The 230,686-nt window shown below is 59.8% G+C and carries 182 protein-coding genes (2 of these 182 only partly in view); 117 read left to right on the top strand and 65 right to left on the bottom strand.

Annotation, left to right across the window (positions count from 1 at the left end; genetic code table 11):
• From J4E42_RS01120 to pgm, 3 genes are all read left to right on the top strand, one after another.
• Positions 1-591: the final stretch of a hypothetical protein gene (locus J4E42_RS01120; protein ID WP_207284352.1), read on the top strand. 900 nt of this gene lie to the left of the window's left edge; the window shows 591 of its 1,491 coding nt (coding positions 901-1,491); the start codon falls outside the window, past its left edge; it ends in the stop codon at positions 589-591.
• Positions 588-1,988 carry a PLP-dependent aminotransferase family protein gene (locus tag J4E42_RS01115; protein WP_207284351.1) on the top strand — a complete coding sequence of 467 codons (1,401 nt, stop codon included), beginning with the start codon at positions 588-590 and terminating at the stop codon, positions 1,986-1,988. Before J4E42_RS01120 ends, J4E42_RS01115 begins: the two co-directional genes overlap by 4 nt.
• A 110-nt stretch (positions 1,989-2,098) precedes the next feature.
• Entirely contained in the window at positions 2,099-3,745 is a 1,647-nt protein-coding gene (pgm, locus tag J4E42_RS01110) for a phosphoglucomutase (alpha-D-glucose-1,6-bisphosphate-dependent) (protein ID WP_192416332.1), read from the top strand.
• Between the two features lie 162 nt (positions 3,746-3,907).
• Here the strand turns inward: pgm and J4E42_RS01105 are convergent, their stop codons facing one another.
• Positions 3,908-4,603, bottom strand: a complete 696-nt coding sequence (locus tag J4E42_RS01105) for a pirin family protein (protein WP_207284350.1) — start codon at positions 4,601-4,603, stop codon at positions 3,908-3,910.
• A gap of 238 nt (positions 4,604-4,841) precedes the next feature.
• Here J4E42_RS01105 and J4E42_RS01100 point away from each other — a divergent pair, with 238 nt between their 5' ends.
• The gene (locus J4E42_RS01100; RefSeq protein ID WP_207284349.1) at positions 4,842-7,313 is read left to right on the top strand and encodes a UvrD-helicase domain-containing protein; all 2,472 of its coding nucleotides are present in this window, start codon (positions 4,842-4,844) and stop codon (positions 7,311-7,313) included.
• A 63-nt stretch (positions 7,314-7,376) separates the two neighbouring features.
• On the opposite strand, the gene J4E42_RS01095 is transcribed toward J4E42_RS01100, so the two are convergent.
• Positions 7,377-7,649, bottom strand: coding sequence for a DUF1652 domain-containing protein (locus tag J4E42_RS01095; RefSeq protein ID WP_192227150.1), 273 nt, complete (start codon positions 7,647-7,649; stop codon positions 7,377-7,379).
• Positions 7,650-7,911: 262 nt separating this feature from the next.
• Between J4E42_RS01095 and J4E42_RS01090 the strand changes: the two genes are divergently transcribed.
• Genes J4E42_RS01090 through J4E42_RS01075 form a run of 4 tightly spaced genes read left to right on the top strand, consistent with a single transcriptional unit; the run spans position 7,912 to position 11,686 of the window.
• Positions 7,912-8,727, top strand: coding sequence for an AraC family transcriptional regulator (locus J4E42_RS01090; RefSeq protein ID WP_207284348.1), 816 nt, complete (start codon positions 7,912-7,914; stop codon positions 8,725-8,727).
• Positions 8,728-8,777: 50 nt separating this feature from the next.
• Positions 8,778-10,184, top strand: a complete 1,407-nt coding sequence (locus tag J4E42_RS01085) for an FAD-binding oxidoreductase (RefSeq protein WP_207284347.1) — start codon at positions 8,778-8,780, stop codon at positions 10,182-10,184.
• 30 nt (positions 10,185-10,214) lie between these two features.
• Positions 10,215-10,556 carry a cupin domain-containing protein gene (locus J4E42_RS01080; protein ID WP_008026311.1) on the top strand — a complete coding sequence of 114 codons (342 nt, stop codon included), beginning with the start codon at positions 10,215-10,217 and terminating at the stop codon, positions 10,554-10,556.
• A 44-nt stretch (positions 10,557-10,600) separates the two neighbouring features.
• On the top strand, positions 10,601-11,686 hold the full coding sequence (locus J4E42_RS01075) for a polyamine ABC transporter substrate-binding protein (RefSeq protein WP_207284346.1): 1,086 nt from the start codon (positions 10,601-10,603) through the stop codon (positions 11,684-11,686).
• Between the two features lie 43 nt (positions 11,687-11,729).
• On the opposite strand, the gene J4E42_RS01070 is transcribed toward J4E42_RS01075, so the two are convergent.
• Positions 11,730-12,386, bottom strand: a complete 657-nt coding sequence (locus J4E42_RS01070; protein ID WP_192416339.1) for a lysozyme inhibitor LprI family protein — start codon at positions 12,384-12,386, stop codon at positions 11,730-11,732.
• A gap of 410 nt (positions 12,387-12,796) precedes the next feature.
• Between J4E42_RS01070 and J4E42_RS01065 the strand changes: the two genes are divergently transcribed.
• The 6 genes from J4E42_RS01065 to J4E42_RS01040 all read left to right on the top strand — a co-directional run bounded on the left by J4E42_RS01065 (position 12,797) and on the right by J4E42_RS01040 (position 21,146).
• The gene (locus J4E42_RS01065) at positions 12,797-14,254 is read left to right on the top strand and encodes a serralysin family metalloprotease (RefSeq protein ID WP_207284345.1); all 1,458 of its coding nucleotides are present in this window, start codon (positions 12,797-12,799) and stop codon (positions 14,252-14,254) included.
• A 73-nt stretch (positions 14,255-14,327) separates the two neighbouring features.
• Positions 14,328-14,714: an AprI/Inh family metalloprotease inhibitor gene (locus J4E42_RS01060; protein WP_207284344.1), complete on the top strand. Its 387-nt coding sequence runs from the start codon at positions 14,328-14,330 to the stop codon at positions 14,712-14,714.
• Positions 14,715-14,794: 80 nt separating this feature from the next.
• A complete protein-coding gene (locus J4E42_RS01055) occupies positions 14,795-16,561 on the top strand; it encodes a type I secretion system permease/ATPase (protein ID WP_207284343.1) in 1,767 nt (588 codons plus the stop codon).
• Complete coding sequence (locus J4E42_RS01050) at positions 16,558-17,892, top strand: HlyD family type I secretion periplasmic adaptor subunit (protein ID WP_207284342.1); 1,335 nt, start codon at positions 16,558-16,560, stop codon at positions 17,890-17,892. The genes J4E42_RS01055 and J4E42_RS01050 overlap by 4 nt, the downstream gene beginning before the upstream one ends.
• A gap of 2 nt (positions 17,893-17,894) precedes the next feature.
• A complete protein-coding gene (locus tag J4E42_RS01045; RefSeq protein WP_008044317.1) occupies positions 17,895-19,271 on the top strand; it encodes a TolC family outer membrane protein in 1,377 nt (458 codons plus the stop codon).
• 27 nt (positions 19,272-19,298) lie between these two features.
• Entirely contained in the window at positions 19,299-21,146 is a 1,848-nt protein-coding gene (locus tag J4E42_RS01040) for a polyurethanase (protein ID WP_207284341.1), read from the top strand.
• A gap of 99 nt (positions 21,147-21,245) precedes the next feature.
• On the opposite strand, the gene J4E42_RS01035 is transcribed toward J4E42_RS01040, so the two are convergent.
• Complete coding sequence (locus J4E42_RS01035; RefSeq protein WP_008026328.1) at positions 21,246-21,470, bottom strand: YgdI/YgdR family lipoprotein; 225 nt, start codon at positions 21,468-21,470, stop codon at positions 21,246-21,248.
• Positions 21,471-21,692: 222 nt separating this feature from the next.
• On the opposite strand from J4E42_RS01035, the gene J4E42_RS01030 reads away from it, so the two are divergent.
• The 4 genes from J4E42_RS01030 to J4E42_RS01015 all read left to right on the top strand — a co-directional run bounded on the left by J4E42_RS01030 (position 21,693) and on the right by J4E42_RS01015 (position 28,665).
• The gene (locus J4E42_RS01030; protein WP_207284340.1) at positions 21,693-23,345 is read left to right on the top strand and encodes a VRR-NUC domain-containing protein; all 1,653 of its coding nucleotides are present in this window, start codon (positions 21,693-21,695) and stop codon (positions 23,343-23,345) included.
• Entirely contained in the window at positions 23,342-25,621 is a 2,280-nt protein-coding gene (locus J4E42_RS01025) for an ATP-dependent DNA helicase (protein WP_207284339.1), read from the top strand. Before J4E42_RS01030 ends, J4E42_RS01025 begins: the two co-directional genes overlap by 4 nt.
• Before the next feature lie 128 nt (positions 25,622-25,749).
• Positions 25,750-26,658, top strand: a complete 909-nt coding sequence (locus J4E42_RS01020) for a zeta toxin family protein (RefSeq protein ID WP_207284338.1) — start codon at positions 25,750-25,752, stop codon at positions 26,656-26,658.
• Between the two features lie 87 nt (positions 26,659-26,745).
• The gene (locus tag J4E42_RS01015) at positions 26,746-28,665 is read left to right on the top strand and encodes a PAS domain-containing sensor histidine kinase (protein WP_207284337.1); all 1,920 of its coding nucleotides are present in this window, start codon (positions 26,746-26,748) and stop codon (positions 28,663-28,665) included.
• A gap of 832 nt (positions 28,666-29,497) precedes the next feature.
• Here the strand turns inward: J4E42_RS01015 and J4E42_RS01010 are convergent.
• From J4E42_RS01010 to J4E42_RS00975, 8 genes are all read right to left on the bottom strand, one after another.
• Positions 29,498-30,646, bottom strand: a complete 1,149-nt coding sequence (locus J4E42_RS01010) for a MalY/PatB family protein (protein WP_008041480.1) — start codon at positions 30,644-30,646, stop codon at positions 29,498-29,500.
• Positions 30,647-30,750: 104 nt separating this feature from the next.
• Entirely contained in the window at positions 30,751-32,070 is a 1,320-nt protein-coding gene (locus J4E42_RS01005; protein WP_207284336.1) for an OprD family porin, read from the bottom strand.
• A 55-nt stretch (positions 32,071-32,125) separates the two neighbouring features.
• Positions 32,126-32,779 carry a hydrolase gene (locus J4E42_RS01000; RefSeq protein WP_008041483.1) on the bottom strand — a complete coding sequence of 218 codons (654 nt, stop codon included), beginning with the start codon at positions 32,777-32,779 and terminating at the stop codon, positions 32,126-32,128.
• A gap of 187 nt (positions 32,780-32,966) precedes the next feature.
• A complete protein-coding gene (locus J4E42_RS00995; protein WP_207284335.1) occupies positions 32,967-34,235 on the bottom strand; it encodes an OprD family porin in 1,269 nt (422 codons plus the stop codon).
• 127 nt (positions 34,236-34,362) lie between these two features.
• The gene (locus J4E42_RS00990; protein WP_207284334.1) at positions 34,363-36,135 is read right to left on the bottom strand and encodes an acyl-CoA dehydrogenase C-terminal domain-containing protein; all 1,773 of its coding nucleotides are present in this window, start codon (positions 36,133-36,135) and stop codon (positions 34,363-34,365) included.
• A 60-nt stretch (positions 36,136-36,195) separates the two neighbouring features.
• Positions 36,196-37,857, bottom strand: a complete 1,662-nt coding sequence (locus J4E42_RS00985) for a cation acetate symporter (protein ID WP_207284333.1) — start codon at positions 37,855-37,857, stop codon at positions 36,196-36,198.
• Positions 37,857-38,183, bottom strand: coding sequence for a DUF485 domain-containing protein (locus J4E42_RS00980; protein WP_207284332.1), 327 nt, complete (start codon positions 38,181-38,183; stop codon positions 37,857-37,859). The genes J4E42_RS00985 and J4E42_RS00980 overlap by 1 nt, the downstream gene beginning before the upstream one ends.
• A 122-nt stretch (positions 38,184-38,305) precedes the next feature.
• Positions 38,306-39,928 (bottom strand): acyl-CoA synthetase, encoded by a 1,623-nt coding sequence (locus tag J4E42_RS00975; RefSeq protein ID WP_207284331.1) that lies wholly within the window; start codon positions 39,926-39,928, stop codon positions 38,306-38,308.
• A gap of 230 nt (positions 39,929-40,158) precedes the next feature.
• On the opposite strand from J4E42_RS00975, the gene J4E42_RS00970 reads away from it, so the two are divergent.
• The 5 genes from J4E42_RS00970 to J4E42_RS00950 all read left to right on the top strand — a co-directional run bounded on the left by J4E42_RS00970 (position 40,159) and on the right by J4E42_RS00950 (position 45,458).
• The gene (locus J4E42_RS00970) at positions 40,159-42,435 is read left to right on the top strand and encodes a PAS domain S-box protein (protein ID WP_207284330.1); all 2,277 of its coding nucleotides are present in this window, start codon (positions 40,159-40,161) and stop codon (positions 42,433-42,435) included.
• Positions 42,436-42,439: 4 nt separating this feature from the next.
• Positions 42,440-43,075 carry a response regulator transcription factor gene (locus J4E42_RS00965; RefSeq protein WP_192416359.1) on the top strand — a complete coding sequence of 212 codons (636 nt, stop codon included), beginning with the start codon at positions 42,440-42,442 and terminating at the stop codon, positions 43,073-43,075.
• 74 nt (positions 43,076-43,149) lie between these two features.
• Entirely contained in the window at positions 43,150-44,244 is a 1,095-nt protein-coding gene (locus J4E42_RS00960) for an AI-2E family transporter (RefSeq protein ID WP_008041498.1), read from the top strand.
• Positions 44,241-44,972: a hypothetical protein gene (locus tag J4E42_RS00955; RefSeq protein WP_207284329.1), complete on the top strand. Its 732-nt coding sequence runs from the start codon at positions 44,241-44,243 to the stop codon at positions 44,970-44,972. The genes J4E42_RS00960 and J4E42_RS00955 overlap by 4 nt, the downstream gene beginning before the upstream one ends.
• A gap of 21 nt (positions 44,973-44,993) precedes the next feature.
• Entirely contained in the window at positions 44,994-45,458 is a 465-nt protein-coding gene (locus J4E42_RS00950) for a MaoC family dehydratase (RefSeq protein ID WP_008026361.1), read from the top strand.
• A gap of 103 nt (positions 45,459-45,561) precedes the next feature.
• Here the strand turns inward: J4E42_RS00950 and gfa are convergent, their stop codons facing one another.
• On the bottom strand, positions 45,562-46,140 hold the full coding sequence (gene gfa / locus J4E42_RS00945; protein ID WP_008026381.1) for an S-(hydroxymethyl)glutathione synthase: 579 nt from the start codon (positions 46,138-46,140) through the stop codon (positions 45,562-45,564).
• A 354-nt stretch (positions 46,141-46,494) separates the two neighbouring features.
• On the opposite strand from gfa, the gene J4E42_RS00940 reads away from it, so the two are divergent.
• Together J4E42_RS00940 and J4E42_RS00935 are read left to right on the top strand one after the other, a co-directional pair.
• A complete protein-coding gene (locus J4E42_RS00940; protein ID WP_207284328.1) occupies positions 46,495-47,235 on the top strand; it encodes a hypothetical protein in 741 nt (246 codons plus the stop codon).
• A 44-nt stretch (positions 47,236-47,279) separates the two neighbouring features.
• On the top strand, positions 47,280-47,978 hold the full coding sequence (locus tag J4E42_RS00935; protein ID WP_207284327.1) for a hypothetical protein: 699 nt from the start codon (positions 47,280-47,282) through the stop codon (positions 47,976-47,978).
• 78 nt (positions 47,979-48,056) lie between these two features.
• Here J4E42_RS00935 and J4E42_RS00930 read toward each other — a convergent pair whose 3' ends face one another.
• Positions 48,057-49,679, bottom strand: coding sequence for a methyl-accepting chemotaxis protein (locus J4E42_RS00930; protein WP_207284326.1), 1,623 nt, complete (start codon positions 49,677-49,679; stop codon positions 48,057-48,059).
• A 296-nt stretch (positions 49,680-49,975) separates the two neighbouring features.
• Here J4E42_RS00930 and J4E42_RS00925 point away from each other — a divergent pair, with 296 nt between their 5' ends.
• Complete coding sequence (locus tag J4E42_RS00925; RefSeq protein WP_207284325.1) at positions 49,976-51,763, top strand: SulP family inorganic anion transporter; 1,788 nt, start codon at positions 49,976-49,978, stop codon at positions 51,761-51,763.
• 54 nt (positions 51,764-51,817) lie between these two features.
• On the opposite strand, the gene J4E42_RS00920 is transcribed toward J4E42_RS00925, so the two are convergent.
• The 5 genes from J4E42_RS00920 to J4E42_RS00900 all read right to left on the bottom strand — a co-directional run bounded on the left by J4E42_RS00920 (position 51,818) and on the right by J4E42_RS00900 (position 58,080).
• Entirely contained in the window at positions 51,818-53,854 is a 2,037-nt protein-coding gene (locus J4E42_RS00920; protein WP_207284324.1) for an LTA synthase family protein, read from the bottom strand.
• A gap of 32 nt (positions 53,855-53,886) precedes the next feature.
• Positions 53,887-54,501 (bottom strand): hypothetical protein, encoded by a 615-nt coding sequence (locus J4E42_RS00915; protein ID WP_207284323.1) that lies wholly within the window; start codon positions 54,499-54,501, stop codon positions 53,887-53,889.
• A complete protein-coding gene (locus tag J4E42_RS00910) occupies positions 54,498-55,796 on the bottom strand; it encodes an exo-alpha-sialidase (protein ID WP_008041507.1) in 1,299 nt (432 codons plus the stop codon). The genes J4E42_RS00915 and J4E42_RS00910 overlap by 4 nt, the downstream gene beginning before the upstream one ends.
• Positions 55,797-56,103: 307 nt before the next feature.
• Complete coding sequence (locus tag J4E42_RS00905; protein ID WP_207284322.1) at positions 56,104-57,006, bottom strand: universal stress protein; 903 nt, start codon at positions 57,004-57,006, stop codon at positions 56,104-56,106.
• Positions 57,007-57,189: 183 nt separating this feature from the next.
• On the bottom strand, positions 57,190-58,080 hold the full coding sequence (locus J4E42_RS00900; RefSeq protein WP_032832639.1) for a LysR family transcriptional regulator: 891 nt from the start codon (positions 58,078-58,080) through the stop codon (positions 57,190-57,192).
• A 167-nt stretch (positions 58,081-58,247) separates the two neighbouring features.
• On the opposite strand from J4E42_RS00900, the gene J4E42_RS00895 reads away from it, so the two are divergent.
• The 5 genes from J4E42_RS00895 to J4E42_RS00875 all read left to right on the top strand — a co-directional run bounded on the left by J4E42_RS00895 (position 58,248) and on the right by J4E42_RS00875 (position 65,250).
• Positions 58,248-59,330 (top strand): 4-oxalomesaconate tautomerase, encoded by a 1,083-nt coding sequence (locus J4E42_RS00895; protein WP_207284321.1) that lies wholly within the window; start codon positions 58,248-58,250, stop codon positions 59,328-59,330.
• Positions 59,331-59,374: 44 nt separating this feature from the next.
• On the top strand, positions 59,375-60,706 hold the full coding sequence (locus J4E42_RS00890) for a dicarboxylate/amino acid:cation symporter (protein WP_192227181.1): 1,332 nt from the start codon (positions 59,375-59,377) through the stop codon (positions 60,704-60,706).
• A gap of 140 nt (positions 60,707-60,846) precedes the next feature.
• Positions 60,847-62,151, top strand: coding sequence for a CitMHS family transporter (locus tag J4E42_RS00885; RefSeq protein ID WP_008041516.1), 1,305 nt, complete (start codon positions 60,847-60,849; stop codon positions 62,149-62,151).
• Between the two features lie 91 nt (positions 62,152-62,242).
• On the top strand, positions 62,243-63,496 hold the full coding sequence (locus J4E42_RS00880) for an OprD family porin (RefSeq protein WP_207284320.1): 1,254 nt from the start codon (positions 62,243-62,245) through the stop codon (positions 63,494-63,496).
• A gap of 80 nt (positions 63,497-63,576) precedes the next feature.
• The gene (locus tag J4E42_RS00875; RefSeq protein ID WP_207284319.1) at positions 63,577-65,250 is read left to right on the top strand and encodes a methyl-accepting chemotaxis protein; all 1,674 of its coding nucleotides are present in this window, start codon (positions 63,577-63,579) and stop codon (positions 65,248-65,250) included.
• Between the two features lie 49 nt (positions 65,251-65,299).
• Here J4E42_RS00875 and J4E42_RS00870 read toward each other — a convergent pair whose 3' ends face one another.
• Positions 65,300-66,166, bottom strand: coding sequence for a patatin-like phospholipase family protein (locus J4E42_RS00870; RefSeq protein ID WP_192416370.1), 867 nt, complete (start codon positions 66,164-66,166; stop codon positions 65,300-65,302).
• Positions 66,167-66,594: 428 nt separating this feature from the next.
• Here J4E42_RS00870 and gabP point away from each other — a divergent pair, with 428 nt between their 5' ends.
• From gabP to J4E42_RS00855, 3 genes are all read left to right on the top strand, one after another.
• A complete protein-coding gene (gabP, locus tag J4E42_RS00865; RefSeq protein WP_207284318.1) occupies positions 66,595-68,001 on the top strand; it encodes a GABA permease in 1,407 nt (468 codons plus the stop codon).
• A gap of 109 nt (positions 68,002-68,110) precedes the next feature.
• Positions 68,111-69,196 (top strand): GlxA family transcriptional regulator, encoded by a 1,086-nt coding sequence (locus tag J4E42_RS00860; protein WP_207284317.1) that lies wholly within the window; start codon positions 68,111-68,113, stop codon positions 69,194-69,196.
• A gap of 94 nt (positions 69,197-69,290) precedes the next feature.
• Positions 69,291-69,578 (top strand): hypothetical protein, encoded by a 288-nt coding sequence (locus tag J4E42_RS00855; protein ID WP_207284316.1) that lies wholly within the window; start codon positions 69,291-69,293, stop codon positions 69,576-69,578.
• A 72-nt stretch (positions 69,579-69,650) separates the two neighbouring features.
• Here J4E42_RS00855 and J4E42_RS00850 read toward each other — a convergent pair whose 3' ends face one another.
• The 7 genes from J4E42_RS00850 to J4E42_RS00820 form a co-directional block, all read right to left on the bottom strand.
• Complete coding sequence (locus tag J4E42_RS00850) at positions 69,651-70,913, bottom strand: serine hydrolase (RefSeq protein WP_207284315.1); 1,263 nt, start codon at positions 70,911-70,913, stop codon at positions 69,651-69,653.
• A gap of 218 nt (positions 70,914-71,131) precedes the next feature.
• The gene (locus tag J4E42_RS00845; protein WP_192227189.1) at positions 71,132-71,587 is read right to left on the bottom strand and encodes a RidA family protein; all 456 of its coding nucleotides are present in this window, start codon (positions 71,585-71,587) and stop codon (positions 71,132-71,134) included.
• On the bottom strand, positions 71,584-72,468 hold the full coding sequence (locus J4E42_RS00840; protein WP_008041532.1) for a PhzF family phenazine biosynthesis protein: 885 nt from the start codon (positions 72,466-72,468) through the stop codon (positions 71,584-71,586). The genes J4E42_RS00845 and J4E42_RS00840 overlap by 4 nt, the downstream gene beginning before the upstream one ends.
• On the bottom strand, positions 72,465-73,511 hold the full coding sequence (locus tag J4E42_RS00835; protein WP_008041533.1) for an ABC transporter substrate-binding protein: 1,047 nt from the start codon (positions 73,509-73,511) through the stop codon (positions 72,465-72,467). The genes J4E42_RS00840 and J4E42_RS00835 overlap by 4 nt, the downstream gene beginning before the upstream one ends.
• A 34-nt stretch (positions 73,512-73,545) precedes the next feature.
• Complete coding sequence (locus tag J4E42_RS00830) at positions 73,546-74,310, bottom strand: ABC transporter permease (RefSeq protein WP_008041534.1); 765 nt, start codon at positions 74,308-74,310, stop codon at positions 73,546-73,548.
• Positions 74,307-75,125 carry an ABC transporter ATP-binding protein gene (locus J4E42_RS00825; protein ID WP_008041535.1) on the bottom strand — a complete coding sequence of 273 codons (819 nt, stop codon included), beginning with the start codon at positions 75,123-75,125 and terminating at the stop codon, positions 74,307-74,309. The genes J4E42_RS00830 and J4E42_RS00825 overlap by 4 nt, the downstream gene beginning before the upstream one ends.
• A 114-nt stretch (positions 75,126-75,239) precedes the next feature.
• Complete coding sequence (locus J4E42_RS00820; RefSeq protein ID WP_008041536.1) at positions 75,240-76,052, bottom strand: AraC family transcriptional regulator; 813 nt, start codon at positions 76,050-76,052, stop codon at positions 75,240-75,242.
• Between the two features lie 370 nt (positions 76,053-76,422).
• Between J4E42_RS00820 and J4E42_RS00815 the strand changes: the two genes are divergently transcribed.
• Together J4E42_RS00815 and J4E42_RS00810 are read left to right on the top strand one after the other, a co-directional pair.
• Positions 76,423-78,144, top strand: coding sequence for a type I secretion system permease/ATPase (locus J4E42_RS00815; RefSeq protein WP_008041537.1), 1,722 nt, complete (start codon positions 76,423-76,425; stop codon positions 78,142-78,144).
• Positions 78,137-79,507, top strand: coding sequence for an HlyD family type I secretion periplasmic adaptor subunit (locus tag J4E42_RS00810; RefSeq protein ID WP_008041538.1), 1,371 nt, complete (start codon positions 78,137-78,139; stop codon positions 79,505-79,507). Before J4E42_RS00815 ends, J4E42_RS00810 begins: the two co-directional genes overlap by 8 nt.
• Before the next feature lie 212 nt (positions 79,508-79,719).
• On the opposite strand, the gene J4E42_RS00805 is transcribed toward J4E42_RS00810, so the two are convergent.
• Positions 79,720-85,335: a putative Ig domain-containing protein gene (locus J4E42_RS00805; RefSeq protein WP_207284314.1), complete on the bottom strand. Its 5,616-nt coding sequence runs from the start codon at positions 85,333-85,335 to the stop codon at positions 79,720-79,722.
• Positions 85,336-85,731: 396 nt separating this feature from the next.
• Between J4E42_RS00805 and J4E42_RS00800 the strand changes: the two genes are divergently transcribed.
• On the top strand, positions 85,732-86,349 hold the full coding sequence (locus tag J4E42_RS00800; RefSeq protein WP_008041540.1) for a dTMP kinase: 618 nt from the start codon (positions 85,732-85,734) through the stop codon (positions 86,347-86,349).
• A 138-nt stretch (positions 86,350-86,487) separates the two neighbouring features.
• Here the strand turns inward: J4E42_RS00800 and J4E42_RS00795 are convergent, their stop codons facing one another.
• Entirely contained in the window at positions 86,488-86,988 is a 501-nt protein-coding gene (locus tag J4E42_RS00795; RefSeq protein ID WP_207284313.1) for a cupin domain-containing protein, read from the bottom strand.
• A gap of 68 nt (positions 86,989-87,056) precedes the next feature.
• Complete coding sequence (locus J4E42_RS00790; RefSeq protein ID WP_008041543.1) at positions 87,057-87,563, bottom strand: transporter suffix domain-containing protein; 507 nt, start codon at positions 87,561-87,563, stop codon at positions 87,057-87,059.
• Between the two features lie 104 nt (positions 87,564-87,667).
• Here J4E42_RS00790 and J4E42_RS00785 point away from each other — a divergent pair, with 104 nt between their 5' ends.
• The 3 genes from J4E42_RS00785 to J4E42_RS00775 are packed head-to-tail and all read left to right on the top strand — an operon-like array spanning position 87,668 to position 91,336.
• On the top strand, positions 87,668-89,185 hold the full coding sequence (locus J4E42_RS00785) for an efflux transporter outer membrane subunit (protein WP_192227201.1): 1,518 nt from the start codon (positions 87,668-87,670) through the stop codon (positions 89,183-89,185).
• Positions 89,182-90,321 carry an HlyD family secretion protein gene (locus tag J4E42_RS00780; RefSeq protein WP_207284312.1) on the top strand — a complete coding sequence of 380 codons (1,140 nt, stop codon included), beginning with the start codon at positions 89,182-89,184 and terminating at the stop codon, positions 90,319-90,321. Before J4E42_RS00785 ends, J4E42_RS00780 begins: the two co-directional genes overlap by 4 nt.
• On the top strand, positions 90,311-91,336 hold the full coding sequence (locus tag J4E42_RS00775) for a DUF2955 domain-containing protein (RefSeq protein ID WP_207284311.1): 1,026 nt from the start codon (positions 90,311-90,313) through the stop codon (positions 91,334-91,336). The genes J4E42_RS00780 and J4E42_RS00775 overlap by 11 nt, the downstream gene beginning before the upstream one ends.
• Here J4E42_RS00775 and J4E42_RS00770 read toward each other — a convergent pair.
• Positions 91,321-91,773 carry a YMGG-like glycine zipper-containing protein gene (locus J4E42_RS00770; RefSeq protein ID WP_008026410.1) on the bottom strand — a complete coding sequence of 151 codons (453 nt, stop codon included), beginning with the start codon at positions 91,771-91,773 and terminating at the stop codon, positions 91,321-91,323. The two genes, J4E42_RS00775 and J4E42_RS00770, sit on opposite strands and share 16 nt — an antisense overlap.
• Before the next feature lie 276 nt (positions 91,774-92,049).
• Between J4E42_RS00770 and J4E42_RS00765 the strand changes: the two genes are divergently transcribed.
• The 6 genes from J4E42_RS00765 (at position 92,050) to J4E42_RS00740 (ending at position 97,266) form a co-directional block, all read left to right on the top strand.
• Positions 92,050-92,826 (top strand): ABC transporter substrate-binding protein, encoded by a 777-nt coding sequence (locus J4E42_RS00765; RefSeq protein ID WP_008026411.1) that lies wholly within the window; start codon positions 92,050-92,052, stop codon positions 92,824-92,826.
• 92 nt (positions 92,827-92,918) lie between these two features.
• Positions 92,919-93,608, top strand: coding sequence for an ABC transporter permease (locus J4E42_RS00760; RefSeq protein WP_207284310.1), 690 nt, complete (start codon positions 92,919-92,921; stop codon positions 93,606-93,608).
• Between the two features lie 13 nt (positions 93,609-93,621).
• Positions 93,622-94,320, top strand: coding sequence for an ABC transporter permease (locus tag J4E42_RS00755; RefSeq protein ID WP_008026413.1), 699 nt, complete (start codon positions 93,622-93,624; stop codon positions 94,318-94,320).
• 9 nt (positions 94,321-94,329) lie between these two features.
• The gene (locus tag J4E42_RS00750) at positions 94,330-95,442 is read left to right on the top strand and encodes a succinylglutamate desuccinylase/aspartoacylase family protein (protein ID WP_192416381.1); all 1,113 of its coding nucleotides are present in this window, start codon (positions 94,330-94,332) and stop codon (positions 95,440-95,442) included.
• Positions 95,443-95,460: 18 nt separating this feature from the next.
• The gene (locus tag J4E42_RS00745; RefSeq protein ID WP_207284309.1) at positions 95,461-96,225 is read left to right on the top strand and encodes an ABC transporter ATP-binding protein; all 765 of its coding nucleotides are present in this window, start codon (positions 95,461-95,463) and stop codon (positions 96,223-96,225) included.
• A 120-nt stretch (positions 96,226-96,345) separates the two neighbouring features.
• Positions 96,346-97,266: a MurR/RpiR family transcriptional regulator gene (locus J4E42_RS00740; protein ID WP_008041565.1), complete on the top strand. Its 921-nt coding sequence runs from the start codon at positions 96,346-96,348 to the stop codon at positions 97,264-97,266.
• Between the two features lie 12 nt (positions 97,267-97,278).
• Here the strand turns inward: J4E42_RS00740 and J4E42_RS00735 are convergent, their stop codons facing one another.
• Positions 97,279-98,199 carry a helix-turn-helix domain-containing protein gene (locus J4E42_RS00735; protein WP_207284308.1) on the bottom strand — a complete coding sequence of 307 codons (921 nt, stop codon included), beginning with the start codon at positions 98,197-98,199 and terminating at the stop codon, positions 97,279-97,281.
• 161 nt (positions 98,200-98,360) lie between these two features.
• On the opposite strand from J4E42_RS00735, the gene J4E42_RS00730 reads away from it, so the two are divergent.
• The 17 genes from J4E42_RS00730 to J4E42_RS00650 all read left to right on the top strand — a co-directional run bounded on the left by J4E42_RS00730 (position 98,361) and on the right by J4E42_RS00650 (position 118,853).
• The gene (locus J4E42_RS00730; RefSeq protein WP_008026421.1) at positions 98,361-99,719 is read left to right on the top strand and encodes a glutamine synthetase family protein; all 1,359 of its coding nucleotides are present in this window, start codon (positions 98,361-98,363) and stop codon (positions 99,717-99,719) included.
• Positions 99,720-99,874: 155 nt separating this feature from the next.
• Entirely contained in the window at positions 99,875-100,963 is a 1,089-nt protein-coding gene (locus J4E42_RS00725) for a polyamine ABC transporter substrate-binding protein (protein ID WP_207284307.1), read from the top strand.
• Positions 100,960-102,261 (top strand): FAD-binding oxidoreductase, encoded by a 1,302-nt coding sequence (locus tag J4E42_RS00720; protein WP_207284306.1) that lies wholly within the window; start codon positions 100,960-100,962, stop codon positions 102,259-102,261. Before J4E42_RS00725 ends, J4E42_RS00720 begins: the two co-directional genes overlap by 4 nt.
• Before the next feature lie 772 nt (positions 102,262-103,033).
• On the top strand, positions 103,034-103,630 hold the full coding sequence (locus J4E42_RS00715; protein ID WP_192227209.1) for a paraquat-inducible protein A: 597 nt from the start codon (positions 103,034-103,036) through the stop codon (positions 103,628-103,630).
• On the top strand, positions 103,627-104,277 hold the full coding sequence (locus J4E42_RS00710; RefSeq protein WP_207284305.1) for a paraquat-inducible protein A: 651 nt from the start codon (positions 103,627-103,629) through the stop codon (positions 104,275-104,277). Before J4E42_RS00715 ends, J4E42_RS00710 begins: the two co-directional genes overlap by 4 nt.
• On the top strand, positions 104,258-105,913 hold the full coding sequence (locus tag J4E42_RS00705) for an intermembrane transport protein PqiB (RefSeq protein WP_207284304.1): 1,656 nt from the start codon (positions 104,258-104,260) through the stop codon (positions 105,911-105,913). The genes J4E42_RS00710 and J4E42_RS00705 overlap by 20 nt, the downstream gene beginning before the upstream one ends.
• Before the next feature lie 17 nt (positions 105,914-105,930).
• Positions 105,931-106,491 (top strand): membrane integrity-associated transporter subunit PqiC, encoded by a 561-nt coding sequence (locus tag J4E42_RS00700; RefSeq protein ID WP_008038426.1) that lies wholly within the window; start codon positions 105,931-105,933, stop codon positions 106,489-106,491.
• A gap of 79 nt (positions 106,492-106,570) precedes the next feature.
• Positions 106,571-107,815: an MFS transporter gene (locus J4E42_RS00695; protein WP_207284303.1), complete on the top strand. Its 1,245-nt coding sequence runs from the start codon at positions 106,571-106,573 to the stop codon at positions 107,813-107,815.
• A gap of 77 nt (positions 107,816-107,892) precedes the next feature.
• The gene (locus J4E42_RS00690) at positions 107,893-108,408 is read left to right on the top strand and encodes a sigma-70 family RNA polymerase sigma factor (RefSeq protein ID WP_192416392.1); all 516 of its coding nucleotides are present in this window, start codon (positions 107,893-107,895) and stop codon (positions 108,406-108,408) included.
• A complete protein-coding gene (locus J4E42_RS00685; protein ID WP_207284302.1) occupies positions 108,409-109,386 on the top strand; it encodes a FecR domain-containing protein in 978 nt (325 codons plus the stop codon). It abuts the gene before it with no gap.
• A gap of 102 nt (positions 109,387-109,488) precedes the next feature.
• Positions 109,489-111,918, top strand: coding sequence for a TonB-dependent receptor (locus tag J4E42_RS00680; protein WP_207284301.1), 2,430 nt, complete (start codon positions 109,489-109,491; stop codon positions 111,916-111,918).
• A 65-nt stretch (positions 111,919-111,983) separates the two neighbouring features.
• On the top strand, positions 111,984-113,171 hold the full coding sequence (locus J4E42_RS00675; RefSeq protein WP_207284300.1) for an ABC transporter substrate-binding protein: 1,188 nt from the start codon (positions 111,984-111,986) through the stop codon (positions 113,169-113,171).
• Entirely contained in the window at positions 113,168-114,229 is a 1,062-nt protein-coding gene (locus J4E42_RS00670; RefSeq protein ID WP_192227216.1) for an iron ABC transporter permease, read from the top strand. Before J4E42_RS00675 ends, J4E42_RS00670 begins: the two co-directional genes overlap by 4 nt.
• Positions 114,223-114,978: an ABC transporter ATP-binding protein gene (locus J4E42_RS00665; RefSeq protein WP_008038420.1), complete on the top strand. Its 756-nt coding sequence runs from the start codon at positions 114,223-114,225 to the stop codon at positions 114,976-114,978. The genes J4E42_RS00670 and J4E42_RS00665 overlap by 7 nt, the downstream gene beginning before the upstream one ends.
• 192 nt (positions 114,979-115,170) lie before the next feature.
• Entirely contained in the window at positions 115,171-116,184 is a 1,014-nt protein-coding gene (locus J4E42_RS00660; RefSeq protein ID WP_008026448.1) for an iron ABC transporter substrate-binding protein, read from the top strand.
• Between the two features lie 3 nt (positions 116,185-116,187).
• On the top strand, positions 116,188-117,786 hold the full coding sequence (locus J4E42_RS00655; RefSeq protein WP_207284626.1) for an iron ABC transporter permease: 1,599 nt from the start codon (positions 116,188-116,190) through the stop codon (positions 117,784-117,786).
• On the top strand, positions 117,783-118,853 hold the full coding sequence (locus tag J4E42_RS00650; RefSeq protein ID WP_207284299.1) for an ABC transporter ATP-binding protein: 1,071 nt from the start codon (positions 117,783-117,785) through the stop codon (positions 118,851-118,853). The genes J4E42_RS00655 and J4E42_RS00650 overlap by 4 nt, the downstream gene beginning before the upstream one ends.
• Here J4E42_RS00650 and xerC read toward each other — a convergent pair.
• A complete protein-coding gene (gene xerC / locus J4E42_RS00645; protein ID WP_008038408.1) occupies positions 118,850-119,740 on the bottom strand; it encodes a tyrosine recombinase XerC in 891 nt (296 codons plus the stop codon). The genes J4E42_RS00650 and xerC overlap by 4 nt on opposite strands.
• A gap of 433 nt (positions 119,741-120,173) precedes the next feature.
• Between xerC and arnB the strand changes: the two genes are divergently transcribed.
• From arnB to J4E42_RS00605, 8 genes are read left to right on the top strand one after another with little or no spacing between them, the layout of a single operon-like run.
• Positions 120,174-121,322, top strand: coding sequence for a UDP-4-amino-4-deoxy-L-arabinose aminotransferase (gene arnB / locus J4E42_RS00640; protein ID WP_207284298.1), 1,149 nt, complete (start codon positions 120,174-120,176; stop codon positions 121,320-121,322).
• Positions 121,319-122,338, top strand: coding sequence for an undecaprenyl-phosphate 4-deoxy-4-formamido-L-arabinose transferase (gene arnC, locus J4E42_RS00635; protein ID WP_008026458.1), 1,020 nt, complete (start codon positions 121,319-121,321; stop codon positions 122,336-122,338). Before arnB ends, arnC begins: the two co-directional genes overlap by 4 nt.
• Positions 122,335-124,326: a bifunctional UDP-4-amino-4-deoxy-L-arabinose formyltransferase/UDP-glucuronic acid oxidase ArnA gene (arnA, locus tag J4E42_RS00630; RefSeq protein ID WP_207284297.1), complete on the top strand. Its 1,992-nt coding sequence runs from the start codon at positions 122,335-122,337 to the stop codon at positions 124,324-124,326. The genes arnC and arnA overlap by 4 nt, the downstream gene beginning before the upstream one ends.
• Entirely contained in the window at positions 124,326-125,210 is an 885-nt protein-coding gene (arnD, locus tag J4E42_RS00625) for a 4-deoxy-4-formamido-L-arabinose-phosphoundecaprenol deformylase (protein WP_207284296.1), read from the top strand. Before arnA ends, arnD begins: the two co-directional genes overlap by 1 nt.
• Entirely contained in the window at positions 125,207-126,856 is a 1,650-nt protein-coding gene (gene arnT, locus J4E42_RS00620) for a lipid IV(A) 4-amino-4-deoxy-L-arabinosyltransferase (protein WP_207284295.1), read from the top strand. Before arnD ends, arnT begins: the two co-directional genes overlap by 4 nt.
• Positions 126,853-127,197: a 4-amino-4-deoxy-L-arabinose-phosphoundecaprenol flippase subunit ArnE gene (gene arnE, locus J4E42_RS00615; protein ID WP_008026468.1), complete on the top strand. Its 345-nt coding sequence runs from the start codon at positions 126,853-126,855 to the stop codon at positions 127,195-127,197. Before arnT ends, arnE begins: the two co-directional genes overlap by 4 nt.
• Positions 127,194-127,595, top strand: coding sequence for a 4-amino-4-deoxy-L-arabinose-phosphoundecaprenol flippase subunit ArnF (gene arnF / locus J4E42_RS00610; protein WP_207284294.1), 402 nt, complete (start codon positions 127,194-127,196; stop codon positions 127,593-127,595). Before arnE ends, arnF begins: the two co-directional genes overlap by 4 nt.
• Positions 127,592-128,971: a UDP-glucose/GDP-mannose dehydrogenase family protein gene (locus tag J4E42_RS00605; RefSeq protein ID WP_008038398.1), complete on the top strand. Its 1,380-nt coding sequence runs from the start codon at positions 127,592-127,594 to the stop codon at positions 128,969-128,971. The genes arnF and J4E42_RS00605 overlap by 4 nt, the downstream gene beginning before the upstream one ends.
• 133 nt (positions 128,972-129,104) lie before the next feature.
• Here the strand turns inward: J4E42_RS00605 and J4E42_RS00600 are convergent, their stop codons facing one another.
• Positions 129,105-130,073 carry a LysR family transcriptional regulator gene (locus J4E42_RS00600; RefSeq protein ID WP_008038396.1) on the bottom strand — a complete coding sequence of 323 codons (969 nt, stop codon included), beginning with the start codon at positions 130,071-130,073 and terminating at the stop codon, positions 129,105-129,107.
• 296 nt (positions 130,074-130,369) lie between these two features.
• Here J4E42_RS00600 and argH point away from each other — a divergent pair, with 296 nt between their 5' ends.
• The 9 genes from argH (at position 130,370) to J4E42_RS00555 (ending at position 139,870) form a co-directional block, all read left to right on the top strand.
• The gene (gene argH, locus J4E42_RS00595; RefSeq protein ID WP_192227226.1) at positions 130,370-131,797 is read left to right on the top strand and encodes an argininosuccinate lyase; all 1,428 of its coding nucleotides are present in this window, start codon (positions 130,370-130,372) and stop codon (positions 131,795-131,797) included.
• A gap of 150 nt (positions 131,798-131,947) precedes the next feature.
• Positions 131,948-132,826, top strand: a complete 879-nt coding sequence (locus tag J4E42_RS00590) for an amino acid ABC transporter permease (RefSeq protein ID WP_008026479.1) — start codon at positions 131,948-131,950, stop codon at positions 132,824-132,826.
• Positions 132,827-132,836: 10 nt separating this feature from the next.
• On the top strand, positions 132,837-133,601 hold the full coding sequence (locus tag J4E42_RS00585) for an amino acid ABC transporter ATP-binding protein (RefSeq protein ID WP_008026481.1): 765 nt from the start codon (positions 132,837-132,839) through the stop codon (positions 133,599-133,601).
• Between the two features lie 38 nt (positions 133,602-133,639).
• Positions 133,640-134,464, top strand: coding sequence for an ABC transporter substrate-binding protein (locus J4E42_RS00580; RefSeq protein WP_008026483.1), 825 nt, complete (start codon positions 133,640-133,642; stop codon positions 134,462-134,464).
• 140 nt (positions 134,465-134,604) lie between these two features.
• Complete coding sequence (locus tag J4E42_RS00575) at positions 134,605-135,447, top strand: polysaccharide deacetylase (RefSeq protein WP_008038392.1); 843 nt, start codon at positions 134,605-134,607, stop codon at positions 135,445-135,447.
• On the top strand, positions 135,440-136,327 hold the full coding sequence (locus J4E42_RS00570) for a polysaccharide deacetylase (RefSeq protein ID WP_207284293.1): 888 nt from the start codon (positions 135,440-135,442) through the stop codon (positions 136,325-136,327). Before J4E42_RS00575 ends, J4E42_RS00570 begins: the two co-directional genes overlap by 8 nt.
• Positions 136,324-137,673: an MmgE/PrpD family protein gene (locus J4E42_RS00565; protein WP_207284292.1), complete on the top strand. Its 1,350-nt coding sequence runs from the start codon at positions 136,324-136,326 to the stop codon at positions 137,671-137,673. Before J4E42_RS00570 ends, J4E42_RS00565 begins: the two co-directional genes overlap by 4 nt.
• A 151-nt stretch (positions 137,674-137,824) precedes the next feature.
• Positions 137,825-139,003, top strand: coding sequence for an MFS transporter (locus J4E42_RS00560; RefSeq protein WP_008026490.1), 1,179 nt, complete (start codon positions 137,825-137,827; stop codon positions 139,001-139,003).
• A gap of 159 nt (positions 139,004-139,162) precedes the next feature.
• Complete coding sequence (locus J4E42_RS00555) at positions 139,163-139,870, top strand: HPP family protein (protein ID WP_207284291.1); 708 nt, start codon at positions 139,163-139,165, stop codon at positions 139,868-139,870.
• A 51-nt stretch (positions 139,871-139,921) separates the two neighbouring features.
• Here J4E42_RS00555 and astA read toward each other — a convergent pair whose 3' ends face one another.
• The 7 genes from astA to J4E42_RS00520 form a co-directional block, all read right to left on the bottom strand.
• Positions 139,922-140,956, bottom strand: coding sequence for an arginine N-succinyltransferase (gene astA / locus J4E42_RS00550; RefSeq protein ID WP_008038379.1), 1,035 nt, complete (start codon positions 140,954-140,956; stop codon positions 139,922-139,924).
• A complete protein-coding gene (ctlX, locus tag J4E42_RS00545) occupies positions 140,953-141,891 on the bottom strand; it encodes a citrulline utilization hydrolase CtlX (RefSeq protein WP_008038378.1) in 939 nt (312 codons plus the stop codon). Before ctlX ends, astA begins: the two co-directional genes overlap by 4 nt.
• 255 nt (positions 141,892-142,146) lie before the next feature.
• Positions 142,147-142,626: an Lrp/AsnC family transcriptional regulator gene (locus J4E42_RS00540; protein ID WP_008026500.1), complete on the bottom strand. Its 480-nt coding sequence runs from the start codon at positions 142,624-142,626 to the stop codon at positions 142,147-142,149.
• Positions 142,627-142,638: 12 nt separating this feature from the next.
• A complete protein-coding gene (locus J4E42_RS00535; RefSeq protein ID WP_008038375.1) occupies positions 142,639-143,400 on the bottom strand; it encodes an ABC transporter ATP-binding protein in 762 nt (253 codons plus the stop codon).
• Positions 143,401-143,451: 51 nt separating this feature from the next.
• Positions 143,452-144,162, bottom strand: coding sequence for an ABC transporter permease (locus J4E42_RS00530; RefSeq protein WP_008026504.1), 711 nt, complete (start codon positions 144,160-144,162; stop codon positions 143,452-143,454).
• Complete coding sequence (locus tag J4E42_RS00525) at positions 144,159-144,884, bottom strand: ABC transporter permease (RefSeq protein ID WP_008038374.1); 726 nt, start codon at positions 144,882-144,884, stop codon at positions 144,159-144,161. Before J4E42_RS00525 ends, J4E42_RS00530 begins: the two co-directional genes overlap by 4 nt.
• Before the next feature lie 75 nt (positions 144,885-144,959).
• The gene (locus J4E42_RS00520) at positions 144,960-145,739 is read right to left on the bottom strand and encodes a transporter substrate-binding domain-containing protein (protein WP_008026508.1); all 780 of its coding nucleotides are present in this window, start codon (positions 145,737-145,739) and stop codon (positions 144,960-144,962) included.
• Between the two features lie 448 nt (positions 145,740-146,187).
• Here J4E42_RS00520 and J4E42_RS00515 point away from each other — a divergent pair, with 448 nt between their 5' ends.
• Together J4E42_RS00515 and J4E42_RS00510 are read left to right on the top strand one after the other, a co-directional pair.
• On the top strand, positions 146,188-147,294 hold the full coding sequence (locus J4E42_RS00515) for an enoyl-CoA hydratase/isomerase family protein (protein ID WP_207284290.1): 1,107 nt from the start codon (positions 146,188-146,190) through the stop codon (positions 147,292-147,294).
• A gap of 3 nt (positions 147,295-147,297) precedes the next feature.
• Positions 147,298-148,449 carry an acyl-CoA dehydrogenase family protein gene (locus J4E42_RS00510; protein WP_008026512.1) on the top strand — a complete coding sequence of 384 codons (1,152 nt, stop codon included), beginning with the start codon at positions 147,298-147,300 and terminating at the stop codon, positions 148,447-148,449.
• A gap of 116 nt (positions 148,450-148,565) precedes the next feature.
• Here J4E42_RS00510 and J4E42_RS00505 read toward each other — a convergent pair whose 3' ends face one another.
• The 6 genes from J4E42_RS00505 to J4E42_RS00480 form a co-directional block, all read right to left on the bottom strand.
• The gene (locus J4E42_RS00505) at positions 148,566-149,339 is read right to left on the bottom strand and encodes an enoyl-CoA hydratase (protein WP_084320700.1); all 774 of its coding nucleotides are present in this window, start codon (positions 149,337-149,339) and stop codon (positions 148,566-148,568) included.
• Positions 149,340-149,352: 13 nt separating this feature from the next.
• Complete coding sequence (locus J4E42_RS00500; protein WP_008026517.1) at positions 149,353-150,480, bottom strand: acyl-CoA dehydrogenase; 1,128 nt, start codon at positions 150,478-150,480, stop codon at positions 149,353-149,355.
• Between the two features lie 139 nt (positions 150,481-150,619).
• Positions 150,620-151,813, bottom strand: coding sequence for an acetyl-CoA C-acyltransferase (locus J4E42_RS00495; RefSeq protein ID WP_008038365.1), 1,194 nt, complete (start codon positions 151,811-151,813; stop codon positions 150,620-150,622).
• Between the two features lie 12 nt (positions 151,814-151,825).
• Complete coding sequence (locus J4E42_RS00490; RefSeq protein WP_008026522.1) at positions 151,826-152,587, bottom strand: SDR family NAD(P)-dependent oxidoreductase; 762 nt, start codon at positions 152,585-152,587, stop codon at positions 151,826-151,828.
• Positions 152,588-152,603: 16 nt separating this feature from the next.
• Positions 152,604-154,268, bottom strand: coding sequence for an AMP-binding protein (locus J4E42_RS00485; protein WP_008038364.1), 1,665 nt, complete (start codon positions 154,266-154,268; stop codon positions 152,604-152,606).
• A gap of 250 nt (positions 154,269-154,518) precedes the next feature.
• Positions 154,519-155,535, bottom strand: coding sequence for an AraC family transcriptional regulator (locus J4E42_RS00480; protein ID WP_207284289.1), 1,017 nt, complete (start codon positions 155,533-155,535; stop codon positions 154,519-154,521).
• A gap of 293 nt (positions 155,536-155,828) precedes the next feature.
• Between J4E42_RS00480 and efeU the strand changes: the two genes are divergently transcribed.
• The 5 genes from efeU to J4E42_RS00455 all read left to right on the top strand — a co-directional run bounded on the left by efeU (position 155,829) and on the right by J4E42_RS00455 (position 161,494).
• Entirely contained in the window at positions 155,829-156,671 is an 843-nt protein-coding gene (gene efeU, locus J4E42_RS00475) for an iron uptake transporter permease EfeU (RefSeq protein WP_207284288.1), read from the top strand.
• 110 nt (positions 156,672-156,781) lie between these two features.
• The gene (gene efeO, locus J4E42_RS00470) at positions 156,782-157,981 is read left to right on the top strand and encodes an iron uptake system protein EfeO (protein ID WP_207284287.1); all 1,200 of its coding nucleotides are present in this window, start codon (positions 156,782-156,784) and stop codon (positions 157,979-157,981) included.
• Positions 157,982-157,998: 17 nt separating this feature from the next.
• Positions 157,999-159,297, top strand: a complete 1,299-nt coding sequence (efeB, locus tag J4E42_RS00465) for an iron uptake transporter deferrochelatase/peroxidase subunit (protein ID WP_207284286.1) — start codon at positions 157,999-158,001, stop codon at positions 159,295-159,297.
• Positions 159,298-159,322: 25 nt separating this feature from the next.
• A complete protein-coding gene (efeO, locus tag J4E42_RS00460; RefSeq protein ID WP_008038359.1) occupies positions 159,323-160,147 on the top strand; it encodes an iron uptake system protein EfeO in 825 nt (274 codons plus the stop codon).
• Between the two features lie 168 nt (positions 160,148-160,315).
• On the top strand, positions 160,316-161,494 hold the full coding sequence (locus J4E42_RS00455) for an MFS transporter (protein ID WP_008026279.1): 1,179 nt from the start codon (positions 160,316-160,318) through the stop codon (positions 161,492-161,494).
• On the opposite strand, the gene pssA is transcribed toward J4E42_RS00455, so the two are convergent.
• Positions 161,489-162,832 carry a CDP-diacylglycerol--serine O-phosphatidyltransferase gene (pssA, locus tag J4E42_RS00450; RefSeq protein ID WP_008038356.1) on the bottom strand — a complete coding sequence of 448 codons (1,344 nt, stop codon included), beginning with the start codon at positions 162,830-162,832 and terminating at the stop codon, positions 161,489-161,491. The two genes, J4E42_RS00455 and pssA, sit on opposite strands and share 6 nt — an antisense overlap.
• 205 nt (positions 162,833-163,037) lie before the next feature.
• On the opposite strand from pssA, the gene J4E42_RS00445 reads away from it, so the two are divergent.
• Both J4E42_RS00445 and J4E42_RS00440 read left to right on the top strand, forming a co-directional pair.
• A complete protein-coding gene (locus tag J4E42_RS00445; protein ID WP_192227246.1) occupies positions 163,038-163,601 on the top strand; it encodes a TetR/AcrR family transcriptional regulator in 564 nt (187 codons plus the stop codon).
• A gap of 56 nt (positions 163,602-163,657) precedes the next feature.
• Positions 163,658-164,134, top strand: a complete 477-nt coding sequence (locus tag J4E42_RS00440) for a nuclear transport factor 2 family protein (protein ID WP_008038345.1) — start codon at positions 163,658-163,660, stop codon at positions 164,132-164,134.
• A 120-nt stretch (positions 164,135-164,254) separates the two neighbouring features.
• Here the strand turns inward: J4E42_RS00440 and sfnG are convergent, their stop codons facing one another.
• On the bottom strand, positions 164,255-165,346 hold the full coding sequence (gene sfnG, locus J4E42_RS00435) for a dimethylsulfone monooxygenase SfnG (RefSeq protein ID WP_207284285.1): 1,092 nt from the start codon (positions 165,344-165,346) through the stop codon (positions 164,255-164,257).
• Positions 165,347-165,684: 338 nt separating this feature from the next.
• Here sfnG and J4E42_RS00430 point away from each other — a divergent pair, with 338 nt between their 5' ends.
• Together J4E42_RS00430 and J4E42_RS00425 are read left to right on the top strand one after the other, a co-directional pair.
• Entirely contained in the window at positions 165,685-166,923 is a 1,239-nt protein-coding gene (locus J4E42_RS00430; RefSeq protein ID WP_207284284.1) for an acyl-CoA dehydrogenase family protein, read from the top strand.
• A gap of 182 nt (positions 166,924-167,105) precedes the next feature.
• The gene (locus J4E42_RS00425; protein ID WP_008038340.1) at positions 167,106-167,885 is read left to right on the top strand and encodes a TSUP family transporter; all 780 of its coding nucleotides are present in this window, start codon (positions 167,106-167,108) and stop codon (positions 167,883-167,885) included.
• On the opposite strand, the gene nudC is transcribed toward J4E42_RS00425, so the two are convergent.
• Positions 167,853-168,683, bottom strand: coding sequence for an NAD(+) diphosphatase (nudC, locus tag J4E42_RS00420; RefSeq protein WP_008026265.1), 831 nt, complete (start codon positions 168,681-168,683; stop codon positions 167,853-167,855). The genes J4E42_RS00425 and nudC overlap by 33 nt on opposite strands.
• A gap of 7 nt (positions 168,684-168,690) precedes the next feature.
• Positions 168,691-169,503, bottom strand: a complete 813-nt coding sequence (locus J4E42_RS00415) for a crotonase/enoyl-CoA hydratase family protein (protein ID WP_008026262.1) — start codon at positions 169,501-169,503, stop codon at positions 168,691-168,693.
• A 555-nt stretch (positions 169,504-170,058) separates the two neighbouring features.
• On the opposite strand from J4E42_RS00415, the gene glgA reads away from it, so the two are divergent.
• From glgA to J4E42_RS00370, 9 genes are all read left to right on the top strand, one after another.
• On the top strand, positions 170,059-171,645 hold the full coding sequence (glgA, locus tag J4E42_RS00410) for a glycogen synthase GlgA (RefSeq protein ID WP_207284283.1): 1,587 nt from the start codon (positions 170,059-170,061) through the stop codon (positions 171,643-171,645).
• A 13-nt stretch (positions 171,646-171,658) separates the two neighbouring features.
• On the top strand, positions 171,659-173,455 hold the full coding sequence (gene treZ, locus J4E42_RS00405) for a malto-oligosyltrehalose trehalohydrolase (protein WP_207284282.1): 1,797 nt from the start codon (positions 171,659-171,661) through the stop codon (positions 173,453-173,455).
• Complete coding sequence (gene malQ, locus J4E42_RS00400; RefSeq protein WP_207284281.1) at positions 173,452-175,530, top strand: 4-alpha-glucanotransferase; 2,079 nt, start codon at positions 173,452-173,454, stop codon at positions 175,528-175,530. Before treZ ends, malQ begins: the two co-directional genes overlap by 4 nt.
• Complete coding sequence (locus tag J4E42_RS00395; RefSeq protein ID WP_207284280.1) at positions 175,527-178,298, top strand: malto-oligosyltrehalose synthase; 2,772 nt, start codon at positions 175,527-175,529, stop codon at positions 178,296-178,298. Before malQ ends, J4E42_RS00395 begins: the two co-directional genes overlap by 4 nt.
• Positions 178,299-178,300: 2 nt before the next feature.
• Positions 178,301-178,627 carry a DUF2934 domain-containing protein gene (locus tag J4E42_RS00390; RefSeq protein ID WP_207284279.1) on the top strand — a complete coding sequence of 109 codons (327 nt, stop codon included), beginning with the start codon at positions 178,301-178,303 and terminating at the stop codon, positions 178,625-178,627.
• A gap of 199 nt (positions 178,628-178,826) precedes the next feature.
• The gene (glgX, locus tag J4E42_RS00385; RefSeq protein WP_207284278.1) at positions 178,827-180,986 is read left to right on the top strand and encodes a glycogen debranching protein GlgX; all 2,160 of its coding nucleotides are present in this window, start codon (positions 178,827-178,829) and stop codon (positions 180,984-180,986) included.
• A gap of 215 nt (positions 180,987-181,201) precedes the next feature.
• Entirely contained in the window at positions 181,202-181,960 is a 759-nt protein-coding gene (locus J4E42_RS00380) for a PIG-L deacetylase family protein (RefSeq protein WP_192227257.1), read from the top strand.
• Between the two features lie 660 nt (positions 181,961-182,620).
• On the top strand, positions 182,621-183,421 hold the full coding sequence (locus J4E42_RS00375; RefSeq protein WP_008041048.1) for an endonuclease/exonuclease/phosphatase family protein: 801 nt from the start codon (positions 182,621-182,623) through the stop codon (positions 183,419-183,421).
• A gap of 417 nt (positions 183,422-183,838) precedes the next feature.
• Positions 183,839-184,906, top strand: a complete 1,068-nt coding sequence (locus J4E42_RS00370; protein WP_207284277.1) for an autotransporter outer membrane beta-barrel domain-containing protein — start codon at positions 183,839-183,841, stop codon at positions 184,904-184,906.
• Between the two features lie 144 nt (positions 184,907-185,050).
• Here the strand turns inward: J4E42_RS00370 and glgB are convergent, their stop codons facing one another.
• From glgB to J4E42_RS00355, 3 genes are all read right to left on the bottom strand, one after another.
• Positions 185,051-187,282: a 1,4-alpha-glucan branching protein GlgB gene (gene glgB, locus J4E42_RS00365; RefSeq protein ID WP_207284276.1), complete on the bottom strand. Its 2,232-nt coding sequence runs from the start codon at positions 187,280-187,282 to the stop codon at positions 185,051-185,053.
• A gap of 2 nt (positions 187,283-187,284) precedes the next feature.
• Positions 187,285-190,626 carry a maltose alpha-D-glucosyltransferase gene (gene treS / locus J4E42_RS00360; protein ID WP_207284275.1) on the bottom strand — a complete coding sequence of 1,114 codons (3,342 nt, stop codon included), beginning with the start codon at positions 190,624-190,626 and terminating at the stop codon, positions 187,285-187,287.
• A 167-nt stretch (positions 190,627-190,793) separates the two neighbouring features.
• Positions 190,794-192,788: an alpha-1,4-glucan--maltose-1-phosphate maltosyltransferase gene (locus tag J4E42_RS00355; RefSeq protein ID WP_207284274.1), complete on the bottom strand. Its 1,995-nt coding sequence runs from the start codon at positions 192,786-192,788 to the stop codon at positions 190,794-190,796.
• 216 nt (positions 192,789-193,004) lie between these two features.
• Here J4E42_RS00355 and J4E42_RS00350 point away from each other — a divergent pair, with 216 nt between their 5' ends.
• Entirely contained in the window at positions 193,005-193,172 is a 168-nt protein-coding gene (locus tag J4E42_RS00350) for a hypothetical protein (RefSeq protein ID WP_192227263.1), read from the top strand.
• A gap of 128 nt (positions 193,173-193,300) precedes the next feature.
• Here J4E42_RS00350 and J4E42_RS00345 read toward each other — a convergent pair whose 3' ends face one another.
• Positions 193,301-193,795, bottom strand: coding sequence for an MgtC/SapB family protein (locus tag J4E42_RS00345; protein ID WP_207284273.1), 495 nt, complete (start codon positions 193,793-193,795; stop codon positions 193,301-193,303).
• 121 nt (positions 193,796-193,916) lie between these two features.
• On the opposite strand from J4E42_RS00345, the gene J4E42_RS00340 reads away from it, so the two are divergent.
• The 3 genes from J4E42_RS00340 (at position 193,917) to mapR (ending at position 197,302) form a co-directional block, all read left to right on the top strand.
• Positions 193,917-194,150 carry a DUF3203 family protein gene (locus J4E42_RS00340; protein WP_008035603.1) on the top strand — a complete coding sequence of 78 codons (234 nt, stop codon included), beginning with the start codon at positions 193,917-193,919 and terminating at the stop codon, positions 194,148-194,150.
• 195 nt (positions 194,151-194,345) lie between these two features.
• Complete coding sequence (ccoG, locus tag J4E42_RS00335; RefSeq protein ID WP_207284272.1) at positions 194,346-195,773, top strand: cytochrome c oxidase accessory protein CcoG; 1,428 nt, start codon at positions 194,346-194,348, stop codon at positions 195,771-195,773.
• A 119-nt stretch (positions 195,774-195,892) separates the two neighbouring features.
• Complete coding sequence (gene mapR / locus J4E42_RS00330) at positions 195,893-197,302, top strand: GntR family transcriptional regulator MpaR (protein ID WP_207284271.1); 1,410 nt, start codon at positions 195,893-195,895, stop codon at positions 197,300-197,302.
• A gap of 123 nt (positions 197,303-197,425) precedes the next feature.
• On the opposite strand, the gene J4E42_RS00325 is transcribed toward mapR, so the two are convergent.
• The 9 genes from J4E42_RS00325 to J4E42_RS29375 form a co-directional block, all read right to left on the bottom strand.
• The gene (locus J4E42_RS00325; RefSeq protein ID WP_008035597.1) at positions 197,426-198,172 is read right to left on the bottom strand and encodes an SDR family oxidoreductase; all 747 of its coding nucleotides are present in this window, start codon (positions 198,170-198,172) and stop codon (positions 197,426-197,428) included.
• A 240-nt stretch (positions 198,173-198,412) separates the two neighbouring features.
• On the bottom strand, positions 198,413-200,521 hold the full coding sequence (locus J4E42_RS00320; protein ID WP_192229993.1) for a bifunctional diguanylate cyclase/phosphodiesterase: 2,109 nt from the start codon (positions 200,519-200,521) through the stop codon (positions 198,413-198,415).
• Between the two features lie 319 nt (positions 200,522-200,840).
• The gene (locus tag J4E42_RS00315; RefSeq protein ID WP_008036281.1) at positions 200,841-202,316 is read right to left on the bottom strand and encodes an efflux transporter outer membrane subunit; all 1,476 of its coding nucleotides are present in this window, start codon (positions 202,314-202,316) and stop codon (positions 200,841-200,843) included.
• On the bottom strand, positions 202,313-205,420 hold the full coding sequence (locus J4E42_RS00310; RefSeq protein ID WP_207284270.1) for an efflux RND transporter permease subunit: 3,108 nt from the start codon (positions 205,418-205,420) through the stop codon (positions 202,313-202,315). The genes J4E42_RS00315 and J4E42_RS00310 overlap by 4 nt, the downstream gene beginning before the upstream one ends.
• A gap of 169 nt (positions 205,421-205,589) precedes the next feature.
• The gene (locus J4E42_RS00305; protein WP_207284269.1) at positions 205,590-208,685 is read right to left on the bottom strand and encodes an MdtB/MuxB family multidrug efflux RND transporter permease subunit; all 3,096 of its coding nucleotides are present in this window, start codon (positions 208,683-208,685) and stop codon (positions 205,590-205,592) included.
• The gene (locus J4E42_RS00300) at positions 208,682-209,998 is read right to left on the bottom strand and encodes an MdtA/MuxA family multidrug efflux RND transporter periplasmic adaptor subunit (protein WP_207284268.1); all 1,317 of its coding nucleotides are present in this window, start codon (positions 209,996-209,998) and stop codon (positions 208,682-208,684) included. The genes J4E42_RS00305 and J4E42_RS00300 overlap by 4 nt, the downstream gene beginning before the upstream one ends.
• Positions 209,999-210,176: 178 nt before the next feature.
• Positions 210,177-210,677, bottom strand: a complete 501-nt coding sequence (tpx, locus tag J4E42_RS00295) for a thiol peroxidase (protein WP_008030203.1) — start codon at positions 210,675-210,677, stop codon at positions 210,177-210,179.
• Positions 210,678-211,180: 503 nt separating this feature from the next.
• Positions 211,181-212,197 carry a hypothetical protein gene (locus J4E42_RS00290; RefSeq protein ID WP_207284267.1) on the bottom strand — a complete coding sequence of 339 codons (1,017 nt, stop codon included), beginning with the start codon at positions 212,195-212,197 and terminating at the stop codon, positions 211,181-211,183.
• Between the two features lie 55 nt (positions 212,198-212,252).
• Positions 212,253-215,549, bottom strand: coding sequence for a hypothetical protein (locus J4E42_RS29375; RefSeq protein ID WP_259331651.1), 3,297 nt, complete (start codon positions 215,547-215,549; stop codon positions 212,253-212,255).
• Between the two features lie 257 nt (positions 215,550-215,806).
• On the opposite strand from J4E42_RS29375, the gene J4E42_RS00280 reads away from it, so the two are divergent.
• The gene (locus J4E42_RS00280; protein ID WP_207284266.1) at positions 215,807-216,232 is read left to right on the top strand and encodes a YciI family protein; all 426 of its coding nucleotides are present in this window, start codon (positions 215,807-215,809) and stop codon (positions 216,230-216,232) included.
• A 99-nt stretch (positions 216,233-216,331) separates the two neighbouring features.
• Here J4E42_RS00280 and J4E42_RS00275 read toward each other — a convergent pair whose 3' ends face one another.
• Positions 216,332-217,300: a hypothetical protein gene (locus tag J4E42_RS00275; RefSeq protein WP_207284265.1), complete on the bottom strand. Its 969-nt coding sequence runs from the start codon at positions 217,298-217,300 to the stop codon at positions 216,332-216,334.
• Between the two features lie 343 nt (positions 217,301-217,643).
• Between J4E42_RS00275 and J4E42_RS00270 the strand changes: the two genes are divergently transcribed.
• From J4E42_RS00270 to J4E42_RS00215, 12 genes are all read left to right on the top strand, one after another.
• Entirely contained in the window at positions 217,644-218,435 is a 792-nt protein-coding gene (locus J4E42_RS00270; RefSeq protein ID WP_008036310.1) for a hypothetical protein, read from the top strand.
• 11 nt (positions 218,436-218,446) lie between these two features.
• Positions 218,447-219,886 (top strand): DUF1254 domain-containing protein, encoded by a 1,440-nt coding sequence (locus tag J4E42_RS00265; protein WP_207284264.1) that lies wholly within the window; start codon positions 218,447-218,449, stop codon positions 219,884-219,886.
• A gap of 12 nt (positions 219,887-219,898) precedes the next feature.
• Positions 219,899-220,846 (top strand): transporter, encoded by a 948-nt coding sequence (locus tag J4E42_RS00260; RefSeq protein WP_207284263.1) that lies wholly within the window; start codon positions 219,899-219,901, stop codon positions 220,844-220,846.
• A 72-nt stretch (positions 220,847-220,918) separates the two neighbouring features.
• Positions 220,919-221,899: a MoxR family ATPase gene (locus tag J4E42_RS00255; RefSeq protein WP_008036331.1), complete on the top strand. Its 981-nt coding sequence runs from the start codon at positions 220,919-220,921 to the stop codon at positions 221,897-221,899.
• Positions 221,899-222,846, top strand: a complete 948-nt coding sequence (locus tag J4E42_RS00250) for a DUF58 domain-containing protein (protein ID WP_008030187.1) — start codon at positions 221,899-221,901, stop codon at positions 222,844-222,846. Before J4E42_RS00255 ends, J4E42_RS00250 begins: the two co-directional genes overlap by 1 nt.
• Positions 222,843-223,418 (top strand): DUF4381 domain-containing protein, encoded by a 576-nt coding sequence (locus J4E42_RS00245; RefSeq protein ID WP_207284262.1) that lies wholly within the window; start codon positions 222,843-222,845, stop codon positions 223,416-223,418. Before J4E42_RS00250 ends, J4E42_RS00245 begins: the two co-directional genes overlap by 4 nt.
• Positions 223,405-224,397, top strand: a complete 993-nt coding sequence (locus J4E42_RS00240; RefSeq protein WP_207284261.1) for a VWA domain-containing protein — start codon at positions 223,405-223,407, stop codon at positions 224,395-224,397. The genes J4E42_RS00245 and J4E42_RS00240 overlap by 14 nt, the downstream gene beginning before the upstream one ends.
• 1 nt (position 224,398) lies before the next feature.
• Positions 224,399-225,979 carry a VWA domain-containing protein gene (locus J4E42_RS00235; protein ID WP_207284260.1) on the top strand — a complete coding sequence of 527 codons (1,581 nt, stop codon included), beginning with the start codon at positions 224,399-224,401 and terminating at the stop codon, positions 225,977-225,979.
• A complete protein-coding gene (locus tag J4E42_RS00230; RefSeq protein ID WP_207284259.1) occupies positions 225,976-227,406 on the top strand; it encodes a BatD family protein in 1,431 nt (476 codons plus the stop codon). The genes J4E42_RS00235 and J4E42_RS00230 overlap by 4 nt, the downstream gene beginning before the upstream one ends.
• Entirely contained in the window at positions 227,403-228,428 is a 1,026-nt protein-coding gene (locus J4E42_RS00225; RefSeq protein ID WP_008030176.1) for an HAD family phosphatase, read from the top strand. The genes J4E42_RS00230 and J4E42_RS00225 overlap by 4 nt, the downstream gene beginning before the upstream one ends.
• A gap of 70 nt (positions 228,429-228,498) precedes the next feature.
• Positions 228,499-230,073: an arylsulfatase gene (locus J4E42_RS00220; RefSeq protein WP_207284258.1), complete on the top strand. Its 1,575-nt coding sequence runs from the start codon at positions 228,499-228,501 to the stop codon at positions 230,071-230,073.
• Between the two features lie 197 nt (positions 230,074-230,270).
• A protein-coding gene (locus tag J4E42_RS00215) for a fused MFS/spermidine synthase (RefSeq protein ID WP_207284257.1) crosses the window boundary here: on the top strand, positions 230,271-230,686 show its 5' end (the start). Its footprint extends 2,098 nt past the window's final position; the window shows 416 of its 2,514 coding nt (coding positions 1-416); its start codon is at positions 230,271-230,273; the stop codon falls past the right edge of the window.

The raw sequence follows: 230,686 nt of genomic DNA, 5'->3' as shown, positions 1-230,686 counted from the left end.
ATCAGCGACAACGAATTCGTCAGCCTTTCGATATCCGCACACGTGCGAGGGCTGCAAGCGTGCTTTGTGCACGGTCGCAGCTATGAGGCGGGTGTCGCCGAATACTTGCAACGGGCGTTGGTGATGATGCGCCGCAAGCGCCTCCCGGAGCGTTTGTGCGAGCAGGCAGTGGCGGTCTTCGGTAATCCGGCGAGGCTGTCCGAACAACGTGGGCTGGCCGCGGCCGAGGCGCAAAAAAACCTCGGTTTGACCGAGGCTCAGCTGGTGTGCCTGCTCTTCGCACCCTTTGTCGAAAACGGTGCTGCCCTTGAGCGCTTTCTGCGTCAGTGTCATCCCGGAATGCTGGTGGCGATGCCTGATCTGCACCGGGCAATGCAGGGCAATCCGGTGTCGGAGCAGATTCTGCAATGGATGGTCGACGTCAGCGGGCTGCCCGTCGGCCTGCTCGGCACACTTTACCGGATGGGGCCTGTGCCGGGAGCCGAGGGCAGGGTGGTTGACCCGGATGCTGATGGTGTGGACCTGCCATCTGAAGCCGCTGACTTTGGCGATGATGCCGCGGTGGCGGGTGAAGGGTCAGCGGGACATTGAAAGGACCACGCGAGACCGACTTTGCTTATCAGGCGGTGTACCGATACCTGACGCACCTGATCAATGAACCGGTCAGCGACACGCGTGTGCGCCTGCCGTCGTTGCGTCAGTTGGCGGATCGTTTGAGCGTGTCGATTTCGACGATTCAGTACGCGTATTCGTTGCTGGAGAAAGAAGGGCGCGTGTATTCGGTCGCCAAATCCGGCTATTACGCGTTGCCGGTGTCCGCCATCAATGCGCCCGGCAATGGCAATGACTTGCTCGAAAGCGTTTATTTCAGTGCCAGGTGCCCAGGCATGCTGGTGTTGAGCGCTGATGAGCCGGCATTGTTGCAACCCCTCGACAGTCCGTTACTGCTGCTGGAACGGGAACTGCTGCGCCAGTATCCGCGCCAGCCGCAACCGCCTTCGCAGCCCTGCGGGGAACTGGAACTGCGTGCTGCCCTGGCAGCGCGCTACACCACAACGCCGGTACGCTGCTGGCATGCCGATGACGTTTACATTGGCGCCGACTTGCGCGGCGTCCTGGAAATACTGATCGCCGTGTTGAGCCTCAAAGACGCCGCGGTAGTCCTTGAGTCTCCGTGTGACTGGGCGATTCTGCGCTTGCTCCAGGCCGCCGATGTCCAGGTGATCGAATTGCCGCTGCAAACCGATGGCGGGCTAGACGTCGAACAGCTCAAGAAGCTGCTGGAGACCCACCCGGTGCGGTTGGTCGTGCTGTCATCCGCTTTGAACATGCCGCAAGGCAGCCTCGCAGATGACGACAACCGACGAGCCATTGCGCAGCTCCTCGAACGGCATGGCAGCTGGGCGCTGGAAAACGATTGCTACGGCGAACTCGAATTCGAACCGGGCGGCTTGCGGTTTCGCGATCTGCTCGACCCTGAGCGGCTGATCGTGTTTTCCACGTTCGAGAAAATCATCGGCCCGGAAGCGCCCTACGGCTTTCTGTTGTCACGGCATTTCAGCGCCGAATTGCAGCGGCACTTTTTACTGCGTGCCTTTCGCCTGTCGCCGATTCGCCAGAAAGCCATTGCCCGTTTGTACGGTAACGGACGGATCGACCAGCACCTTCATGTGCTGCGCAGGTTGCTCAAGGACCGCAAGGTGCAGATGACGCAGTTGTTGCAGGAGCGCCTGGGCGATGCCTTGCATTTTGTCGAGCCTCAGGGTGGGGCAACGATTTGGGTGCGCTCCCTGCGACAGGTTGATGTGCGGCGGGTGTTTCAGCGCCTGCTCAAGCATCAGGTGGTGATTGCGCCGGGCGAGCTGTTCAGTTTGCAGGGCCTGCACACGCAACACTTTCGCCTCAGTCATAGCTTTGGCGGTGATCATGATCTGGCCGCTGCACTGAGCCTGCTCGGCGATGCCCTGCGCCTGGAATCGGTAGACTGAGCATGTTCGCAAAACATCCTTTGCGTCCGTGGATCGATCCCATCGCGTTGCGGTCAAACTGCCAGTAAACTGCGTCCCTATTCCTGAACCACTCTATTCAGAGGTTTTGCATGACACTCAGTCCTTTTGCGGGCAAACCGGCACCGGCAGAGTTGTTGGTCGACATCCCGCGACTGGTAACGGCTTATTACACCGGCCAGCCCGATGCCGCGATCTCCACCCAGCGTGTCGCTTTCGGCACGTCCGGGCACCGAGGTAGCTCGTTCGACTTGAGTTTCAACGAATGGCACGTTCTGGCGATCAGCCAGGCGATCTGCCTGTACCGCGAAGCCCAGGGCATCGATGGTCCGCTGTTCGTCGGCATCGACACCCACGCGCTGTCCACCCCGGCGGGCGCCAGCGCCCTTGAAGTGCTGGCCGCCAACGGCGTGACGGTGATGATTGCCGAGGGTGACGAGTACACCCCGACACCAGCGATTTCCCACGCGATTCTCTGCTACAACCGTGGCCGCACCTCGGGCCTGGCGGACGGCATCGTCATCACGCCGTCCCATAACCCGCCGCAAAGCGGTGGCTACAAATACAACCCCACCAACGGTGGCCCGGCCGATACCCACATCACCAAGTGGATCGAAGCCAAGGCCAACGAGCTGCTGGGCAACAAGCTCGCCGGCGTCAAGCGCATCAGCTACGAGCAGGCGCTGAAGGCCAGCACCACGCATCGTCACGATTACCTCAACACCTATGTCGCCGACCTGATCAACGTGATCGACTTTGACGCCATCCGCGACGCCAAACTGCGTCTGGGCGTCGATCCGCTGGGCGGAGCAGGGGTGCGGTACTGGTCGGCGATTGCCGAGCATTACAAGCTGGATCTGGACGTGGTGAATACGCAGGTCGATCCGACCTTCCGCTTCATGACGGTCGACTGGGATGGCCAGATCCGCATGGACCCTTCGTCCAGCCACGCCATGCAAGGCCTGATCGGCCTGAAAGAGCGTTTTGACGTCGCGTTCGCCTGCGACCCGGATCACGATCGCCATGGTATCGTGACGCCGTCCGGTGGTTTGCTCGCGCCGAACAGCTACCTGGCAGTGTCCATCGACTACCTGTTCCAGAACCGCCCGCAATGGCGCGCCGATGCAGCCGTGGGTAAAACCGTGGTCAGCAGTGGCTTGATCGATCGCGTGGCCAAGCGTTTGGGCCGTCGTTTGTACGAAGTGCCGGTCGGTTTCAAATGGTTTGCGGACGGTCTGTTCGACGGCTCGCTGGGTTTTGGCGGCGAAGAAAGCGCCGGCGCCTCGTTCCTGCGCAAGGACGGTGGTGTGTGGAGCACTGACAAGGACGGCTTGATCCCGGCCCTGTTGGCTGCGGAAATGACCGCCCGCACCGGTCGCGACCCGAGCCAGGCGTATCGCGCGTTGACCGATGAACTGGGCGAACCGTTCTCGGTGCGGGTCGATGCCAAGGCCAATCCGCAACAGAAAGCCTTGCTGAGCAAGTTGTCACCGGAGCAGGTCACCTCGACCCAGCTTGCGGGCGAAGCAATCCAGAGCATCCTCAGCCACGCGCCGGGTAATGACCAGGCGATCGGCGGTTTGAAAGTCATGACCGAAAACGGCTGGTTCGCGGCGCGTCCGTCGGGTACCGAAGACATCTACAAGATCTACGCCGAGAGTTTCGTCAGTGACGAGCATCTGAAGCAGTTGGTTGCCGAAGCTCAAACATTGGTGGATGGCGCTATCTCTGCGAAATAGTTGAGGGCCCCATCGCTGGCAAGCCAGCTCCTACAAAGGATTGCGCTGGCCCTGTAGGAGCCGGCTTGCCGGCGATGGCGGCATCAGACACGCCGCAAATCCCGAAGCAAAAAAAAGGGCGACTATGACAGTCGCCCCTTTTTTTGCCCGGCATTTACCCAATCAAGCCAGGTCCACCAAAACAATCTCACTGTCTTCAATGGCCGTCACGCGCAACACCTGCTCATCAGCCACCGCAACACCATCTCGAGCTTGTGCTCGCAAGCCATTGACTTCAATCGCACCCGTCGCCGGAACCAGGTAAGCACGGCGGCCATTGTCCAGACGATACTCCGCAGACTCGCCAGCCTTCAGGTTCGCCGCAACCAGGCGCGCATCCGCACGGATCCGCAGGCTTTGATCGTCGCCGGCCTTGCCGCTGGCCAGGGTCACGAAGCCTTCGCGCTGGCCTTTAGGGAATGGTTTCGCACCCCAGGACGGTGCCAGGCCTGTTTCGTTCGGGATGATCCAGATCTGGAAGATCCTGGTTTCAGTCGCTTCCAGGTTGTACTCACTGTGAGCGATCCCGGTGCCGGCGCTCATGACCTGCACGTCACCTGCTTCGGTGCGGCCCTTGTTGCCGAGGTTGTCCTCGTGGGTAATCGCACCTTCACGGACATATGTGATGATTTCCATGTCCCGATGCGGGTGTTTCGGGAAACCGGTACCCGAGGCGATTACGTCGTCGTTCCACACCCGAAGGTTGCCCCAGTTCATGCGTTTAGGGTCGTAGTATTCGGCGAACGAAAAGTGGTGATGAGCATCCAGCCAGCCATGGTGGGCGCCGCCCAGGGAGTTGAAGGGTCTGAGTTCGAGCATGATCGTCTCCTGTAAGGGGTGGTGAATGGCGAGCATCATCTATCAGGCACTGATCGATAAAAAGCGTAAAAAATGCCTCAATACAATCGAATAAATTGATATCAAATCACCTCGAAACATTCTCACCCAGCCTTCACTTCATCGCATAAGCCAATGACCTGTAAGCATTTCACTAGAACTGAACGGCAAATGCAGACACCATAGCCCTCAACAGCCTCACACCCTGGAGTCAGCCCGCGTGCCGCAACACACCCCCGATCTTCCTCCTGAACTTCGTCCCTTGGCCGAGATGCCGCTGCTCAAGCGCCTGGCCGCCCGATTCTTTGGCCACGGGCTGACGCGTCTGCGTGCACAACATCGGGCGTCATGGCTGCATGGCCAGGCCGACGGTTTTCGCAGCGGTCACAGCGCCGGGGTGGATTACGGCTATAAGGAAGGCAAGCTCGAAGGTCTGGAGGAAGGTCGGCAGGTGTTGCTGATTCGTGACTCGCGCTCCACCGAACACCGGCCCCCCAACGTCGATGACAACCTGTTCGACGACTGGCGCCTGCCATTGAGCGCAGAGCTGAAGAAGCGCATGAAGGCCGATGTCGCTCGTTTGCTCGCGCCGCACGCTCAACCTAGCACCGCGCAGTGGAAAATGATCTTCAGCGATACGCCATCGACGTCGGTCATTGCCGGCGCGGGGGCGGGCAAGTCGACTACCCTGGTGCTGCGTATTTTGCTGCTGACCCACTATCTGGGCTTCGAGCTGAGCTCAATGACCGTCGTGACCTTTACACGGGAGTCACGCAAGGACTTCATCAACAAACTGATCGAGATGTTTGCGCTCTGGGGGCGGCCGCTCGGTTTCAAGGAGGCGCGGGACCTGGTGCGCACCTTCCATTCGCGGATCCTGCCCATGGTGCGCAGCCTGCCGGGCTTCGAGCGGCTACAAGCGTTCGAAAACCTCAGCAACCGTGTGCAAGGTGCTGATGATGAGGCCGATAGCAATCCTTTCGATTTGCGCATCAACGACGCCCAGCGTCAGCAGCTCAACGCCTGCTATCACAACCTGCACACGCGTGATGAGCGCTTTCGCGAACTGATCAAGCCGTTGTCGCGCCATGCCTTGCAGCTCAAGGAGCTGGAGCGCGATCACCCGGACGTGCAAAAACGCATGGCCGTGACCGAACTGGCCGCCAAGCGTGATGAAGAACTGTGCGACTTGATTGAAGATTTGTGGTTTCGCGCGGGTGCCTGGCCCATCAAAGGCATCGAGCCCAATCGCCAGTCGTTTGATATCAACGGCTCGACCTTTCATTGCCATGGCTACATTCCGAGCCTGGACGCGTGGGTCGTGCTGGGTTTCGATCCTCGGGAAAACCCGCAGGTCAGCCGCCCGAATGCCAAGCTCAGCGTCCGTGCGGAATGGGCGGTAAAGCGAACCCTGTTTCAAGCTTTCTGCCGTAAGCCTTTGATATGGTTAGATAGTTATGAAGCTTCAAAGCGTGTTTTGGCCTCCCTTGCGGGCGATGCCAGCGCCGGGCCGGGGTTCGATTACAAGGTCAAGGGCGAGCTCGGTTCCGCGCCGTTGCTGGACTGTTTTGTCGCGGCGGCCGGGTTTATCGAAAACCTTGGCCTGGATGTTCCGAATGCCGTGGGCCAGATGAGCTTCGCCAAGGACGACCCGGACCGGTTTTTCTTCGAGGCCTTGAGCCTGTTCTGGCGAGCCCTGGAAGATCATCTGCTGGATCAGAAGCCGCCGGTGATGACCTACAACCGCATGTTCGCCTTGTTCAGCGAGCATTCCCCGGAAAACCAGAAGCTGTTGAGCGATGAACTGCTGCGACCGTTGTCGCACCTGATGATCGACGAGTTTCAGGACGTATCGCCGCAGATTGTTTCCTGGATTCGCGCCAGCCTCGCCGAGATTCGCAGTCGCGGCCCGGCCATGCACGTGGGACGCGGCGCTCAGCGTTCGTCGCTGCTGTGCGTGGGTGATGACTGGCAGTCCATTTATGGATGGCGCGGCAGTTCGCCGACGTATTTCATGGAGTTCAACAAGGAGTTCCCGTCGCCGAGCACGACCAAGGTCATGCTCAGCGACAACTATCGCAGCCATCAACACATCATCGATGCCGCCGAACACATCGTACGCGCCGCACCGGCCATCGCCGGCAAGAAGGCCAAGGCCAGTGGCGAGTCGAAGGCATTGCTGCCAGTCAACGTGCTCGATCGGGATGATCAAGGCTTGGCCAGGCGGTTGATGGAACACTACAGGCAGGGCGATACAATCTTGATGCTTTATCGAAAAAGCAGCGATAAGTCATTGATAGAAGAGCATATTCAGCCTGTAGTTAATGTTGATTCTAGCTTGCCGTACGAGTCGCGACGACTGAAGCAGTTGACCTATCACAGTGCCAAGGGTCTTCAGGCCGACGCTGTGTTTTTGCTGGGAGATTGCCAGCACCTGACCAGTTCGCCCTACAAGAATCAGGTCTACCGCATGGCGGGTCTGGGCAAGGCTGGCGACAACGAAGCTTACGATAACGCGCAAAAAGACGAGATTCTGCGACTGGCCTATGTGGGCATCACCCGGGCGGTCAGCCATTGCTACTGGTATGTCGATGGCCAGGACACCCAAGCGGCGAACATGCCCAAGGCTTCCGACCGGATCGGCAAGGGCAAGGCGTTTTTTGCCGATCACCGGGGCAAGACATCGGCGTAAACCCGTACTCACAAAAAAGCCCACAAGATGTGGGCTTTTTTTATGGCAGCTGCGCTTCAACCTTCAGGCATAACTCTTGAGGGCCACCGGAGGAATGAAAGACTCAAGCTCATCCTCCACCGCTTCGATGATTCGTTCTACGTCCGCTGCGTTCATGACAGTGGCGCATGGAATGCCGGCAATGGCGATCATGGTCTCGCCCGTGGCACGGTCAAAAAGACGGGCAATCATGCTGCCCGGTGCGTCCATGCTCGCCTCAAAACCCATGGGATGAAAATGCCAGCGCATCAGCTGGCAGGCGTTTGGAAAGGTGACTTTACTGAACCCTTTATTCATATGTTGCCCGCCTGATTCATCGAGCGCTTCCGTTAGCTCATGTTAGGAGGGAAGAGCCTTCATTGGCTCAACCGTTGACTGTCTTTAAAAGTAGCACCCGCATGTGAAAATAATGTGGATTTTTCAGGCCGATTGGCAATTGGTTGCTTTTTTTTGATTCGGCTCCCAGCGCTGTGACCTTTCAGCAAAAGGCCGGTACTGCTTGCTCATTGAAGCCGGTGCGGAATTTCGGCAAGCTCGCCTTTTTCTCGTCGAGTCCTTTATGCATGCCGATGATGATGGTCCGCTGCAAACCCAGGCCACGAGCGAGACGGTCATGCGCTATCACCTGCGCTGGAAGCACCGCGACCTGGACGGTGTCATGGCGTTGTATCACCCGGACATCCAGTACAGCGACTTCTTCCAGAACCGCGTGATGGGGCTGGACGAGTTGCGCGAGTACGTGCGCAGCAGCATGCCGCGCGATCCGGATGAAGCGCTGGAGCACTCGGATCGCATCCGTCTGGACGGCAACACCGCGTTCATTCAGTACCGCATTACCCTGCGCGGTGGTGAAGGGTTGGTGTCATTTCGGGCCAGCGAGGCGATTACCGTCCGCGACGGTCTGATCTGGCGAGTCAACGAATACGCCTCGTTGGTGCATGAGCAGCCCGTCAGCAAAACCGCAAACAGTGCACGCCCGGCCGTCAGCCGGCTCGGGTTGTCGCCGCGTCAATTGAGTTTCATGGCGCAGGACCTGCAACAGTACTTCCAGCACCAGCAACCCTATCTGGCCCCGGAGCTCGATTTGCAACGGGTGGCGAAGGCGTGCGGGTACAGCCGCAATCAGATGTCCTATCTGCTCAACCAGGTGCTGGGCCAGAGTTTCTACCGCTACGTTAACCAGGCGCGCTTGCAACATGTGCTCGCCGCGCTGGAGAACGCCGCGCCGCCACTGCGTATCGACGATCTGGCATTTGCCGCCGGCTTCAATTCGCTCTCGGCGTTCTACAGCTGTTTTCGCCAGCACACCGGTCTGTCGCCCAAGGCCTACGTCAAACAAATTTCTTTGCGTGCACGCGCGCAAGACAGCCTCTGAGCCCACGCACTAGGATCAACGCCATCGAAGTTTGAGTGGCGGAGTCTTGCATGCCGGCGTGGCGCACTATCAGTTTGTGGATGGATCAACTCGACGAGCCGTTGTTGGCGCGTCCGGCGCTGGAACACGATCTTGACGTCGACGTCGCCATCATCGGCGCGGGGTACACCGGGCTCTGGACTGCGTACTACCTCAAGCGCCTGGCGCCGGGCCTGAACATTGCCATCGTTGAAGCGCAGACCGCCGGTTTTGGCGCCTCCGGGCGTAATGGCGGCTGGTTGATGGGCAACCTCCTGGGGGAAGACCGCTTGCTCGCCGATTTACCGGCCGGGCAGCGGCGGGCGTCGTATGACCTGCTGCATAGCATTCCCGATGAAGTTGAAGTTGTCCTCGAACGAGAAGGCATCGCGTGCGATTACCGTAAAGGCGGGGCGCTGTATTGCGCGGCGCGGTATCCGGAACAGGAAACCAGCCTGCGACAGTATCTGGACAAACTGTATGGCCAGGGCCTGACGGAAAGCCATTACCGCTGGCTCAGCCCCGAGCAGTTGGCGCAACAGATCAGAATCGCCAAGCCTTATGGCGGTATCTATGCACCGCACGTGGCGACCCTGCACCCGGCAAAGTTGGTGCGAGGTCTGGCCCGGACGGTCGAACGCATGGGCGTCAGGATTTACGAAAACAGTCCGGTCACCCACTGGCAATCGGGCAGCCTGCGCACGGCGAAGGCTATGGTGAGCAGCCGCTGGATCGTTCCGGCGGTAGAAGGGTACGCGACCACGCTGCCTCCGCTGGGGCGTTATCAGTTGCCGGTGCAAAGCCTGATCGTCGCCACCGAACCGCTGTCCGCCGCCACTTGGGACGAAATCGGCCTGAGCCACGGGCAGGCGTTCGGCGAAAGCAGTCGCCAGGTGACTTACGGTCAGCGTACGGCGGACAACCGCCTGGTGTTCGGCGCGCGGGGTGGCTATCAGTTTGCCGGCAAGCTGCGCCATGACTTCGACCTGACCGCCAGTGAAGTCGACTTGCGGCGTTACCTGTTCGGCGAACTTTTCCCGCAACTCAAGAACGTACGTATTACCCATGGCTGGGGCGGCAACCTCGGCATGTCCCGGCGGTTCAAGCCGCACATGCTGTGCGATCAAGCGAGCGGCATTGCGATTTCCGGCGGTTATGGCGGGGAGGGCGTTGGTGCCAGCAACCTGGGTGGACGGACCTTGGCTGACTTGATCCTGCAACGCGATACCGAGCTGGTTCGCCAGCCGTGGGTCATCCCTCAGGGCGGTCTCGATGCACTGAAACCCTGGGAACCGGAACCCTGCCGCTGGCTCGGCTACAACGCGATCATCCGCAGCTTCGTCCATGAAGACCAGACCCTGGCCAACCCGGCTACCGCGCCTTGGCGACGCAAACTGGCCAGCGGGGTCGCCGGGATCATGGAAGGTTTCATGCAGTAATCGGCGCTTTCTCCATAGACAGGTACTCCCATGGGCATCACGCAGTTCAAGAACACCGCAACCCTGAAACTGGACGAATCAAACCCGGTCGCCGTGCCGTTGGGAACTCCCGTGGCGGTGGCGTCCACCACCAGCGTCGAACGCGACGACGGTGTCGAGACCGGCGTCTGGGAATGCACCCCCGGCCGTTGGCGTCGGCAGATCGTGGCCCAGGAATTCTGTCATTTCATCCAGGGGCGCTGCACCTTCACTCCGGATGACGGTGAAACCCTCCACATAGAAGCCGGTGACGCACTGATGTTGCCAGCCAACAGCCTCGGTATCTGGGACATCCAGGAAACCGTGCGCAAGACCTACGTTTTGATTTTTTGATCCTCTGATTGCCTGCCAACAAAAACTCACACAGGAATCCACTCATGATCCGAAAGATACTGGCACTCGCTCCCTTGGCGCTCTTCGTGAGCCTCAGTCACGCCGCCGACACCGTGAAGATCTACAACTGGTCGGACTACATCGCCCCGGACACCACGAAAGACTTTCAGAAAGAAACCGGCATCGGCTTCAGCTATGACGTGTACGACAGCAACGAAACCCTCGACGGCAAGTTGATGACCGGCAAATCCGGTTACGACGTGGTGTTCCCGTCCAACCACTTCATGGCGCGGCAGATCGAGGGCGGGGCGCTGAAGAAGCTCGACAAGAGCCAGTTGCCGAACTGGAAAAACCTCAACCCGGTACTGCTCAAAGCCCTGCAAACCAACGACCCGGGCAACGAGCACGGCTTCCCGTACCTGTGGGGCAGCACTGGCATCGGCTACAACATTGCCAAGGTCAAAGCGGTGTTGGGCGAAAACGCGCCGGTGGATTCCTGGGACCTGATCTTCAAACCCGAAAACATGGCAAAACTGCAGAAGTGCGGCGTGGCCATCCTCGACAACGGGCCAGAACTGCTGCCGGCCGCGCTGAACTACCTGGGCTTGCCGCATCACAGCAAGAACCCGGAAGACTACAAGAAGGCTGAAGCGCTGCTGATGAAAGTCCGGCCTTACGTCAGCTATTTCCACTCGTCCAAGTACACCAGCGACCTCGCGAACGGCGACATCTGCGTGGCGGTCGGTTTCTCCGGCGACATCCTGCAGGCCGAAAACCGCGCCAGGGAAGCCAAGAACGGCGTGGACATCGGCTATGCGATTCCCAAGGAAGGCGCCGCCATCTGGTTCGACATGGTCGCCATGCCCGCCGACGCCCCGGACGAAAAAGCCGGCTACGCCTTCATGGACTACCTGTTGCGCCCGGCCGTCATGGCCAGCATCAGCAACTACGTGCACTACGCCAATGGCAACGAACAGGCTGACAGCCTGATCGACCCGGCAATCAAGAACGACACCAAGGTTTATCCGAGCCCGGAAATGATGGGGAAACTGTTCGCGCTGGAAGCGATGCCGCTGAATATCGACCGGATTCGGACGCGGGTGTGGAACAAGATTCGCACGGGCAGCTGACAGGTTGCACCAACGCATCGGGACAGGATGTCCCGTTGCGCAATCAGCCGACCGGCTCGACCGTGCAACTCATTTGCCCCGAGCCGGGTATCTGGAACAAGGCATCGCTGCCGTTCTGCAAGAAGCTGTAGCTCCCCCGGTAATCCTTGCCGTTGAATTGGGTAGCGGAATCATTTGGTACCTGGATAAGGGTGGCAGAGGTATTCGCCCATTTCAGGTACACGACACGCGGCTCGACATTGAAGTAAGTGACGGCGATCAGCGCGTTGAGCCCGGTGCAACGAAAGGCTACCGGGCCGTCGGTGAGCCTGCTCGGGTCCTTGGTTCGTGCAATCACCGAGCCTTGGCGAAGCTGATGCGCACGCTCGGCATAACTGCGGATCGTGCAGGCCTTGGGCTCCGCCTCGGCAGAGCAGCGATTGCGGGCGTCCACCCAGAACCGTTGTTCGATCTCGACTTTGTCAGGCCGCGGCACTGAATGATCGTCTGTGAGCGCGAGGCGATAAAGGCGCGTCAGTTCAATGTCCATCTGCTTCAGTTGTGGGGTGCGGCAGATCAGCTTCTCGATGGCAGCGCTGGCCCTGGCGCAGTCGAAGCTGGTTGCCAGGACCGTAGAAGTCCCGGCATTCGCGCACAGGCTCGTTGCCGCACACGCACTGGCGGTAATGAGTGCGACCCACAAGGGCGTGACCCTTTTCATCTCGACTTCACCCGGATCATTTCATGAGGTCCGCGAAGAAAGTTAACCCGGTATTCAGTGTGGTCTCATTCTTCGAAAAGTCTAATTTTTACCCATGGAAGTGCGCGAATCAAAACGCCAATAGTCGGACGATTTTGATCTCGGCAACTTACTTTTATTTAATATTTAAATTGTAGATTGTCCGACAATAACGCTGGCTCACTATTTTAAATACGCCGACTTCTAATCGCGCCTATTGTTTTCGGGCATATTCTGAAGTGCGCAAACTTGACGCCAAAAAAGTAGTGGACGATTGATTTCAAATTGTGTCAGTTTTCTTTCGCCTTCATTGGGCGAGTGATAGGACGATCTCGCCAGAGATTGTTGCTATCTAAAAAAACTGTTCCATAGCAAAACAAGGAAGTGTGTTTATGTCGAAAGTAAAAGACAGCGCTATTGATTCCGCTGAACAGGCATTCCAGCCATTTCAAGCCTTGGCGGCTCCCAGTTCTGCGTTCAACCAGATCAATAGTTTCAGCCATCAGTATGACCGTGGCGGCAATCTGACAGTCAATGGCAAACCCTCGTTTTCCGTCGATCAGGCAGCCACCCAATTGCTGCGCGACGGAGCTGCCTACCAGGACAAGGACGGCAGCGGCAAAATCGAACTGACCTACACGTTCCTGACCTCGGCCTCGTCGAGCACCATGAACAAGCACGGGATTACCGGGTTCAGTCAGTTCAGTGCCCAGCAGAAAGGCCAGACCGTGCTCGCCCTGCAATCCTGGGCCGACGTCGCCAATGTCACCTTCACGGAAAAGGCCACCGGCGGCGACGGTCACATGACCTTCGGCAACTACAGCGGCGGCCAGGACGGCGCAGCGGCATTCGCTTATTTGCCTGGCACGGGCGCAGGTTACGACGGGACTTCCTGGTACCTGATCAACAGCAGCTACACGCCCAACAAGACCCCGGACCTGAACAACTACGGCCGGCAAACCCTGACCCACGAAATCGGGCACACCCTTGGTCTGGCTCACCCCGGCGACTACAACGCCGGTGAAGGCGCACCGACCTACAATGACGCGTCCTACGGGCAAGACACCCGCGGCTACAGCGTCATGAGTTACTGGAGTGAAAGCAACACCAGCCAGAACTTCAGCAAGGGTGGCGTCGAAGCTTATGCGTCGGGCCCGTTGATCGACGATATCGCGGCCATCCAGAAACTCTACGGCGCCAACACTACCACCCGCACCGGTGACACCACTTACGGCTTCAACTCCAACACCGGTCGCGATTTCCTGAGCGCGTCTTCGTCGGCGGACAAGGTCGTGTTTTCGGTGTGGGATGCGGGCGGCAAGGACACCCTGGATTTCTCCGGGTTTACCCAAAACCAGAAGATCAACCTCAATGAGACCTCGTTCTCCGACGTTGGCGGCCTGGTGGGTAACGTGTCCATCGCCAAGGGCGTCACCGTCGAAAACGCCATTGGCGGTTCGGGCAATGATTTGCTGATCGGTAACGGTGTCTCCAACGAGCTGAAGGGCGGTGCCGGCAACGACATCCTTTACGGCGCGGGCGGTGCGGACAAGTTGTGGGGCGGCGCCGGTTCGGACACCTTCGTGTTCGCCGCCAGCAGCGACTCCAAACCGGGTGCAGTCGACCAGATCCTCGATTTTGTCAGCGGCCTCGACAAGATCGACCTGACCGGCATCACCAACGGTGCAGGCCTGCATTTCGTTAGCGCATTCACGGGGGCGGCGGGCGATGCCGTGCTGACGACCTCTGGTGGTAACAGCTTGTTGTCGGTGGACTTCTCCGGGCATGGCGTGGCGGACTTCCTGGTCAGCACCGTCGGCCAGGCGGCGTACTCGGACATCGTGGCCTGATTCAAGGCAGAAGGAGGGCGGCGCCGATGCGCCGCCCTTTGTCACTTGAGCCACGACCCTGAGTGAAACGCCTATGATTTGTAACGCTTTTACCTGCAAAACAAACGTGTGGCTGTTAGCCGCGCTCATGATGTTTTTTGGAGATGTAGCCATGGCAAGCAGCCTGAAGTTGGCAGACCCGTCGGAGCTGGCGGGAAAATGGCGGGTGACGCAGCAAGACAACCCGTCGATCGTTTGCCCCCTCGAATTCAAAGCCAACCAGACGTTGGGCGACGGCACAGAGTGCCTCGTCGAATGGCTGGAGGAGCAACCGGTCGGCTGGTTCCCTGAGCCCGACGGCATCGCGCTCACCGGCAAGGAAGGGTCGAAGATTGTGTTTTTCAGTCGTCAGCGCGACGGGCTGTATCGAGGCACTTCAAAGTCCGGGCTGATCATAATACTTGAGCACCCGCTTGATTAATCGAGAGGCGCCAAGTTGTTATTAAAGTGTAAGTAACGACCTCGCCAGGCAGGCGCGGGACAACACCTCAGGAAGAGCCCATGAAGATGGCGAATAACCCGGTTTCCACGCCGTTAATAAGGGCGCTGGGTGATTACAAGAGCATTCTGATCAGCGTCGGTTGTTTTACGGCGCTAATCAACATTCTGATGTTAGTGCCTTCTATTTATATGCTCCAGGTCTATGACCGGGTGCTGTCATCGCAAAATGAAACCACGCTGGCCATGTTGTCGCTGATGGTCGTGGGGTTCTTTGCGTTTATCGGCTTGCTGGAGATTATTCGCAGTTTTATCGTCATTCGTATCGGCAGCCAACTGGAGCGCCGCTTCAACCTGCGGGTTTACCAGGCCGCTTTCGAGCGCAATTTGTTCAGGGGCGAAGGCAACGCCGGGCAGTCGCTGGGGGATTTGACTCACATTCGCCAGTTCGTGACCGGCCCGGCGCTGTTCGCCTTCTTCGATGCCCCCTGGTTCCCGGTGTACCTGCTCGTGATCTATCTGTTCAATGTCTGGCTCGGCGTGTTTGCCACGGCGGGCGCGGTAGTGCTGATCGGGCTGGCGTGCCTCAATGAGGCCATGACCAAAAAGCCTTTGGGAGACGCGGCGGTTTTCTCCCAGAAGTCCAGCCAGATGGCCACCAGTCACCTGCATAACGCTGAAACCATTCAAGCCATGGGCATGCTCGGCGCCTTGCGTCATCGCTGGTTCCAGGTGCATTCGCGTTTCCTCGGCCAGCAGAACAAGGCCAGCGACACCGGCGCGGTCATCAGTTCCCTGAGCAAAACCTTGCGTCTGTGCCTGCAATCCCTCGTATTGGGTCTGGGCGCGCTGCTGGTGATCAAGGGCGACATGACTGCCGGGATGATGATTGCCGGTTCGATCCTGATGGGCCGCGTCCTGAGCCCCATCGATCAATTGATCGCGGTCTGGAAACAGTGGAGCGGCGCCAAGCTCGCTTACCGCCGTCTCGATGCTTTGCTGCAAGCCTTCCCGCCGGGCGACGACGTCATGGCGCTGCCGGCACCGAAGGGCCACATCCGTTTTGAACAGGTCAGCGCCGGTCCTCCGGGGCAGCGTGGTGCGACGTTGCACCTGGTCAATTTCAGCCTCGATGCCGGCGAAGTGCTCGGCGTGCTGGGCGCTTCCGGTTCCGGCAAATCGACCCTGGCCCGAGTGCTGGTCGGCGTCTGGCCGACCCTTGGTGGCACGGTGCGCCTCGACGGTGCCGATATTCATCGCTGGAATCGCGACGAGCTCGGTCCCTACATCGGTTATCTGCCGCAAGACATCGAACTGTTCAGCGGCAGCATCGCGCAAAACATCGCCCGGTTCCGTGAGGCCGATCCGCAAACCGTCGTCGCAGCTGCGCAACAGGCGGGTGTGCATGAACTGATCCTGCGCATGCCTCAGGGTTACGACACGCTGCTCGGCGAGGACGGCAGTGGTTTGTCCGGCGGTCAGAAGCAGCGCGTGGCACTGGCACGTGCCTTGTACGGCAAGCCGAGCCTGGTGGTGCTGGACGAACCGAACTCCAACCTCGACACCGTCGGCGAAGCAGCATTGGCCAGTGCCATTGCGCAGATGAAAGCCCAGGGCACCAGCGTGATCCTGGTGACTCACCGCTCTTCGGCGCTGGCCCAGGCCGACAAGTTGCTGGTGCTCAACGACGGTCGTTTGCAAGCGTTCGGCCCGAGCCAGGACGTGCTCAAGGCGCTTTCCGGCGCCCAGGAACAAAAGCCTGCGCAGGCACCGGGTGGGTTGAGCATGAGCCGGCAGTATCAGCCCTCGACAAGGAGTTCGGGTGTATGAGCAACCTCAACGAAGCCAGCATGGAACACGACTACATCGCCGAACGCCCCGAGCGCGATGCTCGGTTTTTTGCGCGCATGGGCTGGATTCTGGCCATCGTCGGCGCCGGCAGTTTCTTCACTTGGGCCAGCCTGGCGCCGCTCGACCAAGGTATTCCGGTGCAAGGCACCGTGGTGGTCTCGGGCAAGCGCAAAGCGGTGCAATCGATGAGCAGCGGGGTGGTCAGCCGGATTCTGGTGCGCGAAGGTCAAGCGGTGAAGCAGGGTCAGCCGCTGTTTCAACTCGACCAGACCCAAGTCGCCGCCGACGTGCAATCCCTGCAAGCGCAATACCGCATGGCCTGGGCCAGCCTGGCGCGTTGGCAAAGCGAACGGGACAACCTCAATCAGGTGAGTTTCCCCGCCGAACTGAGCAACGATCCCGACCCGCGTCTGGCATTGGTACTGGAAGGCCAGCGGCAGTTGTTCAGCAGCCGCCGTGAAGCGTTTTCCCGCGAGCAGGCTGCCTTGCGCGCCAGCATCGAAGGCGCTGGCGCGCAACTGGCCGGGATGCGCCGCGCACGCTCGGACTTGACCGCCCAGGCCAGTTCCCTGCAACAGCAACTGAGCAACCTTCAGCCGCTGGCGGACAACGGCTACATCCCGCGAAATCGGCTGATGGAGTACCAGCGCCAACTGTCGCAGGTGCAACAACAATTAGCAGAAAACACCGGCGAAAGCGGCCGGGTGGAGCAGGGCATCCTCGAATCGCGGCTGAAACTGCAACAACACATCGAGGAATACCAGAAAGAAGTTCGCACCCAGCTGGCCGACGCGCAGCTCAAAAGCGTGACGCTGGAGGAGCAACTGACCTCCGCCGGTTTCGACTTGCAGCACAGCGAAATCATCGCCACCGCCGACGGCATCGCGGTCAACCTCGGGGTGCATACCGAAGGTGCGGTGGTGCGCCAGGGCGAAACCCTGCTGGAAATCGTTCCGCAGGGCACTCGCCTGGAAGTGGAAGGGCATCTGCCGATCAACCTGATCGACAAGGTCGGTACGCACTTGCCGGTGGACATTTTGTTCACCGCGTTCAACCAGAGCCGCACGCCACGGGTTCCCGGCGAAGTCAGCCTGATTTCCGCCGACCAGATGGTCGATGAGAAAACCGGTGCTCCGTATTACGTACTGCGCAGCAGCGTCAGCGAACACGCCATGGAAAAACTCAATGGCCTGGTGATCAAGCCCGGCATGCCCGCGGAAATGTTTGTGCGCACCGGTGAACGTTCGCTCCTCAACTATCTGTTCAAGCCGCTGCTCGACCGGGCAGGTTCCGCGTTGACCGAGGAATAAGGATGTTGCGCTGTATGAATAAGCTGTCTGTGTTTGCGGCGAGCCTTGTGCTGCTGACCTGTAACCCGACCATGGCCATGGGACCGTTCGACCTTTACGAGCAAGCGTTGCGCAATGATCCGGTGTTCCTCGGCGCGATCAAGGAGCGCGACGCCGGCCTTGAAAACCGCGCGATCGGCCGCGCCGGGCTGCTGCCGAAACTGGGTTACAACTACAACAAGGGCCGCAACACCTCCAAGGTCACTTACCTCAACGAGCGCGGGCAAAACCAGAGCGATGACCGCAACTACAGCAGTTACGGTTCGTCGTTGACCCTGCAACAACCGCTGCTGGACTACGAGGCCTACGCGACGTACCGCAAAGGCGTGGCGCAGTCGCTGTTCGCCGATGAGAACTTTCGCGGCAAGAGCCAGCAATTGCTGGTGCGGGTGCTGGAGAACTACACCCAGGCGCTGTTCGCCCAGGACCAGATCGACATCGCCCAGGCCAGGAAGAAAGCCTTCGAGCAACAGTTCCGGCAGAACGAGCAATTGTTCCGTCAGGGCGAGGGCACGCGCACCGACATCCTCGAAGCCGAGTCACGCTACGAGCTGGCAATCGCCGAAGAAATCGAAGCCCGCAACGAACAGGACGCGTCCCTGCGAGAACTGGGCGCGCTGATCGGCGTGCCGGCCGTCGACATCAGCGATCTCGCGCCGCTGGATCAGCAGTTCCAGACTTTCACCCTGCAACCGGCCAATTACGACACCTGGCATGAGATGGCGGTCGCCAACAATCCGGGCCTGGCCTCGCAACGTCAGGCGCTGGAAGTGGCGCGCTACGAGGTGGAGCGCAATCGCGCCGGGCACCTGCCCAAAGTCAGCGCCTACGCAACGGTGCGCCAGAACGAATCGGAAAGCGGCAACACCTACAACCAGCGCTACGACACCAACACCATCGGCATCGAAGTCAACGTCCCGCTGTACGCCGGTGGCGGTGTCTCGGCGTCGACCCGTCAGGCCAGCCGCGCCATGGAGCAGGCCGAATACGAACTGGACGGCAAGACACGGGAAACCCTGATCGAGTTACGCCGCCAGTTCAGCGCGTGCCTGTCGGGGGTGAACAAGCTGCGGGCCTATCAGAAAGCGCTGACGTCCGCCGAAGCGCTGGTGGTGTCGACCCGGCAGAGCATTCTCGGCGGTGAGCGGGTCAACCTCGACGCGCTGAACGCCGAACAACAGCTCTACACCACACGCCGCGATCTGGCGCAGAGCCGCTACGACTATTTGATGGCATGGACCAAGTTGCATTACTACGCCGGCACCTTGAACGAGCAAGACCTGGCCAAGGTTGACGAAGCATTTGGGCAAGGCCCGAAGGAACGCCGGAAAGATCTCTGACAATTCCAACAAAAGAGAGGCTTTACCATGGGTGTATACGACTACAAAAACTTCGGCACAGCAGATTCAAAGGCGTTGTTCACCGACGCCATGGCAATCACGCTGTACTCCTATCACAACCTCGATAACGGCTTTGCCACCGGTTATCAGCACAATGGCTTCGGCCTGGGTTTGCCGGCGACGCTGGTGACCGCGTTGATTGGCGGTACTGACTCCCAGGGCGTGATTCCCGGCGTGCCGTGGAACCCGGATTCGGAAAAAGCCGCGCTGGCGGCGGTGCAGAAAGCCGGCTGGACGCCGATCACCGCTGCGCAGCTGGGTTACGACGGCAAGGTTGATGCACGCGGAACGTTCTTCGGCGAAAAGGCCGGGTACACCAGCGCCCAAGTGGAGATCCTCGGCAAGTACGATGCGCAGGGCCATCTCAGCGAAATCGGCGTGGCCTTTCGCGGCACCAGTGGACCTCGGGAAAGCCTGATCAGCGATTCGATCGCCGACGTGATCAACGACGTGCTGGCAGCGTTGGGCCCCAAGGATTACGCGAAAAACTACGTGGGCGAGGCCTTCGGCGACTTGCTTGCGGATGTTGCCGCGTTTGCCCGGGCCAATGGCTTGTCGGGCAAGGACGTGCTGGTCAGTGGTCACAGCCTTGGCGGGCTGGCGGTCAATAGCCTGGCGGACCTGAGCAACGACAAGTGGGCCGGGTTCTACAAGGATGCCAACTACATTGCCTACGCCTCACCGACGCAAAGCAGCACCGATAAAGTGCTGAACGTCGGTTATGAGAATGACCCGGTGTTCCGCGCGCTCGACGGCTCGTCCTTCAACCTGTCGTCGCTGGGCGTGCACGATGCGCATCAGGACTCGGCGACCAACAACATTGTCAGCTTCAACGATCATTACGCCTCGACGGCGTGGAATGTGCTGCCGTATTCCATCCTCAATATTCCGACCTGGATTTCCCACCTGCCCACGGGGTATGGCGATGGCATGACGCGGGTGCTGGAGTCGAAGTTCTACGACCTCACCAGCAAGGACTCGACCGTCATCGTTGCCAACCTCTCTGACCCGGCGCGCAGCAGCACCTGGGTTCAGGACCTCAATCGCAACGCCGAAACCCACAAGGGCAGCACCTTCATCATTGGCAGCGACGGCAACGACCTGATCCAGGGCGGCAAGGGTAATGATTACCTGGAAGGCCGCGACGGCAACGACACCTTCCGCGACGGCGGCGGCTACAACATCGTGCTGGGTGGCAAGGGCAGTAACGTGCTGGATCTGCAGCAGTCAGTGAAAAACTTCGATTTCGCCAATGACGGCGCGGGGAACCTGTACATCCGCGATGCGCAGGGCGGCATCAGCATCACCCGCGACATCGGCAGCATTGTCACGAAGGAGCCGGGGTTCCTCTGGGGGCTGTTCAAGGATGACGTGACCCACAAGGTCACCGCCAACGGCCTTGCGGTGGGCAACGACCTGACGCAGTACGCGTCCACGCTGAAGGGCGGAGCGGGGGCCGATACGTTGAAGGCGCATCCCGGTGGTGATTGGTTGTTTGGTCTGGATGGCAACGACCATCTGGTGGGCGGTCAAGGCAACGACGTGTTGGTGGGCGGGGCAGGAAATGACCTGATGGAGGCGGGTGGCGGGATCGATACGTTCCTGTTCAGTGGCGCGTTTGGCCAGGATCGGATCGTGGGTTATCAGGCGAACGACAAACTGGTGTTTCTCGGGGTTCAGGGGGTGGCGCCGAATGATGACGTACGCGCCCATGCCACGGTTGTGGGGCAAGACACGGTGCTGACGTTTGGCAGTGATTCGGTAACGTTGGTCGGGGTTGGGCTGGATAGCCTGGCCAATGTCGTCATCGCCTGAAGGTGATGTGGCGCCTGTAAGGGCCTCTTCGCGAGCAAGCCCGCTCCTACAAGATTCCTGTAGGAGCCGGCTTGCCGGCGATGAACGATAACGCGGTCTTCAGTCTTCCTTGCGAACCGTGGCCACGTCATTAACCTTGACCTTCACTTTCGCCCCGGAAATATCTTCGAACTCGTAAAAGCCTTCTTTGGTATTGGCTTTTGGCATGTCCTTGGTCAAATATTGAGTGCCGTTCTGCAGTGTCACCACCGTTGGCGTCGAGCAACCGGCCAGGGCCAGAAGGGCTGCCGCTACCAGTGGCAAACCCAGTGTCTTGATATTCATAACCACCTCTCATCCTCCAAAAATCAGCGCGACTGCTTCAAATCCTTCAATCGCCGCTGCACTTCTACCGCCGTTGGTGCGACGGATCCCCAGAAAGTTCGATGGGCCACCCAAAAAAAACCGGATCGCGCCGCCGCTTATCCTTTTCCGTTTGCACCGGACGGGTCGTAGCTGGTATCTGTACGCATAACCAGTACTCGTACGCCGCGGCCCTGTTTCCCTGTGACCACAAATCCCCTCGACGATCCGTTCTATTACTTGAACAACTTCATGCAAGTGCTTGATTGGCTTGAACATCGTTATGCCGATGTATTGAGTGTCGAGGAGCAATGCTTCATCCGTGAGTTCAATCGACTGCCCCGGGAACCCCGTGCGCTCCTGGTCCGGATGGTCATGCGCAAGGGCGTTCACTTCAGGGCGAGCAAACTGCATTACGTCGAGATCGGCGACATTGCCATGGCCGCTGAGCCGCTGCTGGCCCAGGGCTGGATCGATGAGCAGTCGCCGCTGCCGCTCGACGAGGTGTTCGAGGCGTTGCTCAAGGCCGAAATCCTTCAATGTTTCGGTGCCGCCATCGATCAGCCCAAAGGGAAAAAGTCCGACTGGCTGCCTGCATTGAGCGAACGGTTTCCCGAGGTTCAACCCTTCAATCAGTGGTGCGCGCCACTGGATGATCGGTTGTTCAGCCTGACTATCATGGGCTTGTGCGATCGCCTGCGCCTGATGTTTTTCGGCAACCTTTACCAGGACTGGTCGGAATTCGTGCTTGCCGACCTCGGTATCTTTACCTATGAAAAAGTCGAGTTCTGCGCCGAATCACGCGGCTTGCGCAGTCGCGAGGACGTGGACGCCTGCCTGTTTCTCCATGACTGTCAGCAGCAGTTCGAGGCCGGTGAAGCGGTGGCGACGGTTGTCGAGCAGATCAACGGGCTGGCGCTGAGCAATCCCTGGCTGCAAAAGCGGCGCAGCAAATTGCTGTTCCAGATCGGTCAGCACTGCGAACGCGTGGCGGATTTCGCCAATGCCTTGGGCATATACCGCGAGTGCGCCTGGCCTGGCGCACGGTCGCGGTTGATTCGTGTGCTGGAGCGCTGCGGCGAGTATCAGTTGGCCATGGACCTGGCCGTTGCAGCCGGGCAATCGCCGGAAAGCGCCGCCGAACAACAGCAATTACTGCGAGTGGTGCCCAGGCTGCGGCGCAAACTCGGCGGGCCGGCAGTGAAACGATCCTCTCCACGGGAAATGCAGCGTCTCGATCTGCAACTGCCCAGAACCGACCCGACGCTGTCGGTGGAGTTTTACGTTCAAGCGCATCTGGCGGAGGAATCGGCGCCGGTGCATTACGTCGAAAACAGCCTGATCAACTCGTTGTTCGGGTTGCTGTGCTGGCCGGCAATCTTTGCGCCGTTACCGGGGGCGTTTTTCCACCCGTTCCAGCGCGGGCCGGCGGACTTGCTCAATGAAGACTTCCAGGCGCGCCGGGCCGACCTGTTTCAGGCCTGCCTCGCCGAGCTGGATGACGGACGTTACCGCCAGACCATCCGTGAGCGCTACGCCGCCAAGTGGGGCGTGCAGTCGCCTTTCGTGTTCTGGGGCGCGTTGAGCGAACCACTGCTTGAACAGGCCCTCGATTGCCTGCCCGCCGAGCACCTCAAACACTGGTTCAACCGCCTGCTGCTGGACATCAAGGCCAATCGCGCCGGCATGCCGGACCTGATTCAGTTCTGGCCGCAGCACAAGACCTACCGCATGATCGAAGTCAAAGGCCCGGGTGATCGCCTGCAGGACAACCAGTTGCGCTGGCTCGAGTTCTGCCATGAACACCAGATGCCGATTGCTGTTTGCTACGTGCAGTGGGCGGAGCAGGGCGCTTGAGCTACAGCATCGCGGTGCGGGCGTTGTGTGAATTCACCGCCAAGGTCGGGGACCTCGACCTGCGCTTCACGCCCTCGCCGACGGCACTGGAGGGGATCGTCGGCCACCGTACGGTGGCGTCCCGGCGTAGCGAGGGTTACCAGAGTGAGGTCGCGCTTGAAGGTCTGTACCAGACGTTGAAGGTCAAGGGCAGGGCGGACGGCTACGACCCGGCGCAAAACTGCCTGGAAGAAGTCAAAACCTATCGCGGGGACTTGAGCAAACAGCCGGCTAACCATCGTCAACTGCATTGGGCGCAGGCCAAGGTCTATGGCTGGTTGATGTGCCAGAAACTGGGCCTGGCACAGATCAACCTGGCGCTGGTGTATTTCGACATCGTCAGCGAAAAGGAAACCTGTCTGGTCGAGGCCTTCAGCGCTGGAGAATTGCAGGAGTTCTTCGAGCAGCATTGCCGACTGTTCCTGCATTGGGCCGAACAGGAAATGGCCCATCGCGAGGCGCGCAACGGCGCGGCGCAGCAACTGGCGTTTCCCCACGCAGGCTTTCGTCCGGGCCAACGGCATTTGGCCGAGTCGGTGTTCAAGGCGGTCAGCATCGGCCGGTGCCTGATGGCGCAGGCGCCGACCGGCATCGGCAAGACGCTTGGGACGCTGTTTCCGATGCTCAAGGCGCTGGCGCCGCAGCAACTGGACAAGGTGTTCTTTCTTACGGCAAAAACGCCGGGGCGCAAACTGGCGCTCGATGCTGCGCAGGTGATCCTCGACAGCGCGGATGCGCCGCCGCTGCGGGTTCTGGAGATGATCGCCCGGGACAAGGCCTGCGAACATCCGGACAAAGCCTGCCACGGCGAATCCTGCCCATTGGCCCAAGGCTTCTATGATCGCTTGCCGGCCGCGCGCCAGGCCGCCAGCGAGCTGTCACTGTTGAACCAGAATGCCTTGCGCGAGGTGGCCGTGAAACATGCGGTGTGCCCGTATTACCTGAGCCAGGAAATGGCACGCTGGTCAGACGTGGTGGTCGCCGACTACAACTATTATTTCGATTTCAGTGCGCTGCTGTTCGGGCTGGCCCAGGCCAATAACTGGAAAGTTGCGGTGCTGGTGGACGAAGCCCACAACCTTGTGGAGCGCGGCCGGCAGATGTACAGCGCCAGTCTCGACCAGTCGGCCCTCAACGGCGTGCGTAAAACCGCGCCCGAGCCGTTGAAAAAATCCCTGCAACGGGTCAATCGTGAGTGGAACGCCCTGCATAACCTGCAACTTGGTGCGTATCAGGCCTACGATAAGCCTCCGGAAAAATTGCTTCAGGCGCTGTCCTCGTGCAGTGCGAGCATTGGCGATTACCTCAATGATCACCCGCAGGGCCTGGACAGTGCATTGCAGACGTTTTATTTCGACATGCTGCAATTCTGCCGCGTTGCCGAACTCTTCGATGAACAGTTTCTGTTCGACATCAGCAAGCGGGACCTCGAGCGCAAAAAGTCGCTCTCGCAACTGTGCCTGCGCAACGTGGTGCCTGCCGGTTTCATCCGCCCGCGCCTGACGGCCGCACGCAGTACCGTGCTGTTTTCCGCGACGTTGAGCCCGCGTCATTACTATGGGGATCTCCTCGGGACGCCGGCGAACACGGTGTGGATCGATGTCGAATCACCGTTTCACGCTGACCAGTTGAAGGTCCATATCGTCAATCAGATATCCACGCGGTTCGTTCATCGGCAATCGTCCCTGGCGCCGATCGTCGAGCTGATTGCCCGGCAGTTCAGTCAACGCCCCGGCAACTACCTGGCGTTTTTCAGCAGCTTCGATTACTTGCAGCAAGTGGCGCAGTTGCTGGCCGAAAAACACCCGCACATCACTGTGTGGGCGCAATCGCGGGGCATGGGAGAAGCCCGGCGACAGGATTTTCTCGATCAATTCACCGCAGACAGCCAGGGAGTCGGCTTCGCTGTGCTGGGCGGGGCATTTGGCGAAGGCATCGACTTGCCCGGCGCGCGGCTGATCGGTGCATTTATCGCCACCTTGGGCCTGGCGCAACTCAACCCGGTCAATGAACAGTTGAAACATCGCATGGCCGCGATTTTCGGTGCCGGTTACGACTACACCTACCTGTTTCCCGGCGTGCAGAAAGTGGTGCAGGCTGCGGGGCGAGTGATACGCACCCAACAGGATGAGGGGGTGGTGATGTTGATTGATGACCGGTTTGGCGACAGCAAGGTCAAGCAACTGCTGCCGCGCTGGTGGTCGGTTGCTCCGGCGATTTCGCTCTCGGCGGAGTAGGATTTTTTACCTTAAAAAACATCGACATACCTTGAAAAACACAGACATTTGAACAAGTGGCGAATGCCCGCTTTATTCATAGAGGCAATCATCACTTTCAAGCCAGTCTTTGATAAGGAAATCAAGGTATGTCAGCAGCACCGAACTATACGTACACCCAAGAGCAGGTCACGGCCGCATTCGATGAAATAAAAGCGACGCTGTTCAGCGGCATTACGGCCGAGGCAACCCCGAAAATGCTGATCGTTGCCGGCCTGCAGGGATCTGGCAAAACGTATCTGCTTGAAAAAAGTCTTCTGCCTTCGGGCCGCTACAAAAACTACGTGCGCCTGTACCTGCCCGAATACCGGAAAAAACACCCTCACTACACCGAGATGATCAAGCTTGGCGTTCTGCATGCGTATGAGCATACAGAGGCGTTTGTACGTGAGGTCAGCGCGATGATCTTTACGCAGGCATTTGTCGGCAAATACAACATCGTCATGGAGTGCGCATTCGACAGCCTCGATTTCGCGTCTTTTCCGCCGACGGCAACTGCCGCCGGTTATCAATTCGAGACTCATATCGTTGGCTGCACCCAAGAGTTCGCTCATGTGTCGAGCATCAAGAGAGCACTCAACAGCCTCGAAAACCAGGAAATGGAAAGATTTCTGACGGGATCAACACTGGCTGCCAGCATGGGGTATGCACAAGCGATCATCCTGGCCATCGAGACCGCTTCAAAAGCGATCAGCGGTTCACAAATCACCGTGTACGAACGCGGATTCGGCGTGTTGAAAGAGCGGGCGATACGGGCTCAGAGCACTTACACCCTGGATGCCGACGGCACGCTGACCAAAACGACAACCCTGAGGCATTTTGAGCACATCGTTTACTCGCGGATTATTGATAACCCTGTATTTGCGGTGAATGGTCACCACGAAATTATCAAGGAGTGCCATCTGGCGCTGCTCAAGATCGCGGGTCATACCCAGCATGTTCCGAGTTTCGTATACAACGATTTGTATGCCTGCATTGTCAGATACGTAAACCGATAAGACTTTGCGTCGATCGGTGCATTTCGGCTTTCCAAACCCCAAGCTTGTCGCATACTCCTCAAAAAACAATCACGACGTGAGGGCTCAATGAACGAAGATCGAGGCAAAGCCAGCACCATCGAGGACGGGCGCTTTCGCCTGTTGATCGATGCGGTGATTGACTATGCGATCTACATGATTGATCCCGACGGCATCATCACCAGTTGGAATGCCGGCGCTCGACGCTTCAAAGGGTATGAAGAAGCGGAAATCCTCGGTCAGCATTTTTCGCGTTTCTACACCGAGGAGGACCGTCTCAAGGGGATGCCCCAACGAGCCCTGGATACCGCCATTCGCGAAGGGCGATTCGAGGGGGAAGGCTGGCGGGTGCGCAAGGACGGTACGCATTTCTGGTGCCATGTGGTGATCGATCCGATCCTCGATTCGACGGGCAAGTTGCTGGGGTTTGCCAAGATCACCCGGGACCTGACCGACCGCAAAATGGCTGAAGAAGTGCTCAAGCAAAGCGAACAGCAGTTCCGGCTGCTGGTGCAAAGTGTCACGGACTACGCCATCTACATGCTCGACGCTGACGGACGGCTGACCAACTGGAACCCTGGTGCCCAGCGCATCAAGGGTTACTTGCCCGAAGAAGTGATCGGTCAGCATTTTTCGATGTTTTACACCCCGGAAGACCGCGCAGCCGGCGAACCGAAGCGCACGCTGGACATTGCCATCCGTGAGGGGCGATTCGAGAACAAAGGCTGGCGAGTGCGCAAGGACGGCACGCGGTTCCTGGCGCATGTCGTGGTCGATCCGATCTGGGGCGATACCGGGACGTTGCTCGGTTTCGCCAAGATCACCCGGGATATCACTGAAGCGACCCGCGCTCAGCAGGCGCTCGAACAAACCCGTGAGGCGCTTTTCCAAGCGCAGAAAATGCAAGCCATCGGGCAATTGAGCGGGGGGATTGCCCATGACTTCAACAATTTGTTGACGGTGATCCTTGGCAATCTGGAAATCGTGCGCAAGCGCATCGGGGACGATTCGAAGATCACCCGATTGCTGGACAACGCCACTCAAGGTGCCTTGCGCGGAGTGGCGCTGACCCAGCGCATGCTGGCCTTTGCCAGGCGACAGGAACTGAAGACCGAGTCCGTCGAGATACCGACGCTGGTGGAGGGCATCACCGGCCTGTTGCGCAGTTCCCTCGGGCCTTCCGTAGTCCTCGAAACCCGTTTTACGGAAACGATCGAGCCTGTTTGGGCCGACAAAAACCAGCTCGAACTGGCAGTCCTGAACCTGGCGACCAATGCCCGCGACGCCATGCCCCATGGTGGCAAGCTCCTGATCAGCGCCCGGTCTGAAGACGCCGGCGATCACCCCTCGCTCAGGCCAATGACAGGTCGTTATGTTTGCCTGAGCATCAATGACACCGGGGAGGGCATGGACGACGCCACACTCGCCGTGGCGATGGACCCGTTCTTCACCACCAAAGGGGTCGGCAAAGGTACGGGGCTGGGATTGTCGATGGTGCATGGCTTCATCGAACAATTGGGCGGGCGATTCATTCTAAAAAGCCAGAAGGGCAAGGGCACCACGGCCGAACTGTGGATTCCCGTCGCCACGCAAGGTTCGATCGCCAAGCCTGCCCAGGAGGAAGCCGCACCGCCGGTGCCTCGGCTGTGCGTGCTGGTGGTGGATGACGACAGCCTGGTGCTGACCAGTACCTGTCTGTTGCTCGAAGATTTGGGCCATCAGGTGATCAGTGCGGTATCCGGGGCTCAAGCGCTGACAGTGCTCGACAGCGAACAGGTCATCGACCTGGTCATTACCGACATGGCCATGCCGCAAATGAACGGTGCGCAACTGGCGCAGGCGATCCGAAGCATCAGGCCCGACCTGCCGATCATCCTCGCCACGGGTTACGCCGAGCGGCTGGAAGGCTTTGCGACCAAGCTCCCACGCCTGTCCAAACCATTCACGCAACTCAACCTGGTGGAAATCATCGCCTCGACATTACGGTAATAAACCGCCCGGCTCTTCAAGCGTACGCGCTTATTCTCCCGCGCCCGTAGGAGCCGGCTTGCATGGATGTGTGCCGGAATAAATTCCTGTAGGAGCCGGCTTGCCGGCGATTGGCCCTTGAGCCTTGCGCTGACCTTGCCGGCGATTGGTCCCTGAGTCCTGCGCTGACCTTGCGGACGTCATCGCTAGCAAGCCAGCTCCTACAAGGTACGAGGTGGCTGGCATGGATGTGTGTCGCGACAAATTCCTGTAGGAGCCGGCTTGCCGGCGATTGGCCCCTGAGCCCTGCGCTGACCTTTCGGACGTCATCGCCGGCAAGCCAGCTCCTACAAGGTGCGAGGTGGCTGGCAGGGATGTGTGCCGCGACAAATTCCTGTAGGAGCCGGCTTGCCGGCGATTGGCCCCTGAGCCCTGCGCTGACCTTGCGGACGTCATCGCCGGCAAGCCGGCTCCTACAAGGTGCGAGGTGGCTGGCAGGGATGTTTGCCGCAACAAATTCCTGTAGGAGCCGGCTTGCCGGCGATTGGCCCCTGAGTCCTGCGCTGACCTTGCGGACGTCATCGCTAGCAAGCCAGCTCCTACAAGGTACGAGGTGACTGGCAGTGATTTGTGTCGCGACAAATTCCTGTAGGAGCCGGCTTGCCGGCGATTGGCCCCTGAGTCCTGCGCTGACCTTGCGGACGTCATCGCTAGCAAGCCAGCTCCTACAAGGTACGAGGTGGCTGGCATGGATGTGTGCCGCAACAAATCCCTGTAGGAGCCGGCTTGCCGGCGATTGGCCCTTGAACCCTGCGGTGACCTTGCGGATGTCATCGCCGGCAAGGGGGGCTTGTTAGCGGTCGCGCAAACTGCGCTCCATCCGTGCGATGCCTTCCTCCAGCAACGCGCGCGGGCAGCCGAAGTTCAGGCGCACGAACTGTTGGCTGTCATCGCCGAAATCCAGGCCAGGGCTAAGCCCGACCTTCGCCTTTTCAAGGAAGAACTGCTGCGGGTTCTCCAACCCCAGCGCCGAGCAGTCGAGCCAGGCCAGGTAGGTACTCTGAGGCACATTCATGCTGATGCCGGGCAAGCGCGTGCGAACGGCATCCACCAGATAATCGCGGTTTCTTTGCAGGTAGTCCTTGAGCGCGGCCAGCCACGGCGCACCTTCGGTGTAAGCAACACGTGTCGCTTCCATGCCCAGCGGATTGACGCTGTCGACCATGCCGCAGCGCGCATGGTTGACGCGCTCGCGCAGGGCGCGGTCCTGAATGATCATGAACGAAGTCTTCAGGCCAGCGATGTTGTAGGCCTTGCTCGCCGACATCAGCGTGATGGTGCGCCGGGCGATTTCCGGGCTCAACGAGGCGGTTGGAATGTGTTGGCGGCCATCGAAGCACAGTTCGGCATGGATTTCGTCGGAAATGATCCAGGCGCCCTGCGCCACGCAGATATCGGCCACCGCTTGCAGCTCTTCCCTTGGGAACGCCTTGCCCAACGGGTTGTGCGGGTTGCTCAGCAGCAACGCACCGCCGCCTTCCAGCGACTGGCGCAAGGCCTGAAGCGGCGTGGCGTACGTGCCATCAGCCATCGCCTCGAAATTCAGTTCAACCTTGTTCAGCCCCCAATGCCCCGGTGCATGACGCAGCGGTGGGTAGTTGGGCGTTTGCACCACGACATTCTGTTGCGGCTGGACCAGCGCATTCAGGGCCATGTTAAAACCCGATTCCACGCCCGGCAGGAAAACCAGCTCCTGCGGCTCGACGCGCCAGGCGTACTTGTTCCAGAGGTCGGTCACGATGGCATTGCGCAAGTCATCCTGCGCCACGCTGTAGCCGAGCAACGGGTGTTCCAGACGTTTTTGCAGGGCCTGGATGATCACCGGTGGCGCGGCAAAATCCATGTCGGCAACCCACATCGGCAATACGTCGGCCGGGTAGCGGCTCCACTTGGTACTGCCGGTGTTGTGGCGGTCGAACACCTGATCAAAATCGAAGGTCATGCTCATTCTCATACAAGGCAGGGTTGTTTTCGGCGGTCATGATAAACGCCAACCCCTGTGGGAGCGAGCCTGCTTGAGAGTGCGAGCACGCCGGCTGACCATTATCAGAAACGGCCGAAACTCAGCGGGTACTCGATAACGACATAAACCCTGTCGATATCATCGCCCGCCTGGGCGCTGTTGGCCCGGTGCGAGACATGGGACAGTTGCAGCGACAAGCCCTTGGCCGATCCAGACTGCACGATGTAACGCAAGTCGATGTCTCGCTCCCAATGCCGTCCATCATTACCTTGCAGCGGCCTGTACGCACCGACCGACTCATCGAGCGGGTTGTAGGCGCCGCCCTTGGGGGCGTGCGTACCGTCGATCTGGCTGCCTGTGACATAACGGGTCATGAATTTCAGCCCGGGAATGCCATAGAGGCCCAGATCAAGGTCGTAGCGAGCTTGCCAGGACTGCTCGTGGGCACCGTTGAAGTCGGCGTATTTGATCGAGTTGGCGAGGTAAATCGAGTCGCCACCGACGAAATCGAACGGGGTATCGCCGTTGACCTTTTGATAGGCCAACGTGAAGGCGTGGGCATCGACGGTGTATTTGCCTGACAGGCTGAACGCTGTGTTGTCGATAGCTCCGGCCAACGCCTGGCCTGTGTCCTGCGTGCGATAGAGATTGGCGTCGAGGAACCAGCCGGACTGTTTCAGGTGCAGATTGCCGTAGTACTGATGCCAGGTGTCGGTCAGCTCTGAAGCATAGAGGGCCGCGCCGAACGGACTTTGCGTAAACAGGTCGGCACCCAGAATAGAAATGCCGCCCGCTTCAGTGTTGGCGCCGTAGCCGTAAAAGTTGTCCTTGCCCGAAGCACCGTCCTGATTCTTGAACGCCGTGAAGTGGCCGGCGACCAGATTCATTCCCTCAATCTCGTGGCTGTTCACCAGAAAACCGCTGGCGTACTCGGGTTGCAGGCGTTTATCCGCGGTGTCGAACACCGGGGTTTCGACCATCATTTCACCGAAGGCTAACGTGGTTTTCGAGGCCTTGATTTTCAACGCGCCGCCAGCACTGGAATAGTTGTCTTCGCTACGACCGTCGCTGTCCAGCGGCAATAACCCTGTCCCGGAATGGCCCTTGCCACCGTCCAGTTTCAATCCTAGAAACCCGTGGGCATCGAGTCCGAATCCGAGGGTGCCGGGGGTGAAACCGGATTCAAAAGAGCTGATAAAGCCCTGAGCCCACTCAGCTTTGTAGCTTTTGCCTGCCGGCGTCGGGGATCGATAGTCGTTGTTGAGATAGAAATTTCGGCTCAGCACTTCAAGCTTCGCGCCGGCCAGCAAGCCCTGCGATTCATCTGCCAGGACCATGCCTGATAACAGCGCCGGCAGACACAGGCACAACCCGCGACTGAGGTCTCGTGAGGAAAACGTCATCAATCAGTCCACCGCGAAGGGAAGCGGCTCCGGAACCCCGGAGCCGCGTTGTTACTTAATGACCTTCGGAGGCGCCGAACATGGTCTTGGCGTAGATCAGGCCCAGACCGTAAGAACCGCCGTTGGCGATCGAGGTTTTCACGGTTTCGTCGTAGGTCTCGGTACGTGCCCAGTCGCGCTGCAATTCAAGCAGGTATTGCAACGAAGTCATCGGCCGCGCGCCGATCTGGATCATGCGCTGCATCGCCATTTCATGGGCTTCGGTGGTGACGTCGCCACAGGCGTCGGCAATCACGTACACCTCAAAACCCTGGTCGATGGCCGACAGCGCCGGGCCGACGATGCACACGGAGGTCCACAGGCCGGCGAGGACGATTTTCTGTTTGCCGAACTTATTCACTTCAACGGCAATGCGCTCGTCTTCCCAGGTGTTCATGCTGGTGCGGTCAATGACGTTGTGTTCCGGGAACACCGATTTGATTTCGTCGAAGATCGGGCCGGAGAAGCTTTTTTCGGCAACGGTGGTGAGGATGGTCGAGACCTTGAAGCCGCGCGCCGCCTTGGCCACCAGCGCGGCATTGTTGCGCAGGGTCACGGCGTCGATCGATTTGGTCGCAAAGGACATTTGCGACTGGTGATCGATCATGATCAGCGTGTGGTCGGTTGGGGTCAGCAGGGTTTTGCCGGGTACTGCTTTTGCGATAGCCATGGCGATGTCCTTACGGGGTGAGTGAGGAGGCCATGGTGGCGTAGAGTCGGACGGGGATATTGAACCGATGTGCTGTGTTTTGACTTTCTTGCGGGGGAGGCTAGCCAGTTCCTACAGGATCGGGGTGTACGCCCCCCCCCTGTAGGAGCCGGCTTGCTGGCGAATCGATGGTGGCCGTTATGCCGCCTTACCAGATCGGCAACGTGTAACTGACGATCAAACGGTTTTCATCCAGATCACTGCCAAAATTTGTCGAGCGCACTGTCGCATTGCGCCATTTCACTCCGACGTTTTTCAGCGGCCCGCTCTGCACGACATACCCGATATCGGTATCGCGCTCCCATTCCTTGCCTTCAGGGCGGTTGTTACCCAGGTCTATATCGGTACCGTTGATGTAGCGGGTCATGAACGTCAGGCCGGGAATGCCGAGGGCGGCAAAGTTGTAGTCGTAACGGGCCTGCCAGGATTTTTCGTCCTTGCTGGCAAAGTCGCCGATCTGTACGAAGTTCACCAGGAACGCATCGGTGCCATTGATGTAGGCATACCCGGTGTCGCCGCTCATGCCTTGATAGCCCAGGCCGAACGCATGCCCACCGAAGTTGTAGGTGAACATGGCGCCAATTGCCTTGTTGTCGACATTACTGCCGCCATCATCGATGGAGCGTGCGAATCGCAGATCAGTCTTCAACGATTGACCGACGGTGACCGGCAACACGTAGGTCAGGTTGACCAGGTGCTGGCTGTAGAAATTGTCAAGGTGGCCGTAGCTGTAACCAGTGGCGAGGTTACTGGTCCATTTGTAGTTCAGACTGGCGAAATCGAAGCTGTCGCTGTCCAAATGGCGGCTGGTGATGCTCTTGGCGCCGGTTCGGGTGATGCCCATGTCCTCATAGTCCGAGGAGTCGCGCTGGTTGACCTGCGTCAGCCGTCCGGTATCCACGGTCAGGCCTTCGACTTCCAGCGAAGTCAGCTGGCCGCCCTTGAAGGTTTGCGGCAACAGCCGTGAATCGTTGGCCAATACCGTCGGCAGCTTGGGCAGCAATGTGCCCAGTTTCAATGTGCTTTTGGACGCACGCAGTTTGGCGGTCAGGCCCAGTTCACCGTATTCGTCCTGCGCGCCTTTGCGCGTGTCGCGATGGCGCTGGAGCACGCCGGAGCCGGCGCGATCCGGGCTGGAGTCGAGTTTGACGCCTACCAGGCCGATCGCGTCGAAACCGACCCCGATCAGCCCCTCGGTAAAGCCGGATTCGTAGCGCAACAGGAAGCCCTGCGCCCATTCCTCCTGTTTCGATTGCGCCGCGTTGGTCTGACGATAGTCACGGTTGAAGTAGAAGTTGCGTAGCTCAAGGCTGGCCTTGCTGTCCTTGATAAAGTCAGCAGCGGCGGGGGCCGAGAGGCTGATGACGCCGCCGGCCAGCAACAGTCGGGTAGCGAGAGTGCGGGTGTTGCGATCCATGTGAAGCCCCTTTGTTTTTATTATGAAATGACGGCTTGCGCGACCCTCGCCAACCGGGCGAGGGCTTACCAAGAAAAAACGCGAGCGCCGAAAAGAGAGGAGCGTGGCGCCGCGTGCGGTTCAATCGTTAGAACTGCTCGGCGCTCAGACCGAACAACGAGGCACTGCCGGCGCGAATCGATTGTTCGAGGCTCAAAATGCGCGGCAGCAGGCGATGGAAGTAGAAGTCGGCGGTGGCGATCTTCGCACCGTAAAAGCCTTCGTCGTCGCTTAGCTTTTGCCGGGCAACCTGCGCCATGCGCGCCCACAACCAGGCGTAGGCCACATACCCGAACAGGTGCAAATACTCCACGGAAGCGGCGCCGACTTCGTTGCGGTTGGTCGCTGCCCGGTCCTGCAACCAGTCGCTCAGGTCTTCCAGGCGCTGCACGGCATCGAACAATTGCGCGCTGTGGGGCGCGTCGGGCTGGTGGGCGAAATACCGAATCTGGCCGGTGAACTGACGCAACGCGAAACCGTTATCGGCCAGCACTTTGCGCCCGAGCAGGTCCAGCGCCTGAATACCGTTGGTGCCTTCGTAGATCTGCGCGATGCGCACGTCGCGGACCAATTGTTCCTGGCCCCATTCGCGGATGTAGCCATGGCCGCCGAACACTTGCTGGCCGTTGATGCAGCTCTCCAGACCGGTGTCGGTGAAGAAGGCCTTGGCAATCGGCGTCAGCAGCGCGACCAGGCTCTGGGCGCTCTCGCGTTCTTGCGCATCGTCGGAGAACTTCGCCAGATCGAGCTGCTGTCCGACATAACTGGCGAACGCGCGGCCACCTTCAGTCATGGCTTTCATGCTGAGCAGCATGCGGCGCACATCGGGGTGGACGATGATCGGATCGGCGACTTTGTCCGCGGCCACGGTGCCGGTCGGGGCGCGGCTCTGAATGCGTTCACGGGCGTAGGCCACCGCACTCTGATAGGACGCTTCGGCGCAGCCAATGCCCTGAATACCGATGGACAGGCGTTCGTAGTTCATCATGGTGAACATCGCTGCGAGGCCTTTGTTGGCTTCGCCCACCAGCCAGCCGCTGGCACCGTCGAAATTCATCACACAGGTGGCCGAGGCCTTGATGCCCATCTTGTGTTCGATCGAACCGCAACTTACGGCGTTGGCCTCGCCAAGGGAACCGTCGGCATTGACCAGCACTTTGGGCACAACAAACAGCGAGATGCCTCTTGGTCCGGCCGGCGCGTCGGGCAGTTTTGCCAACACCAGATGGACGATGTTTTCGGTCAGGTCCTGATCGCCGCCGGTGATGAATATCTTGCTGCCGGTGATGCTGAAACTGCCATCCGCCCGAGGTTCTGCGCGGGTGCGGATGATCCCCAGATCGGTGCCGGCATGGGCTTCGGTCAGGCACATGGAGCCGGCCCAGCGACCTTCATACATCGGCGGCAGGTACAGGTTTTTCAAGGTCTCGCTGGCGTGGGCATCCAGCGCCAGGCACGCACCGGAACTCAATGCCGAATACAGTGCGAAACTGGAATTGGCGCCGTAGAGCATTTCTTCAAACTGCACGGCGAGCATTTTCGGCATGCCCATGCCGCCGTACTCGGGATTACCGGACAGGCCGACCCAGCCACCCTCGATGTACGTGGCATAAGCCTGTTTGAAGCCGATGGGCGTGGTCACCTGACCTTCATGCCACTGTGCGCCTTCTTCGTCGCCGCTGCGGTTCAAGGGTGCGATCAGGTGCGCGGTGACTTTCCCCGCTTCCTCAAGGATCGCGTCGGCGATGGCGGCATCGATGTTGTCAGCCAGGGCGGGCAGGCGTGCCCACAGGGCCGGGGCGTCGAACACCTCATGCAGGACGAAGCGCAGATCGCGCAGGGGGGCTTTGAATTCGGGCATAACGTGAACCTCGACAGGACGGTTGTGCACGGCGCCGCAACCGGGCGCCGTGCCTTTCAATCAATGACTGGAAGCGCTGGCAGCACCGAGACCGGTCTGGGCGCGCACGAACTGGTCGGCGTAGGCGTCACGTTCCTTGTCGGCCCGCACACTGCGGTCGAGTCGGGACACGACGACAATCACCAGGAACGCCAGCGGCATGGAAAACAGTGCCGGGTGGTCGTACGGGAAGATGGCGTGAGCATGACCGAGCACGGTCACCCACACGGCCGGGGACAGGATCACTAGCACCAGCGCGCAGATCAGGCCGGCAAAACCGCCGATGATCGCGCCTTTGGTGGTCAGGCCTTTCCAGTACATGGCCATGATCAGTACCGGGAAGTTGGTCGAGGCGGCGATGCCGAAGGTCAGGCCGACCAGGAACGCGACGTTCATCTTCTCGAACAGGATGCCCAGCAGAATCGCGATGATGCCCAGGCCCACGGTGGCCATGCGGGTGACGCGCATTTCCTGTTTCTGGGTGGCTTGGCCTTTCTTGAATACGGTGGCGTAGAGGTCGTGGGAAATCGCCGACGCACCGGCCAGGGCCAGCCCGGAGACCACCGCAAGGATGGTGGCGAACGCCACGGCCGAGAGGAACCCGAGGAACAGGTTGCCGCCTACCGCTTTGGCCAAGTGCATCGCGACCATGTTGCCGCCGCCAATCAAGGCGCCGCCCACTTCACCGTTGACGTAGTACTGCGGATCGGTGCCGATGATCACCATCGCGGCGAAGCCCAGGGTGCAGACCACGAGGAAGAAGAAACCGATGAAACCGGTGGCGTAGAACACCGATTTACGCGCTTCCCTGGCGTTGGGTACGGTGAAGAAGCGCATCAGAATGTGCGGCAGACCGGCAATGCCGAATACCAGGCCGAGAGACATTGACGCGGTGTTGATCGGGTCGGCGAGCATTGAACCGGGGCCCATGATATTCCAGCCGCTGGCATGCGCTTCGACCGCTTTGGTGGCCAGGGTTTCGTAGCTGAAACCGAACTGCGACATGGCCATGCCCGCGAGAGTCGTGCCGCCGGCCAGCAGCAACACAGCCTTGATGATTTGCACCCAGGTCGTTGCGATCATGCCGCCGAAGATCACATAAACCAGCATCAACGCGCCGACGATCACCACCGCTACCGGGTAGTCGAGGCCGAACAGCAATTTGATCAACTGGCCGGCACCGACCATCTGCACGATCAGGTAGCAACACACCACCGTCAACGAACCGAACGCAGCGAAGATCCGCACTTTGTTCTGGTCCAGTCGGTAGGAGACGATGTCGGCAAAGGTGTAGCGCCCCAGATTGCGCAGCCGCTCGGCCATCAGGAAGGTGATGATCGGCCAACCGACAAAGAAGCCGATGGTGTAGATGAAACCGTCGTACCCCTTGGCGAACACCAGGCTGGACAGCCCCAGCAGCGTAGCGGCGGACATGTAGTCGCCGGCAATCGCCAAGCCGTTCTGAAACCCGGTGATGCCACCGCCGGCGGTGTAGAAGTCCGAGGTGGATTTGGTCTGGCGCGCGGCCCACCAGGTGATGGCCAATGTGCCGAGAACGAACACGAAGAACATGCCGATCGCATGCAGGTTCAGCGGTTGTTTTTCGATGGTTCCCAACGCGGGTGCAGCGAATACAACGGAGGCCGGCAACAGGCAGGCTGCGGCGAGGATGAGTTTACGCATCACTTGCTCTCCTCAAGAATGGCCGCACCCAGCGCATCGAAGCGCGTGTTGGCGCTGTAGACGTACCAACCGGTCAGCAACCAGGAAAAAACAATGATCGCCGCGCCGACCGGCATCCCCAGGGTCAACATCCGGTTCTCGCCGAGCGGCGCGTGCAGCCATTGCGGGGCAAACGCCACCACGAACATGAACAGGTAATAAGTGCCCAGCACCGCAGCACTCAACGACCAGGCCAGGCGCGAGCGACTGCTGACCAGTTGCAGGAATTTCGGGTTGGTCCGAATACGTTCACAGCGTTGGGTATCGGTTGCATGGATGTCGATCATGATGCGCTCCACATTGTTGTTGTTATCGGTGTGTGGGGGCAGGGCAGGCCGAATTCGGCCTGCACGAGCCCGAGGCGGCAGGTAAGACACCTGCCGCCTGATAGGTGAAACGTCGGTGAGGGTTAGAGGGCCTTGGCCCTGTCGCGCAGTACGTACTTCTGGATCTTGCCGGTGGATGTCTTCGGCAGGAGGGTGAAAATCACCGTGCGCGGGACTTTGAAACCGGCCAGATGCTCGCGGCAGAAGCTGATGATGTCGGCCTCGCGAACGTCCTGGTGATCAGCCTTCAAGGTGATGAAGGCGCAGGGCGTTTCGCCCCATTTTTCATCGGGGCGGGCGACCACGGCGGCTTCCATCACCCCCGGATGGCGATAGAGCACGCCTTCGAGTTCGATGGTGGAAATGTTCTCGCCACCGGAAATGATGATGTCTTTGAGGCGGTCTTTGATCTCGACATAACCGTCGGGGTGACACACCGCCAGGTCGCCAGTGTGAAACCAGCCACCCTCGAATGCTTCGGCGGTGGCCGTCGGGTTTTTCAGGTAGCCCTTCATCACGGTGTTGCCGCGCATGAACACTTCACCGATGGTCTGGCCATCGCGCGGGGTCGGTTCCAGCGTCTTCGAATCGCCGACCATCACACCTTCGAGCGTCGGGTAGCGCACGCCCTGACGGGATTTGATCTGCGCCCGTTCTTCCAGCGGCAGTTCGTCCCATTCGGCATGCCAGGCGCAGAGGGTCACCGGACCATAGGTTTCCGTCAGGCCGTAGACGTGGGTGACCTTGATGCCCATTTCCTCCACGGCGCCGATGACTTTGGCCGGCGGGGCAGCACCGGCGACCATGGCGTTGACCGGGTGATCGATGGCCGCCTTCGCCGATTCCGGCATGTTGACCAGCGCGTTGAGCACGATCGGCGCGCCGCACAGGTGCGTGACCTGATGTTCGCGAATCAGCGTGAGGATTTTCTGCGGATCGACCCGGCGCAGGAACACGTGAACGCCGGCGAGCGCGGTGATGGTCCACGGGTAGCACCAGCCGTTGCAATGGAACATCGGCAGGGTCCAGAGGTACACCGGATGGTTGCCCATGGCCCAGGTCATCTGGTTGCCCAAGGCATTCAAATAAGCGCCGCGATGGTGATAGACCACGCCTTTCGGGTTGCCGGTGGTGCCGGAGGTGTAGTTCAGCGAGATGGCTTGCCACTCGTCGGCTGGCCATTGCCAGGCGAACGCAGGGTCGCCTTCGGCCAGCAGCGCTTCATAGTCCAGATCGCTGACGGCCTGGCCTTCACCGTATTCCGGGTCATTGACGTCGATGACCAGAGGCGGGTGATCAAGCATGCCGATAGCGGCGTGAATCACGTCATGGAACTCGCGGTCGGTGATCAGCACCTTGGCCTCGCCATGCTGGAGCATGAATGCAATGGCTTCAGCATCCAGGCGCACGTTGAGCGGGTTGAGCACGGCGCCGATCATCGGCACGCCAAAATGCACCTCCAGCATTTCCGGGATATTGGGCAGCATCACCGCCACGGTGTCGTCTTTGCCGATGCCGCGACCAGCCAGCGCCGAGGCCAGGCGTCGGCAACGGGTGTAGGTCTGCGCCCAGGTACGGCGAATCGAGCCGTGGATGACGGCGGGGTAGTCGGGGTAAACATTGGCCGTGCGCTCAAGGAAGCTGAGCGGAGACAAGGCGATGTGATTGACAGCCGAAGGGACTAGCCCTTGTTCATAGATCGACATGTGCGGTACTCGGTGGCTGATTGTTAGCTCTATCGGTGGCCTTTCAGCGTCGCCGCTGAGGTCACCTTTATATGTCCGGTGTGCTTTATATAACAATCCTCCATCGATATGGAAGTACAACCTATGGCGTATGGTATATCTACTATATTTGATTCGTGCTGAACTAAATGACTACCGTTAAATCGCCAAGGCCGGTATATCCTTGGCTTCCCCAACGAAGCGGACCCGTGATGACCCTGACTCCCGTTCGATTGCACAGCTGGTTGCGCCTGCAGCGTGAGGCCGTGCCTCTGGCCGCCCGGGCCGATGCGTTGTGCCGGGCCTTGCAGGATTGCCCTGAGGTGCGTCGCGCGGTTTACCTGAGCTGGCAACCCCAGGCGCGAATCTACAGCCATGAAGGTGCCGCCCAGCATTTTCCCCCGGGCCAGGGCGATCCTTCGCTGGCCAGCGATCAGTTGCTGTTCGAGCGTTTGCTGGAAGCCGGGCGCCTCGACCTGGCGCAAGTGCGGCAACTGGATTGCTGGTTGGCCGGTCGACTGCGCCGCGCCGCCATCAGCCATGGCCAAGTGTTCGATCTGGCGTTGACGCCTGGGCAAGCCGGGTTGTTGCTGGTGGAAGTCTGCGAAGGCGTGAGTTTCGATTGGCTGGGGTGGGTGCAGGATTTGCTCACGACTTTGCTCAGCAGCGTCAACGGCATGCTGCGTGGCTCGCCACTGTTGGGCCACGATCCGCAACCGAGCCTGTTGCTCGATGCGCAGGGACGGCCGCAGGAATTCAACGCGGCGTTGCTGGCGTTGCTGGCGGAAAAGCCGCTGAGCGACGTATTCGGTTTTCTGCCGGTCAACCATCGGGTACTGGTGCGCGCTTGCCTGGACCAGCAGCGCGCCATTGAAGGGGTCGAAGCCCAGCTCGAAACGCAGATTCTGATCTGGACATTCATTCCCGATCCCCAGGACAACCGTGTGCTCGCCCGTTGCCGCGACGCCACCGCGCAAGTGCTGGCCGAGCGCGAAGCGGCCCAGGCGCGGCGGTTGTACCGGCTGATCATCGAGAACACCACCGACTTGATTTCCCGTCACACACCCGACGGCTGTTTTCTCGATGCCTCCCCCGCGTCATGGACGTTGCTCGGCTATTGGCCGGAAGAACTGCGCGGGCAAATGGCCCAGGGCCTGTTCCATGGCCAGGACCTGGCAAGCCTGGTGCAGCGTGCCCGCGATGCGCTGGAGCAGGACGGTTATCACACCATGACCTATCGCATTCGCCATCGGAACGGGCATTACCTGTGGTTCGAAACCGCCAGTCGGGCGATTCGTGAAACCTATACCGGCACGGTGGTCGAGGTGGTCAGCGTCTCCCGGGACATTACTGCCAGAGTGCAGGCCGAAGAGAACAAGCGGCGCCTGGCCGAAGTCGTCGAGGTCAACACCGATCCGGTGCTGTTTATCGACCCCGAGGGGCAAGTCACTTACCTCAACCCGGCGGCACGCCGCATCCTCGGCATAGGCGAGCAACAGCCGATGCCGGTCCTGGCACAACTGTTCGCCAGCGCAGACCTGACGCGTCTGCAACGTGACGGCTGGAGCGGCGCCGAGCGCGACGGCGTCTGGAGCACCGATGCGCGCTTGCATCCACCGGGCGGTGGCGCGTCGGTGCCGGTGTCGCTGGTGCTGTTGGCGCATCGTTCGGCCGGTGGCGAGCGCTACTATTCACTGGTGGCGCGGGACATGACCGAACGTGAACTGCGCGAAGTGCAGCAGCGCCGCCATCAGGATGAACTGGCGCACACCGCGCGCCTGGTCACCCTCGGTGAACTGGCCTCGGGCATCGCCCACGAAATCAATCAGCCGCTGGCCGCGGTGGTCAATTACGCCAACGCCAGCCAGCGCTATTTGCAGACCGTGGATTCCAACCCCCAGGCGGCCGCCCGGGTTGCGCAAGGGCTGGAACGCATCACCCATCACGCCACGCACGCCTCGGAAGTGATCCGCCGTTTGCGCGCGTTTCTGCGCAAAGGCCAGCGCCGCATGCAGGCGCTGAACGTCACCGATGTCGCCCGCGAAGCCGTGCGTTTGTGCGCCTGGGAAGCGAGTAATTGCCAAGTGACAATCGAGGATCGTCTGCCGGATAATCTGCCGCCCGTTTATGCCGATCGAGTGTTGCTGGAACAAGTCCTGCTCAATTTGTTGCGCAATGCCATCGATGCCAACCGCGAACAACATCCCGGCCAGCCCTCGCTGATTATGATGACCGCCGGGCAGGGCAATGCCGCCACCGTGGACATCACGGTGCAGGACCAGGGGCCCGGCGTGAGCGAGCCCGAACTGGAGCAGATTTTTACCCCGTTCTATACCAGCAAGGCCGATGGCCTGGGGCTCGGTTTGTCCATGAGCCGCAGCATCATCGAAGGTTTCGGCGGCGAATTGCAGGCCCGCCGCCAACCGGTCGGGCTGCTGATGTGCTGTCGCTTGCCGCTTGCCGGTCCAACAAAACAACAACAGGAATAATGCAATGGCGGGTGTGACGGAGCACGTGGTGTATGTGGTCGATGACGATCAAGGCATGCTCGATTCAACGGTCTGGTTACTGGAATCAGTCGGCCTCAAGGCGTTGCCGTTTACCAGCGGTGTTGAGTTCCTCAATGCCTGCGATGCCAGCCTGGCAGCCTGTGTGCTGCTGGATGTACGCATGCCCGGCATGGGCGGCTTGAACGTGCAGGAAGAAATGCGATTGCGCGAACTGAACCTGCCAATCATCTTCGTCAGCGGTCACGCCGATGTGCCGATCGTGGTGCGTGCGTTCAAGGCCGGCGCTCACGACTTCATTGAAAAGCCCTACAACGAACAACTGCTGCTGGACAGCGTGCAACAGGCCCTGAGCACTTGCGCGACCCACCGTTCGGGTAATCAGGGGCATGAAGCGTTGCAGGCGCGTTTGCTCACGCTGACCCCACGGGAACGCGACGTCTTGTTGCCGCTGGTGCAGGGTTACACCACCCGCGAAATCGCCGAGCAACTGGGGGTGAGCGCAAAAACTGTCGACCTCTACCGCTCACGCGTGATGAAACGCATGCAGGCCAATACCCTGCCGGACCTGGTCGGCATGGCCATTGCCGCCGGACTGGTTGATCCATTGAAGTTGCGTTGAATCCACGCGTTTTCCGCCGAACGACTATGCTGGGCTAACCGATCCCGTACCGTTGCAGTGATCAGGAGGCCTCCATGGAGCCCACTTCGTTCTCCGAAAAAACGCTGACGCGCACGCTGCTCGATGTCCTTATCCGGGCTGGGTTGATCGCGGTTCTGGTGCTGTTCTGCTTTGAAATCTTCAGCCCGTTCCGTGACCTGATGCTGTGGTCGCTGATCCTGGCGATTACCCTTTACCCGTTGCAGGCGCGTCTGAAAGGGCCCTTGGGGCAGAATGACGGGCGCATTGCGACGCTGATTATCCTGATCGCCATCGTCATCCTGGTGTTGCCGATTTACTTTCTGGGCACCTCGATAGCCGACTCGGTCGACCGTGTGATGGAAGTGGTCAAGGGCGGCGACTTTCACCTGCCACCCCCCGCCGAATCCATTGCCAGTTGGCCATTGGTGGGGCAGCCGCTGTTTGACTTGTGGCTCGAGGCTTCAACCAATCTCCCCGACCTGACCGCCAAATACCTCCCGCAGATCAAGCACTTCAGCCTGTCCCTTTTGAGCAAATTGGCCGGCGTCGGCATGGGCTTCCTGACCTTCATTTTCGCCTTGATCATCGCCGGTATTTTCATGGCCTATGGCGAGAGCGGCAGTCGCAGCGCGGTGCAGATTGCCTCGCGGGTCAGCGACCCGGCCAAAGGACCGAAAATTGCCGCGCTGTGCACCGCAACGATCCGTGCGGTCGCGCTGGGCGTGGTCGGGATCGCGTTCATCCAGATGCTGCTGGTGGGGCTCGGGTTTGTCTTCAAGGGCATTCCCGGCGCCGGTTTGCTGGCCCTTGGGGTGCTGTTGCTCGGCATCATGCAATTGCCGGCGACGCTGATCACGGTTCCGGTGATTGCCTTTGTGTTCGCCACCGAAGGCGCCAACACTGTGACGATCGTGTTTGCCATCTTCGTCTTCGTTGCCGGCCTGGTGGACAACGTGCTCAAACCGCTGCTGCTGGGGCGCGGTGTTGATGTGCCGATGCCGGTGGTGCTGATCGGCGCGCTTGGCGGGATGGTCACCAGCGGCATCATCGGGTTGTTCATCGGTCCGGTGGTGCTGGCGGTCGGGTATCAATTATTCTGGCAATGGGTTCGGGATCAGCCTTCGGAGGGAGGAGGGCCGCCACTATGAATGCACCGGGTGATGAACTGCTCAATAGCGTACTGATCGCCCATGGTGGTCTGGAGCGCTGGAGCAGTTTCAACCAGGTACGCGCCACTATCGTGACCGGGGGCTCGCTCTGGGCCATGAAAGGGCTGACCCAGGACAGCGCGCCACGGCAGATGACCGTCTGGCTGCATGAGCAGCGGGCCTCGGTGACGCCCTTTGGTGGGGCCGACCAATTCACCGCCTACACCCCGAATCGAATCGCCATCGAAAATACCGCCGGCAAGGTAATCGCCGAGCGATCGAAACCCAGAGAATCCTTTCGCGACCATGGGGAAAACAGTCCCTGGGATCCCCTGCACCGAGCGTACTTCAACGGTTACGCGCTTTGGTCGTACCTGACAATGCCTTTCCAGTTCACCTGGCCGGGTGTCGTGACCGAGGAAGTCGAGCCCTGGCACGAGGGCTCGGAGCGCTGGCGTCGTTTGCGGGTGACCTTCCCCGAGACAATCGCCACGCACTGCGCGGTGCAGGATTTCTACTTCGGTGCAGACTTTCTGTTACGTCGTCACGACTACAACGTGGATGTCAGCGGTGGCCTGACTGCCGCGCAGTACGTTCATGGCTATGTTGAAACCGACGGCTTGCGCATGCCTGGCAAGCGGCGCGCCTATCGACGCAAGGCCGACGGCCAGGCGGATGAGCACGCCTTGCTGGTGGCGATCGATCTCAGCGACATCGGCTATTCGTAATGCACTGCGGAGGAATGAATCATGACCCTGCATGCCTGGGAAAAACTCTACCTCGATGACCTGAGTCTGGGTCAGGAGTTTGAAAGCGACCCTGTTCGCGTCCATCAAGAAGCGATGTTGGCGTTTGCTCGCGAATACGACCCGCAACCTTTCCATTTGAGTGCCGAAGAGGCCGAGTTGAGTCTGTTCGGCGGTCTGGCGGCCAGCGGCTGGAACACTGCGGCCCTGACCATGAAGATGCTGGTGGCCAGCGTCCCCCTGGCGGACGGCATCATTGGCCTGGGCATCGAGCTGAGCTGGCCGACACCGACTTATCCGGATGACGTGTTACGCCTGTTCAGCAAGGTGCAGGCCATCGAACCGTCAGCCTCCAAACCGGATCGGGGCGTGGTGACGCTGTTCATGGAAACGCTGAATCAGAATGACAAGGTGGTGCAGCGTGCAACCGGGAAGCTGCTGGTGTTCAGAAAACCCCCAGAGGATTGAAGCGCTGCCGGCGTTCGCCATTTCTCGACGTCGCTGACGACAGATCCCCAAACAAGCTGCCCGGGGGCCGCGGTCCGGCGAAGAAACCGCGGCGACCGATCAATCAGGCGGCAGGCAGCAGGCCTTTCTGTTTGGCGACATGAGTCGCCATTGCGTCCATCAAATCCGGGGACAGGCAGTCATAGGGTTCCAGGCCGATAGAGCGCAGGCGCTCACGGATGGCTTTCATTTGCGCTGGCGGTGTGCCGGTTTCGATGATGGAGGACACGAACGCCGCGAAGCCTGGTGCAGCCCAGCCTCGTTGGGGAGATAGCTCGGTGTGGACGAAGTCCAGGCCATAAAACGGATGGTCCTTGTTCTCGATGCGCCCAAAGAGATGGGCGTGGCACTGCTTGCAGGCATGGCGCTGGATGGTGGCTTTTTCGTCGACAATGGCCAGTTTTTCGCCGTGGGCAGTGACGCTGACCTTGTCCCGAGGCACCACGGCAATGACGGCGAATATCGCGTTTTGCGGTTTCCAGCATTTGCTGCAGCCGCACGCGTGGTTATGCAGGGTTTGCGCGTCGATCCGGACCTCGACTTTGTCGGTCGCACACAGGCATTGCAGGGTGCCACCGGTGAAATTCGCGTCGGCGGGTTGGATACCATTGTCCAGGGCAGGATGAAGTTTCAAGGTACTCACGTTGGCGTCTCCCTTTGAGTGGGCCAGACAAAAGTGCCTGGGCCGTACCCAGGCCGGTCGTTCACATAAATCCTAGACTAACTTCGGCAACCGGGTGCAGCCCTTGAAACCTTCAAACGCCGGGACCTACGAGATGAGGTCGACGACTGTCTATAGGGAAAACTTTCTAGAGCAGCAAGGAAATGGCTTGTGCGGGCTTGCTTGCAAAATTCAGTATGATTGCTACCGATATAGTTTGAGGCAGGGAATAGCTATATTCGACAAACTCGAAATAAATAAGCGTGGGCCCTTGTATTTACAACGACCCCCCCAATGTCAATCGACTCAAAATGATGATTTGGAGCTTGTCACGTAATGGAAAACAACTTCTATTTTACAGATCACTTTTCCGACACCTTGCGAGCATGGGGCAGGGAAGAAATAAAAAATGCATTCCGCAAGTGTTGCGCGCAGTTTGAAGTTGACTCAGATACCCATAAAATGCCTAGGGTAGATATCTCGCCAGGCTACGGTGGAAGCGCACACTACGACTTTCTCAAGCTTTCTATTTCCCCGAATCTTGAGATCAATCCGGGGAATGAAAACGAAAGCAGATCGCTAAAAGTTGCTCAACAACTCATTCACCATGAAATGGTGCATATTTTCCAACAGCAGTTGCTCGGGCAGCAAAACCTGTACGCCTTGCAAACTTGGTTCTCCGAAGGAATGGCGGTTGCATTGTCCGGGCAGCCGGTCATCTGGGAGGGTAACGACTTTTTAAAAGAACTTGATGCTTTCGAAGCGCTGCCGGACGCAGAGTCATATTTGATAATGTCAAATCACCTGGCGTTCGATATGAGCAAGTCGCCTTTCGACTCGTTGTATGCGATCTGGGGTTTGATGTTTTTGTATTCAATATCCGATGGTGAAAGTTTGCATCCCGACTACAAAGCGGACGATGGCCCGCACCTTACGGCGACAGAGTTGAAGCGCGCGGTGGCTATAGTGCGAGATACTCCTGATTTAGGGTTTGAAACTGCACTGCAGTTGCATTCCAACAAAGCGTCTCTAACGGCCTCCAGCATCAAGAATGAAGTCTGCTCTTTCATTGGTTAGTATCCCTTTTGTCAAAACCGCCCGTTGATGCATGGAAGTTAGATATGACCAAGAGCGTTACAAAATCTGATAGTGCCATAGCTGATTTTTCAGCAAGCTTCATTGAGAAGGCCTGGGAGCTTCGGTGGGGGGTTCAGTTGACTTACGTGGTGCTTTTCCTGGATGCAGCGCTAGCGTTCTGTGCAGGGAAAAACCTCTTGAGCTTGTCACTGTCGACGGAGGAAATGTGGAAGCACGCGGGATTAATCCTTGTGGGTGTGGCTGCTTTTTGTCTGACTGTCTCACTGTTAATTCCATTCTGTGGGAACTTGTTCAGAGCTATTGGCGTGTTCGCTCCATGGGGGATATTTGATTCCAATGATGTTTCTTCAAGCCGACCATTCGGGTATGTCTTGATGTCTGAATTGAAGGAGCATGCCTTCAAAGAGAACGATGATTATGCTTGGGAGCTGTACAAATCCAAATGTGAAATCGTGAAAAAGGATGATGAACTTAAACACGAACTTGGCGTATTGATCTTTGGGTTGGGGGCTCTGTTTTGCTTGGATGCCTGGGTGGGGAATGCACATGGAGTAGCCACTCTTGGAGTGATGTTCGGAGAGACTGTTGGATATTCAGGCTGGGTGGCAGCTTTTATTTCCTTGATCGTAGTGCTCCGAATGACCTGGTGGGCACCCTGGAAAACACGCTGGGTACACTATCCGCCCTTGTATCATCAGGTAGCGCGGATGAAGCAAATATAGAACCTCGGAGCTAAGGTGTGAAAAATGCTCAGTACCGCCCCCGTCAGCCGTTGACTGGTTTGACGGGGGCCAGGCCTTTTAGAAGCTGAACCGCTGCAGCATGATGCCCAGCCCATCGGACATCGCCTTGAGTTCCTGGGTTGTGCGCACGATCCCGCTTTGGGCGGTGGCGTTCTCTTCCACACTTTGCGCTACTTTCTCGACGTTGCAGGCGACCTGTTCACTGGCGGCGCGTTGTTCCTGGAGCGACACCGAAATGAAACTGACGGCCGCAAGGGATTCGTCCAGCACACCCTTGATCCTGCCCATGGAATGGCCCGCGCTTTCGACCAGTTTCTGACCATGAGTCACGCGCTCGCAGCCGGCGGCCATGCTGTCTTTGGCTTTGATCATGCCGCTTTGTATGGCATTGACCAAGGCAACGATTTCCGTGGTGGATTGGGCTGTGCGGGCGGCCAGGCTGCGCACTTCATCGGCGACCACGGCGAAGCCGCGACCTTGCTCGCCCGCGCGTGCCGCTTCAATGGCGGCATTGAGGGCCAGGAGATTGGTCTGTTCGGCGATGCCCCGAATCACACCGACAATCAGGCTGATGTCGTTGGACTGAATCGCCAGTTGATCGATGTCCGATGAGCTTTGTGTCACCAGATCGGCAATCTGGCCCATTTCCTGGATGGAGGCCTGCATGACCTCCATGCCTTCGCTGGTGATTTCGCCTGCTTTCTGTGCGGTGCTCTGGGCCTGTCGAGCATTGTCGGCGATGTGAGTGATGCTGACGGAAAGCTCTTCTACCGTGGCCGCCATGGAGGAGGCTGTCTCGCTTTGCAGTGCGGCGCTGCTCAATCCTTGTTCGGAGGACGCAGACAATTGCAGCGTGGCACCTTCTATCTGCCCGGAGGCCTGGCTGATCTTGCCGATCATCTCGCTCAGGCTGTGGCGCATCGCCTGGACGGAGTGCAGCACCCCCGTCGACTGTTGCTGATCAAACTGTGTAGCGGCGAGTTTCCCTTGGGCGATGTTCGAACTGATGGCCGCCAGTTCTGCCGGTTCGGCACCGAGCTGGCGGCTCAACAGGCGGGAGAACAAGACCGTGTAGGCCACGCCCGCGATCAGGGCCAATGCCAGAATCAACAGGCTGAGCTGGAGACTGGAGGTATAGGCGCTCTGGTTTTGCTCGAACTGGTTCTTGGCCTCCACCAGTTGAACTTCGATCAACTCGGAAAACTTGGCTGACAAGGGATCGATCAGTGGATACAGCTGATCTGTCGCGAAACGCGCGAGACCGGCGGCGTCGCTTTGGCGCAGCAGGCCCTGCAAGTTTTGCAATGGACCGTGGGTCGCTTCCATCAGCGGGTCGATTTGCGCGATCAAACGGGTTTCTGCAGGGATCAGCTCTGTTGATTTGTATGCGCGCCACGTCTGATCGATTTCCCTCTGCGCTTGCTCTATCCGGGTCAATGATTCAGCGTTGGTGAAGTTGCCATTGCGTGCCTTGTGGGTGGCATCGACGATGTCCACGGCGTACAGGTCGGCGATTTTTTTCAAGTCCCGCAACGGCACGACCCGATCGAGGTACACGGTCTCCAGACTGCGTACCGCAGATTGCATTCCCAAGAGTCCAAGCCCGCCGACACACAACAAACCCAGGAGCAAAGTGCTGGTAAGCACTAGCAGATGAGTCCTGATTTTCCAGCTTCCCATAGTCCGTAATTCCTGAGTCAGCTAATAGATGGCGATCAAGAGGTCAGCGTAAGGTGCAATAAAGGCACATTGGCATCATTGGCTGAGACCCAGGAGAAAAAACATCGTGTGATCGGCGAGAATTTATGAATTTGCGACACTGGGAGGCACGCTATTGGAGTCGGTGCGGTCGACGATGAGTGTGCAGGTTGCCTGGTCCATCTTTGAATTTTTCACTCACTACTGAGCAAGATCGCAGACTTGACCCAGAATGAATCTACTGCACGCTGTTTGTTATCTCTGAGGGCTAAAGTCCCATGAGCGATTCGGATGCTCCGCCACCCGTTCCCGAACCGGGCCGGATTACGCACAGGCATACTGGCGATCAAACCGGCTTGAGCCGTTGGCTGCCGGGGCTGCGGACGTTGAGCCGCTACAAGATGACATGGTTGCGGCGCGACATTGTGGCCGGACTCGTGCTCACCACCATGCTGGTGCCCGTCGGCATCGCCTACGCGGTGGCGTCGGGGGTGCCCGGCATTTATGGCCTTTACGCGACCATCGTTCCATTGCTCGCTTATGCGTTGTTCGGCCCCAGCCGAATCCTGGTGCTGGGGCCGGATTCCTCATTGGCAGCCATCATTCTCGCCGTAGTCTTGCCGCTGTCCGGCGGTGACCCGCATCGGGCGATCGCCCTTGCCGGCATGATGGCGATCGTCTCGGGGGTGGTGTGCATCCTGGCGGGTGTCGCGCGGCTGGGTTTTGTCACCGAGCTGCTATCCAAACCGATCCGCTATGGCTACATGAACGGCATCGCGCTGACGGTATTGATCAGTCAGCTACCCAAGTTTTTCGGCTTTTCGATTGAATCCGACGGACCGCTGCGCAACCTGTGGGCCATTGCCACCTCGGTGATGGATGGAAAAACCAACTGGACCACCTTCATGATCGGTGCAGCCACCGTGGCGGTCATCTTGTTGCTCAAGGACAAAAAGCGCGTGCCGGGGATTCTGATCGCCGTGGCAGGCGCCACCGTCGCCGTTGGCGTGCTTGACCTTACAACCCACAATGTCGCGGTCCTCGGTTTGCTGCCCCAAGGCTTGCCGGCGTTTGCCATCCCTTGGATCAGCCGTGCCGATATCGTTCCTGTAGTGATCGGAGGTTGCGCCGTTGCGCTTGTCTCGTTCGCCGACACCAGTGTGCTCTCGCGCGTTTATGCGGCGCGGACCAAGACCTATGTCGACCCAAACCAGGAGATGGTAGGGCTCGGCGTCGCCAACCTTGCCGGCGGTTTGTTCCAGGGGTTTCCAATCAGCAGCAGCTCGTCACGCACACCTGTGGCCGAGGCGGCGGGGGCCCAAACCCAACTTGCCGGCGTGGTTGGAGCGCTGTCTGTTGCCTTATTGCTGGTGTATGCCCCGGATTTGCTGAAAAACCTGCCCACCAGCGCACTGGCGGCGGTGGTCATCGCTTCGGCTATCGGCCTGATCGAGGTCGCCGATCTGCGACGGATCTATCGTATCCAGCGCTGGGAATTCTGGTTATCGATCGTTTGTACGCTCGGTGTGGCCGTATTCGGCGCCATCGAGGGCATTGGCCTGGCCATCGTTGTCGCGGTGATCGAGTTTCTATGGGATGGCTGGCGGCCGTATTCTGCGGTGTTGGGTCGCGCCAAAGGCGTCCAGGGCTATCACGACATCACGCGTTATCCGGATGCGCGCCTTATTCCCGGCCTGGTGCTGTTTCGCTGGGATGCGCCGTTGTTTTTTGCCAACGCAGAACTGTTCCATGACCGAGTGCTGGACGCCGTGGCGACATCACCCACGCCGGTTCGTTGGCTGGTGGTAGCAGCCGAACCGGTCACCAGCGTGGATGTGACTTCCGCCGACATGCTGGCTGAACTGGACCAAACCTTGAACGAGGCTGGCATCACGTTGTGCGTGGCCGAGATGAAGGACCCTGTCAAAGACAAGTTGAAGCGCTTCGGACTATTCGAGCGGTTTGGCGAAGCTGCGTTTTTTCCGACTTTAGGCGTCGCCGTCAGCAGCTATCTCAAGGTCCATCCCGAGGAATGGAGGGAAGGGCAGGATGAGGATCGCGATTAGACAATAGTGTCGGCACACTATCGGGGTCGGCGCGGTAGCCGACCCCGATCCCGGTTACTTGCGCACGTTCTGGTACAACATCAACCTGGACGTTTCATGCATGCCGCGGGTCAGTTGCACCAGGCGCTTGAACTCTTCAGGGTTTTGCCCGGCCACGTTGTCCAGCGGCGTCGCGGAGGCCAGGTCGTGCAGCGTCGGCGAACTGCCGTCGTGCTCCATCTGCACCATGTAGTGTTGAGTGACGCCCGCAATCAACGGGAACGTGCCTTCACGCAATACCAACGGCACTACGCGTTCACCCTCGGGCGCAGGCTGCTGGATGTCACGCCCCAGGCCGCTGTTGCGAAACTCAAGGCCGGCCATGCCCGCCACGGTTGGCAGCAAGTCCACCAGGCCGACCGCTTCCTTGACGGTCCGCGTGCCGAGCAGGCCCGGTGCATGGATGATCATGGGCACCGCGTTACTTTCCAGACCCAGTTGCTCATAAGCCGGTGCCAGGAAAGGGATCTGGGCGATACGGGTGTTGTGGTCGCCAAACAGCACGAAAATGGTGTTGTCGTAGTAACCACCCGCTTTGGCAATTTCCATCAAGCGTCCGATGTTGAAGTCCAGCAGGCGCACGGCGTTGTACTGCTCGACACTGCGCGATCCCGCCGCCTGAACTTCGGCGAGGGTAGGGTGCTTGACCTCGAATCCGTCATTGCTCTTGGGAATCGTGAAGGGACGATGGTTACCGGCCGTCTGCACATAGGCAAAGAACGGTTTGTCCTTGGGCAGCGCTTGCAGGATCTTGTCGGTTTCCTTGAACAGATCCAGATCTGAAATCCCCCAGACATCCACCACCGGGGATTTCCAGTCCCGCTCTTCGAACAAACGAACCCCGTCGATACTTTGCCGGATCAAGGCATTCATGTTGGCCCAACCGGAGTTGCCGCCAATGGTGTAGATCTTCTCGTAACCGGTGAAGGCATTGATCAATGTGTGCTGTTTGGTGATCAGCGGATTACGCGTCGCGGTTTCCTGTCGAGTGACGTCTGGAACCCCGCTAATGCTGGCCCAAACGGTTTTTGCGGTCCCGGTGACCGGAACATAGAAGTGCTCGAAGAACCAGCTCTGTGTGGCCAGTCGATCGATGTTGGGTGTCGGATTGATCGGGTTGCCATAGGCGCCGACGGCACTGGTACCCAGCGACTCGAGCATGACAAACATCACGTTCGGCGCCCGTGTGCTCGACACTTTGTAGGGTTGTGGCGCCTGGTGACGGACGAAGTTCAGGGTTTGCGGATCGGGCTGGTCCACGCCCAGGTACTTGGCAATCACGGCATAGTGTTCGCGCACTTGCGCTTCGTCATAACGCGACTGGCCGACCTTGACCGTGTCGTAGAGGAAAATCACCGGGTTCAAGCCCAGCGCAGCGACCTGGTTATTGCCGGAGAAGAACGCATCGCTCCAGCGCAACGGGACAGGGTTTTCCAGGTTCATGTTCTCGACACGGCCCAAAATACCCAACAGCACCAACACGACCATCAACGCGCTACCCCATGTAACGGAGAGCGGGTGAATGGCTTTACGGGGGCGGTCCAGCGTCACGCGCTCCAGGCGCACCAGGGCCAGCGTCACCAGGGCGACCGTTGCCAGCCACCCCAGCGATATCCAGATAACCGGGTAGGTTTGCCAAACCATGTCACGGGATATTTGCGCGTCGTCTATGAAGCGCAGCACGGTGGCATTGATCCGTACGCCCAGATAGGCGTAATGGCCAAAATCGACGATATAGATCAGCAGCAGGGCGCCCAGGGCGACTGACAGATACACGCGTGCCAATCGGCGAAGCAGGCGGCTGCTGACAAGATTCCAACGAGGAATCCAGGCCAGCAACGCCAGTGGCAACATCACCAGGATGGCCAAACGCAGATCGAAACGAAAGCCGATGCCCAGGGTTTCCAGGACGGTATGATCGTCGCTCAATGCTCGGGCGTCGAAACCGGAGAAGCCGAAAAAGAACACCACCCGCAGCAATGCAAACAGCACAAACACAATCGCTGTCGCGCCTAGCCAATAATGCAAACGTCTCGATTGCAGCCAACCCATCCCTGTACCCCTGTTAAAAATGTCGTTGAATCTCAAATGGATCCGGAGTCTTTCACTGCGCCACGCCGTGTGTTCAGCCAGCCGTACGTCCAGCGCGCCGCGAGCATCAGCAATGCCGCGCAGCAATACAGCCCCAGCAGCGGATCAACCAGGTAATCCCAATAGTTATGCGAAGGTTTTACCCCGGCGATGAAGGCCAGGGTCGCACTGGCCAGCATCACGACGGCCAGGTAGCTGCGCAGGTAAAACAGACCTGCCGTGAGCAGAGCGAAGAAGATCAGCATCGGGCGCGGGCTGAAGCCAAACCGGTAAGGGTCCAGATGACTCAACCCCAGTGTTGCCGGATACAACGCCAGTGCCAGCGCAGCGAAGATAATCAACACGCGGGTTTTATCCTGCTGAGCAGCCGGCAGGAAACCCAGTCGACGCAAACAGCCCCACACCATGAACACCAAGGTCGTCATCGCAAGGTCATCAATGTGGCTGCGCAGGTAAGCCGCCAAGGACAAGTCGTCCAGCGGTATAAAGCTGGCGGCCAGCAATGCAACCAGCAGCACGATCTGCGCGGCTCGCTTTAAGCCGAAAGAAGGCAGCAACAGAAAGATGATCATTGTGAAACTGAGATGCGCTTGCCAAAGGTTGATCATTTGGCACGCTCCGACAGCCATGCATCGTTGAAGGTGACGTGCTTGATGAAGGTGTTGTTCCAGGAATAAACCAGGTGATACATACCGTCGGGACTGCGGATGAAGTACGGGTATTCATATTCGAAACTGCAGGCTTGTTCCTTGCAGACCCGGCTGTCCAGGTTGTTCAGGAACTGCGCTTCCAGCGGTTGGCGAAGTGCGCCACTGGATCCGCGAAACTCTCTGCCGATGATTTCCTTGTAGGCCTCGGGTGAAAACGTATCGCCCTCTGGATCAGGCGATTTGTCGAGGTCGCGCAGCGAGCGCCAATCGTCCATTTTTGCGTCGGTGCCATAAAGACTCAGTTTGAAGCGCCCCTCTTGCAGGTCATTGAGTGCCACCAGCAGCCCATGTTCGGGCGTCGCTATGGCCGCCAACGAAGAATTGGGGTTCGAGGGATCGAGCGGATAAGGCTCGCTCCAGGTTTGCCCGGCGTCTTCAGTGCGGGTCGCCAGTACTCGATGGTGGGTGTTGCCGGCATAGCGCAGCAAGGCGATGCCGCGCTGTCCATCCAGCGGAACGACCGTGGGTTGCAATGAGTTATTGCCATGGCTGATGCGGAATTTATCGATCACCTCACCGTCTGCGCTCAAGTACAGGTACTCGGAAAACTTGCCCAGAAATTCGTGGTAGACCGGTAAGCCGATGGAACCGTCGGCGTGAAACACCGGGGCCGACCGTACCAGGGTGCTGATATTCAAGAAGGGCGAGGTGATCAATTGGCGCGGCGCCGACCATTGGCGTCCATAGTCTTCAGAGACCATTACATTGACCGCACTACCGGCCCAGCCCCCCATGGACACGGACACGTAGAACAACCAGAGCCGGTTATCCGGTGCGAGTGCAACGACCGGGTTACCCAGTTTTCGAATGTATTTACCAGTGCCCAGTTGGGTCGACTGTCGAGTCGCCAATACCTGTTCCGCACCCCATTCGCCGGTTTGCGCGTCGAAGCGGGCAGAGCGCACCTGCACATCGGCTGCGCCTTCACGCGTACCCGCGAACCAGACGGTCATCAGGCTACCGTCAGGCAAGGCGGTTACCGCCGAGGAATGCACGAAGTCCACCAGCCCGGACGAGGCAAAACGGCTGGTATAAATGGGTTTGGCTACTTGCTCAGCCACAGCTCTCACCGGGTTCATCAGGGCAAAGGAAGAATGCACAGGGGCAGGGTGGGTGAACCATGCGGCCGCAAACAGGCAGGAAAGTGCAACATAAGCCAAGAAGGCAGGGAGGGAGGGTAGGTGGATGCGCATAATCGAGGCTGTGCATCTTATGGCCGATTCAGGCAGCTCAACCTATCACTTGTAGTAGCAGACTCGGGCTTTAGCGAGCTGCTGCTTTGTAAGCAAATGTTTATAGCGCGATATTCGGGCCTTGAAATTATAAAAACATATTATTTATCAATAGCTTAAAGATGTTTGTAGGCGCCAGGCCGTTAATCGAAAAACTGCTCTCGAAGGCGGAAGAATAGACTGAAATTCACAAAAACCCATTCAGCGAGCCGAGCGTCGCGGCCTGTTCGGCCGCCAACGCTGCCGTCGTGCACTAAAAGCGGATCCGTTATTGATCTACCTGCGCCTTAATTGCCAAAACATTGCAGGGCACCTTATACAACACGTGCTCTGTAGTACTGCCAATCAGCTTGTGCAGCCCTTTACGGTGCGTATCGCCCATGATCATCACATCGGCTCGGGTGTGGGCCGCGAAGTCGGACATCACTTTGGTGGGCGGCCCTTCAATGAAGTGTTGTCGTTCAGAGGGCACGCGGTAGTTTTCAGCCAGCGTAATGAAGGATTTGTTCAGTGACCGGCGTACATCGGTGCTGAAGCCCGGCATCGTCACGGCGCCGGCACCGGCGTCAGAGATATGTGTCAGCGATGGGTCGAAGGCGTGCAGCAGGTGCAGCTCTGCATCGCACTGCATGGCCATCCGCTGCGCAGCCACGATGATCCGGTCATTGAGGTCGTTGATCTGGTGCTCTGGATGCGACAAATCCACTGCCGCCACTATCACCCGCGGAAGTGGGCACCTGACTTCGCTGACCAGATGAACAGCAACCGGGCAATCGCGCAGCAGATGCCAATCCAGAGGCGTGACGAATACGCGTTTGAGTGCTGATTCGTGGTGTACGTCCTTGATAACCAGGTCCGGTTGCAAGTCTTTCACATGCTGAAGGATTTCTTGAAGTACGTCCCGAGCCAATACAACTTCGGTGGTCACCGCAATGCCATTGCCACGTATCAGTTGGGCTTCATCTTGCAGCCACTTCTGGTTCTCTTGCTGACAGATCTCGCGAAATTGCTCATTCCCGCTCATCAACCCCAAGATGTCGACGTCTTCAATGAACACCGCGATATGCAGCACTGCGTCAGTGGCTTTGGCAAGTGCGACTGCCCGCTCCATCGCCGGCGTGTGACGCATGGTTGGACCGACAATCAGAAAGAGGCGTTGATATTGGCTCATGTCGCACCTCCAGCATTCCGGGTTATCCGTTGGTTTTTGCCAGCACTCTCATCCTCTACACCATTGGCGACCCCTACGGCCTCAACTTCCTGGATCGCCAATACCAATATACGCCTGCATTCAGTGAGCGCGCGCGGGACGAGTTGCCCTATGCACTTATTAAAGCAGGCAGGACGAGAGGGGTCATTGCTCCCACTGTTCCAGCAGTATCGAGACGAATTTTTCCGCTGCCGGAGAGAGTGAGGCGCCTCTTCGGTAAACCAGTCCCAGCGATCGGTTCACGACAGGCTCTATCAAGGGGACGCTCACCAAGGTTGGATGATCCACCGCCGGCATTGCGAGGCTCGGCATTGCCGAAACGCCTAATCCAGCTTCTACCAGGCCCAGCGATGTAGACAGGTGTTGCACCTCATAGAACCACTGTGGACGCCAGCTCAAGCCCGACAAAGCGTGGTCCAGCAACATGCGGTTGCCGCTCAGGCGACCGACCCCGATAAGGCGGTAATTGCTCAGTTCAGACCAGGTGACCGAACTGCGCCCGGCCAGCTCATGATCGCGTCGACACGCCAAAACAAAAGGCTCGTTGACCAACGGCACAAACTCAATGTCCGGGTGCTGGCCGCTCATCATGTTGATGCCAAAGTCGGCTTCGCCACGCAGAACAGCCTCCAGTCCTTCGTTCGCACTGAGATCAAGCAAACGAATGCGGATTTGCGGATAGCGCTCGTTGTAGAGGCGGATGACCGAAGGGAGGAAGTAGAAGGCTGCGGTGGGGATGCAGGCGAGGGTGACACGGCCGCTCTGCCGCTCCGCCAGCTCGCGGATGTTTAGTATCGAGTCGTCGAAGTCATCCAGTAGGCGTCGTGCCTTGGGCAGGAAGTCTCGCCCAACGCTGGTGAGGCTGACCCTTCTTGTCGTGCGATCAAGAAGCGCTGTTCCCAATCCCTCTTCAAGCTTTTTCATTCTCCGACTCAACGCAGGTTGAGAGAGATGCAATGCATCGGCAGCCTCGTGGAAGCTTCCAAGTTCCGCGATCTTCACGAAAGATCGGATGTCATTGAGCTCATAATTCACTTTTTTTCTCTCGGCAGACGAGCGTTATTCAGCCAGTTCATCCTAGATTCATCATGCGTCAAACGCAATAATCAGGCTGATATTTGCATTGGAAACAATTTTTAAAGCCTGCGACTCTTGCTCACAAGACATCAATAACCCCCATTGATCAACAAGAGTCAGTATTCATGCAACGAATTCCCTGTGTGCTAATGCGCGGTGGTACTTCCAAGGGCCCGGTATTTCTCGCCTGGGATCTACCTGTTGCGATCGAAGACCGTGATGAGCTGCTGCTCAACCTTATGGGTTCTGGCCATGAGCTGGAAATTGACGGCATCGGTGGCGGTAGTCCACAAACCAGCAAGGTGGCGATCGTCAGCCCGTCGCTGCATCCTGACGCGGATGTCGACTACCTGTTCGTTCAAGTCATGGTCTCCCAGCGTCGAGTCGACACTGCGCCCAATTGCGGCAACATGCTTTGCGCCGTTGGCCCGTTCGCCATCGAGCAGGGGTTGGTAAAAGGCACTAAAGACCTGACCCGTGTGCGTATTCGCAACCTCAACACGGGGACGTTTGTGAACGCCGAGGTACAGACCCCGGGTGGCAAGGTCAGCTATGAAGGCGACACCGCCATCGATGGTGTGCCGGGTACTGCCGCTCCTGTACAACTGACCTTCCTGGATGCGGCGGGCAGCAAGACGGGCAAGCTTTTCCCGACTGGGCAAACGCAGGATCTGATCGACGGTATTGCAGTGACCTGCATCGACATGGCGATGCCGATGATGATCGTCGAAGCCGGCCAGCTGGGTAAGCGCGGTGATGAAAGTCCTGCTGAGCTGGATTCCGACAAAGAATTTCTGCGCCACCTGGAGGCCTTGCGACTGCAAGCTGGCCTGGCAATGGGCTTGGGTGATGTCAGCGACAAAGTGATCCCCAAGCCTGTACTGGTTTCACCGGCCAAGGCTGGCGGCACGATCCAGGTGCGCTACTTCATGCCACACAATTGCCACCGGGCCTTGGCGATCACCGGTTCCATCGGCCTGGCCACTGCTTGTGTCACTGAAGGCAGTGTGGTCGCGCAATTGCTCGGCGGGGTTAGCGAGCCGCGCTTGCAGCAAGTACGCATTGAACACCCTAGTGGTGGAATAGATGTCGTATTGTCCTACACCGGCGCTCAGGGTGAGACCATTCGTGCTTCGGTAGTGCGTACATCGCGCAGGCTGTTCTCCGGTTTTGTCTACGCCGCGGCTTCCCAACGACTCGCCGGATAACGTCCCCTAGTCATTGCCGTTTTTGCATCAGCACAATTCTAAAAATGGGTGATGCCATGAAAGTTGTAAAATCGCTCTACTTTCAGATTCTCTGCGCCGTGCTGTTGGGCGTACTGGTCGGACATTTTTGGTCGCAACAGGCCATCGCCTTGAAGCCGCTGGGTGATGCCTTCATCAAACTGATCAAGATGATGATCGCTCCGGTGGTGTTCTGCACCATCGTCACGGGTATCGCGGGTATGAGCGATAAACGCTCCCTCGGACGCCTGTTGAGCAAGACCATGCTGCTGTTCCTGGCGTTGACCGTGATCAGCCTGATTATTGGCCTGGTGTCGGTCTACCTGTTCAAACCCGGTGTGGGCATGAACATCGACCCCACCCAGTTGAGCACCAAGGGCTTGTCGCAGTACACCGATTCGGCCGCGAAGCTGGGAGTGGTCGAGTTTTTCATGCACATCATCCCCGACACGTTCATCGGTGCCTTCAATAAAGGTGAAGTACTGCCGGTGTTGTTCATCGCGGTGCTTTGCGGTTTCGCGCTGTCGGCCATAGGCGAGCGTGGCAAGCCGGTGCTGGATGTACTGGAATCCGCCTCGCACATGGTGTTCAAGATCTTCTCCTACCTGATGCGCTTCGCTCCGATCGGTGCCTTTGGCGCCTTGGCGTTCACCGTGGGCCAGTACGGTATTACATCGCTGGGCTCGTTGGCCAAGCTGATCATGACGCTGTACGTCGCCTGCGCCTTCTTCGTCTTTGTGGTGCTGGGGAGCATTTGCCGGGCGAATGGCTTCAGTCTGTGGAAGTTGCTGCGCTACTTCCGCGAAGAATTCCTGGTGGTGCTCGGGACTTCCTCCACCGAGCCGGTGATGCCGCGGATGCTGGAAAAGCTGCAAGCCCTGGGTTGCAAGAAAGGCGTGGTAGGGCTGGTGCTGCCAACGGGTTATTCGTTCAACCTCGACGGTACGGCCATCTACCTCTCGCTGGCAGCGGTATTCATTGCTCAGGCCTGCAACATCGAACTGAGCCTGACACAGACCGTGACCATGCTGGCAATCATGCTGTTGTCCTCCAAGGGTGCAGCGGGCGTCACCGGTGCCGGTTTTGTCGCGCTGGCTTCGACGCTGACAGTGATCCATGACATTCCCTTGGCCGGCCTTGCCTTGCTGATCGGTATCGACCGTTTCATGTCGGAAGCCCGGGCTTTGACCAGCCTGGCAAGCAACGCCGTGGCTACCGTGGTGATGTCCATCTCGGAGAACGCCTGTGATCGCGAAACACTGATGCGGACTCTGGACGGCAAACCTTCGCCTGCCGCACCCCCAGCCCAAGTCCAGAACCCCGACTGGGATGGCCTGAAGGTCACCGAACACGCTTGACCGCTCAAGGCTGAATCCAGCCCCTTAAATACCTCAATGAATAACTCCCGCCAGGCACCGTTGATCGTGCCGTCTGGCGGGGACGGGGTCGCGCGCCTGTGCGTCGGCCACGCTACTCATAAGAACAAGAGAACTGACCTATGCTCGCATTGCTTGGATTGGCCATGGTGGTGGTCTTCACCGTCCTGATAATGACCAAACGGTTATCGCCGATTGTCGCGCTGACGGTGGTGCCGATTGTGTTTGCCGTCATTGGCGGTTTCGGTGGCACTACCGGCAAGATGATGCTCGACGGCTTGAAAATGGTCGCTCCTTCGGCCGCGCTCCTGCTGTTCGCGATCTTGTTTTTCGGCTTGATGATCGACGCCGGTCTGTTTGACCCGCTGATTCGCAAGATCCTCAAACGCGTCAACGGCGACCCGATGAAAATCGCTGTCGGCACAGCGTTGCTGTCGCTGCTGGTGGCCCTGGACGGTGATGGCACCACCACCTACATGATCACCTGTGCGGCAATGCTGCCCCTGTACAAACGTATCGGGATGAACCCGATGATTCTGGCGACCATCGCCATGCTTTCTCTGAGCATCATGAGTGGCATGACGCCTTGGGGAGGGCCGGCGACCCGAGCGATCGCGGCGCTGGGCCTGGATGCCGGTGAATACTTCGTACCGTTGCTGCCGACCATGATTGGCGGCGCCATGTGGGTGGTGTTCACCGCGTTTCTGCTGGGCCGTGCCGAGCGCAAACGGATCGGCAATATCCAGTTGGAAAGCGGCGGGGGAGATTGCTACATCAAGGCGATTCTTGAAGACACTCCGCACAAGCGACCGAAACTGGCCTACGTCAATCTGCTGTTGGTGATCGCGGTGATGGTCGCACTGGTGATGGGGATCATGCATTCCGCGATCCTGTTCCTGATCGGCTTTGTACTGGCGCTGATGATCAACTATCCGCAACTGGATATTCAGAAGGAACGCATCCTCGCCCATTCGGGCAACGCCATGACCGTCGTACTGTTGGTGTTTGCCGCCGGCATCTTTGCCGGGATTTTCTCCGGCACCAAGATGGTCGACTCCCTGGCGCAAACCCTGGTTGACTGGATTCCGCCGTCCTGGGGGCATCTGTTCCCGCTGGTGGTGGCGATTACCAGCATGCCGCTGACATTCGTTCTGTCCAACGATGCTTATTACTTTGGCGTGGTGCCCATTCTGGCGAATGCCGCTGCGGCGTATGGCATTGATCCGGTGGAAATCGCCCGCGCGTCGATTCTCGGGCAGCCAGTACACCTGATGAGTCCGCTGGTCGCCTCAACCCTGTTGCTGGTGGGGATGGTCGATCGCGATATCGGCGACTTCCAGAAAGCCACCGTCAAATGGGCGGTGCTCACTTCACTGGTCATCACCGCGCTAGCCCTGCTGACCGGGGCGATCAGTCTCTTCACCTGATTCACCCAAGCCACCTGTTTTCTCCCAAGGCGCCTCGCCAGCGAGGCGCGCGCTGTTCTGCACCCCAAATAACAACAATGAGTAGTTTTCCATGACCACTTTGCATACCCAACGGGCGCTGTTTTCACTTCTTGGTTTGTTGCCGCTAGCCAGTGCCAGCGCAGAAGGATTTATCGATGACAGCAAGCTCAAACTGCAATTGCGCAACGTCTATTTCAATGAAAACTTCCGCGACGAGCATGGCTTGAGTGCCAAGTCGGCAAGGACGGCGAAGAGCGAACGAACCGAATGGGCCCAGGGATTTCTGTTGGATTACCAGTCGGGATTTACCCCCGGCACCCTCGGGTTTGGTGTTGATGCCCTTGGCCTGGTCGGGGTCAAGCTCGACTCCGGCCGTGGCCGCAGCGGTACGGGTTTGCTGCCCGTCCATGATGACGGTCGTGCGGCAGACGAGTTTGCAAGCCTGGGGATGACTGCCAAGGCCCAACTGGCCAAGACCACAGTCAAATACGGCACCTTGTTACCCAAGACTCCGGTGCTGATCTACAACGATGCGCGTCTGTTGCCGCAAACGTACCAAGGCACACAGATCAGTAGCATCGACATCGAAAACCTCACCCTCACCGGGGGCTACCTGGATCGATTCAAACTGCGCGATTCCACCGACAGCATGCCGATTGTGCCCGACGGTTACGGTGGAGATAAATCAGGGGACTTCAGCTATGCAGGGGCCGAATACAAGCTGGGGAAGAGCGTTCGTTTGAGTTACTTCTACGGTGAGCTGGAAAACTTTTACCGTCAGAATTTTGCAGGTGTCCAGCACGATCTACCCTTGGGCGGCGGCGTGCTGACCAGTGACTTGCGCTACTTCAACAGTGTCGATACCGGCTCGGCCTACGGTGGCAAGATCGACAACAACATGCTGAGCGGGCAACTGTCCTACGCCATTTCCGGCCATACATTCGGCGGCGGCTACCAGACCCTCAACGGTGATGCAGGGTTGCCCTTTATCAGCGGCGCAACGGTGTACTCGTTCAGCAACGCCGGGATAGGCAAGTTCATCGAGGAGGATGAAAAAACCTGGATGCTTAATTACGGCTATAACTTTGCCGCCGTCGGCGTGCCGGGCCTGACGTTCTCTACTCGCTATCTGAGCGGCAACGACGGTAAGTCCAACACCACGGTAAAAGAGTGGGAACGTGACGCCGAACTGGCTTATGTCGTGCAACAAGGCACCTTCAAGGGCTTGGGTGTGCGGTTGCGCAACTATGTTTATCGCTCTGATTATTCCCGTGGCCGAGACAGCAACCGGATCTACTTTACCTACGACATCGCGCTCTGGTGATTCCCTGATCGCGGCCTCGCGATGTTCGCAGGCCGCCTTTTAAGCCTCGGCCTCACAGGATTGGGTGAAGGATTTCAACGATGTCGTTTAAAACCAAAATACTGTTGCTGACCTTGTTTCCGGTAATGCTGTTTGCCCTGGTTTCAGGTTTGAGCACCCGTGGCACTTTGCAGTCCCAGGCCGAGCAAGAAGTCGCTCAGACCCGCGAGCGACTGCTTGAGGAGAGCCGCACTCGGCTCAAGGATTACGCGAGCATTGCTCGCACTTCCATAGCCGGACTTTATGATCAGGCTGCTGCCGGGGATCCGTCCAGCCGAGCCTTGGCGATCAGCCGCCTGTCGAAAACGAAGTATGGCGATGACGGCTATTTCATCGGTTATGACAGCCAGGTTGTACGCCTGTTTCGCGGTGACAGCAGCGAAGGCGTCGGTACCAACATGAGTGATCGCAAAGACATCAACGGGAAATACTTGAACCGCGAAATGGTCGCTGCGGCAAAAAATGAGACTCACTTCGTCACCTATTCAGGTGGGCTGGTCAACACCGATAAGGTGGTGGCGAAGCTCGCGTACAGTTTTTATTTGCCCAAGTGGGACATGGTCGTGGTCACGGCGATCAATCTGGACAGTATCGACGTTCAGGTCGCCAAGGTGCGGGCTGATGTTGATGCGCGGGTGCACAGCTTGATGTTCAGCATCGCCATCATTGCTTGTGTGCTGGTTGGCATTATCGGTGTGTTGGCTTTACTGCTGGTCAAGCGCAGTTTGCGTCCCTTGACCCTGATCCGGGCCCACCTTGATGAAATCGCTGCGGGCGAGGGCGATCTGACGCGGCGTCTGCCGGTGGTCAGTCGAGATGAGCTTGGGCAACTTGCCGGTTCGTTCAATGCGTTTATCGATCAGATTCACAGCCTCGTCAGCCAGATCGTCGCCATGAGCGAGCAGTTGAATGGATCTGTGAGCCATGTGGCCGAGCAGAGCAGGCATATTGACCGTGCCATGGATAAGCAGCGCCAGGAAACCGACCAGGTGGCCGCGGCGATCAATGAGATGTCATCGGCGGCACAGGAAGTATCGGCCAGCGCACAAAACGCTGCCGACGCAGCCGTCGAAACTGACAGGCAGTCCCGACATGCGAGGCAAATAGTCAATGGCAGCATGACTCGAATTCAGGCACTCACCGTGGAGCTTGATGAGAGTGGTATCTCCATGAAGAGCCTTCAAAGCGATGTGACTTCTATCGTCACCGTGCTGGATGTGATCCGCTCGATTGCCGAGCAGACCAATCTCCTGGCACTCAATGCGGCTATCGAAGCCGCTCGTGCCGGTGCTGCCGGGCGAGGGTTTGCGGTGGTTGCCGATGAAGTACGCGCGTTGGCCAGTCGTACTCAGCGCAGCACCCAGGAAATCCAGGCGATGGTTGAGCGGCTCAAGGGCACGACTGATGGCGTGGTCAGTGCAATGCATCAATCCACCAAAGCGGCTCAAGGCGCTAACGCTCAGGCCGATCAGGCGGGTGAGTTCCTGGGCAACACTGTCGAACTGATCGCGACCATCAACGCGATGAACGCACAAATCGCGAGCGCTGCGGAGGAACAGACTTCGGTGGCTGAAGAGATCAACCGCGGGGTGCATCAGATCGCGCGGGCCATTGATTCCGTTGCCAACCAGACCAAGAGCGGGGTCAAGACCGTCGATGAGCTGTATATGATTGGCAATCGTCTGCAAAGCTTGCTCGGACAGTTCAAAATTTGATGCCGAGGGAGCAGGGCGGTTAGACAGGGCGACAGGTCATTCACATCACTCAATGCTCATGGGCATGCGAATGGAGGGTCAAGGCGCCCGGTACCTTGGTGCGCTCGAGCCCCCCACGTTCCAGCCACCGAAGAGTCTGCACATAGGCACGCTGCAGCAAAGACTCGGTCTGGTCAAAGTTGAACACCGAGACATCCACAGGGCACAAGGGCGGGACGATGTGCAAGCTGGTGACAGCGCGGAAGTGTTCGATGTCGCTCACCAGTTGACGCATGCTCATCAGGTTGACGGTGTGCAGGGCCAAGGCGACCAGGCCCCGGGGCGGTTGTGTCAGGGCGCAACTCACGCCGGTGGGGATTACCACGACGTTGGTGGCTCCCAAGGCTACGGCCGTCGAAATGGGTGTATTGCTTGCCACGCCGCCATCAACCAGGAACTGATCGGCGATTTGCACGCAGGGGAACACCAGCGGGATGGCAGCGCTGGCCAGCAACGCCTGCTCAAGGTCGCCACTGGACAGAACCGTCTCGGCACCACTGAGCAGGTCGGTGGTGACGATGTGCAGAGGCAGCGTCGCTTCTTCGATGCGATGAATGGGAAGTGCCTGCCCCAACAATCGGTGTAACGCCGCCGGCTGCAATAAAAAGCCACGCCGCTTGATCAGTCCTTTGCAGGTGTCGATCCAGGAGAGGGGAAAGATGTCAGTTTTACTCAGCCCACGCCAGAATCCGGCGAGCGCCTCTACGCCCTCGGAATCGGGCCTTGCGGCAAAGTAGGCACCGTTGATAGCGCCAACCGAAGCGCCGACGACCATGTCGAATCGAACATCGGCCTCGACCAAGGCCCGCAACATTCCCACCTGCACCGCACCCAAACTGCCGCCGCCAGCGAATACGATTGCGGTTTTGGTGACCATGGTCGAAGTCTCTGTGCGGAGATGTATCGAATGAGTGTAGCTGACGAGGTGGCGCTGAATTCCGTGAAGGCAGACTACGGAGTCATCCTCTCCAACCGATGCGCCTGCACCGGTTGGATGGAACGTGCCTATAGAAGAGGGATCAGCTGTTGGCTACCTTCGTCGAGGTAGTAAACCGGTAATGGATTGTCACGCTGGCGCATGTCGATATCAGACTCACAGGTGGCGCGCTCGGGCTACTTGCGTTGAAGACTGAACGCGTAAGGTGACGCGTCATTTAATGGCTGTGCAGTCACGATGACTGATGGGAAATGCTCAGAAGCGTTGAGGTTCGCCGCTTTCGATAAGGGGCAACAGGAAGAAATGATGATCGCCTGACCCTCAGTCAGCACGCTCTAACGTCGATCACCAGAGAACAAAAAAAAACAATGAATAGCCTGAACTCTAAAGATTCGAACGGTCAGTTGGCACAGGGTTTCAAGCCGCGCCACGTCACTATGCTTTCCATCGCGGGGATTATCGGAGCAGGTTTGTTTGTCGGGTCGGGACATGCCATTGCTGCTGCCGGTCCGGCGGTATTGCTGGCGTATCTGTTCTCCGGCCTTTTAGTCGTTCTGGTCATGCGCATGCTGGGCGAAATGGCGGTTGCCAACCCGGACACCGGATCCTTTTCCACCTATGCAGACCAGGCCATCGGGCGTTGGGCTGGCTTCACCATCGGCTGGCTGTATTGGTGGTTCTGGGTGCTGGTGATCCCCATCGAGGCGCTCGCGGCCGGGCATGTATTGAACCAATGGTTCCCACAGATCGATACCTGGTTGTTTGCCTTGCTGTCGATCATCCTGCTGGTCGTGACCAATCTCTTCAGCGTGTCCAAATACGGCGAGTTCGAATTCTGGTTTGCGATGGCCAAGGTCGTGGCGATCATCGGGTTTATCGGCCTTGGTTTTGCGGTGCTCATGGGGTGGATTCCCGAGCGGGAAGCCAGCGGGTTGAGTCGACTCATGGACGAATATGGCGGGTTTGCGCCCAACGGTTTGTCAGCGGTCGTCGGCGCATTCATCACCATCATGTTCAGCTTCATCGGTACGGAAGCGGTGACCATTGCGGCCGCCGAATCCAGCAACCCTGCGCAGAACATCGCCAAAGCCACACGCTCGGTGATCTGGCGCATCGGGGTGTTCTACTTGCTGTCCATTTTCGTGGTCATTTCCGTGGTGCCCTGGAATGATCCGTTGTTGGCGTCTGTCGGCTCTTACCAGCGGGCACTGGAGCTGATGAACATTCCCCATGCCAAGTTGCTGGTGGATGTGGTGGTGTTGATTGCCGTGGCCAGCTGCATGAACTCGTCGATCTATATTTCCTCGCGCATGTTGTTTTCGCTGGGTAAGCGCGGTGATGCACCGAAACCATTGAAGGTGACGTCGTCGGCGGGTGTGCCGAGGGCTGCGGTAATCGCCAGCACTGTGCTGGGTGCCGGGGTGACCTTGTTCAGCTACTTCATGCCTGCCGGTTTATTCCAGTTTCTGCTCGCCAGCTCTGGCGCCATTGCGTTGCTGGTGTACCTGGTTATCGCCGTGTCGCAATTGCGCATGCGCAGGATTCTGCGTCGGCAGAACGTCACGCTGACCTTCAAGATGTGGTTGTTTCCCTGGCTGACCTGGTTCGTTATCGCCTTCATCAGCGCAGCGTTGGCGGTGATGATGGTGACGCCCGAGCACCGTATGGAGGTTTCTTCGACCATCGTCCTGGCGCTGGTGATTTCCTTTATCGGCCTTGTGACCACGCGTCACCACGGGCAGCCGCAGAGGGTGGTGGCGGCAGAAAGTGCATAGCCGCTTCAGCGTAAACCTGCTTGCGATCTTATAAGTACGCGAGCAGTGGCGGGGCGGTAAAACCGCCCGTGCCACGGGCCATTACCGCTCACTGGGAGAATAATCTTCGATGGCATATGACACCCCCAGGGCCGTTTCTCCCCAAACCATTGGTTTTTTGCTGCTGGACCAATTCACTTTGATTTCTCTGGCCTCTGCTGTAGAGCCGCTACGAATGGCCAACCAGCTGACCGGTCAAGAGCTGTATCGTTGGCACACTTTCAGTTTGGGAGGCGAGCAGGTGTGGGCAAGCGACGGCATGCCGATCACTCCGGATGCGTCGATCAATAACGCACCGATGCTTGATACCGTGATTGTCTGCGGAGGCATCGGCATTCAAAGCGCCGTGACCCGGGAGCACGTTGCCTGGTTGCGAGCCCAGGCGCGACGCTCGAAGCGGATCGGGGGCGTATGCACAGGCAGTTGGGCCTTGGCCCAGGCAGGCTTGCTCGACGGGTTCGATTGCAGCGTGCACTGGGAATTTCTGGCCGCCATGCAGGAAGCTTTTCCGCGAGTGAACCTCAGCTCCAGTTTATTCACCCTCGACCGGGACCGCTTCACCAGCTCCGGTGGAACCGCGCCAATGGACATGATGCTGCACCTGATCAGTCGCGATCATGGTCATGAACTGTCAGCGGCCATTTCCGAGATGTTCGTCTACGAGCGAATCCGCACCGAGCAGGATCACCAACGAGTGCCCCTCAAGCACATGCTCGGCACCCATCAACCGAAGTTGCAGGAAATCGTCGCCTTGATGGAGGCCAATCTGGAAGAGCCGATCGAGCTCGACGAACTGGCGAGTTATGTTGGCTTGTCCCGTCGACAGCTCGAGCGGTTGTTTCAGAAATATCTACATTCCTCGCCGTCGCGGTATTACCTCAAATTGCGCCTGATACGCGCACGTCAGTTGCTCAAGCAAACGCCGATCTCCATCGTAGAGTTGTCGGTGGTGTGCGGCTTTGTGTCCACCCCCCATTTCTCAAAGTGCTATCGCGAGTGTTTCGGCATTCCACCCAGCGATGAGCGACTGGTGGCGCAACCGCAAGTGGCAGCAAGTCCGACTCTGCAAATATTTCCGCCGGCAAGGCCGATGAATTTGCTGGATCAGGCGCGTGATGAGTCAACGTTCGCAAGTATCAAGATTATGAAACCCTGAACAAGCGAGCTGGCGTCATTCCAGACACCCGCAAATTAAATACCTCCCATTTCCTTAAGCACAGTGGGGCGGGCTGTGGAGCATCGTACTTTGTATGGTGCTGTACACGGGCGTCACCGGGTTGCTCGGAGCCAATTGCACGGCAAGCCTGATGAGCATGTTCCCGAGGCAGGCGGGGGCGAGTGTCGCCCTGGGTACTTCGGTGCAATTCGCCACCGGGGCGCTGGCCAGTCTGTGGGTCAGTCACCTGGCTGATGGCACTTCATGGCCCATGTGCCTGGTGGTGGGAAGCTGCGGGGTTGGCTGCCTGATTGCGTATGGCATCTCGATCCACGCGCCTGTCAATCAGGACGCCCATGCCGACACGCTAGAACAACATTAGAGAACAAATTCTGGCTGCCTTCTTCATGTATAGGCGTTTTTCCAACGCCTATACATGAACCCGAGAAACCGGTTACTGAAGGGTATTGCTGATGGCGTCAAAGGCGACCATGTCGTCGATAACCTCACCACCGGTGGGTTTGGTCTGTGCTTGCCACACTACAATCACCACATTTTTGGTCGGGTTGATGTAGAGGTACTGACCAAAAGTGCCTGCAGCAGTAAAGGCTTTATCGGCCTTGGATGCATCGGTCCAGCCTGGCCACCACATGTTGGCAAAGTCACCGTAGGCCGCATCTGTGCCAGTGGTCGCGCTGGCGAAGCTCATCCAGTCTTCAGGCAGCACTTGCTGTGCACCGGCCTTGCCGCCGCTGAGTAAAAACTGGCCAAAACGCCCGTAATCTTCAAGGGTTGCACTGATGCCGCTACCGCCCACTTCGTTGCCATTGGGGCCGTCGAGCCACCATTTGGCATCGGTTTGCATGCCATAGGGAGCCCAGATTTTTTCGCTCAGGTATTGCGTCAGTGGCTTGCCCACGGCGGCGCTGACCAGTTGTCCCAAGACTTGCGTTTCACCGGTGCTGTAGTTGGTGCGAGTGCCAGGAGGTGCTGCGGTGGGCAGGCTTGCCATGAACTTGAGGAGCGATCCAGGCACTTGTTCGATTCGCAGCTTGATCAACTGTCGTTCGTCTGATGTTGGATCAGTGTATTTCTCGTTCCATTTGATTCCGGAGCGCATGGACAGAATTTGACGTACGGTGACCTGGTCGTATCCGCTACCGGCCAGCGCGGGTAAATAGTGGGTGACTTTGTCATCAAGGCTTTTGATGGCGCCGTCCTGCAATGCAGCGCCCACGAGGGTAGAGGTGATAGATTTCGCCACCGACATCGACATCCAGCGGGTGTCGGTGGTATTACCTTTTTCGTATCGCTCAGTCACGATTTTACCGTCCTTGAGCACCAACAGGCCTGTTACCCGATTCAGCGCAACGTAGTCATCGAGACTGTAGCGCTTGCCTTTATAGTCAAAGGCAACCGGGCCGAGTGGCGTGCCGCTGCGCGGTAGCGGGAAAGGGTGGCTGCCCGCCTTGATGGCCCGCACAGGAAACAAACGATCAGTATTGCGAAAGGTAGTGACGGCCAAGTCCTCGCTGAGATTGCCGTCATAAATGGCCTGGACTTCGCCAATCGGCTCCAGCGCAGGTTGTTGGTAGGACTTCGTGGGACCAGGAGTGGCCGCCCAGGCGGTCAACGATAGCGCGAGTGTCGAAACACACACCACCACTTGAAGATGGCTGCGCTTAACGAGCGATGGATGGCGAGGGAGCATTGGCATAAACACCTTCCTATTGTTTCTTGTTGTTTTGTCAGGGGGAAGTTTGCAAGGCGGAAATTTTTTGGGCGCGTGGGATCGGGCCTGATCACGCGCAGAATCGGGCCATGGATAAGAGGCAAGCGTCGACATTGGCTCCCAGGCCGCAGTCGCGCTGAGGAATGTGCCACCTCAACGCGAGAGCTTTCATGGTTGATTGATTGGCCTGGTGAGAAAGCGCTCTAACGCACTGCCGCCACCAGTTCCAACTCCAGCAATCCGCTGCCTGGAAGCCCGGCGACGCCCAGTGCAGAGCGCGCGTGTTGCCCGCGCTCGCCAAACAACTCGATCAGCAAACGCGAAGCTTCGTCGAGAATTTTTGAGTATTCCTGGTAACCGTCCTCGGCATAGACAAATCCGCGTACGAACAGAATCCGCTCGACGCATTCCAGATCACCGATCGCTTGCTCAAGCGCACTCAAAGCCCGCAACACACAGGTGCGAGCAGCCAGGATCAAGGTTTCTGCAGGCATGTCTGCCCGAGCCGGACCTTTGATTACACTGTCGGCCAGTCGACACACCTGCCCGCTGACATAGGCCACACCACTGTGGATCACCACCGGCACGTAGTCACCTTTGGGGGCAGGGGCATCGGGCAATTGCAGGCCCAACAGCGTCAGTCTCTCTCGAATGCTCATGGGTTCACCTGCGCAAAACTCACCGGCCCGCCGAGCCACAATCCCTGGATCTGCTCCTGAGCATCCCGGCGAAAGCGCAACGATATCTCCGAAGGGCGGCCCATAGCCCGGCCCTGACGAACACGCACCGGGCGCTCATCAGCACTCACCAGGCCGTTTTCCAGCAACCCGAAGGCCAAGGCAGCGGCCGCAATACCGGTGGCCGCATCTTCGGGATAGCCGGAGGATTTTGGAAACTGTCGTGCGTCGAATTGGCGAGTGGCGAGGTCCAGTGCTGCGTAGGGGTACAAACCGGTTGAGCCGATGCGCTCGCACAATTGCTCAACCCGTCGGAAGTCGGGTTTCAGTCCATCCAGCACCGCTACGCTCTTGAGCGGGATCAGGGTTTTCACCCGGCTGGTGGCCGCGTTCTGGATGGGCAACGGAGCCAACTCATTGGAGCTGATGCCCAGCACCGAGAGGATTTCCGCTTCGATGTCCGGGGACGAGAGCGTTTCGACCTGACCTATGGGCTGGGTGATTTCGATCTGTACGCCACCATCCCCATCGCGCATGACTCGCGCGTCCACGCGTCCACTCAAGGTCCAGATCGACAGTTGATCCTTAGGCAACATCCCCAGTCGGTCCAGCAGCCAGACGGCGCCGACCGAGGCATGTCCACACATCTCCATTTCGTGGTTCGGCACCCAGAAACGGAAGCTGAAGTCATAGTCGGTTCCAGCCGGTGGCGAACAGACGAAGCCGCATTCATGCCCGTAAGCCTGGGCCACAGCCTGCATGTCTGCAGCGCTCATGCCGTCGGCGCGAGCGACGGTTGGTGCCGGGTTGCCGCCGTTTTCCGCAGCAGGGAATACATTGATCAGATGAACTTGCGGGGTCATTTCTGCGCTCCTTGAGCGTCCGATAAAACGGGTGCAACTGCATCGACGATGGCATTGGTAAATACTGTGTGCGGATCAAGGCTGACCGGTTCCGCTTCAACAGCGTTCATGAAACTGATGTTCTTCTGGACGCCCGACAACTCGACCCTCGGTGTGGCCGGGTAAGAGGGCAGCGACGCTGTCCATGCCGAATCGAAAATCGGCGCGGCGGTGTGAGCGAAGTACGGCCGCACGGCTTCCCGAGCCTTGTCCGGATCGGTGGCGATCAGTTGCTCGGCGCGCCACAGGGCCTTCACCATTTTTCGTGCGGTGTCGGTGTTACTGGCCAGCCAGTCTTCCCGGGCAATCATCGCTGTAAAGAGGAAACCGTTGAGCGGCGGATATTCACCCTTGGCCAGGTCCATCAGCACAAATCCCCCTTGCTGTTCGGCGGTGGTGATAGTCGGTGGTGACAGCGAAAAACCATTGATGCTGCCCTGGGAAAACGCCGCCAGCATGTTCGGCGCGCCGCCAATCGGCATGATGGTCAGGTCTTTGTCCGGGCTCAGGCCTGCGTCCTTGGCCAGATAGCGAACCAGCATATCGGTGGTGCTGCCGGGACCGGTGACACCGATTTTCAATCCTTTCAAGGCTTGTGCCCGGGCAGTCAGCGGTGACGCCGCGGATACGCCCGCATTCTTGGCAGATGCCGCATCGATCACCACCGTGCTGCCGAACTGGGTTTGCACTGAGGCGAATGCCTGGACATTCTGGCCCTTGGTGCGGGCACGAATCGCCACGGCAGGCAGGCCGACATAGGCGTCGGCATCACGTCCGAGCACAGCGGTAAGCGCCGCAGAACCGCCTTTTTGGAAGACGATGACTTCGATGTCGAGCCCTTCTTCGGCGAAATAGCCGAGCTTCTGCGCGACATAGATCGGCACATACAAGAAGCCTTCACTGGGAAACGCCAGTTTGACCTTGGTCAACTCGGCGGCCTGAGTCGCGAACCCACAGAGCAATACGCTGGCGAACGCGGTCGCCGTTACTAGACGTTTGAACATGATGGAACTCCGGATAATCAAATCGTAGGTGTGCTCAAACCGCCACTTCACGTTCGGCGTCGTTGGCTTTCCACGGCATCAAACGGCGTTCGGCCAGCTTGACCGCGGTATTGAGGATCAGCGCCAGGGCAATGATGCCCACCAGCGCGGCGAACACACCGGCGGTGTCAAACTGCGAAGCCGCGTCGGAGAGCAAGTAGCCGAGCCCGCGATTGGCAGCGATGATTTCACCCACCAGTGCGCCGATCAGTGCGTACGGCACCGACAGGCGCAATCCGGTAAACACCCAGGTGAACGCGGAGGGGATGACCACCATGCTCAACAAATCACGTTCGCGGGCGCCCATCAGGCGCAGGATGGTCAACTGCTCGCGGGACACGTTGCGCACACCGCTGTAGGTATTGAGGAACACCAGGAAGAACACCACTGCCGCGGTCAGAATGACTTTCATCGGCAAGCCGATGCCGAACCAGAGGATAAATAATGGCGCGAGAGCGACCTTCGGCAAGCTGTAGAACGCGGTGAGGAAGGGGTCGAGGATGTCGGCCAGGACTTTGGCCCGTCCTAACAGCAGACCAGCAGCGAGACCGGCGACCGAGCCGAAGAAGAATCCGAGTACGGCTTCCAGCGTGGTAATCCCTGCGTGGTAGAAAAACACACCGTTGAGCAGGATCTTCCACAAACTGGCCGCCACGGCAGAAGGCCGGCTGATGAAAAACTCGACGCCGAACCAACGGGAAATGCCTTCCCACAGCACCAGCAGAAACACCAGGAACAGCAAGCGATAGACCTGAATCATAGGGCCTCCAGAGAGTGAGCCAGCGAGGAAGGATCGGCGGCACCGGCGATGTCTGGGGCCAGGCGCTGCCAAAGGGCGGCGCAGAGTTCGACGTAGTGCGGATCGGAACGCAGTTGCACCAGATTGCGTGGCTGCGCCAGCGACACCTCAAGGATGTGATCGATGGTGCCGGGACGTCCGGCAAAGACCACGCAGCGATCGGCGAGGGCGATGGCTTCGTCAACATCGTGGGTGACGAACAGCACGGTTTTTTTCAGTTTCTTGCACAGTCGCAACAGTTCGGTTTGCAGCGTGAGGCGCATCTGCGCGTCGAGGGCTCCAAACGGTTCGTCCATCAGCAAGGTCTCAGGATCGCTGGCCAGCAATCGGGCCATCGCAGCACGTTTTCGCATGCCACCGGACAGTTGGTTCGGGTAGCTGGCACCGAAACCGGTCAGCCCGACCAGCGCCAACAGTTCCTCGACGCGCACGTCGATTTCACGCTTGCCCAGGCGCCGGATCTGCAACGGTACGGCGATATTGCCGGCGACTGTGCGCCACGGCAGCAAGTGGTCAGCCTGGGTCATGTAGCCGACGCGGGTGTTGACGCCTTTGACTTCGGCGCCGTCGTAATGAACCCGACCTTCGGTAGGGCCGAACAGCCCCGCGGTCATGTTCAACAACGTCGATTTGCCGCACCCGGACGGGCCGACCAACGTAATGATTTCGCCGCGCTGGATCTCAAGCGATACATTGCGCACGGCCACAAACTGGCGCCCGTCGACCTTAAAACTCTTCTGCACATCAGCGAAACTGATAAAGGGTTCTTGCCTCACGGCCCCATCCTCTTGTTGTTTTATCAGGGCTCAGGATGCAGGGCGGAGGAATTCCGGGCGCACGGGATCGGGCCTCATCATGCGCGAGATCGGGCCATGGATAATCGGGATGGTTTACCGGTTGGTGTTACGGCGAAACTCGTCAGGCGAGCAGCCCTGCGCGCGTCGGAAAACCTGGGCCAGGTGGGAAGGGGACTCGTAGCCGACACTGTTGGCAATCTCCAGCACCGACATGCGCGTGTGCTGCAGCAGGTTCTTCACTCGCTCCAGGCGCATGCGCTGAACGCAGGCCAACACGGATTCGCCAGTGTGTTGGGCAAACAAGCGGGTGAGGTGGCGTCGTGAAACATGAAAGGCTTCAGCGATCTCGTCCAGTCCCGGAGACTGTTCAAGGTTGCCATCCAGATAGCGCTGAACATCACGCACCAATGCCGCACCATGACGTTCGGTCGAAGAACGTTGCAGGCTTGGCTGGCTCAGGGAAATCGCCAGGCATTCCAGGAGCAGCAAGTGGTCGGTCTGGGTGATTTGCCGACGCCGATCCACGTAGCGATCCGGTTGACTGAAGGCCTTTTTCGCCAGCAACAGATGATGAAACGGTGCCGAGGCGTGCCAGATACCCAACGTCGGGACTCGCAACAAACGATTGGCATCACCGGACAGATCACGCAGGGCATAGCTCATGTAATCCGGGTCGACATAGAACGCAACGTGCCCCTGGCTCACTGTCATTGACGATGAGGAATGGCTCCACTGGGGTGGGACCAATACGAACTGTCGGTCAACTATCGACGTCGAACGGCCGCTTTGTTCGTCCTTGAATCGCAACAAACCATGTTCCGGCACCATGATCATGAATTCATCATGCTCATGGGCAGCGGTTTCATAGGCTCCATTGGAGTTGAAGACGCTGTAGATTTCACGCATTGGCCGCACCGGATCGCGTCAGTCAGGTGCAAATACTAATACGCTGCGGAGGGAGAAATCTCAAGATTGGATAAAACCAGCAATTACTACCCGCTCGTCTCAGAAGGATTTGCGATCCCCTGCAACGAAGAGGTCGCGGTCTTCCATGCTTTCTCACTCGTGGCGCTGTGCAACATCCCCGCCCGTCACCCCCAACAACCCGGCCCGCACTAACCCGAGGTTGCGTTGTCAGTATTTCACGCCTAGCGACGAGGATCGTCTCTGATTAGCGGCACGTCAGACTACGTCTATTTTTTTCCAATGCCTGAGGGCAAAAAGCTCGCGATGGATTGCGTCTTGGACCGACTATTCCTTTTGCGGGCGACACTCTATGGGTTTGCTTCTCGATCCACGGCATGACATTGATGCCGCGTTATTAAGCTATCGCCGTGTGTTCTGGTCGTTGGCGCTGTTCAGTGGTGTGATCAACCTGCTGGTGCTGGTGCCGTCGCTCTACATGATGCAGGTGTACGACCGGGTCCTGACCAGTCGCAACGAAACCACCTTATTCATGCTCACCTTGATCGCCCTGGGACTGTTCATGTTCAGCGCCCTGATCGAGTGGGCACGCGGCGAGGTGATGATTCGCATGAGCGCCGGGCTGGACGAAGCCCTGGGCGAGCGGATTTTCGATGCCGCCTTCGCCCGCAGCCTGCGTGAGCACAACGCGAACCCGGCGCAGGTGCTCACCGATCTGGCGACGCTACGGCAGTTAATCACCGGCCAGGGCCTGATCGCCTTGCTGGATGCACCGTGGTTGCCCATCTTCGTGCTGGTGGCGTTCATCTTTCATCCTTGGTTCGGCGTGCTGACGCTGGTTCTCGCGCTGGTACTGATCGGCCTGGCGCTGTGGGGCGAGTTAGCGACTCGCACACGCCTGGACGAAGCCAATCGCCTGGGCGTGCAGTCGTCGATCTATGTAAACAGCACGCTACAAAATGCCGAAGTCATCCGGGCTCTGGGCATGCTCGGGCCGTTGCGCCAGCGCTGGAGCCTGCTGCAGCAACGCATCATTGCCGCCCAGTCCCATGCCAGCGACCGCGGCGCGCGTATCACCGCGACGACCCGCTTCGTGCGCATCTCCGGACAGTCGCTGGCCCTGGGCCTGGGGGCGCTGCTGGTGCTGGAAGGCCAATTGTCTGCGGGCATGATGATTGCGATGTCGCTGCTGCTGGGGCGTGCCCTGGCTCCCGTGGAAATCGCCATTGGTTCGTGGAAGCAATTCAACTCTGGACGCCAGAGTTACCAGCGCCTGAGCCAACTGCTTGCTCAGCAACCGCGCGAGCGCCTGCGCATGCCGTTGCCACCGCCCACCGGCGCGCTGCGCCTGGATCAGGTGTATGTCGGCCCGCCCGGCGCCTCGCAACCGATCCTGAGGGGCATCAATTTCAGCCTGACCAAAGGTGATGTGCTCGCCGTCGTTGGCCCCAGCGCCAGTGGTAAATCAACGCTGGCCAAAGCGCTGGTCGGGGTATGGCCGGCCATGGGCGGGTCGGTGCGCCTGGACGACGCCGAGATCAGTCAATGGTCCCACGACGCCCTGGGCCCGCACCTTGGATACCTGCCGCAGGACATCGAGCTGTTCGACGGCAGTGTGGCCGACAACATTGCCCGCTTCGGCGAGCAGGACGCCGACAAGATCATCGCCGCAGGGTGTCACGCCGGCATTCACGAGATGATCCTCAAATTCCCCAAGGGTTACGATACGCCGCTGGGCCCCGGAGGGCTTGGCTTGTCCGGTGGACAAAAGCAACGCCTCGGCCTGGCTCGCGCGCTCTATGGGCACCCTTCGCTGATCGTGCTCGATGAACCCAACTCCAATCTCGATGAAGCCGGAGAGGTGGCGCTGGTGCAGGCCATCAATGCGCTCAAGGCTACTGGCAGCACCGTGGTGCTGATTACCCACCGGCCGAATGTGCTGGCAGTGGTTGATCACATCCTGGTGCTCAAGGACGGTACTCAACATGCATTCGGTCCAAGGGATCGGTTGCTCAAGGCATTGAGACCGGGGCCAAGACCGGCCGCGGTCAGGGAGGCTGGCGGAGATGCGTGATCTGACCCCTGAGGCACAAACGTACAGCGAGCATGGGCTGAGTGCGCGCGGCACCACAGTGCAGCCACGCGCCAGCACCGACGCCGGGGGCGCGGCACGCTATGGTGTGGGTTTCCTGGTCCTGACACTGGGCGGTTTCCTGCTCTGGGCCTGTCTGGCGCCACTCGACCAGGGTGTCGTGGGCAGCGGCACCGTGGTGGTGGCGGGCGAACGCAAGGCTGTGCAGTCGTTGGTCGGTGGGGTGGTAGAAAAGCTGCTGGTCAGCGATGGCGAGCGCGTCACCCAGGGACAGTTGCTGGTCCAGCTCAATACGGTGCAGGCGCAGGCGCAACGGGACGTGACTTTGGGCAAGTTGCTCAATGATCGTAGCGTCGAGGCGCGGTTGATCGCCGAGCGCCTGGGTTCAGCCGAGATCCAATGGCCCGTTGAACTGCTGGAGCGTGCCGACGAGCCGCGGGTCAAGGCCGCCATGGCCTTACAGAGCCAGCTGTTTCTGACCCGCCGTGCAGAACTGGGCAGCCGTTTGCAGATCATCGAACACGAAGCCGCGGCCTTGCAGCAGCAATTGCTCGGCTACGAGGGCGTCAAGCGCAACTACGACGCGCAGATGCACTTCCAGCAACAGGAGCTGGAAGGCCTGCGCAATCTTGCCCGTGAAGGTTACATTCCGCGTAACAAACTGCTCGAGGCCGAGCGCAATGCAGCCCAATTGGCTGGACAGATTTCCTCCGGAGTGGGCGATGTCGGCAGGACCCGCCAGGCGATCAGCGAAAGCCGGCTCAAGGCCTTGCAGGCGCAGCAGGAATTTCGCCGCGATGCCGAAACGCAGCTCAGCGAAGTCTCTGCCGAGGCGGCCGGTTATGCCGATCAGATTCATGCCTTGCAGTTTGAAGTCGACAACGGCGCGATCCGTGCGCCGGTATCCGGACAGGTCATGGACGTGAGCATTCACACGGTCGGGGGCGTTGCGCAGGCTGGCCAAACCCTGATGCAGGTGGTACCGCTGGATGCGCCGATGGCGATCACCGCGCGTTTCGAGCCGCTGATGGCCAATAAGCTACGCCCGGGTTTGCCGGTGCATGTGCATTTCACTGCCCTGCAACGGGTGGATACGCCGACGGTCACCGGCACTGTGACTACGGTGTCGGCGGACCAGTTGATCAATGAACAGACGCACCAGCCGTACTTTTCCGCCAAGGTTGAAATTCCCGCCGACACCGTCGCCTCGCTGCAGGCCGCTGGTCTGCTGGTGCGCCCCGGCATGCTCGCCGATGTCACGGTGGTGACGGGGGAACGCACCTTGATGAATTACCTGATGAAACCTTTGCGTGAGCGCTTGCTTGCGGCCTTCAAAGAGGAATGAGCGTGAAGCCAGTCCTGCGCTGGCAGCGCGACTGGCCGTGGTGAATTGTGGCGAGGGGATAAATCCCCTCGCCACATCAGTCTGTGTTGGTCTTTGATTTTCAGGCACCGAAAAAAACCTGCGGGTGCGAGCCTGCTCGCGATGACGGCGGTACGTTCAGCATGGAAGCTGATTGACCGACCGCTATCGCGAGCAGGCTCCCTCACATCAGGTCAGGCTGTGAAATCGCTGGCCTGCAGCTCCTTGACGCCCACCATCTCGAATTCGAACTCGGGGGTGACGTCGGCGTTGACGCTGCCGGAGAGGATGCCGTCGGCAAAGCGTAGTTGGCCAGTGGCGTTGGTGGGGTCGAAGGCGTTGCTGCCAATGAACATGAATGCGTCGACGGTGGCGGTCAGCGGGTTGGCGTCCAGGCTGGTGAAATCCAGATGATCACCCTCAGTGGTCTTGAAACCGCTAATCACATCGCGTAAAGCCCCGACGCCCATGTCCGACAGCGCTCCAAACGCGTAGGTGTCCGCGCCAGTGCCGCCGGTGAGGTTGTCGGTGCCTGCGCCGCCGATCAGTCGGTCATCGCCCGAACCACCCACCAGGGTGTCGTTACCGGCACCACCGTTCAGGATATTCGCGGTGCTGTTGCCCGACAGACTGTCGGCGTTGGCGCTTCCCGTCACGTTTTCGAGGAATTTCAAGGTGTCGAGCCCCGACCCCGCGGTGTTTTGTTGTGCGGACGTCGACAGGTTTACAGTAACGCCCGCCAGGGCCCGCTCGAAGGACACTGTGTCGTTGCCATCGCGTCCGTCCAGCACATTGTTGCCGGCACCGGCGAACAGCGTGTTGTCCAGCGCATTGCCTGTCCCATTGGCGGCTCCAGCGCTATCGACATACAGATTCTCGACGTTGCTGCCGAGGGTATAGGCCGCCAGGCTGCTGTGCACGTTGTCGACTCCTCCAGGCACCGCATTGCTGTTGGTCTCGATCGCGGTGTCGTCGACATTGTCGACATAGTAGGTGTCGTCACCATCGCCACCGCTCATGCTGTCGGCCCCTGCGGCACCATCGAGCACGTTGTCGGCAGCATTGCCGGTGATGAAGTTACGCCGCTCATTGCCGGTGCCGTCGATTTCCGACACGCCGGTGAGCACCAGATTCTCGAGATTGGCGCCCAGCGTCCAGCTGACCGAGGCCTGCACGGTATCAATCTGCGCGGTCGAGGTGTTGGTTTCCTCCACACTGTCGAACGCGTTATCGACCACGTAGATGTCGTTGCCATCGCCACCGGTCATTGTGTCGGCGCCCAAGTCGCCATCCAGTGTGTCGTTGCCCGAGCTGCCCACCAAGGTATCCGCTTGATCAGTGCCGGCAATCATCCCGCCCTGGTTCTGAGCGTTGTCGAAAATGGCCTGCACGCTGTTGTTGTCGGTGGGATTGCCCTGGAAGCCCAGGTCATTGGCAATGTAATCGGCCAGGCGTTGGCCAACGATTTCCGCTGATTCCTCGTGCAGGTGCCAGACGTCATCGGGATAGACCAGCGGATCGACTTCGTAGCGCAAGGGCAGGTCGGTGTAGTCCACCGCAAGCTTGACGTCGGCGCGCTCGGCGGCGATGGCCTCCTGGGTGGCGCGGACATAGCCAACCCCCGCAACGATTGAGGCAATCTTCTCTTCCGAATAACCACGGGCACGCGCAGCGTCCTGCTCGTAGTGACCGGTTTCCATCATGTACACGCTGAAGTTGCCGAACTGGGCATGCAGGTAATCAAACACATTCAGGGTCGCGGCCTTGTAGGCCGATGCTGCTGCGGCTTTGTCCGTGGAGCGGCCAATCTCCTGAGCGGCTTCCTCGCCCTGGCCCCAGATGATGCCCATGGTGACGTTATCGATGGATTTGAGTTCGGTGAGCTGGTCCTGCAGCAACGCCACGGCACGCAACAGTGCAGGCCCGGGTTGGTTAGTGTCGGTCAGCCACCAGCACAACTTGAGTTCCTCGGCGCCCAAGGTCGACAGGCCATTGACCGTGCTGCCACCCACCGCGATGTCGATGCCATTGCCATCGGCGTCGGTGAACTGGCTGCGCACGTCATAGGGGGTGTAGCGGTCCAGGTCTTTTACCAGCATCGAGGTGCCGGATTGATCGTCGTCCTCCGTCATGCGCAAAAGGCGCGCATTGGATTGGCCGAGTGTGGGCAGGTAGAGGATGTCTTGCTGGGCGCGCTCGCCAAACACGAAATCACTGGCGGTCAGGGTGTCGAGGTAGTTGCCGTTGAGGGCGATTTCAAAGCGATTGCCATCGACGTCGGCCTCGGCGGATTTGATGTAGGTCTTGTCGCCGGCCGCGTTGAGAGTCATGTACAGCGTGCCATTGCTGCCATCGCCGAGGCCGAGAATACCCAGCGCTGAAACGTCGATCTTGTCGACGCCCGCGGTGAAGTCGTAGACCGTGTCGGTCGCCGTGACCCCCCCGGTGTCGTAGTCGCGGTAACTGTCGAGTACGTCGGTGTAGCGGAAGGCGTCGGCCCCGTCGCCGCCGTACAGCGAATCGCGTCCGCCGCCGCCGTCGACGATGTCCGCGCCAGTGCCGGCCTTGATGGTGTCGTTGCCACCGAGGCCGAGGATCAGGTCGGCGCCCGCCGTGCCGTTGAGGCTTTCGGCGTTGTTGCTGCCAGTGATGGTGTTGGCGGGCGCATCGGCCACCACCAGGGCGAAGCTGTCGCTGACCGACGCACCAGAAGGATCGGTGGCCTTGACCAGGACGTTGTAATTGCCCGACGCCGTGCTGATCGGCGTGCCGGAGAACGCCAGGCTGGTGGCGTTGAAACTCAGCCAAGCGGGCAGGGCGCTGCCGTCGGCGAGGGTCGCAGTGTAGGTCAGCACATCCTGGTTGGCGTCAGTGAAACTGTCGTGGGTTACGGTGTAGTTGAACGGCGAACTTTCGGTGGCGTTCTGGTCGAGAAGGGGGATGGCCACCACCGGCGCAACATTGCTGGGAGTGTTCTGGTCCGCGAAGACAAAATGATTGGCCGTCAGGCTGTTCACCAGGTTGCCCGCCAGCGACACTTCGAAACGGTTGCCATTGGCGTCGGCGGTGAGATCCTTGAGGTAGGTGCGGTTGCTCGAAGCGCTGTAGGTCAGTTGCAGCGTGCCGTTCAGGCCATTGCCCAAGGCCGTGTAGCCGAGCGCCGAGACATCGATTTTGTCGGCGGTCACGTCGAAATCGAGGATCTGGTCACTGGCGCTGGTGGAAGCGGTGCGGTAGCTGTCGAGTTTTGAGGTGTAGCGGAATACATCGGCGCCCGCGCCGCCGGTGAGTTTGTCCGCGCCGGTGCCGCCGACCAGGATATCGTTGCCGGCGCCGCCATTAAGGGTGTCGTTACCAGCGCCACCGAACAGTTGTTCGTTGGCAGCGGTGCCCGTCAGCGTGTCGTTGTTCGGTGTGCCATTAATCACAGTGGGTGCGGTGGGTACGTCCTGTACAGCCAACGTAAAACTGTCGCTGACGGTTGCGTTGCTGCCATCGGATGCAGTGACCTTGATGGAGTAATTGCCCGATGCCGTGTCGTTGGGCGTGCCGCTGAAACTACGGGTAGCGGTGTCGAAGGTCAGCCAACCGGGCAGGGCGCTGCCATCGGCCAGTTGGGCGGTGTAGCTGAGGCTGTCGTTATCCGCATCGGTAAAACTGGTGGCCGGCACGACGTAGCTGAACGGGGTGTTTTCGGTGGCGCTCTGATCCAGCAACGCCGTTGCCACCACCGGCGCGTGGTTGACCGTTGGCGAAGTGGCAAAGACAAAATTGGCGCTGGTCAGCTTGTCGAGATAATTGCCGTCCAGCGCTACCTCGAAACGGTTGCCATTGGCGTCGGCGGTCAGGGTTTTGATGTAAGTCTTGGTACCGGCAGTGTTGAGCACCAGGTACACGGTGTTGTTTTTGCCGTCACCCAGGCCGGTGAAACCCATGGCCGAGAGATCGATCTTATCGGCGGCGATATTGAAGTCAGTGATCAGGTCTCCAAGGTTGGCGCCGCCGGTGTTGTAGTTGCGGTAACTGTCCAGGCGGTTGGAGAACACAAAGGTGTCCGCCCCGGCGCCACCGGTAAGGGTATCCATGCCGGCGCCGCCGTCAATTTTGTCGTCGCCTGCACCGCCGCTGAGGCTGTCGTTGCCCGCCAGACCGAGCAGGGTGTCGGCCGAATCGCTACCCAACAGCGAATCGCTGCCGCTAGTGCCGGTGACCACCCGATTGAAAATGAAGTTGCTGGCGGTAAGGGTGCTCGCCAGGTTGCCCGACAGAATCAACTCGAAGCGATTGCCGCTGACGTCGGCATCGTAGTCCTTGATGTAGGTGCGGTCGTTGCCAGCGCTGTAGCTGACCTGCAAGGTGCCACCACGGCCATTGCCCAGGCCGGTGAAACCGAGGCCGGCGAGGTCGATCTTGTCCTGGGTGACGTCGAAGTCGGTGATGGTGTCATCGAAGCTTGCGGTTGCGTTGCGGTAACTGTCGGACTGGGCGACGAAACGAAACGTATCGGCACCCGTGCCGCCGGTGAGTTTGTCGATGCCCGCACCGCCCACTAGAATGTCGCCACCGGCCCCGCCATTGATAGTGTCGTTGCCTGCTGCACCATAGAAAATTTCGCTGGCCGCGCTGCCCAGCAGAGTGTCGTTGCCAGCCGTGCCTTGCACGGTAGTCATGGGCACCGTGGCGTTTACGTAACTGCCGTCACCATAGACCAGTGTGGCGCCTTTGCTGGTATGGCTGATGGTGTTGCCGATGATGGCGTTGCGATCGGTGCCGTCTTCATTGCGCTCTGCAACACCGTAGGTCGACAGGTTGCTGCCGCTGATGATGTTGCCCTGGATTGTGTTGTCGCTGCCGTTGAAGTACTTGCCGGACACGCCCAGCGTGTCGTCGTAGGACTGGATGATGATTTCCGGTACGGGGGCGCCCAGAGAGTTGTTGTTGAGTGTGTTGTCGATGATCTCGACATGGTTACTGCCGTAGATGCGGATCCCGGCGCTGGCGTTGTCGTGAATATCGACACCACTGACGGTTACATCGCTGGACAGCTTGACCAGCACGCCTTCAGCGCCGTTGCCGTACACCTCACCACCGGTGATGGTGATGTTGCTGGGGGAGGGGATGTCCTCGCTGCCGCGCTGCACCACGATGCCACTTCCGCCATTGTTGTAGGCAACGTTGTTGCTGAGGGTAAAGTCGTGGGTGCTGGTGACGACGTTGAAACCGTGGCGGTCATTGTCGTAGGCGACGTTGTTTTCGAAGGTGCTGTCGCTGAGAAAGTCCGCAACGAAGCCGTCCAGGCCATTGCCGTGGGACACACTGTTCTTGATGACCATGTTGACGGTCTGCTCGTGGGGGTCGAAACCGTACCCGGAGCAATCCTTGATCTCGACGCTGTCGAGGGTGACGTTGGAGTCGTAACCTTCCTGACCGGGAATGTAGCCATTGAACCAGCCGTCGATCTTGTCGGTGGTGTTGTCGCGGTTACCGTCGATAGTGAGGTTGCTGACGCCAAAGTCATGGGTTTCTTCGCCATAGGCCGAGCGGATGACCCCCGTGATTTTGGTGTCGGAGCCGTCAGCCACCTTAACGGTCGTATCGCCCATGCCGTCGCCGTACAGATAGACGTTGCTCTTGAGCATCAGGCAGCCGTCGGAGGGCTCCTCACCTCCAGAAACAATATATGTCCCGGTCGGCATATACACCTGCCCACCGCCTGCAGCGGCCGCCGCATCAATCGCACTTTGTATCGCTGCCGTGTCGTCTGTGATGCCATCTCCTTTGGCGCCATAATTTTGCACATTGAAAATCATTAGCTTATCTCCGTATCGGGTAAGAACCTCGCTAGACGCCAATATTCCATCGACGACCACCGTGTTAGGACCCAGCGGAGTGCAAAAGTTGTGACCGCATATCGGGAGAGTGTCAAAAATCAGGTTTTACTGATCTACGGTTGTGAAGTGTTTCAAAAAAGTAACGCTTTGTTGACGCTTGCACAGATTGCGAGCGATGCCTTTTGGGAGCGACTTGCTTGCGGTGTTCATAAGCGGCTGGCCCCCTGGATTCTGAGACCCGTTAGCCGGAAACCGGGTTAAAGTGTTCATCAATCTCTGTTCATAAGAACCCTCCACTCGATTTGCGTAGTCGCGCCAAGCGGTTCCAGCGAACGAACCGGGCCAAAAAACCGTATATCAATCGTTATGTGAAGAATGAATCGTTCGCTGTTTATATCTCTGGATGGGCCCAAGGGGACCGGCAAAACCACGCTGTTGGAGGCCGTTACGAAAGTACTGAGGGCAGACAACAAGAAGGTGATCCGACTTTGCGAGAAAAAAAGCGATCCCTTTAGGGGGGAAACAATGGCCCTTGTTAACAAGCTCGTCAGAAATCCCACCCGGGATTTGGAGTTGGCGGTTTGTGAGCGCTTTGCTGATAGCCGTACCTGGATTTCCCGGCACGTGCTGACTAAACAGCCACCAGGCAGCATCATCTTGATCGATCGCTGGTACCCGTCTGAAGCCGCGTTTCGCCGGACAGTCCCGTTTGCAGAAATTCTACAGTTGAACATTGATCGAAACGTGCAAGTGCCAGACCTGCATGTCGGGGTTGTCACCGCGCCTGATATTTCATGGGCGAGAGCAGCGGCACGACAGCGTGGGCTGAGCAGTACTGTGATCCATAAGCTGGAAGAACATGTCGCTTGTACCAAATCGTTCGAGCGAGCAATTGCAGATCACGGCTGGGTTTTATGCCGTAATGAAGGAACGATCGAAGACGCAACGATGCAGGTAGTTTCTGAGATCTATAGAGTCCTTCGATGCCCGTAGGCGAAGTTCGCTGAGAAGCCCTTGGAAGAAGTTCCATCCAGACACATCATTTAACATAATATACATTACACGTAACAATATGTTTCGGGATCAGCCCGGTTGCACGCAGATTTTGAAGCGCTGATTCCCCCTCGATCCTCAATCTCTCGTCAGTTGCTCAATCAGCCCTCCATGCTCTGGAAATTCTTCACTGAGCTTTTTCCTGTCGCCCATTTCCATGTCCGCAAAATGAAACTCTGGTGTTACCGCTTCACTGATCAAACCGAATCCCGTCGATCCCTTCATCAACCGCGAAGCTTTCCAGATGCCACCTGGTACATGCAGCTGCAAACATTCTCCGGCCAAAACGTCGCTGCCCATCACGACAGTTTTTAATGTGCCGTCCGGGAAAATCAGGCTGTACTCAATGGCGTCGCCCAGGTGGTAGTAATGCATGATGTCGGATCGGTTCAGGTGAAACTGGCCGACGGGCGAATCTGTGGTCAACAGGTAATAGATGGAGCTCATCGTGTAACGTGGACCACCAATCGTCTCGACCATAGGCTGTTGATCAGCCTGATAGGTTCTTCGGTAGTAACCACCCTCGACATGCGGTTCAAGGTTAAGCGCGGTCACGAGTGCTTCACTGTTTAGCTGCAATGGCTGCTCCGAATGCCATGATGGCAAATAGCTATACTAAATAGCCCTTTAGTTAAGTTAATCAATAATCACACTGCACTGGTGTTCACCACTCGCGCGGTTCGAATGAACAATGCGCGCACTTTTTCCCAGAAGTTGCCCCCCAGTACGAAAAAGCTGCCGATCAACATCAAGTCGCCCAACGCCTGGAGCTGCCAGATGTTTGGCCTGAGTCCAGGCCAGATACTGTCGACATAGGGTTCCAGAAATGCCGAAATCAGCGGCAGACAAAACATCACGACACCGATCCAATGACGCCATGGCCCAACTTCGGTGTCGGTTGCCGGTGCCAGTTTAGACACGTAACCAAATACAGTGCTTTTAAGCTGCTGAAACCCCGCCTTGCCCATGACAGCAATGACGATAATCAACAGCACTTTGTTACTGATAAACAGGACGCCGGTCAGCGCGGCGATCTTGGAACCCGGCATGTCGGTTGCCGCCATGATCGGCACCAACAGCCAGGAGCCGAGCATCAGACAAATGATCGCGATGCCCAGTTTGAATCGCCATCCAGCGGTATGGGGTGCATTCATGGCTGTCGTACCTGTTAAAAGGGTCAGATGTTTGGACAGCTTAGCAGTCAGTTGATCATTTGGACGTCTATGCTCCTGTGAACTTCCTTGGCTGGAAAACATGCATGCATCTGACGCGATCGGGACAACTGTTGCTGCTGGGTGTGCTCGGCTTGAGTGGCTGCGTACGTCTGGGGCCGGATTTTCAGTCGCCGAAGCCCACGTGGATCGAGCACTGGAGCTCCCCTGCCCTTGAGCAATCCAGTCAACGCAGCCTGAACCCGGATTTGCGTCAGTGGTGGCAAGTCTTCGGTGATCCCGTCCTCGATCGTCTGATTGCCGAAGCGGATACGAACAATTCGGATCTGAAAATCGCTGGTCTACGGGTCATGGAGGCTCGTGCGCAATTGGGGATTGCCCAGAGCGGACGCTATCCGCAACTGCAGCAAGCCAGCGCCGACAGTCTGTACTTCAACCGCCGACAATCCGGCGGGAACAATCCTCAGGACAGCCATTTCTGGCAGCACAGTGCCGGGTTCGACATTGGCTGGGAGCTGGACTTCTGGGGGCGTTTCAGCCGAGCGATCGAGTCGGCCGATGCCAGTTACTTCGCCGCCCATGCCAACTATGAAGACGTGCTCGTGCTGCTGCGCGCGCAGCTGGCGGATACGTACTTCTTGTTGCGCACCACCGAGGCACGCTTGCGGGTTGCAAGGGAAAACGCCAAACAGCAAAAGCGTAATTTCGAGATCACCGAAAAGCTGTTCAACAGCGGCCAACAAGCCGAACTCGACTTGCAGCAAGCCAGGACACAATACCTGGGCACCCTGAGCACCATCCCCAGCTTCGAGGACCAGTTGCTGCGCACGCGTAATGCGTTGGCGGTGTTGATTGGCCAGCCGCCCGGTGCACTACCGCAACTCATCGACAATGAAGGATTGATCCCGCTGGTCGACCGCGCCGTGCTTCAGGACGTCCCGGCCAATTTGCTGCTGCGACGCCCCGATGTGCGCGCTGCTGAACTGAATGTCGCGGCCCAGTCGGCCTTGATCGGTGTGGCCGAAAGCGATTTCTACCCGTCGCTGACCTTATTGGGCAGCATCGTCTGGTCGGCCGACACGCTCAATGGCACCTCGAGAAGTCTGGACCTGATCGGTGGCCCCAGCCTGCGCTGGAACCTGTTCGACCATGGCCAGATAAGCAACAACGTGCGCGTGCAGGATGCGCGGTTGCAGCAGTTGATTGAGGCTTACCGCGACAAGGTTCGCCAGGCGGCTCGCGAGGCAGATGATGCCGCCAATGGGCTGATCAAATCCCTGGAGCGCGAAAGCATCCTGCGTGAGGCTGAAGTCGCCGCCAAACGTTCGTTGGTGCTGGCGAGCGCCCAGTATCGCGAAGGCTATTCCGACTTTCAGCGGGTGCTGGACGCGCAACGCGCATTGCTGGAGCAACAGGACAATTACCTGGTCAGCCGCAGCAATGCCGTGAGCAATGTGATCGCGCTGTATAAGGCGCTGGGCGGAGGTTGGTACAGCGCCCAGCCGATCGTTGATCCGGCCACCCGCCAGGACATGAAAAAACGCACGGACTGGGGCGATTTACTGGATGAGCCCGCAGCCGCCAAAAAAGGTAACGGACCATGAGTGATGTCGCGCAACCCTCCCCTGAGGCGCCCTCCTCCAAGGCGCCGGAACCGCCTGCCGACCCGGCGAAAAAAGGGCTCAAGTGGGTGCTGCTGTTGATCCTCCTGAGCCTGGCCTGGTATCTGTTGGCCGACCGCTACACGCCTTATACGCAACAAGCTCGGGTCGGTGCCTTTGTCATTCCGGTGGCCGCGGAAGTGGCCGGTCGGGTCATTCGCGTCAACGTGCGCAACAATCAGGACGTGAAGGCGGGAGACGTGCTGTTCGAGGTCGATCCTCAGCCTTATCAGATCGCCGTCGACCGTGCGCGCGCAGACCTTGAGTCGACACGTCGCCAGATTGGCGCCAGTACCGCCGGCATTGCCTCGGCCCAGGCCAATTTACGCGCCGCGCAAGCCAACGAACTCAAGGCTCGCCAAGACAATCAGCGCCTTGAGGGTTTGTACCGCGACGACCCCGGGACCATTTCCGTGCGCCTGCTGGAAGTGTCGCGCGCGAACCGCGAACAAGCGGTCAGCCAGGTCGCCGCTGCGCGTGCCGAAGTACAGCGCGCGCGTGAGCAGGAAGGTGGCAGCGAGGAAGAGAACGCCTTGCTGCGCAGCGCCGCCACCGCGTTGTCGAAAGCCGAACTGGATCTGGCCAATACGCAGATTCGTGCGCGTTCGGCCGGTTTGATTACCGACTTGCGCACTGACGCCGGGCAGTTTGCAGCTGTAGGCAGTCCGGTGATGACACTGATCGCGATCCACGATGTCTGGATCAGCGCGGACATGACCGAAAACAACCTCGGTCGGGTCCGGGTCGATACGCCGGTGGCAATCGTTCTGGATGCGCTGCCGGGCGAGGTATTCGAGGGGCGCGTGCGCAGTGTCGGTTTCGGCGTCAGTGTCGGTCAGACGCCGCCACCCGGTACGTTGCCCACTGTGCAGAACAGCCGTGACTGGCTGCGCCCGGCCCAACGCTTTCCAGTGATCATCGAATTTTCCAAAGACTCGATGGCCAAACTGCAAGACAGTCAAGCCATTCGTGCCGGCGGTCAGGCTGAAGTCATGGCGTTCCCCACCGAGGGCAATCCGTTGAATCCACTCGGCCGCTTGTTTGTGGGCCTGATGAGCTGGCTGTCGTATGCCTACTGAGCGCACGCCCCGGGAGCAGCGCGCATTGCGCCTGGCCAGCGGCACCGCGATGTGCCTGGCGGCCAGTTTCGGTTTGGGATTGCCGATTCCGTTCATCGCGCCGGTGCTGGCGTTGTTGTTGCTCGCCAGCGTCAATCGTGCGCTGCCGTTTAAGGCTGGACTGGCGCTCGCGCTGATCGCAATGTTGACCACTGGTGTCGGCCTGTTGCTGATTCCGATCCTGCGTTATTACCCGGTCAGCGGCGTACTGTTGATCGGCGTGTGCCTGTTTCTGGTGTTTCGTTTTGGACTGCGCGGCGGCAACAATTTGATCGTCACTTTTCTGGTGATCGGCCTGACCATGATTTCCTCGGCCGGCGTTGCCGAGTTCGACCTCGCGGCGACGGTTATCGGGGCGCTGGTCAAAGGATTGCTGCTGGCCGTGATGGTGGTCGGGCTGAGTCATTGGCTGTTTCCTGAGCCTGCCAACGCACCGTCGCCGCCAGTCGCGCCGCCGATGCCAGCCGAAGAAGTCAGCCGCGTGGCGCTGCGTGCAACCCTGATTGTGCTGCCGGCGTTTTTACTGGCATTGATCGATCCGGCAAGCTATCTGCCGATCATCCTGAAGGCGGTCGGCCTGGGTCAGCAGAGTTCCACCACGGCCCGCAACGCCGGTCGCGAACTGGTCGGTTCGACCCTGCTCGCCGGTGTGCTGGCGGTGCTGTTCTGGAGTGCACTCAGCCTGTTTGTGCACCTCTGGATGTTTTTCCTGTGGATGCTGCTGTTCGGTCTGATCATTGCGCGCAAGCTCTACGCGCTGAGCCCGACAAGTTTAACCCCGGGGTTCTGGCTCAACAGCCTGATCACGATGATCATTCTGCTGGGCCAGTCAGTGCAGGACAGCATCGCAGGCAAGGACGTCTACACCGCGTTCGCCGTGCGCATGGGACTGTTCATTCTGGTGACGCTGTATGCCTGCCTGATGGTGTATATGCTGGATCAGCGGCCGCCAAAACACGCTCAGGGATTGACCTGATACCCCTTTCCTTGCAGGCAACTGGTATAGGCCGTCGAGCTGGTCGAAGCGGCGGTTTTCTGCTGCGCCCGGCGCTCTTGGCGTTGACGCGAGCCACCGACCACCGCGCCTGCCGCTGCCGTCTCTTTGGCGCGATTCTGCCGATAATCCTGCTTTACATCGTCATCGACGCGGTCATAAAACTCGTCGTGCTGGCGCCCGCGAACCTGAGCTCCAGCGGCTCCTGCAGCGGCACCGACCGCCGCGCCTTTCAGGCGGCCACCGGATGTTGGCTGCGTCGATGAACTCTGACTGGCGGCCACGTTGTGGCACTCATTGATGTCCAGCTGTGTCTGTTGCGAGTTCTGCCCTTTCATCGGCACAACCGTTTCTGCCCGACTCTGAGTAGCGACAACCGACAGCGCTAGACACAGGCCAATGCAAGACAACCTGTTCATGAAAACCTCCTGGCATTTTTCTCAGCCATCAAGAGTGTAGATCACCCCCGCTCCCCCTCCTCCGACGGGTGACTGACGGCCCTCACTACACAGCGGTTTCGGAGTCATGCACGCCGAGAATTTGTGCGCCCCGCACTGATATGTTTATTTTCACATGGTTGCAATATGAAATAAAACGTGTCAATTATAGCTGCACACATTTCAGGGACTGCGACATCGCCAGATCGGACGGCTTCTACCCGAACCACCCAAACGCCCCTTCAAGGAGTCAACAAAATGAACAAAAGAGCACTTCTAGGCGCCATGGCACTGTGCGCAACAAGCTTCCTGGCGCATGCCGACGAAGACAGCCTGCGTATCGGTATCGAAGCCGCTTACCCTCCCTTCTCCTTCAAGACACCGGAGGGCAACGTCAGCGGTTTCGACTACGACATCGGCAATGCCCTGTGCGAAGAAATGAAGATCAAATGCGAGTGGGTCATCCAGGAGTTCGACGGCATGATCCCGTCACTCAAAGTGCGCAAGATCGACGCCGTGCTGTCGTCGATGTCGATTACCGAAGACCGGATGAAGTCGGTCGACTTCAGCAAAAAGTACTACCACACGCCGGGCAAGTTCGCGATGAAGGCCGGCAACGTGATCAACGACCCGCTGATTGATCTCAAAGGCAAGAAAGTCGGTGTGCAACGCGCCTCGACTTACGACCGTTTCGCCACCGAACAGCTGGCGGAACGCGGGATCGAAGTGGTGCGCTATTCCTCGCAGAATGAGGCGTTCCTGGACCTGGCGTCAGGCCGTCTGGACGCGACGCTGGCCGACATCGTCAACACCAACGAAAGCTTTATCAAAACCGCGGCGGGCAAGGATTTCGCCCTGGTGGGGCCGGACATCAACGACCCGAAATATTTCGGTCGGGGCGCCGGGATCGCGGTGCGTAAAGGTGACAGTGCCAACGTTGCCCGCCTGAGTGCCGCCATTGACGCCATCCGCGAAAATGGCAAGTACCAGCAAGTGATGAGCAAGTACTTCGCGTTCGATATCTACGGCGAATAAGCCTTCACCCGCCACTCTGGCGCCGGCCCCCGGGCAGGCGTCGCTTTGGGCTTGTTTGCGCGCCTCACCGCGCTCGCTTGAGGAACTTCATCATGCTTCACGGCTACGGATCGAGCATTCTCGATGGCGCCTGGCTGACCGTTAACCTGGCCCTGACTTCCATGGCCATGGCGATAGCATTGGGTCTGCTGGGAGCGGCCTTTCGTTTGTCGCCACTGAAATGGCTGGCGATGCTGGGCGAAAGTTATACCACCCTGATTCGGGGCATTCCCGACCTGGTGTTGATCCTGCTGATTTTCTACGGCGGCCAGGATCTGGTGAACCGCATCGCTCTTGCGCTCGGTTACACCCGCTATATCGATATCAATCCCTTTATCGCCGGTGTCTGCACCATGGGTTTCATTTTTGGTGCCTACCTGTCGGAGACCTTTCGCGGCGCCTTTATGGCGATCCCTAAAGGTCAGGCCGAGGCTGGTGCCGCTTATGGCATGAGGGGCGCGCAGGTGTTCTGGCGAATTCTGGTGCCGCAGATGATTCGTTTCGCCCTTCCCGGCTTCACCAACAACTGGCTGGTGCTGACCAAATCCACCGCGCTGATATCGGTCATCGGCTTGCAGGACATGATGTTCAAAGCCAAGAACGCTGCGGACGCCACCCACCAGCCGTTTACCTTTTTTCTCGCGGTAGCGGCGCTTTATCTGATGCTGACCAGCCTGTCATTGCTGGTGCTGCGCTATCTGGAAAAACACTACTCGGTCGGCATCAAAGCCGCCGAACTGTGATGGGGAGCAACCAATGATGCTCGACTACAACCTGATCTGGGAAAACCTGCCGCTGTATTTCAACGGCATCCTGGTGACGCTGAAAGTGCTGCTGATTTCCCTGGCCTTCGGCCTGGTCCTGGCCGTTCCGCTGGCGTTGATGCGGGTGTCTCGATCGCCGCTGATCAACTTTCCGGCCTGGCTTTACACCTACGTGATCCGCGGCACGCCCATGCTGGTGCAGTTGTTCCTGATCTATTACGGCCTGGCGCAGTTCGAATCGGTACGCCAAAGCGCGCTCTGGCCCTACCTGTCCAGTGCCACCTTTTGCGCGTGCCTAGCCTTCGCGATCAACACCAGTGCCTACAGCGCAGAGTTACTGGCCGGCAGTTTGAAGGCCACGGCACATGGCGAGATCGAAGCGGCCAAAGCCATGGGCATGTCGCGCGTGACGTTGTACCGCCGCATTCTGCTGCCGTCGGCCTTGCGCCGGGCGCTGCCGCAGTACAGCAACGAAGTGCTGATGATGCTGCAAACCACCAGCCTGGCGTCGATCGTCACGCTGGTGGATATCACCGGGGCCGCGCGAACAGTCAGTTCGCGGTTCTACCTGCCGTTCGAGGCGTTCATCACTGCCGGCCTTATCTACCTGGCCCTGACCTTCATCCTGGTTCGTCTGTTCAAGTTGGCCGAGCGCCGATGGCTGGCATACCTGGCACCGCGCAAGCATTAAGGAGCTGTTATGGAGCACATTGAATACCTGTTGCCGTGGAGTGCTTCGGGCACCGAGCGGCGCCTGTCACTGTTTCGCTTTGGCAGCGGGCCGCGCAAGGCTTACATCCAGGCCTCCCTGCATGCCGACGAGTTGCCGGGGATGCGCGTGGCGGTGGAACTCAAACGTCGTCTGCGAGTACTGGAAGAGCAAGGTCGCCTGAACGGGGTCGTCGAGTTGGTGCCGATGTCCAACCCCATCGGCATCGCCCAGATGTTCCAGGCGACCCATCAAGGTCGCTTCGAGTTCTCCAGCGGCAAGAATTTCAATCGTGATTTTCCCGAGTTGACCGAAGCCGTGGCCGCATTGGTGAAAGGCCAACTGGGCGCCGACGCCGACGTCAACACCGCGCTGATCCGTCGTGCCATGGCCGATGTCCTCGCCGACATACCGCCAGCCACTTCGGAACTCGATGGCCTGCGTCGCCTGCTGTTGCGGCATGCGTGTGACGCCGACGTGGTGTTGGACCTGCACTGCGACTTCGAATCAATCATGCTGCTTTATGCCATGCCACAACACTGGCCACGCTTGCGCTCATTGGCCGCACGCCTGGGCGCCGGTGCCGCCCTGCTGGCCGAAGATGCTGGCGGCAGTGCCTTCGATGAAGCCTGTGCGATCCCTTGGTTACGCTTGGCCGAACTGTTTCCCGAAGCCGCTATCCCGATGGCGTGTGTCGCCACGACCATCGAATTGCGTGGCATGGCCGACACCGAGCGCGAGCAATGTGTCGACAGCGCCGAGGCCATTCTCGGCTATCTCGCCGAACAAGGCCTGATCAGCGGTGACTGGCCCCAGGCCCCGATATCCGCTTGTGAAGCAACGCCATTCGCCGGGACGCAATATGCCTACGCGCCGCACCCTGGTGTGGTGAGTTTCCTGCAACCGCTGGGCGCCCGGGTCAAGGTTGGCGATCCACTGTTTGAAGTGCTTGACCCGCTGAACGATCGCCACAGCATCGTGCGCGCCAGCACCGACGGCATCCTTTATGCCCGCGAACGTCTGCGTTTTGCCCAACCCGGTTTGTGGCTGGCCAAAGTCGCCGGCACCCGCCTGATTCGCCAGGGCCGCTTACTCAGCGACTGACACCAGAGAGTGAACAGAATGTACAAACTTGAAATCCAGAATCTGCACAAAAGTTACGGCGCCCACGAAGTGCTCAAGGGCGTATCCCTGGAAGCGAAAGCGGGCGACGTCATCAGCATCATCGGTTCCAGCGGCTCAGGCAAAAGCACCTTCCTGCGCTGCATCAACCTGCTGGAACAGCCGAACGCGGGCAACATCGTGCTCAATGGCGAGCAGCTCAAACTGGTGAACAACAAACTCGGCGGCCTGAAGGCTGCCGAACCCCGGCAGTTGCAGCGCATGCGTTCGCGACTGTCGATGGTGTTTCAGCACTTCAATCTCTGGTCGCACATGAGTGCCCTTGAAAACGTCATGGAAGCCCCGGTGCATGTGCAGGGGCTGGGCAAGAAAGAAGCGCGGGAAAAGGCCGAGCATTACTTGAACAAAGTCGGCGTGGCGCACCGCATGAACGCGTGGCCGGCGCATATGTCGGGTGGCGAGCAGCAGCGCGTGGCGATAGCGCGTGCGTTGGCCATGGAACCGGAAGTGATGCTGTTTGATGAACCGACGTCGGCACTCGACCCCGAGCTGGTCGGCGAAGTGCTGAAGGTCATGCAGGACCTCGCTCAGGAAGGACGCACCATGGTGGTGGTGACCCACGAAATGGGTTTTGCCCGGGAAGTCTCCAATCAACTGGTGTTCCTGCATAAGGGCTTGGTCGAAGAGCGCGGTGATCCGCGTGAGGTGCTGGTAAAACCACAGTCCGAACGGCTGCAACAGTTTTTGGCCGGCAGCTTGAAGTAATCCGCGCGTTTGCGTCACCGACCCTCGCCCTTGCGCTGCACGTCGAGGGTCGGCTTCGGATACACTCGCGCCAACCTCATGCCAGGCCTTCTCTAATTCTCAGGAAATGTTGAGCCGGATATGCCGACCCCATCGAAAGACACCACGGTCTATGCCGCGCCGGTCATGCGCAAACTGGCGGAAACCGTTTCCGAGTTGCCGCCGTCACTGCGCAAGGTGGCCGACTTCATTTTGCGCCACCCGCTGAAGGCGGCGACGCTGACCATTGAAGAGATGGCTCACGTCACGTCCACCTCACCCGCAGCGGTAAACCGCCTGGCCAAAGCCCTGAACCTCGGCGGCTACACCGGCATGAAGGCCGAGCTGGTGGCGACGTTGCAGCAAATGGTCTCGCCCGTCGACAAGCTGCGCAACGAACTGGCGCATCGCCCCGACGGCGCGTTTGGGCTGCAGGAACAAATCCAGAGCGCCACCAGTAACCTGGCGACGGCGGCGACCAACAACCATGAAGACACGTTTGAAGCGTTCGTCACCAGCCTGATCAACGCACGCAAAATCTACATTCTGGGGTTTGGCAACAGCGTCTATTTTGCCGGCCTCGCCGCCTCGACGCTGATGCCGTTCTGTGCGGACGCCACCGCTATCAGCATGGAGGGCGGTAACGAAAACGCCGCTTACCGTCTGGCCGCGATTACCGACCAGGACGTCTTGCTGGCGATTGCCCTGCCGCGTTACTCGCTCGACACCCTGCAACTTGCCCGTTTCGCCCATGAACGCGGGGCCAAGGTGCTGGCAATCACCGATTCGCCTGCGTCGCCGCTGACCAGCGTTGCCGATCACGTTCTGTTCGCCCCGGCCGATCACCCGGTCATGACCAGTTCCAACATCGCCGTACTTGCCTTGATCGAAGGGTTGGTCGCTGGGGTGATGGCGCGCAACAAGGAAGCCGTCAAACTGGCGACCGAATTGACCGAAAGCGTCATGGCTTACCTGCACATCCCCGGCAGCACTAAATCACCCAAAGCAACCAAGCCACGCTGAGCAGTGATCGGCTCAGCGGCTTGATGCCCGGCCGGTTTTACGCGCGAGGGTCTGACTGGGAAGCTCTTTGAACAACGCTCGGTAGCTGCTGGAAAACCGCCCCAAATGCCAGAACGACCACTGCATCGCCACTTCGGCCACGGTGGTTTCCATGGGTGAGCGATTGAGCAGTTCGCGGTGCGCGCTGTTGAGTCGGCGCAGACGCAGCCAATGAGTCGGCGTCATGCCGGTGTACGCCTTGAACGCGTGCTGCAACTGACGCAATGAAACCCCGGCAACCCGGGAAAGCTCCAGCAGGTTCAGGGTTTCTTCCGGGGAATCGGCCGCCCATTCACCAATGCGCTTCATCACCGCCCGCTCTTCAGCGCGGCGCTGCAAACCGCCGCGATCCAGGCAGACCGAGGCGTTGTCGAGGATGTACAGACAGTCTTCCAGCAACTGCTGGGTCAAGGCCTCTTTGCTCGGCGGATCAAGGGTTTGCGCCAACCGGGTCAACGTCCCGCTCAGCCAGCGACTGAACAGCGCGTTCTGCCCCGAATTCAGCGGTGCCATGAACAATCCTTCGAGCCTGGCGACATTCAGACCGTGACGCCGAACGAACTCCGGCCCGAACACCACGGCGATTTCCTGGTAGTTCTCCGGCGTGATCCAGATGTTGCGGCTTTCTTCATTCAGCACGTACAGCGCGTTGTCACTGCGATCGAAACAGAACGCCAGTGCACCTTCGGGCGCGCTGAAATTCTGCTCGACCCGGGTGTTCATGTGTTCTTCGTAAATCTCTACGCCCTGCAGGTCAAGGTAACGCACCCGCCCGGCGAAATGCCCCGGCGACATCTGCTGGTAATGCTGGACCCAACCGGGTGTGGCGCGGATTTGCTCGGCGACATCGGCGGTATCGAACGCTTGGACCTGTAATGGATTGCACGCTGTCATGGGTGACCTTACGCACTCGTTTGGTGCGTTTTGGTGCTGCTGAAAGTGGATAGATGGAACGTCAAGGCTCGCCCAAGATAGTCGTCAACGCGTCCCAGGGGAAGTGTGTGGCGGATGAAACCACCCTCCCCGGCGTTAATAAAACCAATAACGAGGTCTTTATGAATGTCCCTTTCGATCAGCTGCTCACGTGGCTGAAAGATCACAAGATTACCGAAGTCGAGTGTGTCGTCAGCGACCTGACCGGCATTGCACGCGGCAAAATTGCGCCCACCAACAAGTTCCTGCATGAGCGAGGCATGCGCCTGCCGGAAAGTGTGTTGTTGCAAACGGTAACCGGGGACTTTGTCGACGACGACATCTACTACGACCTGCTCGACCCGGCCGACATCGACATGGTGTGCAAGCCGGTTTCCGATGCGGTGTACGTGATCCCGTGGGCCATCGAGCCCACCGCAATCGTGATCCACGACACCTTCGACAAGTTCGGCAACCCGATTGAACTGTCGCCGCGCAACGTGCTGAAGAAAGTCTTGCAGTTGTACACCGACAAAGGCTGGAAGCCGATTGTCGCGCCGGAAATGGAGTTTTACCTGACCCAGCGCTGCGAAGACCCGGACTTGCCGCTCAAGGCGCCGATGGGCCGTTCGGGCCGCGCGGAAAGTGGGCGTCAGTCGTTTTCCATCGACGCTGCCAACGAATTCGACCCGCTGTTTGAAGACGTTTACGACTGGTGCGAATTGCAAGGCCTGGACCTCGACACGCTGATCCACGAAGACGGCCCGGCGCAGATGGAAATCAACTTCCGTCATGGCGACGCGCTGGACCTGGCCGACCAGATCACGGTGTTCAAACGCACCATGCGCGAGGCAGCGCTCAAGCATAACGTCGCGGCGACGTTCATGGCCAAGCCGATTGGTGACGAGCCGGGCAGCGCCATGCACATTCACCAGAGTGTGGTGGACATCGCCACCGGCCAGCCGATCTTCGCCAATGCCGACGGGCAGATGAGCGAGCTGTTCCTGCATTACATCGGCGGCCTGCAGAAATACATCCCCAAAGTGCTGCCGATGTTTGCGCCCAACGTGAACTCGTTCCGCCGTTTCCTGCCGGACACCTCGGCGCCGGTGAACGTCGAGTGGGGTGAGGAAAACCGCACCGTGGGCCTGCGTGTGCCGACCTCCAGTCCCGAGGCGATGCGCGTGGAAAACCGCTTGCCCGGCGCCGATGCCAACCCGTATCTGGCCATCGCCGCCAGCCTGTTGTGCGGTTACCTCGGCATGGTCGAGCGCATCGAGCCGAGCGCTGCGGTACAGGGCCGAGCCTACGAACGACGCAACCTGCGCCTGCCGATCACCATCGAAGACGCGCTGACGCAGATGGAAGAATGCGAAACCATCGAGCGTTATCTGGGCAGCAAGTTTGTCCGCGGTTATGTCGCGGTCAAGCGAGCGGAGCACGAGAACTTCAAGCGCGTGATCAGCTCGTGGGAGCGGGAGTTTTTGTTGCTCAGCGTCTGAGTCCTACACACATCCCCTGTGGGAGTGAGCCTGCTCGCGATGGCGTCAGCACAGCCAACCTCTGTATCGATTGGCCCACCGCTATCGCCAGCAGGCTGGCTCCCACAGGAATAGCGAAACACCTGAATAACCCGATAAATCCAAGAGGTGTCGATATGCGTCTATTGAAATCCGCGGTCCCGGTCGCGCTGGCCCTGCTGTTCAGCGCTGTTGCCCAGGCTCAACCACAGGTCAGCGTCTACAACTGGACCGATTACATCGGCGAAACCACCCTCGCCGACTTCCAGGCCAAATCCGGAATCAAGGTGATCTACGACGTTTTCGATTCCAACGAAACCCTGGAGGGCAAACTGCTCGCCGGTCGTACCGGGTATGACGTGGTGGTGCCGTCCAACCACTTCCTCGCGCGCCAGGTGAAGGCCGGCGCGTTCCTCAAGCTGGATCGCGCACAGCTGCCGAACTTCAAGAACCTCGACCCGAAACTGCTGGCGCTACTGGAGAAAAACGATCCGGGTAACGAGCATTCGGTGCCTTACCTGTGGGGCACCAATGGCATCGGCTACAACGTCGACAAGGTCAAGCAAGTGCTGGGCATCGATCACATCGACTCCTGGGCCGTGCTGTTCGAACCGGAAAATATCAAGAAGCTCAGCCAGTGTGGCGTGTCGATGATGGACTCGGCGGATGAAGTCTTCCCCGCGATCCTCAATTACATGGGCATGGACCCACGCAGCGAAAATCCCGAGGACTACAAGAAGGCCGAAGCCAAGCTGCTGAGCATCCGGCCTTACATCACTTACTTCCACTCATCCAAGTACGTGTCGGACCTGGCCAACGGCGATATCTGCGTGGCGTTCGGTTATTCCGGCGACGTGTTCCAGGCTGCCAACCGCGCCAAGGAAGCCAAGAACGGCGTGAACATCGCCTATGCGATTCCGAAGGAAGGCAGCAACCTGTGGTTCGATTTGCTGGCGATTCCTGCCGACGCCAGCAACACGAAAGAGGCGCACGCCTTCATCAACTACCTGCTCGACCCACAAGTGATCGCCAAGGTCAGCGCCTCGGTCGGTTACGCCAACCCCAACCCGGCCGCCAAGCAATTCATGGACCCTGAGTTGGTGAACAATCCCGAGGTTTACCCGCCTCAGGAAGTGCTCGACAAGCTCTACATCTCGACCACCCCGCCCCAGGCGATCATGCGGCTGATGACCCGTTCCTGGAGCAAAGTGAAGTCCAACAAATGAATCAGTACAACCACGAACATGCGCGCTCCTATTACGCGGCATCGGCCCATACGCTGACGCCCTTCCCTGCGCTGGAAGAGGACCTTGTCGCCGATGTCTGCGTGATCGGCGGCGGGTTTACCGGGGTCAACACGGCTATCGAACTGGCTCAGCGCGGGCTCTCGGTTATTTTGCTGGAAGCCCGGCGGATCGGCTGGGGCGCCAGCGGGCGCAACGGTGGCCAGTTGATCCGCGGCATTGGCCATGACGTCAGCGGTTTCGCCCGGCACATCGGTGTAGAAGGCGTGCGTTACCTGGAGCGCGCGGGGACCGAATCGGTCGAGCTGGTGGGCAAGCGCATCCGCGAGCACGGCATCGATTGCGACCTGCGCTGGGGTTTTTGCGAACTGGCCAACACCAAGGCACAGTTCGCGGCGTTCAAGGCTGAGCAGGAAGGCCTTGTCGAGTCGGGTTACGCCCATGAAACGCGATTGGTCGGGCCGGAGCAGATCCGTGAACACGTAGTGAATTCAGGCGTGTATGCCGGTGGCCTGGTGGACATGGGTTCGGGGCATTTGCACCCGCTCAATCTGGTGCTCGGCGAAGCGCGACTGGCGCGATCGCTGGGGGTGCAGATCTTCGAACAGAGCCCGGTGCTGGAGTTGATTCATGGCAATACCGTGCAGGTGCGTTGTGCCGGGGGCACGGTGCGCGCCGGCAGCCTGGTGCTGGCGTGTAACGCGCATCTGGACGAACTCGAACCGAAGCTTAGCGGCAAGGTGCTTCCGGCGGGCAGCTACATCATCGCCACCGAGCCGTTGGCGCCTGACGTCGCAACGCAGTTGATCCCGCGGAACCTGGCACTGTGCGACCAGAAAGTCGGCCTGGATTACTACCGGCTTTCGGCGGACCGGCGTTTGCTGTTCGGCGGTGCCTGCCATTATTCCGGGCGTGATCCGGCAGACATCGCCGCCTACATGCGCCCGCAAATGCTCAAGGTGTTCCCGCAACTGGCCGATGTGCGCATTGATTATCAATGGGGCGGCAAGATTGGTATCACCGCCAATCGCTTCCCGCAGGTCGGGCGCTTGAGCCAGCATCCGAACGTGTTCTACGCACAGGGTTATTCCGGTCACGGCCTGAACGTGACCCACTGGTGCGCCAAACTGCTGGGCGAAGCGATTCATGCCGGGCACAGCCAAGGCTTTGACGTATTCAGCGCCGTGCCCCACATGACCTTCCCCGGCGGCCCGAAGCTGCGCTCACCGTTGCTGGCCCTCGGCATGTTCTGGTATCGCCTGCGCGAAATCCTCGGCTAAAACACCCACCCCTTGCTGGCGATGGCGCCCTCAAGATAACCGCAAGCCTCAAGACCCGATCGCCGGCAAGCCGGCTCCTACAATGGCCGTGCGCAGCCGATCCACCGGGTAAACACCAAACCCTGTAGGAGCCAGCTTGCTGGCGATGGCGTCCTCAAGATAATCGCAAGCCTCAAGGCCCAATCGCCGGCAAGCCGGCTCCTACAATGGCCGTGCGCAGCCAATCAACGGGGTGAACACAAAACCCTGTAGGAGCCAGCTTGCTGGCGATGGCGCCCTCAATATAACCGCAAGCCTCAAGGCCCAATCGCCAGCAAGCCGGCTCCTACAATGGCCGTGCGCAGCCGATCCACCGGGTAAACACCCACCCCTTGCTGGCGATGGCGCCCTCAAGATAACCGCAAACCTCAAGGCCCAATCAACGGCAAGCCGGCTCCTACAATGGCCGTGCGCAGCCAATCAACGGGGTGAACACAAAACCCTGTAGGAGCCAGCTTGCTGGCGATGGCGCCCTCAACATAACCGCAAGCCTCAAGGCCCAATCGCCAGCAAGCCGGCTCCTACAATATCCATGCGCAGCCGATCCACCGGGCAAACACTAAACCCTGTAGGAGCCGGCTTGCTGGCGATGGCGGCCGCAAGATCAGTGCAGGACTCGAGGCCCGATCACCAGCAAGTCAGCTTTAAGTCCGCCTTTTAATTTGCTCAATCGCAAGGCACTTCTATATTGAGGATGTGCTCTGACTTTCCTGCCTCCTGGCGAGTGCGGCCTATGGCTACGACTGACCAACTGATCATCTGCGAGCACTGCGACTGCGTGTATCAAAAAGTCACGCTCGCCAAACATCAGAAAACCCTCTGTACGCGCTGCGGCGGCGTGCTTCAGCGCTATAACGGCCTGACGGTGGAGCAGCGGCTGGCGCTGACCGTCACCGCGCTGATGCTGTGGATTTTCGCCAATTTCTACCCGGTCATGAGCATCAGCCTGCAAGGCCTGAAAAACAGCGCGACGCTGTGGGATTCGGTACAGGCCCTGAGTCTGGGCCCGATTACCTTCATCGCGATGGTGGCGGCAATCGCCATGATCATCGCGCCGATTTTCCAGTTGCTGCTGCTGATCTGGGTCCTGAGTTTTGCCCTCGCCTCCCGTCGTTCGCCGGGTTTCAGATTCTGTATGCGCTGGCTGGAAACCCTGCGGCCCTGGAGCATGCTGGAAGTCTGCCTGCTGGGGGCGATGGTCGCGGTGATCAAGCTCGCCGGGTTGCTCGACGTCCTGCCTGGTATCGGCCTGTTCGCCCTGGCCATTCTCAGCCTGATGATGATCCGCATCGCCGGGCGCGATGTCCGTGAACTGTGGGATGTCTTATGACTACGCCACCAGTCGCCAGCGAACTCAACCTGTGTCTCTGCCACAGCTGCGGCCTGGCCTGTGACATGACCGGCGAACCCCACGAATGCGAACGCTGCGGTGCGCCGCTGCATCGGCGCAAAACCAACGCCCTGACCCGAACCTGGGCCTACTTGATCACATCGTTGGTGTTTTACATCCCGGCCAATGTGTTGCCGGTGATGAACACCAAAATGGTCGGCAGCGGCGCGGACAGCACAATCATGGGCGGTGTGCTGGATTTCTGGCAGCACGGCGCCTGGGACATCGCCCTGATCATTTTCATTGCCAGCATCGCGGTGCCGGGCATCAAGTTCGTCGCCCTGTCGTTATTGCTGGTGACCGTTCAGCGCGACAGTGATTGGGCGCGCAAGGAGCGCTCAAAAATGTACCGTTTCGTCGAGCTCATCGGTTATTGGTCGATGCTCGACGTGATCGTGGTCGCCCTGGTGGCTTCGTTGGTGAAGTTCCAGGCGCTGGCCGATATCGAACCGCGCGCGGGCATTCTGTTTTTTGGTCTGGTGGTGGTGTTCACCATGCTGTCGGCGATGAGTTTCGACCCACGTCTGATCTGGGATCAGCAACATTCCGAAAACGAGGAGGTCATGGATGAAGTCTCAAGCCGCTGACGGGCCGCAAGCTCCCGGGCAGGCCCCCATCAAGACCCGCCGCTACAGCGTTTCATTGGTGTGGATCGTGCCGATTGTCGCGGTGCTGGTGGGTATTTCGCTGGTGGTTCACAGCATTTTGCAGGAAGGACCGACCATCACCGTCACGTTCAAGACCGGTAGCGGCCTGACCGCCAACAAGACCGAAGTCAAATACCGCAATGTGGTGATCGGGCATGTCTCCGACGTGGAATTGAGCGGCGACCAGAAAAGCGTCAACGCCACCATCAAACTGTCCAAGCAGGCGGAAAGTTTCACCCGCGAAGACTCGCAATTCTGGGTGGTGCGGCCCCGTATCGGTGCTGGCGGCGTGTCGGGCATCGATACACTGCTGTCCGGGGACTACATTGGCGCCGACATCGGCCAGGCCAATGCCCGGGCGAAGAATTTCACCGGGCTGGAAAATCCGCCCCCCATTACCTATGGCGAACCCGGAAAGCGCTTTACGCTGCACACCCAGGACCTGGGCTCGCTCGACATTGGCTCCCCCGTCTACTACCGCAAAATTCCGGTCGGCCAAGTGGTCGCCTATGCCCTGGATGCCGACGGCAAAGGGGTGAACCTCGAAGTCTTCATCCATTCGCCCAACGATGCCTTCGTCACCGATAACACCCGGTTCTGGAATGCCAGCGGCATTGATGTCAACGTCGGCGCCAACGGTTTTTCGGTGAAGACCGAGTCGCTCTCGTCCATATTGGTGGGCGGCATCGCGTTCAGGGCGCCGGAATACAGCCCCAACGATAAACCGGCGCTGGAGGACAAAGGCTTCGAGCTGTTCGAAGACCAGCAAACCGCCCTCGCCCCACCCAGCGGCAAGGCGCAGTTCCTGAGTTTGCGTTTCGACCAGGCATTGCGCGGGCTGAAGGTCGGTGCGCCGGTGGAATTCCTCGGCATCGAGTTCGGCAGGGTTGTGTCGGTCAATCTGGATTTCGACCCGAAAAAACGCAGCTTTCCGGTCAACGTCGGCATCGTGATCTACCCACAACGGCTCGGCCAGGCCCACGCCAGAATGCTTGAAGCGTTGAAGCATGACCCCAATGACGAAGCCGCCGGCGTACGGTTGATGGGCAGCTTCATCGAAAACGGCCTGCGGGCCCAGGCCCGCAGCGGCAATCTGTTAACCGGCCAGTTGTACATCGCACTCGACTTCTACCCCAAAGCGGAGAAAGTCGTGTTCGACCCGACCGCCCGCCCTGTCAGCATTCCCACCATTCCTGGCAGCCTCGAACAGTTGCAGGAAAAACTCGAAGGCATGGTCACCAAGATCAACCAACTGCCCATCGAGCGCATCGCCGGCAACCTCGACAGCAACCTCGTAGAGCTGCGCAAGGGCCTCGCGCAATTCAACGCCAAGACCCTGCCTGGCGTGCAAACCACCCTGGCAGACGTCAGCAAAACCCTGCAATCGGCCAGCTCGACCCTTGCCGAAGACTCGCCGCAACGCGAGCAATTGACCCAGACCCTGGAAGAACTCGGGCGCATGTCGCGCTCCCTGCGTGAGCTCTCGGATTACCTGGGCCGGCATCCAGAGTCGCTGATTCGCGGTCGTCCCAATAACGCAGCACCGACGGACCTACAGGGCCCACCGCGCAACTGACCACAGGAGCAACACCCATGGCTTTTCCGCTGAAGATTACCTTGGTCACTGCGTGTCTACTGCTCGCCGCCTGCCGCAGTGACCCGATTCAGTTCCACACCCTGACCCCGGCACAATTGAGCGGCACCGCACGAGGCAACGGTGGGGAAATCCAGATCGAAAGCCTCAGCGTACCGGCCCAGGTCGATCGTCCGCAGATCGTCATTCGTCAGGGCAACAGCGGCGTGGCAATTCTCGAAACCCAATGGTGGGCTGCGAGTCTGGTGGACGAGTTGCGCAGTGCTCTGGTGGATCAACTGGCCAGCAGCAGTCCGAAGCGAAGAGTGTCAGTACGCCTGGAGGTGCAACGCTTCGACTCGATTCCCGGGCAGTACGGTTTGATCGACGTCAAATGGCGCCTGCGCAATCCTGGCGAAGGAGATAACACGCTGATTACCTGCCGCAGCACCTTGCAGACGCCTTCAGGCCCCTCCATTGATGACTTGGTGGTGGCCCAGCAAAACAACGTCAAACGCCTGGCCGCGTTGATCAGCCAGGCGGCAACCACTGCGCAGCGAGGCTGTCCGTCTGCCAACTGACACCGATACAGAACGCCCGATATGGTTTTCCCTCGATGGCAAAGCACGTAGGATGCCGGCCAACCACCGAGGCTGACCGATGTTCCATTCAGGCACTTTTCAGGGTTCCAGCGTCAGAATCCTGATTTATCTTCTGTTCACGATCCAGCTCATCTCCATGGGTGCGATGGAAATGAGCGGCCCGTTCTGGCCGGTCTACCTGCGCGGGCTGACCACGTCGGAATCGCTGTTCAGTTTCGCCAGCATCGCCGTGTACGTCGGCCCGATGCTGGGCATCATGCTGACCAGTGCCTTCTGGGGCCAGATCGGCGACCGTTATGGCCACAAGTTGATGATGATTCGTGCCTTGGCCGGTTTGTCGTTGACTCAGTTGGGGTTGGCACTGTGCAGCGATATCTGGGTGATTCTGCTGCTGCGCTTCCTGCAAGGCGCCTTTGCCGGGTATATCGCGCCAGCCCAGGCTTACGGGGTCAGTATCGAGGCGCCCTCACGGCGGGCCCGCCTGTTTGCGATCCTGCAAATCTCCACCAACGTCGGCTCGTTGCTCGGCGCAGTGGTCGGCGGTCTGATTCTCGATTACGCGACTTTTTTCTGGATCAATCTCATCGCTTCGGCGCTCTGCGCGGTGTGCACCGTGGTGGCGGCCGTGACGTTGCCGGATGTGCCTCCCGTGAAAAAAACGCCGGTGGTGGATGCTGCGCCGCAGCCGGGTCGGGCACGCGGCGTGTGGCAGGGCTCGCCCCTGATGTCGCTGTTGGGCGTCATGGGCATTCTGCTGTTGGCGCGGATGCTGCCGCAGACATCGTTTTCGTTGTACGTCAGCTCGGTGTTTGAGGTCGGCAATTCGGTCACGGGCCTGTGTTACGGCTTGCTGGCACTGGGCTTCATCCTTTCGGCGACACGCTGGGCGCGCTACTTCGAACACCGGACGCAACAGCAAACCCTGCAGCGAATGTCCTGGGTTGTCATTGGCTGCATCGGCCTGACCGGCGTCGCCGGCCTGACCCGAAACCCGGCCGTGTTTGTCATGGCCTACTTCCTGTGGGGCGTGCTGCTGGGCGCCACGACGCCGGTGCTGATGGCGCTGATTTCCAAGACGGTCGACAGTTCGCAACAGGGTTACGTACTGGGAGTGGCTCAGAGCACGGCGCAACTGGCCTCCATCGCAGGTATTTCCCTGGGCGGTTTGCTCAGCCAGGTCTACGGCCTGCAATACACCTATCTGATCGTTTGCCTCGCCTACGCAATGGCCTTGGTGCTCATTGTCGCCTTGCGTTATCGATCAGTACTGTTGCAACCGGACGAAGCGCCACGCTGCGACTGATCAGCCTCCCCCTTGCGCCGCAGGGGTGCAGTCACTTAGGATTGGGAATACTTCTCAATCGCTAAAAATTATCATCCATGAGCGATACCCTGCCCGCGACTCATCACAATCACCTGCGCGCGATCGAGGCTCTCTATACCGGCCATCACGGCTGGTTGTACGCCACGCTGCGCAAAAAACTGGGCAACGCCATGGATGCGGCGGACCTGGCGCAAGACACCTTCACACGCATATTGGCTTCCAGGGTCGCGGTCATTGAACAGCCCCGCGCCTACCTTAGCTGTGTGGCCAAGGGCATTCTGGTCAATTGGTATCAGCGCAAGGCGCTTGAACGCGCCTATCTGGATGCCCTGGCGCTGTTGCCTGCCCCTGAAGCGCCCTCCCCCGAATTGCGTTTCCTCGTGCTGGAAACCCTGCATGAAATCGACGCGATGCTCGACGCCCTGCCGCCGCTGGTCAAACGCGCATTCCTGCTGTCGCAGATCAGCGGGCTGAAATACGACGACATCGCCACGCAACTGGACGTGTCGCTGATCACCGTGAAGCGCTACATGAAACAGGCCTTCGTTCAATGCCTGATGCTGGTGGAATGAATGTCGACCTACGCCACGCCCACTCAGATTGATCCACAAGTACTCGATGAAGCGGCCGAGTGGCTGATGCGCATCAGCGAAGGCGACCTTGACGATACCGAGCGCGCCGAGTGGGAATGCTGGCGCGTCAGCAGCCCTGAACGCAGCCGCGCCTGGGGCCGGGCACAACTGCTGCAAAGCAAACTGGGCGGCCTGCCCCCGTCATTGGCGATGTCGGCGCTGGATCGCCCGAGCAATCCCGAGCGCCGCGTGGCCCTCGGCAAACTGGCGATAATGCTGGCCGTGTTACCCGCCGGTTGGGGCAGTTGGAAGCTGGTTGAATCCCAGCAATGGTCGGCCGACTACCGGACTGCCGTGGGCCAGCAACGCGAGTTGACGCTGGCCGATGGCTCGCGCATTACACTCAACACCGATTCGGCGATCGATGTGCTGTTCGACGCCCGTCAACGGCTGATCAATTTGCGTGAAGGTGAAATCCTGGTGCAGACCGCGCCGGATGTAGCCCCCCAGTCCCGACCGTTTCTGGTGACCACCCGTCAGGGGCGAATGCAGGCATTGGGCACGCGGTTCACGGTGCGCGAACTGCAAACCCGCACTCAGCTCGCGGTACTGGACGGCGCTGTCAGGGTTGAACTGCCCGGTGGCAACGGCGTAACGCCCTTGATCGTCAATGCCGGGCAACGCACCGACTTTTCATCGCAGGCTTTCGGCCTGTTGAACCCGGTGGACCGCTCCGTCAGCGCCTGGACCCAAGGCATGCTGATGGCCGACAACATGCGTCTGGCCGACTTCATCGCGGAACTGGCGCGTTATCGCAAAGGCTTCGTGCGTTGTGATCCGGCGATTGCCGATCTGCGCATTTCTGGCGCGTTCCCCATCAGCGATACCCAACGCACCTTGAACATGCTGGTGCAAACCTACCCGGTGCTCGCAACCGGCCACTTGAGCGGTTATTGGGTGACGCTCTCCCCCGCCTGAACCTCGCGCAAAAAAAAATGGCTGAGCGGGTGATACTTTTTTTGATCTCGACTGGCAAGGAAAGGAAGAACTTCTCAACCTCGTCGAAAGGGTCATCACTCCATGTTCGTTGCACGCCCTCTGCGTTCGGATCGCTCACTCAAGCTGGCTATCCGCAGCGCGTTGCTAAGCCTTGCCCTGACCGGCGTCGCCTGCCCCGTTGCCCTTGCCGCGCCAGCGTCACTGGATGCCACTGCGACCCGCGCCTACAGCATTGCCCCCGGCCCGCTGGGGGCAACCTTGTCGAAGTTCGCGGTGGACGCCGGCATTGCGCTGTCATTCCAGCCATCAATGACCGAGGGCCTGATGAGTCCGGGGCTTTCCGGCACTTACTCGACCCAGGAAGCGATCACCCGACTGTTGTCCGGCAGCGGCCTGCAAATAGTGCCGCGCACTGATGGCAGCTACACCCTGGCGCCGATCCCGGCCAACAGCGAGGGGGATCTGACCCTTGCCGAAACCACGATCAACGGCACCGACGGTCGCAAGGGCAGCTTGCCGCCAGCCTACCCGGGCGGTCAGGTCGCCCGTGGCGGGCGTCTCGGCATGCTGGGCAACAAGGACGTGATGGACGCGCCGTTCAGCGTCAGCAACTACACCTCGACATTAATGAAAGATCAGCAGGCCGTGACAGTGGCCGATGTGCTGGAGCGCGACTCCTCGGTACGCTCCACTGGCCAGACCGGCGGCATTGTCGATTCCTTCTTCATTCGCGGCTTCCCGGTGGGCGAAGGCAACCTTGGCGAACTGGCGTTCGACGGTGTATACGGCGTTGCGCCCAACTACCGGGTCTTCACCGAATACGCCGAGCGCATCGAAGTGATCAAGGGCCCAGGCGCCCTGCTGTACGGCATGTCGCCGAACAGCGGTGTCGGTGGCGTGATCAACGTAGTCCCCAAGCGTTCCCTCGATGAGGACCTGACCCGTTTCACCGCCAGCTACGCCATGGATTCGCAGATCGGCGGCCACGTCGATGTCAGCCGGCGCTTCGGCGAAGAGCGTCGCTTCGGTGTGCGCGTCAACGGCAGCACCCAGCAAGGCGACACGGCCATCGACGATCAATCCCGGGACGTCGACATCGGCGCCATCTCCCTGGATTATCAGGGTGATCGCCTGCGAACCACCCTGGACCTGATCAGCCAGAAAGAACAATTCGACGCCGCGTCCCGTCCGTTTCTCATCGCCTCGGGTGTGGAGATTCCCTCCGCCGCCAACGGCCGCACCAACGTGAGCCAGGACTGGGGATGGGCCGAAACCCGCGATAAATCGGCCCTGCTCGGTGCCGAGTACGACCTCAACGACGCCTTGACCGTGTTCGCCCACGCCGGTGGCGGCCGGTCGGACGTGAAGCGGATGTCTGATCAGACCCCGACCATTCTCAACAACGCGGGTGACACCTCTTCAATCCCGGGCTACTACAAATTCGAAGTCGAGCGCTACACCGTCGACGCCGGTGCCCGCCTGCGCTTCGACACCGGCCCGATCAGCCACAGCACCACGTTGCAGGTCACCCGTTATCGCGACGAACTGAAACGCGGCATCATTTCCGGCCCGGCCGTGCTGTCGAACATGTACCACCCGATCGACCGTCCGAAACCGTCCATTGCCGAACCGGATGCCCTCAAAGTCTCCGAGACAGAACTGTCGGGCGTGGCGTTGGCCGACACCCTTTCGGTACTGGATGAGCGCTTGCAGGTCACTGTCGGCCTGCGCAAGCAGAACATCGAATCCGATAACTTCAACGCGGCCGGCGCCGTCACCACGTCTTACGACGAAAGCGAAACCACGCCGCTGTTCGGGGTGGTGGTCAAGCCCTGGGACCACGTGTCGTTCTACTACAACTACATCGAAGGCTTGAGCAAGGGCGACATCGCGCCGGCCACCGCGTCGAACTCCGGCGAGATCTTCGCGCCTTACATTTCCCGCCAGCAGGAAGTCGGGGTCAAGGTCGACTACGGCACCTTCACCTCCACGCTCAGCCTGTTCCAGATCAAGAAACCCAGCGGCGAGCTGGCCTCCGGTGTGTTCTCGGTACAAGGTGAACAGCGCAACCGGGGCGTGGAGTTGAACGTGTTTGGCGAGATCGCCCAAGGCACTCGCCTGCTCGGTGGCGTCACCGTCCTCGACGCTGAACTGACCAAGACCGGAACCGTTGCCAATCGCGGCAACAAACCGGTGGGCGTGCCCGAGGTCCAGGCCAACTTGTGGGCCGAGTGGGATACGCCGTGGATCGAAGGTTTGACGCTGACCAGCGGCGCGATCTACACCGGCAGCCAATACGTCAACCAGGCCAACACCCAGGAACTCGACCCCTGGACCCGCTTCGATGTTGGCGCACGTTACGCCACGCGCATCGCGGAGCGTCCGACCACATTCCGGGCCACGGTGCAGAACGTTTTCGACCGTGAGTACTGGTCCGGTGTCGCGTCCTATGGCGCCTTCTCACAAGGTTCGCCGCGCACCCTGCAACTGTCGGCCACCGTCGACTTCTGAAACGTTCAGCCCCGGGCAACGGCCTGAGCCGTTGCCCGGTCTGGCTACCTGTAAAGGTTTCAACCATGGCATCTGTTCATCCACGCCGCCACGCCTTCGCGGCCCTGCTATTGGCGGGACTGCTGGGCGTGGTGTGGTTTTCCCTGGCGCCGCGCACCGCGCTCGCGGCGAATCCGGATCCCGCCGCCGTCACGGTCACTGACCTGCTGGGCCGCAAGGTCAAGGTTCACCTCCCGGTCAGACGGGTGATTCTCGGCGAGGGGCGGCAGTTGTACCTGGTCGCCGCGCTGGATACGCAAAACCCCATCGAGCGCATCGTCGGTTGGCGCAAGGACTTGATTCAGTCCGACCCGGACACTTACGGTGCCTACCTGCGCAAGTTCCCCGACATCGCCAGGATTCCCACCTTCGGCGGCTTCGAGGACGGCACCTTCGACATCGAGCAAGCGATCTCGCAACAACCGGACGTCATCGTCCTGAACATCGAAGCGCAACACGCCACCGAAGATGCGCGCTACATCGAGAAGCTCGACGCGCTGGGGATCCCGGTGGTCTACGTCGATTTTCGCAACAACCCGATGCAAAACACCGAGCCGACCATGCGCCTGTTCGGCCAGTTGTTTGGCAAGGAAGAGCGCGCCGAGGCGTTTATCGACTTTCGCAAACAACAGATCCGTCGTGTCACCGACGTCATCGAGGCCAAACACCCTGCGCGGCCCACAGTGTTCATCGAGCGAATCGGTGGGTACACCGACGATTGTTGCCTGAGTTTCGGCAACGAGAATTTCGGCCTGTTTGTCGACATGGCCGGTGGCAACAACATCGCCAAAAGCATCATTGCGAACACCTTTGGCCAGTTGAACCCCGAACAGGTGATCGTCGCCAACCCGGACCAAGTGGTCGTCACCAGCGCCAACTGGCAAGCCTTTGCGCCCGGCGGTCGCTGGGTGGGTGTCGGACCGGGCGCGGACCTGACACAAGCGCGGCACAAACTGGCCTGGTACACCCAACGCCCGGCCTACGCCGGTATCAAGGCGCAGAACAATCAAGCGTTTCATGCCATCTGGCACCAGTTCTATAACAGCCCCTACCAGTTTGTGGCCATCCAGCAATTGGCCAAGTGGTTTCATCCGGCGCTGTTTGCCGATCTGGATCCCGACGCCGCGTTTCGCGAACTCCACGAGCGCTTCCTGCCCGTGCCCTACCAGCCGGGCTACTTCGTCAGCCTTGAGAAAACCGGGGGCAAGCCATGAGTTCGCTAGGTGAACTGCCTATTGCGCAGAGCGTGACGTACCGTCAACGAGTCCTGCGAAAACGGCTGATCCTGGTGGCGCTGGCGGTGTTGCTGGTGTTCAGCGTGCTGCTCGATCTGGCGCTGGGTCCGGCCAGTTACAGCCTGAAGGAGGTGCTTGGCGCCCTGTTTTCACCGGACACGGCGTCGGCGCAAGTGCGGGTGGTGATGTGGGACATCCGCTTGCCGGTCGCGCTGATGGCGGTTGCGGTCGGCGCGGCGCTGTCGCTGGCCGGTGCGCAGATGCAGACGATCCTCAACAACCCGCTGGCCAGTCCGTTCACCCTGGGCCTTTCTGCTGCCGCCAGTTTTGGCGCGGCAATGGGACTGGCTTTCGGGGTGGCGCTGTTCCCGCTGGCGGCGCAGTACATGGTGCCGCTGAACGCGTTCATCATGGCCATGCTTTGCGCGCTGCTGATCCACTTTCTGAGCATGCGTCGCGGCGTAACCGCCGAAACCATCGTGTTGCTCGGCATTGCCCTGGTGTTTACGTTTAACGCGTTGTTGGCACTGGTGCAGTTTTTTGCCACCGAGCAAGCGGTGGCGGCCGTGGTGTTCTGGACCATGGGCAGCCTGACCAAAGCCACCTGGCCAAAACTCGGGGTGATTTGCGCGGTGATTCTCATCACCCTGCCGATCTTCGCCAAGCGGGCCTGGGCCCTGACGGCCCTGCGCTTAGGCGATGACAAAGCCGCGAGTTTCGGGATCAACGTGCGCAGCCTGCGCTTCCAGACGCTGATCATGGTCAGCCTGCTCGCCTCGTTTCCGGTGGCCTTCGTCGGCACCATCGGTTTTATCGGGCTGGTCGGCCCGCACATTGCCCGGATGCTGATTGGTGAAGATCAACGGTTCTTTTTGCCGGCGTCATTGCTGACCGGTGCGCTGATTCTGTCCGCCAGTTCGGTGGTCAGCAAAACCCTGATCCCCGGCGCGATTTTCCCTATTGGCGTGGTCACTTCGCTGATCGGCGTGCCGTTCTTCATCTCTTTGATCCTTGGCGGGAAGAAAAACACATGGTGAAGCTCCAGCTTGAAAACCTTGGCGCCCGCTATGGCCAGCGCGAAATCATTAGCGGCGTGACTACGGCAACGTTTATCGGTGGCCAGGTGGTCGCGGTGGTCGGGCCCAATGCAGCGGGTAAATCCACCCTGTTCAAACGCATGGCCGGGCTGATCGACGGCCCGGGACAGGTCAACTTGCAGGGCTCGAAAAAGGGGCCGCAGGGCATCAGCTATATGCCTCAGGGCTTGAATGCCAGTGCCCGGCTGACCGTCTATGAGTCCGTGCTGCTGGCCCGCAAACAACTGACGCCGGGGTGGGTCGTTCACGACGACGAGCTGAAACTGGTGGACCAGATTCTCGACGCGCTTGGCATCACCGAACTATCCTTTCGCAACCTCGGCGAACTCAGTGGCGGGCAGCAGCAATTGGTATCGATCGCACAAACGCTGGTGCGCGAACCGGAAATCCTGCTGATGGACGAACCGACCAGCGCGCTGGACATGCATCGGCAGGTTCAAGTGCTGAACTTCATGCGCGCACTGGCACGCAAACGCGAAGTCATTGTATTTATTGCCATCCATGACCTGAATCAAGCGCTACGCTTTGCCGATCAGGTATTGGTGATTGCCAATGGAACGTCCCGGGGGAGCGGGCCCAGCGCTGAAGTGATCACCGAACAGATGCTGCGCGAGGTCTACGAGGTCGAAGCCAGAATCGAGATTTGCAGCCGTGGCCAGCGCCATATCCTGATCGACGACATCGTTTGAATCAGATCGACCGCGCAAGGGGCTGAGTCACTGCTAATCTGAATGAAAATGACATGTATTAACGGTTTATTTAACGTTTTTTTCTCATTGTACCCACTACATTCCAGCGATCCGAAACATGCAAATGATTCGCATTGGTTGAACCGCGAATTCCTGCGCATGACGCCCAAAAAAACAGGAGCTGCCCGAAGCATGAATCGCCATATCCCCTCTTTCCTGAAAAAAGCCCTGCTGGCCACTGCCCTGCTGAGCGCCGGCCACGTCTACGCCGCCGATGCCGACGGTATCGTGGTCTACAACGCCCAGCACGAAAGCCTGACCAAAGCCTGGGTCGAAGGTTTTACCAAGGAAACCGGGATCAAGGTCACGATACGCAATGGCGACGACACGGAAATGGGCAATCAGATCGTGCAGGAAGGCGCGGCCTCCCCGGCTGATGTGTTCCTGACCGAAAACTCCCCGGCCATGGTGCTGGTGGACAACGCCGGTCTGTTTGCGCCAGTGGCGCCGACCACCCTGGAACAGGTCGATGCAGCCTACCGTCCGGCCCATGGCAAATGGGTCGGGATCGCCGCGCGCTCCACGGTGTTTGTCTATAACCCGGGCAAACTGCCCGAAGCCGAATTGCCGAAGTCGCTGATGGATCTCGCCGACGCCAAGTGGAAAGGCCGTTGGGCGGCCTCCCCGGCTGGTGCCGACTTCCAGGCGATTGTCGCCGCCGTGCTGGAACTCAAGGGCGAAGCCGCAACACTTGAGTGGTTGAAGGGCATGAAAAACAACTTTACCGCGTACCGGGGCAACAGCTCGGTGCTCAAAGCGGTCAACGCCGGGCAAATTGACAGCGGCGTGATTTATCACTATTACCGCTTCGGTGATCAGGCCAAGACCGGCGAGAACAGCAAGAACACCGCCCTGCACTACTTCAAGCACAAAGACCCGGGCGCGTTTGTGAGTATTTCCGGTGGCGGTGTCCTGGCGTCCAGCCAACACAAGGATCAAGCCCAGGCGTTCCTGAAGTGGGTCACCGGCAAAGACGGCCAGGCGATCCTCAAGACCGGTAACTCCTATGAATACGCTGTAGGCAAGAACGCTGAATCCAACCCCAAACTGGTGCCGCTGCAGCAGCTCGACGCGCCGAAAGTCGACGCCTCGAAACTCGACAGTAAAAAAGCCGTGGAGCTGATGACTCAGGCCGGACTGCTCTAATTGATACCTGAAACATTACCGGCGGGCGTCGCTGAGGCGATTCCCGCACCTTTACGCCGCCGCTCCCGCGGATTGTTCGTGGGTCGCGGCGGTGCGTGGGTGATCGGTTTGTCGGTGCTGGTTTCTCTGCTCGCGCTGCTGCCCATCGCCTTTGTCATCGGCGTGTCCGTGCAAACTGGCTGGTCGACCTTGCTGGCACTGGTGTTCCGGCCACGGGTTGGCGAGCTGTTGATCAATACGGTGTTGCTGGTGTTGATCACGATCCCCTTGTGCATCGCGCTGGGCGTGACACTGGCCTGGCTGACCGAGCGCAGCGATCTGCCGGGGCGACGCTGGTGGTCGTTACTGGCGACCGCGCCGCTGGCGGTTCCGGCATTCGTCCACAGCTATGCCTGGGTCAGCCTGGTGCCGCCGATTCACGGGCTGTTTGCCGGGGTTCTGGTGTCGGTCATCGCCTACTTCCCCTTCCTCTACTTGCCGATCGCGGCGACCTTGCGTCGGCTCGATCCAGCCATTGAAGATGTCGCGCAATCGATGGGGCTCAAGCCCTGGGCCGTGTTTTTTCGCGTCGTGCTGCCGCAGTTGCGCCTGGCCATTTGCGGCGGCGCCTTGCTGGTGGGGCTGCACCTGCTGGCCGAATATGGCCTGTACGCGATGATCCGCTTCGACACCTTCACCACGGCGATCTTCGATCAGTTCAAATCCACCTTCAACGGACCTGCCGCGAACATGCTGGCCAGTGTTCTCGCGCTGTGCTGCCTGGCGATGCTTACCGTTGAATCGACAGCGCGTGGCAATGCGCGTTATGCCCGCGTGGGTTCCGGAAGCGCCCGGGAGCAGCAGCTCGTGCGCCTGAAAAAGGTGCCCACCGTGCTCGCGCTGACCTTGCAGATCGTGACCTGCGCCCTCGCGCTCGGGGTGCCGTTGATCACCTTGGGCAAGTGGCTGATCGCCGGTGGTGCGGACGTCTGGCAGATGGCCGACTTGATGCCGGCACTGCAACAGACGCTGCTGCTAGGGATTGCGGGTGCGGCCCTCACCACCTGCGCGGCGATCCCGATTGCCTGGCTGTCGATCCGCTCGCCGGGACGGCTGCAACGGGTCCTCGAAAGCTGCAACTACATCACCAGCTCATTGCCGGGCATTGTGGTCGCCCTGGCCTTGGTGACCGTCACGGTACATTTCGCCCGGCCGATTTATCAGACCACGATCACCGTGCTGCTGGCGTATCTGCTGATGTTTTTACCCCGTGCGCTGGTCAGCTTGCGGGCGGGTATCGCCCAGGCGCCGGTGGAGCTGGAGAACATCGCGCGCAGTCTCGGGCGCTCGCCCGGCCGCGCACTGTGGCTGATAACCCTGCGCCTCGCCGCGCCCGGTGCAGCCGCGGGTGCCGCGCTGGTGTTTCTGGCGATCACCAATGAATTGACCGCCACCTTGCTGCTCGCGCCGAACGGCACGCGCACGCTGGCGACCGGGTTCTGGGCGTTGACCAGCGAAATCGACTACGCCGCTGCCGCGCCTTATGCCTTGCTGATGATCCTGCTGTCACTTCCGTTGACCGGGCTCCTCTATCACCAATCCAAAAAAACGGCTGGCCGATGAACGCTCTTGAACTGCATTCGATCTGCAAATCCTATGGCTCGCAACGCGCCCTGGAAAACATCAGCCTGTCGGTGCCAACGGGCAGCCGCACGGTGATCGTCGGGCCTTCCGGTTCGGGCAAAACCACCTTGTTGCGCATGATCGCCGGTTTCGAGTTTCCGGACTGGGGGCGCCTGACACTCAACGGCCAGACGTTGGTGGACGACACCCACGAAGTCCCGGCGCACCAACGCCAGATAGGTTATGTCCCGCAGGACGGCGCCCTGTTCCCGCACATGACCGTGGCTGCCAATATCGGTTTCGGCCTGTCGACCAAGGGTGCGCAAAAACAGGAGCGTATCGCTGAGCTGATGGACAGCGTGGCACTGGATTCCAGCATGGCCAATCGTTGGCCCCACGAGCTTTCCGGCGGCCAGCAACAACGTGTGGCTCTGGCGCGGGCGCTGGCGCAACAGCCACGCCTGATGTTGCTTGATGAGCCGTTTTCCGCGCTCGACACCGGATTACGAGCGGCCATGCGCAAACTGGTCGCGCGGTTGCTGGCAGACGCCGGGGTCACCACCATCCTGGTGACCCATGACCAGAGTGAGGCGCTGTCGTTTGCCGATCAACTGGCGGTCATGCGCGATGGCCAACTGGTGCAGTCAGGTCATCCACTGGACCTCTACCGCTACCCCGGTGACGAACAAACCGCGCTGTTTCTCGGCGATGCGGTGGTCATGCCCGCCAGGATCGAGGCTGGCTGGGCGCATTGTGATCTGGGGCGGATTCCGGTCAACAACCATCGCAACAACCGTTGCGCGCAGATCATGCTGCGGCCCGAGCAGCTGCAAGTGGTCGGCATCGTGCCGAGCGCGGTGGAGGCCACTGGGTGCCGCGCGGTGGTGACCGAACGGGATTTCAGCGGCAATACCTGCACCTTGACCGTGGAACTGGAGTCGCCGCCATCCGCCGAACAGCCCGGTCGCACACTCATGGTGCGCAGTTCGGGCCTCTACGCGCCACCCACCGGCAGTGCGGTGCACGTCTCGACCATCGGTCATGCCCACGTGTTGAGCGAAGCTTAAAGGTCGAAACGATCCACGGCCCGTCGCCGCTCGTTGTCATCCCGCACGTCATAGTTGGCGGTTGTCTGGATGTTGCTGTGATGGGCGAGTTTCTGCGCGATCGACAGGTCATGTTCCTCGATCACCCGGGTAATGAACGAGCGGCGAAAATCGTGGGGCATGATCTTCACCCCGACCTGCGCGCCGCGCTGGCGGGCGATGTAATAGATCGCGTGCTTGGTGATGCGCTCACGGGTGATGTGGCTGCCACGGCGAATGCGATTGAACAGGAATGGATCATCCACTTCGCCTTCCTTGAGCTGCGAGCGGCGCAGCTCCAGCCAGGCATCCAGTTTGGCGAATGCCCAGGCCGGTGCGTATTTGATCAGTTGCTTGTTACCTTTGGCGGTCACCCGCAGGCTGCGCTCGGTGAAATCCACCTGATCGAGGTCCAGGTTCACCGATTCCGACTTGCGCATGCCCGAGCCATACAGAATCCCGATGATCGCCGCGTCTCGCAAGCCCTGTGGCCGTGGGTCCGCGGCACAGACCGCCATCATTTCCTGAATCAGCGAGCGTCGCAGGTTGCGCCCCTGGGACAGCCGCGTACCGGCAATCCCCTTGACCGAGCGCATTTTCAGCAAGTGTTCCTGGCTGATCAGGCTCATGCGCCACGCTTCGTTCATCACCCCGCGCACAGCGTTGACGTACAGCGACGACGTATTCGGCGCGTAGCCATCCTCACGCAGTGCCGCGACCAGCGCGATCACATCCTCGGGCTGAAGCTCGTGCCAGGGAATTTCCTCGACGTTCATGTCTTCGAAGCCCAGACGGTCGGCGGCATCCTGCAACACATAACGCATGGTCAGTTGGCTGGACGGCGCCAGTCGCGCCAGATACACGGTCATCGGGCTCTTTGCAGCAGTTGAATCAGCAACAGGTAAGTCAATCAAAACAAAACGGCCTTGAGTGGAAACAGATCATTAAAACAACTAAGGATTGAAACATCCTTCATATAAAGCGGAACACTTCTGTAGGACCTTTCTACTAAAAACGCGATGAACGGCAGTAGTCTGAACACGGGCTTAATAGCTGTCAGAAAAACGATTCGCCGACTGGTTTTTCATGTTCCTTTCACAAAAACGCGCCTAACCTCTTATGAATACGGTGAGCCGCAAGGGGCTCCCAACCTGCCGGTCCAGGCAGGAAAAGTCAATGAAAGCGGATTGTCAGCATGATGAGTCAACTCATTGATGCAGCTTTAGATTATTCGGCTACGCTTTTATTGGATCCAATAATTATCTAGAGCCACACCACTAAGCCAACAGCCTTGAGGTGCCCATGAGTCAGGCTTTTCTCCCCTTCTCCCGCCCCAGTATCGGCGATGAAGAAATGGCTGCCGTAGAGCAAGTATTGCGCTCCGGCTGGATCACTACCGGACCGAAAAACCAGCAACTGGAAGAACACTTCGCCAACTACGTGGGCTGCCGTCATGCCGTGGCACTTTCCTCGGCGACCGGTGCTATGCACGTCACATTACTGGCCTTGGGCATTGGTCCCGGCGATGAAGTGATCACCCCGTCCCAGACCTGGGTCTCCACCGCCAACATGATCTGCCTGCTGGGCGCGACACCGGTGTTCGTCGACGTTGACCGCGACACGCTGATGAGCAACATGGAGCACATTGAAGCGGCCATCACCCCGCGCACCAGGGCAATCATTCCGGTGCATTATGCCGGCGCCGCGTTCGATCTCGACCCGCTCTATGCGTTGGCCGACAAACACGGCATCCCCGTTATTGAAGACGCCGCCCACGCCGCCGGAACCCTCTACAGAAATCGTCACGTCGGCGCGAAAGGCACGGCGATCTTCTCGTTCCACGCGATCAAGAACATGACCTGCGCCGAGGGCGCGATGTTCGTCACGGATGATGAAGCGCTGGCCAGTCGAGTGCGCATGCTCAAGTTTCACGGCCTCGGCGTCGATGCCTACGACCGCCTGACCCACGGCCGCAAACCCCAGGCCCAAGTGATCGAGCCGGGGTTCAAATACAACCTGGCCGACATCAATGCCGCCATTGCTTTGGTGCAACTGGAGCGCCTGGACCAGATCAACGCCAAGCGCACCGAACTGGCCAAGACTTACCTGCAACGGCTGGAAGGCTCACCGGTGCAACCGCTGGCGATTCCGGCCTACCCGCAGCAGCACGCCTGGCACCTGTTCATCCTGCGCATCGATGCCGAACGCTGCGGGCTGGACCGTGAGGCGTTCATGAAAGCCCTGCTGGAACAAAACATCGGCACCGGCATTCACTTCATCGCCACTCACCTGCACACCTACTACCGCCGGCGATTCCCCAACATCTACCTGCCCAACACCGAATGGAACTCGGCGCGCCTGTGTTCGATCCCGTTGTTCCCCGACATGACCCACGACGACGTCGACCGTGTGGTCAGCGCCATCGAAAACACTGTGGACAGACGCCTGTGAAACCTTATCCGATCCGTTGTGTGTCAATTGTCATCCCGGTCTACAACGAACAGGACAGCCTGCCCGAACTGCTCAGGCGCACCGAGGCGGCGTGCCAGCAATTGCACCATGACTATGAAATCGTATTGGTCGACGACGGCAGCCGCGACCACTCGGCGCAGATACTTGAAGAAGCCGCCAGTCGCGAGTGCAGCCCGGTGGTGGCGGTCATTCTCAACCGTAATTACGGCCAGCACGCGGCAATCATGGCCGGTTTCGAGCAGTGCAAGGGCGATGTCGTCATCACCCTCGATGCCGATCTGCAAAACCCGCCCGAAGAGATTCCACGGTTGGTGGCTCAGGCCGAACTCGGCTATGACGTGGTCGCCACGGTGCGCAACAACCGCCAGGACTCGGCCCTGCGCCGTTGGCCGTCGAAACTGATCAACCTCGCCGTGCAGCGCTCCACGGGCGTCGCCATGAGCGACTACGGCTGCATGCTCCGGGCTTACCGCCGGACCATTGTCGACGCCATGCTCGCCTGCCGTGAACGCAGCACGTTCATTCCGATCCTGGCCAACAGCTTTGCCCGGCACACCACGGAAATCCTGGTGACCCACGCCGAGCGCGAACACGGCGAATCGAAGTACAGCCCCATGCGCCTGGTCAATCTGATGTTCGACCTGATCACGTGCATGACCACCACGCCGCTGCGGTTGCTGAGCATCGTCGGCTTCGCCATGGCCGGACTGGGCGTGGCATTCGCCATGGCGCTGATCGTCCTGCGGCTGGTGTTCGGCGCCAGTTGGGCCGGTGACGGTACGTTCGTGCTGTTCGCCGTGCTGTTCGTGTTCACCGGCGGGCAATTCATCGGCATGGGTCTTTTGGGTGAATACCTCGGGCGCATGTACAGCGACGTTCGCGCCCGTCCGCGGTTCTTCATCGAAAAAGTCCTGCGCGGCCAGCCGGCCACCCCGGCGCCTGTGGTCACCGTCGACGGCCTCACTTCCACCTCTTCAGATCAGGTTCTCTCATGAGCGCAAAAGCTGTTGTCTTCGCCTATCACGATATTGGCTGTGCCGGCATCGAAACCCTGCTCGCCAGCGGTTACGAGATTGCCGCCGTGTTCACCCATGCCGATGATCCGCAGGAAAACGCCTTCTACGGCTCGGTTGCGCAACTGTGCGCCCGTCAGGGGATCCCGGTGCACGCGCCGGAAGACGTCAATCATCCGCTGTGGATCGAACGCATCGCCAAGCTCAACCCCGATTACCTGTTCTCGTTTTACTACCGCCACCTGCTCAGCGAACCGCTGCTGGCCACGGCCACTAAGGGCGCGTTCAACCTGCACGGTTCGTTGCTGCCGCGCTATCGCGGTCGTGCGCCGGCCAACTGGGTGCTGGTCAATGGCGAAAGCGAAACCGGCGTGACCCTGCACCGCATGGTCAAACGGGCCGATGCCGGCGCGATTCTCGCCCAGAAAAAAGTTGCGATAGAGCGCAGCGACACCGCGCTGAGCCTGCACGGCAAGTTGCGCGTGGCCGCCACCGATCTGTTGCGCGACACGCTGCCGGCGTTGCTCGCCGGGAAAGTCAGCGAGACCCCGCAGGACGAATCGAAAGCCACGGTGTTTGGTCGCCGCACGCCTGCCGACGGCAAGTTGATGTGGCAAAAACCGGCCGAAGAACTGTTCAATCTGGTACGCGCCGTGACCCAGCCTTATCCCGGCGCTTTCTGCGCGGTGGGTGAGCACAAACTGATTGTGTGGAGCGCCGAAGTCGCCCAGGGCAACGAAGGCCAGGCACCGGGCCGGGTCATCAGCGTCGATCCGCTGCGCATTGCCTGCGGCGAAGACTCGCTGGTGATCACTGCCGGTCAACGCAACGACAACGGTTTGTACCTGAGCGGCCCGCAACTGGCCAACGAACTGGGGCTGGTCGACGGTTCGGTGCTGCGCGGTGCCGAATCAGGGCGCGCGCCACGTCGCACCCGCGTGCTGATCCTCGGCGTCAACGGCTTCATCGGCAATCACTTGTCCGAACGTTTGCTGCGTGACGACCGCTACGAGGTCTACGGGCTGGATATCGGCTCGGACGCCATCGAACGCTTGCGCAGTCATCCGCATTTCCACTTCGTCGAAGGCGACATCAGCATCCATTCCGAGTGGATCGAATACCACATCAAGAAGTGCGACGTGGTCCTGCCGCTGGTGGCGATCGCCACGCCGATCGAGTACACCCGCAACCCGCTGCGCGTGTTCGAACTGGACTTTGAAGAAAACCTGAAACTGGTGCGCTACTGCGTCAAATACAACAAGCGCGTGATCTTCCCCTCGACCTCGGAAGTCTACGGCATGTGCCAGGACGCCAAATTCGACGAAGACACCTCCAACCTCGTGGTCGGGCCGATCAACAAGCAGCGCTGGATCTACTCGACCTCCAAGCAATTGCTCGACCGCGTGATCTGGGCGTACGGCCAGAAAGGCCTGAACTTCACCCTGTTTCGCCCCTTCAACTGGATGGGCCCGCGCCTCGACCGACTGGACTCGGCACGCATCGGCAGCTCACGGGCCATCACGCAACTGATCCTCAATCTGGTGGAAGGCACGCCGATTCGCCTGTTCGATGGTGGTGAGCAAAAACGCTGCTTCACCGACATCGCCGACGGTGTCGAAGCGTTGGCGCGGATCATCGATAACGACAACGATGCCTGCAACGGCCAGATCATCAACATCGGCAACCCGGACAACGAAGCCAGCATCCGTCAGTTGGGCGAGGAACTGCTGCGCCAGTTCGAAGCGCACCCGCTGCGCGACAACTTCCCGCCGTTCGCCGGCTTCCGCGACGTCGAAAGCAAGGCGTTCTACGGCACCGGTTACCAGGACGTGTCCCACCGCAAACCGAGCATCGACAACGCCAAGCGCCTTTTGGACTGGGCGCCGACCGTGCAGATGAGCGAAACCATCGGCAATACCCTGGATTTCTTCTTGCGTGAAGCGATGCTCGAAATCGCGGACAAGCACTGATGCAGGCAGGCCTCCGGATTGATGTCGACACCTACCGGGGCACTCGGGAAGGAGTGCCCCGGCTGCTGGAGATGCTCGATGAAGCCCAGGTCAAAGCGACGTTTTTCTTCAGCGTCGGGCCGGACAACATGGGGCGCCACTTGTGGCGCCTGATCCGTCCGCAGTTCCTGTGGAAGATGCTGCGCTCCAACGCCGCCGGGCTGTACGGCTGGGACATCCTGCTGGCCGGCACCGCATGGCCGGGCAAACCCATTGGCCGTGACCTCGGGCACTTGATGCGCCAGGCCCGGGATGCAGGTCATGAAGTCGGCCTGCATGCCTGGGATCACCACGGCTGGCAGGCCAATGCCGGGCGCTGGAGCGACGCACAGTTGATCGAGCAGATTCGCCAGGGCGTGGACACGCTCGGCGACATCCTCGGGCAAAAAATCGAGTGTTCGGCAGCCGCCGGTTGGCGCGCGGACGAGCGCGTGATCGAGGCCAAGCAGGCTTTCGGCTTTCGCTACAACAGCGATTGCCGTGGCCACAGCCTGTTCCAGCCGACTCTGGCCGGGGGTGGTTTGGGGGCACCGCAAATTCCGGTGGACCTGCCGACCTTCGATGAAGTGGTTGGCCCAACGGTCGCGGCCAAGGACTTCAACGGGTTCATTCTCGATCGATTCTCCTCGGAACAACTCAACGTCTATACGATCCACGCCGAAGTAGAAGGGATTCTGATGGCCAACGATTTTCGTCAACTGCTGGCCGCTGCGCGCCAGCGAGGTATCCGTTTTCAACCCTTGGGCGACCTGCTGCCCAAGGCGCCAGGCACCTTGCCGACCGGTCGCGTACTGCGCGGCACGCTCGACGGCCGTGAAGGCTGGCTGGGAGTGCAAGGTGCATGAGTAAACGCTGGGTACTTCCGCTGCTGCTGGGACTTTTCCTGCTGGGCTACCTGCTGCCAATGGGCACCCACGGTCTGTGGATTCCCGATGAAACCCGTTACGCGCAGATCAGCCAGGACATGCTCTTGAGCGGCAATTGGATCTCGCCGCATTTCATGAGCCTGCGCTATTTCGAAAAACCGGTGGCCGGGTACTGGATGATCGCCCTTGGCCAGGCACTGTTTGGCGACAATCTGTTCGGGGTGCGGATTGCTTCGGCCATCAGTACCGGGCTCAGTGTGATGTTGTGTTACTTGATCGCTCGCCGGCTGTGGAACGAGCCACGCAAAAGCTTTGCCTGCGCGTTGCTGTACATGAGTTTCACCGTGGTCGCCGGGCAAGCCGGCTACGCCAATCTCGATCCGCAGTTCACTTTCTGGGTCAACCTGAGCCTGGTCGCCTTGTGGTTTGCGTTGGACAGCGCCACCCGCGCCCGACGCCTGATTGCCTGGGCAACACTGGGCCTGGCCTGTGGCATGGGCTTCTTGACCAAGGGCTTTCTGGCCTGGCTGCTGCCGGTGCTGATCGCCCTGCCCTGGATGCTCTGGCAAAAACGCTGGCGTGAACTGTTGATCTACGGCCCGCTGGCAATTGCCGTGGCCATCGCCGTGAGCCTGCCCTGGGCCTTGGCGGTGCACGCGCAGGAGCCCGATTACTGGCGGTTTTTCTTCTGGCACGAGCACATCCGTCGGTTCGCCAGTGAGGACGCGCAGCATGACGCGCCGTGGTGGTTTTATTTGCCGTTGCTGGTGGCGTTCAGTCTGCCGTGGGTGGTGCTGCTGCCGTCTGCACTTCGTCAGGCATGGCAAACCCGCAGGCAGGCAAACATCGCGTTCCTGCTGTTGTGGTTACTGATGCCGCTGCTGTTTTTCAGCCTGAGCAACGGCAAGCTGCCCACCTACATCATGCCGTGCCTGTTGCCACTGGCCTTGCTGCTGGGGCATGCGCTGGCGGATCGCTTGCGGCTGGAGCAAGGCCGGGTACTGGGCCTCAATGGTTTGCTCAATCTCATGCTGGGCCTGACCACCCTCTTCACGCTGGTGTACCTGCAACTGAAAAAACCGCTGTACGACCACGAGTTGCACAACCTGGTGCTGGTGTTCATCGGCCTGATCGGCTGGATCATGGCCAACCTGCTGCAAGCGTTCCGGCCCTTGCAATGCTGGGCGGCGCCGGCCTTCGGCAGCCTGCTGCTGGTCGGGGTCTTGCCGGCGGCCATACCCGAATCGGTAGTGGCGAACAAAATGCCCGACCAGTTTGTCCTTGAGCATGCCCGGGAACTCGGCGAGACCGCCAGTTTGTTGAGTAACGATCTGGGCGCCGCTTCGGCCCTGGCCTGGCGCCTGAAACGCCCGGACGTGGCGTTGTACAACACGATAGGCGAACTGAAATATGGCCTCGCTTATCCTGACGGCATGTCGCAACGCGTCGACCCTGATCGCGTGCAACAGTGGATGCACGACGCCCGTCAGCGTGGCTCGGTAGGCGTGCTGATGCGGGTCAAGGGTGAAGACGAGCTGCGTGAAATCGACCGCTTGCCCAAGGATGGCAAACGCTATGAACAAGGCAACCTTGTGATTTTGATATTCCCTCAGGGTGCGTCATGAGCCTGTTGCTGGTATTGGCGGCCTGCCTGCTGACCTGCCTGGGCCAGATCGCCCAGAAATACGCCGTGGAGAACTGGCGCGGCAAGACGTCGGGCTGGGGCGAAAAACTGCGCTCGCCATGGCTGTGGCTGGCCCTCGCCGCGCTGGGCGCGGGTTTGCTGGTGTGGCTGCTGGTGTTGCAGCGACTTGAAGTCGGCGTCGCCTATCCGATGTTGAGCCTCAATTTTGTGCTGATCACCCTGATCGCTCGCTTTGTCTTCCACGAAACCATCGACCGCCGCCACGGGTTGGGCGTAGCGCTGGTGATCGGCGGCGTGATTTTGCTGGGGTTGAACGCATGAGCCTGCGCCGGGGCATCGCCTTCGCTCTGGGCAGCGTGCTGCTCGGCAGTGCCGCGCAGTTGGGCATGCGCTGGAGCATGACGCGCCTGCCGTCACCGGAGCACTTGCTGACCGCCAGCCTCGACCCGAGCGCCGTTGCCGTGGTGCTGACCGCCATCCTCGCTTATGCCCTGTCGATGCTCAGCTGGCTCGTGGCCCTGCGCGATGTGCCGCTGGGCCGGGCTTACTCGCTGCTGAGCATCAGCTACGCGCTGGTGTACCTGCTGGCCGCCGTCCTGCCGGTGTTCAACGAAGACTTCAGCCTTTCCAAAAGCCTCGGGGTGGCCCTGGTCATTCTGGGCGTCATCACCATCAACGCTCGACCTGCTCACGCGTCCACACTCAGGAGTGACCTATGAAAATCAGTGTATTTGGTAGCGGTTACGTCGGCCTGGTGCAGGCCGCTGTCCTGGCTGAAGTCGGCCACGACGTGGTTTGCATGGACATCGACGAGAAAAAAGTCGAGTTGCTGCAGCAAGGCCACGTGAGCATTTTCGAGCCGGGGCTGGCCAGCCTCGTGCGCGAAAGCCTGGAGGCCAAGCGGTTGCAGTTCACCACTGATGAAAAATTCGCGGTGCAACACGGTCAGGTGTTGTTCATTGCGGTGGGCACGCCGTCCCGGGACGATGGTTCAGCGGATTTGCGCTACGTGCTGTCGGTGGGTGAAGCGGTGGCCCGTCACCGCGAGCAACCGGTGATTCTGGTGGAGAAATCCACCGTCCCCGTGGGCACCGGCGATACCTTGCGCACGCACATCGACAAGTGCCTGATCAAGGTCGGCCGGTTGCTGCAGTTCGATATCGTCTCCAATCCGGAGTTCTTGAAAGAAGGTTCGGCCGTCGCCGATTGTCGGCGCCCGGACCGTATCATCATCGGTTGCGAAAACGATGACGTGCGCGATGTCATGCGCGACCTCTACGCACCGTTCAACCGCAACCATGACCGGATCATGTTCATGGACCTGCGCAGTGCCGAGCTGACCAAGTACGCCGCCAACTGCATGCTGGCGACCAAGATCAGCTTCATCAACCAGATCGCCGAACTGGCCGAACACCTCGGCGCCGACATCGAATCGGTGCGGCTGGGCATCGGCGCCGATTCGCGCATCGGCTACCACTTCATCTACCCCGGCTGCGGTTATGGCGGCTCGTGTTTCCCCAAGGACATGCGCGCCCTGATCCACAGCGCCGAGGAAGCGCATTGCTCCAGCGACCTGCTGCAAGCGGTGGAAGCCATCAACCAGCGGCAGAAACACAAGCTGTTCGAGCGCATCAACGCGTTCTACAAAGGCGATTTGCGCGGCAAGACGTTTGCTGTGTGGGGCCTGGCGTTCAAGCCCAACACCGACGACATGCGCGACGCGCCGAGTCGGGTACTCCTGGAATCGCTGTGGGCCGCCGGTGCCAGCGTGCGGGCGTTCGACCCGGAGGCGATGCAGGAAACCCAGCATTTGTATCCAGACGAAGCGAAGCTGATGCTCATGGGCACCCCGGAATCGGTGCTGGCCGGCGCTGATGCGTTGATCATCTGCACCGAATGGCAGCAGTTCAAGGCGCCGGATTTCAATCTGATCCAGCAACGATTGAAAGCGCCGGTGATATTCGATGGACGCAATCTGTATGACGCAGACCGGTTGGCGCGCAGCGGGTTTATGTACTTTCCGATGGGGCGAGGCGACTCGCGCAAGTTACCGATTCCGCATCAACAATGGCCAGTGGCTTCAGTTGTTGCGTGATTGACAGAGGCCTACTCAAAACACTGTAGGAGCCGGCTTGCCGGCGATGAGGACCTTGGACTTTGTGGTGATCTTTTGATTGCTATCGCTGGCAAGCCAGCTCCTACAGTTTGATGGTGTCAGCAAAGTTTGATTAACAAACAGGCACCTTCAAATCAACGCCCAACGCCTGGGCAAACGCCTTCACCAACGGACTGCGCACGGTGTTGTGACGCAGGATCAGATTGAACGGTGTGCTGATGTGAATGAGGTCCGGCCGCACCGCGCGAAACTGCCCTTGGGCGACCATCGACGCGGCGTAATGCTGCGGTAGAAAACCCACGAAACGCCCGGTCTTGATCAGCAGCGCCACGGCTTCCACCTGGGTCGCCGAGGCGGAAAAACTGTCGTACCGGGCAAAATTCAGTTTGTCGCGATGGATCGCGTAGCGGTGGTTGATGCACTCGTAATCCTTGAGCACATTGCTGCCGATTTCTGCGTCCGGCACCGAGAACAACGGGTGGCCGATCGCGCAGTAAACCTCCGAGCGTTCTTCATACAGCGTGTAATAGTCGAACTCTTCGCGTTTCTGATAAACCGGCACGATACCGGCCACCAGGCGTCCCTCTACGACCCCTCTTTCAATTTCATCCAGTTGTGACGCCTGAAGTTGAAACCTTACTTTCGGCGACTCTTCATTTATCCGTCTAAGCGCTGCAACTAACGGTGAATTAAGATCGGAAATAGTGTTATCAATAACGCCCACACCCAAGTCACCAATAAGTTCGTTCTGCGCCGAACTAAGCCGGTCACGAAAGTTGTCAACCGAGGCAAATAGATCAATCGATGCCTGATACACCAGGCGGCCTTCTTCGGTCAGATGAAAGCCCTCGCGACCTCGGGTGCACAAGCGCATGCCGATACGAATTTCAAGGTCGGAGATCTGTTTGCTGATGGCCGCCAGCCCCACATTCAGCTCGTTCTGCGCCGCACTGAAACCACCGGCCTCGACTACGGCCTTGAACACTTTGAGCAGTTTGAAATCCAGCCCGCTGAGGGCCAGTGGCGCCCGATGCGCCGTTTTTGGCGCCGGGTTTCCGGAATTGGAAAGTGGGGTTTCCATAATGCTTATTTACCTCTGGCGCGCTATTCAACAACCTGTGCCCAACAACAAAAACATAGCTGGCCAATAATAATGAACACAGAAAACCAGGCTTGGCAACCGCTAATAATCCCCGTACTTCAGTGCCAACTCACTGATTTCGAACTACTAAAAGCTGACACTTCGATCAGCTCTCGCAACGCTGCAACTGCCCTCTTGAAAACTGCTTAGGCCGAACCACGCCCGAATTATTTCCGGCGGGTCTTCCCGGCTCTGCGCATCAATTTCAGTTCGCTTTACCGACGAGGAAAACAACAATGTCTCAAACCACCGACCGTCTCTGGGGTGCCCGCTTCAAAAGCGGCCCATCCGAAGCCCTGGCGGCCCTGTCCCGTTGCCCTGAGCGCTACTTTCGCCTGACCCCGTATGACCTCGCCGGTTCCAAGGCCCATGCCCGTGAACTGCAGCGCGCCGGGCTGTTGAGCGAGCAGGAAACCCACACCATGCTGGCCGCGCTGGAAGGTATCGGCGCTGACTTTAAAGCCGGCAGCATCGCGCCAACGCTGGATGACGAAGACGTCCACACCTTCATCGAACGCCTGCTGACCGAGCGCCTCGGCCCATTGGGCGGCAAGCTGCGCGCCGGCCGTTCGCGCAACGACCAGACCGCCAACGACCTGCGTCTGTTCCTGCGGGACCACGTGCGCACCCTGGCCGTCGAAGTGCTGGCCTTGCAGCAAGCGCTGGTCGACCAGGCCGAACAACACATCGAAAGCATCTGCCCCGGTTTCACTCACCTGCAACAGGCGCAACCGATCGTCTTTGCTCACCACTTGCTCGCTCACGCCCAATCGATGCTGCGTGACGTGCAACGGCTGGTGGACTGGGACATCCGCACCTCGCTGTCGCCACTTGGCGCCGCCGCCATGGCCGGTTCCGCCATCGCACGCCTGCCGCAACAGTCGGCCAAAGAAATGGGTTACAGCGGCGTCTGCGAAAACTCCATCGACGCCGTGGCCAGCCGCGATCACGTGGCCGAGTTCCTGTTTATCGCCAGCATGCTCGGAATCAACATTTCCCGCCTGGCGGAAGAATTCTGCCTGTGGTCGTCGCGGCAATTTCGCTGGGTCGCACTGGACGATGCCTACGCCACCGGCAGCTCGATCATGCCGCAGAAGAAAAACCCGGACATTGCCGAGCTGGCCCGGGGCAAGGCGGGTCGCCTGATCGGCAACCTCACCGGCCTGCTCTCCACCCTGAAATCCCTGCCGCTGTCGTATAACCGCGACTTGAGCGAAGACAAGAACGGCGTGCTCGACAGCGTCGACACCTTGCTGCTGGTGCTGCCCGCCATGGCCGGGATGGTCGCGACCATGAAGGTCAACGTTGAAGAGTTGCGCCGTCAGGCACCGCTCGGGTTCACCCTCGCGACCGAAGTGGCCGACTGGCTGGCAGTGCGCGGCGTGCCGTTCAAGGAAGCCCATGAAATCACCGGCGCGCTGGTTCAGGCCTGTGAGAAACACGACATCGAGTTGTGGGAAGCCTCGCCGGCACTGTTGGCCGAGATCGATTCGCGCCTGACCCCGGAAGTACGCGACAGCCTGACGCTGGAAGCCGCCATCGCCGCCCGTAGCGGTTGGGGTGGTACGGCGCCGCAGCAGGTACGCGAGCAGATCGGCCGGTTGAAGACCGCCCTCGCCGCGCAACACGAATGGACCGAGAACTATCAGGGCTTCCGCCTCTAACAGCCTCCACGCATAACCCTGTGGGAGCTAGCCTGCTAGCGATTTGGCTCTGTCTGACAACCATTCGCTGATTGACACACCGCAATCGCTAGCAGGCTAGCTCCCACAAGGATCTGTGTTGGATTTGAAAGAACAGTTCGGAGAAACAACATGAGCCAGACTCAGGCAGAACGACTCCAGGCGGAGCGCAAACTGGCGGAAAACCAGTTCGATATCACCCAGTACGATCACGTGCCACGGCGCTATTACGGGCGGATCTTTTTCGCCACGGTCATCGTCATCGCGATCATCGGCCTGGTGCGGGCCTTCGCCGAAGGCAAGATCGAATGGTCGTACATCGGCCAGTTCCTCACGTCCCAGGCGATCATGTGGGGCTTGCTCAATACCATCGTCATGGCCGTGCTGGCGATGGGGCTGGGCATTGTGTTCGGGGTGATCACGGCGATCATGCGCATGTCGGCCAACCCGATCCTGCGCTACGTGGCGGTGACCTACACCTGGCTGTTCCGTGGCACGCCGCTGATCCTGCAACTGCTGTTGTGGTTCAACCTGGCGCTGATCTTCCCCACCATCGGCATCCCCGGCGTGTTCGAAATGGACACCGTGAGCCTGATGACGCCGTTCGTGGCCGCCCTCCTCGGCTTGAGCATCAACCAGGGCGCCTACACCGCCGAAGTGGTGCGCGCCGGCCTGCTGTCGGTGGACACCGGGCAGTACGAAGCCGCCAAGTCGATCGGCATGCCACGCCTGCAAGCGCTGCGCCGGATCATCCTGCCGCAGGCCATGCGGATCATCATTCCACCGGTCGGCAACGAGTTTATCGGCATGGTGAAAATGACCTCGTTGGCGAGCGTCATCCAGTACTCGGAGCTGCTCTACAACGCTCAGAACATCTACTACGCCAACGCCCGAGTGATGGAGCTGCTGATCGTCGCGGGTATCTGGTACCTGGCCACAGTCACCGTGCTGTCCTTTGGTCAAAGCCGTCTGGAGCGTCGTTTCGCTCGCGGCGCCGGCAAGCGTTCTTGAGGAGTTGAACATGAGAAGCATCGTCAAGGCCGTGAGCCTGAACAAGTATTACGACCATTTCCACGCCCTCAAGGACATCAACATCGAAGTCGAGCAAGGCGAAGTGCTGTGCATCATCGGCCCGTCCGGCTCCGGCAAAAGCACCTTGCTGCGTTGCGTCAACCAGCTGGAAAAGATCGACAAGGGCGGCCTGTGGGTCGACGGCGAGCTGGTGGGTTACCGCATCGTCGGCAACAAACTGCACGAGCTCAACGAGTCGCAGATCGCCCGTCAACGCCTGGCCACCGGCATGGTGTTCCAGCGTTTCAACCTGTTTCCGCACATGACTGTGCTGCAAAACATCATCGAAGGGCCGTGCCAGGTACTCAAGCGTTCGCCCAAGGAGGCGCACGAAGAAGCCTTGGAACTGCTCGCCCGCGTCGGCCTGGCCGACAAGCGCAACAGCTACCCGATCGAGCTTTCGGGTGGTCAGCAACAACGTGTCGCCATTGCTCGCGCATTGGCCATGCGGCCCAAGCTGATGCTGTTCGATGAACCCACTTCGGCACTCGACCCGGAACTGGTCGGTGAGGTGCTGTCGGTGATGCGCGATCTCGCGCAATCCGGCATGACCATGATCGTCGTCACCCATGAACTGGGCTTCGCTCGCGAAGTATCCAACCGCATGGTGTTCATGGACGGCGGGCAGATCGTGGAGGCAGGAAGCCCCGAAGAAATACTAATAAGTCCGCAAAACCCGCGCACCCAAAGCTTCATTTCTGCCGTTCGAACCTAAGCGCCGGCTGGCGTAACAACACACATAAGAGAACGACCATGAAGAACATCGTAATCCCAGCAGTACTCGCAGGCCTGATGGCATCCAGCGTCAGCTTCGCCGCCGAATTGCCGGCCAGCATCAAGGAAAAAGGCGAGATCGTCGTCGCGATCATGCCGAACTACCCGCCGATGGATTTCAAGGACCCGGCCACCAATACCCTCACCGGTGTGGACGTTGATCTGGGCAACGCCCTGGCCGAACGTCTGGGCGTGAAGATCAAATGGCAGGAAACCGGCTTCGAGCAAATGATCAACGCCCTGACCACCGACCGCGTCGACATGGTGCTGTCGGGCATGACCGACACCAAAGAGCGTCAGGCCAGCGTGACCTTCGTCGACTACTTCACCAGCGGTCCGCAGTTCTACACCCTGCAGAAGAACAAGGACTTCAACGAAATCACCGACCTGTGCGGCAAGAAAGTCGGCACCAGCCGCCGGACCACGTTCCCGGCGGAAATCGCTGAATACAGCAAGGCCAACTGCGAAGCCGCCGGCAAACCGGCCATCGTGGTGATCGGCACCGAAGGCTCGGCGGATGCCCGTGCGCAACTGCGTCAGAGCCGTATCGATGCAGCGATGCAAGGCAGCGAGACCTTGTCGTACCTGAAGACTCAGGAAAAGGACATGTACAAAACGGTCGGCCAGCCGATTTCCGTGCAGTTCTCCGGCATGGGCCTGAGCAACAAAAAGCCTGAGCTGAGCGAAGCGGTGAAGGTTGCGTTGCAGAGCATGATCGATGACGGCAGCTATCAGACCATCCTGAAAAAATGGGACCTGGAGCTGGGCGCAATCAAGACGGCAACCATCAACGCCGGCAAGTAATGCTTGCCCTGTAGGAGCCAGCTTGCTGGCGATAGCGGTGGATCAGTCGCTATGAATGTTGACTGACACACCGCCATCGCCGGCAAGCCGGCTCCTACAGGTTTGGTTGCGTTTCGACTATTGAGAACGGAGCACCAACGATGTCGTCCTCCCCAACCTGGCCCGACCAGCACAAGGCCTGCCTTGCCCTGGCCTTCGACCTCGACGGCCCTACCGGCGATGCGATGCTCAACGGCTCGATCTGGCACAAGCCCGAGTACTTCGGTTTTGGTGGTTACGGCCCTTACCGGGCGCTGCCACGGATTCTCGACCTGCTCGACGAATTCCGCATCCCGACTACGTTTTTCGTTCCGGCCTGGGTCGTGGAGAACTGGCCGAAACAGTGCCAGGCGATTGTCGAGCGCGGGCATGAAGTGGCGTACCACGGCTACAAACACGAATCCTTTTACGCCCTGACGCTGGACCAGCAAAAGGACGTAATGAAGAAATCCCGCGAGGTGTTCTGGAAACACCTGAACATCCGCGCCGAAGGTTTCCGCACGCCGTCCGGCGACTGGCGCGCCGAGACCCCGGCGATGCTGGTGGAAGCCGGCGTGACCTACTCCAGCAGCATGCGCGGCGACGACCGGCCGTACCTGGTGAACGTGCCGGGGTTCGACACGCCACTGGTGGAAATCCCCGGTCGCTGGGAAATGGACGACTACGCCTCCCTCGCCTACACCCGCGCGCCGGACTTTCCTTCGGGACTGGACCGCACGGCCAGCTACGAGCTGACTCTGGACAACTGGTGCCGCGAGTACGACGGCGCCATGAATGAAGGGTTGTGCCTGACCACCCTGTTCCACCCCAAGATCACCGGCAAACCGGGACGCATCCTGTTGCTGGAAAAACTGTTCGAACACATGCGTCAGCGCGACGACGTGTGGTTTGCCACTTGCCGCGACGTCGCCCAGTGGTGGCTGAAGGAGCATCACCATGGCTGATTCCATCGTCTGGCCCGACGGCTATCGCTGCGCGGTGGTGCTGACCGTCGATTACAACGACATTCACGGGATTCTCACCCAGGCGCCGGAAGTCGCCGGGCGCGACAAGACACTCTCTGTATGGCGTTATGGCAGTCAGCGCGGCGTCGAGCGTCTGCTGGGTTTGTTCAAGGAGCTGGGGGTTCGCAGCAGCTGGTTTGTCCCCGGCATCGTCGCCGAAGAAAACCCCGAACACCTTCAGGCGATTCAGGCCGGTGGGCATGAAATTGCCTGCGCCGGGTATCGCCATCAAAACTACGACACCCTCGATCTGGCGCAGCAGAGCGCCGAAATTGCCGCCGGCTGCGAGGCTCTGCAAGCATTGACCGGCCAGCGCCCGACGGGGTTTCGCATCCCCGCCGGCAATGGCGCGCCGGGGTTCATCGAGGCGCTGAGGGATCAGGGCATTCATTGGTCATCCTCGTGGCGCGGCGATGATTTGCCGTTCGCGCATCCCACAGCGCCGCAGGTGATCGAACTGCCCTTGCACTACGAGCTGGAAGACGAACCCTACTTCGCGTTCAACCTGAGCCCGGCGGTGCCGCCGGCGCAATCGCGGATCGCCTCCTACAGCCACACCCTGGGCAACCTGCAAATGGACTTCGCCGGGTTTCACCGCTTCGGGCTGTGTTACGTGCTGCGTTTGCACCCGGAAATCATTGCCACGCCGGGACGGATCGGCGTGTTGCGCGAATTGCTGCAGGGCATTCAGCAACACAACGATGTGTGGATCGCCACCGGAGCCGAAGTCGCTCAGTGGTGGGCCGATTCCGCGACGCCTGTGACCGAGGATCACCCGGCATCAGTGTACGAACGGCATTATCGGGACTACCTCCTATGACCGAGCGTTTGCAACGACTGGCGCAGTTTTGCGTCGACACACGATTTGAAGACTTGCCCCCGGCACTGGTTGCACAAGCCAAACGGCACATTCTCGACACCTTTGGCGCGACGCTGGCCGGGGCTGATAGCGATGTGGCGAAACAGGCGCGCCTGGTGTTCGCGGGCGAAACCGGCGGCACGCTGGTCTGGGGCGCGGACCTGCGGGTCGGCGCCGCTCAGGCTGCAATGCTCAACGGCGTCGCCGCACATGCGCTGGAACTGGATGACACCGGTGGCTGTGACCATTCCGGCGCGGTGGTGCTGCCGGCGGTGATGGCCGCTGTTTCGATGTCCACGCGGCCGGTCAGTGGTCGCGAGTTCATCACGGCGGTGGTCATCGGTTACGAAGTCGGCCGCCGCGTGCTCGAAGCCTGTGGTGGTTATTCGGCGCACAACGGCGCCGGCTGGCATTCCACCGCTACCTGCGGCGTGTTTGGCGCGGCGGCGGCAAGTGCACGCATCCTGGGTTTGAACGCCGGACAAATGCTCTCGGCACTGGGCATTGCCGGCAGTTTCAGCGGCGGCTTGTGGGCCTTCATCCACGACGGCTCGCAGAGTAAAAAACTGCACAGCGGGCGCGCCGCCGAAGGTGGATTGCTGGCGGCACGGTTTGCACAGCAAGGCATCACCGGGCCGTCGAAGCTGTTCGATGATGTCTGGGGCGGTTTCCTGAAAACCCTGGCCGGGGCGTCTTCACAACCTGAAGCACTGGATGCCGACCTGGGCGTCGTGTGGAAGCTTGCCCGCTGTTCGATCAAGCCGTACGCCTCGTGCCGTGGCACGCATTCGGCCATCGACGCGTTGGGGTTGTTGCTGGATCAACTGCAGGTGGATGTCGATCAGGTTGAAGACCTTGAGGTTTCGCTGTGCGGGTTTCTGCAGGACATGTGCGGCGCTCAGGAAGTGAGCAGCCTCGCGGCGGCGCAGATGAGTTTGCCGTACGCCCTCGCCGCACGCCTGGTGCATGGGCATTGCCGGCTGGAGGCGTATGACGAGGAGCAACGGCGTGTTCCGAAGATTGCGCTGTGGATGTCGCGCATTCGTCTTGTAGTGGACCCGCAACTGTCAGAGGATGGCGAGCCCGTGGTGAGCGTGCGGACGGTGGACGGTCGGCAGGCGAGCCTGTGCGTCGACCCGCCACTGGGTGCGCCGGGTAATCCGTTGAGTGATGAAGCGTTGGAACAGAAGTTTTTCAGCCTGGCGGTGCGGGTGATGCCGAGGTCGCAGGCAGAGGAACTGATCGGGCAGTTGTGGCGGTTGGAACAGCTGGAATCGGTTGCTGTGCTGGATCGGTGGCTGACTTGAGTAATGCGGTGACTGATCTGACCCAATCGCGAGCAGGCTCGCTCCCACCTTTGAAATGCATTTCCCTGTGGGAGCGAGCCTGCTCGCGATTGGGCGCGACACGGTACACCGTCGAACACCCTGAAATCTGAATAAGGACATTTGCCCCACCGTGGCCACTTACTCGCTTGTTATCCGCCGGTTGATGATCGTATCGCTGACCATCGTCGTCAGCCGCGCCATCACCAGCCCGTTGCTCACGTTGTTCCTGAGCAACAAACTGGGCCTCAACCAACAGGACGTTGGCTTGCTGCTGGGCATCGCGGTGTTCATCGCCACCCTGCTCGCACTCTACGGCGGCTACATCATCGACCGCCTCGAAAAGCGCCGGTTGCTGATCCTCGCCATGCTCTCCAGCGCCATCGGTTTCGTGCTGCTGACCTTCGCCGAAAACCTCTACTTGACCACCCTGACCCTGGTGATCACCGAAACCGCTTCGGCGCTGTTCCTGATTGGCTCGAAGGCGATCCTCAGCGAAAACCTGCCCATGGGCCAGCGTGCCAAGGCCTTTTCCCTGCGCTACACCCTGACCAACATCGGTTACGCCACGGGGCCGATGCTCGGCGTGGTCATCGCCGGTGTCTACCCGATTGCGCCATTCCTGATTGCCGGCGGCATTGCGTTTTTCAGCATCTTTTTGATGAGCGGGATCCCGAAAGATTCGAGCCAGACACCGGCGATTGGGCAGCCGCAAAGCTTTCTGAAAACCCTGATCACCCTGAAAAACGACCGCACGCTGATCATGTTCACTTGCGGCTGTCTGCTCAGCACCGTGGTCCATGGGCGCTTCACCCTGTACCTGTCGCAATACCTGTTGGTGACCCAGGACTCCAAACGCGCCCTGGAAACCATGGCCGCCCTGCTCGCCTGCAACGCCATCAGCGTGATCCTGCTGCAATACCAGATCGGCCGTTTCCTCAAGCGTGAACAACTGCGCTACTGGATTGCCGGTGGCACCAGCCTGTTCATCCTCGGCCTGATCGGCTTCAGCCTGGCGGATAGCCTGGTGTCGTGGTGCATCGCGATGTTCATCTTCACCCTCGGCGAAATGATCATTTACCCCGCCGAATTCCTGTTCGTCGACACCCTGGCCCCGGAAGAGCTGCGCGGCAGTTACTACGGCGCACAAAACCTGGCGGCCCTGGGCGGTGCCCTGAGCCCGGTGATTTGCGGTTTCCTGTTGATGCACACCCCGGCGCCGACGATGTTTTATGCCCTGAGCGCGCTGACCGCCATGGGCGGTTTCCTGTGTTTCATGAGCGGACGCCGGGTGGCTTTACAGCAAAATTAATGCACTGAAACTGCATTAATATGAATTTGTCTCCGTCTGGAATGAGCGGCACACTGTGCCTCGTTCCTCCCCCAATAGTTGGAACGACTTCAAGGGCTTTCTGGGTATCCCAGCTAAGCCTTTTTTTTGCCTAGACTTTTGCAACGGACCGTTCACCTCATGTTTGCTCGCTGGTTCCCCGCCGCCATCAATACTCGACCTTCTGAATGGAGCCGCGCCGCCATCGGCATGGCCCTCGGTACGATGTTCAGCGTCTGGCTGTGCTCACAGGCTTTCGGCATCGAAGTGGCGCAGCACCTGATCGGTCCGCTGGGCGCCTCGGCAGTGCTGTTGTTCGCGGTGTCCTCCGGCGCATTGGCGCAACCCTGGTCGATTCTCGGCGGTTACTTGAGCGCAGGGGTGATCGCATTGTTGGTCGCCCACGTGCTCGGACGAACCCTTGGCAGTGCTTGCCTGGCCGCAGGCATGTCACTGATCCTGATGTGCTGGCTGCGTTGCCTGCATCCGCCGGCCGGAGCCTTGGCGTTGCTGCTGGTATTGGCAGACCCGGCGACCATAGCGCTGGACTGGAAAGCCCTCGGCCCGGTAATGCTCGGCGCCTCGACGATGTTGCTCAGCGCGCTGGCGTACAACAACCTGACGCGCATTCGTTACCCAAGACGCGCCAGTGAACCGGTGGCGATGGTGCCAGCCGATCACCCGCCCATAGACAGCCAGGCGATCACTGCCCAGGACCTGAAACGGGCGCTGGCGGACATGGAAGCTTTCTTTGACGTCACGCCGGAAGACCTTGAGCAGTTGATTCAAGCCAGTGAGTTGCATGCCAAACGGCGCAGTATCACTGAAGTCCTTAGCCGCAGAACCTGACACCCTACAGAACCCTTCAGGAGCGAGCAGTCTCGCTCCTGAAGGATCGAGTCAAGCCGCAGATAATTGCTTGGCCGGTACTGCCAGACTCACCGCCCGCACCGATGCACCGGCACTCAACCCCAGTGTTTTTGCGGTCTGCGCATCGACAATCAACGTGCCCGCCGCCACCCGCGCCGGTGCTGCGGTAATCCGGCACTCGGCAAACTGGCGGTTGTGAATCAGGTAAGTCGCCGCCTGTTCTCCGGGGGTGCCAATGCTCAATTGCAGTACCTGACTGTCACGCACCGCTCGGATGTCGGCGGTGGCGCATTCAATCAGCGGCCCGCCGTCGAAAATGTCGATGTAATCGCGGTGTTCGAATCCTTCCGCCTGAAGCATGCCCAGTGCAGGCTCGGTGTTGGGATGGACGCGGCCAATCACCGAGCGCGCTGCTTCCGGCAACAGGCAGGTCGGCAGCGGAAACTTGGGCATCAGTTCCGCGATGAAGGTCTTGTTGCCCAGGCCGGTAAGATAATCGGCATCGGCAAAGTCCATCTTGAAAAAGTGTCGCCCCAGTCCTTCCCAGAACGGTGAAATGCCCGCTTCGTCCGAGTAGCCGCGCATCTCTGCAATGACCTTGTCGCCGAAGTGCTGACGGAACTCTGCGAGAAACAAGAACCGCGCCTTCGACAACAAGCGCCCGTTCAGCCCGCTGCGATGATCGGCGTGCAGGAACAGTGAGCACAACTCCGATTGCCCGGTCATGTCGTTGCCCAGGAACAACGTCGGCAGTTGTTGATTGATCCCGAGGTTTTTCGACGCCGCGACAAACAAGCCCATTCGATAGTTGTACCAGGGCTCGCGCAGGCCGACGGCACCGGCCAGCGCACAAATACCGATCGCTTCTTGCTGGTCGTTTTCCAGCACAAACAGGTAGTCGGCATCGGCACGCTCGGCGTCGCCGGCAAAGGTTTTCGCGGCCCATTCCAGACGCTGGCGCAAACGCGGCGCATCGGCAGGCAAGGTGGTCAAACCGGTCCCGGCGCTATGGGCCAGGGCCAGGAGTGCCGGCAGGTCAGCCGGTGTGGCGGGACGGACGATCATCGCACTTGCTCCTTGGCAGTCAGGTGTTTGGGCAGGAATACTTCGGCCAACATGCAGCGGGCGCTGCCGCCGCCGATGCGTTCGATGGTGTCGATGTTCACTGGCAGCGGCGTGGTGTGGGCTTCGATCAACCGACGCTGGCGGGTGTCCAACGCTTGCCAGGCGGTACGTGACATCACCAGCACGGGGTCGCCCGCACTGCTTTGAACTTCCAGCATGTTGCCGGCAAAGGATTCCAACTGGCTCCAGTTCAGCGCGATGACTTGCTTGCCGCTGTCTTCCAGCCGCGAGCGCAGGGCCAGGCGTTCGCTCGGGTTCGTGACCGATGCCAGGCAGGCAATGGCCAGACGCGTACCGACGCTCATCATCACGTTAGTGTGGTAAATCGCGACGCCTTGACGGTCCTGCGCCGTGAACGCGCACAGCTCGTAACCCAGATGGTTGACCACCTCATCCAGCGCCCGGGCGTGGGTGCGGGTGGAATAGCCGGCGTAGCAAATCCGCTGCTGACGATCCAGCACCATGCTGCCGGTGCCTTCAAGGAAGACTTCTTGCTGTTCGAGGCTGGAAAGGTCCAGCAACTGCTCGACCCGGTATTCGTCGCGCAGCCAGTCGAGCACACCTTTATCCCGCTCCAGGCGCCGGTTGTGGCCCTGCATCGGGTACAGCACCAACGTGCCGTCGGGGTGGCTGCTCCACCAGTTGTTGGGAAAGATCGAGTCTGGCGTGTGCGGGGCCTCAAGGTCGTTGTGCACAAGGACCTCGACGCCTTGCCCGCGCAGTGCGGCAACGTAGCCGTCGAATTCTTGCAGGGCCTTGAGCTGAACGTCTTCGGACACGGCGGCCGGGCGTTGAAAACGGTTGTTCGCCGCCGTGTCCTGATTGAAAGAGAAACGTGTCGGGCGAATCATCAAAACGGTATTGGTGGTTTGCATGGGCACAGATTCAATGAGGGTTGAGAGAGGCTCATTGTCTGTTTCGGGAGCGGGAAAACCCGGTTGATAAGGGTTTTGAAGGTGATGGAAACGGCTGAAGATTCCGGCCCCTCCAGCCGATTCGGCAAACACCAAAAACCAAATGTGGGAGCGAGCCTGCTCGCGATTGCGGCGTACCAGTCGACATCAATGTCGGATGACACACCGCTATCGCCGGCAAGCCGGTCTCGCTCCCACAGCGAACCGGGGTGTTTATTACTCCATCGTGGTCTTGACCATCGCCAGTTCCGGGTGGCTGACCAGTTTGTCGATGTGCAGCTCCGGGTCGTCGAACCAGACTTCGGTCAGCACCCGGTAATGTTCCATGTCGCGGCAACGCATGCGCAGGCTGTAGTCGAACGCGCCGCTGATCAAGCGACACTCCAGCACCTGCGGGCAAGCACGGACCTTGGCTTCGAAGGCTTTTTGCGCCGCCCGCCCGCTCTGATTCGACAGCGCCACCAACACCAGCAAAGACAGCCCCGGTGTCAGTTTTTTCTCATCGAGGATCGCCCCGTAACCGCGAATGACCCCGAGCTGTTCAAGCTTGCGCACCCGTTCCAGGCATGGCCTGGGGGTCAGGTGCACGCGCTCCGAAAGCTTTTGGTAAGTGATGCGCCCTTCATGGCGCAGCACTTCAATGATTGCCTGATCGATACGATCAAGCACGATCGACAGATCGCGGATATCCGCCATGTACGTCTTGCCTCACTTCAAACGACCCGATAGGAATTGCTGCAAACGTTCACTGTTTGGCCGGTCGAGGATCGTCGCATCACCCTGCTCCTCGACCCGCCCCTGATGCAAGAACAACACCTGGCTCGACACCTGCCGGGCAAAGCCCATTTCGTGGGTCACCATCAACATGGTCCGGCCTTCTTCCGCCAGTGCCTGAATCACCTTGAGCACTTCGCCGACCAACTCCGGATCAAGGGCCGAGGTCGGCTCGTCGAACAGCAGAATTTCCGGCTCCACCGCCAGCGCCCGGGCAATCGCCACCCGTTGCTGCTGCCCACCGGACAGAAACGCCGGGTATTGATCGGCGACTCGCTGCGGCAAGCCGACCTTGTCCAGATAAGCCCGTGCACTTTCCTCAGCCGCCTTGCGGCTGATGCCCAGCACCCGGCACGGCGCCAGCACGATGTTCTCCAGAACGGTCAGGTGACTCCACAAGTTGAAATGCTGGAACACCATCGCCAGGCGCGTGCGCAAACGCTGCAACTGTGCCGGATGGGCGACGCGCATGCCACCCGCACCCGGGCGAGTGATGACCCGTTCGCCGTCGAGTTCGATGGCGCCCTCGTCCGCCCGTTCCAGAAAATTGATGCAACGCAGCATGGTGCTTTTGCCTGAACCGCTGGCACCGATCATGCTCACCACGTCCCCTGCCCGCGCATTCAACGAGACGCCCTTGAGCACTTCATTGTCACCAAAACGTTTATACAGATTTTCAACCGTGAGTTTGTACATGCAGACACCCCTGCAGCAGCGCCCGATTCGGCGCTGCTCTGGATAATTGGATTAATGAGTCGGCCCGAGAAAGCTCAGCCAGCGCTTTTCCGCGAGGCGAAATGCGCCGACCAGGCCAAACGACAACGCGAGGTACAGCAGGCCGGCAATGCCGAACGCCTGAAAGGTCATGAAGGTCGCGGCGTTGGCGTCGCGGGCGACTTTGAGAATGTCCGGAATGGTTGCGGTGAAGGCCACCGAAGTCGCGTGCAGCATCAGAATCACTTCGTTGCTGTAATACGGCAACGCACGGCGCAGCGCCGAGGGCAGGATCAGTCGCAGGTACAGGCGCCAGCCGCTCAAGCCATAAGCGTGGGCGGCCTCGATTTCACCGTAGGGAATGCTGCGGATCGCCCCGGCGAAAATTTCCACGGTATAGGCGCAAGTGTTGAGGGTGAACGCGAGCAGCGTGCAATTCATCGCGTCGCGAAAGAACGCTTCGAGCAGCGGCTGCGAGCGCACCACTGCGATGCCGTAGATCCCGCTGTAGCAAATCAGCAGCTGGATATACAGCGGCGTACCGCGAAACACGTAGGTAAACAGCTGAACCGGCCAGCGCAGCAAGCCCCAGCGCGAGGTGCGCAGGATCGCCAACGGCAACGACAGGACAAAACCCATTGCGATGCTCGCCACCAGCAACCACAGGGTCATCGCCAGGCCAGTGAGGGTTTCACCGTCGCTGAACAGAAAGGGTTTCCAGTATTCGGCAATCAACTCGATCATCGCGCCATCCCCCGTACGCCCTGGTTGTAACGTCGCTCCAACACACGCAAGGCATAGTTCGACGCGCTGGTGATCAGCAGATAAAGCGCCGCCGCCATCAGCAGGAAATCGAGCATGTTGAAGGTGCTTTTACCGGCCTCCTGCGCGACCTTGACCAGGTCCGACAGGCCGATGATCGACACCAGCGCCGTGGCCTTGAGCAACACCAGCCAGTTGTTGCCCAGGCTCGGCAAGGCAAAACGCATCATTTGCGGAAACACCACGAAGCGAAACCGCTGCCAGCGGTTCAAACCGAAACACGCCGCGGCTTCCTGCTGTCCACGCGGCACGCTGAGGATCGCCCCGCGAAAGGTCTCGGTGAAATACGCGCCATAGATAAACCCGAGGGTGATAATCCCGGCCACGAACGGGTCGATTTCCATGTACGGCCAGCCCATCGCTTCGGTCAGGCTGCTCAGCCAGCCTTGAAGGCTGTAGAAAATCAGCAGCATCAGTACCAGGTCCGGCACACCGCGAATCAAGGTGGTGTAGAAGGTTGCCGGCAGGTTCAACAGCTTCAGCGGCGACAGCTTTGCCGCCGCGCCGAGCAGCCCCAGCGCCATGCTAACCAGCAGCGAGAGCGCTGACAGTTTCAGCGTGACCCAGGTGCCGTGCAGCAACAATGGGCCATAGCCTTGCAGGGCCGAAACATCGAGCCCGATCAGATTCAGGAAGGAATTCACGCCAGTCACCTGTCTTGAGGCGCCCACGAAGGAACACTGCGCCGGTTCACGGCACAGTGTCTTGGGGCGCGAGGATCAGTTGTTGTAGAGGTCCAGATCGCCGAAATGCTTCTGCTGGATCTGTGCGTAGATGCCCTTGTCGTGCAGGGCCTTGATGGCGGCATTGAGCATGCCTTTGAGTTCTTCGTTGTCCTTGCGCACGCCGATGGCGATTTCCGACGGCACCAACGGGTCGCTGATGCCTTCGCTGTTCTGGAAGTCAGCCCCTTGTGGCGATGTGAGGAAGCTCATCTGCGCTTGCAGTTTGTCCTGGATCGACGCATCGAGACGGCCATAAACCAGGTCGGCGTACACCTGATCCTGATTCTGATAAGCCCGCAGCTTCACGCCGCCCGGCCCCAGTTTGGCCTTGGCGTAGGTTTCCTGAATCGTGCCCTGCATGTAACCGATGGTCTTGCCCCGCAGCGACTCGGCGGTGGGCAGCAGCCCGGAGTCCTTGCGGGTGACGATGGCGGTCGGCCCGGCGTACAGACGGTCGGTGAAGTCGATCTGCTTTTTGCGCGGCTCGGTCACGGTCATCGACGATTCGATGGCGTCGAACTTGCCGGCCTTGAGGGCTGGAATCAGCCCGTCGAAATCATTGCTGACCCACACGCAGGTCAATTTCAGCTCGGCACAGATCGCGTTGCCCAGGTCCACGCCAAAGCCCTGCACGCCGCCATCGGCGGTGGTTGACTCAAAAGGCGGGTAGCTTGGGTTGACGCCGAATCGCAGCTCTTTCCATTCCTTGGCATGGGCGCCGGTGGTGCAGCACAGCAGCGCGAGTGTCGGCAAAGTCAGCCATTTGATATTCATCTTCTTGAGTCCCGATTTGTTTGGAGTTATCGCGGCCTGGCGAACCGGACCGCCTTTATGGGCAGGAACAGAGAGTCGGTGCGGCGCGAGCCGCAACAGCGTTCTTATTGTTTTGTTCGAGGGGCCGCACGTTGCGGCCTCCAGCCTGAAACCCTCGGCACAGACGGCTTCAAAACCACGGCCAGAATGCCAACAGATAACCTGTTGCAGGTGTCGTAAGGGCCGCTCCAGACGCCCCGATTGCGCTGATAAGGCTGTTTTCACAGCCGATTCGGTCGTGAGCGCGGCCCGCGGTGGTCTTGAGAGGGAAATCCTTCAGCGCTATTACAAAAATGCACACGAGACCTGCACATATCCGGGTTGTACTAGGCAAATTTGCACTGTTACGATCCAGCATCGCTCGCGCGCGAGCTTCTCTATAAAGAACAATAAAAGCAGGGAGTTAGTGATGACTGCTCAGGTTTCATCGAAGTGGACTTCGTCCATGGATGCCACGCAAAACGACGTGCTGGCCGAGGTTCGCAACCATATCGGTCACCTGACCCTCAACCGCCCCGCCGGCCTCAATGCCATTACCCTCGACATGGTGCGCAATCTGCAGCGTCAGCTTGACGCCTGGGCGCAGGACTCGAACATTCACGCGGTGGTCTTGCGCGGTGCCGGCGAAAAAGCCTTTTGTGCCGGCGGCGACATCCGCTCGCTGTATGACAGCTTCAAAAACGGCGACACCCTGCACGAAGAATTCTTCGTCGAGGAATACGCCCTCGACCTCGCAATTCACCATTACCGCAAACCGGTTCTCGCCCTGATGGACGGCTTCGTCCTGGGTGGCGGCATGGGCCTGGTGCAAGGCGCCGATTTACGCGTGGTCACCGAGAAAAGCCGCCTGGCGATGCCGGAAGTGGCCATCGGTTATTTCCCAGACGTCGGTGGCAGCTACTTCCTGCCGCGCATCCCCGGTGAACTGGGGATCTACCTGGGCGTCAGCGGCGTGCAGATCCGTGCGGCGGATGCGCTCTATTGCGGCCTGGCCGACTGGTATCTGGACAGCAGCAAACTGGCCACGCTGGACGAAAAACTCGATCAGCTGGAATGGCACGACACGCCGCTCAAGGACCTGCAAGGCCTGCTGGCCCGACTCGCCGTGCAGCAACTGCCGGACGCGCCATTAGAAGCGCTGCGCCCGGCTATCGATCACTTCTTCGCCCTGCCCGATGTGCCGGGTATTGTTGAACAACTGCGCGACGTCACGGTTGCCGACAGCCATGAATGGGCGACCACCACCGCCGACCTGCTGCAAAGCCGTTCACCGCTGGCCATGGGCGTGACCCTGGAAATGCTGCGGCGCGGTCGGCACCTGAGTCTGGAAGACTGTTTTGCCCTGGAGCTGCACCTGGACCGTCAGTGGTTCGAGCGCGGCGACCTGATCGAAGGCGTGCGCGCCTTGCTGATCGACAAAGACAAGACCCCGCGCTGGAACCCGCCGACCTTGCAGGCGCTGGACGCCGCACATGTCGCGAGTTTTTTCACAGGGTTTGACCGGAGCGGGAGCTGAGCCATGCACGATATCGAATTGAGCGAAGAGCAAGTCATGATCCGCGACATGGCCCGGGACTTTGCCCGTGGCGAAATCGCGCCCCACGCGCAAGCCTGGGAAAAGGCCGGCTGGATCGACGACGGTCTGGTAGCGAAGATGGGCGAACTGGGGCTGCTTGGCATGGTGGTGCCCGAGGAATGGGGCGGCACTTATGTCGATTACGTCGCCTACGCCCTGGCGGTGGAAGAGATTTCCGCTGGAGACGGCGCCACGGGTGCACTGATGAGCATCCACAACTCCGTGGGTTGCGGGCCGGTCATGAACTACGGCACCGACGAACAGAAACAGACCTGGTTGCCGGATCTGGCCAGCGGCAAGGCCATCGGCTGCTTCTGCCTGACCGAGCCGCAAGCCGGTTCCGAGGCGCATAACCTGCGCACCCGCGCCGAACTGCGCGACGGCCAGTGGGTGATCAACGGCGCCAAGCAATTCGTCAGCAACGGTAAACGGGCGAAACTGGCGATTGTGTTTGCCGTGACCGATCCGGACCTGGGCAAGCGTGGTATCTCGGCGTTTCTGGTGCCGACCGATACCGCCGGTTTCATCGTTGATCGCACCGAACACAAGATGGGCATTCGCGCGTCCGATACCTGCGCAGTCACCCTGAGCAACTGCACCATCCCCGAAGCCAATCTGTTGGGTGAGCGCGGTAAAGGCCTGGCCATCGCCCTCTCCAACCTCGAAGGCGGACGCATCGGCATCGCCGCGCAGGCCTTGGGTATCGCGCGTGCCGCTTTCGAAGCGGCGCTGGCCTACTCCCGTGATCGCGTGCAGTTCGCCAAGCCGATCATCGAGCACCAGAGCATCGCCAACATGCTGGCCGACATGCACATGCAACTCAACGCTGCACGGTTGATGATCCTGCATGCCGCGCGGTTGCGCAGTGCCGGCAAGCCGTGTCTGTCGGAGGCTTCGCAGGCCAAGCTGTTTGCCTCGGAAATGGCTGAGAAGGTCTGCTCGTCAGCGATGCAGATCCATGGCGGGTACGGGTATCTGGAGGATTACCCGGTGGAGCGTTATTACCGGGATGCGCGGATCACGCAGATTTATGAAGGATCGAGCGAGATTCAGCGGATGGTAATTGCCCGAGAGTTGAAGAATTATCTGGTGTGAACCTTAAAAAGCTTCGCGGGCAAGCCTCGCTCCTACAGGTTATCGGTGTTCGCATGAACAACACATAACCCGTAGGAGCGAGGCTTGCCCGCGAAGACGTCCGTGAGAACGCTACATCACTTACCGACGAACTCCGCCTCACGCTTGGCAATAAACGCCGCCATCCCTTCCTTCTGATCCTGCGTCGCAAACGCCGCATGGAACACCCGACGCTCAAAGCGCACGCCTTCCGACAGGCTCACTTCGAAGGCGCGGTTGACGCTTTCCTTGACCATCATCGCAATCGGCAACGATTTCTTGGCGATCAACGCGGCGACTTTCAGCGCTTCTTCCAGCAATTCATCCGCCGGAACGATCCGCGCCACGATCCCGCAACGCTCCGCTTCAACCGCATCGATCAAACGCCCGCTCAGGCACATTTCCATCGCCTTGGCTTTACCGACCGCGCGAGTCAGGCGCTGGGTGCCGCCCATGCCCGGCAACACGCCGAGGTTGATTTCCGGTTGGCCGAACTTCGCGTTGTCCCCGGCGAGGATGAAGTCGCACATCAGCGCCAGTTCACAACCACCGCCCAGGGCAAAACCGTTCACAGCAGCGATGATCGGCTTGCGGCGGTTGGCCACGCGGTCGCTGTCGCTGAACAGATCGTCGAGGTAGATCTGCGGGTAGGTCAGCTCAGCCATTTCCTTGATGTCGGCACCGGCGGCGAAGGCTTTTTTCGAGCCGGTCAGCACGATGCAACCGATGTTCGAATCGGCTTCCAGGCCATCGAGGGCGTGGTTCAGTTCGCTGACGATCTGCGCGTTCAACGCGTTCAGCGCCTGCGGACGGTTCAGGGTGATCAGGCCAACACGGCCGTGGATTTCCAGCAAAATCGTTTCGTAACTCACAATGGACTCCTTCTTAAAGACTGCGCGAAATGACCATGCGCTGAATATCGCTGGTGCCTTCGTAGATCTGGCATACCCGCACGTCGCGGTAGATCCGCTCCAGCGGGAAGTCGTTCAGGTAACCGTAACCGCCGAGGGTTTGCAATGCAGCAGAGCAGACCTTTTCGGCCATTTCCGAGGCGAACAGTTTGGCCATGGACGCTTCGACCAACGCCGGTTTGCCGCTGTCTCGCAGGGCAGCGGCGTAATGCACCATTTGCCGGGCGACGGCGATCTGGGTCGCCATGTCCGCGAGGCGGAACGCGACGGCCTGATGCTCGATGATCGGTTTGCCGAAACTCTCGCGCTCACGGGCGTAATCCCGCGCCGCTTCAAACGCGGCTCGGGCCATGCCCACCGATTGCGAAGCGATACCGACGCGGCCGCCTTCGAGGTTGGCCAGGGCAATTCGATAGCCTTCACCCTCCTCGCCCAAGCGGTTGGCCACCGGCACTTTGACATCTTCGAACAGAATCTGGCAGGTGTCGGACGCATGCTGGCCGAGTTTGTCTTCGACGCGGGCGACTTTGTAGCCCGGTGAATCGGTCGGCACGATCAGCGCGGTGATCCCGCGTTTGCCGGCGCTCGGGTCCGTTACCGCAAACACGATCACCACGCCGGCGTTCTGCCCGGAGGTGATGAACTGTTTGCAACCGTTCAGGACGTAATGATCGCCTTCCAGGCGCGCACGGGTTTTCAGGCCACTGGCATCGGAGCCGGCCTGCGGTTCGGTCAGGGCGAAAGCGCCAAGCATTGCACCGCTGGCCAACGGTTTGAGAAAGCGTTCTTTCTGGTCGTCGTTGCCGTAGTTGAGGATCGGCACGCAGCCGACCGAGTTGTGCACGCTCATGATGGTCGAGCAGGCGCCGTCGCCGGCGGCGATTTCTTCCAGGGCCATGGCGTAGGCCAGGTAACCGGTGTCGCACCCGCCCCACTGTTCGGGCACCAGCATGCCGAAGAAGCCCAGTTCAGCCATTTCGCCGATGGCTTCCTTGGGAAAACGGTGCTCACGGTCCCATTCGGCGGCGAACGGTTTCAGCCGTTCCTGGGCAAACTGCCGGGCCGCTTCGCTGATCTGCAGTTGTTCGTCATTGGGAATCATGGCAAATCCTTAAAATCCGGGGTACGACACAGAACTCTGTGGGAGCCAGCCTGCTGGCGATGGCGTCGTGTCAGTCACTGTCTGCTTTTATGACATACCGCATCGCCAGCAGGCTGGCTCCCACAGGGGTGAGGTTGGCCTAGTACAGGCATTCCACGGCCATCGCCGTGGCTTCGCCGCCGCCGATGCAGATCGCCGCAACGCCGCGTTTCAGGCCTTTCTGGCGCAGGGCCGAGAGCAAGGTCACGAGGATCCGCGCGCCGGACGCACCGATCGGGTGGCCCAAGGCGCAAGCGCCGCCGTGCACGTTGAGTTTCTCGTGGGGGATTTCCAGATGGGTCATCGCTGCCATGCCGACCACGGCAAAGGCTTCGTTGACTTCCACCAAGTCCACGTCATTCAGCGACCAGCCGGTTTTCTTCATCAGCCGCTTGATTGCGCCAATCGGTGCCACCGGGAACAGGCCCGGCGTGTCGGCGAATGCCGCGTGGCCATGGATCACCGCCAGCGGTTTGAGGCCGCGCTTGTCCGCTTCGGAACGGCGCATCAGCACCAGCGCCGCCGCACCGTCGGAAATCGAACTGGAGTTGGCCGCCGTCACCGTGCCGCCTTCGCGGAAGGCCGGTTTCAGCGAGGCAATCTTGTCCAGTTTGGCTTTTGGTGGCTGCTCGTCGTTACTGATGACGACTTGCTCTTTGCCGACGGTCACGGTCAGCGGCACGATCTCGTCCTTGAAGCTGCCGTCCTTGATCGCCTGCTGCGCGCGGGTGGTCGAAGCGATGGCAAACGCATCCTGGGCTTCGCGGCTGAAGCCGTTGGTTTCAGCGCAATCTTCCGCGAAAGTGCCCATCAGGCGGCCCTTGTCGTAGGCGTCTTCCAGACCGTCGAGGAACATGGAATCGAGCACACGGCCATGGCCCATGCGATAACCGCTGCGGGCGCGGTCCAGCAGGTATGGCGCGTTGGACATGCTTTCCATGCCGCCCGCCACCACCACATCGGCGCTGCCGGCGAGCAGCATGTCATGGGCCAGGATGGCCGCTTCCATACCGGAACCGCACATCTTGTTCAGGGTGGTGCAGCGGGTCGATTTATCCAGCCCGGCGCCCAGTGCAGCCTGGCGCGCCGGGGCCTGGCCGAGGCCGGCGGGCAGCACGCAGCCAAACAGCACTTCTTCAACCGCGTCCGGCGCAACACCGGCGCGTTCAACAGCGGCGCGAATCGCGGCGGCACCCAATTGCGGTGCAGTCAGGCTTTTCAGTTCGCCCTGGAAACCGCCCATCGGGGTACGGACGGCGCTGACGATAACGATTGGATCGTGGGAAAGGGTCATGACAAATCCTCCTTACTTGGCGGCCATGCGCAAGGCACCGTCGAGACGGATCACCTCGCCATTGAGCATGCTGTTATCAATGATATGCCTGACCAGCTGCGCGTACTCGGCCGGTTTGCCCAAACGTGGTGGAAACGGCACGCCAGCGGCAAGGGAATCGCGGACTTCCGGGGTCATGCCGGCCATCATCGGCGTCTCGAAAATCCCCGGAGCGATGGTCATCACACGGATACCGAAGCGCGCCAGTTCACGAGCCGCCGGCAAGGTCAGGCTGACAATCGCGCCTTTCGATGCCGCATAGGCCGCCTGGCCAATCTGGCCATCGTAGGCCGCCGCCGACGCCGTGTTGATGATCACACCGCGCTCGCCATCGGCATCCGGTTCGGTTTCGGCGATGGCCGCCGACGCCAGACGCAGCATGTTGAAGCTGCCGATCAGGTTGACGTTGATCACCTGGCTGAAACTGGCCAGTGCATGCGGACCGTTTTTGCCGAGGATCTTCTCGCCACGCACGATGCCGGCGCAGTTGACCAGACCGTTCAGGCCACCGAAGGCTTTGACCGTGGCCTGCACTGCCGCTTCCGCCGCCGCTTCATTGCTGATGTCCGCGACCACGCTTTGCGCGCCGAGACGTTCAGCCTGGGCCGCGACCGCTTCGGCGTTCATGTCCACCAGCATCACTTTGGCGCCGGCCGCGACCAGCATTTCAGCCGTGGCCGCGCCGAGCCCGGAGGCACCGCCGGTGACGAGAAAAACCTTGTTTTCGATCTGCATCATTGTTTCCTTGGATTCAAGCTGAAACGTTCTTCGCTGCGGCCTCTTGAGCCTTGGCGATTTCCTGGTTGCGCAAGATAAAGCGCTGCAATTTGCCGCTTGGGGTTTTCGGCAACTCGCTGACAAATTCGATTTCACGCGGGTAAGAGTGCGCGGCCAGACGTTTGCGTACATGTTGGCGCAGTTCTTCGGCCAACTCCGGCGCGGCGCGGTATTGCGCGCTGAGCACGACGAAAGCTTTGACCAGTTCGGTGCGTTCCGGATCGGGCTTGCCCACCACCGCGGCTTCGACGACGGCCGGGTGTTCGATCAATGCGCTTTCCACATCGAACGGGCCGACGCGATAGCCGGAAGTGGTGATCACGTCGTCACTGCGGCCGACGAAACTGATGCTGCCGTCCGGGTTCCACTCGACGGTGTCGCCGCTCAGGTAATAGTTGCCGACGAAGGCTTTGGTCGGTGCGCCTTCGTAGCCGTTGAACCAGCACATTGGCGACTGAGTGCGGTCGATGGCGAGGATGCCGGGTTGGCCGACACCCAGTTCCTTGTACTCCTCGTCCAGCACCACGATACGGTGGCCCGGCGAAGCAAAACCGGCGGCGCCCATGTGGATCGGATGATCGAGGCCGTGGTGGTTGCACAGGACCATGCCCAATTCGGTCTGGCCGTAATGGTCGTGAATGACCACGCCGAGGTTGTCGGCGAACCAGCGGATCACTTCCGGGTTCAACGGCTCGCCGGCGCTGCTGACGATGCGCAGTTTGCCTTTGATCGACTTAGCGAACTCATCGCCACCGGCGATCAGCAGGCGATAGGCGGTCGGTGAACCGGTGAGGTTAGTGATCCCGTATTTGTTGATCACCCGGCAGGTGCTTTCGAGGGTGAACGGGCCATCGTAAAAGGTGATCGGATGCCCCATCGCCATCGGCCCGGTGACGCCGAAATAGATGCCGTAGGCCCAACCCGGATCAGCGACGTTCCAGAAAGCGTCTTCAGGGCGCAGGTCCACGGCGTCGCGGGTGTAACTCTCGAACGCGACGATTGCCTTGAGCGGCACCGACAGCGCTTTCGACGGGCCGGTCGTGCCAGAGGTGAACATCAGCAGGAACGGGTCTTCGCCGGTCAGCAGCACTGGTTCGCAGTCAGCGGAATAGTTGGCCAGTTCGGCCCAGAAACTGAAATCGCCACGGACGATGCCCTGGCCTTTTGCACCACCGACGGTGACGATGGTCGGGCAGTCGGCGACTTCAGCGAGTTTCGAGCGATTGACCGCGTCGGTCACCACCACTTTGGCACCGGAGCTGCTCAAGCGATGTTCGATGGCCTTGGGGCCGAACGCGGTGAACAGCGGCTGATACACCGCGCCGATGCGCCAGGTGGCGAACACGGTGATCAACAATTCGATATTGCGCGGCAGCAGGCCGGCGACCTTGTCGCCTTTTTTTACGCCCTGCGCCAGCAGGAAATTGGCGAAACGTGCAGCCTTGTCCTGCAAGTCGCTGAAGGTGTACGTCGCACTGGTGCCGTCCCGGCCTTCCCAGAACAGCGCGATGCGACCTGGTAACGCATGCCGGTCGCAACACTCGACACAGGCATTGAGGGCCGTCAGGTTACCCGCAAGTGCGGCGTCGACGGTGTGCTGATAATTGAACTGTGACGTGGCAGACAAGTAATCGCGCATTGCCAGAATCCCTCGGTATTTTTATTAGGTTGGGGGAAGCGTAACCAACAGCGAAATACTCGCTCTGCGCGGGGGGTGGGGCAATGGTCAAAGCTATCAAGTTGTCTGACTGGTTTGGCCAAGATCCAACAGATGTGGCGCCGGGTTTGACGCCTTCGCGGGCAAGCCTCGCTCCTACAGGGGATCGCATTTCTCTGTAGGAGCGAGGCTTGCCCGCGAAGAGGCCCGCCCAATCACCACAAAACCCGGATCAGCTCGCTTCGGTCAGAATCAAACTCCGATAATGCCCCGGATTCGACCCCGACCATTTGCGAAACGCCTTGTAGAACGAGCTCGCATCGGCAAACCCCAGCCGCGTGGCGATTTCGGCGAAGCTGATACTCGGCTCCGCCAGCCAGACAATGGCCAGTTCCTTGCGCACGCTGTCCTTGAGGCCTTGATAGGTCTGCCCCTCCTCCGCCAGCCGCCGTCGCAAGGTCGAGGCCGACATGCACAGTTGCTGTGCCAGAGGTTCGGTTTCCGGCCACTGCTCGGCGGGCAATTGCCGCAAATCGTGCTTGATCCGACTCGCCAGACTCTCCGGGTCGCGGTACTTGACCAGAATATTGGCCGGCGCATGGGCCAGGAAGCGCTTGAGTTCTTCCGCGCTGCGCTTGATCGGCAGGTCCAGGCAATCGGCCGAAAAAATCATTCGAGTGCGCGGCCGGTCGAAACGCAGGTTCTCGGAAAACATCACCTGATAGTCATCACAGAAATCCGGTTCCGGGCAGCGCAACTCGATGGCCAGAATCGGAATCCGCCGCCCGGCCAGCCAACACGCAACACCGTGAACGATCATCCAGTAGGTGAAATAGGTGAACGCGCGGCGAGGGTCCTGGTCGTCTTCCAGCAGGACGATTTCCGCGAGACTTTGCTGACGAACCAGCTGCGCGGGCAGGTGTTCGAGCATCAACGACAGAAACCCCAGCCCCGAAGTCAGGCCGGCAGCAAGGCTCGTCTGGACCATCGAGCAGCGGCACAGAAACTCCAGGCTGCCGGATTTGAGCTTGCGCGGGTCCATGCCAAAAAACTCATCGTCGCCACGTCGGGCCAGCAACCGCCACAAACGCGCATAGGCCGTGGCCGGGACGCGGGCAACGGCGGACTCCAGCAGCGCCGGATCGATGCCGACCTTGTTCAACACCTCATCGGTGGCCGCGCCAGGGGCGCAACTTTGCAACAGTGCTTCACGCACCAGTTGAATGGAAATGGTGTCTTTTTCCGACATTGCGCGGGGTGTGCCCTGTTGTTTGAGTGGAGGGCATAGTAGCGCACAGCGACACAGTTCCGTAGGAGCGAAGCTTGCTCGCGAAAGCAGTGTGTCATTCAACATCCACAGTGACTGACATGGCCTCTTCGCGGGCAAGTCGGATCGCCGCACCGCTCGCTCCTACAGGGGGTACTTGGGTGATGTTAAGGGTTGTTCAGGTTAGGTTCAGGTAAATGCCAACTATTGGCATTTGGGAATGAGTGTCATTATGTTACAAATTAGCACCCTATCTAATTCCACGACGGTGCTGAATGCTTGTTCCTTTTCTGATCATGCTGCGCGAAGGCATCGAGGCCGCATTGATCGTCGGCATCATCGCCAGCTACCTCAAGCAAACCGGTCGCGGCCAGTGGATGCCGGCCGTGTGGATCGGTGTGTTTCTCGCCGCCGCGCTGGCCCTGCTGGTGGGCGGTGGTCTGGAACTGGTCAGCGCTGAGTTCCCGCAGAAACAACAGGAACTGTTTGAAGGTGTGGTCGGCCTGGTGGCGGTCGGCATCCTCAGTTCCATGGTGTTCTGGATGCGCAAGGTGGCGCGTTCGATCAAGCATTCGCTGCATGTCTCCCTCGATCAGGCGCTGACCGGCTCTAAACATCAGGTCACGGCGCTGATTGCCATGGTGTTTTTCGCCGTCGCCCGGGAAGGCCTGGAAACGGTGTTTTTCCTGCTCGCGGTGTTCCAGCAAAGCGAAGGCCCGGCGGCCCCGATTGGCGCCCTGCTCGGCCTGATTCTGGCGATCATCGTTGGCTTCCTCATTTACACCGGCAGCATGCGCCTGAACCTCGGCGCGTTCTTTCGCTGGACAGGGCTGTTCATCCTCGTGGTGGCCGCCGGCATTCTCGCCAACTCGGTACAGGCGCTGCATGAAGCCGGGGTCTGGAATCACCTGCAAACCGTGCTGTTCGACTTCAGCGCCACGCTGCCAATGGACGGCCCGTTGGGCTCGGTGCTGGCCGGGATGTTCGGTTATCAGGATGCGCCCACCGTCAGCACCCTCGGCGCTTATCTGATTTACCTGCTGGTGGCGCTGGTGATGTTTTTTCTCCCGGCGCCACCTGCCCTCCGTAGGAGCGAGCCCGCTCGCGATGGTCGTTAACGATAACGCGTGAAACCAGATGCCCAGCGGCGCCTGTGGCTTTTTCGCGAGCAGGCTCGCTCCTACAGGGGCGTGCGCCAATGCATTTTTTCCAGTCAGTAAGGGCATCCATGTCAAATCAAGCCCCTCCCCAGGCCTCCCCTCCCCGCGCCTTGCGCTGGGCGGTGGCCGGTTCGGTGATCGTGATGATCGCCGCCGGCGGCCTGTTCTACTACGCCTCGAAAATGGCCGCGGCCAAACGCCAGGCCAACCATGACGAAGTGCTGGTGACCATTCACCCCCACAGCTGCGAACCGAACGCGTTGACGGTGCCGGCCGGTCGCGCCAGTTTCCGCATCGTCAACCGCTCGGATCGCGCCGTTGAATGGGAAATCCTTGACGGCGTGCTGGTGGTCGAAGAACGGGAAAACATCGCGCCCGGCCTGAGTCAGGTAATCAACGCCAACCTGTTGCCCGGCGATTACGCGATCACCTGCGGCCTGCTGAGCAACCCGCGTGGCACGTTGCACGTGACACCCACCGCGGCGTCCGATGCCGCGGCCAAAGCCAAGCCGTCGATGGTGGCTTTCGTCGGGCCGTTGTCGGAGTTCCGCGTTTACCTGAGCAGCCAAAGTACCGCGCTGATCAAAGCCGTCACCGCGCTCGAACAAGCCATCGAAGCCGGTGACCTGAGCCAGGCGCAAGCCTTGTACGTCCCGGCGCGCAGTGCCTACCAACGCATCGCCCCGGCCACGCAACGCCTGGCGGAACTGGACAACACCATCAACGCCCGTGCCGATTACTTCGAAAAGCGTGAGCAGGATCCCGGCTTCGTGGGTTTCCATCGCCTGGAATATGCGTTGTTCCAGCAACGCAACCTCGACGGCCTGACACCGGTAGCCCAACAGCTGCTGACCGACGTCACCACGCTCAAGCAACAACTGCTCGCGCAATCGCAGCCCCCGGAACAACTGGTCAGCATCGTGGTGCGCAACCTCAATAACCTCGGCGATGTGCGCGCCAGCAGCGGTGAGGAAGAACGCTACAGCCACACCGACTTGAACGGCTTCGCCGGCAACCTCGAAGCTGCCCGCAAAGTCGTCGACCTGTTGCGCCCGTTGCTGACCAAGTCCGCCGCCGAACTGCTGCCAACCCTCGACAGCGCTGTCGCCAGCCTTGATGCCGAACTCAACGGTTTCAAGGTCAAGGACGGCTATGCGAGCTATGACACGGTCGGCGCCGCGCAACGCAAACAGATCGCCGACAAGGCCAAGGCACTGGCCGATGCACTCGATGGAATCGATCCCGCCCTTGGCCTTTCCGGCCTGTAGCAGAAGACGACATTCAGATGAACGATTCAGAGCAATTCAACCTCCAGCGTCGCCGGGTATTGATGGGCATGGGGGCCGCCGGTGTGGCGTTGGCCGGTTCTGCATTGAGCTGCCCGGCCATGGCCGCCAGCCCCGCGCAAGTCACCGAAGCACCGAGCAGCGACAGGACCGAAGACCACCACGACTTCCACGGCCAGCACCAAAGCGGCATCGTCACGCCGCGCCCGGCGTCGGGCATGTTGGTGTCGTTTGATGTGTTGGCCAGTGACCGCGAAGACCTCGAACGGCTGTTCCGCACGCTCAATGAGCGCATCGCGTTCCTGATGAAGGGTGGCCCGGTGGCGCAGGTCGATCCGAAACTGCCGCCAGTGGATTCAGGGATTCTTGGCCCGGTGGTCACGCCGGACAACCTGACCATCACCGTCTCGGTGGGTGAATCGTTGTTCGACGAACGCTTCGGCCTGGCCCACGCCAAACCGAAACGGCTGAGCCGCATGGTCGGTTTCCCCAACGATGCGCTGGAAGCCGATTGCTGCCACGGCGACCTGAGTTTGCAGTTCTGCGCCAACACCACCGACACCAACATCCACGCCCTGCGCGACATCGTGAAAAACCTGCCGGACTTGCTGCTGGTGCGCTGGAAACAGGAAGGCAGCGTGCCGCCCCAAGCACCAGTGAAACCCGGTGTGCCGGCGCAGAGTGCGCGTAACTTTCTGGGTTTTCGCGACGGCTCGGCCAACCCCGATTCCAACGACGCCAAGGCCATGGATCGCATCGTCTGGGTCCAGCCCGGCAGCGACGAACCGGCGTGGGCCGTCAACGGCAGCTATCAAGCGGTGCGGATCATCCGCAACTTCGTCGAGCGTTGGGACCGCACGCCGTTGCAGGAACAGGAAAGCATTCTCGGCCGGGTCAAAAGCACCGGCGCGCCCATGGGCGGTGCGCATGAAACCGAGGTGCCGGATTACGCCAAGGACCCGGAAGGCAAGCTGACCAAGCTCGACGCCCACATCCGTTTGGCCAACCCGCGCACCGCCGCGAGTCAGGCCAACCTGATCCTGCGCCGGCCGTTCAACTACTCCAACGGCGTGAACAAGAACGGTCAGCTGGACATGGGCTTGCTGTTCATCTGCTACCAGGCCGACCTGGAAAAAGGCTTCATCACCGTGCAAACCCGGCTCAACGGCGAGCCGCTCGAGGAGTACCTCAAGCCGGTCGGCGGCGGGTACTTCTTCACCCTGCCGGGTGTGACGGGCGACCAGGATTTCATCGGTCGCTCGCTGCTCAACGCCACACAAACAAAAGCCACCGCCTAACCAACCCCCAACACGGAACCGTCCCATGAAAAAGTCGCCACTCGCGTTATTGCTGACCCTTGGTTTGCTCAACACCCCGTTTTCGGCTTTCGCGGCGACGGCGCCGCTGGAACTGGTGGGGCCGATTTCGGATTACAAGATCTACGTCACCGAGCAACTGGACGAACTGGCCAGCCACACTCAAAAATTCACCGATGCGGTGAAGAAAGGTGACCTCGCCACCGCGCAAAAACTCTACGCGCCGACCCGGGTTTACTACGAATCGATCGAGCCGATTGCCGAGCTGTTCAGTGACCTCGACGCCTCCATCGACTCCCGTGTCGACGACCACGAAAAAGGCGTGAAAGCCGAAGACTTCACCGGTTTCCACCGCATCGAATACTCGCTGTTTTCCGAGAAGAGCACCAAGGGCCTGGGCGAACTGGCGGATGGCTTGAACAAAGACGTCAAGGACCTGCAAACCCGCGTGGCCGGCCTGACCTTCCCGCCTGAAAAAGTGGTGGGCGGCGCGGCGGCGCTGCTGGAAGAAGTCGCCGCCACCAAGATCTCCGGCGAAGAGGATCGTTACAGCCACACCGACCTGTATGACTTCCAGGGCAACATCGACGGCGCGAAGAAAATCGTCGACCTGTTCCGTCCACAGATCGAGAAGCAGGACGCGGCGTTCATTGCCAAGGTCGACAAAAACTTTGCCACGGTGAACAAGACGCTGGCGAAGTACAAAACCAGGGATGGCGGTTTTGAGACGTATGACAAGGTGAAGGACAGCGACCGTAAGGCGCTGGTTGGGCCGGTGAATACGTTGGCTGAGGATTTGTCGACGTTGCGTGGGAAACTGGGTTTGAACTGAGTGTCTAGTAGCGTCTAGGCGGGCCCTATCGCGAGCAGGCTCGCTCCCACATTGGAATGCATTCCAACTGTGGGAGCGAGCCTGCTCGCGATGGCTTTTTCAAACTCAACATATCCCCCTCCTGCTACCATCCCCCGCCAATAATAAAAGCTCACGGAAGACTCACCCATGTCCGCTTCAACCTTCGACCTGCGCCCGCTCATGGTCGCCAACATGGCCTGCACCATGGCAATGATGGCGTTCGTTTCTTTGATCGGGCCCATCGCCCGGGTGTTGGGCCTGGCCACCTGGCAGGCCGGGGCGGCGGTGACGGTGTCCGGGGTGATCTGGATGGTGCTGGCGCGTCCATGGGGTCAGGCCAGCGACCGCTTTGGACGACGGCGTATTCTGTTGCTCGGCACTGCGGGATTCACCCTCGCCTATTGGGCCTTGTGCCTGTTCATCGACACGTCTTTGCGATTCCTGCCTTCAGCGGCGCTGGCGTTTATCGGGCTGATGCTCGGACGCGGGCTGATCGGCGTGTTCTATGCGGCGATTCCGGTTGGCTGTAATGCACTGATTGCCGACAACGTCGAGCCGCAACACCGCGCCAAAGCCATGGCCGCATTGGGCGCTGCCAACGCCTGCGGGCTGGTGGTCGGCCCGGCGATAGCGGCGTTGCTGTCCCGATACAGCCTGAGCCTGCCCTTCTACGCCATGGCGTTTCTACCGCTGATGGCGTTCCTCGTGCTGCGTTACAAACTCAAGGCCCAGGAACTGCACTTGCGTCAGGCGCCGCGCAAGGTGCACCTCAACGATCCACGGTTGCGCCGGCCCATGGCGGTCGCGTTCGTGGCGATGCTGTGCGTTTCTGTCGCGCAGATCACCGTCGGCTTCTTCGCCATCGATCGACTGGGCATGAGCCCGGCCGACGCCGCGCAAACGGCCGGTATCGCCCTGACCATGGTCGGCTTCGCGTTGATCTGTTCGCAGCTGGTTGTGCGTCGACTGGAATGGCCGCCGCTACGGCTGATCCGGGTCGGCGCGATGGTCGCTGCGCTGGGGTTTTCCGGCAGCATCATGGTCGATTCGGCGTGGGGGTTATGGCTGGGGTTCTTTGTCTCGGCGAGCGGCATGGGCCTGATTTTCCCGTCCTTCGCCGCGCTTGCCGCCAATGCGGTCGAGGCCTCGGAGCAAGGCGCGACCGCAGGCTCCATCGGCGCAGCCCAGGGGTTCGGCGTGGTGATCGGGCCGTTGACCGCCACGCTGATCTACGGCATCGAACCGCGTTTGCCGTATCTGGTGGCGGCTGCGCTGTTGCTGCTGGTGGCCCTGTGGCCAGGGCCCCGGCAGCGTCAGGCTTTATAGGATGCGATAGAGCAAGCGTTCAATGCGCACGCGACTGACACGCTTGAGGAACTTGGCCACGCCCGCCGGGTAATCCGGCAGGGTTTGCAGGTCCTGATAACGCTCGATGCGCGTGGTGTGCTGGAAAATCTCCGCCAGCTCACTGCGACGCGGCTCCAGCAATTCACCTTTGGGGTCATCAATCAGCAGCGCGTTTTCCAGGTCGAGACGGAATGCGCGCGGATTGAGGTTGTTGCCGGTCAGCAAGGTATAACGCTGATCGACCCACATGCCTTTCAGGTGATAGGTGTTATCGCCGTCCTTCCACAGGTGCAGGTTCAACTGACCGCTGTCGACGCTGCGATGATGACGCTTGGCGAAACGTCGCAGGCTGATCTCGTAGAGGTACGGCAACGCCGAGATCACCTTGAACGGCTCGCTCGGCGGGATGTAGAAGTCGTTGGCGGTTTTGTCGCCGACCACGATGTCGATCTTCACCCCCCGGGCCAATGCCCGGTTGATCTCCCGGGTGACCGCCAACGGCAGGTTGAAGTACGGCGTGCAGATCGTCAGTTGATGCTGGGCACTGGCGATCAACTCGCAGATTACCCGGCTCAACGGGTTGTTCTTGCCGACCCCAAGCAATGGGCTGACCGACAAACCGTCTTTAACCGTGGTGCCCGTCGTGGTGTCGTACGCCGCATGTTTCAGGCGGCTGCGCAGGTCGCCGATGTCGTGGCGCAGGCTGCGGGTGGTCGGCAGGTTCGGCAAATCGAGGCGATGCACCGCTTTCGAGGCGACCAGGCCGTGCTGAACCAGGTGCTGCATCGAATCGGCCAGGGCGCCGTTGTGCAGCAGGTGATAACGGTCGTAGCGGTATTTGTCGAATTTGTGCAGATAAACGTTGTTCAGGCTCGCACCGCTGTAGATCACGCAGTCATCGATCACGAAGCCTTTCAAATGCAGCACGCCGAACAGCTCGCGGGTCTGCACCGGCACACCGTACACCGGGACCACGCTGGCGTGGGTTCGGGTGGTTTCCTGATACCACGCCGAATTGCCCGGCTGTTTGCCGGCACCGATCAAGCCACGCTGGGCGCGCAGCCAGTCGACGACCACCACCACGTCCAGTTCCGGACGCGCCAGTTTGGCGGCGTGCAAGGCATCGAGAATTTCCTGGCCGGCTTCATCCTGTTGCAGGTACAGCGCGACGATATAGATGCGCCGGGTCGCCTGGGCAATTTTTTCCAACAGGCAACGACGGAATTCGGCAGCGCCAGAAAGGATGGTGACGGCATCGGCGGTCAGCGGAAAACTGCGCAGTTTGGGCAGCAGAGAGCGTTTGAAAAGCGACGGCATAGGGCTCGCAATGGGTCGAATCCGGAGAGGTTGAGAGCTTACACCATGGAGGGGTTTGGGTCTTGTTACGGTCTGTAATGACCCCTTCGCGGGCAAGCCTCGCTCCTACACCTCTGTAGGAGCGAGGCTTGCCCGCGAAGGCGATTTCATGGTCGCCACAAAATAATATTTGACCAAGGAGAACGATCGTTCTACTGTATGCCGCATGAACGAAATCACTAGCAATGACACACGCGACATCATTCTGGATGTCACCGAAAAGTTGATCTACAAAAGTGGCATCGCTGCCACGGGCATGGATCTTCTGGTGAAAACCGCCGGCGTCTCCAGAAAAAGCATCTACCGCTACTTCGCCAACAAGGAGGAGTTGACCGTCGCCGCCCTGCAACGCCGCGACGTGCGCTGGATGCTCTGGTACAGAAGTGCCGTCGACCAGGCCGAAACCCCGGCCGACCGGCTGCTCAACCTGTTTACCGTGCTCAAGGCCTGGTTTGCCTCCGAAGGCTTCCGTGGCTGCGCTTTCATCAACACCAGCGGTGAAACCGGCGACCCGCAAGACCCGGTCCGGCTGGTCGCCAAAGAACACAAACAGAAGCTGCTCGACTACGTGCGCGAGCTCTGCACCGAACATGGCGCAACCGACCCGGAGACGCTGGCCAAACAGCTGCTGATCCTGATCGATGGCGCCATTACCGTGGCGCTTGTCATGGGTGATCACAGTGCCGCCGATAATGCGCAATGCATGGCGCGAAAGTTATTGGACCTGTAACACTTTAAACAAGCCCGACAACTTGCTTGAACTTTAATCTTATTGGGAGACTTTAAATGTCTAACGCCGAAGTTCGTCCGCCATTGCCGCCGTTTACCCGTGAATCGGCCATCGAAAAAGTTCGCCTGGCCGAAGATGGCTGGAACTCCCGTGATGCAGAGCGTGTGTCTCTGGCCTACACACTGGACACCAAATGGCGGAACCGCGCCGAATTCGCCTACAACCGTGAAGAAGCCAAAGGTTTCCTGACGCGCAAATGGGCCAAGGAACTGGACTATCGACTGATCAAGGAACTCTGGGCGTTCACCGGCAACCGCATCGCCGTGCGCTACGCCTATGAATGGCACGACGACTCGGGCAACTGGTTCCGTTCCTACGGCAACGAAAACTGGGAGTTCGACGAGAACGGCCTGATGGCCAACCGGTTCGCCTGCATCAACGACATGCCGATCAAGGAAAGCGACCGCAAGTTCCATTGGCCGCTGGGGCGTCGCCCGGATGATCATCCAAGTTTGTCCGACCTAGGTCTGTAAACACACATCGCCTCCCTGTAGGAGCCGGCTTGCCGGCGATAGCGTCCTCACATTCAACGAAGATGTTGTCTGTGATACCGCCATCGCCGGCAAGCCGGCTCCTACAAGTTTTTGTGGTGGTCAGGCGACTTCGGCTTTTTTCACGTTGGCCTCGGCCTCCAGCTCCCGCACCAACGGCAGCACCCGCTTGCCGAAATACTCCACCTCTTCCTGAAAGTGCAGAAACCCCGCCAGTACCAAATCCACGCCCACCGCTTTCAACGCCACAATCCGCTCGGCAATTTGCCGGGGCGTGCCGATCAGGTTGGTCTTGAAGCCGTCGTTGTACTGCACCAGATCCTCGAACGTCGATTTGGCCCAATTGCCCTCGCCTTCCGGTGATGCCCTGCCCGCCTGTTTCGCCGCATCGCCAAAGGCATTCACCGCTTCTGGATCAGCCTGATCGATGATCTGCGCCAGCACTGCGCGAGCCTCTTCTTCGGTGTCGCGGGCGATGACGAACGCGTTGACCCCGACCTTCACCGAGTGATTGTTCGCGGCGGCCTTGCTGCGGATATCGTCGACTTGCGCCTTGATGCCTTCCGGTGTGTTGCCGTTGGTGAAGTACCAGTCCGAAACTCGCGCCGCCATGTCCCGTGCTGCACGGGAGCTACCGCCCTGGAAGATTTCCGGCTGGCCCAGCGGTTTCGGTTTGAGGCTGTAATTGTCGAAACGGTAGAAGTCACCGCGAAAGGTGAAGTTGTCCTGGCTCCAGATGCCTTTGAGCGAGCGAATGAATTCTTCGGAGCGGCGATAGCGCTCGTCGTGCTCCAGCCAGTGTTCGCCGATGGCCTGGAATTCACCCTTGAACCAACCGCTGACGATGTTCACTGCGATGCGGCCGTTGGTCAGTTGATCGATGGTCGCCAGTTGCTTGGCCGCCAGCGCGGGTTGCCAGGGACCGGGCAGGATCGCCGCGATGACTTTCAATGTGGTGGTGGCGGCGAGCAGCGCGTGGCTGAAAGCGACCGATTCATGCTGGTACTCGGCACCGTAACCGGCCGTGAAGCGAATCTGCGTCAGGGCGTATTCGAACCCCGCCGCTTCGGCCAGTTGCGCCAGTTTGCGGTTGTAGTCGATGCCCCAGTGGGTGCGTTGTTCGATTTTGCTGACCACCAGCCCGCCGCTGACGTTCGGCACCCAGTAGGCAAATTTGACGGCTTGCTGACTCATTGACGTGTCCTCGGGACGTTAGGAAGTCCTGGGGTGAGAGCAGCAACCGTGCCAGTGCTTTCCTGTAGCGACCGAAGCCCCCTGTGGGAGCGAGACCGGCTTGCCGGCGATGGTGGTGTGTCAGCCAACAAAAGTGTTGTATGTGCAACCGCCATCGCGAGCAGGCTCGCTCCCACATGGGTCTGGGTGTGTCAGGGCAATTTGCTGCGGCGCTGTTGGCCCAGCAACAGTTCAAGCTGAATCTGAATCCCTACGCTTCAGTAAATCCTGGCTGTCCCTCTCCGGCATGGACCATGCAATCCCCCTTGGCATCCACTGCCGATCCAAGGAGCTGTCCCATGACCGAACACCAGGTAATCAATCCGCTGTCCATTGGCACTGACTATGAAGCGCTGGCCGCAAGATTCCGTCCTGTTTTCCAGCGCATCGCCGCCGGTGCCATTGAGCGTGAACAATCGCGCAGTCTGCCTTACGAGCCCATCCAGTGGCTGAAGGAAGCCGGTTTCGGCGCGGTGCGGGTGCCGGTGGAATATGGGGGTGGCGGCGCCTCCCTGCCGCAGCTGTTTGAGTTGCTGATCGAACTGGCCGAAGCCGACTCCAACGTGCCCCAGGCACTGCGCGGGCATTTCGCGTTTGCCGAGGACCGCTTGAACGCCACGCCAGGGCCGGCACGGGATCTGTGGTTTAAACGCTTTGTCGACGGCGACATTGTCGGCTGTGCCTGGACTGAAATCGGCAATGTGGCGATTGGCGATGTGATCACCAAAGTCTCGCCCAACGGCGACGGCTGGCGACTCAACGGTGAAAAGTTCTACAGCACCGGCAGCCTGTTTTCCGACTGGATCGACGTCTACGCCCAGCGCAGTGACACCGGTGGCGATGTCATCGCAGCGGTGCGCACCCGGCAACCGGGGATCGTGCAAAGCGATGACTGGGACGGTTTCGGTCAGCGCACCACGGGCAGCGGCACGTCGCGGTTTATCGACGCCGAGGTGGACGCCGAAAACGTCATCGACTTCGCCACCCGTTTCAAATACCAGACGGCGTTCTATCAGCTCGTGCTGTTGGCCACACTGAGCGGGATCGGTCGCGCCGCGTTGCGTGACGTGGCGTATCAGGTACGTGAGCGCAAACGTATTTACAGCCATGGCAATGCCCAGCGTGTCAGCGAGGACTCGCAAGTTCAACAAGTCGTCGGTGAAGTGGCTGCGCTGGTATACGCCGCCGAAGCGAGCGCGTTGAAAGCCGCACAACCGGCGCAGCGGGCGTATCTGGCGCGCTTTTCGGGGGATGACGCGCTGGAGCGGGCGGCGAATGTTGCGGCGGAACTCGAGTCGGCGAAAGCGCAGGTGGTGGTGTCGGAGCTGATTCAGCGGGCGACCACCGAGCTGTTCAATGCGCTGGGGGCTTCGGATGTGCGTCAGGGGAAATCGCTGGACCGGCATTGGCGTAATGCGCGGACCGTGTCTTCGCACAATCCGGTGATCTACAAGGCGCGGATTGTCGGGGATTGGGAGATTAACGGGACTGAACCGCCGTTTGTGTGGCAGATCGGGAATGGGCCGGCCGCCAAGTGATGTAGCGCCTGTAAGTCAGTCTTCGCGGGCAAGCCTCGCTCCTACGGTTAAGCGCATTCCCCTGTAGGAGCGAGGCTTGCCCGCGAAGAGGCCAGACCAGTCGCCGCAGAAGTTGGATATAGGTAAGATACCGGCCCTTCCCCGCAGCCCTTTGCTGCACCCCGCCGAATAAGCCCATTTCCATGCCTTTCGAACTCAGCGTTGACCTCACCACCCTCGCCATCCTGGCCGTCGTCGCCTTCATTGCCGGTTTCATCGACGCCATTGCCGGCGGCGGTGGTCTGTTGACCACGCCGGCGCTGTTGACCGCAGGCCTGCCGCCGCACCTGGTGCTGGGCACCAACAAACTCAGTTCGACCTTCGGCTCGGCCACCGCCAGTTTCACTTTCTATCGGCGCAAACTGTTCCATCCCCGGCAGTGGGTGCACGCCATCGTCGGCACTTTGGTCGGCGCGTTGACCGGTGCCGTAGTCGCGCATTACCTGCCCGCCGAATGGCTGAACAAAATGCTGCCGGTGATCGTGTTCGCCTGCGGCCTCTACCTGTTGTTCGGTGGCACGCCGAAAGCGCCGCTGGACAGCGAGGCACCGATCAAGAAAAAGTGGCAATCGACCCAAGGCTTCAGCCTCGGTTTCTACGACGGCGTGGCCGGCCCCGGCACCGGCGCGTTCTGGACCGTGAGCAGCCTGCTGATGTACCCCATCGACCTGGTGAAGGCCAGCGGCGTGGCGCGCAGCATGAACTTCGTCAGCAACATTGCAGCGCTGTCGGTGTTCATCTTTTCCGGGCAAGTGGACTGGATCATCGGCCTGAGCATGGGCCTGTCGGTGATGGTCGGTGCGTTTTTTGGTGCGCGCTCCGCCATCAGCGGCGGAGCCAAGTTCATTCGCCCGGTGTTCATCACCGTAGTGCTGGGCCTGACTGTGCGCCTAGCCTGGCAGCACTGGTTCAGCGTGGCCTAAACGCCGCGCCACATAGACGTCGATCAGGTAACGGGCAATCGAGCGTGACGCCGGCAACGGCGGCAGCTCGTGCACGTTGAACCACTGGGCGTCCTCGATCTCGTCCTCCTGACAGACAATCTCGCCGCCGGCGTACTCGGCGTGGAAGCCGAGCATCATCGAGTGCGGGAACGGCCAGCACTGGCTGCCCATGTACTGGATGTTCTTGACCTCGATCTGCACCTCTTCACGCACCTCGCGAATCAGGCAGTCTTCAGCGGACTCGCCCGGCTCGGCAAATCCCGCCAGCGTGCTGTAGACCCCGGTGACAAACCGTGGCGAGCGCGCCAGCAGGACTTCATCGCCACGGGTGATCAGCACGATCATGCTCGGCGAAATCCGCGGGTAATAGCGCAAATTGCACGGCTCGCAATACATCGCCCGCTCACGCGGCACCTGCAAGGTCGCCTGCCCGCAGTTACCGCAAAAACGGTGTTCACGGGCCCAGGTGCCGATCTGCGCGGCATAACCCAGCACTTTGTAAACCGCGTGATCGCCATCGAGCATGAACGCCCGCAAGCCTTTCCAGTTGCAGCCCGGTACTTCGCTGTGACTGCGCAGCTCCAGCAGGTAGACCGGTTCGCCATCCAGATGACCGATGCCGTGTTCGGCCAGAACCGGCAGGTCCTGACGCTTGAGCCATTCACGCGGGAACAGCGCGCCATTGTCGTCGAACAGGAAGCCTTCGGGGCTGCGCGCAACGGCCCAGCCGCCCGGTTGATCGGTGTCCAGTACTGCAGTGGTCCAGCGTGAAGTCATTTTTCAATCAATCCAGAAATTCGGGTTTCTGTTTGCTCATATGGGCGGCCATGGCCACGCGCAAGTCAGTGGATTGCAGCATGGCGGCGTTCCAGGTAGCGACGTATTCAAGGCCGTCGTCAATGCGATGGTCGCGCATGTAGCTGATCATCTCTTTGGTGCCGGTGATCGCAATCGGCGACTTGCCGGCGATGTCCCGGGCAATGCCCATGACACCGTCGAGCAGGCTGGCGGCGTCGCTGTAGACGCGATTGACCAGGCCGATACTGCGCGCTTCCTCGGCGCCAAACGAGCGACCAGTGTAAGCCAGTTCACGCAGCATGCCGTCACCGATGATCCGCGGCAAGCGTTGCAAGGTGCCAACGTCGGCGGCCATGCCGATGTCGATTTCCTTGATCGAGAATTGCGCGTCTTCGGCGGCATAACGCATGTCGCAGGCGGCAATCAGGTCAATCGCACCACCCAGGCAATAACCCTGAATCGCTGCCAGCACCGGCTTGCGGCAGTTGTCGACGGCATTGAAGGACGCTTGCAGCGCGAGGATCTTGCGGCGCAGCAGGCGCGCATTGCGGCCGACGTCCTTGCCCAGCTCATTGGCCACGCCGGCCAGCATCATCAGGTCGATACCGGAGGAAAAATGTTTGCCGGCGCCGCTGAGCACCACCACCCGGACTTCGTCGGTGTCATCAATCCACTGGAAGATCTCAATGATCTCGCTCCAGAACGCGGCGTTCATCGAGTTGATCTTTTCCGGACGATTGATCTGCACATGGGCAATTTTATCGGCCAGTTCGACGGTGAACGCAGTGTACTGAGACATGGCAGTGATCCTTTACCGGGCAAAAAATGAGGCCCGAACTATAACAAGGCAACCCGCGCCGCAGTAAGGCAGCGGTTCGGCCAAAAGCGGGACCTGCGAGCGCACCACAACAGTGCGCAGCCGTAATCGCCCTCGCACATTCGTGTGACTGCCAGGTTACTTTTTGGGGCCGAATCGCGAAAAAACATGCCCTTCGTCGGGGCGTTTGGCTGCCTATCCGGTACGTCCGTACCGCTTTGAACCGATTGTCGAACAATTTTGCCAACTGGCCTTCACCGCTCTAAGTTCTGGCCTAGACTCCTTTTCGCGGGGCAAAACCGGTCGGTCACAAAGTGTCAAAAAAATCGAAACTTTTGCCATTTGTGGCCGGTCCTCTGAAAGGTAGGTGCGTTGCGACTGGTGCAATCCTTGCAACGGCCACTCCAGCCATTCTGCTTTAACGCATGGGCAGCGTTTGCTCACCGATGCGTAGCGCGTTTGCGCCCGGCCACAGGATTTGGCCACGAAATACCGTTTGCCAGACCTAGAACTAGATCAACAACACGGGAGATTCATATGATCAGTACGGCATTAGATATCCAGGGAGAACGTGCTCATCAGCAGGTCGGCGAAACAAGCGCCGTGAGCGCCCCAAGTGCCCAATCGATCAACGTCACGGGTACCAAGACGTTGACGCCGGTGGTCAGTCAGAATCCCAACAGAAAGAAAGTGTTGTTTGTGACCTCGGAAATCGCCGACCTGGTGAAGACCGGCGGTCTGGGTGACGTTTCCGCGGCGCTGCCCCGGGCCATGGCGAAATTGCACGATGTGCGTGTGCTGATCCCCGGTTACCCGCAAGTGCTGCACAGCGAAAACCCGATCCACATTATTGGTGAGCTCGGTGGTCATGCCGCGCTGCCTGCCTGCAAGATCGGGCGCATGGACATGCCTGACGGACTGGTCATTTACGTGTTGATCTGCCCTGAACTCTACGAGCGCGAAGGTTCACCTTACGGCGCCAATAACGGTCGCGACTGGCCGGACAACCATATTCGTTTCGCCCGCCTGGGCCTGGCGGCTGCCGACATCGCCGCCAACCTCGCGCAAATCCACTGGTGCCCGGACCTGGTGCACGCCCATGACTGGCCCGCCGGCCTGGCCCCCGCCTATATGCACTGGCGCGGTCAACGCACGCCGACGCTGTTCACCATTCACAACCTCGCTTATCAAGGCGTGACCAGCCTGGGGTCGTGCCCCGAGCTGGGCATTCCCGCGCATGCCCTGCAACAGGAAGGCATGGAGTTTTACGGCAAGATGTCGTTCCTCAAGGCCGGCATGGCTTATTCGAGCCACATCACCACCGTCAGCGCCACCTACGCCCAGGAAATCACCACGCCAGCCTTCGGCTGCGGCCTCGACGGTTTTCTCGCCGCCAAGACCCAGCAAGGCCTGCTCAGCGGGATTCCCAATGGCATCGATGAGAGCTGGGACGCCGCCACTGACAGCCACCTGTTCCGTCCGTTCAGCATCGGTGACTGGGAAGGCAAAGCGGTCAACGCGGCGCACGTGCGCGAACTGTTCGGGCTGGACGATTCCGAAGGTCCGCTGTTCGCCGTGGTCTCGCGCCTGGTCTATCAGAAAGGCCTGGACCTGACGGAGGCCGTGTCCGAGTACATCGTCAAATCCGGTGGCCAGATCGCGATCATCGGGCGCGGCGAGCCGGAAGAAGAACAGGCCATGCGTGAACTGGCCCTGCGCTTTCCAGGGCAGATCGGGGTGCGCATCGGCTTCAACGAAACCGACGCCCGCCGCATGTTCGCCGGCAGCGATTTCCTGCTGATGCCCTCGCGTTATGAACCGTGCGGCTTGAGCCAGATGTACGCCCAGCGTTTTGGTTCGTTGCCGGTGGCACGCAACACCGGCGGCCTGGCCGACACCATCGAAAACGGCGTGACCGGTTTCCTGTTCGACGAATCCACGGTCGAGAGCTATCAGGAAGCCCTGAGCCGCGCCTTCAAAGTGTTCGCCTTTCCTGGCTTGCTCAATGCCATGCGTTGCCGGGCCATGGCCGCACCGTTCAACTGGTGCAAAGCCGTCGAACCCTACGCCGAACTCTACGAACAGCTGGTGGCTAAAGCGCTGGGGAAATCGAACAAACAGTAAGAGGTTTTCAACGATGCCGTTACGGACCCTTGAGACCTGGCCCCACGGCGCAATCATGCTGGACGCAGAGCACACGCGTTTTGCCTTGTGGGCGCCGGATGCTTTTTTTGTCAGTGTCGAACTGGAAGATGGACAGTCCTTGCCGTTGCTGCCTCAGGCCGATGGCTGGTTCGTGATCAAGACGCGCTGTCCTGCGGGCACGCGTTACCGCTACAACATTGATGGCGAACTCGAGGTGCCCGACCCGGCCTCCCGCGCTCAGGCCGGTGACATTCACCGGCACAGCGTGGTGGTCGATCCCCTCGCCTACACCTGGCGACACCGCGACTGGCTTGGGCGGCCCTGGAACGAGGCGGTAATCTACGAGTTGCACGTCGGTGCGCTCGGCGGTTTCGTCGAGGTCGAGCAGCACCTGGCGCGGCTTGCCGGGCTGGGCGTTACCGCCATCGAACTGATGCCGCTGGCGCAGTTCCCCGGTGATCGCAATTGGGGCTACGACGGGGTTCTGCCCTACGCGCCCCAGGCGTCCTATGGCACGCCCGAGCAACTCAAGCACCTGATCGACAGCGCCCACGGCCATGGTCTGGCGGTGATGCTCGATGTGGTCTACAACCACTTCGGCCCGGACGGCAATTACCTGCATCGCTACGCCAAGGCCTTCTTCAATGAAGACAAGCACACGCCTTGGGGCGCGGCCATCGACTTCCGGCGACGCGAGGTGCGCGACTTCTTTATCGACAATGCGTTGATGTGGTTGCTGGAATACCGCTTTGACGGTTTGCGCTTCGACGCGGTGCACGCGATCAAAAGCCCGGACTTTCTACAGGAACTGGCGCAACGCATCCGGCAGCAAATCGACCCGGCGCGCCACGTGTGGCTGACAGTCGAAAACGAACACAACCAGGCCAGTTTGCTGCAGGAAGGTTACGACGCGCAGTGGAACGACGACGGCCACAACGCCTTGCACGTGCTGCTGACCGGTGAAACCGAGGCCTATTACGCCGACTATGCCGACAACCCTACCGAACAGTTGGCGCGCTGCCTGAGCCAGGGCTTTGTGTTCCAGGGCCACACCAACCGCCACGGCGAAGCTCGCGGCGAGCCCAGCGGTCATTTGCCGCCCACGGCGTTCGTGCTGTTCTTGCAGAACCATGACCAGATCGGCAATCGCGCATTCGGCGAACGGCTGCACCAACTTGCCCACCCCGACGCCTTGAAAGCCGCGACGGCATTGTTGCTGTTGTCGCCGATGATCCCGCTGATGTTCATGGGCGACGAGTTTGCCGTCGAGCAACCGTTCCTGTTTTTCACCAGCCATCACGGCGAACTGGCGGAACTCGTTCGCGAAGGTCGGCGTAACGAATTTTCTGCATTCGACGCATTTGCCGATCCGGCCAGGCGTGAACAGATTCCCGACCCGAACGCGCAGCAGACCTTCGAAGACTCCCGGCCGAATCTGACGGCGAGCGGGCCATCGGCCATTTACACGCTGTATCGCCAACTGCTGAAAATCCGCCACGAGCAGATCATCGCGCGCCTGCCCGGTGCACACCCGCTGGGTGCCGAGGTACTGGCGCCGGGCGCGGTGAGCGCACGCTGGCAACTGGGCGATGGCAGCCTGCTGCGCATAGACCTGAACCTCAGCGACAAGCCGGTGGTCCACTCCCCACAGGCCGGCACTTCGTTGTTGTTCGAGCACCCGCCGAAGTCCGCCGACCTGCTGAGTCAGGGCACCCTTGCCCCGTATTGCGCGCTAGTCAGCCTCACGACCGCAGCCCCTTTGCTACCCCCGGATGGAGAGCGCCCATGAGCGATGCGCAATTGGAAATACTGGCCAGCCGAGCTGGCCTGGCCGTCGACTGGATCGATGCCAACGGCCGCCCACAAAAAGTCGCGCCATCGGTGTTACGCAATGTCCTGACCGGGCTCGGCCATCCGGCCGGCAGCGCCCAGGAGATTGATGCCAGCCTGCAAGAATTGCAGCAAGTGCAACAAACCCGGCATTTGCCGCCGCTGCTGACCGCGGACGTTGGCGTGGGCCTCAACCTCGCACATTATTTCGAGCCGCAGACCCCCTGCGAGATCCACCTTGAGGACGGATCGCGGCTCAACCTGAAACTCGATGCCCAGGCGATGTTGCCCGGCCTGATTCCTGTCGGTTATCAGCACGTCACGATCGACCGCCAATCCTTTACGCTGGCCGTGGCGCCAGCACGCTGCTACAGCGTCAGCGATGCGGTCGACAGCCCGATCCCTCGCGCCTGGGGGCTGAGCGTGCAGCTGTACTCGCTGCGCCGTCCCGGCGATGGCGGTTTTGGCGACACCCAGGCACTGGAAGATCTGGCCCGCGTCGCCGGTGAGCGTGGCGCCGAAGCGCTGGCGATCAGTCCGCTGCACGCGATGTTCAGCAGCGACACCCAACGCTATAGCCCTTATTCGCCGTCCAGCCGCCTGTTCCTCAACAGCCTGTACGCAGCCCCCGGCGCGATCCTTGGCGAACGAGCGATGCGCACGGCGATTGACGCCACCGGGCTCGCCGCCGAGCTCAAGCATCTGGAACAACAGCCGCTGGTTGACTGGCCCGTGGCGGCCGACGCCAAGCACCGTCTGTTGCAGGCGTTGTACGAAGGTTTTGTCCAGGGCGAACACCCGTTGCACGCCGATTTCAGCAGTTTCCGCCACGCGGCTGGCGAAGCACTGGAGAACCACTGCCGTTTCGAAGCCATTCAGGAAGCCCGTGCCGCCAAAGGTGAAAACCTCGACTGGCGCGAGTGGCCCGAGCAATGGCGCGACCCGCGCAGTGCTGCGCTGGCTGAATTTGCCGAAGAGAACGCCGGGCGCATCGGCTTCTTCGCCTTCTGCCAGTGGTTGATTACCCGTTGCCTGGAGCGCGCACAAGCCGCCGCGCGCGGCAGCGGCATGAGCATTGGCCTGATCGCTGACCTCGCGGTCGGTGCCGACGGCGGCGGCAGCCAGGCCTGGAGTCGCCAGGACGAATTGCTCGCTTCGCTGACGGTGGGTGCGCCGCCGGACATTCTCAATCGCACCGGGCAGGGCTGGGGCATTTCCGCGTTCTCGCCCGAAGGCCTGGTGCGTCACGGATTTCGTGCGTTCATCGAAATGCTCCGGGCCAACTTCGCCCATGCCGGTGGCCTGCGCATCGATCACGTCATGGGATTGCAACGGCTGTGGGTGATCCCCAACGGCTCATCACCCGCCGATGGCGCTTATCTTTATTACCCGGTGGACGATCTGCTGCGCCTGCTGACCCTGGAATCCCATCGGCATCAAGCCATCGTTCTCGGCGAAGATCTCGGGACGGTGGAAGACGGCCTGCGGGAAAAACTCATCGCCCGTTCAATACTCGGCATGCGCGTGTTGCTGTTCGAGCAGGACAACACACACTTCAAGCCGATCCTCGACTGGCCGGACAACGCACTGGCCACCACCAGCACCCACGATTTACCGACGCTCAACGGCTGGTGGCATGGCCACGATATCGACTGGAATGCCCGATTGGGCCTGGTCGACGCCACGGGTGAAATCGAGTGGCGCCGTCACCGCGAACGCGAGCGTGAAGGCCTGCGCCGGGCGTTGAGCCAGGACCCGCAGAACTTCCGCGAAGAGTCCCATGAGACCGATCAGATACTCGACGCAGCCATTCGCTTCCTCGGCCATACCCGCGCGCCGCTGGTGTTGCTGCCGCTGGAGGATGCCCTGGGTATCGAACAGCAGGCCAACCTGCCCGGCACCATCGACACCCATCCGAATTGGTCGCGCCGCTTGCCCGGCGCCAGCGAAGCCCTGCTCGATGACCTGGACGCGGCCCGACGTCTGGAATTGCTTGCCTGCGCGCGGCTTCAGGCGGCCGAGCGTGACCGATGAATCAACCACGCGCGACCCTGCGTTTGCAGTTTCATAAAGGCTTCACGCTGGACGACGCGGTGCCGCTGGTGTCCTATTTCGCCCGCCTCGGCATCAGCCATGTCTACGCCTCGCCGCTGCTGAGCGCACGCGCAGGTTCCATGCACGGCTATGACGTGGTGGACCCCACCACGGTCAACCCGGAACTGGGCGGCGAAGCGGCGTTGCGCCGTTTGGTCAGCGCGTTGCGTGAGCAGAACATGGGGCTGATCCTCGACATTGTCTCCAACCACATGGCCGTCGGTGGCGGCGATAATCCCTGGTGGCTGGACTTGCTGGAATGGGGCCGGTTGAGCCCGTACGGCGAATTTTTCGACATCCAATGGCATTCGCCCGATCCGTTGATGGAGGGTCAGCTCTTGCTGCCATTCCTCGGCAGCGACTATGGCGTGGCGTTGCAGGACGGCACCCTGCCCTTGCGCTTCGATGCGCAGCACGGTGCTTTTTACGTCCAACACTACGATCATCACTTCCCGATTTGCCCGATGAACTACGGCGAATTGCTCAAAGACGATACCGAGCGATTCAAGTCACTGGCCGACCGCTTCAGCACCTTGAGTTACCAGACTGACGCCCACCGCCTGGCCAAACCGTTGAAAGACGAGCTGCGCGAACTGGCCAGCGACCCGGCCCTGCTTCAAGTCATCGAGCAGAACCTGCAAGCCTACGATTCGCTCACGCCGGACGGTTTCCAGCGCCTGCACCAGTTGCTGGAACGTCAAAGCTATCGCCTCGCCAGTTGGCGCACGGCGGCGGATGACATCAACTGGCGGCGCTTTTTCGATGTCAACGAACTGGGCGGTCTACGTGTGGAGCGCCCGGCGGTGTTCGAAGCCACTCACGCAAAAATCTTCGAACTGGTCGCCGAGGGCCTGATCGACGGCCTGCGCATCGACCACATCGATGGCCTCGCCGATCCACGCGGTTATTGCCGCAAACTGCGACGCCGGGTCGACAGCCTGACGCCGGGCCGACACCTGCCGATCTACGTCGAGAAGATTCTCGGTGAAGGTGAAACCCTGCACCGTGACTGGTCGGTGGATGGCACCACCGGTTATGAATTCATGAACCATGTGTCCTTGCTGCAACATGATCCCGCTGGTGAGAAAACCCTCGGCGAATTGTGGAACCGCTACAGCGAACGGCCCGCCGATTTCCGTCAGGAAGCACACCTGGCCCGTCAGCAAATTATCAACGGCTCGCTTGCCGGCGACTTCGAAAGCGTCGCCCAGGCGCTGCTGCAAGTGGCCCGGGATGATGTGATGACCCGCGACCTGACCCTCGGCGCGATTCGTCGGGCGTTGCAGGAACTGATCGTGCACTTCCCGGTGTATCGCACCTACATCAGCCCTTGTGGGCGTTCCGCTGAGGACGATGGTTTTTTTCAGCAAGCCATGGACGGCGCGCGGCAAAACCTCAGCGAAGCCGATTGGCCGGTGCTCGATTGCCTGGCCCGATGGCTGGGCGGCGAACCCTGGCGCAAACGCCCGGTGGGCCGCCCGCGCAAGATGCTCAAGCATGCCTGCGTGCGTTTTCAGCAGTTGACGTCACCGGCAGCGGCAAAGGCTGTCGAGGACACCGCGTTTTATCGCTCGGCGGTTTTGCTGTCGCGTAATGACGTGGGGTTCAACACGGAACAATTCAGTGCACCGGTGGCTGACTTCCATGCCGCGTGCCTCAATCGTCTCGAAGAATTCCCCGACAACCTGCTGGCCACCGCGACCCACGACCACAAACGCGGCGAAGACACCCGCGCCAGGCTGGCGGTGTTGAGCGAGCGCAGCGCGTGGTTCGCCGAGCAGGTGCCGCTCTGGCAGACACTGGCCCGGCCGGTGCGCGCCGACGATGCGATGCCGTCGGCGGGTGATGAATTGATTCTGTATCAGACGATTCTCGGCAGTTGGCCGCTGGAACTGCGCGTCGACGATCGGCCCGCGCTCGAGGACTACGTCAAACGTCTCTGGCAGTGGCAGCAGAAAGCCTTGCGTGAAGCCAAGCTGCAAAGCAGCTGGAGCGCGCCGAACGATGCGTATGAACGTGCGACCCAGGCGTTCATCGAACGTCTGCTGCTAAGTCCCGAAGCCGAGCTGCTGCGCGCAGCCCTGAGCAAAGCCGTGACGTCCATCGCTGCATCCGGCGCACTCAACGGATTGGCGCAAACCTTGCTGCGCATGACCGTGCCGGGCATTGCGGACCTTTACCAAGGGAACGAGTACTGGGACTTCTCGCTGGTCGATCCGGACAACCGTCGCCCGGTGGATTACGCGAGTTGCCAACACACCATGCAACGTTCGCCAGAACTGCCGGAACTGCTGGCCAACTGGCGTGACGGACGCATCAAACAAACCCTGATCGCGCGCACATTAGGCCTGCGCGCCCAACAGGCCGAGCTGTTTCAACGCGGGACGTATCAAGCGCTGGAAGTGGTCGGCTGCGAGGCACACCGGGTGCTGGCATTTGTGCGCTCGTACAACCAGAAGCAGGCCACCGTGATCGTCCCGATTCGCTGTGCAGGCCTGCTGAAAAACAGTGCCATACCCCATGTCGGCGCGCTGCAGTGGGGCGATACGCGAGTCAAATTACCGTTTACCACCCCTGCCGAAAATCTGAAGGGACTTTTTTCCAGCGTCGCAGTCACAGAACACAAGGAGCTGATGATTGGCGCCGCGCTGGGGGATTTCCCGGTCAATCTCTTTATCCAAAACTTTGAGTTCAGTTCAGGAGCATAGCGATGAGTACCGACGATAAACGCATCCGCGAATTTGCCTATCAGATCTGGGAATCGGAAGGAAAACCCGAGGGCCATGAAGCCCGGCACTGGGAGATGGCTCGAAAACTGGCAGAAGCCGAAGCCCTGGCCCCCAGCAAATCGCCCAAGGCGGCCAGCAGCAAAGCGGCAGGCACCAAGCCTGCCGTCAGCAAAACCGCCAACGGCAAGGCTGGCGAGCCGAAAACCAAAGCCAAGGCGAAACCCGCCGCTGCGGCAAAGGTGATCCCGCCCGGGGAAAAATCCACCGAGAAGAAACCTCGCGCAGCGCGTAAACCGCCTGCGGTCTGACGCTTCCCGGCATTGCCCTGACTGACCTTGTGGCGAGCGACCTCTCGCCACCGTGGGCGCGTTCGCCCCCGATAAACCTGTAGGAGCGAGGCTTGCCCGCGAAGGCGGTGTGTCATTCAACATTCGAATCGACTGACACGCCGTCTTCGCGGGCAAGCCTCGCTCCTACAGGGGATTCCCCCCAATTGCAGGAGCATCTATGACCAGTCCAAAAAAAGCCGCGCCAGAACCTCAGGCCGAGGCTTCGCGAATCCGGGAAGGCCTGCCCTTCCCGCTGGGCGCCACCTGGGATGGTCTGGGGGTCAACTTCGCCTTGTTCTCCGCCAACGCGACCAGGGTCGAACTGTGCATCTTCGATGACGCCGGCGAAGTTGAACTGGAGCGCATCGAACTGCCGGAATACACCGACGAGATCTACCACGGCTACCTGCCCGACGCCCATCCGGGGCTGATCTACGGCTACCGTGTTTATGGCCCGTATGACCCGGCCAACGGGCATCGCTTCAATCACAACAAACTGTTGATCGACCCCTACGCCAAACAACTGGTCGGCAAGTTGAAGTGGTCCGAAGCGCTGTTCGGCTACACCATCGGCCACCCCGACGCCGACCTCAGTTTTGACGAACGCGACAGCGCGCCGTTCGTACCGAAATGCAAGGTGATCGACCCGGCGCACACCTGGGGCCACGACCACCGCGTCAGCGTGCCGTGGGACAAAACGATCATTTACGAAACTCACGTGCGCGGCTTCAGCATGCGTCACCCGTCTGTCCCCGAGAACGTGCGTGGCACCTTCGCCGGGTTGATGGTCGATGACATGCTGGAACACATCCGCAAGCTCGGCGTGTCGACCGTGGAATTGCTGCCGATTCACGCGTTCGTGAATGACCAGCACTTGTTGCACAAAGGCATGACCAATTACTGGGGCTACAACAGCATCGCGTTTTTCGCCCCGGACCCGCGCTACCTGGCCAGCGGCAAGATCGCCGAGTTCAAGGAAATGGTCGCGCACCTGCACGAAGCCAATCTGGAGGTGATTCTCGACGTGGTGTACAACCACACCGCCGAGGGCAACGAACAGGGCCCGACCCTGTCGATGCGCGGCATCGACAACGCCTCGTATTACCGCTTGATGCCCGACGACAAGCGCTTCTACATCAACGATTCCGGCACCGGCAACACCCTGGACCTGAGTCACCCGTGCGTGCTGCAAATGGTCACCGACTCCCTGCGTTACTGGGCGTCGGAAATGCACGTGGACGGGTTCCGCTTCGACCTGGCGACCATTCTCGGGCGCTACCACGACGGTTTCGATGAACGTCACAGCTTCCTCGTTGCCTGCCGCCAGGACCCTGTACTGCGCCAGGTGAAAATGATTGCCGAGCCGTGGGACATTGGTCCCGGTGGTTATCAGGTCGGTCGCTTTCCACCGGGCTGGGTCGAATGGAACGACAAATTCCGCGATACCGTGCGCGCGTTCTGGAAAGGCGACGACGGCCAACTCGCTGACTTCGCCAGCCGGATGACTGCCTCCGGTGAAATGTTCAATCAGCGTGGTCGGCGGCCCTACGCATCGGTGAACTTCGTCACCGCTCACGATGGCTTCACCCTCAACGACCTGGTGTCGTACAACGAAAAACACAACGAAGCCAACGACGAGAACAACCAGGACGGCAGCAACAACAACCTGTCCTGGAACCACGGCGTCGAAGGCCCGACTGACGACCCGGAGATCAACGCGCTCCGCCAGCGGCAGATGCGCAACTTCTTCGCCACCCTGCTGCTGTCCCAGGGCACGCCGATGCTGGTGGCCGGTGACGAGTTCGCCCGCACCCAGGACGGCAACAACAATGCCTATTGTCAGGACAGTGAAATCGGCTGGGTCAATTGGGACCTGAGCGAAGATGGCAAGGCGTTGCTGAAGTTCGTCAAACGCCTGATCAAGTTGCGCCTGGCCTACCCGATCCTGCGACGCGGGCGCTTCCTGGTGGGTAATTACAACGAGGACATCGGCGTCAAGGACGTCACCTGGCTGGCGCCGGATGGCAGCGAGATGAGCACCGAACAATGGGAGGAATCCCACGGCAAATGCCTCGGCATGTTGCTCGATGGCCGAGCCCAGGAAACCGGGATTCGCCGCAAGGGCGGTGACGCCACCTTGCTACTGGTGGTCAACGCGCACCACGACATCGTCAACTTCACCTTGCCGCAAGTGCCGGATGGCAGGTACTGGACCTGCATGGTCGACACCAATCAGCCATCGATCCGCGGTCAGGAGCGCTTCGAGTTCGGCCACGAATATTCGGTCACCGGCCGTTCGCTGCTGCTGTTCGAATTGCAGCGTGAGGAAGAAGAGTGAAATGAAACTTCGGTTTTTTTTACATTGCCAGGCAGCGGCCGGATACGGGAGCGACTCCAGCGATAATTGCGCGACCTGGCACAGTCCGGAGAAAAATATGCACCGGTGGGAACATCGACGCGACGAATAGCGTGACTTGAGCAATACTCTGCTCGCAGCAATCCAGGGTTCGGAGAGCGGCACATTGCTATCAATTAGAACAAGGACGTAGCCCGATGAAATCCGTTTCCATCAGCGACAGCAGCCTTACTGCACAGATCTGGAACAACGCGCCTCAGCTCGACAACATTCCCGTCATCAACACCCAGACCCTGGTCCCGCCCGGCGCCCGCGCCGTGGTGATCGCGCCGCATCCCGGCGATGAAGTCGTGACCTGCGGCGGACTGCTGCAATTACTCAGCGCTCTGGGCCATCCCCTGCAATTGATCTCGATCACCGACGGCAGCGCCAGCCATCCGGGGTCACAGCAATGGTCGGAGAAACGCCTCAGCGTGTTTCGCCCCCAGGAAAGCGTCGAAGCCTTGCGCCGCCTCGGTTTGCCGATGCACAGCCTGAAGTGGATTCGCGGTGGGTTCACCGACAACGCCCTGGCCGAGCGTGAACTTCAGTTGACTCAATTCATCGCGCGGTACTTGCGGCCTGGTGATGTGGTGTTCAGCACCTGGAGCGAGGACGGCAATGTCGACCACGACGTCGTCGGCCGCGCCAGTGCCAAAGCCGCCGCCTCGGTCGGTGCAGCGTTCAACGAAGTACCCGTCTGGGCGTGGCATTGGCCCTCGCGTGATCGAGGGCTGATCCCGTGGCACCGCGCCCGCAAGGTTCGCCTCGACACCTGGACCGTTGCGCGCAAAAGCCACGCCACCCACGCCTACGCCAGCCAGCTCGACGGCGAACCCGCCATCGGTATCGCCCCGCTGCTGCCCCGGGTGCTGCTGGAACGCATGCGGTTGCCCTATGAAATCGTCTTCGTCTAAACCAACACCCCCTGCAGGAGCCGGCTTGCTGGCGATAAGGCCCTTGAACCGTGCGCTATTCTTGCGGAAGCCATCGCCGGCAAGCCAGCTCCTACAAGGTTGTGTCGATCACAGGTTTAAAGTTGCCCCCGCCCCTGTAGGAGCCAGCTTGCTGGCGATGAGGCCCTCGAACCTTGCACTAATCTTGCGGACGCCATCGCCGGCAAGCCAGCTCCTACAAGGTTGTGTCGATCACAGGTTTAAAGTTGACCCCACCCCTGTAGGAGCCAGCTTGCCGGCGATGAGGCCCTTGAACCTTGCGCTAATCTTGCGGACGCCATCGCCGGCAAGCCGGCTCCTACAAGGTTGTGTCGATCACAGGTTTGAATTTGCCCCCGCCCCTGTAGGAGCCAGCTTGCTGGCGATGAGGCCCTTGAACCTTGCACTGATCTTGCGGGCGCCATCGCTGGCAAGCCAGCTCCTACAAGGTTGTGTCGATCACAGGTTTGAATTTACCCCCACCCCTGTAGGAGCCGGCTTGCTGGCGATGAGGCCCTTGAACCTTGCGCTAATCTTGAAGACGCCATCGCCGGCAAGTCGAACCGCAGCGCCCGCTCAAACTGAACTGCCCGCCCCCGCATCAGTCGCATACATAAGCCAGCCTGATTCAGAGGAGTCAAAGTGACCAGTGATTCCAAGCGCCAGACCGTCGAATCGACGCCATTGAACACGCCGCCGGCGATTAATCGACTCAGAGTACTGACGGTCAACACCCACAAGGGCTTCACCGCGCTAAACCGACGCTTCATCCTCCCGGAACTGCGTGAAGCGGTACGCAGTACATCCGCCGACCTGGTGTTCCTGCAGGAAGTCGTCGGTGAACACGAACGCCATTCTTCCCGCCTCAACAACTGGCCGCAGACCTCGCAATACGAGTTCCTCGCCGACAGCATGTGGAGCGATTTCGCCTACGGCCGCAATGCGGTCTACCCCAACGGTCACCACGGTAACGCGCTGCTGTCAAAATACCCGATCCGCGAATACCGCAACCTCGACGTCTCGATCACCGGCCCCGAGCGCCGCGGTCTGTTGCATTGCCTGCTCGACGTACCGGGCCACGCCGAAGTCCACGCGATTTGCGTACACCTGAGCCTGCTGGAAAGTCATCGTCAATTGCAGCTCCAGTTACTCTGCCAACTGCTTGAGTCTTTACCCGACGATGCACCGGTGATAATCGCCGGCGACTTCAACGACTGGCAGCTACAAGGCAACGCCGCCCTCGCCCGCCACGACTACCTGCACGAAGCCTTCGAGCGCCACCATGGTCGCCCGGCAAAAACCTACCCAGCACGGTTTCCGTTACTGCGCCTGGACCGGATCTATCTGCGCAATGCCAGCAGCCATGAGCCGCGGATATTGGGCAGCAAGCCGTGGACGCATCTGTCGGATCATTTGCCGTTGGCGGTGGAAGTGCGTCTTTAGTGTTTCAGGCATGATCCGTCAGGCATCATTGATATTGACAGTAATGTTCTAAGGGATGCGACCGTGAATCTCGCCGCTCACATCGACTTTCTTACCGACCGTCGGCTGCTCAAACGCCTCTGGAACAATACTTTCACGATGATTTTTCGTACAAACAAGAACTTAGATAAGCGCCAAAAAACAATCAGTTGCAACGTCTAAATTAGACATACCGCTTATCGTTCATTTTCTTGACGCGACGCCATCGGTCTTCTTGACTTGACGTTACTACCCCCGGAAGTACCACCCGGAGCAACCCCCAGACACCCGTCAAAACGGGCCGCCAGCGGCTTGCCCCAGTCCATTCGGTCGCCCCTCAATCAGGGGTAGGAGAGACGCCAGAGCGAGATACCACATGCGACTGCAAGGTAGACCTCCATGAAAACTTCATTCACCCCACAAGAGATCAAAGTTACTTTTTGCACAGTGTCGAGTTCACTCTTGCTGTGTTCATCCATGGAAGTGCAGGCCTCGCCTGCCGAGGAAGAAACAACCCCCTGGTATGACCAGGAGGTCCCGGTGCTCACCTTGCCCTCGCTCGCTACCAACTACCCCGGCCGCTTCAGCGCCAACCCTGATCTGCGAAGTTCACACCTGACCATCGAAGACGCTGCGCCCTCGGCCTGGGATCAGCTCTATGGACAGGTATCGCGTCAGGCACAAACCGATTATCTGTCCCAGGGATTCAGCATTCCTGGCGCCAACGAATTCAAAGGCCCGGCGATCCTCACCCTGCAAAGCGGTAGCGGCCATACCCAGCAGGTCGGGCTGATCGGCGGGATGAGCCAGTTTCAAGGCAACAGCAACGGCCTGCTGACCAGTCGCGCCCTTGCCGACCCCAACACCGACACCCTCAACCTGCAAGGCCAGAGCCTCGGCGCCTACTGGAGCCTGACCGGCCCACAGGGCTGGCACGTCGACTTGACGGCCAGTGGCGGTCGGGTCAACGGTTTCAGTCGTAATGAACAGGGGGCCCGACAAGCCGCCGAAGGCAGCGCAGTCACCTTCTCGGTGGAAGGCGGCTTTCCGATTGGCCTGGGCGACAACTGGGTGGTCGAACCCCAGGCTCAGTTGATCAATCAGCGCATCACCCTGGACACCCCGTACGCCGGTTCCGGCAATGCGTCCTCCAGCGACCTGACATCCTGGAGCGGTCGGGTCGGTGCACGGTTGAAAGGTAGCTACGACATCAACGGCCTCGGGGTCGAACCGTATGTGCGGACCAACTTGTGGCACACGGTGTACACCGGCAATACCGTGACCCTGGATCAAGTCGACAAGATCAGCACCAGCCGCTATTCATCGACAGTCGAAGTGGGTTTGGGCCTGGTGGCCAGAGTGACTCCCGCCGTGAGCCTGTATGTCAGCGCGGATTACAGCAGCAGTGTGGATGAAAATGATTTGAATGGGCTGATTGGCAGTTTGGGTGTGCGGATGCGTTGGTGAGCGTCGGTTTTCAAGAAATGCGTTGTCCCGGCTGACACCATCGCGGGCAAGTCGGGTCGTCGCACCGCTGCTCCCACAGGTACAGCGTGACCCCTGTGGGAGCGAGACCGGCTTGCCGGCGAATGGCAGCGACGCGGTTTCAGATCACCCCTCCGGCCGCAACATCAACACCGCCAACGGCGGCAAATTCAGCACCAGCGAAAGCGCCTGCCCATGGCTCGCCTCTTCCTCGGTAGACGCCCCGCCGCTGTTCCCGTAATTCGACCCGGCATACGTCGCCGCATCACTGTTGATCACCTCAGTCCAGCGCCCCGCAAACGGCACGCCAATGCGATATGCCTGACGCGGCACCGGCGTAAAGTTGGCCACCACCAGCAACGGCCGACCGTCCTTGCTCCAGCGCAGGAACGCGTAAACGCTGTTGATCGCGTCATCGCCAATCAGCCACTGGAACCCTTGCGGCACGTCGTCCTGCTCATGCAGCGCCGGCTCTTCACGGTATAGCCGATTCAGGTCACCGACCAATGTCTTCACACCTTGGTGTTCCGGGTACTGCAGCAAGTACCAATCCAGCTGCTGATCATGATCCCACTCGCGCCACTGGCCAAACTCGCAGCCCATGAACAACAGCTTCTTGCCCGGATGCGCCCACATGAAGCTCAGGTACGCACGCAGGTTGGCGAATTTCTGCCAGCGGTCGCTGGGCATCTTGTCGATCAGCGAGTGTTTGCCGTGGACCACTTCGTCGTGGGAGATCGGCAGGATGAAGCGCTCGGACCAGGCGTATACCAGGCCGAAACTCAGTTCGTTGTGATGATGCGCGCGGTACACCGGATCCTGCTGGATGTAATGCAGCGAATCGTGCATCCAGCCCATGTTCCATTTGTAATCGAAACCCAGGCCGCCCTGTTGCGTGCTCTGGCTCACGCCTGGCCACGCGGTGGATTCTTCGGCGATCACCAGTGCGCCAGGGGCTTCGAGGTTGACCACGTCGTTGAGGTGGCGCAGGAAGTCGATCGCTTCAAGGTTCTCCCGCCCGCCGTGACGGTTCGGCACCCATTCGCCAGCCTTGCGCGAGTAATCGCGATACAGCATCGACGCCACCGCATCGACGCGCAGGCCATCGACATGGAAATGCTTGAGCCAGTGCAACCCCGACGCCAGCATGTAGCCGTGCACTTCGGTGCGTCCGAGGTTGTAGATCAGCGTGTCCCAATCCTGGTGGAAACCTTCCAGCGGGTTGCCGTATTCGTACAGCGCGGTGCCGTCGAATTGCGCCAGGCCGTGGACATCGGTCGGGAAATGCGCCGGCACCCAATCGAGGATGACGCCGATGTCGGCCAGGTGACAGGCGTTGACGAACGCGGCGAAGTCATCCGGTGAACCGTAGCGTGCGCTCGGGGCAAATTGCGAGAGCAGTTGATAGCCCCACGAACCGCCGAACGGGTGCTCCATGATCGGCATCAGCTCGATGTGGGTGAAGCCCAGATCCTTGACGTACGGGATCAACCGTTCACCCAGTTCGTGCCAGGTGTACTGGCGCGCGACTTCGCCCAGATCGTCCAGTTCGCACTGCCAGGAGCCAGCGTGCAATTCGTAGATCGACAGCGGCGCGCTCGGGCGTGAACGCTCGACGCGTGCCTGCATCCACGCATGATCCTGCCACTCGATGCTCAGGGGTGAGGCGACTTTCGACGCGGTGTCCGGTGGCAGCGCGGTGGCCAGGGCCATCGGATCGGCCTTGAGCGGCAGAATGCCGTGGGCACCGAGGATCTCGTATTTGTAAGCCTCGCCTGCCTGCATGCGCGGGATGAACACTTCCCAGACGCCGGTCGGGTGACGCGAGCGCATCGGGTGCCGGCGGCCATCCCAGTTATTGAAATCGCCGACCACCGACACCCGTCTGGCGTTGGGTGCCCACACGGCAAAACGCACGCCGTCGACGCCGTCGACGTTTTTCAGCTGCGCACCGAGGCAACTGCTCAAGTCGCGGTGATTGCCCTCGGCGAACAGGTACAAGTCCATTTCACCGAGCAACGGGCCAAAGCTGTAAGGGTCCTCGGACACCTGTTCGCCGCCGGCCCAACGGGTGCGCAGCACGTACGGCTGCGCGTGCTCGAAATGCCCGACAAACAACCCCGGCGTCTGGGTGGCTTCAAGGCTGCCGAGTTCTTCGCCGGAGTCCTTGGCCAGCACCTGCACGCTCAGCGCGTCAGGCAGATAAGCTCTTATGAATTGCCCGCCAGCACCATCGCCATGGGGGCCGAGGATTGCAAAGGGGTCGTGATGTTCAGCGCGTACCAGCGCATCGATGTCCCGGGATCTGGGCAGTAACGCCTCTCTAGCGTGACCCTGTTCCTTGTTCGAGAAACTCATGACTACTCTCCACCAAGATCGGAAAAGGGTTTAAGCCCACTCAATAATCCATATAAACCGTGCAACGGCACGGGCAACCAGGTGGGCCGATTCTCTGCCTCATAGGCCACCTCATACGCCGCTTTTTCCAGACCGAACAACGCCAGCGCGGCGTCCTCGCCTTCCGGATCTTGCCACGCATGAGCAAGACTAGCTGCCGCCAGCCGATAAGCGTCGACAAATGCCTGTCGCGCTTCACTTAAATAGCGATCGGCAACGCGCTGGCGAGCCGCCTGCACATCGGCGGTGTGATCAGCGTTGTGCACGTTGATCGTCATCGCCGCAGCGTAGTCGAAGGAACGCAACACGCCGCTGACATCTTTATAGGGGCTGTGTTTGCCGCGACGTTCGGCCAGTGGCCGTGCCGGTTCGCCTTCGAAGTCGATCAGGTACGCATCACCCTTGATCACCAGCACCTGCCCGAGATGCAAGTCGCCGTGGACGCGAATCCGCAGACCACCGACCGCTTTTTTACCCAGTTCCTGGACGTGGGCGAGGATGGCTTTTTTGTTGTCCAGTAAACGGCTGACCAGGGTTTTGTCCGCCGGGCTCAGTTCGCTTTGATGCTGCTTGAGCAACTTCAGCGCGTGCTCCAGTTGCGCCGCGACATCCTTGGTCGAGGCCAGGGCGTCTTTTTGCGTGGTGACTTGCGGGGCGAAGTCCGGGTCGTCGGTAGACGCCGCCAGCACCAGGTGCATTTCACCCAGGCGCTGACCGAGCATAGCGGCGAAGTCTTTCAATTCGCCGAGGGCGTTGTAATGCTGCTCCTGCTCGGACATGGCGTCGGCCAGTTCATCGCGCAGCGCCCGTTCGAGGTTGTTCTGCGTCCATTCCCACGCATCGCCCTGATTGCTCAAATAGCCTTGGGCGATCATCAGCAGATTGTCTTCGCCCTTGGCGTCGCGGCGAACCACCGAACCCAGCAGCGGCGAGATATTGGCAAAGCCTGCGTTGGTCAGGTACGCGCTCATTTCCAGTTCCGGGTGCACGCCCGAGGCGATCTTGCGGATCAGCTTCAGCACCATGGTTTTGCCCACTACCACCGAACTGTTGGACTGCTCGGCGGACAGGTAACGCACTTCCGAATCCGCCGTCAGCCCCAGGCCGGCCAGTGCGGCAGTCGGCTCGAAACGGATTTCGCCGCCATCGGAAGGCAACACCGTGTTGTCCTGCATGGCTGACAGCACGGCGCGGATGAAGTGTTCGAGGCTGAAGGCGTCGGTGATCAAACCCACCTGCGGTCCGCGTCGCACGCGCGACAACGCCAGTTGCTGCGGCAATGCCGGCCCGACCTGATCGTCCGCAATGAAGCCGAACGGCAACTGGTAACGACTGGTCTGGTCGCCGCTGGTGACTTCGATTTCACTCAACAGCACCGGATGCTGCGCATCTCCAAAACGCACGCCGTAGGCCAGGTTGACCTTGTCGATGGCAGCGTCCTTGCCGGCGAACCAACGCCGGTTCTGCAACCAGCTCGGCAAGATGCTCTGCTCCAGCGTGTCACGGGACGGCGCTTCGAGCAGTTCTTCCATGCGTTTTTTCAACACCAGCGTGGTGAAATCCGGCAGGCTTTGCGCCGGCTCGACGTGCCAGCTCGGCATCTGGTTTTCTGCTGCCAGCACGAACCAATAGAAACCGTACGGTGCCAGGGTCAGGAGAAAATTCAGCTGACCAATCGGTGGGAACGCATTCCCGCCGAGCATCTCCACCGGCACCATGCCGACGTAGGCCGACAGGTCGAGCTCTGCCGCTTGCGCGCTGCGGGACACGTTGGCTACGCACAGGATGATTTCGTGCTTGCCGTCGGCCCCGGTGAATTCACGGGTGTAGGCCAGAATCCGGCGGTTGCTCGGCGACAGCATTTTCAGGGTGCCACGGCCGAAGGCCTTGGACTGCTTGCGCACCGCGAGCATGCGGCGGGTCCAGTTCAGCAGCGAATGCGGGTCGCCGGCCTGGGTTTCGACGTTGACCGACAGGTAGCCGTATTGCGGGTCCATGATCGGCGGCAGCACCAGGCTCGCCGGGTCGGCGCGGGAGAACCCGCCGTTACGGTCGATCGACCATTGCATCGGGGTGCGCACGCCATCGCGGTCGCCGAGGTAGATGTTGTCGCCCATGCCGATTTCATCGCCGTAATACAGCGTCGGTGTGCCGGGCATCGACAGCAACAGGCTATTGAGCAATTCCACGCGACGACGATCACGCTCCATCAGCGGCGCGAGGCGACGGCGAATCCCCAGGTTGATCCGCGCGCGACGGTCGGCGGCGTAGTAATTCCACAGGTAATCGCGCTCCTTGTCGGTGACCATTTCCAGGGTCAGCTCATCGTGGTTGCGCAGGAAAATCGCCCACTGACAGTTGGCCGGGATTTCCGGGGTTTGACGCAGAATGTCGGTGATCGGGAAACGGTCTTCCTGGGCCAGCGCCATGTACATCCGCGGCATCAACGGGAAGTGAAAGGCCATGTGGCATTCGTCGCCGTTCAGGCCTTTTGTATCGGTGTCGCCGAAGTACAACTGGGTGTCTTCCGGCCATTGGTTGGCCTCGGCCAGCAGCATGCGGTCGGGATAATTGGCGTCGATTTCGGCGCGGATCTGCTTGAGGACATCGTGGGTCTCGGGCAGGTTTTCGTTATTGGTGCCGTCGCGCTCGATGAGGTACGGAATCGCATCCAGACGCAAACCGTCGATGCCCATGTCCAGCCAATAGCGCATCACCGAGAGCACGGCTTTCATGACCTGCGGGTTATCGAAGTTCAGGTCCGGCTGGTGGGAATAGAAGCGGTGCCAGAAATACTGACCGGCGACCGGGTCCCAGGTCCAGTTGGATTTCTCGGTGTCGAGAAAAATGATGCGGGTGCCGTCGTATTTTTGATCGTCATCGGACCAGACATAAAAGTCCCGCGCGGCCGAGCCAGGCTTGGCTTTGCGCGCACGCTGGAACCACGCGTGCTGGTCCGAGGTGTGGTTGATGACCAGTTCGGTAATCACCCGCAAGCCACGTTTGTGCGCTTCAGAGATAAAGCGTTTGGCGTCGGCCATGGTGCCGTAATCGGCGTGCACGCCGCGGTATTCGGCAATGTCGTAACCGTCATCGCGTCGTGGCGACGGGTAAAACGGCAGAAGCCAGATGGTGTTGACGCCGAGGTCGGCAATGTAATCGAGTTTGGCGATAAGGCCGGGAAAGTCGCCGATCCCGTCGTTGTTGGAGTCGAAAAAAGACTTTACGTGAACCTGGTAGATCACCGCATCCTTGTACCAGAGCGGGTCCTTGATAAACGTGGCTGCCTTGGGTTTCTTCGCCATTTGAAACTCCTGTTGAGTTCGAGAAGGTCGCTGGGCCGTACACAGTCCTCCGACGCGATGATTTCCCTGTAGGAGCCGGCTTGCTGGCGATGGCGGCGGGCCAGTCAACGAAACTGTTGAATGCAATTGCGCTATCGCCAGCAAGCCGGCTCCTACAGGTCCTGCGTTTAGACGGTGATGCGCCAGATCCCGAACGGCTGATGCGCCGGGTCGATCCGCATGAACTGGTACTTGCCGTGCCAGGTCCAGCGATGCCCGTTCATCAAATCCTCGCCCTGGGTGCTGGCGTCGTCGGACAAACCCATTTCCCACAGCGGCAATTCGAAATTCGCTTCCTGAACGTTGTGCGGATCGAGGCTGACGGCCACCAGAATGAAATTGCTGCCATCGGCGCTGCGCTTGCCGAAATACAGAATGTTGTCATTCCAGGCGTTGTAGACCCTTAACCCCAAATGCGTGTGCAGCGCCGGGTTTTGCCGACGAATGCGATTGAGCTGCGCGATCTCGGCGATGATGTTGCCGGGCGCATTGAAGTCCCTTGGGCGAATCTCGTACTTCTCGGAATCGAGGTATTCCTCCTTCCCCGGCACAGGCGCGGCTTCGCAGAGTTCGAACCCGGAATACATGCCCCACAACCCGGAGCCCATGGTCGCCAGCGCCGCACGGATGAGAAAACCGGCGCGCCCCGACTCATGCAGAAACGCCGGGTTGATGTCTGGCGTATTGACGAAGAAATTCGGCCGGTAGCATTCGCGCCACGGCGATTCGTTGAGTTCGGTGAAGTACGTCGACAGTTCATGCTTGGTGTTGCGCCAGGTGAAGTAGGTGTAGCTCTGCGAATACCCCACCTTGCCCAAGCGCGCCATCATCGCCGGCGTGGTGAAGGCTTCGGCGAGAAAAATCACCTCCGGGTACAGCGCCCGCACATCGGCGATCAGCCACTGCCAGAACGGCAACGGTTTGGTGTGCGGGTTGTCGACGCGAAAGATCTTCACGCCCTCCTCGACCCAGCCGACCACGATGTCGCGCAACTCGACCCACAGGCTGGGGATCGCCTCGACCGCATAGAAGTCGACGTTGACGATGTCCTGGTATTTCTTCGGCGGGTTCTCGGCGTATTTGATGGTGCCGTCCGGGCGCCAGTTGAACCAGCCGGGGTGCTGTTTGAGCCACGGATGGTCCTGGGAACACTGGATGGCAAAGTCGAGCGCGATTTCCAGGCCATGGTCAGCCGCTGCAGCCACCAGCCGACGGAAGTCTTCGCGGGTGCCCAGCTCCTTATGAATCGCCTCATGCCCGCCCTCTTCACTGCCAATGGCATAGGGGCTGCCCGGATCGTCGGGGCCAGCGGTGAGCGAGTTGTTCGGGCCTTTGCGGTAGCTGCGCCCGATCGGGTGGATTGGCGGAAAATACAGCACGTCGAACCCCATGTCGTGGATCATCGGCAGCCGCGAATGCACGTCATTGAAGGTGCCGTGACGGGCCGGGTCATCGGTGATCGAACGCGGGAACAACTCATACCAACTGGCAAACTGCGCGAGCTCGCGTTCGACATCCAGCGGATACTCGGCGCTCAGGCTCAAAAAAGCGTGGTGATCGGCCTCGGCCATCAGGTCAGCGCTACGCTGGTGCAAAAACAGTGCGACCTGCTCGGTTTCGAGCAACCCGGACAATTCATGGTGCAGCGCGGCCAGCGCTTCGCTGAGTGGTCCTTCAGTGCGTTCGGCCGCCTGCTGGACCTGATTGCGCCCCTCCTGCAACTCAAGACTGACCGGCACCCGGGCCGTGTACTTTTTTTCCAGCTCATAACAGAAGCTGGCGAACTGATCGACCCAGGCTTCGATGCAGAACACATAACGACCCTGGCGGTCGACGCGGAACTGGCCTTGATAACCGTTGTTGCCCAACTCGCCCATGACGTCGCTCTGCCAGACTTCATCGTCGGCGGCGCGCCAGCGGACCCGGACGGCCAGTTTGTCATGACCGTCGGCGAAGACTTTGCTGGTCACCACCACGTCTTGCCCCACCACCGCTTTAACGGCGAATTGCCCGCCATCGAGGGTCGGCATAGTGTTTTCGATGGCGATGCGCGGTAGCAGTAATGCCTGCGACAGCGGCATATGAGGGTTGTAGTTGAGCTCTGTGGGTTTTTCAGCAGTCATCGAGCATCTCTCCTTCACGCCCCATGGACGCTCTTGTACCTGGTCGTCATTCGCGCAAGGCCAGCGGCCCCGGAATGAACTCACTTAAGTTCCGAGCGACCGGCGCCGGTAAAGTTCACGGGGATTTGCCTGGGTATCCGGTGGAATCAATTCCTGCACGAAGTGGTCAACACACTTAAGCACGACTTGCGCCATGTGCCACTGGAGGCTTCAACGATGAGTATTCCAATCCCGGCAGAAACGCCAGATCCAAACATCGACCAACCGACCATTCCGCCGACTGAGCCACAGCCTGTACCCGAGCAGGATCCGCCGGGCACTACCCCTCCACCGCGTGAAGATCCGCCAGAAACCATCCCGCCGGTAATCGTCAGTCCCGAATGATGCCCGCCAACCTGAATGATGCCGCACCCCCTGTAGGAGCCGGCTTGCTGGCGATAGCGGTCGTCCAGATAACGCAATGTTTAATGTACGGACGCCATCGCCAGCAAGCCGGCTCCTACAGGACCGTGTCAGTCTTTGTTTTCGAGTAGCTTCACGATCCTCGGCATCACACTGAAAATTCCCAACGCCAGCAACGTACTGAACACCGCCGTCGCCTCGCGCCCCAACCCGGCGGAAACACCAATCGCCGCCGTCATCCACAACCCGGCGGCGGTGGTCAGGCCTTTCACGTGGCCTTCATCACCGTCCTGGTTTTTCAGGATGGTCCCGGCACCGAGAAAGCCGATCCCGGCGATCACGCCCTGCACCACGCGGCTCATGGCATCCGCCTGAGAACCGGACATTTGCGGCACCAGCACAAACAATGCCGCGCCAAGCGCGACCAACATGTGCGTTCGCACTCCGGCCGCCTTGCCCTTGTGTTCACGCTCGAACCCTAGAATCCCGCCCAAAATCGCCGCTATCAGCAATCTGACGGTAATTCGTGTCAGTTGTGAGGCGTCACCGATGTCGGCGAACTCCGCTTGCAGCGTCACCCAAACCTCATGCCACCAGGCGTTCATGGTGCAATCCTTGTAGATGCTCGATAGAGGATGGACCGCGCCGACCATTAATCGGTTGCACAGAACGATGGCGGCCGCGGGTGCCCTAACAGTCATGAACCCGCAGAAAAAGGACCTCTCCATGACTGTGCGCATCGAAAACCAGACCTGCTTCTTCATCACGCAGAACGGCGAAGAAATTCGTCTGTGCCCCGACGTCACCATCATCACCGACGGCGCCAAGGCCATGTCGGCGGTAGACATCGACGGCCAGCGCATTTACATCACCGAAGCAGAAGCCGATGCATTGACCGTAGCAGGTGCAGTGGACGGTCGACGGCATCTGAAGGCAACCAACAGTGATTCGGTGATTTGACTGACCCGGATCAACATCACGCGCGGGCGCCTGATATAGGCGCCCGCGCCCCGTTTTGACGGGTGCATCAACTTGTCGCAGGGCGAGGCTCAGCGCTCATCTGATCCGCTTTTTATTGCGATACCTGAGTCTGTTATGCAAACAGATCGCCGCTCATAGTGCTCATGCCTGATGGAGGCTGATGAGCGAAAGACCATGAGCGAAAGAATCCCCGTCCGAACCGTAGAACCCGCCTCATTTGTTAAAAATGAGCCTTCGCGTCCAAAGATGAAGGCCAAGTCCAGCGACAACCTGATCCACACCCGCAGCTTCACCGGCCTGTTCCGAACCCTGCGCTTGAGCGGTGCGGGGTTTCTGTTTCTGCTGTTTTTCGGCACCGTGTGGTTGAACTGGGGTGGCCGTCAGGCCGTGCTCTGGGACCTTTCCGAAAGCAAATTCCACATCTTCGGTGCGACCTTCTGGCCGCAGGATTTCATTCTGTTGTCGGCACTGTTGATCATTGCCGCGTTCGGTCTGTTTGCGATCACCGTGTTTGCCGGCCGGGTCTGGTGCGGCTACACCTGCCCGCAGAGCTCCTGGACCTGGATCTTCATGTGGTGCGAGAAGATCACCGAAGGCGAGCGTAACCAGCGAATCAAGCTGCAAGCCGCGCCCTGGGGCGTGAATAAACTGATGCGTCGCTCGGCCAAGCACACGCTGTGGCTGGCGATCAGTTTGATGACGGGCCTGACGTTTGTCGGTTACTTCACGCCGATCCGTCCGCTGGCCGAAGAGTTGCTGACCTTGCAGATGGGCGGTGTCAGCCTGTTTTGGGTGCTGTTTTTCACCGGCGCGACCTACATCAACGCCGGTTGGCTGCGCGAAGCGGTGTGCATGCACATGTGTCCGTATGCACGGTTCCAGAGCGTGATGTTCGACAAGGACACGCTGACCATTTCCTACGATGTCGCCCGTGGCGAAAACCGTGGCCCACGCAAACGTGAGGTGAAACCTGCCGACGTCGGCCTTGGCGATTGCATCGATTGCCAACTGTGCGTGCAGGTCTGCCCGACCGGCATCGACATCCGCGATGGCTTGCAGATGGAGTGCATCGGGTGCGCCGCGTGTATCGACGCCTGCGATTCAATCATGGACAAAATGGGCTATGCCCGTGGCCTGATCAGCTACACCTCGGAGCACGAGTTGCAAGGTGGCAAGACGCATCTGCTGCGGCCAAGGCTGATCGGCTACACCGCGGTGTTGCTGGTGATGATCGGCGCCCTCGCCCTCGCGCTGGTGGAACGGCCGATGGTGTCGCTGGACGTCAGCAAGGACCGTGGTCTGTTCCGCGAGAACAGCCAGGGGCAGATCGAAAACATCTACAGCCTTAAGGTCATCAACAAGACCCAGCAACGTCAGGACTACCGCTTGACCCTGGTCGATGGCGACGGCTTCCAGCTGCAAGGCAAGACCGAACTGAGCCTGGCGCCGGGCGAAATTGTCGACGTGCCGGTGTCCGTGGCGATGACCACCGAACGGCCGAGCAGCAGCTCGCAGAGCATCAGTTTCAAGATCATCGACAGCGATGAACCTGAGATTTATAGCGTGGCCAAAAGCCGGTTTGTTGCGCCGATGAACCGTTGATCCCTTAGACTGCATCGCCGGCAAGCCGGCTCCTACAGAATCGCGCAGACCTGTAGGAGCCGGCTTGCCCGCGAAGAAGTCACCTCGATTTCACTGAACCACAATGAACCGGGCACTCGATGAAACGCTACGAAAAATTCGCCGACGACATCGCTGAACTGATCCGCTCCGGCGTCCTCGGCCCCGGCCAGCGCGTGCCCTCGGTGCGCTACGCCAGCCAGACCTACGGCGTCAGCCCGTCCACGGTGTTCCAGGCCTATTACCTGTTGGAGCGCCGTGGCCTGATCCGCGCCCGCCCGCGTTCCGGCTACTTCGTCAACACCCATGCGCCGAGCCCGTTTTCAGAGCCGGTGATCAGCAGCCAGGTCAACGAGTCCACCGAAGTCGACGTCAGCGAACTGGTGTTCTCGGTCCTCGACTCGATCAAAGATCCCAACACCGTGCCCTTCGGCTCGGCGTTCCCCAGCCCGACCCTGTTTCCGTTGCAACGCTTGTCCCGCTCCCTGGCCAGCGCCGCCCGGGACATGGACCCGCGCATGGTCGTCACCGACATGTCGCCGGGCAACCCGCAACTGCGCCGACAAATCGCCCTGCGCTATATGGTCGGCGGCCTGATGCTGCCCATGGAAGAACTGCTGATCACCAACGGCGCCCTCGAAGCGTTGAACCTGTGCCTGCAAGCCGTCACCGAACCCGGCGACCTGGTGGCCATCGAAGCCCCGGCGTTCTACGCCTGCCTGCAAATCCTCGAACGGCTGAAACTCAAAGCCGTGGAAATCCCCGTGCACCCACGCGACGGCATCGACCTTGGCGTGCTCGCGCAAACCCTGGAACGCCACCCGATCAAGGCCTGCTGGTGCATGACCAGCTTCCAGAACCCCATGGGCGCCACCATGCCCGAGGCCAAGAAACAGGAACTGGTGGAGTTGTTGCGCAGCCATCAGGTGCCGCTGATCGAAGATGACGTTTACGCAGAACTCTATTACGGGCAACAGGCGCCAAAACCGGCGAAAGCGTTCGATACCGAAGGGTTGGTGATGCACTGCGGCTCGTTCGCCAAGAGCCTCGCCCCTGGTTATCGCATTGGCTGGGTGGCTGCCGGGCGCTATGCGCAGAAGATTGAGCGGTTGAAGTTGATGACCTCGCTGTGCGCATCGATGCCAGCGCAGGCGGCCATTGCCGATTATCTGCAACATGGCGGCTATGACCGGCATCTGCGCAAACTGCGTTATGCGCTGGAAGAGCAGCAAAGTGCGATGCTGGCGGCGATTGCGCGCTATTTCCCGGCGCAGACTCGCGTCAGCCAACCGGCTGGCGGGTATTTTTTGTGGCTGGAATTGCCGCCGCAGATGGATTCGTTGAAGTTGTTTCAGATGGCATTGGCGCAAGGGATCAGCATTGCGCCGGGGCCGATATTTTCACCGGCGCAGCGGTTCAGGAATTGTATTCGGCTGAATTATGGCAGCCCTTGGGATGAGGCTGCGGAGAAGGCGATGGAGACGTTAGGGCGAATTGTGCGGTCGTTCTGAAGGTTTGATAGTGTTTGGTCTATCGCCTTCGCGAGCAGGCTCGCTCCTACAGTTGACCGTGTTCCACTGTGGGAGCGAGCCTGCTCGCGATGAGACCAGAACAGGCACCACAACACTTGAAGGCTAACGCCCGCCACCAAGATCAACAAACGTCCCCGTCGCATACGACGCCTTATCCGACAACAACCACACAATCGCTTCCGCCACTTCATCCGGCCGGCCACCGCGTGCCATCGGTATTGCCGATTCCAGTTTGCTGACCCGGTCTGGATCGCCGCTCAGCGCGTGAAAATCGGTGTAGATATAGCCAGGTCGCACGGCGTTGACGCGGATGCCTTCGCCGGCCACTTCCTTGGACAGGCCGACGGTGAAGGTGTCGAGTGCGCCTTTGGAGGACGCGTAGTCGACGTATTCGTTGGGGGCGCCCAAGCGTGCGGCCACCGAGGAAACGTTGACGATGCTGCCACCCTGGCCGCCATGTTTGGGCGACATGCGCAGGATCGCGTGTTTGGCGCAGAGGATCGGCGCCAGGACGTTGGTTTTGAGAATTTTGAGGATGCGGAATTCGGACATTTCGTCGACCCGGGACTTGTGCCCCACGGTGCCGGCGTTGTTGACCAGTGCGGTGACCCGGCCCAGTTCGGTGTCGACCCGGTGAAACAAGGCGATCACTTCGTCTTCGATGCTGACGTCGGCACGGACCGCGATGGCTTGGGCGCCAAGGGCGCGGACTTGCTCGAGCACACGGTGCGCAGCTTCTTCGTCGGATTGATAGTTGATGCAAATCCGATAGCCCTGTTCGGCGGCCAACAAGGCTGTGGCGGCACCGATGCCGCGGCTTCCGCCGGTGATGACGATGACTTTGTCCATGCGAGCTTTCCCCGTTCAAGCGTAAGCAGTCGGGGGCAAGAATAACCGTCATCGGCGTTTTTTGCATGGGGTGTGTGGAGACTGGACGGGCCCCATCGCCGGCAAGCCGGCTCCTACAAGGTTTTGTGGCGGGCCTGAACGATCTGAACTACACGGTCCTCTGTAGGAGCCGGCTTGCTGGCGATAGCGCCCTCGAAATCGACGTAACTCTCACGGGGCCCATCGCCGGCAAGCCGGCTCCTACAGGGGGAGTGACTCGGCGGTAAGCGGTAACGCGGCCGCACGCTCCGCTCGAAGGATGTCGACCATGAAGCGCTCCGCCGGCAGCGGATGCCCAAGCAGGTAGCCTTGCAACGAGTCGCAGCCTAGTTGGGTGAGGAAGTCCTGCTGCACGTCGGTTTCCACCCCTTCGGCGACAATCCGCAAACCCAGTGCCTGGCCCAGCGCGACGATGGCGGAAACGATCGCGGCGTCGTCGCTGTCGCGTTCCAGGTCGCGGACAAAACCGCGGTCGATTTTCAATTCATTGGCCGGCAAACGCTTGAGGTACATCAAACTCGAATAGCCGGTGCCAAAGTCATCGATGGACAGGTCGACGCCCATCTCCGAGAGCTCGTTAAGCACCGTCATGCTCGCATCGGCGTCACTCATGGCGGTGGTTTCGGTGATTTCCAGGGTCAGGCTGTTGGCGGGCAAATGGTGCGTGGCCAGGGCTTTGGCGACACTTTGAACCAGGCCGGCATGACAGAACTGCAGGGCCGAGAGGTTCACGGCGATGCGCCAGTCGGTGTAGCCGAGCACGTACCACTCGCGCATCTGGCGGCAGGCTTCGTTGAGCACCCAGTCGCCAATCGGAATGATCAGCCCGGTCTTCTCCGCCAGCTCGATGAATTTGTCCGGTAGCAGCATGCCCTGAGTCGGGTGCACCCAACGCAACAGCGCTTCGGCGCCGACCGGCCGGCCATTGCTGGCGTCGAATTTGGGCTGGTAATAGAGGCTGAATTGTTGCTGGTCCACGGCATTACGCAGGTCTTGCAGCAATTGCAGTTGTTTGCGCGCGTTGCTGTTCATCGAGGCGTCGAAGAAGCTGTAGCCGTTTTTGCCCGCGCCCTTGGCGTGATACATCGCCGCATCGGCATTCATCAGCAGCTCTTCGGCCGTCTGGCCGTTGCCCGGGTAGAGGGCGATGCCGACACTGGCTGAAATCTGCAAATCATGTTCGGCGACACGGAACGAGCGCGCGATCATTCCGACCTGACGGGCCGCCAGGTTCAGGGCGTCATGTTCGTCGCGCAGTTGCACCAGCAAGACAAATTCGTCACCGCCGATCCGCGCCAGGGTGTCCTGGCTGCGCAGATCCTCGCGCAAGCGCAAGCCGACTTCCCGCAGCAGCAGGTCGCCCATGTGATGGCCGAAGGCATCATTGACCGGTTTGAAACCGTCCAGATCGATGAACATCAATGCAAAACAACCGCCCTGCTCCTGCACCTTCGACATGGCCTGGCCGATGCGGTCGGCCAGCAATACCCGGTTCGGCAAACCGGTCAGGGTGTCGTGCAGCGCCAGTTGGGTGAGTTCACGATTGGCTTCGGTCAGCGAGCGGGCCAGGTCGGCGGTGCGCGCCTCCAGACGCGCATCCAGAATCGAGGTGAGCAAGGCGATGCTCAACACCGCCAGCGTGGTGATCAAGACCAGGCTGTCCAGGCCCTTGCCGCTTAAACCGTTGACGGCCGCGCCACAAAAACTGCCGTCCGGAAACTGCGCTGCGGCCATGGCGGTGTAATGCATGCCGACGATGGCGATGCCCATGATCACCGCCGCGCCGCCGCGAATCAGCCGGACGTAAGGTGTGTGCTTGCGCAGGCGGAAGGCGATCCATAACGCCGCGCCCGAGGCGCCAACGGCTATCAGCAGCGATGCGCTGAACAGCGTAGGGTCGTAATCGATGCCCGGCTGCATGCTCATGGCGGCCATGCCGGTGTAGTGCATGGCGCTGATGCCCGCACCCATCACCAGTGCGCCGAACGCCAGTTGCCAGGCCGGTAATTGTGGCTGGCTGACCAGCCACAGGGCGAAGCCGCTGGACAGGAACGCGGTCAGCAGCGACAGCGACGTCAGCGTGACATCGTAGCCAAGGTCAATCGGCAATTTGAACGCGAGCATGCCGATGAAATGCATCGACCACACACCAATGCCCATCGCAAAAGCCCCGCCCGCCGTCCACAAATGCACGGCCCGACCTTTGGCGGTGGCAATGCGCCCGGTCATGTCGAGTGCGGTATAGGAGGCGAGAATCGCTACGAAGAGCGAAATGATAACCAGCGTGGGTGAATAGCTACCGATGAGCATTGGATTTCTCGCGACTACCCCGCCGTACTGCTTCCGTTCTCGGGGGGCAAATCGGGCGATTGTACTGATTGCACAAAAGAACGCACTGAGAAAATTAGCAAAGGGCCATCAAGCCGATGAAACGCTTGTTTGATCACCCGCAATACCTCTGAAACGTTACTCCCGAGCCCCAACTCCCCCGCTCTCCTGTAGGAGCTGTCGAGTGAAACGAGGCGGCGATTCTTTCAGGCAATGAAGATCTGGAGCAAGATCAAAAATCGCCGCCTCGTTTCACTCGACAGCTCCTACAGGGATACGGGGGAATACGGGAATACGGGGGTCAGTTGTTGAGTTCGAGCTGGCCGTCCCATCCGCCGCCCAGCGCCGCAATCAATTGCACGCTGGCGATCAGCCGGCTCTGCAACAAATCCAGCATATTGCGTTCATTGTTCAGCGCCGTGGCCTGCACCACGACCACATCCAGATAAGCAATCAAGCCGGCCTTGTACTGGTTCTGGGTCAGGCGCAGGGATTCACGCGCCGCGTCCAGTGCCTGTTGACGCACGGCGGACTCGTCTTCCAGGACCTTGAGCTGAACCAGGTAATTTTCCACCTCGCGGAAACCGTCGAGCACGGTCTGGCGGTACTTGGCCACGGTTTCGTCATAGGCCGCTTCGCTGCGGTCGACTTCCGCTGAACGCTGGCCGCCGTCGAACAAGGTCATCGCCAGTTGCGGGCCGACCGACCAGAAGCGGTTCGGCACACTGATCCAGTTCGAAGAGGTGCTGCTGCTGTAACCACCGTTCAAACTCAACGTCAGGTCCGGGTAATAAGCGGCCTTGGCCACGCCGATGTTGGCGTTGGCCGCCATCACCGAGCGCTCGGCGGAGGCGATGTCCGGGCGACGTTCGAGCAATTGCGAAGGCAGGTTCAGCGGTACGTCGGGCAGCAGCGGGATGTCCGTGGTTTCTGCGAGGCTGAACTCAGCGGGCGCCAGTCCGATCAGCACGGCGATAGCGTTCTCGAACTGGGCGCGCTGCCAGATCAGATCGACCAACTCGGCCTCGGTGCTCTTGAGCTGAGTGGTGGCCTGTGCCACCGCGTCCTTGCCGGAAACGCCGGCGCGGTACTGGTTTTCGGTCATTTTCAGCGAGCGCTGATAGGCCTCGACCGTCGCTTGCAGCAGGCGCCTTTGCTCATCGATCACGCGCAATTGCAGGTAGTTCTGCACCAGCTCCGACTGCTGGCTCAAACGCATCGCTGCCAGATCGGCAAAACTTGCCTCGGCGTTGGCGGTGTCGGCCTCAAGGCCTCGGCGCAATTTACCCCAGACATCGGCCTCCCAACTGACCCCGGCCTGGGCCGTGTAGGTGTTGCGAATACCGCTGGAGGAACTGCTCAGGCTCGAACTGCTGCTGCCGGTGCCCTGGCTGGAACGGTTTTTCCCGACGGTCAGGTCCACCGTCGGGAAGAAAGCGCCGCGGGCACTGCGCACCAGCGCCTGGGCCTGACGGTACTGGGCTTCGGACTGAGCGACGGTCTGGTTGGCGCTGTTGAGTTTATCGATCAGGCCGTTGAGCTGTTGATCGCCATACAGCTCCCACCAGGCACCCCGGGCCAGGGAATCGCTCGGGTTGGCCTGACGCCAACCGGCCGCTTCCTTGTACTGCACCGGCGCGGCGGCCGTCGGGCGCTGGTAATCCGGGCCGATGGCGCAGGCACTGAGCAGCGCCACGCACAGCGACAGGCTCAACAAACGCGAGCCTCTGGCCGTAATCAGCGGTGCAGACAGGTTGATAAGCGAACGGTCAGTCATAGCGGAGTTTCCAGAGCAGCATCAGTACGCACCCCACGCCATTTATTGAAACGATGGCGCAGTTTGTCGAGATAGAGGTAAACCACCGGGGTGGTGTAAAGGGTCAGCACCTGACTGAAGATCAGCCCGCCAATGATGGTCAGGCCCAGCGGCTGGCGCATTTCCGCACCTTCGGCACGGCTCAGCAGCAGCGGCAACGCCCCGAGGATCGCGGCCAGCGTGGTCATCAGAATCGGACGCAGACGTTGCAGGCACGCGCTGCGAATTGATTCCAGGGGTTCCAGGCCCTTTTGCCGCTCCAGTTGCAGCGCGAGGTCGATCATCAGAATGGCGTTCTTCTTCACCACCCCGATCAGCAAAAACAGCCCGAGCAACGAGATCAGGCTGAACTCGCCGCCCAATGCATAGATCGACAACAACGCACCGACCCCGGCCGACGGCAAGGTCGAGAGAATGGTCAGCGGATGAATGTAGCTTTCATACAACACGCCCAGCACCAGATACACCGCCACCAGCGCGCCAAGAATCATCCACGGCTGGCTCTTTTGCGTGGCGGCAAAGGCATCGGCTGTACCGGCCATTTTCACGATGACGTCTTCCGGCATGCCGAGCTTGGCAATCGCCCGTTCGATGGCCGCACTGCCCTGCTCCACGGTCACGCCTTCGGCCATGTCGAAGGAAATGCTTTCGGAGGCGAACTGGCCTTCGTGGCTGACGCGGTCATCTTCCAGGCTGTTTTCGTAATGGGCGATGGTCGATAGCGGAATCCGCGCGCCGTCGGCGGTGATCACCTGGACCTGCTTGAGGGTGATCGGGTCCTGGGCGTACCTCGGATTGACCTCCATCACCACCTGATACTGGTTAAGGCTGTCGTAGATCGTCGAAATCTGCCGCTGGCTGTAGGCGTTGTTCAACACGGCGGTGACCATGTCCATATCGACGCCCAGGCGTTTGGCCTGATCGCGGTCGACGATCAAGGTCACTTGCTGCGCGCCGCGCCCTTCACGGGCATCAATCGCGGTCAGCTCCGGCAACGCCTTGAGCGCGGTGACGACTTTCGGGTACCACTGGCGCAATTCACCAAGGTCGGCGCTTTGCAGGATGTAGGAATACTGCGAACTGGTCTGTTCACGACCACCGCCAAACTGCAGGTCCTGATCCGCCATCAGCATCAACTGTGCGCCGGGAACCTTGGGCATTTCCTTGCGCAGGCGTTCGATGACTTTTTGCGCGGACAAAGCCCGTTCCTTGATCGGCTTCAGACGCACCAGCATGAAGGCGTTGTTGGTGCCGTTAGTGCCACCAATGAAGCCGGCAACGCTTTCCACTGCCTCATCTTTCAACACGGCACGGCGGAAGATTTCCATTTTCGGCTGCATAACGCTGAACGACAGACCATCGTCGCCGCGCACGAAACCGATCAGTTGGCCGGTGTCTTGCTGAGGCAAAAATGTTTTAGGAACAACAACATACAGCGCAATATTAACGCCAACTGTCACGATCAAACTGAGCAATGTCAGACGACGGTGACGCAGCACCCAGTCGAGGCTGGTGGCGTATTTGCCGACCATCCATTCGTTGGCGCGCTGACTCCAGCGCTGCAAACGGTTTTCCTGACCCGGCGTATGTGGCTTGAGCCAACGGGCGCACAGCATCGGTGTCAGCGTCAGAGAGACCACCAGCGACACCACGATGGACGCCGCCAGCGTGATGGAAAACTCACGGAACAGGCTTTGAATGATGCCGCCCATAAACAGGATCGAGAGGAACACCGCCACCAGCGACACGTTCATCGACAGCAGCGTAAAGCCGACTTCCTGTGCCCCGAGGTAAGCGGCCTTCATCGGCGGCACGCCTTCGTCGATGTGCCGGGAAATGTTCTCCAGCACCACGATGGCGTCGTCCACCACCAGCCCGGTGGCCAAAATCAATGCCATCAGCGACAGGTTGTTCAGCGAGAACCCGTAGAGGTACATCACCGCGAAGGTGCCGACCAGCGACACCGGCACCGCGAGGGTCGGAATCAGCGAGGCGCGGAAGTTACCGAGGAACAGGAACACCACCAGAATCACCAGCGCCACGGCAATCAGCAGGGTCATTTCCGCTTCATGCAGGGTCGCCTTGATCACCGGCGAGCGGTCCATGGCCAGGTTCAGTTTGACGCTGGCCGGCAGCACGGCTTGCAGTGCCGGGAGCTGTGCCTTGATCTCGTTGACGGTCTCGATGATGTTGGCACCGGCCTGACGGTTGATCACCAGCAGCACCGCCGCGTCGTCGTTGAAGAAACCGCTGTTGTAGCGGTCTTCGACGCCGTCGCTGACCTTGGCGACGTCTTTCAGGCGCAGTGCCGCACCGCCGTTGTAGTGGATGATCAGCGACTCGTAGTCCTTGGCCTTTTCCAGTTGATCGTTGGCCTGAACCTGCCACAAGCGCTGGCCGTCTTCGACCGAGCCCTTGGGCCGGCGCACGTTGGCGTTGGCGATGGTGTTGCGCACATCGTCCAGCGCCACGCCGTACTGGTTGAGCGCCTGCGGTTCGAGTTCGATACGCACCGCCGGCAAAGAGCTGCCGCCGATCTGTACTTCGCCCACGCCTTGCACCTGGGACAGGCTCTGGGACAGGATCGTCGAGGCCAAATCGTAGAGCTGGCCCTTCTCCAAAACGTCCGAAGTCAGCGACAGCACCATGATTGGTGCCTGGGACGGGTTGACCTTCTTGTAGGTCGGCATGCTGCGCATCCCGCTCGGCAGCAGGTTGCGCGAGGCGTTGATCGCCGCTTGCACTTCCCGCGCCGCGCCGTTGATGTCGCGGTCGAGGTCAAACTGCAAAATGACCCGGGTCGAGCCCTGGCTGGAGCGGCTGCTCATGGTGTTGACCCCGGCAATGGCGCCGAAGGAACGTTCGAGCGGCGTGGCCACGGTCGAGGCCATTACCTCCGGGCTCGCGCCGGGCAGACTGGCCTGGACCACGATCACCGGGAAGTCCATTTGCGGCAGCGGCGACACCGGCAGCAGGCCGAAGCTCACCCCGCCCAGCAGCATGATCGCCAGGCTCAGCAACATGGTGGCGACCGGGCGCTTGATGAAAGGTCCGGAGAGGTTCATCGAGGGTAGCTCCCGACATCCACCCCTGTGGGAGCGAGCCTGCTCGCGATGAGGCCTTCACATACAGCATCAATGCTCACCGACCCACCGCTATCGTCGGAACGCCGCCCGGAGACAGGCTCGCTCCCACAAGGAATGCGCTTTGCGGGGATGAAATTTTGGCGAGCCGTCATACCGCTACCTCTTGGGCGTCGGATTTACCGAAACGACGACCGAGGCGGTCGAAGTACAGGTAGATAACAGGCGTGGTGAACAGCGTCAGTACCTGACTCACCAACAAGCCACCGACCATCACCAGACCCAACGGCTGACGCAACTCAGCGCCAGAACCGGTGGCGAGCATCAACGGCACCGCGCCGAACAACGCCGCGAGCGTGGTCATCAGAATCGGCCGGAACCGCAGCAACGCGGCTTGATAGATCGCTGTTTCCGGGTCCATGCCCTGATTGCGCTCGGCGTCTAGGGCGAAGTCGATCATCATGATCGCGTTCTTCTTCACGATACCGATCAGCAGGATGATGCCGATGATCGCGATCATCCCCAGGTCATTGCCACTCAACAGCAACGCCAGCAAGGCGCCGACCGCCGCCGAGGGCAAGGTCGAGAGGATGGTGATCGGGTGGATGTAGCTCTCGTAGAGCACGCCGAGCACGATGTACATGGTCACCACCGCCGCCAGAATCAGCAGCAAGGTGCTCGACAGCGAAGCCTGGAATGCCTCCGCCGCGCCCTGGAACTGGGTCTGCACGCCAATCGGCATGCCGATGTCCTTTTGCACTTGCTCGATGATTTGCACCGCATGCCCCAGCGCCACGCCGGGTGCGAGGTTGAAGGACATCATCACCGCCGGGAACTGGCCGATGTGGGTGATCGCCAGTTGCGCCTGACGTTCTTCGATGTGCGCCAGGCTGGACAGGCGCACTTGCCCGCCATCGGTGGTCTTGACGTGAATCTGGTTCAGCGCGTCCGGGCCGATTTTCTCGCCGGACTGCGACTGCAGGACCACGCGATACTGGCTGGCCTGGGTGTAAATGGTCGAAATCTGCCGTTGGCCGAAGGCGTCGTACAGCGCGTCGGTGATGTTCGACACCGATACGCCGACCCGCGACGCGGCATCGCGGTCGATCACCAGGTAAACCTGCAAGCCTTTGTCCTGAAGGTCACTGGCGACGTCGGTCAGTTCCGGCCGTTGGGCCAAAGCCTCGACCAATCGACTGCTCCACAGGCTGAGCAGCTCGGAATCCGGCGACGACATGCTGAACTGGTACTGCGTGCGGCTGACCCGGTCCTCGATGGTCAGGTCTTGCACCGGCTGCATGAACAGACGGATACCGACCAGTTTGTCGAGTTCCGGTTGCAGGCGGGCAATCACCTCGGTGGCGCTCAAGTCGCGATTGCTGTGTGATTTGAGGTTGATCAGCAGGCGACCGCTGTTCAGCGTCGAGTTATCGCCATCGACGCCAATATAGGACGACAGGCTCTCTACGGCAGGATCCGCCAGAATCACTTTCGCCAGTTCCTGCTGCCGCTCGCTCATCGCCGCAAAGGAAATCGACTGCGGCGCCTCGGAAATCCCCTGAATCACCCCGGTGTCCTGCACCGGGAAGAAGCCCTTCGGCACAACCAAGTAAAGGAACACGGTCAGCGCCAAAGTGCCGATGGCCACCAGCAACGTCAGCGGTTGATGCTTGAGAACCCACTTTAACTTACGCCCGTAAGCCGCGATCATCCAATCAATTGCTTCGCCGCTGGCCCGGTAGAAACGGCCCTGCTCTTCTTCCTTGGGTTCACGCTTGAGCAACCGCGCACACATCATCGGTGTCAGGGTCAACGACACGACCAGGGAAATCAGGATCGCCACCGCCAGGGTGATGGCAAATTCGCGGAACAGGCGCCCTACCACGTCGGCCATGAACAGCAGCGGAATCAGTACCGCGATCAGCGACAGCGTCAGGGAAATCAGGGTAAAGCCAATCTGCTTGGCGCCCTTAAGTGCCGCGTTCAACGGGCTGTCGCCCTCTTCGATGAACCGGGAAATGTTCTCCAGCATGACGATCGCATCGTCCACCACGAAACCGGTAGCGATGGTCAGCGCCATCAGGGTCAGGTTGTTCACCGAGAAACCGGCGAGGTACATCACGCCGAAGGTGCCGATCAGCGACAGCGGCACGGCCACCGATGGAATGATTGTGGCGCTGGCCCGGCGCAGAAACAGGAACGTGACCATCACTACCAACGCGATGGCGATCAGCAGCTCGTGTTGCACGTCGGTGACCGATGCGCGGATGGTCTGGGTGCGGTCGGTCAGCACCGTGACCTCCAGACCGGCCGGCAGGTTGTCGGTGATGCTCGGCAGCAAGGCCTTGATCCGGTCGACCACCTCGATGACGTTCGCACCCGGCTGGCGCTGAATGTTCAGCAACACCGCCTGATTCTCATTGGCCCAGGCTGCCAGGCGTTCGTTCTCCGCTCCATCGACGATTTCCGCCACGTCCTTGAGCCGCAACGGCGCGCCGTTGGTGTAGGCCAGGATCAGGTTGGCGTAATCCTTGGGCGAAGTCAGTTGATCGTTTGCATCGAGCATCGAGACCCGGGTCGGGCCGTCGAAATTGCCCTTGGGCTGGTTGACGTTGGAGGCACCGATCAGGGTGCGCACATCCGACAGGTTCAGGCCGTTGGCCGCCAGGGCTTCAGGGTTGACCTTGATCCGTACCGCCTGACGCTGACCGCCGGCAATGCTGACCATGCCGACGCCGCTGATCTGGGCGATTTTCTGCGCCATGCGCGTATCGACCAGGTCATTGAGCTTGGGCAACAGCATGGTTTTGGAGGTGATCGCCAGGGTCAGCACCGGGGTGTCCGCCGGGTTGACCTTGTTGTACACCGGTGGTGCCGGCAGGTCCTTGGGCAGCAGATTGGTCGCGGCGTTGATCGCGGCTTGCACCTGCTGCTCGGCGACGTCCATGTTGATGTCGAGGCTGAACCGCAGGGTCAATACCGAAGCGCCGCCGGAGCTGGTCGAGGCCATTTGCGTGAGCCCCGGCATCTGCCCGAACTGACGTTCGAGCGGCGCGGTGACGGCGCTGGTCATGACGTCCGGGCTGGCGCCGGGATAGAGGGTCATCACGCGAATGGTCGGGTAATCAACCTGTGGCAACGCCGATACCGGCAACAGTCGATAGGCGATCACGCCGGCCAGAATAATGGCCAGCATGCTCAGGGTCGTGGCGACCGGGCGAAGGATGAACAGACGCGAGATGTTCATGCGCCGCCCTTTTTCGCCTTGTCGGTGGTCGCCGGCTCAGTCGCGTCGGCCGCCGATTTACCTTGCAGGTGCCCGGTCGGGGTGGTCGGCACATCCTTGGTGTCGTTGACCACTTCCACTTCGCTGCCTTCCTTCAGGCGGTCGGTGCCCTCCAGGACGACACGATCGCCGGCAACCAGACCTTCGGTAATCACGGTGTTGTCACCGTCGCTGGCGCCGACCTTCAACTGGCGGATCGTGACTTTCTTGTCGCCATCCATCGCATAGACGAAGGTGCCGTTGGTGCCGAATTGAATCGCTGCCGACGGCGCGAGTACCACGCCTTTGAGGGTGTCGGCCAACAGGTGGACGTTGACGAACTGATTGGGGAACAGCGCCTGATCACGGTTTTCGTAGCGCGCCTTGAATTTCAAAGTGCCGGTGGTGACGTCGATCTGGTTGTCGAGGCTCTGCAATACACCGGTGGCCTGTATTTGGGTGTCGCCACGGTTCCACGCTTCGGCGGGCAATTTGGCGCCGCTGCGATAGCGGGTCAGCACCACGTCGAGGCTGTTTTCCGGCAAGGTGAACGCCACGCTGATCGGTTGGGTCTGGGTGATGATCGCCAGCGCCGTGGTGTCGTTGGCCGCCACCAGGTTGCCGACATCGAGCTGACGCAGGCCCACACGCCCGGTAATCGGCGCACGGATCTTGGTGAATTCGAGATTGAGCTTGGCGTCGTTGACCGCCGCCTGATTGGTCTTGACCGTGCCTTGGTACTGGCCGACCAGCGCTTCGGCGGTGTCCAGGGTTTGCTTGGCGATGCTGTCTTCGCGGTACAGGTTGCGATAACGCTCGACATCGACCTGCGCGTTTTTCAGTTGCGCCTGATTCTGCAACAAGGTGCCTTCGGCTTGCAGCAAGGCGTTCTGGTAAGGGCGCGGATCGATTTCCGCCAGCAAGTCACCGGCCTTGACCATCTGCCCTTCTTCGAACGACACCTTGATCAGTTCGCCGCCCACCCGACTGCGCACATTAATGGTGTTCAGCGCCGTCACGGTGCCCAACGCCTTGTAATACAGCGGGAAGTCACCCTTGACCGCCGGCGCCACACGCACCGGAACCGGCCCGGTCGCCCCACCGAAACCCGGACGCATGCCACCCGAGCGGCCAGTGTGCCCGGCCACGGCTTTTTGTCCGCTGCCTTCTTTGGGCGCAGCACTGCCAGGCCAGAACTTCCAGCACAGGCCGGCGATGACCAACAGGACAAGCAGGCCGAACAGCCAGCGACGAGGACTACGGGGAGCAGAGGATTGCATTGAATGATCAACCATTGGGCGCGTGGGCTTTTTCTACGGGAGGCTGAACGATAAGCACTGGCGGGGATTTAGCAAAGCGCCTTTACCGGCAATTTACCTTCGGCTTACGTAACAGGAGATTTATCTAAGACACTGAAGCACAAATGAAAACGGCCTGGACAGGGCCAGGCCGTTAACAATTGTAAAGGTATGCTTATTTCAGAACAGCGAGTGCCGCTTCGTAGTTCGGTTCTTCAGCGATTTCCTTGACCAGCTCGCTGTGCAGCACGTTGTCGTTCTCGTCCAGTACCACAACGGCACGGGCGGTCAGGCCTTTGAGTGGGCCATCGGCAATCGCAACGCCGTAGTTCTCGATGAACTCGGCACCGCGCAGGGTCGACAGGTTCTGCACGTTTTCCAGGCCTTCGGCGCCGCAGAAACGGGCCTGGGCGAACGGCAGGTCAGCGGAGATGCACAGCACCACGGTGTTGGCGACATCGTTGGCCTGGGCGTTGAACTTGCGCACCGACGTGGCGCAGGTTGGCGTGTCGACGCTTGGGAAGATGTTCAGCACTTTGCGCTTGCCGGCGAAGCTCGCCAGGGTCACGTCGGACAGATTGCCGGCAACCAGGGAAAAGGCTGGCGCCTTGGAACCGGCTTGTGGCAATTGGCCGTTGACTTGAACCGGGTTGCCTTTGAGAGTGACTTGAGCCATGAACGGAGTCCTTCTGAACGTTGATGTGGAAAATTCGACGAGGCAGAAGTTAACCATGAAATGGGGGTGAGGGCCTATGGGGGATACAAATTGTGAAGTGTCGTGGCAGAAAGTGAGTAAACCCTTTGGCAGGCGGTAACAACCTTGCGGGAATCAGACTTGGGCCACGATGGACCGACCTTGCGGAAAAAATTGACTGTACTTACGTTCGTGGCGTGTATGGGTTTCCATTCGAAAAATCAAAGCAAACTGCGTTGCCGTGACTTACGCCTGTCGTATCCCATTACCCAAAATCCCAGCGAACGCGCCAGATTTTTCAGGTTAATCTTGTCATGTGACTTGAGCTGCTCTAATGGCCGAAAAAGTAGAGAAAACAGCTTGCGAGAGCAGAGATCCAAAACTGCAAACTCCTAACAAGAAGTAAAGAGAGGCAAATAAATCGCCTCTCTTTACCCACAGAACTGCCGGGTATTTTTTTTGACTAGCAACTACACCCTTTTAACCTATTCGTATCTTTCCACGTTAACCAGACCGCCAGAACGACTGCCATCAGAAAACCTAAAATACAAACGAATAGCTCCCATAGGCGCATCCTTCTTCAACCTGATATATCTTTCAGGCCTGCCTGGCCCACCAATTTCCTCATAACTAAATCTGCCAACAGAAATAGACTTCCGCGGCACGTCAGATACTTCTTCACCCTGCTCAGGTACGTCCTTACCCTGCTCAGGCAACACGTCGAACCATTCGCTACGACCATAGAAACTACCTGTTGTATTCCCCCCATCGGAATCAAAAGGATGAATAGATATTTTATGCAACTCATGCACTTTCATCATTATCGGCAGAAATGGTCCGTGATCGACTCCACCAGATCCAAACGTGGCCCATGGCTCATACACTTCCAGAATCAACCTGACAGAGCCCCCTGTATATCCAACAGTCATACTCTCCTCCCCAAAATTTATGGGCTCCCCCATCGCAGCCAGAGTATAGCTATTGCCAGGGCCTACATATGTATACCTATACACTCTATTTTCAGGAAAATGAGCCACTCCAACTACCTTATCCAGGCTCATTTGAATTAAAGAGCTAGAATTAGAGGGCACAAATAAATGACCATATTCCGATGCAGACTTTTGCAACCCGTTTGGAAGGGTAACGCTCCAGCGATTAATTGAGCTTTCAACGATAACCGACAAGACTACGTATTCATTGCTGTCAGCTTGAGAAAGAACGAGGCAGGCGTTGTCGACAGCACTTTCTGCCGTCAGATAAAACTCCACAAAATCATCTGATGTTCCTTCGTTCCGCTCATTCTTTACTTCCAGCGTTAAAGACGTCGTACTGCCCGAACCTGCAGGACCGCCCTCGCCCCGCCACAACGCACTACCTTTACCAGCAAGCCTTAACGTATGGACTTGCCCAGTACAAAGTTTAAGTTGTGGATTTTCGACATCCATTTCCTTTCCATCAAACTGGATGGAGTCGAACACATCTTTAAGATTCCGAACATTCATAGCCATCACCTCACATTTTCAATATTGTCTGATACATAATATTTCACTACTCTAATCACTGTTCCAGATCAGCATCCAGCACCATCATTGGAATATTTACCGGGGACAAACTTTTAACCAATAATCCGAGATTAAACCCAGGATTGGAAATAGTGCCACTCTTCACGACCCTTACATTTATTTTCGTACCGCCTGCGCTGGGTGCCTTAATGGTGAGCCAATCGCCGGCCGTGGGAAATACCTGCACTGAATACCCGACAGTGGACGGAGTCGAGAAAGAACATTGCCAACCCACTAGAACACTGTCTTCCGTTCTCGGCATCACAATCAACTCATGCATCTTGTTTAGCAGCAGGTATGCAGGGGTACTGCCATGCTCAATACCTTCAAACAGAACTTTGAGACCTTCACTGCTCGGACTTAAATATCTGAAGTCCCACGGATTAGTTTCCGCTCCACCATAGTCCAGGCAAAGCCGATGCACCTTATTTGAGTCCGCATGCTCCTTTCCTTGAAACTCAACGACACCAGAATCGTTTATCTTTACGGGATTTGGAGCAATATCCATTGACGAGTTCTGCCCGTCGACCCATTTGAATGACACTGTTCTCCCTTTAACAGGACTACCAGCCTTGGCAACAAATGTCAGTCGAGCCTTTGGCGACGTGAGCATTATCCCATCGCCATACAAATCGACAGAAGTGTCCGGACTACCATCAACCGACAGGGTAATAGCACTCAACTCATCGGAAAGGTTTGCCGATAAAACAGCAACCGGCTCCATAACCAGCTTCGCATCCTGCCCGTAACCAACCTCCGCAATAAATGTACCGCTTCGGCTGGCAGGGCCGGTGAACGCCCATTGATACTGAGTTGTTGATTGGCCGAATGGAGGCTGGCAAGTCACATCACTCACAGGCAGCGTGCCACCCGCATGCTTCATCGCCAGAGGTTTACCGGCAATGGGGCTGGTTGCCTTGGGCACCAATGAAAACGTTCCCGGCTGGCCTCGCAACAGCGCAACCCCTTGAGCCGGCAGTGGCTTGCCGGCAAACAGGAGGTCGGCTTCGTCGCGCAGGTTGGCCGACAGCACGGTACTGAGCGCGAGCGTGGTCAACGTAACGCCGCTCGGACCGGCCACTGTAAAGTGGAAGGTGCCGCTTTTAGTCGCGGGGGCCGTGATGCGCCAGCTATGAGGCTTGGTCGCCTGATCCAGTGCCGGTACGCATTGGAAGTCCCCTGCGACCAAACCGGTGCCACTGCCCCATCGCAAGCTCATCAGCAAATCGGCCACCGGACTGCCGGCTTTCGGCTCCAGGGCCAATGTACGCGGTTTGCCCCGGATGAACACTTTGCCTTCGGCCGGGATGACGGCACCATCAAGCTTGACGGTCACGTCGTCCTCAAGGTTGCGCGACAACAACATGCAAACTGCCAGTTGCCCCAGCGTCGCGCCGCCCGGGCCAACCAGTTTCAACTGGAACGTACCGCTCTTGGTGGCGGAACCGGTAATTTGCCAACTATTGAGTTTTGTGGCCAGGTCAAGCGCCGGGGTGCACGTCAGATCTGCTTTGACCAATCCCGTGCCGGCATGCCATTGCAGGCTTTTCATCAAGTTGGCGAGCGGGCTGCCCGCGTTCGGCACAAGGGTCAAGGTTCTTGCAACGCCTCTGGTGAAAACCGCACTGTCCGACAGTTCCACACCGTCGACCAAGAACGCGCCCTCATCAGCAAAGTTTTTCGACAGCAATACACACTCTGGCAATTCAATGGGCGTAGTCATGCCCTCGCCAACCAACTCGAACTGGAACGTGCCGCTCTTGTCTGCGGGGCCGGTGATACTCCAGCTGTGGTCTGCGGTGTAGGTGTCGAGGGCAGGGTCGCAATTAAATTCTTCGGCCTGCAGCCCTTCCCCTTTGATCCATCGCAACTTCAGAGGCAGACGGCCCAGTGGACTGCCCGATTTGGCAACCACTGTCAGCGTTTGTGCCTCACTCCTGAAGAAGACCTGCCCTTCTGTCGGGATTTCTACGCCGCCGATCCGCACATCGGCTTCGTCATTCAGATCAGTCGACAACAAGGCGTTGAGTGCCAGCGTGAGCGGCACGGCAATGCCCTGACACGTGAATATCAGCTGGAAAGTACCGCTCTTGTTAGACCCGGTGACGCTCCAGCGATGATCTGGTGTTGAAACGCCAAAACCAGGGCTGGACACCAAGTCTGCTTCATCGAGACCGCTGGTGATCACGCGTGTCAGCGTTACCGCCAGGCCCTCTACCACCGAGCTGCTCTCTTTGGGCTCCAACGTAATAACACCAGGCCGACCGCGGAAGAATAAGTTGACGTCCGACGCGACAGGTTTGCCGTCAATCCGGACCTCCACTTCATCAGCAAGATTGTTTGCAAGCACCCGCCCGTCGTGCTCCCAAGGCTGGGCCACTTCCTGGCTATAGATGACTAACTTGACTCGACCACTCTTCTGCTCGTTCGAGGTGAGGGTCCATTTGAACTCTCCGGACACTGGATCCGGTTGCTGCCATACAGTGTCCGCAGGCACGGCAACAATGTTCAGCCCTTCCTCATTAATCAACGCCAGCCTGAGTGTTTTTGCGATTGCCGGCTCAACTTTTACGGTCACTTCATTCGCTTGCCCACGACGCAATAGAACGGATGAACGCCACGGTACGAGTACATTGTTTACTTTCAGCTCCGCTTCTTTCCAGGGACTATCGGCGTACACCTTGATTGGAAAACTGTGTTCGACCCACGTGTCGTTATAGGGATTAAACACCTTGGCCGAAATCGACTGTTCGCCGTCCGCTGTGAAGGTGTGACTGAATGTGCTCCAGCCCAGATCGTTGGTTTTTTTGGAGACTGCGGATTCCCCACCGACGAACCACTGAACCTCGACATCTTTCAGTAGTTTTTGGGTGTAGGCAGACACGATCTGGACCTCGGCGGTGACTTCATCACCGATCAGTGGCGCACCGATCGGATTGCGCCGGCCCAGGAATTCACGCAGGTAATGCCCCAACTTCACCGGAATACTGTAGGGCTCGGCGGTAAACTCGGTCTGTATCCTGCAATCGAAGGCGAGCTCTTCGCCGTCGTTCGGACAATTGACCTTCCACTCACATCCCTGCTCCGAAAACTTCTGGTAATCGCCAGACGCGGGGACGGTCTGGAACGGAAGGGTTTGCCCGGCAGCGGGATTTACGCTGACGCCGTGTCCGACCCACGGGCTGCTGGCTTCGCCGACTGCGGTGAGCGTATGCCCGCGCTCGCCTGAAGCCCCGTAACAAAAATAAACGGGAGAAGTTTCGGTAGCTCCGATTTTAAGATTCGAGGTCATGACACGTTTCCGATAGTTGGAAGTGGACAAAAAACTGGCCACTCGACTATCGAGAAATAAAGCAGCGGGGGGCACTGTCAGAAATGACAGTTGATAAGATCCATTCACAATAAATGTTCGAGAAATACCGTTGTATTGGAATAAGGACTTGAGCCGCGTTGTTCCGATGACGCGCGATACTTTGGGAAGTGCTGTCGATTTAAACCTCGGCCAATCGACCATGCTGTGAGTCACTCACATCCATTGGAGACAACCCCATGCGATTCATGATCATTGTCAAAGCCAGCCCCGACTCCGAGGCCGGCGTCATGCCCAGCGAAGAACTGTTGACCGCGATGGGCAATTACAACGAGGAGCTGATCAAGGCCGGGATCATGCTGGCCGGAGAAGGCCTGCACTCCAGCAGTAAAGGCGCGCGCGTGCGTTTTTCCGGCGACAAGCGCACGGTAATTGACGGCCCGTTTATCGAAACCAAGGAATTGATCGCCGGCTACTGGCTGTGGCAAGTGAAGTCGAAAGAGGAAGCGATCGAATGGGTCAAGCGCTGCCCTAACCCGATGCCGGGTACCGAAGCTGAGATCGAGATCCGCCAGGTGTTCGAGGCGGAGGATTTTGGGGCCGAGTTCACACCGGAACTGCGGGAGCAGGAGGAGCGGCAACGAGAGCAGATGGACAAGCGCTGAGCCCCGCCATAGCGCCGCGATCACGTCCAGGTCCTGTGCCATTGAACGGACGTGATCGCGAGTTCTACGTTCACACGTTTAACCTGATACTTATCAGGGCTAAACGATATTAATGGTTCTTGAAGAACTAGGTTTTCCGCGAACAAAGGTGCGGGCAGTAATCACACCGACCAATTCCCCCTGTTTAAACTGTAGAGAGCTGAATGCATTTTTATCGGTGTATTCAAGTTTCAGACGACTATCGTCTGCCCCTAGCCACACAACCTTGACCCCCTTCTTAAACTGAACCCCCTTCATGGATCTCGTCGTTAATGTTTTTGAATTTCCAACCGTCTGCAGAATAATGGTTGTCAGTATGACACCACGGTCTTGATAGCCCACGTCCACTGGCAACTGAATAAATTCTTGCGGGCTACTCTCCAGACTCAATTTGATTGACAAGTTTCCATCCGTTTCGTCACCGCAATCCAGGCTCCAACGAGCAACGGGGTCAAGTGCTTGAGATCCTTGTGGCGGTTCAAACACTGGCCCCAGATTCGGGGGTGTCACTGCATCCGATGACAATACAATGTTCTGCCCTATTAGCGGGCTACCAGGAAGAGGTTCCACCTCAATTAAATTACTGCTATTTCTCACCGCATAAACAACATCGCCAGACTTTATCTCTGCGCCATTAACCCGGATGATTAATTGTTCAATTGGTTCGGGTGACATCACCTGGCAGGGGATCTCCAACGGCATAATCAATTGCCGGCTCATTAGAACGAACGCAAAAGCACCGCTCTTTCCAACTTCCGGACTGATTTTATAACTTAACTTTCCGTCGACCAGCTCGTGCCAGGATTCCAATTCCGGTTCCACCAGGAGTTTAACGCCCTCATTATTATCCACGACCGCCAGATAAATCTCTTCGGCGACTTCCGGTGTGGCTTCTATATCGAGAGTATTGTCCTCTCCATAAAGCAGGGCGATTGTCTCGTTCGGCAATACCGGCTTGCCGTTGAAAAGAATCGTGGCTTCGTCCCAGGAACGATCGGGGGCTGATTTTTTATTGGGCTGGTTCATCATGGTGTGTTCTCGATAATCGTCGGTGATTGAAAACTGGGCATTTAACTATCAGCGAAAAACACGCCGCCGAAAACTGTCACAAATCACAGGTCGCAAAGACTCATCGGCAATATGCCGGCTGCTTTTTATTCGAATACGGAATGCCATCCCACGTTTTGTTTGAAGCGCTTGATCATCATCAACAACCACTACACAGGCGGACAAATGCGCCCTTCGACTGGATTACCCGCCGACAACTGCTAACGTCATCAGACATGTCCTACAGGCTTGATAGGAAAGAGATTACGCATAACGGCCGCCAAGTGCCGAGTAGGCCAATGAGCCACCAAGGAACCGGGGAATCATGTCGAACACTCCAGGAGCGAGCGCCCTTTTGTTGGCGGTTTCAATAACGTCCGCCGTGTGTGCCCAGGCGGACAACGCTGACACGGCCAACAAAAGTAACAACCCGTTGAACCTCGCACCGGGGATGAACCTGCAGGACTACTACACCCCGAAGTACTACGACTCGAATATCCACACCAACGATTTGCTGGTGCGCGGGACGCTGCCGATTGCGCCCAACGACTTCATCGGCGTCCCGCAGTTGCTGCGCGCCACCGCACCGATCAGCACCCGTCCCGATCCGCACGGTGGCTACAGCACCGGCGAAGGCGATCTGAACCTGTTTGATATCTTCCTGCTCAAGACCGAAGGCGTGCAGTTGGGCATTGGCCCGATGATCACCGCGCCCTACGCCGATCGGGACGAGCTCGGCACCGGCAAGTGGCAAGCGGGGCTGGCGGCCATTGCGATTGATTCATCGCCCCGTGGCTTGCTTGGTGCGTTGGTGCAATACCAGAGCTCTTTTGCCGGCGACAGCGACCGCCCGCATGTCGAATCGGCCACCCTGCAGCCGTTTGTCATTCACAACCTCGATAGAGGCTGGTACCTGCGCTCCACCGCCATCTGGACCTTCGACCTGAAAAACGACACCCATTACATCCCCCTCGGTCTGGGTGCCGGCAAGGTCTGGAAATCCGGGTCCAATATTCTCAATGCCTTCATCGAGCCGCAGTGGACCGTCGAGCGCAAGGGCGATGGCTTGCCGCAGTTCACGCTGTTCGCGGGGATCAACGTCACCTTCGGCAAATAAGGACCTTATTTATGCACGGTGCAATTCGCGCAGCCGGTTACAGCTTGATGAGTATGTTTGTCAGTTGCGGCGTTGGCGCTCAAGAGGTCAGCGTCAGTCAAAAGACCGGATTCACCGCCAGCCCGGAAGAAGCGCGGGCCATCGCCAAGGAAGCTTATTTGTATGGCTACCCGGTGGTGGAAATGTACAAGACCCTCTACACCCAGGCGGTCGACAAGAAGAGCCCGAACTTCAAGGCACCGCTCAACCGGATCGGCAACACCGCACAGGCTTTCACCGCCAAGGACACGGCCTTCGTCACGCCCAACGCCGACACGCCCTACTCGTTTATCTGGATGGATCTGCGTGCCGAGCCGGTGGTGCTGACCCTGCCGCCCATCGAAGAACACCGTTACTACTCGGTGCAACTGATCGACGCCTACACGCAGAATTTTGCGTATCTGGGCACCCGCAGCACGGGCAACGCCGGCGGGCATTTCATGATCGCCGGGCCGAATTGGCAAGGTCAGCAACCGGTTGAAATCGACCGTCTGCTGCGCAGTGAAACCAACATCGCCTACGCGCTGTATCGCACGCAGTTGTTCGACGAAAAAGACCTGGGCAAGGTCAAGAACATCCAGAAGGGCTACAAGATCGAGCCGCTGAGCCACTACGTTAAACAAAAGGCCCCGCCTGCCGCGCCGAAGGTCGACTGGCCCAAGCCCACGCCGACCATGAGCGAAACCCCGGAGCTGTTCGGCTACCTGAATTTCATGCTGTCGTTTGCCCCGCCCCAGGACGCGGAAAAAGACTTGCTGGCGCGCTTCGCCAAAATCGGCATCGGAGCCGGCAAGCCGTTCAAACCCAACGAGCTGCCTGCCAGTCAGCGCAAAGCCCTGGAAGACGGCATCGCCGACGCCAAGGCCGAATTCGCACAGTTTAAAAAGGACAAGGTCGACAGCCATCAGGTCAGCAGCGGCGATTTGTTCGGCACCCGTGACCACCTCAACGGTAACTACCTGTACCGCTACGCCGGCGCCAACATGGGGATCTTCGGCAACTCTGCCGAGGAGGCGAATTACATCGGCTATTTCGTCGATAAGGACGGTCAGCCGGTCGATGCCTCGAAACACGATTACACGCTGCATTTCGACAAGGGCGCCCTGCCCCCGGCCGACGCGTTCTGGTCGCTGACGATGTACGACGGCAAGAACAAATTGCTGGTCGCCAACTCGTTGAATCGTTACCTGATCAACTCGCGAATGCTGTCGGATCTCAAGCTGGATGCCGACGGCGGCCTGACCCTCTATGTGCAGCACAAAGCCCCGGCCAAGGACCTGCAAAGTAATTGGCTGCCAGCGCCGAACGGGCCTTTCTACGGTGTCCTGCGCCTGTACCTGCCAAGACCGGAAGTCTCCAGCGGCGAGTGGAAAATGCCCTCGTTGACGCCAGTCACCCCACAAAATCAATAAGCGGAGCCAGCCATGGTCAGGTTTTTTGTGGTACGTCCTTTGTTGGCCCTCTGCGTGGTCGGCAGCAGCCCGTTGGTACTGGCAGCAGAAGGCGGTGGCGGTCGGCCGATGACCGGCTTGCAGGTATTTTCCAATGCCGGGATCGTGCCACCGGAACCCGGCTGGGTGATGTCGTTGAGCAGTTTCTGGTACGACGGCGAGCTCAAGGGCAACGTGCAAGTGCCTATCGTTGGCGCCTTGAGTGCCGGCCTGGACCTGAAAGTGTCTTACACCATGGCCAACTTCACCCATGTCTGGGACACCGGCAAGGGTCGCTGGAACTACGCGTCGGCGATTGGCGTGCCGGTGCAGTACACCGACATTACCGCGAGCGTCACCGGGCCTCGTGGCCGGACGCTGGGAACGGAAGATACCGGCACCCAGTTCGCCGACCTGCTGGTGACGCCCATCGCCGCCGGCTACCACTTCGACGAGGTCAACCACCTCTCGTTGTCCTTGCCGATCTACCTGCCGACCGGCGCTTACAACGATGATCGCCTGGCCAACGCCGGGCAGAACACCTACACCTTCATGCCCACCGTGGCCTTCACTCACCTCGACGGCAAGGGCGGCGAGTTCACCTTGTCCGGGGGGCTTGAGTTCTACACCGAAAACGACGCCACGGACTACAAGAACGGCAACCTCTTCACCCTCGATGCTCTATGGACCCACGGCTTCGGCAACGGCTGGAACGCCGGCATGGCCGCGGGCTACATCCAGCAGCTCACCGACGACTCCGGGTCAGGCGCCAACAGCGGCTTTCGCGGACGCTCGGTGGGCGCCGGACCGACGGTGGGCTGGGCCGGCAAATTCGCCGACGCCCAGGCCAGCGTCAACGCTCGCTGGATCCCGGAGTTCGACACCAAGAACCGGCCTGAAGGCAACGGATTCAGCGTCAACCTGACTTTGGCGTTCTTCTAGAAGTGAACAGGGATCGCCAGTTTTATCGATCAACCTGCCAACGCCTTTGGCGACTTGAATAAAGGCCCCTCAATGACCGCACTCAACGACCTCAATGCCCTGCAAGCCAGCATCGCCGAAGCGGTGCTGGGCCAGGATCAAGTGATCCGGCAGATTCTGCTGGGTCTTCTCGCTAACGGCCATTTGCTCCTGGAAAGCTTGCCCGGGCTGGCCAAGACCCGCACGGTGAAAGCACTGGCCAAACACCTTGACGCGAAGATGAGTCGCATCCAGTTCACCCCTGATCTCCTGCCGTCGGACATCACCGGTGCCGAAGTGCTGCACCAGATCGATGGCAAGAACGAGATCCGGTTCCAGCCCGGTCCACTGTTCGGCAACCTGATTCTGGCCGACGAAATCAACCGCGCACCGGCCAAGGTCCAGGCAGCCCTGCTGGAAGCGATGGAAGAACGGCAAATCACCGTGGCCGGCAACAGCCATGGGCTGCCGGAGTTGTTCATTGTGGTCGCCACCCAAAACCCCATCGAACAGGAAGGCACTTACCCGCTTCCGGAAGCGCAGATGGACCGTTTTCTGATGAAGGTGCTGCTCGATTACCCGAGCGCGGAAAACGAGAGCCAAGTACTGCGGCTGCTGCGGGAAGAGGAGTTTGCGACAGGCGCCAAGACCGCGCCGGTGCAGGGTTTCGCGCTGTCGCAGGACGTGATTTTCGCTGCACGCCGGGAAGTCAGCGCCATCCATGTGTCCCCGGCCATCGATCGTTACCTGATCGACCTGATCAACGCCACCCGCCATCCGACGGATTACGACGCGGACCTGGGCCGCTGGATCGCCATCGGCGCCAGCCCGCGCGGCGGCATCGGCCTGGACCGTTGCGCCCGCGCCGATGCCTGGTTGCAGGGGCAGGATTTTGTCTCGCCGGACAACGTGCGCGCCGTGGTGCATCCGGTGCTGCGGCATCGTTTGCAGCTGAGTTATGACGCGGTCGCTGATGGCGTCACGGCCGATCAGGTGCTGGATCGCCTGCTCGATAACGTTGCGATTCCTGCCTGATGTTGAAAATAAAAAGTGTCGACGGTCTGGTCTATGTCTCTCTGGCGCAATTGATGGCGCTGGAATTCAAGGCCCGTGACCTGAGTTTCCTCGCACGCCAGCCGCAAGGCAGCATCCTCGCCGGCAACCACGCCTCGCGGCTGCGGGGGCGCGGTCTGAATTTCGATGAGTTGCGCCGCTATCAACCGGGGGACGACTTGCGTCACCTCGATTGGCGCGCCTCACTGCGCACCGGCAAACCGGTGGTGCGCACGTTCACCGAAGAGCGCGATCGCCCGGCGTTGATCCTCGTGGACCAGCGCATGTCGATGTTTTTCGGCTCGCAACGCAGTTTCAAATCCGCGGTTGCCGCCGAACTCGGCGCACTGGCGGCGTGGATGGTGTTCAACGCGGGCGACCGGGTTGGAGGGTTGGTATTCAACGACTCACGGATCGACGCGATTGCCCCGTTGCGCAGCCGCAAACGGATCGAAGCGCTGTGCAGTCGCATCGTCCAGCAGAATCAGGCATTGAGCGCGGCCAACCCGGACGCCGAGGGCGAGGATCAACTCGATAAAGTCCTGCAACAGTGTCTGGCAGTGGCCGGTCACGATCACCTGATCTGCATCGTCAGCGACTTTGCCGGTGCGGGCGAACGCACCTTGCAACTGATGCGGCAACTGGCGGCGCACAACGATGTGATTGCCATGCAGGTGTACGACCCGCTGGCGTTGAACCTGCCGAAAAATGGTCGTTTGCTGATTACTCAAGGTCAGTTGCAAGTCGAGCTGGCGGTCGAGCAACGCAGTGTTCATCAGCCGCTGGGGGATTTTCTCAGTGGTCGGCTCAAGGACGTCGCCACGCTGCTGCGACGCAGTCAGGTGCCGTTGATGATGTTCAGTACGGCGACCGAGGCGCAGGCACAACTGCGCGCGGAACTGGGAAAGCTCGGCGGGGGGCGGCGATGAATCCCAACGTGCCGAGCATTGAGCAACTCAAGGAAATGGCCCTGCCGGCGCCCGTCAGTTATGCGCCGCAGACGTGGGGCTGGTGGGTGTTGCTGGCGGTGTTGATGGGCGCCGTGTTGCTGGTGGGTGCGCGGCGGTATTGGCAGTGGCGGCGGGATCGGTATCGGCGCGAGGCGCTGGTGCGGTTGGCTGAACTGCAAAGCAGCGATGATCAAATCAGCGCCCTGCGCGAACTCCCCGAACTGCTCAAACGCGTAGCCCTGTCGATGCCAGATCCCGTAGGAGCGAGGCTTGCCCGCGAACCAGGCCCCACGGTATCCCAGACAAACCGTGTAATCGTTCTTCGCGGGCAAGCCTCGCTCCTACAAGGTCCTGCGGCGTTAGGTAATGAGCGTTGGCAGGCATTTCTGGCGCAGCACAGTGCGCAGCCGTTGCCGGCGGATTTCAGCCGGCAATTGGCGTTGCTGGCCTATGCGCCGGATGCAACATTGCTGGCGTTGCCCAATGATCAGCGTCAGCAGCTGTTCGACACCTGCAAACACTGGGTGGAGTCGCACCATGTGGCAGCTTGATTACCCCTGGCTGTTACTGCTCCTGCCGTTGCCCTGGTTGGGTTACCGCTACCTGCCCGATTACCGCGAAGCCCGCAGCGCCGTGCGGGTGCCGTTTTTTGGCGCCATGAGCCGCGCGGTCGGACAGGCGCCAAGCGCCGCCGGCACACGCAACAATCGCTGGCAATTGCTCCTGAACCTGCTGGTCTGGGCGCTGTTGCTGCTCGCGGCCGCACGCCCGGTGTTGGTGGAAAAACCCATCGAACGCCAGCAACCGGTGCGCGATCTGATGCTGGCCATCGACATCTCCCAGTCAATGGAAACCACTGATTTCACCGATGCCAACGGGCAGAAGATCAATCGTCTGGCGGCGGTCAAGGACGTGGTCCACGGTTTTATCGACAAGCGTAAAGAAGATCGCCTGGGCTTGATCGTGTTCGGCAGCGGCGCGTATCCGCAGGCGCCGCTGACACTCGATCACGCCAGCCTGTCACTGTTGCTGGACGACACCGGCATCGGCATGGCCGGACCAAACACCGCCATCGGCGATGCGATTGGCCTGAGCCTGAAGTTGCTGGATCAGGCCCACGAACAGGAAAAAGTCCTGATCCTGCTCACCGACGGCAACGACACCAGCAGCGCCATCACCCCGGATCACGCGGCGTCGATGGCCGCCGCCAAGGGTGTGGTGATTCACACCATCGGCATTGGCGAACCGAGCGCCGAAGGCGAAGCCAAGGTCAACCTGCAAGGCTTGCAGCAGATCGCCGACGCCACGGGTGGCAAGTTCTTCCGCGCCGAAGACCGCACCGCGCTGGATCAGGTCTACAGCACCCTCGACACGCTGACCCCGCACCAGGTGAAAACCCTCAGCCACCAACCGAAAAAGGATCTGTTCTGGTGGCCGCTCGGCGCCGCTATCGGTTTGCTCGCGCTCTACCACCTCGGCGCCCTGCTGCGTCCGCACCTGACCCTCGCGCGTCAGCGGCAGGAGGCTTGAGATGGAGATCAACCTCAGCGACTTGCACTTCCTCCGTCCGCTGTGGCTCTTGCTCGTGCCGTTGGGTGCCTTGCTGCCGTGGCTCTGGAGGCGCAGCCGGGATGTGCAGCGGCGTTTGCGCAGCAACATTGCCGAGCACTTGCTGCCGCACTTGCTGATGACCCCGCAGGACCAACAGCGCTTGCGGCCGGTGCATCTGGTATGCGCGCTGTTGATGTTGGGCGCCCTCGCCGCTGCCGGGCCGACCTGGGAGCAGGACCGGCCGGACTTTCTGGAAAATCGTGCGCCGCTGATCATTGCCATCGACCTCTCGCCCTCGATGGACGCCAGCGACATGCCGCCCAGTCGCCTGGAAGCGGTCAAACACAAACTGCACGACCTGATCCAGCGCCGCGCCGGTGCTCGCAACGCGCTGATCGCCTACGCCGGCAGCGCACATCTGGTGCTGCCGCCAACCGACGATCCGGCGTTGCTCGATACGTTTATCCAGGCATTGAGCAGTGACCTGATCGGCAAACCTGGGAAGGATGTCGGCGCGGTGATCGACGAGGCCAAACGCCTGTTGGCGGCGGAGAAAACGCCGGGCACGTTGTTGCTGATCACCGACGGCGCCGACACCTCGCAACTCGCCGGCCTGGGCAAGCAACTGAACGACAGCACGCTGCAAGTGTTGATCCTCGCGGTCGGGCGCGAGGATGGCGGGATCATTCGCGACGCCAATGGCCAGCCGCGCACCGACAGCAACGGCCGCCCGGCCCTTGGCAGTTTCGACCAGGCCGCGCTCAAGCAGTTGGCATCAGCCATGGCGGCGCCGCTGGGCAGCCTGACGCTCAATGACAACGATCTGGACTGGATCGAACTGCACGCCCGTCAACATTTCCAGGCGGCCAGTGACGAGCAGCGTGAGTTGCATTGGAAAGACGCCGGATACTGGCTGTGCTGGCCGCTGTTGCTGATCGCGTTTTTCTGCGTGCGCAAAGGCTGGAGCCTGAACTGGACGGCCGGTTTGCTGCTGGCGCTGGGCATCGGTTTTCAGCACACCAATGCCCAGGCCAACGCTTTGACCGATGCATTTTTCACCCCCGACCAGCAAGGTCGCTGGGCCTTCGAACATGAGCATTTCCCGCAGGCTGCCGCCCTGTTTGTAGATCCGTACTGGAAAGGCATCGCGGCCTATAACGCGGCGGATTTTGACCTCGCGCTGGCGAGTTTTGCGCGACTGGAAACACCCCAGGCGTATTTCTACCTGGGCAATATTTACGTGCGCCGTTTCAAGTTTGATCAGGCCATCGCGGCCTACACCCAGGCGCTGAAGCTGCAACCACAGTTCCCGGAGGCCACGGCCAATCTGGCGTTGGCCATCGCCCTGGAGAAAGACACCGAGAGCGCCGAACAGAACGCGCCTGAGGTCAAACCCGACGAAATCAAGATGGACAAGGCGCCGGGCAAGGGACAAAGCAAAGCCGTGGAGACCGAGCAGGCGACGTCGGACGCGTTGTGGTTGCAGAACCTGACGACATCGCCAGCGAAATTCCTCAAGCAGAAGTTCAGCTTGCAGGATCAGGTGGGGGGCAAGCCATGAATCGAGTCATGGCCATCGCGAGCAGGCTCGCTCCCACAGGGGAGTTGAGGCGATCACAAAAAATTGATTTCAATCCAATCAACTGTGGGAGCGAGCCTGCTCGCGATGGCGTCCGCTCACTCACCACAAAACTTGCCGCCTTGCTCTGCTGCCTGATCACCACATCCGCCCTCGCCACCGAACCCGAACTGCGCATCCAGACCCGCCTGCAACCCGCAGACCCGGTCATGGTCGGCGGCCTCCTGGAACTGCAACTCGACGTCCTCACCGACAGTTGGTTCACCGACGCCCCCGCCCTGCCCGACCTGAAACTGCCCGGCGCGCTGGTGCTGCCGCCCGACGGCCATGCCGAGCACATCAACCAGACGCTGGACGGTAAGGCGTTCAACGGCATGCGCTACAGCTACCGGATCAGCCCGAATCTGGCCCGGAGTTTCGACATTCCGGCGCTGACCGTGCAGGCCACGCCGGGCCAGGCCAGCGCCCCGTTAAGTGCGCAAAGCAAGCCGCTGCATTTCACCGCCAAGCAACCACCTGGATTCAAATCCGGCGAACCGGTACTGGTGGCGCAAGGGCTGCGTTTCACGCAAAAAGTCATCGACTCGGCAACGCCTTTGAAGGTCGGCGACAGCCTGACCCGGCAACTGACCTTACAGGCCGACAACGCCATGGCCATGTCGCTGCCTGCGCCGTCACTGGGCGATGTCAGCGGCCTGAGCCGTTACCCGAAGAACCCGCAAATCAGCAGCCTGGACGACGGCCGGGGCAACTTCACCGGCGGCCAACGCATCGACACCGTGACTTACCGTATCGACAGCGAAGGCCATCACAGCCTGCCCGCAATCGAGCTGAAATGGTGGGACGCCAGCAGCCAGCAAACCCGCACCGCGCAAGTGCCGGCAGTGAGCTTCGAGGCCATCGCCAACAGCGCTTACACGCCAGTGTTCTCGATTGCCGAAGACCTGAAACTAATGGGCGAACACAGTCGCGTGCGTTTTTCCAGGCACTGGCTGGTTGTCTTGCTGCTGCCGGCAGTGCTGCTCCTGGGCTGGTTGGCAAGGCCTTTCATGCATCGCGTTTACCTTTCCGTGCGCGACCGACGCCGTGCCCGACACGCCGCGTGGCTGCAATCTGCCGACTACGCCTGGCGGCAGATTCCACGGCAAATCAACGCCCGACCGGCGCAACTCAGCGCCCTGTACCTGTGGCTCAAACGCAGTCGCGGGGGCCTGAAATTGAGCGTCCTCGGCCCGCGCCTACAGGACCTGTTACGCGCCTGTTACAGCCGTCAATCGACCGAAGATCAGGCGCTGCGCCAACTCGGGCAATCCTTGTCTACGCTGCATAGTCAGGCGCGAGGCAGCAACGTCCGGACCGTTCCCGCACTGCGGCCGCTCAACCCCGTCCACGAGAAGGAATTCCCATGACGAACGCGACATCAAGCCACCATCGTTTCGGGCTGACGCTGCTCTTCACGCTGATCCTGCCGCTGCTGGCGCACGCTAACGAACCATTGCCGTCGTGGAATGACGGCCCGGCGAAAAAGCACATCATCGAGTTCGTCCAGACGGTCACCGACCAATCCAGCAGGGACTTCGTCAAGCCCGCTGACCGCATCGCCGTGTTCGACAACGACGGCACCTTGTGGAGCGAGCAGCCGATGTACTTCGAATTGCTGTTTGCCCTGGAAGAGGTCAAGCGCACCGCGCCGCAGCACCCGGAATGGAAAACCACCCAGCCCTTCAAGGCCGTCCTGGAAAACGATCACCAGGCACTCGCCGCCGCCGGCATGGACGGCATCATGAAGATCTTCGGTGCGACCCACACCGGCATGACCACCGAAGCCTTCGACGACTATGCCAAGACCTGGCTGAGCCAGGCCCGGCATCCGAAGACCGGCAAGCCGTACACCGAGATGATCTTCCAGCCGATGCTGGAAATGCTCGACTACCTGCGCGGCCAGGATTTCAAGACCTACATCGTCTCCGGTGGCGACACCGGGTTCATGCGCGCCTTCGCCGAGAAGGTCTATGGCATCCCGCCCGAGCAAGTGATCGGCACCACCTTCGTCACGGCGTTCCAGTTCAAGGACGGCAAAGCCTCGATCGTGCGCACGCCCAAACTGGCCCACAACGACGACGGTCCGGGCAAACCGGAAAGCATCGACGCGGTGATCGGCAAGCGGCCAATCCTGGCGTTCGGCAATTCCGACGGCGACCTGCAAATGTTGCAGTGGACTGCCGCCGGCCCCGGCAAACGATTCATGGGGTTGGTGCACCACACCGACGCCAAACGCGAATGGGCCTATGACCGCAAGTCCGATATCGGGCGCCTGGACAAAGCCCTGGACGAAGCAAAAACCCGTGGCTGGACTATCGTCGACATGGCGTCCGAATGGCGCCGGATCTATCCGTTCGAGGCGGCCGCCACTCCCGAGCAAGTGCAATAAAAAGCGTGACGCAGGACTGCAATAAACGTTTGTCGCACCACGCGACACTAGCGCAAAAGGAGCAAGTCAGATGACTCGCATACGCAAGTGGCTACCGAAACTCGCCCTGGTGGCGGCCTCGGTGATGGCGATTTCGGCGACTGCCGGGGCCGCCGAAAAACCCAATATCCTGGTGATCTTCGGCGATGACATCGGCCAGACCAACATCAGTGCCTACTCCATGGGCGTGGTCGGGTACAAGACTCCGAACATCGACCGGATTGCCAAGGAAGGCATGCTGTTCACCGACTATTACGCGGAGAACAGCTGCACGGCCGGACGCTCATCGTTCATCACCGGCCAGACGCCGTTGCGTACCGGCCTGTCGAAAGTCGGCATTCCAGGTGCGCCGGTCGGCATTCAGAAACGCGACATCACCATCGCTCAGGCACTCAAATCGCAAGGCTACGCGACAGGCCAGTTCGGCAAAAATCACTTGGGCGACCGGGATGAATACCTGCCAACGAACCACGGCTTTGACGAATTTTTTGGCAACCTGTACCACCTCAATGCCGAAGAAGAGCCGCAACGACCGTATTGGCCCAAAGATGACCCCGAGTGGGTCAAGGCCAACTCTCCACGCGGCGTGATCCACAGCTTTGCCGATGGCAAGATCGAGGACACCGGCGCCTTGACGACCAAGCGCATGGAAACCATCGACGACGAAACCACCGCCGCTGCGCAAGCGTTCATCGAGAAACAGGCCAAGGCCGATAAGCCGTTCTTCGTCTGGATGAACACCACGCGCATGCACGCCTTCACTCATGTGCGTGAATCGATGGCGGGCCAGAGCGGCATGCCAGGCAACGAGTACGCCGACGGCATGCTCGAGCACGACGGCGATGTCGGCAAACTGCTCAAGACCCTCGATGACCTGAAAATCACCGACAACACCATCGTGGTCTACACCACCGACAACGGCCCGAATCAATGGTCCTGGCCGGACGCGGCGACCACGCCGTTCCGTAACGAGAAGAACTCCAACTGGGAAGGTGCCTACCGCGTTCCGGCCATGGTGCGTTGGCCGGGCAAGATCAAACCGGGCGAGGTTTCCAACGAACTTTTCTCGGGCCTCGACTGGTTCCCGACCCTGCTGGCGGCTGCTGGCGACGACGGGGTCAAGGACAAGCTGCTCAAGGGCTGGGCGCCGGCTTCAGGCGGCACCAGTTTCAAGGTGCATCTGGACGGGTACAACCAACTACCGTACCTGACCGGCCAATCGCCTAAGAGTGAGCGCACGCAGTTCTTCTACTTCAACGATGACGGCGTGCTCGTGTCCATGCGCTCCGGCAACTGGAAAGCGGTGTTCTGCGAACAACGCAAACCAGGTGGTTTCGAAGTCTGGGCTGAACCGTTCGTGTGCCTGCGCGTACCGAAAATCTTCAACCTGCGCATGGATCCGTATGAACGTGCCGACGTGGTTTCCGACCAGTATTACGACTGGACGGCCAAGAACGCGTACCTCGTATCGCTAGCGTCCACCCAGGCCGCGAGATTCCTGGAAACCTTCGTCGAGTATCCGCCTAGCCAGAAACCGGCGAGCTTCAGCATCGATCAGATCCGCGCGGATGTGGATCGGCGGATTGAAGAAAAAGCCAAGAAATAACGTTTGACCGCCGCTCGCCCTGACCGGGCGAGCGGCCCTATTCCATGGTGCAAACACAAACCCTGTAGGAGCCGGCTTGCTGGCGATGGCGTTTTTTCAGGCGACACTTTTATCGACTGGACGGCCGCTATCGCCGGCAAGCCGGCTCCTACAATGGTTTTGTGTTTAATTCGAAATTTGTACAAGGCAATAGCCCTATGTCCTCACGTGTCGCCAGCAAGTCGTCGGCCATTCCTGTTCCTCATGCCGCCTCCCCCGCGCTGCTGATCCCGGCCCTGTTGCTGTTCGTCTCCGGTGCCGCGGCGCTGGTGTATCAGGTGCTGTGGATCAAGCAACTGTCGCTGGTGGTCGGCGTCGAGGTCTATGCAATCACCACCGGTATCAGCGCTTTTTTTGCCGGGCTGGCCTTGGGTGGATGGCTGTTCGGACGCTGGGCGGATCGATTGCAGCAGCCCGTTCTGCTGTATGCAGGACTGGAAGTGGTGGTGGCCGTGCTGGGTGTCGGCGCGACCTTTGCCATGAGCCTCGCGGCCAGCCCGTTTGCCTGGCTGGAACAACACATCGGTCTGGCCGCATGGGTATTGCCGTTTGCGTTGGTGGGTATTCCGGCGCT

The sequence above is a fragment of the Pseudomonas sp. FW300-N2A2 genome, assembly GCF_017351735.1.
In the GTDB taxonomy this organism is placed as follows: domain Bacteria; phylum Pseudomonadota; class Gammaproteobacteria; order Pseudomonadales; family Pseudomonadaceae; genus Aquipseudomonas; species Aquipseudomonas migulae.
Note: the sequence above shows the minus strand (reverse complement) of the source record. Positions and strands in the feature narration are given on the sequence as shown.

What these genes read in the sequence shown, in the direction of transcription:
- J4E42_RS00485 (WP_008038364.1), bottom strand. Translation starts at nt 154,268, where the DNA reads ATGCGCGATTACTTGTCTGCCACGTCACAGTTCAATTATCAGCACACC.
- J4E42_RS01080 (WP_008026311.1), top strand. Translation starts at nt 10,215, where the DNA reads ATGGGCATCACGCAGTTCAAGAACACCGCAACCCTGAAACTGGACGAA.
- J4E42_RS00875 (WP_207284319.1), top strand. Translation starts at nt 63,577, where the DNA reads ATGTCGTTTAAAACCAAAATACTGTTGCTGACCTTGTTTCCGGTAATG.
- J4E42_RS01070 (WP_192416339.1), bottom strand. Translation starts at nt 12,386, where the DNA reads ATGAAAAGGGTCACGCCCTTGTGGGTCGCACTCATTACCGCCAGTGCG.
- J4E42_RS00960 (WP_008041498.1), top strand. Translation starts at nt 43,150, where the DNA reads ATGGAGCCCACTTCGTTCTCCGAAAAAACGCTGACGCGCACGCTGCTC.
- J4E42_RS00845 (WP_192227189.1), bottom strand. Translation starts at nt 71,587, where the DNA reads ATGAGCATTCGAGAGAGACTGACGCTGTTGGGCCTGCAATTGCCCGAT.
- J4E42_RS00500 (WP_008026517.1), bottom strand. Translation starts at nt 150,480, where the DNA reads ATGATTCCCAATGACGAACAACTGCAGATCAGCGAAGCGGCCCGGCAG.
- J4E42_RS00910 (WP_008041507.1), bottom strand. Translation starts at nt 55,796, where the DNA reads ATGCGCATCCACCTACCCTCCCTCCCTGCCTTCTTGGCTTATGTTGCA.
- J4E42_RS01010 (WP_008041480.1), bottom strand. Translation starts at nt 30,646, where the DNA reads ATGACCTTCGATTTTGATCAGGTGTTCGACCGCCACAACACCGGCAGT.
- J4E42_RS00315 (WP_008036281.1), bottom strand. Translation starts at nt 202,316, where the DNA reads ATGACTGACCGTTCGCTTATCAACCTGTCTGCACCGCTGATTACGGCC.
- J4E42_RS00965 (WP_192416359.1), top strand. Translation starts at nt 42,440, where the DNA reads ATGGCGGGTGTGACGGAGCACGTGGTGTATGTGGTCGATGACGATCAA.
- J4E42_RS00685 (WP_207284302.1), top strand. Translation starts at nt 108,409, where the DNA reads ATGTCGACCTACGCCACGCCCACTCAGATTGATCCACAAGTACTCGAT.
- J4E42_RS00955 (WP_207284329.1), top strand. Translation starts at nt 44,241, where the DNA reads ATGAATGCACCGGGTGATGAACTGCTCAATAGCGTACTGATCGCCCAT.
- J4E42_RS00675 (WP_207284300.1), top strand. Translation starts at nt 111,984, where the DNA reads ATGGCATCTGTTCATCCACGCCGCCACGCCTTCGCGGCCCTGCTATTG.
- J4E42_RS00585 (WP_008026481.1), top strand. Translation starts at nt 132,837, where the DNA reads ATGAGAAGCATCGTCAAGGCCGTGAGCCTGAACAAGTATTACGACCAT.
- efeU (WP_207284288.1), top strand. Translation starts at nt 155,829, where the DNA reads ATGCTTGTTCCTTTTCTGATCATGCTGCGCGAAGGCATCGAGGCCGCA.
- ctlX (WP_008038378.1), bottom strand. Translation starts at nt 141,891, where the DNA reads ATGCAAACCACCAATACCGTTTTGATGATTCGCCCGACACGTTTCTCT.
- J4E42_RS00800 (WP_008041540.1), top strand. Translation starts at nt 85,732, where the DNA reads ATGAATCGTTCGCTGTTTATATCTCTGGATGGGCCCAAGGGGACCGGC.
- J4E42_RS00390 (WP_207284279.1), top strand. Translation starts at nt 178,301, where the DNA reads ATGAGTACCGACGATAAACGCATCCGCGAATTTGCCTATCAGATCTGG.
- J4E42_RS00670 (WP_192227216.1), top strand. Translation starts at nt 113,168, where the DNA reads ATGAGTTCGCTAGGTGAACTGCCTATTGCGCAGAGCGTGACGTACCGT.
- J4E42_RS01055 (WP_207284343.1), top strand. Translation starts at nt 14,795, where the DNA reads ATGAAGATGGCGAATAACCCGGTTTCCACGCCGTTAATAAGGGCGCTG.
- J4E42_RS00755 (WP_008026413.1), top strand. Translation starts at nt 93,622, where the DNA reads ATGATGCTCGACTACAACCTGATCTGGGAAAACCTGCCGCTGTATTTC.
- argH (WP_192227226.1), top strand. Translation starts at nt 130,370, where the DNA reads ATGTCTCAAACCACCGACCGTCTCTGGGGTGCCCGCTTCAAAAGCGGC.
- J4E42_RS00650 (WP_207284299.1), top strand. Translation starts at nt 117,783, where the DNA reads ATGAACGCTCTTGAACTGCATTCGATCTGCAAATCCTATGGCTCGCAA.
- J4E42_RS29375 (WP_259331651.1), bottom strand. Translation starts at nt 215,549, where the DNA reads ATGACCTCGAATCTTAAAATCGGAGCTACCGAAACTTCTCCCGTTTAT.
- J4E42_RS00990 (WP_207284334.1), bottom strand. Translation starts at nt 36,135, where the DNA reads ATGCCCGAATTCAAAGCCCCCCTGCGCGATCTGCGCTTCGTCCTGCAT.
- J4E42_RS00565 (WP_207284292.1), top strand. Translation starts at nt 136,324, where the DNA reads ATGACCGAGCGTTTGCAACGACTGGCGCAGTTTTGCGTCGACACACGA.
- J4E42_RS00995 (WP_207284335.1), bottom strand. Translation starts at nt 34,235, where the DNA reads ATGGATCGCAACACCCGCACTCTCGCTACCCGACTGTTGCTGGCCGGC.
- J4E42_RS00695 (WP_207284303.1), top strand. Translation starts at nt 106,571, where the DNA reads ATGTTCCATTCAGGCACTTTTCAGGGTTCCAGCGTCAGAATCCTGATT.
- J4E42_RS01060 (WP_207284344.1), top strand. Translation starts at nt 14,328, where the DNA reads ATGATTTGTAACGCTTTTACCTGCAAAACAAACGTGTGGCTGTTAGCC.
- J4E42_RS00980 (WP_207284332.1), bottom strand. Translation starts at nt 38,183, where the DNA reads ATGATCGACATCCATGCAACCGATACCCAACGCTGTGAACGTATTCGG.
- J4E42_RS00355 (WP_207284274.1), bottom strand. Translation starts at nt 192,788, where the DNA reads ATGACTGCTGAAAAACCCACAGAGCTCAACTACAACCCTCATATGCCG.
- ccoG (WP_207284272.1), top strand. Translation starts at nt 194,346, where the DNA reads ATGAGCGAAAGAATCCCCGTCCGAACCGTAGAACCCGCCTCATTTGTT.
- J4E42_RS00305 (WP_207284269.1), bottom strand. Translation starts at nt 208,685, where the DNA reads ATGAACATCTCGCGTCTGTTCATCCTTCGCCCGGTCGCCACGACCCTG.
- gabP (WP_207284318.1), top strand. Translation starts at nt 66,595, where the DNA reads ATGAATAGCCTGAACTCTAAAGATTCGAACGGTCAGTTGGCACAGGGT.
- J4E42_RS00445 (WP_192227246.1), top strand. Translation starts at nt 163,038, where the DNA reads ATGAACGAAATCACTAGCAATGACACACGCGACATCATTCTGGATGTC.
- J4E42_RS00520 (WP_008026508.1), bottom strand. Translation starts at nt 145,739, where the DNA reads ATGAATATCAAATGGCTGACTTTGCCGACACTCGCGCTGCTGTGCTGC.
- J4E42_RS00765 (WP_008026411.1), top strand. Translation starts at nt 92,050, where the DNA reads ATGAACAAAAGAGCACTTCTAGGCGCCATGGCACTGTGCGCAACAAGC.
- J4E42_RS00790 (WP_008041543.1), bottom strand. Translation starts at nt 87,563, where the DNA reads ATGAATGCACCCCATACCGCTGGATGGCGATTCAAACTGGGCATCGCG.
- J4E42_RS00230 (WP_207284259.1), top strand. Translation starts at nt 225,976, where the DNA reads ATGAATCGAGTCATGGCCATCGCGAGCAGGCTCGCTCCCACAGGGGAG.
- J4E42_RS00680 (WP_207284301.1), top strand. Translation starts at nt 109,489, where the DNA reads ATGTTCGTTGCACGCCCTCTGCGTTCGGATCGCTCACTCAAGCTGGCT.
- malQ (WP_207284281.1), top strand. Translation starts at nt 173,452, where the DNA reads ATGAGCGATGCGCAATTGGAAATACTGGCCAGCCGAGCTGGCCTGGCC.
- J4E42_RS00810 (WP_008041538.1), top strand. Translation starts at nt 78,137, where the DNA reads ATGCGTGATCTGACCCCTGAGGCACAAACGTACAGCGAGCATGGGCTG.
- J4E42_RS00245 (WP_207284262.1), top strand. Translation starts at nt 222,843, where the DNA reads ATGAATCCCAACGTGCCGAGCATTGAGCAACTCAAGGAAATGGCCCTG.
- J4E42_RS00760 (WP_207284310.1), top strand. Translation starts at nt 92,919, where the DNA reads ATGCTTCACGGCTACGGATCGAGCATTCTCGATGGCGCCTGGCTGACC.
- J4E42_RS00220 (WP_207284258.1), top strand. Translation starts at nt 228,499, where the DNA reads ATGACTCGCATACGCAAGTGGCTACCGAAACTCGCCCTGGTGGCGGCC.
- J4E42_RS00715 (WP_192227209.1), top strand. Translation starts at nt 103,034, where the DNA reads ATGGCTACGACTGACCAACTGATCATCTGCGAGCACTGCGACTGCGTG.
- astA (WP_008038379.1), bottom strand. Translation starts at nt 140,956, where the DNA reads ATGATCGTCCGTCCCGCCACACCGGCTGACCTGCCGGCACTCCTGGCC.
- J4E42_RS00270 (WP_008036310.1), top strand. Translation starts at nt 217,644, where the DNA reads ATGTCGAACACTCCAGGAGCGAGCGCCCTTTTGTTGGCGGTTTCAATA.
- J4E42_RS00370 (WP_207284277.1), top strand. Translation starts at nt 183,839, where the DNA reads ATGAAAACTTCATTCACCCCACAAGAGATCAAAGTTACTTTTTGCACA.
- J4E42_RS01095 (WP_192227150.1), bottom strand. Translation starts at nt 7,649, where the DNA reads ATGAATAAAGGGTTCAGTAAAGTCACCTTTCCAAACGCCTGCCAGCTG.
- J4E42_RS00735 (WP_207284308.1), bottom strand. Translation starts at nt 98,199, where the DNA reads ATGACAGCGTGCAATCCATTACAGGTCCAAGCGTTCGATACCGCCGAT.
- arnT (WP_207284295.1), top strand. Translation starts at nt 125,207, where the DNA reads ATGAGTAAACGCTGGGTACTTCCGCTGCTGCTGGGACTTTTCCTGCTG.
- J4E42_RS00915 (WP_207284323.1), bottom strand. Translation starts at nt 54,501, where the DNA reads ATGATCAACCTTTGGCAAGCGCATCTCAGTTTCACAATGATCATCTTT.
- J4E42_RS00750 (WP_192416381.1), top strand. Translation starts at nt 94,330, where the DNA reads ATGGAGCACATTGAATACCTGTTGCCGTGGAGTGCTTCGGGCACCGAG.
- glgX (WP_207284278.1), top strand. Translation starts at nt 178,827, where the DNA reads ATGACCAGTCCAAAAAAAGCCGCGCCAGAACCTCAGGCCGAGGCTTCG.
- J4E42_RS00425 (WP_008038340.1), top strand. Translation starts at nt 167,106, where the DNA reads ATGCCTTTCGAACTCAGCGTTGACCTCACCACCCTCGCCATCCTGGCC.
- J4E42_RS00345 (WP_207284273.1), bottom strand. Translation starts at nt 193,795, where the DNA reads ATGAACGCCTGGTGGCATGAGGTTTGGGTGACGCTGCAAGCGGAGTTC.
- J4E42_RS01005 (WP_207284336.1), bottom strand. Translation starts at nt 32,070, where the DNA reads ATGACGTTTTCCTCACGAGACCTCAGTCGCGGGTTGTGCCTGTGTCTG.
- arnD (WP_207284296.1), top strand. Translation starts at nt 124,326, where the DNA reads ATGCAGGCAGGCCTCCGGATTGATGTCGACACCTACCGGGGCACTCGG.
- J4E42_RS00440 (WP_008038345.1), top strand. Translation starts at nt 163,658, where the DNA reads ATGTCTAACGCCGAAGTTCGTCCGCCATTGCCGCCGTTTACCCGTGAA.
- J4E42_RS00895 (WP_207284321.1), top strand. Translation starts at nt 58,248, where the DNA reads ATGCAACGAATTCCCTGTGTGCTAATGCGCGGTGGTACTTCCAAGGGC.
- glgB (WP_207284276.1), bottom strand. Translation starts at nt 187,282, where the DNA reads ATGAGTTTCTCGAACAAGGAACAGGGTCACGCTAGAGAGGCGTTACTG.
- J4E42_RS00235 (WP_207284260.1), top strand. Translation starts at nt 224,399, where the DNA reads ATGGAGATCAACCTCAGCGACTTGCACTTCCTCCGTCCGCTGTGGCTC.
- J4E42_RS00265 (WP_207284264.1), top strand. Translation starts at nt 218,447, where the DNA reads ATGCACGGTGCAATTCGCGCAGCCGGTTACAGCTTGATGAGTATGTTT.
- J4E42_RS00280 (WP_207284266.1), top strand. Translation starts at nt 215,807, where the DNA reads ATGCGATTCATGATCATTGTCAAAGCCAGCCCCGACTCCGAGGCCGGC.
- J4E42_RS01075 (WP_207284346.1), top strand. Translation starts at nt 10,601, where the DNA reads ATGATCCGAAAGATACTGGCACTCGCTCCCTTGGCGCTCTTCGTGAGC.
- J4E42_RS00855 (WP_207284316.1), top strand. Translation starts at nt 69,291, where the DNA reads ATGGTGCTGTACACGGGCGTCACCGGGTTGCTCGGAGCCAATTGCACG.
- pgm (WP_192416332.1), top strand. Translation starts at nt 2,099, where the DNA reads ATGACACTCAGTCCTTTTGCGGGCAAACCGGCACCGGCAGAGTTGTTG.
- J4E42_RS00250 (WP_008030187.1), top strand. Translation starts at nt 221,899, where the DNA reads ATGTTGAAAATAAAAAGTGTCGACGGTCTGGTCTATGTCTCTCTGGCG.
- J4E42_RS00665 (WP_008038420.1), top strand. Translation starts at nt 114,223, where the DNA reads ATGGTGAAGCTCCAGCTTGAAAACCTTGGCGCCCGCTATGGCCAGCGC.
- J4E42_RS01065 (WP_207284345.1), top strand. Translation starts at nt 12,797, where the DNA reads ATGTCGAAAGTAAAAGACAGCGCTATTGATTCCGCTGAACAGGCATTC.
- treZ (WP_207284282.1), top strand. Translation starts at nt 171,659, where the DNA reads ATGCCGTTACGGACCCTTGAGACCTGGCCCCACGGCGCAATCATGCTG.
- J4E42_RS00290 (WP_207284267.1), bottom strand. Translation starts at nt 212,197, where the DNA reads ATGAATGTTCGGAATCTTAAAGATGTGTTCGACTCCATCCAGTTTGAT.
- J4E42_RS00920 (WP_207284324.1), bottom strand. Translation starts at nt 53,854, where the DNA reads ATGGGTTGGCTGCAATCGAGACGTTTGCATTATTGGCTAGGCGCGACA.
- J4E42_RS00590 (WP_008026479.1), top strand. Translation starts at nt 131,948, where the DNA reads ATGAGCCAGACTCAGGCAGAACGACTCCAGGCGGAGCGCAAACTGGCG.
- J4E42_RS00495 (WP_008038365.1), bottom strand. Translation starts at nt 151,813, where the DNA reads ATGACCCTTTCCCACGATCCAATCGTTATCGTCAGCGCCGTCCGTACC.
- xerC (WP_008038408.1), bottom strand. Translation starts at nt 119,740, where the DNA reads ATGACCGTGTATCTGGCGCGACTGGCGCCGTCCAGCCAACTGACCATG.
- J4E42_RS00850 (WP_207284315.1), bottom strand. Translation starts at nt 70,913, where the DNA reads ATGCCAATGCTCCCTCGCCATCCATCGCTCGTTAAGCGCAGCCATCTT.
- J4E42_RS00725 (WP_207284307.1), top strand. Translation starts at nt 99,875, where the DNA reads ATGCGTCTATTGAAATCCGCGGTCCCGGTCGCGCTGGCCCTGCTGTTC.
- arnF (WP_207284294.1), top strand. Translation starts at nt 127,194, where the DNA reads ATGAGCCTGCGCCGGGGCATCGCCTTCGCTCTGGGCAGCGTGCTGCTC.
- J4E42_RS01020 (WP_207284338.1), top strand. Translation starts at nt 25,750, where the DNA reads ATGTCAGCAGCACCGAACTATACGTACACCCAAGAGCAGGTCACGGCC.
- J4E42_RS00490 (WP_008026522.1), bottom strand. Translation starts at nt 152,587, where the DNA reads ATGCAGATCGAAAACAAGGTTTTTCTCGTCACCGGCGGTGCCTCCGGG.
- J4E42_RS00975 (WP_207284331.1), bottom strand. Translation starts at nt 39,928, where the DNA reads ATGTCGATCTATGAACAAGGGCTAGTCCCTTCGGCTGTCAATCACATC.
- efeB (WP_207284286.1), top strand. Translation starts at nt 157,999, where the DNA reads ATGAACGATTCAGAGCAATTCAACCTCCAGCGTCGCCGGGTATTGATG.
- J4E42_RS00885 (WP_008041516.1), top strand. Translation starts at nt 60,847, where the DNA reads ATGCTCGCATTGCTTGGATTGGCCATGGTGGTGGTCTTCACCGTCCTG.
- J4E42_RS00925 (WP_207284325.1), top strand. Translation starts at nt 49,976, where the DNA reads ATGAGCGATTCGGATGCTCCGCCACCCGTTCCCGAACCGGGCCGGATT.
- J4E42_RS00320 (WP_192229993.1), bottom strand. Translation starts at nt 200,521, where the DNA reads ATGCTCATCGGTAGCTATTCACCCACGCTGGTTATCATTTCGCTCTTC.
- J4E42_RS00785 (WP_192227201.1), top strand. Translation starts at nt 87,668, where the DNA reads ATGCATCTGACGCGATCGGGACAACTGTTGCTGCTGGGTGTGCTCGGC.
- efeO (WP_207284287.1), top strand. Translation starts at nt 156,782, where the DNA reads ATGTCAAATCAAGCCCCTCCCCAGGCCTCCCCTCCCCGCGCCTTGCGC.
- J4E42_RS00430 (WP_207284284.1), top strand. Translation starts at nt 165,685, where the DNA reads ATGACCGAACACCAGGTAATCAATCCGCTGTCCATTGGCACTGACTAT.
- J4E42_RS00840 (WP_008041532.1), bottom strand. Translation starts at nt 72,468, where the DNA reads ATGACCCCGCAAGTTCATCTGATCAATGTATTCCCTGCTGCGGAAAAC.
- J4E42_RS00275 (WP_207284265.1), bottom strand. Translation starts at nt 217,300, where the DNA reads ATGATGAACCAGCCCAATAAAAAATCAGCCCCCGATCGTTCCTGGGAC.
- J4E42_RS00340 (WP_008035603.1), top strand. Translation starts at nt 193,917, where the DNA reads ATGACTGTGCGCATCGAAAACCAGACCTGCTTCTTCATCACGCAGAAC.
- J4E42_RS00310 (WP_207284270.1), bottom strand. Translation starts at nt 205,420, where the DNA reads ATGAACCTCTCCGGACCTTTCATCAAGCGCCCGGTCGCCACCATGTTG.
- J4E42_RS00905 (WP_207284322.1), bottom strand. Translation starts at nt 57,006, where the DNA reads ATGAGCCAATATCAACGCCTCTTTCTGATTGTCGGTCCAACCATGCGT.
- J4E42_RS00835 (WP_008041533.1), bottom strand. Translation starts at nt 73,511, where the DNA reads ATGTTCAAACGTCTAGTAACGGCGACCGCGTTCGCCAGCGTATTGCTC.
- pssA (WP_008038356.1), bottom strand. Translation starts at nt 162,832, where the DNA reads ATGCCGTCGCTTTTCAAACGCTCTCTGCTGCCCAAACTGCGCAGTTTT.
- J4E42_RS00890 (WP_192227181.1), top strand. Translation starts at nt 59,375, where the DNA reads ATGGGTGATGCCATGAAAGTTGTAAAATCGCTCTACTTTCAGATTCTC.
- J4E42_RS00605 (WP_008038398.1), top strand. Translation starts at nt 127,592, where the DNA reads ATGAAAATCAGTGTATTTGGTAGCGGTTACGTCGGCCTGGTGCAGGCC.
- J4E42_RS00780 (WP_207284312.1), top strand. Translation starts at nt 89,182, where the DNA reads ATGAGTGATGTCGCGCAACCCTCCCCTGAGGCGCCCTCCTCCAAGGCG.
- J4E42_RS01105 (WP_207284350.1), bottom strand. Translation starts at nt 4,603, where the DNA reads ATGCTCGAACTCAGACCCTTCAACTCCCTGGGCGGCGCCCACCATGGC.
- J4E42_RS00480 (WP_207284289.1), bottom strand. Translation starts at nt 155,535, where the DNA reads ATGTCGGAAAAAGACACCATTTCCATTCAACTGGTGCGTGAAGCACTG.
- J4E42_RS00515 (WP_207284290.1), top strand. Translation starts at nt 146,188, where the DNA reads ATGACTGCTCAGGTTTCATCGAAGTGGACTTCGTCCATGGATGCCACG.
- J4E42_RS01085 (WP_207284347.1), top strand. Translation starts at nt 8,778, where the DNA reads ATGCCGGCGTGGCGCACTATCAGTTTGTGGATGGATCAACTCGACGAG.
- arnE (WP_008026468.1), top strand. Translation starts at nt 126,853, where the DNA reads ATGAGCCTGTTGCTGGTATTGGCGGCCTGCCTGCTGACCTGCCTGGGC.
- J4E42_RS00570 (WP_207284293.1), top strand. Translation starts at nt 135,440, where the DNA reads ATGGCTGATTCCATCGTCTGGCCCGACGGCTATCGCTGCGCGGTGGTG.
- J4E42_RS00930 (WP_207284326.1), bottom strand. Translation starts at nt 49,679, where the DNA reads ATGGGAAGCTGGAAAATCAGGACTCATCTGCTAGTGCTTACCAGCACT.
- J4E42_RS00985 (WP_207284333.1), bottom strand. Translation starts at nt 37,857, where the DNA reads ATGCGTAAACTCATCCTCGCCGCAGCCTGCCTGTTGCCGGCCTCCGTT.
- J4E42_RS00820 (WP_008041536.1), bottom strand. Translation starts at nt 76,052, where the DNA reads ATGCGTGAAATCTACAGCGTCTTCAACTCCAATGGAGCCTATGAAACC.
- J4E42_RS00535 (WP_008038375.1), bottom strand. Translation starts at nt 143,400, where the DNA reads ATGTACAAACTCACGGTTGAAAATCTGTATAAACGTTTTGGTGACAAT.
- J4E42_RS00705 (WP_207284304.1), top strand. Translation starts at nt 104,258, where the DNA reads ATGAAGTCTCAAGCCGCTGACGGGCCGCAAGCTCCCGGGCAGGCCCCC.
- J4E42_RS00745 (WP_207284309.1), top strand. Translation starts at nt 95,461, where the DNA reads ATGTACAAACTTGAAATCCAGAATCTGCACAAAAGTTACGGCGCCCAC.
- J4E42_RS00240 (WP_207284261.1), top strand. Translation starts at nt 223,405, where the DNA reads ATGTGGCAGCTTGATTACCCCTGGCTGTTACTGCTCCTGCCGTTGCCC.
- J4E42_RS00660 (WP_008026448.1), top strand. Translation starts at nt 115,171, where the DNA reads ATGAATCGCCATATCCCCTCTTTCCTGAAAAAAGCCCTGCTGGCCACT.
- treS (WP_207284275.1), bottom strand. Translation starts at nt 190,626, where the DNA reads ATGGCGAAGAAACCCAAGGCAGCCACGTTTATCAAGGACCCGCTCTGG.
- J4E42_RS01050 (WP_207284342.1), top strand. Translation starts at nt 16,558, where the DNA reads ATGAGCAACCTCAACGAAGCCAGCATGGAACACGACTACATCGCCGAA.
- J4E42_RS00720 (WP_207284306.1), top strand. Translation starts at nt 100,960, where the DNA reads ATGAATCAGTACAACCACGAACATGCGCGCTCCTATTACGCGGCATCG.
- sfnG (WP_207284285.1), bottom strand. Translation starts at nt 165,346, where the DNA reads ATGAGTCAGCAAGCCGTCAAATTTGCCTACTGGGTGCCGAACGTCAGC.
- J4E42_RS00350 (WP_192227263.1), top strand. Translation starts at nt 193,005, where the DNA reads ATGAGTATTCCAATCCCGGCAGAAACGCCAGATCCAAACATCGACCAA.
- J4E42_RS00710 (WP_207284305.1), top strand. Translation starts at nt 103,627, where the DNA reads ATGACTACGCCACCAGTCGCCAGCGAACTCAACCTGTGTCTCTGCCAC.
- nudC (WP_008026265.1), bottom strand. Translation starts at nt 168,683, where the DNA reads ATGACTTCACGCTGGACCACTGCAGTACTGGACACCGATCAACCGGGC.
- J4E42_RS01015 (WP_207284337.1), top strand. Translation starts at nt 26,746, where the DNA reads ATGAACGAAGATCGAGGCAAAGCCAGCACCATCGAGGACGGGCGCTTT.
- efeO (WP_008038359.1), top strand. Translation starts at nt 159,323, where the DNA reads ATGAAAAAGTCGCCACTCGCGTTATTGCTGACCCTTGGTTTGCTCAAC.
- J4E42_RS00325 (WP_008035597.1), bottom strand. Translation starts at nt 198,172, where the DNA reads ATGGACAAAGTCATCGTCATCACCGGCGGAAGCCGCGGCATCGGTGCC.
- glgA (WP_207284283.1), top strand. Translation starts at nt 170,059, where the DNA reads ATGATCAGTACGGCATTAGATATCCAGGGAGAACGTGCTCATCAGCAG.
- J4E42_RS01000 (WP_008041483.1), bottom strand. Translation starts at nt 32,779, where the DNA reads ATGGCTATCGCAAAAGCAGTACCCGGCAAAACCCTGCTGACCCCAACC.
- J4E42_RS00260 (WP_207284263.1), top strand. Translation starts at nt 219,899, where the DNA reads ATGGTCAGGTTTTTTGTGGTACGTCCTTTGTTGGCCCTCTGCGTGGTC.
- J4E42_RS01045 (WP_008044317.1), top strand. Translation starts at nt 17,895, where the DNA reads ATGTTGCGCTGTATGAATAAGCTGTCTGTGTTTGCGGCGAGCCTTGTG.
- J4E42_RS00860 (WP_207284317.1), top strand. Translation starts at nt 68,111, where the DNA reads ATGGCATATGACACCCCCAGGGCCGTTTCTCCCCAAACCATTGGTTTT.
- J4E42_RS00300 (WP_207284268.1), bottom strand. Translation starts at nt 209,998, where the DNA reads ATGGTTGATCATTCAATGCAATCCTCTGCTCCCCGTAGTCCTCGTCGC.
- mapR (WP_207284271.1), top strand. Translation starts at nt 195,893, where the DNA reads ATGAAACGCTACGAAAAATTCGCCGACGACATCGCTGAACTGATCCGC.
- J4E42_RS00580 (WP_008026483.1), top strand. Translation starts at nt 133,640, where the DNA reads ATGAAGAACATCGTAATCCCAGCAGTACTCGCAGGCCTGATGGCATCC.
- J4E42_RS00940 (WP_207284328.1), top strand. Translation starts at nt 46,495, where the DNA reads ATGGAAAACAACTTCTATTTTACAGATCACTTTTCCGACACCTTGCGA.
- J4E42_RS00880 (WP_207284320.1), top strand. Translation starts at nt 62,243, where the DNA reads ATGACCACTTTGCATACCCAACGGGCGCTGTTTTCACTTCTTGGTTTG.
- J4E42_RS00555 (WP_207284291.1), top strand. Translation starts at nt 139,163, where the DNA reads ATGTTTGCTCGCTGGTTCCCCGCCGCCATCAATACTCGACCTTCTGAA.
- J4E42_RS00540 (WP_008026500.1), bottom strand. Translation starts at nt 142,626, where the DNA reads ATGGCGGATATCCGCGATCTGTCGATCGTGCTTGATCGTATCGATCAG.
- J4E42_RS00815 (WP_008041537.1), top strand. Translation starts at nt 76,423, where the DNA reads ATGGGTTTGCTTCTCGATCCACGGCATGACATTGATGCCGCGTTATTA.
- J4E42_RS00770 (WP_008026410.1), bottom strand. Translation starts at nt 91,773, where the DNA reads ATGAACAGGTTGTCTTGCATTGGCCTGTGTCTAGCGCTGTCGGTTGTC.
- J4E42_RS00775 (WP_207284311.1), top strand. Translation starts at nt 90,311, where the DNA reads ATGCCTACTGAGCGCACGCCCCGGGAGCAGCGCGCATTGCGCCTGGCC.
- J4E42_RS00255 (WP_008036331.1), top strand. Translation starts at nt 220,919, where the DNA reads ATGACCGCACTCAACGACCTCAATGCCCTGCAAGCCAGCATCGCCGAA.
- J4E42_RS00870 (WP_192416370.1), bottom strand. Translation starts at nt 66,166, where the DNA reads ATGGTCACCAAAACCGCAATCGTATTCGCTGGCGGCGGCAGTTTGGGT.
- J4E42_RS00805 (WP_207284314.1), bottom strand. Translation starts at nt 85,335, where the DNA reads ATGATTTTCAATGTGCAAAATTATGGCGCCAAAGGAGATGGCATCACA.
- J4E42_RS00600 (WP_008038396.1), bottom strand. Translation starts at nt 130,073, where the DNA reads ATGGAAACCCCACTTTCCAATTCCGGAAACCCGGCGCCAAAAACGGCG.
- J4E42_RS00575 (WP_008038392.1), top strand. Translation starts at nt 134,605, where the DNA reads ATGTCGTCCTCCCCAACCTGGCCCGACCAGCACAAGGCCTGCCTTGCC.
- J4E42_RS00700 (WP_008038426.1), top strand. Translation starts at nt 105,931, where the DNA reads ATGGCTTTTCCGCTGAAGATTACCTTGGTCACTGCGTGTCTACTGCTC.
- J4E42_RS00950 (WP_008026361.1), top strand. Translation starts at nt 44,994, where the DNA reads ATGACCCTGCATGCCTGGGAAAAACTCTACCTCGATGACCTGAGTCTG.
- tpx (WP_008030203.1), bottom strand. Translation starts at nt 210,677, where the DNA reads ATGGCTCAAGTCACTCTCAAAGGCAACCCGGTTCAAGTCAACGGCCAA.
- J4E42_RS00740 (WP_008041565.1), top strand. Translation starts at nt 96,346, where the DNA reads ATGCCGACCCCATCGAAAGACACCACGGTCTATGCCGCGCCGGTCATG.
- J4E42_RS00225 (WP_008030176.1), top strand. Translation starts at nt 227,403, where the DNA reads ATGACGAACGCGACATCAAGCCACCATCGTTTCGGGCTGACGCTGCTC.
- J4E42_RS01035 (WP_008026328.1), bottom strand. Translation starts at nt 21,470, where the DNA reads ATGAATATCAAGACACTGGGTTTGCCACTGGTAGCGGCAGCCCTTCTG.
- J4E42_RS00415 (WP_008026262.1), bottom strand. Translation starts at nt 169,503, where the DNA reads ATGTCTCAGTACACTGCGTTCACCGTCGAACTGGCCGATAAAATTGCC.
- J4E42_RS00380 (WP_192227257.1), top strand. Translation starts at nt 181,202, where the DNA reads ATGAAATCCGTTTCCATCAGCGACAGCAGCCTTACTGCACAGATCTGG.
- arnB (WP_207284298.1), top strand. Translation starts at nt 120,174, where the DNA reads ATGAGTCAGGCTTTTCTCCCCTTCTCCCGCCCCAGTATCGGCGATGAA.
- J4E42_RS01090 (WP_207284348.1), top strand. Translation starts at nt 7,912, where the DNA reads ATGCATGCCGATGATGATGGTCCGCTGCAAACCCAGGCCACGAGCGAG.
- J4E42_RS01040 (WP_207284341.1), top strand. Translation starts at nt 19,299, where the DNA reads ATGGGTGTATACGACTACAAAAACTTCGGCACAGCAGATTCAAAGGCG.
- J4E42_RS00395 (WP_207284280.1), top strand. Translation starts at nt 175,527, where the DNA reads ATGAATCAACCACGCGCGACCCTGCGTTTGCAGTTTCATAAAGGCTTC.
- arnA (WP_207284297.1), top strand. Translation starts at nt 122,335, where the DNA reads ATGAGCGCAAAAGCTGTTGTCTTCGCCTATCACGATATTGGCTGTGCC.
- J4E42_RS00690 (WP_192416392.1), top strand. Translation starts at nt 107,893, where the DNA reads ATGAGCGATACCCTGCCCGCGACTCATCACAATCACCTGCGCGCGATC.
- J4E42_RS00935 (WP_207284327.1), top strand. Translation starts at nt 47,280, where the DNA reads ATGACCAAGAGCGTTACAAAATCTGATAGTGCCATAGCTGATTTTTCA.
- J4E42_RS00530 (WP_008026504.1), bottom strand. Translation starts at nt 144,162, where the DNA reads ATGATCGAGTTGATTGCCGAATACTGGAAACCCTTTCTGTTCAGCGAC.
- J4E42_RS00970 (WP_207284330.1), top strand. Translation starts at nt 40,159, where the DNA reads ATGACCCTGACTCCCGTTCGATTGCACAGCTGGTTGCGCCTGCAGCGT.
- J4E42_RS00510 (WP_008026512.1), top strand. Translation starts at nt 147,298, where the DNA reads ATGCACGATATCGAATTGAGCGAAGAGCAAGTCATGATCCGCGACATG.
- J4E42_RS00455 (WP_008026279.1), top strand. Translation starts at nt 160,316, where the DNA reads ATGTCCGCTTCAACCTTCGACCTGCGCCCGCTCATGGTCGCCAACATG.
- J4E42_RS00730 (WP_008026421.1), top strand. Translation starts at nt 98,361, where the DNA reads ATGAATGTCCCTTTCGATCAGCTGCTCACGTGGCTGAAAGATCACAAG.
- J4E42_RS00830 (WP_008041534.1), bottom strand. Translation starts at nt 74,310, where the DNA reads ATGATTCAGGTCTATCGCTTGCTGTTCCTGGTGTTTCTGCTGGTGCTG.